Annotated in this window: 204 protein-coding genes, 2 tRNA genes, 2 rRNA genes, 4 pseudogenes and 1 riboswitch (2 of these 213 only partly in view); of the genes and pseudogenes, 180 read left to right on the top strand and 32 right to left on the bottom strand. The window is 29.1% G+C overall.

The window, feature by feature from the left end; translation table 11 throughout:
* The 6 genes from JW646_RS05275 to JW646_RS05250 all read left to right on the top strand — a co-directional run.
* On the top strand, positions 1–297 hold the 3' end of the coding sequence (locus JW646_RS05275) for a [Fe-Fe] hydrogenase large subunit C-terminal domain-containing protein (protein WP_228416839.1). Its footprint begins 1416 nt before the window's first position; 297 of the gene's 1713 nt are visible here — the last part of the coding sequence; its start codon lies beyond the left edge, outside the window; its stop codon occupies positions 295–297.
* Positions 297–1460 carry a SpoIIE family protein phosphatase gene (locus JW646_RS05270; protein ID WP_228416838.1) on the top strand — a complete coding sequence of 388 codons (1164 nt, stop codon included), beginning with the start codon at positions 297–299 and terminating at the stop codon, positions 1458–1460. Before JW646_RS05275 ends, JW646_RS05270 begins: the two co-directional genes overlap by 1 nt.
* 587 nt (positions 1461–2047) lie before the next feature.
* Entirely contained in the window at positions 2048–2830 is a 783-nt protein-coding gene (locus JW646_RS05265; RefSeq protein WP_074920102.1) for an ABC transporter permease, read from the top strand.
* Entirely contained in the window at positions 2818–3504 is a 687-nt protein-coding gene (locus JW646_RS05260; protein WP_083399448.1) for an ABC transporter ATP-binding protein, read from the top strand. Before JW646_RS05265 ends, JW646_RS05260 begins: the two co-directional genes overlap by 13 nt.
* Before the next feature lie 259 nt (positions 3505–3763).
* Complete coding sequence (locus JW646_RS05255) at positions 3764–4324, top strand: NUDIX hydrolase (protein WP_074920103.1); 561 nt, start codon at positions 3764–3766, stop codon at positions 4322–4324.
* A 15-nt stretch (positions 4325–4339) separates the two neighbouring features.
* The gene (locus JW646_RS05250; RefSeq protein ID WP_228416837.1) at positions 4340–6118 is read left to right on the top strand and encodes an aminopeptidase P family protein; all 1779 of its coding nucleotides are present in this window, start codon (positions 4340–4342) and stop codon (positions 6116–6118) included.
* Between the two features lie 120 nt (positions 6119–6238).
* Here the strand turns inward: JW646_RS05250 and JW646_RS05245 are convergent, their stop codons facing one another.
* Complete coding sequence (locus JW646_RS05245; RefSeq protein ID WP_228416836.1) at positions 6239–7174, bottom strand: alpha/beta hydrolase; 936 nt, start codon at positions 7172–7174, stop codon at positions 6239–6241.
* 288 nt (positions 7175–7462) lie between these two features.
* On the opposite strand from JW646_RS05245, the gene JW646_RS05240 reads away from it, so the two are divergent.
* The 4 genes from JW646_RS05240 to JW646_RS05225 are packed head-to-tail and all read left to right on the top strand — an operon-like array spanning position 7463 to position 11552.
* Complete coding sequence (locus tag JW646_RS05240) at positions 7463–9397, top strand: BglG family transcription antiterminator (RefSeq protein WP_228416835.1); 1935 nt, start codon at positions 7463–7465, stop codon at positions 9395–9397.
* Between the two features lie 18 nt (positions 9398–9415).
* Positions 9416–9700, top strand: coding sequence for a PTS sugar transporter subunit IIB (locus JW646_RS05235; RefSeq protein ID WP_074920107.1), 285 nt, complete (start codon positions 9416–9418; stop codon positions 9698–9700).
* Between the two features lie 9 nt (positions 9701–9709).
* Complete coding sequence (locus JW646_RS05230; RefSeq protein ID WP_228416834.1) at positions 9710–10156, top strand: PTS sugar transporter subunit IIA; 447 nt, start codon at positions 9710–9712, stop codon at positions 10154–10156.
* A 28-nt stretch (positions 10157–10184) separates the two neighbouring features.
* Entirely contained in the window at positions 10185–11552 is a 1368-nt protein-coding gene (locus JW646_RS05225; protein ID WP_074920109.1) for a PTS galactitol transporter subunit IIC, read from the top strand.
* 49 nt (positions 11553–11601) lie between these two features.
* Here the strand turns inward: JW646_RS05225 and JW646_RS05220 are convergent, their stop codons facing one another.
* Positions 11602–11829, bottom strand: coding sequence for a (2Fe-2S)-binding protein (locus tag JW646_RS05220; protein WP_228416833.1), 228 nt, complete (start codon positions 11827–11829; stop codon positions 11602–11604).
* A gap of 159 nt (positions 11830–11988) precedes the next feature.
* Between JW646_RS05220 and JW646_RS05215 the strand changes: the two genes are divergently transcribed.
* The 12 genes from JW646_RS05215 (at position 11989) to JW646_RS05160 (ending at position 24677) form a co-directional block, all read left to right on the top strand.
* Positions 11989–12381, top strand: a complete 393-nt coding sequence (locus JW646_RS05215) for a hypothetical protein (protein ID WP_074920111.1) — start codon at positions 11989–11991, stop codon at positions 12379–12381.
* A 135-nt stretch (positions 12382–12516) separates the two neighbouring features.
* Positions 12517–13095, top strand: a complete 579-nt coding sequence (locus JW646_RS05210; RefSeq protein ID WP_074920112.1) for a TerD family protein — start codon at positions 12517–12519, stop codon at positions 13093–13095.
* 52 nt (positions 13096–13147) lie between these two features.
* Positions 13148–13726: a TerD family protein gene (locus JW646_RS05205; RefSeq protein ID WP_074920113.1), complete on the top strand. Its 579-nt coding sequence runs from the start codon at positions 13148–13150 to the stop codon at positions 13724–13726.
* A 17-nt stretch (positions 13727–13743) separates the two neighbouring features.
* Entirely contained in the window at positions 13744–14373 is a 630-nt protein-coding gene (locus JW646_RS05200; protein ID WP_074920114.1) for a TerD family protein, read from the top strand.
* Positions 14374–14376: 3 nt separating this feature from the next.
* Positions 14377–17151: a calcium-translocating P-type ATPase, PMCA-type gene (locus JW646_RS05195; RefSeq protein ID WP_228416832.1), complete on the top strand. Its 2775-nt coding sequence runs from the start codon at positions 14377–14379 to the stop codon at positions 17149–17151.
* A 72-nt stretch (positions 17152–17223) separates the two neighbouring features.
* Entirely contained in the window at positions 17224–18792 is a 1569-nt protein-coding gene (locus JW646_RS05190; RefSeq protein ID WP_228416831.1) for a YceG family protein, read from the top strand.
* Positions 18792–19931 (top strand): toxic anion resistance protein, encoded by a 1140-nt coding sequence (locus JW646_RS05185; protein WP_074920117.1) that lies wholly within the window; start codon positions 18792–18794, stop codon positions 19929–19931. Before JW646_RS05190 ends, JW646_RS05185 begins: the two co-directional genes overlap by 1 nt.
* 59 nt (positions 19932–19990) lie before the next feature.
* Positions 19991–21061, top strand: coding sequence for an HpcH/HpaI aldolase/citrate lyase family protein (locus tag JW646_RS05180; protein WP_228416830.1), 1071 nt, complete (start codon positions 19991–19993; stop codon positions 21059–21061).
* Entirely contained in the window at positions 21042–22235 is a 1194-nt protein-coding gene (locus JW646_RS05175; protein WP_148558368.1) for a phosphoribosyltransferase family protein, read from the top strand. Before JW646_RS05180 ends, JW646_RS05175 begins: the two co-directional genes overlap by 20 nt.
* Before the next feature lie 12 nt (positions 22236–22247).
* Positions 22248–23336 carry a cysteine protease StiP family protein gene (locus tag JW646_RS05170; RefSeq protein WP_148558369.1) on the top strand — a complete coding sequence of 363 codons (1089 nt, stop codon included), beginning with the start codon at positions 22248–22250 and terminating at the stop codon, positions 23334–23336.
* Between the two features lies 1 nt (position 23337).
* Complete coding sequence (locus tag JW646_RS05165) at positions 23338–24126, top strand: HAD hydrolase family protein (RefSeq protein WP_228416829.1); 789 nt, start codon at positions 23338–23340, stop codon at positions 24124–24126.
* Between the two features lie 128 nt (positions 24127–24254).
* Positions 24255–24677, top strand: coding sequence for a hypothetical protein (locus JW646_RS05160; protein WP_148558371.1), 423 nt, complete (start codon positions 24255–24257; stop codon positions 24675–24677).
* A gap of 83 nt (positions 24678–24760) precedes the next feature.
* On the opposite strand, the gene JW646_RS05155 is transcribed toward JW646_RS05160, so the two are convergent.
* A complete protein-coding gene (locus tag JW646_RS05155; RefSeq protein ID WP_228416828.1) occupies positions 24761–25699 on the bottom strand; it encodes an alpha/beta hydrolase in 939 nt (312 codons plus the stop codon).
* A gap of 215 nt (positions 25700–25914) precedes the next feature.
* On the opposite strand from JW646_RS05155, the gene JW646_RS05150 reads away from it, so the two are divergent.
* From JW646_RS05150 to JW646_RS05130, 5 genes are all read left to right on the top strand, one after another.
* Entirely contained in the window at positions 25915–27384 is a 1470-nt protein-coding gene (locus JW646_RS05150) for an NAD(P)/FAD-dependent oxidoreductase (RefSeq protein ID WP_148558372.1), read from the top strand.
* Positions 27384–28619, top strand: coding sequence for an NAD(P)/FAD-dependent oxidoreductase (locus JW646_RS05145; protein WP_331478062.1), 1236 nt, complete (start codon positions 27384–27386; stop codon positions 28617–28619). Before JW646_RS05150 ends, JW646_RS05145 begins: the two co-directional genes overlap by 1 nt.
* Positions 28616–28978, top strand: a complete 363-nt coding sequence (locus JW646_RS05140) for a DUF1667 domain-containing protein (protein ID WP_148558373.1) — start codon at positions 28616–28618, stop codon at positions 28976–28978. The genes JW646_RS05145 and JW646_RS05140 overlap by 4 nt, the downstream gene beginning before the upstream one ends.
* A 204-nt stretch (positions 28979–29182) precedes the next feature.
* The gene (locus JW646_RS05135) at positions 29183–33490 is read left to right on the top strand and encodes an Ig-like domain-containing protein (RefSeq protein ID WP_228416827.1); all 4308 of its coding nucleotides are present in this window, start codon (positions 29183–29185) and stop codon (positions 33488–33490) included.
* 82 nt (positions 33491–33572) lie between these two features.
* Positions 33573–37499 carry an Ig-like domain-containing protein gene (locus JW646_RS05130; RefSeq protein WP_228416826.1) on the top strand — a complete coding sequence of 1309 codons (3927 nt, stop codon included), beginning with the start codon at positions 33573–33575 and terminating at the stop codon, positions 37497–37499.
* Positions 37500–37852: 353 nt separating this feature from the next.
* Here the strand turns inward: JW646_RS05130 and JW646_RS05125 are convergent, their stop codons facing one another.
* Together JW646_RS05125 and JW646_RS05120 are read right to left on the bottom strand one after the other, a co-directional pair.
* A complete protein-coding gene (locus JW646_RS05125) occupies positions 37853–40303 on the bottom strand; it encodes an MFS transporter (RefSeq protein ID WP_228416825.1) in 2451 nt (816 codons plus the stop codon).
* Between the two features lie 87 nt (positions 40304–40390).
* On the bottom strand, positions 40391–40873 hold the full coding sequence (locus JW646_RS05120; protein WP_187359321.1) for a MarR family winged helix-turn-helix transcriptional regulator: 483 nt from the start codon (positions 40871–40873) through the stop codon (positions 40391–40393).
* 263 nt (positions 40874–41136) lie between these two features.
* Here JW646_RS05120 and JW646_RS05115 point away from each other — a divergent pair, with 263 nt between their 5' ends.
* Positions 41137–41937, top strand: a complete 801-nt coding sequence (locus JW646_RS05115; protein WP_148558378.1) for an NAD(+)/NADH kinase — start codon at positions 41137–41139, stop codon at positions 41935–41937.
* Positions 41938–42029: 92 nt separating this feature from the next.
* Here JW646_RS05115 and JW646_RS05110 read toward each other — a convergent pair whose 3' ends face one another.
* Together JW646_RS05110 and JW646_RS05105 are read right to left on the bottom strand one after the other, a co-directional pair.
* Positions 42030–42365, bottom strand: coding sequence for a hypothetical protein (locus JW646_RS05110; RefSeq protein WP_228416824.1), 336 nt, complete (start codon positions 42363–42365; stop codon positions 42030–42032).
* Between the two features lies 1 nt (position 42366).
* A complete protein-coding gene (locus tag JW646_RS05105) occupies positions 42367–42663 on the bottom strand; it encodes a DUF2089 family protein (protein ID WP_228416823.1) in 297 nt (98 codons plus the stop codon).
* 488 nt (positions 42664–43151) lie between these two features.
* Between JW646_RS05105 and rpsD the strand changes: the two genes are divergently transcribed.
* The 5 genes from rpsD (at position 43152) to JW646_RS05080 (ending at position 46791) form a co-directional block, all read left to right on the top strand.
* Positions 43152–43745, top strand: coding sequence for a 30S ribosomal protein S4 (rpsD, locus tag JW646_RS05100; RefSeq protein WP_228416822.1), 594 nt, complete (start codon positions 43152–43154; stop codon positions 43743–43745).
* 117 nt (positions 43746–43862) lie between these two features.
* Positions 43863–44168, top strand: coding sequence for a DUF1540 domain-containing protein (locus JW646_RS05095; RefSeq protein ID WP_228416821.1), 306 nt, complete (start codon positions 43863–43865; stop codon positions 44166–44168).
* A 120-nt stretch (positions 44169–44288) separates the two neighbouring features.
* Positions 44289–45023, top strand: coding sequence for an ABC transporter ATP-binding protein (locus JW646_RS05090; protein WP_228416820.1), 735 nt, complete (start codon positions 44289–44291; stop codon positions 45021–45023).
* Entirely contained in the window at positions 45013–46137 is a 1125-nt protein-coding gene (locus JW646_RS05085) for an ABC transporter permease (protein ID WP_228416819.1), read from the top strand. The genes JW646_RS05090 and JW646_RS05085 overlap by 11 nt, the downstream gene beginning before the upstream one ends.
* Positions 46138–46146: 9 nt before the next feature.
* Positions 46147–46791, top strand: a complete 645-nt coding sequence (locus JW646_RS05080; RefSeq protein ID WP_228416818.1) for a TetR/AcrR family transcriptional regulator — start codon at positions 46147–46149, stop codon at positions 46789–46791.
* 44 nt (positions 46792–46835) lie between these two features.
* Here JW646_RS05080 and JW646_RS05075 read toward each other — a convergent pair whose 3' ends face one another.
* Together JW646_RS05075 and JW646_RS05070 are read right to left on the bottom strand one after the other, a co-directional pair.
* Positions 46836–47285, bottom strand: a complete 450-nt coding sequence (locus JW646_RS05075; RefSeq protein ID WP_228416817.1) for a DUF2628 domain-containing protein — start codon at positions 47283–47285, stop codon at positions 46836–46838.
* Between the two features lie 26 nt (positions 47286–47311).
* Positions 47312–48310 carry a hypothetical protein gene (locus tag JW646_RS05070; protein WP_148558386.1) on the bottom strand — a complete coding sequence of 333 codons (999 nt, stop codon included), beginning with the start codon at positions 48308–48310 and terminating at the stop codon, positions 47312–47314.
* A 182-nt stretch (positions 48311–48492) separates the two neighbouring features.
* Between JW646_RS05070 and JW646_RS05065 the strand changes: the two genes are divergently transcribed.
* The 3 genes and pseudogenes from JW646_RS05065 (at position 48493) to JW646_RS05055 (ending at position 52212) form a co-directional block, all read left to right on the top strand.
* Positions 48493–49407 carry a hypothetical protein gene (locus tag JW646_RS05065; RefSeq protein WP_148558387.1) on the top strand — a complete coding sequence of 305 codons (915 nt, stop codon included), beginning with the start codon at positions 48493–48495 and terminating at the stop codon, positions 49405–49407.
* 114 nt (positions 49408–49521) lie between these two features.
* A complete protein-coding gene (locus tag JW646_RS05060; protein ID WP_228416816.1) occupies positions 49522–51123 on the top strand; it encodes a hypothetical protein in 1602 nt (533 codons plus the stop codon).
* A gap of 233 nt (positions 51124–51356) precedes the next feature.
* Positions 51357–52212 (top strand): annotated as a pseudogene (locus JW646_RS05055) (transposase).
* Positions 52213–52335: 123 nt separating this feature from the next.
* On the opposite strand, the gene JW646_RS05050 reads toward JW646_RS05055, so the two are convergent.
* Both JW646_RS05050 and JW646_RS05045 read right to left on the bottom strand, forming a co-directional pair.
* Positions 52336–53085 carry a CotA family spore coat protein gene (locus tag JW646_RS05050; RefSeq protein WP_148558389.1) on the bottom strand — a complete coding sequence of 250 codons (750 nt, stop codon included), beginning with the start codon at positions 53083–53085 and terminating at the stop codon, positions 52336–52338.
* 172 nt (positions 53086–53257) lie between these two features.
* The gene (locus JW646_RS05045; protein ID WP_148558390.1) at positions 53258–53980 is read right to left on the bottom strand and encodes a hypothetical protein; all 723 of its coding nucleotides are present in this window, start codon (positions 53978–53980) and stop codon (positions 53258–53260) included.
* Between the two features lie 319 nt (positions 53981–54299).
* On the opposite strand from JW646_RS05045, the gene JW646_RS05040 reads away from it, so the two are divergent.
* The 3 genes from JW646_RS05040 to ybaK all read left to right on the top strand — a co-directional run bounded on the left by JW646_RS05040 (position 54300) and on the right by ybaK (position 56230).
* A complete protein-coding gene (locus JW646_RS05040; RefSeq protein WP_228416815.1) occupies positions 54300–55127 on the top strand; it encodes a hypothetical protein in 828 nt (275 codons plus the stop codon).
* Between the two features lie 269 nt (positions 55128–55396).
* Entirely contained in the window at positions 55397–55672 is a 276-nt protein-coding gene (locus JW646_RS05035; protein ID WP_148558392.1) for a hypothetical protein, read from the top strand.
* Between the two features lie 75 nt (positions 55673–55747).
* The gene (gene ybaK, locus JW646_RS05030; protein WP_148558393.1) at positions 55748–56230 is read left to right on the top strand and encodes a Cys-tRNA(Pro) deacylase; all 483 of its coding nucleotides are present in this window, start codon (positions 55748–55750) and stop codon (positions 56228–56230) included.
* A gap of 20 nt (positions 56231–56250) precedes the next feature.
* Here the strand turns inward: ybaK and JW646_RS05025 are convergent, their stop codons facing one another.
* Positions 56251–56988 (bottom strand): LytR/AlgR family response regulator transcription factor, encoded by a 738-nt coding sequence (locus tag JW646_RS05025; RefSeq protein WP_083399453.1) that lies wholly within the window; start codon positions 56986–56988, stop codon positions 56251–56253.
* Positions 56989–57003: 15 nt separating this feature from the next.
* Positions 57004–57939: a sensor histidine kinase gene (locus tag JW646_RS05020; protein WP_148558394.1), complete on the bottom strand. Its 936-nt coding sequence runs from the start codon at positions 57937–57939 to the stop codon at positions 57004–57006.
* A gap of 227 nt (positions 57940–58166) precedes the next feature.
* On the opposite strand from JW646_RS05020, the gene JW646_RS05015 reads away from it, so the two are divergent.
* From JW646_RS05015 to JW646_RS05000, 4 genes are all read left to right on the top strand, one after another.
* Positions 58167–60737 carry an ABC transporter permease gene (locus JW646_RS05015; RefSeq protein WP_228416814.1) on the top strand — a complete coding sequence of 857 codons (2571 nt, stop codon included), beginning with the start codon at positions 58167–58169 and terminating at the stop codon, positions 60735–60737.
* A 10-nt stretch (positions 60738–60747) separates the two neighbouring features.
* A complete protein-coding gene (locus JW646_RS05010) occupies positions 60748–61422 on the top strand; it encodes an ABC transporter ATP-binding protein (RefSeq protein ID WP_206925643.1) in 675 nt (224 codons plus the stop codon).
* Between the two features lie 244 nt (positions 61423–61666).
* The gene (locus JW646_RS05005; RefSeq protein ID WP_148558397.1) at positions 61667–63082 is read left to right on the top strand and encodes an MBOAT family O-acyltransferase; all 1416 of its coding nucleotides are present in this window, start codon (positions 61667–61669) and stop codon (positions 63080–63082) included.
* Between the two features lie 15 nt (positions 63083–63097).
* On the top strand, positions 63098–64285 hold the full coding sequence (locus JW646_RS05000; RefSeq protein ID WP_228416813.1) for a DHHW family protein: 1188 nt from the start codon (positions 63098–63100) through the stop codon (positions 64283–64285).
* 57 nt (positions 64286–64342) lie between these two features.
* Here JW646_RS05000 and JW646_RS04995 read toward each other — a convergent pair whose 3' ends face one another.
* Entirely contained in the window at positions 64343–64960 is a 618-nt protein-coding gene (locus tag JW646_RS04995; protein ID WP_228416812.1) for a DUF3267 domain-containing protein, read from the bottom strand.
* 110 nt (positions 64961–65070) lie between these two features.
* Between JW646_RS04995 and splB the strand changes: the two genes are divergently transcribed.
* Entirely contained in the window at positions 65071–66093 is a 1023-nt protein-coding gene (gene splB / locus JW646_RS04990) for a spore photoproduct lyase (RefSeq protein ID WP_228416811.1), read from the top strand.
* A gap of 51 nt (positions 66094–66144) precedes the next feature.
* On the opposite strand, the gene JW646_RS04985 is transcribed toward splB, so the two are convergent.
* Positions 66145–66963 carry an alpha/beta hydrolase gene (locus tag JW646_RS04985; RefSeq protein ID WP_206925638.1) on the bottom strand — a complete coding sequence of 273 codons (819 nt, stop codon included), beginning with the start codon at positions 66961–66963 and terminating at the stop codon, positions 66145–66147.
* 249 nt (positions 66964–67212) lie between these two features.
* Here JW646_RS04985 and JW646_RS04980 point away from each other — a divergent pair, with 249 nt between their 5' ends.
* The 11 genes from JW646_RS04980 to JW646_RS04930 all read left to right on the top strand — a co-directional run bounded on the left by JW646_RS04980 (position 67213) and on the right by JW646_RS04930 (position 76925).
* Entirely contained in the window at positions 67213–68052 is an 840-nt protein-coding gene (locus JW646_RS04980) for a fumarate hydratase (RefSeq protein ID WP_148558402.1), read from the top strand.
* Between the two features lie 10 nt (positions 68053–68062).
* Positions 68063–68617 carry a Fe-S-containing hydro-lyase gene (locus JW646_RS04975; protein ID WP_228416810.1) on the top strand — a complete coding sequence of 185 codons (555 nt, stop codon included), beginning with the start codon at positions 68063–68065 and terminating at the stop codon, positions 68615–68617.
* A gap of 45 nt (positions 68618–68662) precedes the next feature.
* Positions 68663–69844, top strand: coding sequence for an NAD(P)-dependent malic enzyme (locus JW646_RS04970; protein WP_228416809.1), 1182 nt, complete (start codon positions 68663–68665; stop codon positions 69842–69844).
* Positions 69845–69921: 77 nt separating this feature from the next.
* A riboswitch (TPP riboswitch) is annotated at positions 69922–70022 on the top strand.
* A 219-nt stretch (positions 70023–70241) separates the two neighbouring features.
* Positions 70242–70436, top strand: a complete 195-nt coding sequence (thiS, locus tag JW646_RS04965) for a sulfur carrier protein ThiS (protein WP_074920168.1) — start codon at positions 70242–70244, stop codon at positions 70434–70436.
* Complete coding sequence (thiF, locus tag JW646_RS04960) at positions 70429–71235, top strand: thiamine biosynthesis protein ThiF (protein WP_334302570.1); 807 nt, start codon at positions 70429–70431, stop codon at positions 71233–71235. The genes thiS and thiF overlap by 8 nt, the downstream gene beginning before the upstream one ends.
* A gap of 12 nt (positions 71236–71247) precedes the next feature.
* Positions 71248–72018, top strand: coding sequence for a thiazole synthase (locus JW646_RS04955; RefSeq protein WP_228416807.1), 771 nt, complete (start codon positions 71248–71250; stop codon positions 72016–72018).
* A 12-nt stretch (positions 72019–72030) separates the two neighbouring features.
* Positions 72031–73134 (top strand): 2-iminoacetate synthase ThiH, encoded by a 1104-nt coding sequence (thiH, locus tag JW646_RS04950; RefSeq protein WP_228416806.1) that lies wholly within the window; start codon positions 72031–72033, stop codon positions 73132–73134.
* Entirely contained in the window at positions 73134–73748 is a 615-nt protein-coding gene (locus JW646_RS04945) for a thiamine phosphate synthase (protein WP_228416805.1), read from the top strand. Before thiH ends, JW646_RS04945 begins: the two co-directional genes overlap by 1 nt.
* Before the next feature lie 168 nt (positions 73749–73916).
* The gene (locus JW646_RS04940) at positions 73917–74630 is read left to right on the top strand and encodes a rhodanese-like domain-containing protein (RefSeq protein WP_228416804.1); all 714 of its coding nucleotides are present in this window, start codon (positions 73917–73919) and stop codon (positions 74628–74630) included.
* 158 nt (positions 74631–74788) lie between these two features.
* Positions 74789–75310, top strand: a complete 522-nt coding sequence (locus JW646_RS04935; protein ID WP_228416803.1) for a hypothetical protein — start codon at positions 74789–74791, stop codon at positions 75308–75310.
* A gap of 517 nt (positions 75311–75827) precedes the next feature.
* Entirely contained in the window at positions 75828–76925 is a 1098-nt protein-coding gene (locus tag JW646_RS04930; protein WP_228416802.1) for an NAD/NADP octopine/nopaline dehydrogenase family protein, read from the top strand.
* A 173-nt stretch (positions 76926–77098) separates the two neighbouring features.
* Here the strand turns inward: JW646_RS04930 and JW646_RS04925 are convergent, their stop codons facing one another.
* Positions 77099–77941, bottom strand: coding sequence for a CvfB family protein (locus tag JW646_RS04925; protein ID WP_074920176.1), 843 nt, complete (start codon positions 77939–77941; stop codon positions 77099–77101).
* 216 nt (positions 77942–78157) lie between these two features.
* On the opposite strand from JW646_RS04925, the gene JW646_RS04920 reads away from it, so the two are divergent.
* The 11 genes from JW646_RS04920 (at position 78158) to JW646_RS04870 (ending at position 90786) form a co-directional block, all read left to right on the top strand.
* The gene (locus tag JW646_RS04920; RefSeq protein ID WP_175487713.1) at positions 78158–78757 is read left to right on the top strand and encodes a GNAT family N-acetyltransferase; all 600 of its coding nucleotides are present in this window, start codon (positions 78158–78160) and stop codon (positions 78755–78757) included.
* Positions 78758–79168: 411 nt separating this feature from the next.
* A complete protein-coding gene (locus JW646_RS04915; protein WP_074920177.1) occupies positions 79169–79366 on the top strand; it encodes a hypothetical protein in 198 nt (65 codons plus the stop codon).
* A gap of 356 nt (positions 79367–79722) precedes the next feature.
* Positions 79723–80337: a uridine kinase gene (udk, locus tag JW646_RS04910; RefSeq protein ID WP_074920178.1), complete on the top strand. Its 615-nt coding sequence runs from the start codon at positions 79723–79725 to the stop codon at positions 80335–80337.
* Between the two features lie 160 nt (positions 80338–80497).
* Positions 80498–80989 carry a PH domain-containing protein gene (locus tag JW646_RS04905; protein WP_148558409.1) on the top strand — a complete coding sequence of 164 codons (492 nt, stop codon included), beginning with the start codon at positions 80498–80500 and terminating at the stop codon, positions 80987–80989.
* A gap of 14 nt (positions 80990–81003) precedes the next feature.
* Positions 81004–82491: a PH domain-containing protein gene (locus JW646_RS04900; RefSeq protein WP_148558410.1), complete on the top strand. Its 1488-nt coding sequence runs from the start codon at positions 81004–81006 to the stop codon at positions 82489–82491.
* A gap of 111 nt (positions 82492–82602) precedes the next feature.
* On the top strand, positions 82603–83082 hold the full coding sequence (locus tag JW646_RS04895; RefSeq protein WP_148558411.1) for a hypothetical protein: 480 nt from the start codon (positions 82603–82605) through the stop codon (positions 83080–83082).
* An 80-nt stretch (positions 83083–83162) separates the two neighbouring features.
* Positions 83163–83837 (top strand): ABC transporter ATP-binding protein, encoded by a 675-nt coding sequence (locus tag JW646_RS04890; RefSeq protein ID WP_148558412.1) that lies wholly within the window; start codon positions 83163–83165, stop codon positions 83835–83837.
* Positions 83837–86356: an ABC transporter permease gene (locus JW646_RS04885; protein ID WP_228416801.1), complete on the top strand. Its 2520-nt coding sequence runs from the start codon at positions 83837–83839 to the stop codon at positions 86354–86356. Before JW646_RS04890 ends, JW646_RS04885 begins: the two co-directional genes overlap by 1 nt.
* A 74-nt stretch (positions 86357–86430) precedes the next feature.
* Positions 86431–87114: a response regulator transcription factor gene (locus tag JW646_RS04880; RefSeq protein WP_083399455.1), complete on the top strand. Its 684-nt coding sequence runs from the start codon at positions 86431–86433 to the stop codon at positions 87112–87114.
* 3 nt (positions 87115–87117) lie between these two features.
* Positions 87118–88152, top strand: a complete 1035-nt coding sequence (locus JW646_RS04875) for a sensor histidine kinase (protein WP_148558414.1) — start codon at positions 87118–87120, stop codon at positions 88150–88152.
* A gap of 129 nt (positions 88153–88281) precedes the next feature.
* The gene (locus JW646_RS04870) at positions 88282–90786 is read left to right on the top strand and encodes an ABC transporter permease (protein WP_228416800.1); all 2505 of its coding nucleotides are present in this window, start codon (positions 88282–88284) and stop codon (positions 90784–90786) included.
* Positions 90787–90824: 38 nt separating this feature from the next.
* On the opposite strand, the gene JW646_RS04865 is transcribed toward JW646_RS04870, so the two are convergent.
* Positions 90825–91352, bottom strand: a complete 528-nt coding sequence (locus JW646_RS04865; protein WP_074920186.1) for a DUF2812 domain-containing protein — start codon at positions 91350–91352, stop codon at positions 90825–90827.
* A gap of 938 nt (positions 91353–92290) precedes the next feature.
* Here JW646_RS04865 and JW646_RS04860 point away from each other — a divergent pair.
* From JW646_RS04860 to JW646_RS04840, 5 genes are all read left to right on the top strand, one after another.
* The gene (locus JW646_RS04860; RefSeq protein WP_074920187.1) at positions 92291–92830 is read left to right on the top strand and encodes a helix-turn-helix domain-containing protein; all 540 of its coding nucleotides are present in this window, start codon (positions 92291–92293) and stop codon (positions 92828–92830) included.
* A 151-nt stretch (positions 92831–92981) separates the two neighbouring features.
* A complete protein-coding gene (gene potA / locus JW646_RS04855) occupies positions 92982–94046 on the top strand; it encodes a spermidine/putrescine ABC transporter ATP-binding protein (protein ID WP_074920188.1) in 1065 nt (354 codons plus the stop codon).
* Positions 94036–94884 carry an ABC transporter permease gene (locus JW646_RS04850; RefSeq protein ID WP_074920189.1) on the top strand — a complete coding sequence of 283 codons (849 nt, stop codon included), beginning with the start codon at positions 94036–94038 and terminating at the stop codon, positions 94882–94884. The genes potA and JW646_RS04850 overlap by 11 nt, the downstream gene beginning before the upstream one ends.
* Before the next feature lie 98 nt (positions 94885–94982).
* Positions 94983–95663, top strand: coding sequence for an ABC transporter permease (locus JW646_RS04845; RefSeq protein ID WP_139216817.1), 681 nt, complete (start codon positions 94983–94985; stop codon positions 95661–95663).
* An 18-nt stretch (positions 95664–95681) separates the two neighbouring features.
* Positions 95682–96737, top strand: a complete 1056-nt coding sequence (locus tag JW646_RS04840; RefSeq protein ID WP_074920191.1) for an ABC transporter substrate-binding protein — start codon at positions 95682–95684, stop codon at positions 96735–96737.
* 158 nt (positions 96738–96895) lie between these two features.
* Here the strand turns inward: JW646_RS04840 and JW646_RS04835 are convergent, their stop codons facing one another.
* The gene (locus JW646_RS04835) at positions 96896–97657 is read right to left on the bottom strand and encodes an SGNH/GDSL hydrolase family protein (RefSeq protein ID WP_074920192.1); all 762 of its coding nucleotides are present in this window, start codon (positions 97655–97657) and stop codon (positions 96896–96898) included.
* 135 nt (positions 97658–97792) lie between these two features.
* Between JW646_RS04835 and JW646_RS04830 the strand changes: the two genes are divergently transcribed.
* The 14 genes from JW646_RS04830 (at position 97793) to JW646_RS04765 (ending at position 119107) form a co-directional block, all read left to right on the top strand.
* Positions 97793–98545 carry a MurR/RpiR family transcriptional regulator gene (locus JW646_RS04830; RefSeq protein ID WP_074920193.1) on the top strand — a complete coding sequence of 251 codons (753 nt, stop codon included), beginning with the start codon at positions 97793–97795 and terminating at the stop codon, positions 98543–98545.
* A gap of 94 nt (positions 98546–98639) precedes the next feature.
* Positions 98640–99569, top strand: a complete 930-nt coding sequence (gene pfkB / locus JW646_RS04825; RefSeq protein ID WP_228416799.1) for a 1-phosphofructokinase — start codon at positions 98640–98642, stop codon at positions 99567–99569.
* Between the two features lie 3 nt (positions 99570–99572).
* Entirely contained in the window at positions 99573–101435 is a 1863-nt protein-coding gene (locus JW646_RS04820; RefSeq protein WP_228416798.1) for a fructose-specific PTS transporter subunit EIIC, read from the top strand.
* A gap of 11 nt (positions 101436–101446) precedes the next feature.
* Positions 101447–102298 carry a class II fructose-1,6-bisphosphate aldolase gene (fba, locus tag JW646_RS04815; protein WP_228416797.1) on the top strand — a complete coding sequence of 284 codons (852 nt, stop codon included), beginning with the start codon at positions 101447–101449 and terminating at the stop codon, positions 102296–102298.
* A gap of 270 nt (positions 102299–102568) precedes the next feature.
* Positions 102569–104509 carry a [FeFe] hydrogenase, group A gene (locus JW646_RS04810; RefSeq protein ID WP_228416796.1) on the top strand — a complete coding sequence of 647 codons (1941 nt, stop codon included), beginning with the start codon at positions 102569–102571 and terminating at the stop codon, positions 104507–104509.
* 135 nt (positions 104510–104644) lie between these two features.
* Positions 104645–105538 (top strand): DUF4846 domain-containing protein, encoded by an 894-nt coding sequence (locus JW646_RS04805; protein WP_228416795.1) that lies wholly within the window; start codon positions 104645–104647, stop codon positions 105536–105538.
* Between the two features lie 204 nt (positions 105539–105742).
* Positions 105743–109381 carry a DUF4430 domain-containing protein gene (locus JW646_RS04800; protein ID WP_228416794.1) on the top strand — a complete coding sequence of 1213 codons (3639 nt, stop codon included), beginning with the start codon at positions 105743–105745 and terminating at the stop codon, positions 109379–109381.
* 324 nt (positions 109382–109705) lie between these two features.
* A 16S ribosomal RNA gene (locus JW646_RS04795) occupies positions 109706–111209 on the top strand.
* 97 nt (positions 111210–111306) lie between these two features.
* Positions 111307–111382: transfer RNA gene (locus JW646_RS04790), tRNA-Ala, on the top strand.
* A 333-nt stretch (positions 111383–111715) separates the two neighbouring features.
* A 23S ribosomal RNA gene (locus JW646_RS04785) occupies positions 111716–114640 on the top strand.
* Together the 16S and 23S rRNA genes with 2 tRNA genes alongside form the textbook arrangement of a ribosomal RNA operon.
* Positions 114641–114788: 148 nt before the next feature.
* Positions 114789–114863: transfer RNA gene (locus tag JW646_RS04780), tRNA-Thr, on the top strand.
* Between the two features lie 248 nt (positions 114864–115111).
* A complete protein-coding gene (locus tag JW646_RS04775; protein WP_228416793.1) occupies positions 115112–116527 on the top strand; it encodes a YfcC family protein in 1416 nt (471 codons plus the stop codon).
* 116 nt (positions 116528–116643) lie between these two features.
* On the top strand, positions 116644–118101 hold the full coding sequence (locus tag JW646_RS04770; protein ID WP_228416792.1) for an aminoacyl-histidine dipeptidase: 1458 nt from the start codon (positions 116644–116646) through the stop codon (positions 118099–118101).
* Between the two features lie 187 nt (positions 118102–118288).
* A complete protein-coding gene (locus tag JW646_RS04765) occupies positions 118289–119107 on the top strand; it encodes a histidinol-phosphatase HisJ family protein (protein WP_228416791.1) in 819 nt (272 codons plus the stop codon).
* 74 nt (positions 119108–119181) lie between these two features.
* Here the strand turns inward: JW646_RS04765 and JW646_RS04760 are convergent, their stop codons facing one another.
* Entirely contained in the window at positions 119182–120030 is an 849-nt protein-coding gene (locus JW646_RS04760) for a YitT family protein (protein ID WP_228416790.1), read from the bottom strand.
* Between the two features lie 437 nt (positions 120031–120467).
* On the opposite strand from JW646_RS04760, the gene JW646_RS04755 reads away from it, so the two are divergent.
* The 33 genes from JW646_RS04755 to JW646_RS20200 all read left to right on the top strand — a co-directional run bounded on the left by JW646_RS04755 (position 120468) and on the right by JW646_RS20200 (position 155842).
* Positions 120468–121985 (top strand): BCCT family transporter, encoded by a 1518-nt coding sequence (locus JW646_RS04755; RefSeq protein ID WP_228416789.1) that lies wholly within the window; start codon positions 120468–120470, stop codon positions 121983–121985.
* 149 nt (positions 121986–122134) lie between these two features.
* On the top strand, positions 122135–122938 hold the full coding sequence (locus JW646_RS04750; protein WP_228416788.1) for a WYL domain-containing transcriptional regulator: 804 nt from the start codon (positions 122135–122137) through the stop codon (positions 122936–122938).
* Positions 122922–123683: a YveK family protein gene (locus JW646_RS04745; RefSeq protein WP_228416787.1), complete on the top strand. Its 762-nt coding sequence runs from the start codon at positions 122922–122924 to the stop codon at positions 123681–123683. The genes JW646_RS04750 and JW646_RS04745 overlap by 17 nt, the downstream gene beginning before the upstream one ends.
* Positions 123677–124366 (top strand): CpsD/CapB family tyrosine-protein kinase, encoded by a 690-nt coding sequence (locus JW646_RS04740; RefSeq protein WP_228416786.1) that lies wholly within the window; start codon positions 123677–123679, stop codon positions 124364–124366. Before JW646_RS04745 ends, JW646_RS04740 begins: the two co-directional genes overlap by 7 nt.
* Positions 124367–124413: 47 nt before the next feature.
* The gene (locus JW646_RS04735) at positions 124414–126321 is read left to right on the top strand and encodes a polysaccharide biosynthesis protein (RefSeq protein WP_228416785.1); all 1908 of its coding nucleotides are present in this window, start codon (positions 124414–124416) and stop codon (positions 126319–126321) included.
* Positions 126305–126922: a sugar transferase gene (locus JW646_RS04730; RefSeq protein ID WP_272491859.1), complete on the top strand. Its 618-nt coding sequence runs from the start codon at positions 126305–126307 to the stop codon at positions 126920–126922. Before JW646_RS04735 ends, JW646_RS04730 begins: the two co-directional genes overlap by 17 nt.
* A gap of 27 nt (positions 126923–126949) precedes the next feature.
* The gene (locus JW646_RS04725) at positions 126950–128065 is read left to right on the top strand and encodes a glycosyltransferase family 4 protein (protein WP_228416784.1); all 1116 of its coding nucleotides are present in this window, start codon (positions 126950–126952) and stop codon (positions 128063–128065) included.
* Positions 128035–129138: a glycosyltransferase family 1 protein gene (locus JW646_RS04720; protein ID WP_228416783.1), complete on the top strand. Its 1104-nt coding sequence runs from the start codon at positions 128035–128037 to the stop codon at positions 129136–129138. Before JW646_RS04725 ends, JW646_RS04720 begins: the two co-directional genes overlap by 31 nt.
* 2 nt (positions 129139–129140) lie before the next feature.
* A complete protein-coding gene (locus JW646_RS04715; protein WP_228416782.1) occupies positions 129141–130025 on the top strand; it encodes a glycosyltransferase family 2 protein in 885 nt (294 codons plus the stop codon).
* A 3-nt stretch (positions 130026–130028) separates the two neighbouring features.
* Positions 130029–131153: an EpsG family protein gene (locus JW646_RS04710; protein WP_228416781.1), complete on the top strand. Its 1125-nt coding sequence runs from the start codon at positions 130029–130031 to the stop codon at positions 131151–131153.
* Between the two features lie 24 nt (positions 131154–131177).
* Entirely contained in the window at positions 131178–131903 is a 726-nt protein-coding gene (locus JW646_RS04705; protein ID WP_228416780.1) for a glycosyltransferase family 32 protein, read from the top strand.
* A gap of 17 nt (positions 131904–131920) precedes the next feature.
* Complete coding sequence (locus tag JW646_RS04700; RefSeq protein WP_228416779.1) at positions 131921–133084, top strand: glycosyltransferase; 1164 nt, start codon at positions 131921–131923, stop codon at positions 133082–133084.
* Between the two features lie 30 nt (positions 133085–133114).
* A complete protein-coding gene (locus JW646_RS04695; RefSeq protein ID WP_228416778.1) occupies positions 133115–134233 on the top strand; it encodes a polysaccharide pyruvyl transferase family protein in 1119 nt (372 codons plus the stop codon).
* A gap of 32 nt (positions 134234–134265) precedes the next feature.
* Entirely contained in the window at positions 134266–135456 is a 1191-nt protein-coding gene (locus JW646_RS04690) for a Coenzyme F420 hydrogenase/dehydrogenase, beta subunit C-terminal domain (protein WP_228416777.1), read from the top strand.
* On the top strand, positions 135453–136025 hold the full coding sequence (locus tag JW646_RS04685) for an acyltransferase (protein ID WP_228416776.1): 573 nt from the start codon (positions 135453–135455) through the stop codon (positions 136023–136025). The genes JW646_RS04690 and JW646_RS04685 overlap by 4 nt, the downstream gene beginning before the upstream one ends.
* 30 nt (positions 136026–136055) lie before the next feature.
* Positions 136056–137609, top strand: coding sequence for a lipopolysaccharide biosynthesis protein (locus tag JW646_RS04680; protein WP_228416775.1), 1554 nt, complete (start codon positions 136056–136058; stop codon positions 137607–137609).
* A gap of 740 nt (positions 137610–138349) precedes the next feature.
* Positions 138350–138694: a hypothetical protein gene (locus tag JW646_RS04675; protein ID WP_228416774.1), complete on the top strand. Its 345-nt coding sequence runs from the start codon at positions 138350–138352 to the stop codon at positions 138692–138694.
* A 733-nt stretch (positions 138695–139427) separates the two neighbouring features.
* On the top strand, positions 139428–140306 hold the full coding sequence (locus tag JW646_RS04670; RefSeq protein WP_228416773.1) for a metallophosphoesterase: 879 nt from the start codon (positions 139428–139430) through the stop codon (positions 140304–140306).
* Between the two features lie 365 nt (positions 140307–140671).
* Entirely contained in the window at positions 140672–141163 is a 492-nt protein-coding gene (locus JW646_RS04665; RefSeq protein ID WP_228416772.1) for a YkvA family protein, read from the top strand.
* Positions 141164–141220: 57 nt separating this feature from the next.
* On the top strand, positions 141221–142195 hold the full coding sequence (locus tag JW646_RS04660) for a DnaJ domain-containing protein (protein ID WP_228416771.1): 975 nt from the start codon (positions 141221–141223) through the stop codon (positions 142193–142195).
* Between the two features lie 216 nt (positions 142196–142411).
* Complete coding sequence (locus JW646_RS04655; RefSeq protein ID WP_228416770.1) at positions 142412–143191, top strand: antA/AntB antirepressor family protein; 780 nt, start codon at positions 142412–142414, stop codon at positions 143189–143191.
* 140 nt (positions 143192–143331) lie between these two features.
* A complete protein-coding gene (locus tag JW646_RS04650; RefSeq protein WP_074918882.1) occupies positions 143332–143595 on the top strand; it encodes a Mor transcription activator family protein in 264 nt (87 codons plus the stop codon).
* A 23-nt stretch (positions 143596–143618) separates the two neighbouring features.
* A complete protein-coding gene (locus JW646_RS20285) occupies positions 143619–143786 on the top strand; it encodes a CHC2 zinc finger domain-containing protein (protein WP_228416769.1) in 168 nt (55 codons plus the stop codon).
* A gap of 128 nt (positions 143787–143914) precedes the next feature.
* Positions 143915–145456: a murein biosynthesis integral membrane protein MurJ gene (murJ, locus tag JW646_RS04640; RefSeq protein ID WP_228416768.1), complete on the top strand. Its 1542-nt coding sequence runs from the start codon at positions 143915–143917 to the stop codon at positions 145454–145456.
* A 186-nt stretch (positions 145457–145642) separates the two neighbouring features.
* Positions 145643–145912, top strand: coding sequence for a PqqD family protein (locus JW646_RS04635; RefSeq protein ID WP_228416767.1), 270 nt, complete (start codon positions 145643–145645; stop codon positions 145910–145912).
* 139 nt (positions 145913–146051) lie between these two features.
* Complete coding sequence (locus JW646_RS04630) at positions 146052–146432, top strand: hypothetical protein (RefSeq protein ID WP_228416766.1); 381 nt, start codon at positions 146052–146054, stop codon at positions 146430–146432.
* A gap of 63 nt (positions 146433–146495) precedes the next feature.
* Complete coding sequence (locus JW646_RS04625; protein ID WP_228416765.1) at positions 146496–147356, top strand: hypothetical protein; 861 nt, start codon at positions 146496–146498, stop codon at positions 147354–147356.
* On the top strand, positions 147344–148441 hold the full coding sequence (locus JW646_RS04620; protein WP_228416764.1) for a radical SAM protein: 1098 nt from the start codon (positions 147344–147346) through the stop codon (positions 148439–148441). Before JW646_RS04625 ends, JW646_RS04620 begins: the two co-directional genes overlap by 13 nt.
* Before the next feature lie 43 nt (positions 148442–148484).
* Entirely contained in the window at positions 148485–150239 is a 1755-nt protein-coding gene (locus tag JW646_RS04615) for an ABC transporter ATP-binding protein (protein ID WP_228416763.1), read from the top strand.
* Positions 150240–150337: 98 nt separating this feature from the next.
* Entirely contained in the window at positions 150338–151561 is a 1224-nt protein-coding gene (locus tag JW646_RS04610; RefSeq protein WP_228416762.1) for a nucleotidyltransferase domain-containing protein, read from the top strand.
* Positions 151562–151815: 254 nt separating this feature from the next.
* Positions 151816–152484, top strand: coding sequence for a hypothetical protein (locus JW646_RS04605; protein WP_148558104.1), 669 nt, complete (start codon positions 151816–151818; stop codon positions 152482–152484).
* 55 nt (positions 152485–152539) lie between these two features.
* Positions 152540–152881, top strand: a complete 342-nt coding sequence (locus JW646_RS04600) for a hypothetical protein (protein WP_228416761.1) — start codon at positions 152540–152542, stop codon at positions 152879–152881.
* A 258-nt stretch (positions 152882–153139) separates the two neighbouring features.
* Positions 153140–155842 (top strand): DUF4910 domain-containing protein, encoded by a 2703-nt coding sequence (locus tag JW646_RS20200; RefSeq protein ID WP_272491858.1) that lies wholly within the window; start codon positions 153140–153142, stop codon positions 155840–155842.
* A gap of 97 nt (positions 155843–155939) precedes the next feature.
* On the opposite strand, the gene JW646_RS04580 is transcribed toward JW646_RS20200, so the two are convergent.
* From JW646_RS04580 to JW646_RS04570, 3 genes are all read right to left on the bottom strand, one after another.
* On the bottom strand, positions 155940–157445 hold the full coding sequence (locus JW646_RS04580; protein WP_148558102.1) for a UxaA family hydrolase: 1506 nt from the start codon (positions 157443–157445) through the stop codon (positions 155940–155942).
* Positions 157446–157466: 21 nt separating this feature from the next.
* A complete protein-coding gene (locus tag JW646_RS04575) occupies positions 157467–158933 on the bottom strand; it encodes a tagaturonate reductase (RefSeq protein ID WP_228416760.1) in 1467 nt (488 codons plus the stop codon).
* Between the two features lie 165 nt (positions 158934–159098).
* Positions 159099–159758: a GntR family transcriptional regulator gene (locus tag JW646_RS04570; RefSeq protein ID WP_148558100.1), complete on the bottom strand. Its 660-nt coding sequence runs from the start codon at positions 159756–159758 to the stop codon at positions 159099–159101.
* A gap of 189 nt (positions 159759–159947) precedes the next feature.
* Between JW646_RS04570 and JW646_RS04565 the strand changes: the two genes are divergently transcribed.
* The 6 genes from JW646_RS04565 to JW646_RS04540 all read left to right on the top strand — a co-directional run bounded on the left by JW646_RS04565 (position 159948) and on the right by JW646_RS04540 (position 165609).
* Positions 159948–160967: a zinc-binding alcohol dehydrogenase family protein gene (locus tag JW646_RS04565; protein ID WP_228416759.1), complete on the top strand. Its 1020-nt coding sequence runs from the start codon at positions 159948–159950 to the stop codon at positions 160965–160967.
* 27 nt (positions 160968–160994) lie between these two features.
* Positions 160995–162026 carry a C4-dicarboxylate TRAP transporter substrate-binding protein gene (locus JW646_RS04560; RefSeq protein ID WP_228416758.1) on the top strand — a complete coding sequence of 344 codons (1032 nt, stop codon included), beginning with the start codon at positions 160995–160997 and terminating at the stop codon, positions 162024–162026.
* Positions 162027–162052: 26 nt separating this feature from the next.
* Positions 162053–162559, top strand: a complete 507-nt coding sequence (locus JW646_RS04555; protein WP_228106951.1) for a TRAP transporter small permease — start codon at positions 162053–162055, stop codon at positions 162557–162559.
* Positions 162559–163845, top strand: coding sequence for a TRAP transporter large permease (locus JW646_RS04550; RefSeq protein ID WP_228416757.1), 1287 nt, complete (start codon positions 162559–162561; stop codon positions 163843–163845). Before JW646_RS04555 ends, JW646_RS04550 begins: the two co-directional genes overlap by 1 nt.
* 110 nt (positions 163846–163955) lie before the next feature.
* Entirely contained in the window at positions 163956–164603 is a 648-nt protein-coding gene (locus JW646_RS04545; protein WP_228416756.1) for a bifunctional 2-keto-4-hydroxyglutarate aldolase/2-keto-3-deoxy-6-phosphogluconate aldolase, read from the top strand.
* The gene (locus JW646_RS04540; protein ID WP_228416755.1) at positions 164584–165609 is read left to right on the top strand and encodes a PfkB family carbohydrate kinase; all 1026 of its coding nucleotides are present in this window, start codon (positions 164584–164586) and stop codon (positions 165607–165609) included. Before JW646_RS04545 ends, JW646_RS04540 begins: the two co-directional genes overlap by 20 nt.
* Positions 165610–165666: 57 nt before the next feature.
* On the opposite strand, the gene JW646_RS04535 is transcribed toward JW646_RS04540, so the two are convergent.
* Both JW646_RS04535 and JW646_RS04530 read right to left on the bottom strand, forming a co-directional pair.
* Positions 165667–166671 (bottom strand): LCP family protein, encoded by a 1005-nt coding sequence (locus JW646_RS04535; protein WP_228416754.1) that lies wholly within the window; start codon positions 166669–166671, stop codon positions 165667–165669.
* 105 nt (positions 166672–166776) lie between these two features.
* On the bottom strand, positions 166777–167544 hold the full coding sequence (locus tag JW646_RS04530) for an LCP family protein (RefSeq protein ID WP_228416753.1): 768 nt from the start codon (positions 167542–167544) through the stop codon (positions 166777–166779).
* Between the two features lie 178 nt (positions 167545–167722).
* On the opposite strand from JW646_RS04530, the gene JW646_RS04525 reads away from it, so the two are divergent.
* From JW646_RS04525 to JW646_RS04475, 11 genes are all read left to right on the top strand, one after another.
* On the top strand, positions 167723–168487 hold the full coding sequence (locus tag JW646_RS04525) for an IclR family transcriptional regulator (protein ID WP_228416752.1): 765 nt from the start codon (positions 167723–167725) through the stop codon (positions 168485–168487).
* Between the two features lie 213 nt (positions 168488–168700).
* Positions 168701–170140 (top strand): Na+/H+ antiporter NhaC, encoded by a 1440-nt coding sequence (gene nhaC / locus JW646_RS04520; protein WP_228416751.1) that lies wholly within the window; start codon positions 168701–168703, stop codon positions 170138–170140.
* Between the two features lie 97 nt (positions 170141–170237).
* Entirely contained in the window at positions 170238–171299 is a 1062-nt protein-coding gene (buk, locus tag JW646_RS04515; protein WP_228416750.1) for a butyrate kinase, read from the top strand.
* Positions 171300–171314: 15 nt separating this feature from the next.
* Positions 171315–172208, top strand: a complete 894-nt coding sequence (locus JW646_RS04510; protein WP_228416749.1) for a bifunctional enoyl-CoA hydratase/phosphate acetyltransferase — start codon at positions 171315–171317, stop codon at positions 172206–172208.
* A gap of 24 nt (positions 172209–172232) precedes the next feature.
* Positions 172233–173450 carry an aminotransferase-like domain-containing protein gene (locus JW646_RS04505; protein ID WP_228416748.1) on the top strand — a complete coding sequence of 406 codons (1218 nt, stop codon included), beginning with the start codon at positions 172233–172235 and terminating at the stop codon, positions 173448–173450.
* A 15-nt stretch (positions 173451–173465) separates the two neighbouring features.
* Complete coding sequence (locus JW646_RS04500; protein WP_228416747.1) at positions 173466–174740, top strand: MFS transporter; 1275 nt, start codon at positions 173466–173468, stop codon at positions 174738–174740.
* Positions 174741–174859: 119 nt separating this feature from the next.
* A complete protein-coding gene (locus tag JW646_RS04495; protein ID WP_228416746.1) occupies positions 174860–175057 on the top strand; it encodes a 4Fe-4S binding protein in 198 nt (65 codons plus the stop codon).
* A gap of 21 nt (positions 175058–175078) precedes the next feature.
* Positions 175079–176155: a 3-methyl-2-oxobutanoate dehydrogenase subunit VorB gene (gene vorB / locus JW646_RS04490; RefSeq protein WP_228416745.1), complete on the top strand. Its 1077-nt coding sequence runs from the start codon at positions 175079–175081 to the stop codon at positions 176153–176155.
* Between the two features lie 2 nt (positions 176156–176157).
* On the top strand, positions 176158–176889 hold the full coding sequence (locus JW646_RS04485) for a thiamine pyrophosphate-dependent enzyme (protein WP_148558084.1): 732 nt from the start codon (positions 176158–176160) through the stop codon (positions 176887–176889).
* A gap of 1 nt (position 176890) precedes the next feature.
* Complete coding sequence (locus JW646_RS04480; RefSeq protein WP_148558083.1) at positions 176891–177436, top strand: 2-oxoacid:acceptor oxidoreductase family protein; 546 nt, start codon at positions 176891–176893, stop codon at positions 177434–177436.
* A gap of 166 nt (positions 177437–177602) precedes the next feature.
* A complete protein-coding gene (locus JW646_RS04475) occupies positions 177603–178745 on the top strand; it encodes a M20 family metallopeptidase (RefSeq protein WP_228416744.1) in 1143 nt (380 codons plus the stop codon).
* A gap of 249 nt (positions 178746–178994) precedes the next feature.
* Here the strand turns inward: JW646_RS04475 and JW646_RS04470 are convergent, their stop codons facing one another.
* Positions 178995–179960 carry a hypothetical protein gene (locus tag JW646_RS04470; protein WP_228416743.1) on the bottom strand — a complete coding sequence of 322 codons (966 nt, stop codon included), beginning with the start codon at positions 179958–179960 and terminating at the stop codon, positions 178995–178997.
* 329 nt (positions 179961–180289) lie between these two features.
* On the opposite strand from JW646_RS04470, the gene JW646_RS04465 reads away from it, so the two are divergent.
* The 12 genes from JW646_RS04465 (at position 180290) to ortB (ending at position 192097) form a co-directional block, all read left to right on the top strand.
* Positions 180290–180832, top strand: coding sequence for a TasA family protein (locus JW646_RS04465; protein ID WP_228416742.1), 543 nt, complete (start codon positions 180290–180292; stop codon positions 180830–180832).
* A gap of 70 nt (positions 180833–180902) precedes the next feature.
* The gene (locus tag JW646_RS04460; protein WP_228416741.1) at positions 180903–181583 is read left to right on the top strand and encodes a hypothetical protein; all 681 of its coding nucleotides are present in this window, start codon (positions 180903–180905) and stop codon (positions 181581–181583) included.
* Positions 181576–182199 (top strand): CalY family protein, encoded by a 624-nt coding sequence (locus tag JW646_RS04455; protein ID WP_228416740.1) that lies wholly within the window; start codon positions 181576–181578, stop codon positions 182197–182199. The genes JW646_RS04460 and JW646_RS04455 overlap by 8 nt, the downstream gene beginning before the upstream one ends.
* A gap of 1 nt (position 182200) precedes the next feature.
* Positions 182201–182923 (top strand): hypothetical protein, encoded by a 723-nt coding sequence (locus JW646_RS04450; protein WP_228416739.1) that lies wholly within the window; start codon positions 182201–182203, stop codon positions 182921–182923.
* Positions 182924–182956: 33 nt separating this feature from the next.
* Positions 182957–183454, top strand: coding sequence for a signal peptidase I (locus JW646_RS04445; protein WP_228416738.1), 498 nt, complete (start codon positions 182957–182959; stop codon positions 183452–183454).
* Positions 183455–183624: 170 nt separating this feature from the next.
* The gene (locus JW646_RS04440) at positions 183625–184179 is read left to right on the top strand and encodes a class D sortase (protein WP_228416737.1); all 555 of its coding nucleotides are present in this window, start codon (positions 183625–183627) and stop codon (positions 184177–184179) included.
* Positions 184180–184281: 102 nt separating this feature from the next.
* A complete protein-coding gene (locus JW646_RS04435; protein ID WP_148558074.1) occupies positions 184282–184878 on the top strand; it encodes a response regulator transcription factor in 597 nt (198 codons plus the stop codon).
* Between the two features lie 146 nt (positions 184879–185024).
* Entirely contained in the window at positions 185025–187058 is a 2034-nt protein-coding gene (locus JW646_RS04430; protein WP_228416736.1) for a transporter substrate-binding domain-containing protein, read from the top strand.
* Entirely contained in the window at positions 187059–188417 is a 1359-nt protein-coding gene (locus tag JW646_RS04425; protein WP_228416735.1) for a sigma-54-dependent transcriptional regulator, read from the top strand.
* A 314-nt stretch (positions 188418–188731) separates the two neighbouring features.
* Positions 188732–190159 (top strand): Na+/H+ antiporter NhaC family protein, encoded by a 1428-nt coding sequence (locus JW646_RS04420; RefSeq protein ID WP_206924522.1) that lies wholly within the window; start codon positions 188732–188734, stop codon positions 190157–190159.
* Between the two features lie 102 nt (positions 190160–190261).
* Positions 190262–190573, top strand: coding sequence for a 2-amino-4-oxopentanoate thiolase subunit OrtA (gene ortA / locus JW646_RS04415; protein WP_255701559.1), 312 nt, complete (start codon positions 190262–190264; stop codon positions 190571–190573).
* A gap of 90 nt (positions 190574–190663) precedes the next feature.
* Positions 190664–192097, top strand: coding sequence for a 2-amino-4-oxopentanoate thiolase subunit OrtB (ortB, locus tag JW646_RS04410; RefSeq protein WP_228416734.1), 1434 nt, complete (start codon positions 190664–190666; stop codon positions 192095–192097).
* Positions 192098–192228: 131 nt separating this feature from the next.
* Here the strand turns inward: ortB and JW646_RS04405 are convergent, their stop codons facing one another.
* Positions 192229–192642: a hypothetical protein gene (locus tag JW646_RS04405; protein ID WP_228416733.1), complete on the bottom strand. Its 414-nt coding sequence runs from the start codon at positions 192640–192642 to the stop codon at positions 192229–192231.
* Positions 192626–192859 carry a helix-turn-helix transcriptional regulator gene (locus tag JW646_RS04400; protein WP_228416732.1) on the bottom strand — a complete coding sequence of 78 codons (234 nt, stop codon included), beginning with the start codon at positions 192857–192859 and terminating at the stop codon, positions 192626–192628. Before JW646_RS04400 ends, JW646_RS04405 begins: the two co-directional genes overlap by 17 nt.
* Positions 192860–193213: 354 nt before the next feature.
* Between JW646_RS04400 and JW646_RS04395 the strand changes: the two genes are divergently transcribed.
* The 6 genes from JW646_RS04395 (at position 193214) to JW646_RS04370 (ending at position 199372) form a co-directional block, all read left to right on the top strand.
* Positions 193214–195577: a fibronectin type III domain-containing protein gene (locus JW646_RS04395; protein ID WP_228416731.1), complete on the top strand. Its 2364-nt coding sequence runs from the start codon at positions 193214–193216 to the stop codon at positions 195575–195577.
* 162 nt (positions 195578–195739) lie between these two features.
* Complete coding sequence (locus JW646_RS04390) at positions 195740–196117, top strand: hypothetical protein (RefSeq protein WP_074918845.1); 378 nt, start codon at positions 195740–195742, stop codon at positions 196115–196117.
* 96 nt (positions 196118–196213) lie between these two features.
* A complete protein-coding gene (locus JW646_RS04385) occupies positions 196214–196696 on the top strand; it encodes a VanZ family protein (RefSeq protein ID WP_228416730.1) in 483 nt (160 codons plus the stop codon).
* Positions 196697–196758: 62 nt separating this feature from the next.
* Positions 196759–197160 carry a GtrA family protein gene (locus JW646_RS04380; RefSeq protein WP_083399363.1) on the top strand — a complete coding sequence of 134 codons (402 nt, stop codon included), beginning with the start codon at positions 196759–196761 and terminating at the stop codon, positions 197158–197160.
* A 54-nt stretch (positions 197161–197214) separates the two neighbouring features.
* On the top strand, positions 197215–198696 hold the full coding sequence (locus JW646_RS04375; protein WP_228416729.1) for an AAA family ATPase: 1482 nt from the start codon (positions 197215–197217) through the stop codon (positions 198694–198696).
* Positions 198650–199372: a hypothetical protein gene (locus JW646_RS04370; RefSeq protein WP_148558064.1), complete on the top strand. Its 723-nt coding sequence runs from the start codon at positions 198650–198652 to the stop codon at positions 199370–199372. Before JW646_RS04375 ends, JW646_RS04370 begins: the two co-directional genes overlap by 47 nt.
* Before the next feature lie 248 nt (positions 199373–199620).
* Here the strand turns inward: JW646_RS04370 and JW646_RS04365 are convergent, their stop codons facing one another.
* Positions 199621–200514 carry a metallophosphoesterase gene (locus JW646_RS04365; RefSeq protein WP_228416728.1) on the bottom strand — a complete coding sequence of 298 codons (894 nt, stop codon included), beginning with the start codon at positions 200512–200514 and terminating at the stop codon, positions 199621–199623.
* 734 nt (positions 200515–201248) lie between these two features.
* On the opposite strand from JW646_RS04365, the gene JW646_RS04360 reads away from it, so the two are divergent.
* The 20 genes and pseudogenes from JW646_RS04360 to JW646_RS20385 all read left to right on the top strand — a co-directional run.
* Positions 201249–201920: a YveK family protein gene (locus JW646_RS04360; RefSeq protein WP_228416727.1), complete on the top strand. Its 672-nt coding sequence runs from the start codon at positions 201249–201251 to the stop codon at positions 201918–201920.
* Positions 201921–201935: 15 nt separating this feature from the next.
* Positions 201936–202682 carry a CpsD/CapB family tyrosine-protein kinase gene (locus tag JW646_RS04355; RefSeq protein ID WP_228416726.1) on the top strand — a complete coding sequence of 249 codons (747 nt, stop codon included), beginning with the start codon at positions 201936–201938 and terminating at the stop codon, positions 202680–202682.
* Between the two features lie 41 nt (positions 202683–202723).
* Positions 202724–203386, top strand: a complete 663-nt coding sequence (locus JW646_RS04350; RefSeq protein ID WP_228416725.1) for a sugar transferase — start codon at positions 202724–202726, stop codon at positions 203384–203386.
* A 137-nt stretch (positions 203387–203523) separates the two neighbouring features.
* Positions 203524–204591, top strand: coding sequence for a glycosyltransferase (locus tag JW646_RS04345; protein WP_228416724.1), 1068 nt, complete (start codon positions 203524–203526; stop codon positions 204589–204591).
* 32 nt (positions 204592–204623) lie between these two features.
* Positions 204624–205358: a CDP-alcohol phosphatidyltransferase family protein gene (locus JW646_RS04340; RefSeq protein WP_228416723.1), complete on the top strand. Its 735-nt coding sequence runs from the start codon at positions 204624–204626 to the stop codon at positions 205356–205358.
* A complete protein-coding gene (locus JW646_RS04335; RefSeq protein WP_228416722.1) occupies positions 205351–206163 on the top strand; it encodes a LicD family protein in 813 nt (270 codons plus the stop codon). Before JW646_RS04340 ends, JW646_RS04335 begins: the two co-directional genes overlap by 8 nt.
* Positions 206164–206250: 87 nt before the next feature.
* Positions 206251–206970, top strand: coding sequence for an IspD/TarI family cytidylyltransferase (locus JW646_RS04330; protein ID WP_228416721.1), 720 nt, complete (start codon positions 206251–206253; stop codon positions 206968–206970).
* Between the two features lie 29 nt (positions 206971–206999).
* Complete coding sequence (locus JW646_RS04325) at positions 207000–208064, top strand: hypothetical protein (protein WP_228416720.1); 1065 nt, start codon at positions 207000–207002, stop codon at positions 208062–208064.
* A gap of 46 nt (positions 208065–208110) precedes the next feature.
* Positions 208111–209442, top strand: a complete 1332-nt coding sequence (locus tag JW646_RS04320) for an O-antigen polymerase (protein ID WP_228416719.1) — start codon at positions 208111–208113, stop codon at positions 209440–209442.
* Positions 209443–209497: 55 nt separating this feature from the next.
* Positions 209498–210565, top strand: coding sequence for an acyltransferase family protein (locus tag JW646_RS04315; protein ID WP_228416718.1), 1068 nt, complete (start codon positions 209498–209500; stop codon positions 210563–210565).
* On the top strand, positions 210558–212030 hold the full coding sequence (locus tag JW646_RS04310) for a flippase (RefSeq protein WP_228416717.1): 1473 nt from the start codon (positions 210558–210560) through the stop codon (positions 212028–212030). Before JW646_RS04315 ends, JW646_RS04310 begins: the two co-directional genes overlap by 8 nt.
* A complete protein-coding gene (locus JW646_RS04305) occupies positions 212024–213097 on the top strand; it encodes an NAD-dependent epimerase/dehydratase family protein (protein WP_228416716.1) in 1074 nt (357 codons plus the stop codon). Before JW646_RS04310 ends, JW646_RS04305 begins: the two co-directional genes overlap by 7 nt.
* 7 nt (positions 213098–213104) lie before the next feature.
* Positions 213105–214217, top strand: a complete 1113-nt coding sequence (gene glf, locus JW646_RS04300; protein WP_228416715.1) for a UDP-galactopyranose mutase — start codon at positions 213105–213107, stop codon at positions 214215–214217.
* A gap of 733 nt (positions 214218–214950) precedes the next feature.
* Positions 214951–215628 (top strand): helix-turn-helix domain-containing protein, encoded by a 678-nt coding sequence (locus JW646_RS04295; protein ID WP_228416714.1) that lies wholly within the window; start codon positions 214951–214953, stop codon positions 215626–215628.
* 185 nt (positions 215629–215813) lie between these two features.
* Positions 215814–216398, top strand: a complete 585-nt coding sequence (locus JW646_RS04290; protein WP_228417369.1) for an IS3 family transposase — start codon at positions 215814–215816, stop codon at positions 216396–216398.
* Positions 216399–216410: 12 nt separating this feature from the next.
* Positions 216411–216524, top strand: a pseudogene (locus JW646_RS20335) (IS3 family transposase); the annotation flags it as partial.
* Positions 216525–216719: 195 nt separating this feature from the next.
* Positions 216720–216926: pseudogene (locus JW646_RS04285) on the top strand (sugar phosphate nucleotidyltransferase); the annotation flags it as partial.
* Positions 216927–217654: 728 nt separating this feature from the next.
* Positions 217655–217912, top strand: coding sequence for a hypothetical protein (locus JW646_RS04280; RefSeq protein WP_228416713.1), 258 nt, complete (start codon positions 217655–217657; stop codon positions 217910–217912).
* The gene (locus tag JW646_RS20390; protein ID WP_228416712.1) at positions 217891–218118 is read left to right on the top strand and encodes a transposase; all 228 of its coding nucleotides are present in this window, start codon (positions 217891–217893) and stop codon (positions 218116–218118) included. Before JW646_RS04280 ends, JW646_RS20390 begins: the two co-directional genes overlap by 22 nt.
* Positions 218109–218270 (top strand): annotated as a pseudogene (locus tag JW646_RS20385) (IS256 family transposase); the annotation flags it as partial. The gene JW646_RS20390 and the pseudogene JW646_RS20385, both read left to right, overlap by 10 nt.
* A 334-nt stretch (positions 218271–218604) precedes the next feature.
* On the opposite strand, the gene JW646_RS04265 reads toward JW646_RS20385, so the two are convergent.
* Positions 218605–218892, bottom strand: coding sequence for a hypothetical protein (locus JW646_RS04265; protein WP_228416710.1), 288 nt, complete (start codon positions 218890–218892; stop codon positions 218605–218607).
* 401 nt (positions 218893–219293) lie between these two features.
* On the opposite strand from JW646_RS04265, the gene JW646_RS04260 reads away from it, so the two are divergent.
* The 7 genes from JW646_RS04260 to JW646_RS04230 all read left to right on the top strand — a co-directional run bounded on the left by JW646_RS04260 (position 219294) and on the right by JW646_RS04230 (position 227533).
* Entirely contained in the window at positions 219294–219836 is a 543-nt protein-coding gene (locus tag JW646_RS04260) for a COG2426 family protein (RefSeq protein ID WP_228416709.1), read from the top strand.
* Between the two features lie 93 nt (positions 219837–219929).
* On the top strand, positions 219930–220841 hold the full coding sequence (gene galU / locus JW646_RS04255) for a UTP--glucose-1-phosphate uridylyltransferase GalU (protein ID WP_228416708.1): 912 nt from the start codon (positions 219930–219932) through the stop codon (positions 220839–220841).
* 87 nt (positions 220842–220928) lie between these two features.
* Positions 220929–221954, top strand: coding sequence for a UDP-glucose 4-epimerase GalE (gene galE, locus JW646_RS04250; RefSeq protein WP_206924547.1), 1026 nt, complete (start codon positions 220929–220931; stop codon positions 221952–221954).
* Positions 221955–222011: 57 nt separating this feature from the next.
* The gene (locus JW646_RS04245) at positions 222012–223661 is read left to right on the top strand and encodes a YARHG domain-containing protein (RefSeq protein ID WP_228416707.1); all 1650 of its coding nucleotides are present in this window, start codon (positions 222012–222014) and stop codon (positions 223659–223661) included.
* Positions 223662–223764: 103 nt separating this feature from the next.
* Positions 223765–225882: a hypothetical protein gene (locus JW646_RS04240; protein WP_228416706.1), complete on the top strand. Its 2118-nt coding sequence runs from the start codon at positions 223765–223767 to the stop codon at positions 225880–225882.
* 13 nt (positions 225883–225895) lie between these two features.
* Positions 225896–226354 (top strand): hypothetical protein, encoded by a 459-nt coding sequence (locus JW646_RS04235; protein ID WP_228416705.1) that lies wholly within the window; start codon positions 225896–225898, stop codon positions 226352–226354.
* A gap of 33 nt (positions 226355–226387) precedes the next feature.
* Positions 226388–227533, top strand: a complete 1146-nt coding sequence (locus JW646_RS04230) for an SH3 domain-containing protein (protein WP_228416704.1) — start codon at positions 226388–226390, stop codon at positions 227531–227533.
* Positions 227534–227659: 126 nt separating this feature from the next.
* Here JW646_RS04230 and JW646_RS04225 read toward each other — a convergent pair whose 3' ends face one another.
* From JW646_RS04225 to JW646_RS04215, 3 genes are all read right to left on the bottom strand, one after another.
* A complete protein-coding gene (locus JW646_RS04225) occupies positions 227660–228487 on the bottom strand; it encodes an energy-coupling factor transporter transmembrane component T family protein (RefSeq protein ID WP_228416703.1) in 828 nt (275 codons plus the stop codon).
* The gene (locus tag JW646_RS04220) at positions 228480–230183 is read right to left on the bottom strand and encodes an ABC transporter ATP-binding protein (protein WP_228416702.1); all 1704 of its coding nucleotides are present in this window, start codon (positions 230181–230183) and stop codon (positions 228480–228482) included. Before JW646_RS04220 ends, JW646_RS04225 begins: the two co-directional genes overlap by 8 nt.
* Positions 230184–230276: 93 nt before the next feature.
* Positions 230277–230686, bottom strand: partial view of an ECF-type riboflavin transporter substrate-binding protein gene (locus JW646_RS04215; protein ID WP_228416701.1) — the 3' portion only. 139 nt of this gene lie beyond the right edge of the window; the window shows 410 of its 549 coding nt (coding positions 140–549); its start codon lies beyond the right edge, outside the window — the gene reads right to left on this strand; it ends in the stop codon at positions 230277–230279.

Raw genomic sequence — 230686 nt, 5'->3', positions numbered from 1 at the left:
ATTATTGGAGATAAGATAGAACTTTCAGACTATAATGGTGTATTAGACCAAAATATTATATGGCTAGAGGAAAATCAAATTTATATATGGATAGCAAACAATATTACAAAAGAAGAGAACAAGGAAAAAGAATTACAGACTATGAAAATAAACTCCATAAACATGGCTCAAGATGTTATAAATAAACAAATGATGGTGGCACAAGAGATAGCAAGTCTTCTTGGAGAAACAACAGCAGAAACCAAAGTTACCTTGACTAAGTTGAAAAAACTTATTGAGGAAGAGGGTCATAGATAATGAAATACTACATAGATTTTGCTTATGGAAGTTTATTAAAATATGGAGAAGAGTTATGTGGAGATAAAGTGGAATTTTATGCTGATGATGAGCAATTCATTGCAGTGCTTTCTGATGGAATGGGAAGTGGTGTAAAGGCTAATATTTTAGCTACTCTTACATCAAAAATAGCTATTACCATGCTAAAGGAAGGAATGAAAATAGAAGATGTAGTGGATACTGTTAGCCAGACACTGCCTATTTGCGCACAAAATAAAATAGCTTATTCTACCTTTACCATTGTAAAAGTGGCCAAAGATGGTATAGCTTATATTGTTGAGTTTGATAATCCTACACTGTTTTTTATGAGAGGAAAAGACATACTTTCATTAGATTGGAATGAGACAGTAATTTATGATAAAAAAATAAGAGAATGCAAAATTCAACTTACAGAAAGAGATCGAATAGTATTGATTAGTGATGGTGTAGAATTTGCAGGAGGAAGAAAAACTTTAAATTATTCTTGGCAATGGAAAGATATTTCAAAGCATTTGTTGAAATTTACTAATGAAAACATGAACGCAAAAACTATTACAAACAATCTGTTAGGAGTTTGTAATCAATTATATTACTTTGAACCAGGAGATGATACTACTGTTGCAACTATAAAGGTTAGTCATGATAGTAATGCAGTTTTATTCTCTGGACCACCTATTAATAAAAGTAAGGATAAAGAAGTTGTATATAAAATGATGGGAAGTGCAGGGAAAAAAATAGTTTGTGGTGGAACAACGGCCAATATCGTTGCAAGAGAGCTAAATGTAAAATATAGATCTAGTACAGATATTATAGATGAAGATGTGCCACCAATAGGGTATATAGAAGGGATAGATTTGGTAACAGAGGGAGTATTAACACTAAGAAAATCATGTGAAATATTAAGAAGATTATTAACTACTAATGATGATAGTTTTTTACATAAAAAAAAGGATGGGGCCACACTGTTGTCTAAAATGTTGTATGAAGATTGTATTCATATAAAAATGATAATAGGAAGATGTATAAATCCTGAAAATATGATGTCAGATATATCGGACGATTTAAGTGCTAGGCTTTATGTTTTAAATGAAATGAAAAATATTTTAGTTAAACTTGGTAAGATTGTTGAAGTTGAATACTATTAGAATAATATGAAGAGTGCTATATTTAATATAATTAAATATAGCACTCTTTTAAATATGATAATGAATATTTCAAAAATAAAAATGATTTTTTAGAAATTAAAAATAATGAGTAATAATAATCAAGTTTTTTTAATATAAATTAATATGTGTGTGGTGCTAGCTCAAAAAAGCGGCAAGACTTCTAGGAAAATATTTGCACCATGCACGCCAATAATTAAGAAGATGATAATAAGAAAATTACTAAAAATAAGTATAGTAGTCCTCTGTTTGTTAATGATTAACTTTGTTCATACTATAAAGCCACTAAACATATTTACTAATCTTTATACTTCAGGAGACAAATCAATGAGAACTGTAAACACTGTAAATTTGTTTAAGCCTGAAGATTAAAGTAGTGTACTTTATAGTAAGCTAAAAGCTTTATGTACAAAAGTAGATGAATCTGTAGATGAATAAATAATTAAATATTATGACCAAAACAAGCCTTATTGAATAATACTACCAATTGTAGTACTATGAAAATAAGGTTTTAAACCTTTTTGAAGGGTTATACTTTTACAATAAATCTGTAGGGGGAGCAGTTCTAGATGAGTCAATTTACCACAAATAATAAAATAAAATCATTTAAAGATAAAGATAAAATACAGGTAGCTCTTTCTTGTGTCATCTTGTTATTTTTATGGCAGATAATAGCTCTTAAAATAAATAATGATATATACTTACCTACATTGGGACAAGTTTTTACAAGCATAAAAGAGATTGTATTAGAAGATAGATTCATTTTAGATGTATTTTCAACTATATCAAGATGTATATTAAGTTTTGTCATGGCATTAGTTGTAGCATTTGTCTTAGGAATAATTTCTTATAGCTTAAATATATTTAAAAATTTTTTAACACCAATAACATCTCTAGCTAGCTCGATACCTAACATGGTTTTAATAGTTTTAACGTTAATCTGGTTTAATAAAGAAAGTGCTCCATATATTGTTGTGTTCATTATGGTATTTCCAGTTTTATACGATTCAGTATTAGGAGCTATGAAAAATATAGACAAGGGAATTTTAGAAATGGCTGATTTATATAAAATTAGTAGAAAAGACAAAATACTAAAAATATACTTGCCAGCAATAAAGTTTTCCCTAATATCAATTTTATCATCCACTATTTCTCTTGGATTTAAAATTGTAATAGCAGGAGAAGTTTATGGACAACCTTTATATGGGATAGGAGCAATGATCCAAAGTGAAAAAGTAAACTTTAATACTACTGCTATTTTTGCTTGGATAATAATTATTGTAACAATCTCATCCTTATTAAATCTTATTGAAGAATTATTTCTAAGGAGAGCTTTTGTATGGAGACGATAAATAAAGAAGAAATGATATCCGTTAAAAATATAAATAAAAAATTTAATGGGAAAGTTGTATTTAAAGATTTTAGTATAGATTTTTATAAAAATAAAGTCAATTGTATTATTGGAAAATCAGGATGTGGAAAAAGTACATTATTAAATATAATTAGTGGAATAATTCCTAATGATAAAGAGGGTTTTGAAACAATAGAAAAGTATGGAGTAAGTTATATATTTCAAGATGACAGGTTAATTGACTGGTTAACAGTAAGTGAGAATATTGGTCTTGTAGTAAAAAAACTTTATAATAAAAAAACATCTGAAGAGTTATGTGATAAATATTTGGATTTAGTAGGAATAAAAGAATATAAAAATTACTATCCTCAAATGTTAAGTGGAGGGCTTAGACAAAGGGTGAATATTGCAAGAGCTTTTATTTACCCATCAAAAATCATTATAATGGATGAGCCATTTAAATCTATTGATGTTATTAATAAAGAAATAATAATGAATAATTTTAAACAAATATTAGAAAGAGAAGAAAGAACAGTATTATTTGTAACTCATGATATAGAAGAAGCAATTTTATTATCAGATAAAATCTATGTACTTGGAAATTCACCAATTGAGATTAAAAATGTATTTACAAGTAAGGAAATTACAAAGGAAGAAATATATAATGCCATTTAGAAAAATATATAAAGAAAAGCGTCTACAGAATAATTAGTGTAGACGCTTTTAATATTAAATAAATTAATTAGTAAATAAGGTTAGCATATAAAACAGGATAATAAGTTTTAATTGTAGTAAAAGCTACAGAATATCTTAATAAAAAGTTAAAATAAAAAGGTTAAAATAAAAATATTATTTTAATATAATTACACTGTTGATTATTAATAAATAATATTATAGAATTTGAAAGAGGATCATTATTAATGGGGAGGTAAACATGGATTTAATAAGAAAAATAGAAAATTATCTACCATTCAACTGTGCAGAAGAAAAAGACAAGGAAATAATGATAAAATACATTAACACTTTTGATGATGTGCTTACTAGAAATAATGAGATAGGTCATTTTACTTCATCTTGTTGGATAGTAAATAAAGATAAAACAAAAGTACTGATGATTTATCATAACATTTATGACTCATGGTCATGGACTGGTGGACATGCTGATGGTGATAGTGACTTACTTTATGTTTCGTTGAAGGAAGCAAAAGAGGAAACTGGGCTAAAAAATGTAACACCTTTATCTGAGGAAATTTTTTCTTTAGAAGTTCTTGGAGTAGATGGTCATATGAAAAAAGGTAAATATGTGGCATCTCACATGCATCTAAATGTTACTTATTTACTTTGTGCTGATGAAAATGAAATGACACACGTTAAAGCCGATGAAAATAGTGGAGTCAAATGGTTTGACTTAGATGAAGCAGTTGAAGCTAGTAATGAGCCTTATATGAAAAAAATCTATGGCAAACTTAATAAGAAGCTAAATGATTTAAAATAATAAAGGTGGTTTAATATGATTAATGACAGAATTTCAAAATTAAGAAGCGTTATGAAAGAAAAAGGCATATTTGCTTACATAATTCCATCAGCAGATTATCATCAAAGTGAATATGTTGGGGAATTCTTCAAAGGAAGACAATTTATATCAGGATTTACTGGTTCAGCTGGTACTGTAGTAATAACTCCAGAGAAGGCTATACTTTGGACAGACGGGAGATATTTCTTACAAGCTGAAAAGGAATTATCAACTTCTTGTGTTGAACTTTACAAGATGGGAGAAGAAAACGTTCCTACAACTTTTGAATACATAGAAAATGAAGTTCCAGAAGGTTCTAAAATAGGATTTGACGGAAGAGCTATAAGTGCAGCTATGGGAGCTGGATTAGAAGCTAGTTTAACTAAAAAAAATATAACTATATCTTATGAAGGTGACTTATTAGATGAAGTATGGGAAGATAGACCAGCTTTATCTGATGCAAAAGCATTTTTATTAGATGTTAAATACAGTGGTGAAGACTTTACAAGTAAAGTAGCTAGAGTTAGAAAATCTATGCAAAATGCAGGAGCAACAACTCACATATTAACAAGCTTAGATGACATAGCTTGGTTATTCAATATAAGAGGTGGAGATGTTACATACAATCCAGTTGTACTTTCTTATGCAGTAGTTACTTTAGACAAAGCTGTATTATTTGTTGATGAAAATAAATTAAATGAAGAAATAAAAGCAAGTTTTGGTGAAGAAGTAGTTGAAATAAAAGGATACTTTGAAATAGATGAGTTTGTCAAAACTATAGAAAAAGAAGATGTAGTTTTAGTTGATTGCAACAAAATAAACTACACAATATTAAAAAATATACCTGAAGGAGTTAAAGTATTAAATGCTATGAACCCTTCAACTATATTTAAAGCACAAAAAAATCCAGTGGAAATAGAAAATACTAAACAAGCTCATATAAGAGATGGTGTTGCTGTAACTAAGTTTATGTACTGGTTAAAAAATAACATAGGAAAAATAGAAATAACTGAAATAAGTGCAGCAGATAAATTGACTGAACTTAGAAAAGAACAAGGACAGTTTATAGAACCAAGTTTCGCTTCTATAGCTGGGTACGGTGCTAATGGAGCAATAGTTCACTACAGTGCTACTGAGGAAAGTAATACTACTTTAGAGCCAAAAGGATTATTCTTATTAGATTCAGGTGGACAATACTTCGATGGTACAACTGATATAACTAGAACTTTTGCTTTAGGAGAACTTACAGAAGAAGAAAAATCTAACTTTACATCAGTTGCTAGAGCAATGATAAGATTATCTGGAGCTAAATTCTTATATGGTGCAAATGGATACTATTTAGATATATTAGCTAGAGGAATCATGTGGGAACAAAATCTTAACTACAACCACGGAACAGGACATGGTATAGGTCATGTACTAAATGTTCATGAAGCTCCAAATGGTTTCAGATGGGACAACAGAAACTTAGCTACATTAGAAGAAGGCATGATAACTACTAATGAGCCTGGATTCTACAAAGCTGGTTCTCATGGAATAAGATTAGAAAATGAAATGCTTTGTAAAAAAGGTATTAAAAACGAATATGGTCAATTTATGGAATTTGAACCAATAACAATAGCGCCAATAGATTTAGATGCTATAGATGCTGATCTTATGAAAGAAGATGACAAAGCATACTTAAATGAATATCACAAAATGGTATTTGATACAGTTAGCCCATTCTTAACTACTGAAGAAGCTGAATGGTTAAAAGGGTACACTAGAGCTATATAGTATTTCATACGTGAATTAAATTTGAATTTTAGGAATAAGCCTCTTTAATTAGAGGCTTATTTTTTAATATATAGAATTTATAATTTAGTTAATTCATAAAAATATAATTAAAATGAACAATTAAGGAATATATTTTTCTACAAAATCATTTATTGTAAGCCAATAAAGATAAGGTGAAATTAAATCTGAATTTGAATGTTCAGCACCTTCAATAGTTAATTTTTCCTTTGGAGACTTAGTGGCACTATATAACTTGTCCATCATAGAATAAGGAACGAACTTATCACTATCACCATGAATATAAAGAATGGGAACAGTAGATTTTTTTACAGCATTTATTGCAGAAGCTTCTTTAAAAGAATATCCAGCTCTTAACTTAGTAACAATATTAGTAACATTTAGGACATAAGAAGTTGGTACGTTTAAATAAGTTTCTAATTCATAACTAAATTCATCCCAAACGGAGGTGTAAGCACAATCAGATATAATGGCTTTCACATTAGGAGGTAAATCTTCTCCTGAAGCCATTAAAACCGTGGCAGCACCCATAGAAGTACCGTGAAGAACTATTTTAGCAGTTGGATTATTTTTAACTATAAAGTTAATCCAACTTATTATATCTAGCCTATCTTTCCATCCCATACCGATATATTCACCTTCACTTTTTCCATGACCTCTTAAATCTGGAATTAATACATTATATCCCATTTCATAAAAATATTTTGCTTTAGCACTCATTAGTTTACCACTGCCACCGTAACCATGAACAACAATTGCCCATTTATCGGTATTATTATTTTGATTTATCACATAAGCATGCAGATTTAAATTATCATTAGATTCAATATAACTCTCAGTATAACTTGATTCTTTTTCAAGCCATTTTTCATCATCTCGCAATTTATCGCCATTATGATCTGCATATACTATTTCTTTTGAATAATTTGCATTTACTGCTAAATTATAAAAAAATATTCCTACCAAAGAACTAACCCCTATGCCTCCAATCAAGAAGATAAGCAAAAGGGCTATTATTATTTTCTTAATCCTTTTCATACATAATACCCCCATAAAGATTTAAGAAATATATTATCATATGTTGCTTATATTTTGACGTAGTATCATTTGGTATAAGTGATAAATAATGTAATATACCAAATGTACTACAGAATTTCTAAATTATGAAAATCAATTTTTAATCTATTAACTACATATAAAAGTAGTAGAATTATAAAAGGACATTATTTTGCTAAGTGAGACGACAAATGTCCTTTTATAAGAGAAATATAAAGACTATTTAAAAAAAATACTTATTGATACTATATAAATATGAGGGAGATAAAAATGATAAAAGCAACAAGTAGACAAAGAGGAATAATAAATGCAATTATAAGCGCTGAAGGTTATATAAGTGGAAATGATTTAGCAAAAATAAATCAAATATCTGTAAAAACAGTGCAAAGGGATATAAAGGATATAAATGAATTTTTGCAATCATATAACTGTGAAATAATTTCTAAGAGAAGTCATGGATATAAAATAAAATATGACAATTATGATAACTATAAAATGTTAAAAAGTATAGTTGGAGAAATCGATTGCAACTGTGTATATACTTTAGAAGAAAATAGGGTAGAGTGGCTAATTAGAAAACTAGCATTTCTATATGTGGATAGTGAGACAGAATCTATTAAACAAGATGAGTTATGTGATGAGTTATTTATAAGTTTATCTACATTAAAAAATGATCTGAAGGTAGTAAAAAGTATATTACATAATTATGACTTAAAATTATCTCGCAAAGGAAACTCAGGTGTTTATATTAGTGGTGATGAAGCTAAGTTTAGATATTTTTTATCTGATTATATTGTGCATAAAATAGGCCAAGAAAAATCAGAAACTATTTTAGAAATGATAGACACAAAGTCTTCAGAAAGTATTAAAGCTATAATAATTGATGTAATAAATAAATACAACTTAAATATTACTGATTTAGGATTTGATAATTTATTCAATCATATAGTGATTACTATTACAAGAATAAAAAATGACAAGATTATCAATGAAGAAAAAGTAAAGCATATTCCATCAGATGAGATTGAATATGAAGCATCGTTAAATCTTTGTAGACAAATATGCAAGCTGACAGAAATTGAATTTCCAACAGCAGAGGTTGTGTATATATACCAGCATCTAAAATCTCAAAACAGATTGTTTAAAGATGATAACTATTTTATAGATGAAGAAGATAGTAACAATCTAAAAACCATAAGAAAGTCTTTAAAAGAGATTTATTTGCAAATAGGTATAGATTTTACTCATGATGAAATTCTAGAAAATGGTCTTCTTGTCCATTTAAAAAGTGTTCTTCACAGAATACAATATAAAATGAAAATAAGAAATAATTTGCTAGATCAAATAAAGAAAAACTATGTACTAGCTTACGAGCTATCAAACTTCTTGGCTAAAGCTATAGAAGAAGATATGAATGTGGAAGTAGATGAAAATGAAGTTGGATTTTTGGCGCTACATTTTGGTGGAGCCCTAGAAAGGATGAACATAAAAGGAAGAAAAGATAGACTTCGAGTGATTGTTATATGTGCATCTGGTATGGGAACATCCATACTTCTAAGAAGTAAATTATCAAATAGATTTGGATCTAAAATTCAGATTTGTGGGGTATATCCATCTTATAAATTGGAGGAGTTAGATTTTAAAGATATTGACTTAATAATTTCAACTATTAACCTACAGTACAAAAACTTACCTATTATAAATGTATCACCTATTTTAAGTGATACAGATATGAATAAAATAAATCATTTTATAAGTAAAGGAAATGAAAATTACAAGCTAGATATAAAATCATACTTTAAAGATGAAATATTTTCACTAAACTTAAAAATAGAGAACTATTTAGAGGTGGTAGAATATATGTCTAATAAAATGTATGAATTAGGATATATAGACGAAGTAATGAAAAATTCCTTTATGGAAAGAGAACAACTTTCATCAACAGAAATAGGAAATATGGTTGCCATTCCTCATGCATTAGTTGGAGAAGTGAAAAAACCTGGAATTTATGTGGCGATTTTGGAAGAACCAATAAAATGGGTGTACTCAGAAGTTCAACTAGTAATGATGATAGCCATAAATAAAGAGGTATTCCTAGAACATGAAAACTTATTCTTGGACATATATAACCAAGTTGATGAAATGTATAAAGTAGAAAAAATAATTAATAAAAAAGATTTAAATTACATTAAGAAATTATATTAATAAAGGGAGAAAAGGATTATGAAAAAAATAGTAGTAGCATGTGGAGCAGGGATAGCAACATCAACAGTAGCAATTCAAAAACTAAAAGCTGGATTTGAAAAAAGAGGCTTAGGAGGACAAGTTTCATTTACTCAATGTACAGTAGCAGAATTACCAGGAAAAGTGTCAGGACATGATATGGTTGTTACTACAGCTCAATTTAACCAAAGTGTAGATATACCAGTGGTATCAGGATTAGCTTTTATAACTGGATTAGGAGTAGATAAATTAATGGATGATATAGTTGCAAAACTAGGAATGTAGGTGGAATAAATGTTAAGTAAGGACCTAGTATTTTTAGATGTAGAATATAAAACTAGTGATGAAATTTTAAAGTCTATAGCAGATAAACTATTTGAAAAAGGATATGTGAAAGAGTCTTTTAAGGATGCAATTATAAAAAGAGAAGAACAATATCCAACTGCTATAGGAACTGAAAAGTATAACTTAGCTATACCTCATACAGATTCAGAACATGTAAATAAGCCAGGAGTAGCATTTGTAAGATTAAAAAATGAATGTGAATTTAAAGAAATGTGTACTAATAATGATATTAATGTAAATATGGCATTTGTATTATTAGTTACTCAAAAAGAAGAGCAAGTAAGTCTTTTATCAAAATTAATGGAGTTATTTGGAGAAACTGAATTTTTAGAGAGTTTATATAAGGAGCAAGACCCATCAGTAATAGTAGACGTTTTAAATAATAAAATATTATAAATCACAATAAATAGGGGGAATAGTAATAATGGATATATTACAAAAGTTAGTTGACTTAGGTCCTTCAGTAATGATGCCAATAATATTTGCAGTATTTGCAGTATGTTTAGGTGTCAAATTAGCAAATGCTATAAAATCAGGACTTTTAATAGGAATAGGATTTATAGGATTAAATGCAATAATAACAATACTTACAGAAAATTTAGGACCTGCAGCAGAGGCAATGGTTAAAAACTTTGGATTAAACCTAAATGTACTTGATGTTGGTTGGCCAGCAGCTTCAGCAATAGCATTTGGTTCAACAGTTGGCGTTTTAATAATACCTTTAGGAATAATAATAAATGTTGTAATGTTACTTACAAGAACGACTAGAACAGTAAATATAGATATATGGAATTTCTGGCACTTTGCTTTTACAGGTTCTTTAGTTTATATGCTAACAGGAAGCTTACCAATAGCTTTAGTAATGTCAGCAGTAAACATGATAGTCACAATGGTTCTTGCAGATAGAACTGCTCCATTGGTAGAAAAGGAATTGGGACTTCCTGGGATATCAATTCCTCATGGATTCTCAGCATCTTATGTACCAATAGCATGGATAGCAAATAAAATATTAGATTTTATACCAGGAATAAATAAAATAAAGTTGGATGCAAATGATATACAAAAGAAATTTGGTGTATTTGGAGATCCGGCAATATTAGGTACATCCATAGGTGTAATTCTTGGATTGCTTGCAAAATATGATGTAAAAGGTACTTTAAATTTAGCAGTAGTAATGGGTGCTGTACTTGTACTTACTCCAAAAATGGCAGCAGTACTAATGGAAGGTTTAATGCCGGTATCTGAAGCAGTACAATCTTTAATACAACGTAAATTTGAAGGAAAAGCTAAGCTTTACATAGGATTAGATTCAGCTGTAAGTGTTGGTCATCCAGTTACACTAGCAGTTTCACTAGTTTTAGTGCCGGTAACATTAATATTAGCATTAATAATACCAGGAAATCAATTCTTACCATTTGCATCATTAGCTGGGTTACCTTTTATGTTTGTCTTAATTACTCCACTTGTAAGAGGCGATTTCTTCAGAGCATTTATAGTAGGAATTATAGTTATAGGAGCAGGGTTACTAATAGGAACAAGTATGTCTCCATTATTTACAGATGCAGCATTAGCAGCTAAGTTTGCTATACCAAATGGAGCTACAATGATATCAAGTATTGACTATGGTTCAAGTCCGCTACCATGGTTAATAGTTAAGTTAACTGAGTATAAGACAATTGGAATAGGAGCATTAATAGCTTCAACAGTTGGAATTATGTTATGGAATAGAAAATTAATACTAAAAGAAGATCAATCAACAGAAGGAGTAAACAATTTAGATCAAGCAAATTAATTTCCTGATTTTGATAAAATATAAAAAGTAAGTCTCTTTAATAAGAGACTTACTTTTTTAATGCTTTATAAACTTCATATTCAAGTGAGGCGTTACATTTTCCACAAGCAGTTCCAGCTTTTGTAGTTTTTCTAATATCATTTATTCCACGGCAGCCATTATTTATAGCATCCATAATGTCGTGATTAGAAATATTATAACAGGAACAAATCTTTTTAGGTTTCTTATGATTTATTATTTTAAATTTCTTATATTTGCTTACTAATTTAGTGAACACAAAATCACCCTCCTCAAGTTTATATAATAAATATAAACTTTTATACCCAATTATGGTTTTAAACATTGAATTCAATAAAATGTCAATGCATATAATATATATTTCTGCTACATTTATAAATATATTCTATATAAAATTTTATTAAATGGGAGGGATAATATGAAAAATAGAAATATAATGATTAACACTTTATATTTTCTTATAGGAGTACTAATTGTATTAGCTATGGGTGAGTTAAGTGAAATTTGTATTGATTTAAAACAAACTTCTTATGATTCTATATATGACTATTTAATAATGTTAGTAGAATTTAGTGGATATATAATTTTAGGTTTTTGGATAGGGTTTAAAGATATTTATGATGAATTTAAGAAAGATGGAAAATGGAAGTTACTGAATTATAGGTTTGTTATAATATTTATTTTTGCTATGATATCTATTTCTTCTTATTTTATATACTTAAAATTCACCATATTAAATAGTTTAACTTTAGTACTTTTTGCTCTTTCAGGATATATTTTATCTCAATCATTAAAAAAAGTTGAGAAATAATAAAAATATTTTTATTTCTCTTTATTATTACTTTTTTAGAAAAAACTGATAAAAATTCCTAAATTATTTCAAATAACTTAATACCAATGGTATAATAATATTGGTATTACTTACTAAATGAAAGGGGTAGAGATTATGGGAATAACATTAGCGAAAGGCCAAAAAGTTAGCTTAACAAAAGGAAATCCAGGACTAAAAAATATTATGGTAGGTTTGGGATGGGATACTAATAAATATGATGGTGGATTTGACTTTGATTTAGATGCATCAGCATTTCTATTAGGAAGTAATGACAAAGTAACACAAGATACTGATTTTATATTTTATAATAATCCAAAGCATTCTTTAGGAGCAGTGGAGTATGTAGGAGATAATAGAACTGGTGAAGGCGATGGAGATGATGAAGAAATATTATTAAACTTATCATTAGTTCCAGAAAATATAAATAAAATTGCTTTTACTGTAACAATTCATGAGGCAATGGAAAGAAGACAAAACTTTGGTCAAGTAAGTAACTCATATATTAGAGTTATCAATAAAGATAATAATGAAGAATTATTAAAATTTGACCTTGGAGAAGACTTTAGTATAGAAACAGCAGTAGTTGTAGCTGAAATATATAGACATAATGGAGAATGGAAATTTAATGCACTAGGATCAGGATTTGAAGGTGGATTAGAAGCTTTATGCAAAAACTTTGGTATTAATTTATAGAAAGATATTTATTAGACATATAAAATATATTAGTTAATATGGAGGTTATATAATGGGAATAACTTTAAAAAAGGGAGAAAAAATTAATCTTACAAAAGGAAATCCAGGATTAAAAAATATTAAATTAGGATTAGGATGGGATATTAACAGTTTTGATAGTGGTTACGACTATGATTTAGATGTAAGTATATTCATGGTAGGAGAATCAGGTAGAGTAGAAAGAGATGAAGATTTTGTATTCTATAATAATTTAAAACATATATCTGGAGCAGTAGAGCATTTAGGTGACAACAGAACTGGAGAAGGTGATGGCGATGATGAAGAAATCTTAGTTGATTTAAAATTAATGCCTAATCATATACAAAAAATAGCTGTTGCCGTAACAATTTATGAAGCTAAAGAAAGAAGACAAAATTTTGGACAAGTAAGTAATTCATACATAAGAGTTTTAAATTCTGAAAATGAAGAAGAAATACTAAGATATGATCTTGGAGAAGAGTTTAGTATAGAAACTGCCATAGTAGCATGTGAATTATACAAATACAATGGTGAATGGAAATTTAGCGCAGTAGGGTCAGGGTTTGAAGGTGGCCTAGAGGCTCTATGTAAAAATTATGGATTAAATGTATAAAATAGGGGGAAATGTTTATGTCAATTAGTTTGAAAAAAGGAGAAAAAATAGATTTAAAGAAATCTAATCCAGGACTTAGTTCTTTGTTAGTTGGGCTTGGGTGGGACCCAGTTTCTCAAAAAGGAGGAGGGTTCTTAAGTAGTTTATTTGGCGCAGGAGCAGCAGATGTGGATTGTGATGCATCAGTATTTATGCTAAATGAAAAAGGACAAATGAATAGCAGTAAAGACTTAATTTATTTTGGAAATTTAAAAAGTACTTGTAAATCTGTTGTTCATACAGGTGATAACTTAACTGGAGATGGCGATGGTGACGATGAACAAATTTTAGTGAACTTAAATAAAATACCATCTAACGTTGATAAACTTTTATTTGTAGTTAATATTTATGATTGCGTAAGTAGAAGACAACATTTTGGTATGATAAAAAATGCCTTTATCAGAGTTGTAGATAGAGAGACAAATAAAGAAATAGCAAAATATAATTTAACAGATGACTATAGTGATAAGACAGCTCTTATAGTAGGAACAATATATAGATATAAAGATACTTGGAAATTCTCTGCAATAGGAGAAGGAACTAGAGATACATCTTTAAGAGATATAAGAGAGAATTTAGCAAGAGTAGAATGTGCATATGGGGTATAAAAAATGAAATTTTTTAATGAAAAACAAGACAAAGTACTAAAAGAACTAGCGGTTACCGTAGAAACAGGAATAGAGTCAAAAGAGATTGATTCTAGAAGAAATAAATATGGTTTCAACGAGTTTACGCCAAAAGAAGAAGGTAGTTTTTTTGATGACTTAAAGGAAGCTTTAAGTGAACCAATGATAGTAATATTAATTGCAGCAGCAATAATAAGTGCAGTTGTTGGTGAAACACATGATGCTATAGGTATAATATGTGCCATAGCTATAGGTGTAGGAATAGGAATGGTTACAGAAGGTAAATCTAAAAAAGCAGCAGAGGCACTTTCAAAACTAACAGAAAATATAGAAGTTAAAGTACTTAGAGACGGAAAAGTACAACAAATTTCTAAAAATGAATTACTTCCTGGAGATATAGTTTATATTGAAACAGGAGACATGGTTCCAGCAGATGGAAGACTAATAGAATCTGTAAACTTAAAAGTTAGAGAAGATATGTTAACTGGAGAGTCTGATGACGTATCTAAAAATGCAGATATTACAATACCAATGGAAAAAATAGAATCAAAAGGTCAAACAATAGAGCAAGAGCCTATACCTGCTAAACAAATAAATATGGTATTTGGTGGTACACTAGTTGCCTATGGTAGAGGAACTATGGTAGTTACGTCTATTGGTGATAATAGTGAAATGGGTAGAATTGCTCAAAACCTAAGTGATGAAGATGAAGAAACACCACTGCAGTTAAAGCTTGGAAATCTTGGTGCCATGATTGCCAAAGTTTCTAGTGGAATAGCAGGTTTACTATTTATATTTATGATTTTCAAAATGGTTATGAATAATACATTAAATGTTGATATGTCAGGATTTATGCCATTCTTAGAATCAATAGGACCAGCTAAAACTGCATTTACAGTATGTGTTGCCTTGATAGTTGCAGCAGTACCGGAAGGTTTGCCAACTATGATAAATATGACATTAGCAATAACTATGCAAAAAATGGCTAAAATAAATGCCTTAGTTACTAAAAAAGAAGCTTGTGAGACTATAGGTTCTGTTTCAGTAATATGTTCAGATAAAACAGGAACATTAACTCAAAATAGAATGACTGTAGAAGTAGCATATGTAGATGGAAGATATATAGAGGGAAATGATAGAAATACAAATAGTTTCTTTGAAGAAAACTGTTTAATAAACTCTACAGCTGACATTGAACATAGTGATGGAGAAGTCAAATATTTAGGTAGTGCAACAGAATGTGCTCTGCTTTTATATAATAAAGACAAAGATTATAGAAAAATAAGAAGTAATGCAGATGTAACATCTCAAAAACCATTTACTTCAGATACAAAAAGAATGAGCTCATTAGTTGCAAATGGTGATTCTTATCTATTGTTAACTAAAGGGGCACCAGAAGTTCTATTAGATTTATGTAATTTTGTTCAAAAAGGTGAAAACATAATACCTATAACTGAAGAAATAAAAACAGATATATTAAAAGAAATAGAAAAACTACAAGTTAAATCAATGAGAACTTTAGGATTTGCTTATAAGCAAATTTCATCAGGTGCTGAAGAGGCTGAAGTAGCTTTAACACTTGAAAATGAAACGATAGATATATCTTTAGAAGAAAACAACTTAGTATTTAGTGGATTTGTAGGTATAAGAGACCCACTTAGACCAGATGTTGTTGAATCAGTAAAAGTAGCTAATCATGCTGGTGTTGCTGTAAAAATGCTTACAGGCGACAACATAATCACAGCAAAAGCAATTGGTGAAGAATTAGGATTATTAAAAAATAATATGAGAGCTGTTGAAGCTTCTTATATCGACACATTAAGTGATGAAGAATTAAGAGAAGAAATAAAAACAATATCTATAGTTGCTAGAAGTAAACCAGACAGCAAAATGAGAATAGTATCAGCGCTACAATATAACAACGAAGTAGTTGCAGTTACAGGAGATGGAATAAATGATGCTCCAGCTTTATCTAAAGCAGACGTTGGTATAGCAATGGGTATATCTGGAACAGAAGTTTCTAAAAATGCTGCAGATATTATATTAACTGACGATAGTTTCTCAACAATTGTTAAAGGTATAAAATGGGGTAGAGGAATATACGATAACTTCCAAAGATTCGTTCAATTCCAATTAACAGTAAACGTGGTTGCTTTCTTAATAGCAATAATATCTCAAGTGTTAGGTCAAGAAATGCCATTTACAACTATACAATTATTGTGGGTAAACATAATAATGGATGGGCCTCCAGCATTAGCTCTTGGATTAGAGCCAGTAAGAGATTTTGTTTTAAATAGAAAACCTGTAAACAGAAATGCTAATATAATATCTAAATCAATGATAAGAACAATAATTTTAAATGCATTATTTATAACAGGTTTATTACTTGCACAATCTACATTTAATATATTAAATGTAACAGCAGAAGAAAATGAAACAGTAATGTTCTCATTATTTGCATTCTTGGCTTTATTTAATGCATTTAACTGTAGGGAGTTTGGAAGTGATAGTATAATACCAAACTTCACAAAGAATAAGCTTGCACTACAAATAATATCTGTAACAGGAATAGCACAAATTTTCTTTGTACAAATATTCCAAGATTTCTTTAACTCTGTATCATTAAGTTTTGAAATATGGATAAAAATAATATTAGTAGCTGCATCAATAGTAGTAGTTAATGAAATAGTGAAATTAGTAATAAGATTGTTTAACCCAAAAACAGAGAAAAATGAAGAACTAGCAATTGAAAATGCTTAAAAATAATAATATCCCCATTCTTTTTTAGGATGGGGATAATTAAAAATAATAATTAAATTTGAGGAGGATAAAATGGGTGATTCTAAAGTCTTTGAAAAAATATTCTCCAGCCAAATAGATAGAGAAAATTATACAATTACGAGTGGATATACGAATTATTTTATTTCATATATAGGATTAGAAGATGAAGATTTGTATAATTTAGAAATCTTCAAAACCAAATATAATATTGATAATAGGAAAGATATAGCCTTGTTTAGTAGTAGTTTGCCAAATCCTAGTGATTTTGATATGATAAATTATTTCAAAAACAAATTAAGTAACTATAGAAATAGTTTAGAACATATGGACATTAGAATAATTTCAAATGAAAAAATAAACAACAATATAAAAAGATCATTTGATATGGTTTTAAAAGAAGAAGAAAAGCAATTTAATAATGAAAGAGTTAAGGAAAATTTTATTATTAAGGTTATGTCATGGATAAAAACTTATGTAGAACCCTTAACTATAAATAAAGATGATGCACCAAAAATTATTTTTTATGGAGAAATAAAAAAACATGAAGCATACTTCTTAGCAATATTATATTTAGCTGGCTTCGATGTATTATATCTAAATCCTAATTCATCAAGTAACATAGTAGTTTTAAACAAAAACCTATATAAAATAGAGGAAATTATAAAAGAAAATGTGGAAGATATGCTTGCTTTTGAAGAGAGAGTTGCTTTTGGAGAAAAGGTGAATAAAGGATCTATAAAAAAAGCAATGACTATAGGTGCGCAGGCATCACAAAGAATAAGTAATGAGTTATTAAATGAATCTGGCTTTATTAAGCCGTGGCAGCTACAAGATAGAAAGATAAAAAACGTTTTATTAACTTCAACTATGGAGGAAATATCTATTTATTGGAACCAACCTTTAAAGCTAAGACCTAGTTTTAATTTTGATAATAATTACATAGAGGTGTCTGTATTCTTTTCTAAAATAAATGGAGTATACAATGATAGACATGAATATCGAAACTTTGTAAAAATATTAAAAGGGCCAAGAGAATATGTCAATTTCATTGATTTAAAAGATGGATTTGAACAACTGGCTAAACCGTTTACAAATGATGCTTTTAGCTTATCTTTTATACTTGATTCAAAAGGAATAATCGATAAAAAATCTGTTTTACAAGAAAAAAGTTATTCAATATCAACATTAAGCAAACCTCAGCAAACTATGATTTTAGAAAAAGTAGAAGAAATTATAGCAAGTAATGTATTTATTGATGAATTAAATCGAGAAGATAGGATAAAAGGTTTATTTACAGTCTTAAATATGGATAAAAAACTTGTACATATGATAAATAATTTTGATTATGCTTTAATTAATCCAAAGTTAGTTATTTATATGAAAGAAGCCGTAGTATTTAATAAAGAAATTGGATTTTTATTACTTTTATTATCAAAAATAGGATTTGATATTATTATGTTATCGCCAGGGGGAGATAACTGCATTGAAAATGTAATATCTTCTAAAGTAATAGATATTCACAGGCTGGATAAAATGATTTATCAATTTGATTTAGATGAAAAAGAAGAAGAGGAAAAAAGTATATTTAAAAAATTATTTAGCAAAAGGGGATTATTTTAATGGGAATAAATCTTAATAATTTATCTAGGGATAATAAAAACACACCACAGGTTATCAATAATACAGAAGTAAATAATACTGAAGAAAACTTTGATATAGTAGAATTTACAAATAAGAAAAAACAAGAACTTAGACAATCTAGAGAAGTGGAAGCTTTAACATCTCTTATAGAAGTAGAAAATCCAAATACAATTCTTGAGTTTGGGCGTCCAGCAGCAGAAGGAATTGCTAGAATATCAAATAGTCTACTAAATACTATTAAAATGAATAAGAACGAAGAAAATTCAAAAATGATAGAACAGTTAGCTAAAATAATGGATAGATTTGATTTAGATGATTTCCAAGAAACTAAAGAACCATCATTTCTACAAAAAATATTTAAAAAAGCTAGTAATGCCATAGAGCTTATGTTCCAAAAGTATGAGACTTTAGGTGGAGAAGTTGAAAAAATTCAAATAGAATTAGAAAAATATGAAAGAGAAATACAAACATCTAACAAGCAATTGGGGGCTATGTTAAATGAAAACTTTAATTTCTACGAAGAACTTCAAAAGTACATAGTAGCTGGTGAAATGGCAATAGAAGAAATGGACAATGAAATTTTACCTCATTTTAAAAACTTGGCAGAAACTAGTGGAAATCAAATGGATGTGGTTAACTTCCAAGAACTTACTAAAGTATACGACATGTTAAATCAAAGGATTTATGATTTAAGAATAGCTGAAAATATAGCTATACAAACTATACCAATGCTTAGAGGAATGCAACATAATAACTACGGTTTAATAAGAAAAATAAATAGCGCATTTGTTGTTACTTTGCCAGTATTTAAACAATGTTTATCTCAAGCAATTTTGTTAAAGAAGCAAGAATTACAAACAAAATCTTTACAAGCTCTTGATGATAAAACAAATGAATTACTTATAAGAAATGCTCAAAACGTAACATCACAAAGTATACAAATAGCTAAAATGGCAAATTCAAGTTCTATACAAATAGAAACTTTAGAAAAAATGCATACTACAATTAAAAGTGGTATAGAAGAAACTTTAAGAATAGAAGCTATGAACAGAGAATCAATAAAAGATAATACTAAGAGATTAGAAGAACTTAACACATCTATAATTTACAATAAATAAATTGACAGAAATACAAAGGACGTTAGTTCTTTGTATTTATCTTTTTGGGGGAGTGAAAATTGAAATACTTTGATTTTATAGATAAAAAAGATATAAATAGACTATTTTTTAAAGAACCAGAAGAATTTAATAAAAATACAGATATAAGTATATTGAAGTATGCTCTAGGAGCTTTTTTATATATACCAGCCACACAGTATAATATGATGTATAAAAATATTATGGGAAATGTAAAATGTTCTAGACCCTTGGCTATATGTTTAGAAGACGCAATAGGTACAAATGGAGAGGAAGAAGCAATTCAAAATTTATCCTTAGTACTAAACAATATAAGAAAAGAAATAAAAGATAGTGAAAGACCACTTATTTTTATTAGAATAAAAAACCCTACACAACTAGAAAAAATAAAAAACATTATTTATGAAAACAAAGAAGTGTTAACAGGGATTCTTGTTCCAAAAGCAAATAGTATTATTATAGAAAAATGTATAGGAGTATTAGATACTATAAGACTAGATAAAATTTACTTGCTACCTATAATTGAAAGTAAAGAATTTATATATAAAGAAAGTAAAGAAGAATCATTTTTAGATTTATATAATACTTTGGTTAAACATAAATCAAGAATACTTAATATTAGAATGGGTATAACAGATATTCTTGGTATTTTTGGAATAAGAAGAAGCAAAAACTTTTCCATATATGAAAATATTATTTGTACTAACTTTATCAATGATATCATTACATATTTATCTAGAGAAGAACTAGATATACCTATTAGCGGTGGTGTTTCAGAATTTTATGATATAGGTAATGAAAAAATTAAAGAAGAATATATTAAAGAAATATTGTTAGATAAATTCCATGGATTAGTTGGAAAAACAGTAATACATCCAAATCAAGTAGCAATAGTACAAGCGCTTTGTACAGTAAGTTATGAAGATTATATGGATGCAAAGATGATTTTAGAAAGTACAGAGAGTAAATTCGGTGTTAGTAGAAGTATATCTGGGCAGCGTATGAATGAAATTAATCCTCATTTATTATGGGCTAAAAAAATCATCATGTTATCTAGAATATATGGAGTATTAAATGAGGGGATAGACTATAATGACTTACTTAAATTTTAACTGTAATTTAGAAATTAAAGAAAATGTGTTAGGCTTAAATCTAGAAGATTTTCTAGAAATAGGAGTAAGAAATAATGAAAAAAGAAGATTTTTATTTGTGTCTAAAGTGCTTGGTAAGCATATTGCTTGCAGAGCAAAAGATATGGACAACTTAGGAAAATTAATAGTAAAGGCTTATAATAAAAAAAGAAATCCATCTAGCGGAGTTGTGATTTCTTTTGCAGAGACAGGAACTGCCATAGGACATAGTGTATTTAATTATATAGAAAATGACTATGAATTTTTACATACAACTAGGGAAAATGTGGCAGACTTTGAAAGCTTAGATTTTTTAGAGGAACATTCTCATGCTACTAATCATAATCTTTATTTTAATAAAATGAAAAACTTTGAATTTGGAGAAGAAGTTGTACTTGTAGATGATGAAGTAACTACAGCAAATACTTGTATAAATCTTATTAAAAAAATACATAAATTATATCCAAAGAAAAGATATACAATATGTTCTATATTAAACTGGGTGGAAGGGGAAAACTTAAAAAGAATAAAAAAATTGGAGAAAGATCTAAACTGCTCCATAGAATTTGTATATTTATTTAAAGGTGAGTTTGAATTTAAATTAAATGATTTAAAGCCAAATGACACTAAAATTAAAAATGATAAATATGTTGAAGATAAAAATGAAAAACTTCAAATAAATTATATAAAACTTGATATGGATGATTATATTGGCGAAAAAATGTATGTGAAATATACTGGCAGATTTGGGCTTAATAAAATAGAACAAAAAAAGTTAAAAGATATAGTAAAAAGAGAGTCTAAGAAGCTTAGCATAGAAGATAAAAATAATGAGGTACTATTTTTAGGAACGGAAGAATTTATGTATATACCTATGTTATTTGCAAAATATTGTCAGGGAAATATATATTATTATTCAACAACAAGAAGTCCAATAATTAATATTGATAAAAATGACTATCCAATCAAATCTAAATTTGAGTTAAGTAGTTTTTATAATAAAAAGGTGAAAAACTACTTGTATAATATAGACAAAAAAGATTATAAGGAATGTTTTTTATTTGTAGAGTTTAACGAAGATAAAAAAGTTTTTGAAGAGATAATTAATATATTTAAACAAACTTCAATAGAAAAATTAAATATAGTTTGCTGTTAAAAGGAGAGATCTATGGGGGAATTTGGCACATATTCAAAAGATGATGTGATTTTTTTATTAAAAGATATTTCTAATTTAATAAAAGAAGAAGGTAATAAAGAAAGAGAAATGAAAATTCAAAGTGGGACTCATTACTCGGAAATGATACCTATTGAATATAATGTAAGTCAAAAATATTTGAATTTATATTATGAAAAACTAAAAGCTACAAAGGAGAAATTAGCTTTTGCAGTAGGAGTAATGAGTGAAAAAATAGTAAAGAAAAATGGATCTAATGTAGTTTTAGTATCTTTAGCAAGGGCTGGAATTCCCATAGGAATTTTAGCTAAAAGATACATAAAAGAAAAACATAATATGAACCTGCCTCATTATTCTATATCAATAATAAGAGATAAAGGAATTGATATGAATGCAATTGATCATATATTAAAAGTGCATCCTAATTCAAAGATCCAATTTATAGATGGATGGACAGGAAAAGGTACTATTTGCAAAGAACTAGACAAAGCTTGTGAAGATTTAAGATTAAAATATAATGTGGCGTTTGATTCTACTTTGGCAGTACTTGCGGACCCTGCTGGGTATTCTGGATTATATGGAGTTAGGGAGGATTTTCTAATTCCAAGTGCATGTTTAAATTCAACTGTTTCAGGTCTTATAAGCAGAACTGTACTTAGAAAAGATATAATAGGCGAAAATGATTTTCATGGAGCTAAGTACTACAAAGAATTAAAAAAACATGATGAATCTATAAAATATCTTGATACAATCTGTGATTGTTTTAAAAATCAACATGAAAATATAGAAAATCAAATAAAAAATTGGCAAAAAGATATAATAACAAGACTTGCCGATGAAGATGTTAGAATAATAAAAGAAAGATATAACATAAAGGATATAAATTTTATAAAACCAGGAGTAGGTGAAACTACAAGGGTTTTACTTAGAAGAATTCCATATAAAATACTAGTAAAAGATATAAATGATAAAAACTTAGATCATATATTTGTTCTTGCAAAAGAAAAAAATGTTCCAATAGAAGAAGTTCCTTTAAAAGGATATAGTTGTTGTGGAATAATAAAAAACATGAAGGATGTATAAAATGGTTATTTTTTCAGATTTAGATAGAAGTATAATTTACTCAAGTAAATTTTTAAAAGACTTAAATGAAAATTATTATGAATGTATAGAAGAAAAAGATAATAAAGATATATCTTATGTATCTTTAAAAACAATGGAAATTTTAAAAAAAATAAATGATAATACTTTATTTATACCAACAACAACTAGAACAAGAGAACAGTTTGAAAGAATTAACTTTAATAAATATAATATAAATTTTGATTACGCAATTACTAGTAATGGAGGATGTATATTAAAAAATAATAAACCACTGTTAGGGTGGCAGGAAGAAGTAGAAAAAATAAAAAAATCATCTGAATCCATTGATGTAATGTTAGATTTATTTGATCCATATACAAAAATAAATGGCATTACTAATTTTAGAGTAGCAGAAAAATTGTTTTTTTATATAGTTGTTGACTTTGAAAAATTTGACATAATGAGCTTATATAATTATATAGGGATATTAAATAATAAAAATTGGATCCATTATATTAGTGGTAGAAAAATATATTTTCTACCAAAAGGAATTACAAAAGAAGGTGCAATTGAGTATATTTGCAAAATTGAAAACATAAAAAATTTTGCTGTTATAGGCGATTCTAATATGGATATGGGGATGTTAGATATAACAGATAATGCTTATGTACTTAAGCATGGAGATATAAATCATGATCATATAAAAGGACAATTTGTTAGGAGTAAGGAAGATGGTATAAAAGGTACAGAAGAAGTACTTTTAAATTTATTAGAAAAAATATCATTATAAAGTTTAAATATAATGGGGTTGATAAATGGAGGGTAAAATGAATTTTATTTTAATAATGAGTGTTATGCAGCTAGTTATTGGTATAGCCCTATTTACAGTGGGTATTGTGGCTAGAAACTCTTCAGGTCATGAAAATAGAAAAAGATAATGGATTGTATGTTGAAGATGATGAATCACAGTGTACTGTTATGGACTTTGACTTAAGATATGAGGGGAAAAAGCCAATAAAGCTTGTTGATGAAAATAGAAGTTTTAGTGACTTATGTGGCTTTACTACTATTGTATCATCAGATAAATTAAAAGATAATGAGTGTGAATATGAATTTTTTATAGAAGATGGTATGGATTCTGAGATTATACATAGTGAATACGCATATAATCTACCTAAAGTAATTAAACCTGGAACTAAAATTAAGAATATTGTTTATCCTATAACAATTATGGGAGATGGATATGATGATATTCCTGTGAAAGATATGAATATACAAATGGAGACAGGGGTAAAAATGCAACATGGCGGTAAGAATATAAGAGAAAATATAAATAAATAGTAAAAGGAACTGTTGTATTAATTATTAATATAACAGTTCCTTTTTAATACTATGAAATTTACTTTTGCTATTTGCTTATGTATTTAATATTTAATATATTCTTTTAAAAATTCATTAATAGTTGACCAATAAAATTTAGGTTGAGCCAAATCTGAATTACTGTGTTGACCATCTTTTATACTTACTTTTTCCTTTTCAGAGCTAGTGGCATTGTACAATTCATTCATCATAGAAATAGGAACAAATTTATCCTTATCACCATGAAGATAAAGAATAGGCGTTTTTGATTTTTTTACTGAATCAATGGCAGAGGCATCTTTTAAAGAATAACCAGCCCTTATTAAAGTTACCATATTAGTAAAATCAATTATGGGAAAAGAGGAAGAATTAGAATAGCTTGCTATTTCATAATCAAAAATATCGTATACACATGTGTAAGCACAATCAGATATTATAGCTTTAACGTTGGATGGCAAATCTTCACCAGAAGCCATTAAAACAGTGGCACCGCCCATAGATGTACCGTAAAGTACTATTTCAGATTTACTGTCATCCTTTATTATACTGTTAGTCCAATCAATTATGTCCATCCTATCATCCCAACCCATTCCTATGTAACTTCCTTGGCTTTGTCCATTACCTCTTAAATCTGGTATTAGAACATTATAGCCCATCTCGTAAAAGTGGAGAGCTTTTCTACTAATAAATTTTCCCTCTTCTCCATATCCATGAACAACAATAGCCCATTTTGATGTTTTTTTAGGTTGTTTAACTACATATGAATGCAATTTTAAGTTGTCAAAAGAAGTTATATATTTATCTTTATAATTAGACTTTTTTGTTAACCAGTTTTCGTTATCATAAGAGCTTTTATATGTATAGTCAGCATAAATTGCATTTTTAGGAGAACTGGCGCTAATCACTACATTAAAAAGTAAATTACCAATAAAAGTACCAATACTAATACCTGAAATTAATATTACAACTAGAATTGATAATAAAAATTTTTTGAACCTTTTCATAATATACTGTCCCACCTTGAAATTATAAAATAATTAATCTGAATATATAGTTAATTGTAGTAATGATATTATGTTTTATCAAGGAAAATAAATTTAATTGATAATGTGATTAAAACAAACTACTTTTCTAATATATAAAAATTATACAAACTATAAAAACTAAAAATAAAATTGTGATACACTTATATCAATAAGTTAAAAATGGGGGGAAAAAAGTGAAGAATACATATGACATTGCAATTATTGGAGGAGGAGTTGTAGGAAGTTCCATTGCGAGGGAGCTTTCAAAGTATAATTTAAGTACCTGTGTATTAGAAAAAGAGTTAGATGTATGCTGTGAAACTAGTGGAAGAAATTCTGGGGTTTTACATGCAGGATTTAATAACAAACCAGGCACTTTAATGGCAAAATTTTGTGTAGAAGGAAATCAAAAATTTGATGAAGTTGCTAATGAACTTGATATCCCTTTTAAAAGAAGCGGAAAACTAGTAGTTGGTTTTACCCATGATGATAAAGAGAAGCTAATACAAATGAAGGAGCAAGGTGAAGCAAATAATGTTTTTGGCCTAGAGATTATAAATAAAGATAGGATTAAAGAATTATCACCTTTTATAGAAGGGGAATTTGCACTATATTCTCCAAGTACTGGTATTTTAAATCCATTTATTTATACGATTGCCATGGCAGAAAATGCTGTTGAAAATGGGGTGAATTATTTCCTAGGCAATGAAGTTTTGAATATAAAAAAAGAAATATGTGAAGATAAAGAGATTTATGAAATTAAAACAAATAAAGGAACTTATAAATCTAGATGGATTATAAACTCTGCAGGGTTAAATAGTGACAAAGTCGGTAAAATGTTGGGTATTAAAGAATACACTATACATCCTTGTAGAGGAGAATATTTTATATTAGATCAAAAGGCAGGACAGTTTTTAAATATGCCTGCATATCCAGTGCCAAACCCTAAGGCAGGAGGGCTTGGAATACATTTAACGCCTTCAATTGATGGGAATGTATTTATTGGACCGAGTAGCGAATATATAGATGAAAAAGATGATTATTCTGTAACAAAAGATGTTATGGATCTATTAATAGAAGATGGAGGAAGGATTTTTCCTCATATTAAAAAAGAACATTTTATAAGAAACTTTTCAGGAATCAGACCTAAATTAGTAGGGAAAGATCAAGGTGGATATGATGACTTTAAAATAGAATTAAGAGAGGATATACCAAATTTAATAAACTTAACAGGAATAGAATCACCTGGACTTACAAGTGCAGTTCCCATTGCAAAATATGTAGTGAGTTTATTGTCACAAAAAGAATCTCTTAAAGAAAATCCACATTTTAATAAATATAGAAAAGGAATTACATGTTTCAACGATCAACCTTTAGAAATAAAAAGAAAATTGATTGAAGAAGATGAAAATTACGGAGAAGTAGTCTGTAGATGCGAAACTATAACAAAGGCTGAAATATTAGAGGCTATTAATAATCCTTTGGGAGTGGATACTGTCACAGGAATAAAATACAGAACTCGTGCCATGATGGGAAGATGCCAAGGAGGTTATTGTCAAACAAGAATAGCAAATTTAATTAAAGAAGAAAAGAACAAAAAGGAAGAAGAAATACTCTACTGTAGAAAAGATTCAAATATGTTTGTTGGGAAGGTGAGAGTATAATGACTATAAAAAAAGATGTGATAATAATTGGTGGAGGACCAGCAGGTTTAGCAGCAGCAGTAAAACTAAAAGAATGTGGAATAGACGATATAGTAATAATTGAAAGAGAGAAAAAATTAGGAGGAATCCTTCGACAATGTATTCATGATGGCTTTGGATTAACTAGATTTAAAGAAACTTTAAGTGGGCCAGAATATGCACAAAGGTTTATTGATGAAGCAAGACAAAAAAATATTGAGTGTATTGTGGATACTACTGTTATAGATTTAACTCATGATAAAAAAGTAATTGCTGTAAATAAGAATGGACTATTAGAGTATGAGGCTAAAGCTGTTATTTTGACAATGGGATGCAGAGAAAGGACTAGGGGTGCCATAAGTATACCTGGTAGTAGACCGGCGGGAGTATATACTGCAGGAGTGGCTCAATCTTATATAAATTTACAAAATACTATGGTAGGCAAAAAAGTTATTATTTTAGGATCTGGCGATATAGGTTTAATAATGGCAAGACGTATGACTTTAGAGGGGGCAAAGGTGGAAGCTGTATTTGAGATACTTCCTTATGCAAGTGGACTTCCTAGAAATATTTCTCAATGTTTAGATGATTACAATATTCCTCTGTATTTAAGCCATACTGTTACTAAGATTAAAGGTAAATCAAGAATCGAAGGCATAAGCGTAAGTGAAGTAGATGAGAATATGCAAATAATTGAAGGTACACAAAAAAATTATGACTGTGATACTTTAATTTTATCTGTGGGCTTAATTCCAGAAAATGAATTATCTTTAAAAGCTGGAGTTGAGTTAGATAATAACACAAAGGGACCTATTGTAAATGAAAATTATGAAACAAGTGTAGATGGGATTTTTGTAGCAGGAAATGTTCTTCATGTTCATGATTTAGTTGACTTTGTTTCTTTGGAAGGGGAAAGATTGGCTACATCTGTAACAAATTATATAAATAATAACAAGCTTCCAAAGTGTGAAATAAATATAATAAAAGATAATAATATAGGCCATACAATACCTCAAAAAATTAGTGGAGAGAATGATTTTGTATTATCTATGAGAGTTAGAAAACCGATTAAAAATGCTGTAATAGAAATATTGCAAGACGATAATATTGTAAGAACTATAAAAATGAAAAAAGCTATTCCAGCAGAAATGATTCAAATTAAAATTAATAGGGAGAATATAAAATCTAAATCAGATTTAAAGGTGGTAGTAAAATGAGAAAGATATTTACTTGTATAGTTTGCCCAAATGGTTGTGAAATAGAGGTAGACTTAGACAATGATAAAATAATAAAAATTGAAGGGGCTACTTGTAAAAAGGGGAAAGAATATGTAAATCAAGAATTAACTAATCCTCAAAGAAATATAGCCACTTCTGTTAAAGTAATAAATGGAGATTTGGAAATTGTAAGCGTTAGACTAAGTAACAGCATACCAAAAAACAAAATATTTGATGTGATGAATGAGGTAAAAAATACTAAAGTTGATGCACCTGTAAAAATAGGTGATGTGATAAAACCTAATATTTTAAACTTGGGAGTAGATCTTATTGCTACAAAAAATATTGATTTCGCATAATAATTTACATATTTATAGTGCGGAAATAAAGTCATTATGTTACACTTTAATTGAATTAGTTTGAAAATTAACCTTTTTGTAGAATGATAAATTATAGAAAATTAAAATAGGAATAATTTTAATCAGGAAGATTAAAAATGTATAGTCAGAAGGCTCACTTAAAAGTGGGCCTTTTTTGATTATAAAATTGTAGGGGGGATGAATATGAAAATGCCAAAGTTTTTGGCTAAATTACTAGCAGTAGTGTTAGTTGCAACAAACATACAAACAGTAAAATCTAGTGCTCAACAAGTTGATAATAAATCAACAATAAAAAGAGAAGAAAGTGTGGAGGGTAGTAAAAACCTAGAAAAATTAGACCAAGGCAAGGAAAAAACTGATGATGTAGGTAAATTAGAGTCAGAACTACAGAAATTTTTATTATTACATTTACCTAAAAGTTTTGATGATGAAAATTTTACGGATAAAGATGAATTATTAAAAAATGTATCAAAGGCAAAGGAGCTAATTAAAGAATTACAATCTGTAGGAGTTAAAAATGAAACCATAGAAGGATATGCAAATTATGCAGGTATCGGCTTCGCATTAGGTAAAGTGGATAGAATTCTTTTAGAGTATGATTATATATTTGGTTTTATTAGAGAAGAAGATAATTCGGGAAATTATGCAGATGTTACTTTAGAAGATAATAATACTATCAATATGAAAGTTCTAAAAAATGAAAGAATGGGAGAAATATTTGATGGGCATCATCTTGTTGAATATATATTAAACTATGGTTCACCTGCACCTATGCAGGCAGATGAATTTAACATAGCTGGAATTACAATAACACCAGAGCCAAGTGGCAGTGACCCGGGAATAGGAATTACAAGCGTAGTAGGAAAGAGAAACTTACTTTATGCTTTTACTAAATTATCAGAAAAGACTTATGTATGTGGATGCAAAGAAATAACAAACCCTATAACTAGTACATATTTATATGATTTAGTAGGAACTTCTTTTACCACAACTTATAAGGGAAAAACATATACAATAAAATTTACAGCAGATAATGCAAAAAAAGAAATGATAACTAGAGAAATTAAATCTTTTGAAAACTTAGATAAAGATTACTATACATCTAGCTCATTTAAAAAACTAAGTGAGGCCATAGAGGTAGGAAAGAAAGTAGTTAATAATGAAGATTCTACACAAGAAAAAATTGACGAGATATACAAAAATATAATAGATGCAAAGAATAATTTAGTACCAGCCAAAACATATACATTAGAAACTTTAAAAGCCTTCATAGAAGATGTAAAAGGAATGGACAAGTCTTCATATCCAACATCTCTTTTAAACACAGTATTAGAAACTTTAGAAGAAGCAAAAGCTGTAGCAAATAAAAATGATTCAACAGAAGAAGAAATAACTAAAATTACTACAAAGTTAACAATGGATGTAAAAAACTGTGAAAATGGTAAAAGGAAAATACAAAAACTTAGAGACGTACTAAAAACACTCCCAGCAAATGATGAAGAATCTAAAAAAATTAAAAATAAAACAGAAGCAGAAAAATTACTAAAAAATTATATAGAAGCAGAACTAGAAGCTAGAACTATAGGCATTAGTGATGGAGATATAAGTGCAATACAAAGAGAGTATGGGGATAGACAAAAGATTATAGATAAAAGAGTTGCTGATATGAATGAAGGATATCAAGTAGTAGATCAAATTAGATATTTACTTGATATGGATTATAGTATTAATAGTGAAAATATTAATTCACCAATACTTATAAGTGATAAAGATATAGACTTATCAACAAATGAAATAATAATAAATGTAGCAGATGGTTCAAAAACACTAAGAGAGACAATGGTGTCAGGTGGAATAACAAGTAGATTCCAATCAGATACCAAAAAAGCATTTATAATGTTAAATAAGTTAGAGATAAATGGAATATCTATGTCTGGTATTTATACTGGAATTAACTCTACTTCTGACAATTCAACAAAGAAAAAAATACGCGAAGCAATACAAAAATACACAGGAATAAATGATTATGAAAAAATAACATTAGGTGATTTAAAAAATAAAGAATGTAAAGTTACATTTGGTAAACAAGTTTATACTATTAAATTTAAATATGCTATAGATGAAAGTGTTCTCAAAGAACAATATTTCTTAGCTCAAACTGATCAATACCAAAAAACAGATTATTTTAAAACGACTTATGATGCTACTTTACTAAAAACTCTTAATAATACAGTAAAAATAGTTGGAGAATTAATGGATGGTCATTTTAATGGTACAGCAGAAGGCGAAAAACAAGAAATAGCAGAAAGTTTATATAAAGCTATGTCAGAGTGTAGAACTTGGAACAATCAATTTAAAACGTTGAGTATAGGCCTATTAGACTTACCAAATGATGAAGAGTTAGAAAACATGCTTCCAAGAGCATCAGTAAGAACTGAACTAACTAATAAAACTAAAGTAATAAATAGTGCTATAGAAAAATTGAAAAAAATTGGCGTATCAGATGACATGATAAATCAAATATCAAATTATGATAGGCTAACAAAAACAGAAGCTAGAAATGAAGTTTTAAAATCTTTAGTTTTTGCAAATCCAACTCTTGCAAAACTTCCTAAAGATGAAGATGCAGCATATGAATTATTTACAGATGCACAAATAGCAACATTAAGAAATAACCTAAAAGCATCACAAGACAAAATTGCTGAATTAAGAGGAACAGGCATAAGTAAAAAAGATACTTGTAATATGTTAGACTACTATAGAATCGCAATTTCTCTTGAAAGATTAGCAGATGAAGACGATATGTTGAATGCTTTGAAAGTATATTCATTGATAAAAGAATTACCAGAGAAAATTACTCTAAATGAGAAAGAAAAAATAGAGTTAATTAGAAATACTTATGAAAATTTAAGTGAAGAGGAAAAATCCTATGTGTCAGAAGAAACCCTTGATAAAATTGTAAAAGCAGAATCAGATTTAGAAAATTCAAAACTAAAAGATATAGAATTATTAAATATAGAAGAATTGTTATCAACTGACAAAGTTATAAAAGGAAAAACAATAGAAGGAGCAACAATAAAAGCTTATGTAGGCGATATACAAATAGGTGAAACAGTAAAAGCAAGTAAAAATGGAGATTTTGAAATACCTATATCAAAACAAAGTTCCAAAATTATAATAAAAATTGTTGCAACAAAAGATGGATATAATGATAAATCAACTGAAATAAAAGTAGTTCAAGGAATAGATATTTTTGAAACAGAACTGACTGTAGATTCTATAAAAGCTACTTCAGATGAAATAAGTGGTAGAGGACAGGTAGGGGCAACAATTAAAGCTTATGTTAATGAAAAGCAAATAGGAAAATCTCTACTTGTAAAAGAAGACGGAACTTATAGTATTTCAATACCAAGACAAAATCCTTTAACTGAAATAAAAGTAGAAATGAGCATGGAAAACACTCATAGTGTTTACAAAACAATAAAGGTAGATGAATTACAAAATATAGACAAATTAAGTGTAAAAGAAGTATTATCCACTTCTACAACAATAAAAGGAACGACAATAGAGGGAGCAACAGTAAAAGCTTATGTAGGAAAAACTCAAATAGGAAAGACATGCAAATCAAATCAAAAAGGAGATTTTACAATATCCATTCCAAAACAAAGGGGAAATACAAAAATAAAAATAATTGCAACAAAAGATGGATACAAAGAAAAATCGAAAGAAATTAAAGTAAGTAAGGTAGTGTACAATTTTACAAAAGAACTTACAATGAGTTTAGTAAGTCCAACTAGCACAAAGATAACAGGAAAAGGTCAATCAGGAGCGACGATAAAAGCTTATGTAGATGGAAAACAAATAGAAAAATCAGCAAAAGTAAATAGCAAAGGAAATTATACTATTTATATTCCAAAACAAAAGAAATATTCAAAGGTAACAGTTAAAATGAGCAAAGAAAACTATAATACAGTTTCTAAGAGTAAAACAGTATTAAATATTTTCTCAAAAAACCTTATTTTAAATACTATAAATATTAAATCAAAAAAAATAAGTGGAAAAGGTCAATCAGGAGCAACAATAAAAGCTTATGTAAAGGGAAAACAAATAGGAAAGTCAGTGAAAGTAAAAGCTGACGGAACATTTAGTATTACAATTCCTAAGCAAAAATCAAAGACTATAATTGATTTAAAGATGAGTAAAAAAGGATATACAACTGTTTGTGAAAGTAAAAAAGTATGGAAGTTATTTAGTAAAGCATTAAAAGTAAATTCAGTTAGTAGAAGTTCAACAAAGATTACAGGAAGTTGTCAGAGGGGAGCAAGGGTAAAAGCTTATGTAAATGGAAAGCAAATAGTAAAAACTGCGGTAGTTGACAATAAGGGTAACTATAAAATATATATTTCTCCTCAGAAAAAAGGAACTAAAATAACTATTAAAATGAGTAAGACAGATTATAAAACAGTATCAAAGGTTGTAATTGTTAAATAAAGTATTAGAAAAATTAAGTACAAGACTATTTATTAAATAATCTTGTACTTAATTACATTATTACATATTGGGGTTGAGAAAAATGAGAGAAAAATTTTATAAAATAATTAGTTTATTGCTAAGTATAACTTTTCTTTGTCCAAGTATTACATATGGAAATAAAAAAGAAGTTTCTACTTATAAAGAAGATGAAATATTAGTAGCATTTAAAGATTCTGTAAAAGAAAAAAAGGCTTATTCCATTGCAGAAAATTTAGATAGCAATGTAGTTGAAAAAAATAAAGAAGATAACTATTATATTGTAAAAATTGACGATGATGTTAGTGTAGATGAAGCCATAGATAAATTTGAAAAAAATGATAGTGTGAAATATGTTCAACCTAATTTTATATATAACTTAGAGGAGGATAATAAAATAACTACAAATGATCCGCTTAGTCAGTATCACATAAATCAAATTAACTTAGATAAAGCATGGTCATTAATAGATGAAAAATCTCAAAATATAAAAGTTGCAGTTATTGACACAGGAGTAGATCCAACTCATAGGGATTTAGTTAATAACATAGATAGTGCAGTGGATGCTATGAATGATTTTAAGCCGTTGAGTAAAGATACAGCTAATCATGGTACCCATGTTTCGGGAATAATAGCTGCACAATGCGATAATAACTTAGGGGTAGCAGGTGCAGCATATAATAAAGCAGACTTAATGGTAATAAATGTTTTTCAAAGAGTAAATTACAAAAATATAGTTTATACAAGTGATTTAATTAGAGGGTACAATTATGCTGTAGAACATGGTGCGCGAGTTATTAATATGAGTTTAGGGAGAATTGGTATAGATGAGCATTATGATTATATTTTAGAAGATGCTATTAATAATGCAAAAGATAAAGGTGTAGTAACAGTTTCTTCTGCTGGGAATGAATGCTCCTCTGAACCTCATTATCCTTCAGATTTTGAAGCGTGCATATCTGTAACAGCAACAAATCAAAATGATAAATTTGATTATACATATTCAAACTATGGTCCTCAAAAAGATATAGCAGCGCCAGGTACAAATATTAGAAGTACAACGCCAAAGGATACTTATGGATATAATAGTGGAACATCTATGGCAAGCCCAATTGTAAGTGGGGTAGTTGCTTTAATGCTCTCTAAATCACCGTCTTTAAATGTGGAAGAAATTAAAAATATACTATATTCTACTGCTGTTGATTTGGGAAAAGAAGGAAGAGATGATGAGTATGGATGGGGAAGAATAAATCCTTATGAAGCGATGCTAAAAGTAAGTAAAGGAATTGTAAGTTCTACTGATATAAGTTTAGATAAGAAAGAAATAAATATAAACAAAGGAGACAAAACAACAATTAAAGGAAGCTTAACTCCTAAAAATACAACAGATATAATAAGTTGGTCATCTTCAGACGATTCTATAGCAGAGGTAGATGATAAGGGAGTAATTAAAGGCATAAGTGTTGGAGATGTAGTAATTACAGCAAAATCAACCAGCACAGTAAAAGCTACATGTAAAGTTAGTGTTAAATCTCCTTTAGAAAAAATAAAATTAAATAAAAGTAGTGAAACTTTAAATAAAGGTGGAAAAAGTAAGTTACAAGTTACATATAATCCAGAAGATACCACTGACAGCAAGGAAGTTGCTTGGACTAGTTCTGATGAAAATATTGTAAAAGTTAATGATAAAGGTGAAGTCATTGGTGTAAATCCAGGAAGTGCAATAGTTACAGCTAAAGTCGGTGACTTACAATCATCCTGTAAATTTACAGTTTTATCACCTCTTTTAGATATAAATTTAGATTATCAAGATATAAGTTTACAAAAAGGTACTAGTGAAAAACTTACTTTAAATTATAATCCAGTTGATACTACTGACAATAAAAATGTATCCTGGATTAGTTCAGATGAAAATGTAGTGACAGTTGATGAGACTGGCAGTATAAGTGCTATGAGTACTGGCACAGCACAAATTACTGCCACAGTTAATAATAAAAAATCTACATGTAATGTTAAGGTAGAAGATAATAATTCTGTAAAGTTAAACATGAGTAGTATTTCTATAAACAAAAACAAAGAAGTTAAATTAAAAGCTCTAGATGAATTTAACAATGAAATAAGAGAAAATATAAGTTGGTCATCTTCAAATAAGTCCGTAGCAGATGTTGATAACACTGGAAAAGTAATGACAAAGTCACAAGGTAGTACAATTATTACTGCAAAAATAGGAGATTTAACCTTATATTGTACTGTTAATGTATTGTCTCCTCTTTCAAGCATAAATTTAGAAGACAAATATGTAACATTAAATAGAGATAAAGAAAGACAATTAAATTTAAATTTTAGCCCAATAGATACAACAGATAACAAAGAAGTAGTATGGACAAGTTCAGATAAAAGCATTGTAAGTGTCAGTAAAGAAGGTATAATTAAAGGTCTTAAATCAGGGAAAGCAGTTATAACTGCACAAGTTGGAAATTTACTATCTTCCTGTGAAGTAAATGTAAAATCACCTTTAATTAATATTTTTATGGATAAAGAAAAATTACAAGTAAATAGGTCAGAAAGTGAGCAATTAAATATTACTTATAATCCAATTGACACTACAGACAGTAAAGATATAGTATGGACCAGCTCAGATGAAAATATAGCAACTGTAGATGATAATGGAAATGTAAAAGGAATTTCCTTAGGAAACGTTATTATCAGTGCAAAAGTTGGAGATAAGACTGCCAAAAGCATTGTTAAAGTTGTAGCGCCTATAAGAAGTATAGGATTGAATAAAAAGGAAATTACATTAGAAAATCCTAATGAGGAAACATTAACACCAATATTTTATCCTAATGATACTACAGATGATAAAAATGTAAAGTGGAAGAGTTTAGATGAAAACATAGCTATTGTAGATAAAAATGGAAAAGTAACACCTATAGGAAGTGGAATTACTGTAATAGAAGCTACAAGTTCCAATAATATGGTAGCTAGATGCACTGTAACAGTAAATATGAAATTATTATCCATAGAATTTCCACAAAAAGAAGCAGAGATATATGTAGGTGATAATTATATTCAACAACTAAACTTTAACCCAAGTAGTATAAAATCCGACAATATAGAGTGGTACACATCAAATCCAGACGTAGCTACAGTAGATGGGAATGGGAGGATTACAGGCAAGTCTAAAGGGCGTTGTGAAATCATAGCAAAGGTGGAAGACCTTAAAGCAACATTTAAAATAAATGTATTATTGAAACAAATAAATAAGTTTACTGTAAATAGTGCTATAACAGATTCCTCTAGAACTATAATTAAAGGAAGTGGTGAAGTAGGATTTAATATTAGGGCATATATAAACAATAAGCAAATTGGGTCAAGTTCTAAAGTTAAATCAGATGGAACATATATTTTAAGTATTCCAGCGCAAAAACCTAGTAGTAAAATCACAGTAAAAATTAGTAAAAGTGGATATTCAACTAAAATAAAATCTATTTATAATAAAACTAAATTTATCAACAAATTAGAAGTAAACTCAATAAAAACTAGCCATACAAAAATAAAAGTAAAAGGATCTGCTGGAGCAACAGTAAAGGTTTATGTAAATGGAAAACAAATAGGAAAATCATCAACAATAAAAAAGGACAAAACCTTTGAACTTACCATTCCAAAACAAAAACCTACAACTAATGTTGAGATAAAAATGAGTAAAAAAGGATATGTAACACAATATGTGAGAAAAAAAGTTTTGAAAGTATTTACTGCTAACTTTACTATAAATAAGGTGAAAAATACACATACAAAAATTACTGGTAGAGGTTCAAAAAACTCAAATATAAAAATTTATGATAAAAGCAAATTAATAGGCAAAGGTAGAGTAAATGAGAAAGGTTACTATAGTATTAAGATTCCTAAGCAAAAACCAAATAAGAAAATTACAGTAAAAATGAGTAAGGATGGATATGCAACTTTATTAAAAACTATAATAGTAAAATAAATTACATTAAATAAAATCTGTTAAGAGTATTTATTTAATATGTATATAAAGCTATTAAATATTTATATATTACATATAAAATAGGATTCCTAAATTTGTAGGAATCCTATTTTATAATGAAAACTTTATTGTATCTTACTTTTGAGTAGAATTAACATCTATATATTGGCTATAAACGTAGCCAGTTGCAGAGAAGCTAATCCAGTTACCATAAATTTTTTTAATAAATTGTATTTCATTTCAATTACCCCCTCTAAACTTATTAGATTTGTTATTATTTTAAACAATATAATTCTAACACTTAAATAAGGGTGTAGATAAAAAATAGTTAGATTGTAAATTAATAGTAACAGTTAATTAGATTTTTTATTGTTAATTACAGGTTTATTTTTATAAAAAAGTAATAATAATAACCCTATAATAGACGCAATACCTGTTGTTAAATAAACATTTTTAAATCCTATGTTAAGATTTTTTTGGAATGTATTTTCAATTTGATCACTTCTGTTGTCAATTTCTTTAAGATAAGATTTTTCACCTTCATCAAAAGCATTAGGTACAGATTTTTTCAAAATAATCATTTTATCTTCTAAGGATTTCATAGAACTTAATGTTTCCTTCATTGATGTTAATGCAGTTTTCATGGAGCTAAGTTGAGATTTCATGTTGTTTGCCTGTACTTTCATAGTGTCAACTTGAGACTTCATAGTATTTACTTTTGTTTTCATAGTATCTACTTGAGCTTTCATAGACTTAAGTTTAGCTGTCATTGAAGCAGTATTACCACCCATTTGACTCATATTATGAGAGCTATTATCTGCAATATCTTTATTATCACCATGAGAGTTATTACTATTGTTTTTCGTAGTTTTAGTACTTAAAGTGCTAGCTTCTACGGCATTTTTGTTAGGATTATAAGTTGTATTATTCATATTTGTTTGTTTATTATCAAGATTTTTCATTGCTAGCTTCATAGCATTATTTGCTTTAATATATGATTGGTTCATTTTAATATAAGCAGAATTTACTTGAGTATATGCGGAATTTAATTTATTATAACCAGCATTCACCTTCGTATAAGCAGTACTTAATTTGTTGTACCCATCATTTAATTTTGAAATAGAATTTTCAATTGATACAACACCTTTGTCTACACCATCAATTCCTTTTTGAACATTATTTTGTATATCTTTAATTACTGATGGAGTCATTTCATCAAACATAGTTTTTGCCATGATTTTAGAGTTGTTAGTTATAGTAGTAACGTCAGAAGTTTTCATCAGTTCAACTACATCATCAGGAACTTTATAGTCAGAATTATTATCATCAAAATCAATTTTAACTGTTTCCATAGACGTAAGGTCAGGCATATCCATATTTTTTAGCTTATCTTTCATTTGAGAATTTGACTTTAAATCATTAAATTCCTTTGTTATTTCATCAGCATAAGGTAATTTTGGAATAGTTATTGTATTAGGCAAATCTTTCATTATTTCATCCTGAATATTAGAACCAGCGTGAGCAATAAAACCTACCATAATAGCTGGAGCTACAGCAGTACCTAATGAACGAACAAGTGAAAGTGTTGCAAGGGCAGAGTTTGATTCACTTTCTTTAGTATGAGATAACATCATATAATTTAATGGAGTACCCATAGTAAATCCAACACCTACACCAATTAGGATTAAACTAATAACAACAGTCAAAGTTGATGGATGTGAAGTAGCTACAATTGATAAGAATAAAGAACCTGCTATGGAAATAAGAAAACCAAATCCTAAAATTAATTTTGCTCCAAATTTATCAATTAATTTACCAGATACAGGAGCTCCAACTCCTGCAAAAACTCCTAATATTATTACAAAATAACCACCGCTACCAGTAGCAATTTTCATTGTGTTTTCACAAAATTGAGGAACAAAAATCATTCCCATAATAATAACTCCAGTTAGCATGGAAATTAATAAAGTTAAAACAATGTTTTTATCAGTAAAATAATTTAAGTTCATTACAGGATCTTCTGCTTTTTTTTCAATAAAAATAAATAATGGAATAAGCACTAAAAATATTATTAAAAAAGGTAATACGTCTGTATTAGTAATAGTAGAAGATATATTAAAAAAGTCTAAATTTTTCAAACTATATAAAAGGGATAAAATCATAATTGTTAATATAAATATACCTGAAAAGTCAATTTTACTTGTGTCAGGTACTTTAGTATTTTTTAGTGTGGTAAATCCTGCAATTAATATGAAAATTGTAATAGGTATATTGATATAGAATATAAATTGCCAATTGTTAGTTCCAAATATGTCTAATATGGCACTTCCAGCAGATGCTCCAAATATATTGGCAATTCCATAGACACCACCTACAAGTCCTAAGGCTAGACCGCGCTTTTCCTCAGGGAAAGTAGTTCCAAACTCAGCAGTAGCTACAGGTAAAATACCACCACCACCTAAGGCTTGAACAACCCTTGCTATAAGTAATAAATTAAAACTTCCTAGGTCTTGAGACAATCCACAAAATAGGGAACCAATACCGAATAATAAAATACTAGTGAGATAAATATATTTTCGACCATATTTGTCTGCTAGTTTTCCCATAATAGGTATACTTACTGCATAGGCTAAGGTATAAATTGTTATCATCCATATTCCTGTTTGATCATTTACACCTAAATTGTTTTGTATTACTGTTCTAGCTGGAGTAACAATTCCAGTATCAATTGCTCCCATAAATATTCCAGCTAAATAAATTATCATAACTAAAATATATCTTGAGTCTTTTTTTGTTTTAGTCATAGTTATTTCCCTCCTAATTTTTGAGCAAAGACAAATCCTTAATTCGATAAAGTGATCAACCATGTAGTTACTCAATTGAAGTAATTTTTAAATCTTATCAGAATTAATTATATTTTCAACCATTTTATCAAGTTGAGACTTTATTAAATCTGCTAATTCCTTGTGGATTCCTTGCAATAAGATGCTATTCCATCCACTTAAAATTTTTAATAAATCAGGTCTTAAATGAATAGCTTTTTCTGTTAATTCAAAAATGTATGACCTACTATCTTCTGGGTTATTTTTTCTTGTAACATATTTTTTATCTTCAAGTGACTGCATAGTCCTTGTCATAACACCTTTATCATAGTGTAGCTCTGATATAATTTCGTCTTGTGTCTTGCCGTCCTTACTACTATGAATTTCATCAAGATCATTTTGTGACATTTTATTATTATGCTTTAAAAAAACGAGCAAAACTAATCCTTCAGCAGTATTTAAATCATGCTTTTTAAGTGATTTTTTTAGATACATTTTAAAGTACTTATCAATTATAAAAATATTTAATCCTACAGCTTTATGTTCAAACATACTCATCTCCTTATTTATTTTAATGTAGTTGCTTTTGCAACTATAATTTTATTATATGATGATATAGTTGCTTTTACAACTAAAAATATGTTAAATTTTACAATAATAAAAGATCAAATACATTTTATAAGTAAGAAGAATTAGTTAAAATACTTAAATTAGGTTATAATATTATTTACCATATTACAAACAAATTTTAATTGGATTATTATGAATAGATAAATATAAAATAAGATTATAGTCGGATTTAGGAAGGAAATGAAATGAAAGGCGTAATTACAATTTCTTATAATGATTTACCAAAATCAATAGAAACTAAAGGAATTTTAGTGGAAGAATTAACTAAAGCAGGTTTTAAAGTAAGTGAAGAAATAGAAAAAGAAACAGAACTGTTGATATCAATAGGAGGAGATGGATCATTTTTAAAGACAATACATAAATTTGATTTTGCTGAAGTCCCAGTAATAGCGATAAACACTGGCCATTTAGGATTTTTTGCAGAGCTTTCACCAGACAAAATCAATGAATTTATAAATAAATACATAAATAAAGAATATTCCATACAGCAAGTATATGCCATAGAAGCAAGTATAGTTACCAAGAAAAAGTGTATAAACATAAGTGCAATTAATGAAATCGTAATAAAAAATACTCAATCAAGAACAGTACACTTAGACTTACAAGTGGATGGAATAAAAATAGAGCATTTTAGTGGAGATGGTATGCTTATATCAACACCAATGGGCTCAACTGCATACAATTATTCAGCTGGGGGAAGTATAGTTGATCCTAAACTTGATTTAATTCAACTAACACCTATTGCACCAATGAACACAAACGCTTATAGATCATTTACGTCAAGTATTATACTGCCAACAACATCAGTTATATCCATAAGCCCAGAATATGATTTTGAGAATTCTATTCTTATTGTAATAGATGGGAAGCAGTATAAGTTTAGTCAAATTGAAGAAGTGAAAATATATAAATCTAATTATAAATTAAAATTATTAAGATTAAAAGGATATGAATTTTGGAATAGAGTAGCAGAGAAATTTCTATAAGTTAATAATTTATAATGGAATTTTGTATTTTTAAATAAGCATAGTAAATAGGTGCCACAGTTTAAAATTATGGCGCCTATTTTTATTTAAGACTAATTTAAATCTTGAATATTCATTTTGTTTATATCATGCTTTTTATTGTATTTATGGCGACAAGCATAGTAAATTGCTACAAGAATAACCGTAGGAATATTATAAGCACAAAATACTATTAAGGCAGCTACAAGTATTGAAGTATCAGGAGTATAAGCAAATAACAGTACAATTAATACAGCCAATATTGAAAATATGATATTTATACCAGGGAGTATAAACCCTAGTTTTTTATTTTCCTTGCTTGATAAAAATATTTGTAAAATAGCTATACCAATTAATATTGCTAAAAATACAATGCTATTTGATACTAGTAAAACTGGTGACATACTCATATTATTTTTTCACATCCTTTATTTTTTTATATTCATTGATTAAAAGCTTTGCAGTTTCAAAGTCTAATTTATCCTTTAGAGCTAATTGTTTGATAAGTGAAATATATGGTTCACTAGGAGTTTTATCATTTAGTTCAATTTTTTGTATAAGCTTATCAAGTCTAAGTCTAACTGTAGGATAAGTGACATTATAAATCCCTGCAATTTCCTTAAGAGATCCTGAGGATAAAATAAATTTTTTAATGAAATTTATATCTTCATCGTCTAAATTTTCTAACCACTTTGGAATATTATCCATAACTAATCCTCCTTATAGTGAAGATGCATTTTAACTTTATTAAAGTGTACTTTAATTATATTAAAAAATAACTTAAAAAACAATAAATGAAATTAAAAAATAAAAAAATAAATAGATGATAATAATTATCATTTACAAAATAATATCATTGTGGTAAAATATAATCAAAGTTGAAAAACAAAAGATTTTTAGTGAAAAATAAAAATTTATAATAAAAGCCATAAAAACACCTTAATATTATGTGAAATATTTTGCTATTGATTTTTTAACTTTTAAAATTACTCTTAATTGTAAAAAAGAATCTGGGAGTCTGCACCCAGATTCTTTTTCTATGTAGAAATCTATTTAATGAGAGAAGTGTATAAATGATATAAAATAACGAGATAAATGTTAATGAAAATCATTTACAATTATTTTATTGAATGATATAATTATCTTGGCTTTAAAAATTATCGCGGCAAATAATAATTTTTAAGGAGATTAAAGCAATGGCAAAAATGATGGGACCAAGATTTAAACAATGTAGAAGGTTAGGACTAAATGTATGTGGACATCCTAAAGCAATGGACAGAGCAGTGAAAGGAACTTGTAGAGCTGATAAAAAGCTTTCAGCTTATGGACTACAGTTATTAGAAAAGCAAAGGCTTAGAGCTTATTATGGAGTATTAGAAAAACAATTTAGAAATTACTACAAAAAAGCAGAAAAATCTAAGGAATCTACAGGTACAGCATTAATTCAAATGTTAGAATGTAGATTAGACAATGTGGTTTATAGATTAGGTATTGCAAACTCTATAAGACAAGCTCGTCAAATGGTTGTTCATGGACATATATTAGTTAATGGGAAAAAAGTAGACATACCTTCATGTGCAGTAAGTGTAGGGGATACTGTTTCTCTAAGAGAAAAATCTAGAAACAATGAAATGTTTAAAACTAACTTCCAAGAAAGATCACTAGTAGTATATCCTTATTTAGCAAAAGATGAAGAAAACTTTGCAGGTACACTTATTAAAATGCCTGAAAGAAATGAGGTACCAATAGAAATAAATGAAATACTAATAGTAGAATTTTACTCAAAATAATAAGTAAATAAAAGACTCAATAAGGTATTATACAGCCTTTTTGAGTCTTTTTTAGTGTCTTAAATATTTTTCTTTATATTGGTAATAATAAGGGATATATATTTAAGGAGGTAAAAAATGCAAAATACAAACTTAAAATGTAATGCTACAAATTGTGCCTTTAACCAACGAATGGAGTGTAGTGCAGGAGCTATAAATATTAGAGGAACAGAAGCTGTTACAACTGATGGAACTACTTGTTCTTCATATGTAGATAGAAATTCTAATTCTTTTACAAATAGTGTGAACTCTGCAAAAACAAATACTTACAATATAAGCTGCGAAGCTTGTAAATGTGCATATAATGAAAATAAAAATTGTACTGCAGAAAATGTAAGCATAGATGCAAATACAGCATCTTGTGACACATTTATTCGTGAATAAAATCAAATTATACTAAGGTCTATCTTTTAACTATTTAAGATAGACTTTTTTCTTGCTATAGAATATCAATTATGTTATCTTTATATAAAGTGAGTAATCACTCATTATAGGAGGGTAGATATGGGAGATAATTATTGTATAAAAATAAAAAATATTAATAAATCATATAAAAAGCAAAAGGTGCTGAAAGACGTATCTTTTCATATTGAAAAAGGAGAAATATTTTGCTTGCTAGGACCTTCAGGAGCAGGAAAAACAACTTTAATAAGACTCATTATGGGTATGGAAAAAAATGATAAAGGAGATATACTTATTTTTAATAAAAAAGTACCTAATCCTGAAACTATAGAAAGCATAGGATATACAGCTCAAGCAGATGCTCTTTATACAGACTTAAGTGCAGAAGAAAATATGAGATTTTATTGTAGATTATATAAGGTACCCAAAAAGGAAAGAAAAAATAGAATTGAAAAATGTTTGGGGATAGTAAATTTAAATGCAGATGCAAAAAAAATAGTAAGTAATTTTTCTGGAGGTATGAAAAGAAGGCTATCTCTTGCTATATCATTGATTCATAATCCGCAAATATTGATTTTAGATGAACCTACAGTGGGAATGGATCCTTTACTTAGAAAACAAATTTGGCAGGAATTATATAGGTTAAAAGAAAATGGAGTAACTATTCTTATTACTACTCACGTTATGGATGAGGCATCTTATTGTGATAGACTGGCCTTACTTAGAAATGGAAGATGCATTTGTGTAGGTAAACCTGAGAATATAATAAATGAAAATGAATGTAATACTTTAGAAGAAGTATTTTTAAAGTTAGGGGGTGATGTATATGAGGATTAGTGCTATGGTTTGTAGAATAATTAGACAATTTTTACGAGATAAAAGAACATTAGCATTATTAATAATTGCTCCTATGCTAGTTTTAACGTTAATGAGTTTTGTTTTTACTGATGAAGATACTAAGTTAAACATAGGTGTGGAAAATTCTAATGTGAAAAATATATTATCATCAATGGATGAAGATAATGATATAAGTATAATGAGTAAAAAAGAAGCAGAAGGTAAATTTGAAGATAAAGGGTTAGATGCATATATTTATGGAGATGAAAAAAAACTTAATATTTTATTAAATGGTGCTGATAATTCTGTAATTAATCAGTTAAATAAAAATGTTCAAGAAGCAGTCAAAGACTATATGACTAAAAAAGGTGAAGACAATAAAAAAATAATAGAAGATTTAGCAAGTAATCCTATGATTAGCATTATAAATAAGGATTTTGCTAATAAAATTGATTCTATAGATATAAATTCAACAGAAATTGAAACATATAATTACTTTGGTGATAATGATATGAGTACAATAGATTATATTGGACCACTTTTAATAGGACTATTTATATTTTTCTTTGTATTTTTAATTTCAGGAGTAAGTTTTTTAAGAGAGCGTACAACAGGAACATTAGAAAGGCTTTTAGCAACTCCAATTAAAAGATATGAGATAGTATTTGGATATTTAATTGGTTTTGGTATATTTACCATAGTTCAATCTGCAATAATATCTGCTTTTTCCATTGGTATATTAAAAATATATAATGGTGGAAGTATTGGCCTTATTTTGTTAATAAGCACCATAATAGCTCTTTGTGCTCTAAGTTTTGGAATGTTTGTATCATCTTATGCACATAACGAACTTCAAGTTATGCAATTTATCCCTATTGTTATAGTTCCTCAAGTGTTTTTCTGTGGATTATTCTCCATAAGAAATATGGCAGAGCCCCTACAGATTTTATCAAAATGTATGCCATTAACCTACGCTAGTAATGCTTTAAGAGGAGTTATGACTTGTGGTTATAATTTACAACAAATTAGTATAGATTTATTAGTGCTTATAGGCTTTACAGTGGTATTTGCAATACTAAATATAATAACATTAAAAAAACATAGAATTTGGTAAGGTGATAAAATGAGTAAATGGATTAACTATATTATTGAAGAAGGTAATAGAGAAAATAAACTTACAAAAAAACAGGAAAATATTTTGGTAGCAGCTGTAGAGCTTATTAGTGAAAAAGGATATGAAAAAGTATCAACTTCTGAAATTGCAAAAAGAGCTGGAGTAGCTGAAGGAACAATTTTTAGGCAATATAAAACAAAGAAAGATTTGTTAGATGCCATATTTATTCCATCATTTATGAGATTTGTGAAACCTAAGATTATAAAAGAATTTATATTTAGTATATTAGATAAAGATTACAGTACACTAGAAAGTCTTGTTGAGGTTATAGTAAGAGATAGATATGAATTTGCTAAAGATGAAACACCATTATTTAGGATTATTATTCAGGAAATCATATCACAAGATTATATAAAGGAAGAAATAAAAGAAATATTTTTAGTTGATGCATATCCTGTATTTATAAAATTAACTAAGAGACTGAAGGATAAAAATGAAATTACAGATGTGGATGAGATTACTTTTTTCAGGATTATTATAACTAATATTTTGGGATTTTTAATACCTAGATTTGTTTTATTTCCTGATTTGCAGTGGAACGATGAAAAAGAAATTAACATGGTAATTCAAAATATAATAAAGTCATTAACTTAAAAAAAGCAGTATATGTAAATTTTACATATACTGCTTTAAATAAATCACCAAAGTTTATATGTACCCTTAGTGTAGTAATTATAATACATATAGTTAGCCCTAATTCCCATAACTATTGCAAATAATAAAGAAAAAACACCATGAACATAATTAGTTAATGCTCCGACTACAATAATATATACTACAGCTCCAACATACATTTTTTTTGTCAGCATCCAAATCCAAGAAAATAAAAAAGGAAAGAAATTAAACTTACCTTTATAAGTTTCACCACTATCTTTTATTTTGGTGAATTCTAGTTGATAATAAGGCTTTAGATTAGCAAACTCATCATAAACATTATATTTTGTTTTACTATTTCTATAATATTCTCCATGACAATTTTCATCATTGATAATCACTATATCATCCTTATCAATGTCGGGCTTCCTATTGCATTTAGGACAAAAATTACTATTTTCATTATAATCAAATCCACAGTTTTTACATAACATAATTTAACCCCCTAAAAATGTATTTATTATAAAATAATTTTATAGTTTTTAAGTGCAAATACCGTTGAAGCATTATAAATATTATTATTGGATCTAAATTCATATCTCTGAAAATAAAAATCTGATGCTAAAGAATTTAATTTTGGCTTAGACCATGATTTACCATAATCTGAAGATTCACTAGTATATAAATTAAAGTATTCAATCCATTGAATATATATTTTAGAATGAGTGGAAATTAAATTTGGGAATACGCACATGGAGCTTTTACTAATATATTTTTCTAATAAAACGATAAAATTGCCATCTATAAAACTGCCTTGTAAGTATTTACAATAATACTTATTATTATTTTTTTCTGCGAAGGTTATATGATAATTATTTTTAATATCTTTTATAACTGATAAATAAATTTTGCTTTTCTTTGAGCTAGTTATTTGTACTGGGGTTGACCAAGTATGACTATTTTCATCAAATATAGATGAAAATAGTTCTTCTTTATGATTTACCAGCTTAAAGTAGAATATGGATGGAATATTATCATTATAAGTAATAACAAAGTTAGTTAATATATCATATTTTAAAAAATCAATTCTAGATTTTTTACAAATATAAGGTGATTTATAAAAATGAACTAGATATGCATGGTAAGGTGAATTTTTATTGATGGAATAATACACTATATGTTGCTTGTTATTTATTTTTTTTGTATAAATAAATTTTATAAAAAAATTTTTATAGTCATATTTTATAATTGTATCTGCATCTAGACACTTATCATTTATAGTTAAATTTTGAATTTTACCTATTTTATCATTAAACACACCATAAATATTATCACTATTATCTATATCTAGCCAAATATCTATAAATGAATACTCGCCATTTATTAATATATGGGAATCAACATTATTCAAATGAGAATCTATATTAGTAGAAATAATATTTTCATTAAGTTCAAATAAAGTTAGTCCTTTGCTTATTGAATTTTCAACTAAGATAGAGGTTTTATCTATAAAAGGCATAAGATCACTCCTTAAAAATATTCATATTAATGTTTATATTAAAATAATCTTTTTTATACATAAATTATCAGAAATAATAAATAAATTGCTCAAATAGTAACATGTACTCATTAAAATCATATATTTTATATAAGAAGAGAATATGGTCTTTTCTAAAAAATAATCAGGAGAGGATATATGACATGAGTGAAGTAAAAGACAATAATAATCAAGACTGTTGTGGATGTGAAAAACCAAGTCCAGTTGAAAAGCCAAACAGATGCCAAGAAGGATGCTGTTCTCCAAAAGAGATACCAGCTCCGTTGGATATATGTACAGCAAAGGGTATTCCAGTACTATCTGATAGAATATACGACTGTGTACATTTAGAAGATAAGCAGAGAAAATATTTAAAAGATATTAAATTTACTATAACGTCAAGTGGAGGCTATAAACAAGGAGATGAAATATGTATAGAAACTATTATAGTTAAGTATAAATGTATAGGACTAATAGATGAAGAGATAGATGTAAGAATCGATAGCTTAGAGAATGAAGTATCTTTCCATTCATCTAATGAATCCGAAAGTTGCAAATGTGAATTTGATTGTGGTGGAGGTTCAATAAAGAAAAAATTATATAATATATACAAAGGAAGTAAGACAATAGATATTGAATGCTGTGAAGAAGGAAGAAAAACTATAATAGGTGAAGATTGTTTAGATTTTTATATTTGTAAAGCTAAACTTATAGTTAAAGGTAAAATAGGATGTGAAGACTTTAGAGCAGAAACTGAAGAATTTAGTGGACCATTAAGTGAAGGATTTGGATTTAATAAAGCAGATTTCTTTGGAACAATATGTTTACCATCAGGTAGAAATAGAATACACTTTGAAGAAATTTTTGATGCATGTTTCTCCATAGATTGTATAAGAGCAACAAAAACTTATAATGAATCAACAAATGAGTTCTGTGCAGATGCGTTCTCAACTTTGCTAATAGATAAGACAATATATGCTATAGTAAAAGAAGAGCTTATAGTATATACAAATACAAATCCAGGCACTATTACTTGTACAGATGGAAGAATTGGTTCAAACTGCTATTACAATGGATAAAAATATGTAGATGGTTAGTTGCTAGTAATTTAGTACACGTCTTATGTAATAAAATCTCCTTATTATACATATGTATAATGAGGAGATTTGTTTTTTTGAAAAGGGGTGAAGGAAATGATTAAAAAAAATGATAATAAAATATTTGTCAAAGCTTTTAATCTTATAAAAGATATGGTAAATATGTTATCAAATAAAAGAAATAATGCAATTAACGTGGAAATAATTATGATAGACGGAGTAAAAAAAGACATAGAAATTACTAGTGATAACTTAGATTTAATTAAAATAAACAGAAATATAATAATAATTGATAAAGAAGTGTTACGTTTAGAAGATATAGTCAAATTAAAAATATTAGATACTAATATAGATGATAGAATTAAAAATATATTTATGACAGAAGTAGAAAATATTATCCAAAAGGAAATAGTACAGGAATATAAAAATTCAGTGTATTATAGAGGAAATAATAATTTATCCAAAGAAAAAAATATAGAGTGGTATATACAAGAAAATAAGAATGATATAAATACAATTTATTATAAAGGAATAAAATGTGATAATTATATAAATAATATTAAATCATTAGACAAAAGACAAGCTTTAAGTCAGAATACATCATTAGATATAAAAAGAAAAGCTGTTTTAGAAGATGTTGAAATAAATGTTGAAAAAAATAGTGTAATAAGTTCTATAGAAGATAATAAAGAAAAAGTAATAAAAGAGATTGAAACTGAAGAAATGTTAGTTTTAACTAATAATTCTAATGAAGTTGAAGTTGCCAAACCTATAAAAGTTGAAGAAGTGGGAGTAGTAACAGATATACATATGGAGGATTACAAAGTAATTACAAATCAATCTACCACTAGGGCAGTTGAAGATATAAAAGAAAATAAGTCAGAGGCAATAATAGATATAAAAGCTGTTTATGAAGAAAAAATAATCGGAAATATTAATAAAGATATGCAGTTAATTAAACCTAAAACTATGGATATTTTATTTGTTGAACCAAGTAATAAAAATATAAATAAGGAAGAAATAAAAGATAGATATATTACTTTTGATCCCACAGGAGAAAATTATATAGGTATAGTACTAGATGATGGAACATTTGAACCACTAAAAGTATCTATGGAAACTATAACAGTCGTGCCTAATGATATAAAAAATATATTAGTGAATATAGATGAAAATAAAAATATAATAAATCAAGTAGTTAAAGATATAGGGCATTCTAAGGCAAATTTTACAGAGTCTTTAGATATTGAATACAACGATAACGTATTAGAGAAAAAAGAAGAAAATGAAACTCAAATTAATAATATTATTAATACATGCAATAAAACTATAAATAATGTAGTTAATAAAGACGAAACAGCTATAGTTGTTACAAAAGACCATATAGAATCCATAAAAAATATAAATAATATCGAATATGATTCAGTATCAAAAATAAATAATATTGAAAAATTAGATGTGATTAGTTCAACTGAAACTATAGAAAACAAAACATATGTTGTGGAAGACGTAAAATTAGATAAAGAAGCAACTAATTTAATAAGCAATATAGAAATTGTTAAGGAAAATATGCCAACTCCATTAAAAGAAGACATAGATGGAGTTATAAAACTAGTTGGTGGTGGTGTTATGATAGTAGAAAATAATGAATCGTGTATAACAATTTATAGTACATCAAAAATAAGTAAAATAATATAGATATATTATAAAGGTGTGCACCTTCTATAGGAAGAATGCACACCTAAATAATTTAATTAAATATTTATAAATTATATGGTATATGATTTATAGAGTTTAATAGACTCTAGGCATACCAAGTAAATTCTATACATGCTAGAGGATATAATGACTGTGTGAAAAAAACTCTGTAAATAACAAAATTCAACAGCTTTCTATGATAATATTTAATTATTATAGGAGGCTGTTTTACTATGGGAAAAAGAAACATCATAGCAAGTTTAATTGAAGAGTATGATATTTAAAGTGCTGAAGAGATACAAGAAGCCTTAACAGATTTACTTGGTGAAACTATAGAGAGTATGCTTAAGGCGGAGCTAGATAATCACCTAGGATATGAACCTTATAAAAGAACTGAATCTAGTAATTCACGTAATGGTAATAAGAAATGGTTAGAAGCCAATATGGTGAATTTGAAATTGATGTACTACAAGACCGTGAAAATACTTTTGAGCCACAGTTAGTTAAAAAAGACAAAAAGACATTTCAAGTATCGAACAAAAAATATTTTCTATGTATGCTAGAGGGATATTAACTCGTCAAATCTCAGATTCAATTAATGTAGCATCTCCAAATACAGAATACCAAAGATGTATAGTTCATCAAGTGCGTAACACTTTAAAACATGTATCATATAAAGATAAAAAAGAATTTGCAAAGGATTTAAAATCAATTTATCATGCTTCAAATGAAGAACAAGGACATGCAATTATACTTAATGTAACGGAAAAATGACAAAATCATTATCCAAATGCTATGAAAAGTTGGTCAACTAACTGGGATGATATTTGCCCAATTTTAAAATTTTCTGCAGACGTTCGTAAAGTTATATATACAACTAATGCAATTGAAAGTCTCAATAGTAGCTATCGCCGTTTAAATCGCCAACATAGTGTTTTTCCAAGTGAGGTATCATTACTTAAAGCATTGTATTTAGCTACTTTTGAAGCAACAAAAAAATGGACCTTACCGCTTAGAAATTGGAATTACATTCAAATTAAGGCATGGATACCTAATTTTCATATCCACGCCTTAAGAAATTTATCATAGAAAGCTATTTACAGAAAAAATTTCACAGTCTTGATATAATTATCAAGAACTAAAATATTTTCTAATCTATATATTTTTTAGAGAATCCAATTTATCTTACAATTCTTGTCAAGAGAGTTTTCTTTAACAATCTATATCTACTTTATAGAATCCAATCGACTCTAAACAAACAAAGTAAATTCTTTTTTCAGACATTTCTTTATGAGCAAGAACTAATATATTTCCTACTCTACCTAAAACTCTAGCCTCTCTACAAGCTAACCAACCAGCAGTAAAATTAAGCTTGATATCATGAGAAGCATAAGGTGTAAAGATATCTCTAAATATACCTTCGCCACAGCAACATTCTTCGTTTTTAGGACAACAACAAGGATATTTATCATCAAGTAATTTTTTTAATTTTTTCTCGAACTCGAAAGGATTTTCATCATATTCAAAAACTATAGCATCCAGATTACAAAGTGATGCCCTTCTAACATTTATGTTAAAATCTTTGTCCTCTGGATCATAAGCTGGAATTGGATATCTAACATCATTATCCTCTATATTTATAAAATCAGAGTGACAAGGGTCAAGAGAACATAGTTTAGCATCAGGCTCAGTTATATTATCCTTTGCGTCGTCATTGTTATCTATAGAAGTCCCTACTAAAAAATTTTTACCAATAAAAGCAAACTCATCAAAATCTACATCATATTTTATTGATGGATCAAATAATAATTTTAAAGCTCTTTTCATATCTTTATTACAGCAACATTCGTCTTTTTTACAATGACATTCATCTTTTTTACAACAGCAATCGTCTTCTTTTGGACAAGGGTGTGGTTCGTGTCTTTCGCATGGTCTTGAAACCATCCAACTATTATTACTCATAAAATCTACTCCTTAAAATATTATATTATAAGCTTTCGAAGCTTATAGTATAATATATTTACAAAATATAATAATGTTACTAAATTAAGTATAAAAAATTTAAAAATTTTGTGGAATTTTAATATGATTTATCAAATTTTATATTTAAATAAAAAACTGACAAATATAATTGTCAGTTAAAATGGATATATTCTTCATAATAATTATTCCTAAAATGAGGAAAGGGATTATAAGAGTATTTTCTTATTTTTTTATAACATATTAAGTCTATTAAAATTTCATAATTAATAAATACGTTTCCTAAAAGAGAGTTAATATTAGATTGGCAGTCATATATAGGGGATAGAAATATATGATTAGGGTTAACTTTAGTATTTAAACAGTGATCTATCTCTATATAAATATTATCCAAATTGCAATTTACAGGTATGCAACAGTGGCTCATTAAAAGCGTTTCGATATAATCTTTAGACTTACCAATAGCCTCGAAATATATTTTTCCACAACTATCAGTATGAGCTATAGCCTTAAATTCTAATATCAGTGAAATTTCTAATTTAAGATACTCCATCATATTAAATAATATTTTATTGTGGTTATCTTTTGCTAAATTAATAAATATATCCTTTATATCTATGCAATTATGAAGTGAAAATTTATGTGAATCTACACATTTACCGTTAATTAACAATTCTTTTTCTATTTTAGAGATATTATATTGTAGTCTTGTTTCTAGAACTTCAATTTTACACTTCTTAGGTAACTTTAAATCCTTATATAAAGTAAAATCTATTGGAAAACTTGAATTTGTACTAACTGTAGTAATATTAGAATCCAAAAGTTTTTTTGCAGTTGATGGACATATTATGTTGTTATGACAGTCATAATTTTTCATAAATATTCCCTCCTATCAAGTATATCTTATAATATGAAAAATAAATAATTTTGTGATGTATTTTTATGTAAAAATATGAATTCTTATAAATAAAAATACTAAATTTAGTGTCATTTTTTAGTAATATTCATATATATATAGGGAAAGAAGATAATTCCTTTGAAAAAATATTTAAGGAGTGATTAACTTTTAATTTTATTGTGAAAATCAAGAACCAGCATAAATTGAAAGAAATAAGTATTATAAAAATCTTTATAAAATAGTCAAAGATCTTGCATATAAAAAAGTTTATTCTTTGACTGAAAAGGTGGGATAAGTAGTGTATTATATATTTAATTTGAAATTTGTTTATGAAATATTAAATGAGATGAAGTTCGACTTATTTTGTGATAAAGGATGCTATCATAAGGGGTTTGATGACTGTCAAAAAGAATTTAGACCTTGTGAAAAAGGAAGCATAGATGATATGTATAAGTCTAATGAGCAGAATGATGATTATGAGCGCAATGAAATGTGTGATAAAAATTGCCATGGTTGTAATCATTATGATGATAAAGGCCATGCAAAAGAAGTTGAAATAATAAGAAATATTACGAATAACTTTTTAGAAGAAGACTTGTGTATTGATAAACTATATGGATGGAATAAGGATTGTAATTGTATTAACTTACTAGATGTATTAACAATAACACTTTTCGATATAGAGGAATTTACTTGTTGTAAGAAAAACTATGGATATCTACTACAACTAGATAAATTTGAATGTATACTAAAAAATTTTAAAAATTTACTTTGTCAATTAAGATGTCTATTTAGTAAAAAATGTGATTTGATATCAGCTGTATTATGCTCTTTATTTAAAGTCATAGATTCAATAGCAAGTATAATTTCAAAAATAAGTAATATAGAGTGCTTATGCAAGTCACATATGAATTGTAAGTGTGAACTAATAGAATGTATGGTTTGTGAATTAGAAGATGAAATAAATTTATTAGAAAAGGTAGTATTAGAATTGGCATGTACAGTATTTGAACTGTCATCAAAAGAAATATTAAACTGTACAGTTTGTGGAGTATCAGAATGCGAAAAAAATAGAAAAAGAAATTATTTCAAAAAACAATGTGAAGGATATCGCCATAAAGATTAACAAACTTACTATAATAAATATTAAACACTAAGCGTACTTCATATTAATTGTTGTTGTAAAAATAGTGTAGCATCATATTTGCAAGATAAATATATTTTATTTAGTTTCATTATATAAATTATGTTCATTAATAGATATAAAATAAGCTCACAATAAAAACATCTTATTCCACATGAGATGTTTTATTTTTTATTTAAAACTGTACAGAGTAACTATATGAAATTATCAGAGTATAATAGATAAATAGGATAATTTAAGGGGGAAGAAAAATGAAATGTTGTTCTTATAAAATAGGAAGAATTGTGGAAATAGCAAATAGTAATGATGAAAGATATAAATTGATTACCATAGGAAAAGATCCAAGTGATATTTATACTTTTACAAGACTTGTTGTTAGTGATGAAACTTTAATATTAAATTATGAATACAATGAAATTACAGTAAATGATTTAAGGATAGGAGATTTAGTTGTAGCATATCATTCAAATGTGATGACAATGAGTATACCACCTCAGACTAGTGCGTATATAATAGAAGTAAAATAATCTGAAGAAAATTGAAAAATATATTATAATAGAAGAATAGTATTAATTTGGGAAAATTAACAAGGAGATGATGAAATGGCAAAAAAACAACAAAAGACTAATGCCATGAGAATATTAGATGCAAGAAAAGTAGAGTATAATATGTATACTTATGAAGCAGATGATAACCATATAGATGGAATAAGCGTGGCACATAAATTAAATCAAGATGAAAATAGGGTGTTTAAAACTTTAGTAGCACAAGGAGCAAGCAAGAATTTTTACGTTTTTGTAATACCTGTGGCAGAAAGTTTAGATATGAAAAAAGCAGCAAAGTCAGCTGGAGAAAAGAACGTGGAAATGATTCATGTTAAAGATATAAATAAGGTAACAGGATATATCAGAGGAGGATGCTCTCCTGTGGGAATGAAAAAATTATATCCTACAATTTTACATGAAAGTGGCAAAAACTTAGAAAAAATAATTGTAAGTGGTGGAAAAATTGGATTTCAAATTGAGTTAAATCCTGAAGATTTACAAAAGACTATAAACTTTAAATATGCAGATATTATAAAATAAGGCATACCATGTGGTATGCCTTAAAATCTTTTTGTTCTATAAAATCTATAAAGAAAATCTTTTTCCAGTGACTTACTCAAGGTTGCTGTTTCTTGAAAATTAATAAATCTTATTTCAAGAGATGATTTATTAATAGGTATAACCTTATGTATTAACTTTAAATTAACTATATATTGTTTATGAGAGGTGAAGAAATTTGGTGGTAATCTTTTAGATAAATCCTCGAAATTTTCATAGAATTTTATTACATCCTGATCTCTAGTATAAAGATTTATAGCTCTAGAATTTTTTTCAAACATAACAATATCATCAAAGTTAAGCATATGAACTTGCTTTCTTACCTTATATACAAACAAAGTATCTTCAATAAAGTTACTTTTAGCCAACTTGTGAGAATTAATGTGGTCTATGGCAATATTTAAAGAATCCAAAATTTTCTCCATAGTAAACGGTTTTACTATAAAATCTACAGGATGAACTTTAAAACTTTCCAAACTATAATCAGCAAAACCTGTCACAAAGATTATATGAACATCTTCATCTATTTTTGAGATTTCCTTTGCGCAATCAATTCCATTTTTATGAGGCATATCAATATCAATTATAAGTAAATCTATTTTTTCACCTTTAATGAACTCTATGGCTTCAATGCCGTTTTTTACTTTTTTCACATAATCAACATAGCCAGAATTTTTTATTATATTTTCTATATCATCTCTTATAGCTTTATCATCATCACATATTAAAACTTTTATCATTAGAATAATCTCCCCTTAGCAGTATTTCGGTATTATAATAGTAAATTCAGTTAAAAACTCATCACTACTTGCAAAAATATGATAACCATATTTATCTAAAATATTTTGCACAAGATAAAGACCATAACCCCTGTTGTCTCCATCTTTAGTTGAAAATCCTTCTTCAAAAATACTCTCCGTATTATATATCTGTGGACCATTATTTTTTATTGATATAACATATTGAAATTCATCTTCGTAGACGAAAAGTTTTATATATTTATTGTCTTTTTTAATAGTAGACAAAGAATCAATAGCATTGTCAATTATGTTTAAAATTACGGAGCTCATATCACTTGGTTCAATCACCAAGTTATCAATAAAATCTTGGATATAAACATCAAATGTAATATTTTTCACAAGACACTCTTCGTATTTTAGTGAAGCAATAGCATCTAAATAAGATACTTTACCATATCTAGAGGTTTTAGATCTAAAACTATTAGATATATTTGTTATATAGTCTTTTGCATCCTTATTTAAATTGTTATTAAGGAGAGAATAAACTACTTGCAAATGTTTAAGATAATCATGTTTTTGACTTCTAAGTTTGGATATAATACTGTCTTTATGATCTATTTTCTTATTTAGCTTATTTAATTCACATTTGTATTCATACTTCTTACTCAATTCTTTTGAAAATTTATAGCCTAGATATAAAGAAAAAATCATTACTATAAAGGCTAATACTGATATAAAAATACCTTTTGTCAATAAACTATCATTTAATTTATATAAAGTAAAAGTAAATATCTTATAAGTTATTAAAAATAATATTGAAGATATACATAAACTAAAAATATTTCTTTTTCCAAAACTCATATTTTTATAAAAATCATATCTATAAAAAAATAGATTACTACCCACAAAAACTACAAAAATACCCATTGTAAATATAAAAATATTGTACATATTTAACTCCTTAGTCATTCATTTATAATAGGAGTATATCATTTATAAAAAAATATGTAAAAAGTTGTAATTTACATAAATGAGCTGAAAATTTGTAATTATATCTATGGAAATGAACAAATAACCATAAAAAAATTGAATAAACTTGATTTGATAGAAATATTTATCACAGATATAATGAACTTATTCAAACAAAGAATTTATTCAGACGGAAGGGAGTAAAACAAATGAGGGAAGATTTCAGTATAGTAATCAAATATATAAAAAGTTTTAAATCAAGATCTATAGCCATAATGCTTAGTATAATCTTAGGAACAGCACTTATAGTAGGGGTAGGGACATTGTCAAAAAGTGCGCAAGAAGCTGGCTTAGAAAGGATAAAAAGAGAAACAGGAACTTATCATGTAGCATATAAAGACATAGACAAGAATCAACTGAAGGTTGTTAAGGAAGGTAAGGATATAAAGAATATAGGATTAAATTCTTACTATGCATCTACAGATAAAGGAGAAAAGCTACCTATTAACATACTTTATGCTGACAATAATTTTATAAATGATGAATCAGAAATTGTAAAAGGTAGATTGCCAGAAGGAAAAAATGAGGTTGTTTTAGAAGGTTGGATATTAAACAGTATGGGACTGGAAGAGGCTGTTGGCCAAGAATTAACTTTTAAGCTTTATGACAAAGATAAGCCAGAAAAGTTTAAGGTTGTAGGAATACTTAAGGATAGATATAAAGATAAGAGTGTTGGAAGATGTGAAATGTTTTTGCATCTTGATGAGAATAAGATTAATAATTTTATAGCTAATGTGGAGTTTAATGAAGGCAGTCCAATTAGCAAGAATATAGAAGCTATAGCTAAAAAAGCCCATCTTAATTTAGATAATCAAGTAGGTGTAAATTCTACACTAGTTGGAACCGTAGAAGAAAATGGTGGTATAGATAGTGAAAGTAGAAATACAGCCATAACTATGAGTGCATTTGCGGGACTTGTAATTTATAGTATTTTTTCAATATCTGTTTATCAACGAATTAGAGATTATGGAATGTTAAGGGCTGTAGGCGCTACTAATTTTAGAGTATTTAAACTTATGTTATACGAGCTATTATTAATAGCACTAATATCATTACCTATAGGGATACTACTTGGTATGGGCGGTGCACAGATATTTAATAAAACAGGTGGAAATATACAATATGAAGGAAATATAAAGTCAACTCCTTTTGTAATACCAACTAATATAATATTAATATCCATAGCATGTACTATAATCATGATTTTTGTAATAAGTCTATTAACATATATGAAGATAAGAAAAATATCACCTATAGAAGCCATAAAGAAAAATTTTGGAGCAGACAAAAAGATAAAGAAAAGTAATGTTATTATAGGTGGATTAAGTAATAAGATATCTGCAACGAAGACAATTTCTATAAAAAATATATTTAGGAATAAAAAAGCATTCATACTTATTATGCTATCAATGAGTATAGGTGGCATACTTGTAATAAAGAATGATTATGCATATTCTCGCTCTGAAGCTATGTATGAAGATCAGCAAAGAGAGATGTATATGAATGGAGATTTTGTATTAACAGTTAATGGATCAACTGATGAGGAAAATGGACTTACTGATAAAGAAATAAATGAAATAAAAAATATAGATGGAATAAGTGAAGTGAAAACAGCTAGAATACTACAGTCTAGGATGGTATTAGATAAAAAAGACATATTAGATATGGAATTTATTGAACAATTAAATAATGGTGGGTATACAGGAAGTGTTTTAAATGGTTTATTATTTAAGGATAAAAAAAGTGATAAGTATTTATTAAAGCAAAAGTTGAAAGGTTTTAATGATGAAATGTTAAAATCACTGGATAAATATGTGGTAAGCGGCAAGATTGACATAGAAAAAATGAAAAAAGAAAATTTAGCAGTTATTTACATTCCTTATATTGTTGACACTTTTTATGGGACGAAGAATGTAGTTGTTGGTGGAGGAAAACCTCTAGCTAATATAAAAGTTGGAGACACTGTAACCATAAAATATCCAAAAGGGAAAATAGATAATGTAGAATCTTACTGGAAGGGAAAAGACAATCTTGAGTATGAAGAACATGAATTTAAAGTAGGAGCCATAGTTAATTATCCTTTTGCAGATGATAGTATGTATAGTGGTGATGATGGAATAGATGTTATTACAAGTAGTAATTATTTAGAAAAGCTATTTGGTGAAAATAACTATGATGTAGTTTATGCAAATGCGAAAAAAGGTGAGGATCATGATGCTATAAATAAAAAGCTTGGGGAAATAGGAAGTAAAGTTCCTGGAACAATTACAACGGATATGGTTCAGGACAAAGCAGCTGATGATAGAAGTTTAAAGCAAGATAAACTATATAGTTATGGAATTGTGGCAATTTTATTTGCAATAAGTATATTTAATATAATAAATAATGTGAGTTACAATTTAACTTCAAGAACAAGTGAGTTTGGAATGCTTAGAGCAATAGGAATAAGTGAAAAAGACTTTAAGAAAATGATAACTTACGAAGGGTTATTCTATGGAATAATTTCAAGTGTAATAGTTGTAGTAGGTGGAATTATTTTACAAACGAGGATGTATGAAACTTATGGTTTTGTAGATTATGGGATGGATTTTGTTATAAATTATAAATTATACATTCTAATAGTAATTGTAAATATAATTGTGGGGTTATTATCAACTTATCTACCAGCTAGAAAGATAAAGGAAAGTAGCATAGTAGAAGCTATAAATATTATAGAATAGAGGGATTATTATGGTAATATTAGAGACTATTAATTTAGGTAAAATATATGGGAAAAAACAGACAAAAGTAGATGCACTTAAGGACGTTAATTTAAAAATAAATAAGGGTGAATTTGTTGCAATAGTAGGACCAAGTGGAAGTGGTAAAAGTACCTTTCTTCACTTAATAGGAGGACTGGAGCGACCAAGTAATGGGACTATAAAAGTTGATAATAAAGATATATGCTGTTTATCTGATGGTGAACTAGCTAAATATAGAAGAGAAAAAGTTGGATTTGTATTTCAACAATATAATTTAATACCAGTTCTTAACGTCAAAGAAAATATAGAACTGCCACTGAAACTTGATAAACAAAAAATAGATAAAGATTATATAGAAGATCTTATGAAATTGCTTGGAATAGAAGAGAGAAAAAATCATTTGCCAAATCAATTATCAGGAGGTCAGCAGCAACGTGTTGCTATAGCTCGTGCACTTGCAGCTAAACCCAGTATTATTTTAGCAGATGAACCTACAGGAAATTTAGACAGCAAAACTACAGAAGAAGTTATGGATTTACTTAAAAAATCCATAAAAAAATACAATCAAACGTTAATAATGATAACTCATAATAATGAAATTGCAAAAAAAGCAGACAGAATTATATCAATAATAGACGGGAAATTAAATGACTTAGATTGTTAAATTTTATAATTTTCATAAAAGCTATGAAATTGAAGTGAAAATCAATTTCATAGCTTTTTAAATTGTAAAAATTAATCTTTATAACAAATTTATAACAAAAATTACATTTTATTAAATCTTTATTACAAAGAATGCACAATACTTCTAAATATGATATTTTAATGAATTTTTCAGTTATATTTATATAGAAGAAAATTAATAGATGGAGGGGAAACAATTCTAAGATTTAGAATTGGAAATAATTATGGTTTTTAGCAGTTTGATTTTTTTATTTTTATTTTTACCTATAGTGCTTATTTTTTATTATTTATCCAATGAAAAACTAAAAAATGTGGTATTACTATTGGCTAGCTTGTTCTTTTATGCATGGGGAGAACCTAGATATGTGTTTTTAATGATTGCATCCATTATTTGCAATTATATATTTGGGATCAAAGTATCTTCAGAGGATATAAAGAAGAAAAAGTTGTGGCTTATAATAGCTGTAATTTTTAATATTTCACTATTAGGAGTATTTAAATATAGCAATTTTTTAATAGACAATATTAATAGTTTATTACATATTAACATTAGTATTCCTACAATACCTTTGCCTCTTGGTATATCATTTTTCACTTTCCAAACAATGAGCTATGTAATTGACGTTTACAGAAATAATAAGAGGCTTCAGAGGAATGTATATAATTTAGCATTGTATATAAGTTTGTTTCCACAACTTGTGGCAGGTCCAATTGTTAGATATGAAACAGTGGACGAGCAAATAAATAGTAGAGTTCATACAATAAATAAATTTTCCGTGGGGATAAATAGATTTGTTATAGGTCTAGGGAAAAAAGTTATTTTCTCAAATAATCTAGGTTTGGTTGCTGATAGTGTATTTGCTACTAATATGTCAGATTTATCTACTATGGAAGGTTGGTTGGGAATAATATGCTACACTCTGCAGATTTATTTTGACTTTAGTGGATATAGCGACATGGCTATAGGCCTTGGAAAAATGTTTGGTTTTGATTTTTTAGAAAACTTCAATTATCCATATATTTCTCAAAGTGTATCAGAATTTTGGAGAAGGTGGCATATATCTTTAGGAAGCTGGTTTAGAGATTATGTTTACATTCCCTTAGGAGGAAATAGAGTTTCTCCTATTAAGCAGTATAGAAATTTATTTATAGTTTGGTCATTAACAGGTATATGGCATGGAGCTAACTGGACTTTTGTAACATGGGGATTATATTATGGTGTTCTAATTGCATTAGAAAAAGCCTTCTTACAAAAATATTTAGATAAGGTACCAAAGTTTTGTAGACATATTTATTTAATATTATTAGTAATGATAGGATGGGTATTTTTTAGAGCAGAAAATATTGTACAAGCATATGAATATATAAAAGTTTTACTAGGACTTGGATCAAATTCTATTTGTAATATTTCATTTATTAACTACATAAATGAATCAGGATATATTGTGATTTTAGCAATTATTTTTGCTACACCAATTCTATCCAAAATTAAGTCAAAAATTGAGTTAATAAATAATAAGTTGATTGATAATAGATTTGCTTATGCACTTCAGTCAATTTCACTAATGTCAATTATGTTTATGGTTGTTGTGATTTTAATAAATTCAACATATAATCCATTTTTATATTTTAGGTTCTAAGAGGAGGAGACAATAATGAATAATAAAAAAGCTAAATATATAGCTATGCCATTTTTAATTGCAATAATAGCTACATTATTTATTCATACAATAAGTAAAGACAAAGAGATAAGCGCATCTGAAAATAGAGCATTAGCACAAATACCCTCAGTGGAAGATGTGCAAAAAGAAGACTTTACTAAAAAATTTGAAGACTATTTTTCGGATCAATTTCCTTTTAGAGAGGAGTTGTCACAGCTTTATAATAAAGTAGAATTATTTCTTGGTAAAGATAAAATTAAAAACTACTATGTGCTTGAAAACAATTGGGTTATGCCAACACCAATAGATTCATTATCAGAAGAAGAATTAAAAGATTCAGCTGAAAAAATAAATGAACTTTCTCAGGCAGCATTAAAGTCTAACAAAAGAGTTTATTATGCATCAGCACCACATAAAGAAAGTATGTTAACTCATTTGTACCCTAAATTTACAAAAGGTTTAAATAATGCCAATGAAAATAAAAATAAATTTAAAAGCTATTTAGATAAAGATAAAATAGATTTTATTGATATAGATGAAGATTTTTTAAGTAAATTTAATGAGAAAGAAAGAGAACAATTATATTTTAAAACTGATCATCACTGGAATGGCGTAGGGGCATATGAAGGTTTTAAAAGTATTATGGAAAAAATAAAAAAAACAGAAGGTATTAAAAATATAAATTGGAATGATTATACTAAAACAGATTTGAAAAAAGGATATTTTCTAGGAAGTTACAATTTAAATTTAAATAATTTAGTAAAAGAAGATGAAGATATCCCTTATGTTCACTCAAAAAATAAACATGAATATGAATATTTTAAATATGATGGAAAAAAAGAAACTAAAGGAAAAGAAGAAGATTTTGTAGCCACAAGGATAAATGAAGATGAAATATTATACGGTGGAGCTTACATGTTTGGTAATGCTTGTAATATTTTGAAAATAAAAAATAAGGATGCTTTAAGTGATAAAAAAATACTAATAATAAGGGACTCTTATCAAGCTCCTACTTCCTGGCTGTTTGCAGATATGTTTTCAGAAGTACAACTAGTTGATCCTAGATATACGGAAAAATTAGATTTATCTATAAAGGAAATAATTGAAGATAGTGATGCAGACATAGTTATGTTTATGTACAACTCAACAGATTTTAAATCTATGATTGATGAAATAAAATAAATAAAAACAGATACAAGTTTCGAATTTGTATCTGTTTTTTATTGAAATTTTGTATTATTATTTTGTGAATGCAATAAAACCGCAGTCTGTAGGATGATCTATAAAAAGGGCATCTTTATATTTACATAATAATAGAGCAATAGTAGTATCCCCGCCTGCGCATAAAATATTAATCATACTTAAATTCATTAATAAAGAGTTACCCGTGAATAAAGAAACTATAAATAGTAAAATGCCTAAAATAAGCAAAGGCATAAGCCCTCCAGTTAAATAAGCTTTAAAGTTAAGTGGTTCTTTGCAGTGACAATAAGGAGTTAATGACTTCCACATAACACCAAAACTTATACTTTTAAATCCTTCTTTACAGAATAAACTCCATGTGATTCCGTGTAAAAATTCATGGATAACAATACATGCAATTATTGAAATAAAAAATAACAAAGTAGTAGCTGGAGTAAACTCTAAAACAATACTTCCCCATTTTCTTATATAAATGAAAAAACAAATAAGAGCTATTGGCCCGGCTGTAAGCAGTGCATAAGTGTTAGCTTTTTTTATGCTAATTGTGCCTGAATTCTCTGTGTACCCATTTTTTATCATTTCTTCTTTGATTTTTTTAAATTTTTTTAATTTTTCTTGTTCTTTTAAATTTTTTTCATTAATACTTTCAGACATAATAAACCCCTTAAACATTATTTTTATTGAAATTATAACATATATTTTCAATTTGTCCTTGAATTTTTAAATATTAATTTGGAAAAATATAATCAAAGGAAGGTGAAGCAATGTTTGTTCCGCAAAGAATTATATTTGAAAAGGGTGCCCTAAACTATGAAGTAGGGAAAAATATTTATGAAGAATTTAAAAATAAAGAAAAAACAGAAATAATTAATTTAACTAATAATAAAGTTAAGGAACATATACCAGGAGACAATATTAGAGATTTTTACAAAGAAGGAAAAAACACTTTAGTTGTAGGAGTTAAAAAAGGCTATAAATTTCAAAGCTGTAAACCTTCTGCTCATTGGCAACTACCTTTATTTAGTGGTTGTGTGGGTAATTGTCAATACTGCTATTTGAACACAAATTTAGGTGACAAACCTTTTATAAAAGTAAATGCAAACATTGATGATATTTTAGATAGAGCAAATGAGTATATGGATGAAAGAAAGCCTGAAATTACCATATTTGAAGGATCAGCCACATCTGACCCTATACCTGTTGAGCCTTATACACATTGTCTAAAAAGAGCAATTGAATTTTTTGCAAAAAGTGAATATGGAAGATTTAGATTTGTAACAAAGTTTGATGATGTTGACACTTTATTGGATATTGAACATGGAGGAAAAACAGAAGCAAGATTTACTATTAATACAAGGAAAGTTATAGAAGATTATGAGAAAAGAACAGGTAGTAGAGAAAAACGAATTGAAGCTAGCGTAAAAATGATGAAATCAGGGTATCCTGTGGGGTATATTATAGCTCCTGTGTTCATGTATGAAAACTGGGAAGAAGATTATAGAAACTTATTAGTTTATTTAAGTGAAAAAATACCTAATAATTTAAGCAATCCAATTACTTTTGAAGTAATATCTCACAGATATACAACAAGAGCAAAAAATATTATAAATGAAGTATTTCCAGATAATACCTTACCAATGAAGGATGACGATAGAACTTATAAATATGGTCAATTTGGTTATGGGAAGTTTGTTTATCCAAAAGAAAATTTAGCTCATATGAAAGACTTTTTCGCAGAAAACATAAAAGAAATATTCCCAGATGCTGAAATTAAATATATTATTTAATTAAAAAAGGAGAGTTAAACAATTTTAGCTCTCCTAATCATCCTAAATAAACTATATTCTACTTTCTATCCATCTACTTATTTCAGCAATTATATCATCTTTTATTAATTCATCCAAAAGCTTATGATACAAACCATTCAAAATTCTAATTTCCTTATCTTTAGAAATTATATTATTAAATAAAAATCTACTATCTTCACAATCTGTGACTGCATCCATTGAGCCATGAAGTATTAAACAAGGATATTTAAATTTATATAAATATTCAATAATATTTGAACTACTTTTTTTCAAAGCATTATAAAGACCTACAGTAACTTGTTTTAAAACTAATTCATCTTCATCATAAGATTGAATAAAATCGTAATCATGGCTTAGATTATGAATACTTCCAACAGAAACAAAGTCAAAATCACTATCATATTCATCAGAACTACATTTTGTATAATTACCATAATCACAAATTAAAGGGCTACAAAATATCATGCCATCTGCCAGGTTATCATATTGGCCACCAAGAATACTCATTAGTTGTCCTCCCATGCCTTGACCTAAAATAAATAAAGGAAGATTTGGGTTTTCTTCTTTAACTAAATTAATAACAATTTTCAGATCTTTTGCAAAGGTATGGGCATCATCAACATATCCTCTTTTTCCGTCAGAATCTCCGTGCCCTCTGTGGTCATATCTATATACATTAAAATTATCTGAAACAAATTTGCTAGTGATATAATCATATCTTCTATAGTGCTCTGCTAATCCATGTAGGATTAAGATAGTAGCTTTAGGACTATTAACTAAGTCTTTTGCGCATTTTAAATAAGTATTATCAAATGATTTAACCCAAAAATCTACTGTTGCAACACTCATATATTTCACTCCTCAAGTTTTATAATGAATCCTAAAAAAGCATAGGACTGACATATATAATTATTCTATATAGAGTATTGAAAATCCTTTTTAAAAGTTGTGATATATTTTTTTATAACTGATACAATTTATATATAAACATAATTACCATTAAAATTATACTTCAAAATATTGTTTATATTAAAAAAAAGTGGTACAGTTAAAATATAAACACGAATAATTACGAGATTGTTTGGGAGGTATGTTCGCTTGAGGGAAATTGATTCAAAAGTAATAACTAAAGAGGTTAAGAAACTTTGTATTGAAGGAAATATATACCTTGGGGATGACGTAATAAAATCCTTTAAGGAAAATTTAGAAAAAGAAAAAAGTGATCTAGGAAAAGATATACTAAATATTTTAATAGAGAATGCTCAAATAGCTAAAGAGACACATATACCTCTTTGCCAAGATACAGGAATGGCAGTATTTTTTGTTGAAATTGGCCAAGAAGTTATGATAAAAGGAGATACCTTAACAGATGCTATTAATAAAGGTGTAAGTGAAGGTTATACAAAAGGATATCTTAGAAAATCTGTAGTAAGTCCTATAACTAGAATAAATACAAAGGACAATACTCCTGCCATAATTCACTATGAAATGGTAAAGGGAGATAAAATAAAAATTCAATATGCACCAAAAGGTTTTGGTAGCGAAAATATGAGTCAATTAAAAATGTTAAAACCTTCTGATGGAATTGAGGGAGTTAAAGAATTTATAGTGAAAACTGTAAGTGAAGCGGGACCAAATCCATGTCCACCAATAGTTGTAGGAGTAGGTATTGGCGGTACAGTAGATAAATGCGCTCAAATTGCTAAAAAAGCTTTATTTAGAGATATTGGAACTCATAGTGAAGATGAAATGATAGCAGATTTAGAAAAAGAAATGATTAAAAAAATCAATGATTTAGGAATAGGTCCTCAAGGTCTTGGAGGAAATACTACGGCTCTTGCTGTTAATATTGAAACTTTCCCAACACATATAGCAGGGCTTCCTGTTGTAGTTAATATAAATTGTCACTCTGCTAGACATAAGCAAGTGATTATATAGGAGGGAAAATATGATAGAGTTAAAATCACCTTTTAAAAGGGAAGATATAGAAAAATTAGTTTGTGGAGATGTTGTTAAAATTAGTGGTGTAATTTATACTGGAAGAGATGCAGCCCACAAAAGAATGATAAACTCAATACATAATAAAGAAGAGCTACCATTTGATGTAAATGGAGCTGGAATTTATTATGTGGGACCATCACCTAGCAAAGAGGGACAAATAATTGGCTCGGCTGGACCAACTACAAGTTATAGAATGGATGACTTAACAGTGCCTTTATTGGAGTTAGGACTAAAAGTTATGATAGGTAAAGGTAAAAGAAGTGAAGAAGTAGTAAGTTCTATGATAAAAAATAAGGCTGTATATTTAGCAGCCATTGGTGGAGCTGGAGCATACATTTCTCATGCTATAAAAAAATGTGAAGTAATAGCTTATGAAGATTTAGGACCAGAAGCAGTGAGAAGATTGGAAGTTGAAGATTTACAATTAATTGTTGCTATAGACTCTTATGGTAACAATATATATGAAAAAGGAAGAGCGATGTTTGCAAAAGAATCAGAATAAATTTAATAACTAATAATTTGTCAAATGTTATAAAGGAGAAGTAAAATGAGTAATAAGAATTTTGCACAATTAGCATTAGAAATGCACGAAAATCATGGAGGAAAGGTTAGCATACAAAGTAAAGTTGAAGTAAAATGCAAAGATGATTTATCTACTGCATATACTCCAGGTGTTGCAGAGCCTTGTTTAAAAATAAAAGAAAATCCAGAAGATGTTTATAAATATACTTGTAAGAGTAATATGGTAGCAGTAGTTAGTGATGGAACTGCAGTTTTAGGTCTTGGAAATATAGGTGCCGCTGCTTCAATTCCTGTAATGGAAGGTAAATCAATATTATTTAAAGAATTTGGTAAAGTAGATGCTTTCCCAATATGTATAAACACTATGGATATTGATGATATAGTAAAAACAGTAAAATTATTAGAACCTGTATTTGGCGGAATTAATTTAGAAGATATAAATTCTCCTAGATGTATAGAAATAGAAAATAGATTAAAAGAAGAATTAGATATTCCAGTATTCCATGATGACCAACATGGTACAGCAATAATTGTTTCTGCAGGAATTTTAAATGCAGTTAAATTAGCAGGAAAGAAAATTGAAGACTTGGAAATAGTTATAAACGGTGCAGGATCAGCAGGTATGGCTATAGCTAAGATGTTACTGAATTTAAATGTAAAAAATATAGTTTTATGTGATATAAATGGTGCGATTCATGAAAATTCTAAAAACATTAACTGGGCACAAAAAGAAATGCTAACATTAACTAATAAAAATAATGAAGTAGGAACGTTAGCAGATATTATAAAAAATAAAGATGTATTTATAGGAGTTTCTGCACCAAAAATGGTAACAAAAGAAATGGTAGAAACTATGGCAAACAAACCAATAGTATTTGCCATGGCAAACCCAACTCCAGAAATTTTCCCAGATGAAGCTAAAGCAGGAGGGGCATTTATAGTGGGTACAGGCCGTTCAGACTTCCCTAACCAAGTTAACAATGTGCTTGCTTTCCCTGGGATTTTTAGAGGAGCTTTAGACGTTAGAGCAAAAGAAATAAATGAAGAAATGAAAGTTGCGGCAGCTTATGCAATAGCAAATGTAGTTAAGGATGAAGAGTTAACGCCAGATTATGTACTTCCAGATGCTTTCAATAAAAATGTAGTAGAAAATGTGGCAAAAGCAGTAAGAGAAGCTGCTATAAAAACTGGTGTGGCAAGAATATAAATGTAATTAATATAAGCATAAAAATATTATGATTTGAAAAAATGAAATATAAGTACTACAATTAAAATAAATTAAAAAGTTTTACCTAGGGGTGCCCTAAGAGGCTGAGAGATGGAAACATTAACCCTTATACCTGATCTGGATAATACCAGCGTAGGAAAGAGTAGAGTGTTATATGATGAAATATGTGAATCTTTACATATGATATGTGATTACTACAAGCTTTACCTACGGGTAAGGCTTTTTTTTAATTGTAAGGAAACTATATGTTATCTGGTTTGTAGATAACTTATAGTTTCCAACTGCTTAATGGAGCAACGGACCTGTTTCTCAAGGTCGTTGGCGACATGAGCGAAGCAAATTTTTTATTGAAATAAAAAGGTGAGGAGGTGTAACGATGAAGGTTAATGGGAAAGTAGTAGAATTCCAAAATAATAAAACTTTATTAAATTTATTAAATGATTACAACTTAAATAAAGATAGAGTTGTCGTAGAAATAAATTTAGAAATTTTAGAAAATGATCAATATGAAAACTATGTATTAAAAGAACATGATGTAATAGAAATTATTAGCTTTATTGGTGGTGGTTGATTTGAAAATATTTGTTAATGAAATAGAGAGACAAGTTGAAGAGAATATAAGTATTTTTAAAATTAAAGATATTTTTAATAAGTGTAGTGATGTTATAGTTTTGAATGGATTTCCTACTAAAAAAGATGAAATATTAAAAGAAAATGATAGAGTAACCTTAATAGAAAAAGGAAAGAAACCCTCTATAAATGAATTAGAAAGTCTTATGATTGCAAGGCATACACCAAAAGTACATAAAAAATTAAAAGCAGGAAAGGTAGCTATTTTGGGCTTGGGTGGTTTAGGTTCTAACATAGCTATCTCGCTATCAAGAATAGGCGTAGGTAAGTTGATTTTGGTTGATTACGATGTTGTAGAACCTTCAAATTTAAATAGACAACAATATTTCATTGATGATATTGGAAAACATAAAACAGAAGCTATGAAAGAACAGTTAGGTAAAATTAATCCTTTCATAGATGTTGAAATACATAATTCTTATATTACTAGAGAAAATATGAATTTTTTACATGAAGCAGATATAATAATTGAAGCTTTTGATGATCCAAATTGTAAAGCTGAAATAAGTAATTTTATTTTACTTCATATGAGAGAAAAATACTTAATAGCATCGTCTGGCATGGCAGGATATTATGACTCAAATCTTATTGTAACTAAGAAAATAAGAGAAAAGTTTTATATATGTGGTGATTTTGTACATGAAGCAAAAGAAGGTGATGGGTTAATGGCACCTCGTGTAGCTATATGTGCGAATCACATGGCAAATTTGGCAAGTAAAATACTTATAGATTATATTTAGGGGGATAAATTAATGGATAAATTAATATTAGGTGGACATGAGTTTGATAGCAGACTTTTAATTGGGACAGGTAAATACGGATCAAATGAAATACTTCCAAAAGTGATAGAAGAAAGTGGTAGTGAAATAATAACTATGGCACTAAGAAGAGTAGATTTAGATAATTCCAATGAAAATATTCTTACATATGTACCTAAAAATATGACAATTCTTCCAAACACATCAGGAGCTACAACAGCTGAAGAAGCTGTGAGAATAGCAAGAATATCTCGCAAAATGGGATGTGGAGATTTTATAAAAATAGAGGTAATATCAGACACTAGATATTTATTGCCAGACAATGAAGAAACAATAAAAGCAACTAAAATTCTTGCAGACGAAGGATTTGTAGTACTTCCTTATATGAGTCCAGATTTATATGCAGGGAGAAGATTAATAGAAGAAGGGGCTGCGGCAGTTATGCCATTAGGCGCACCAATTGGTTCAAATAGAGGTCTTAAAATGAAAGAAATGATAAGAATAATGATAGAAGAATTAGACATTCCTATTATCGTTGATGCAGGAATAGGTAAGCCTTCTCAAGCTATGGAAGCTATGGAAATGGGAGCTGCAGCAGTTTTAGTAAATACAGCAATATCATCAGCAGGTGACCCTATAGGTATGGGAAGAGCATTTAAAATGGCAGTAGAAGGTGGACGAGCAGCATTCCTTGCAAAAACTGGAGCTGTATCAGAATTTGCCAATGCATCTTCTCCTCTTACTGGTTTTTTAGGAAACTTATAGGAGGTATATAAAATGAGCTTTTATGATGTAATTGAAAAATATAAAGATTTTGACTTTGATAGATATTTTGAGCAAGTAAGTGATAATGATGTACTTAGAAGTTTATCGAAGGATAAATTAAATCACAAAGATTTACTTAATTTGCTTTCACCTACAGCAAGAAAACATCTAGAGGAGATGGCTCAAAAGGCTAGCAAATTAGCTTTACAATATTGTGGTAAAACTGCCACTTTATATACTCCTATTTATATTGCAAATTACTGTGAAAATCACTGTGTTTATTGTGGTTATAACTGTCATAGTGGAATAAAGAGAAAAAAACTATCTTTAGATGAAATAGAAAAAGAAGGAGAAGCAGTTGCTACTAAAGGTTTTAAACATATTATTGTTTTGACTGGAGAAAGTGAAACAAAATCAAGTATTGAATATATAGGAGAAGCAGTGGGAATTTTATCAAAAAAATTTCCATCAATAGCCATAGAAGTTTATCCTATGGATGTGGAAGGATATACACATTTAGTTTATAAGGGAGCTGATTCATTAACCATATATCAAGAAACTTATGATGAGGAAGTTTACAAAAGGGTACATATAAAAGGTCCAAAAGCTGATTACAGATTTAGATTGGATGCACCAGAAAGAGGAGCTATGGCTGGAATGAGATCATTATCCATAGGAGCATTGCTTGGTCTAAGTGACTTTAGAAAAGATGCATTTTTCTCGATTTTACATGGAGCGTATTTAAAAACTAAATATCCTCATATAGAATTATCATACTCTGCTCCTAGAATAAGACCTTTTAAAGGAAGTTTTAGAGACATAGTAGATGTGGATGACGCTTCAGAGTTTCAAATTTTAACTGTTATGAGGTTATTTGATCCTCATGCAGCCTTAAATGTTTCAAGTAGAGAAAGTTTAGATATGAGAAAAAACTTAATGCCTCTTGGTGTTACAAAATTAAGTGCAGCAGTATCAACAGATGTTGGTGGACATTCTCAAGGAGAAGAAAATACAGCACAATTTAAAACTAATGATGATAATAGCATAGAAGATGTAGCTAGTATGTTGAAATCAATTGGATATCAATATGTATTTAAGGATTGGGTGAGATTTTAATGTATTTGATAACAAATAGACATTTATGTGATGAATATCATTACTTATCAGTTATTGAAGATGCTGTAAGTAGCGGAGTAGAAAATATTATTTTAAGAGAAAAAGATATGAGTGATGAAGAGTTAACTAACTTGTACAATAAGATTGTAAGTAAAATAAGTTACTTACATAATGAGTTTAATTTAATCATTAACAATAATATAAACTTATACAAAAATCTTAATTTCAGTGGGATTCATTTGTCCTTTAAAAGATTTAGACAACTTGTTAAGGACGAATTTGTTTTTGAAGATAAGAAACTTTTAGGATTGTCTCTTCACAGTACAAGTGAGATTGATATATTAGAAGAAATTATTAAAGAAAAAAATATAAAAGTAGACTATATAATCTTATCCCATATATACGAAACTAAGTGTAAGGAAAATTTAAAACCTAAGGGAATAAATCTTTTAAAAGAAGGAAAAAAAATCACTAATATTAAGATTGTTGGACTAGGGGGTATATTACCTGAAAATGTTAAAGAAGTTTCAAAGTATGCAGATGATTTTGCTATTATGAGTACTTTATTTACGTGTAAAAATGTAAAACTAAAAATAAAAGAATACAAAATATAAGTGTTATGATTTATAGATAAAATTTATATATATTTATAAATTATTGATTATTCCTATATTAATTTACCTAAACAAGTAGAGTTTGTTATAATGAAATGTATTGAGAAATTTAATCATTAAAGTACATTATAAGAAACTATAATATGGAATTTAGTTGGAGGGGTAATCGTGAAATTAAACAAAAAATTTAAAGTTTTATCATTGGGGATGTTATTAGTTGTGACATTAAGATCTGCAATAGGGTGTTCTTCAAAGGAGAGCGAAAAAACATATAATAAAGTAGACTCAGCAAAAACACTAGAGCTAGTAAAGGAAACTAAAGAAACATTGGTAATAGACGTAAGAGGTGCAGATGCATACAAAAAAGGACATTTAGCTAATGCAATAAACATACCATTTGATGATTTTGAGGGGAAAATAAGTCAGTTAGATGGATATAAAGATCAAACAATAGTGTTAATATGTAATTCGGGAAAGAAAAGTGGAGAAGCAGGACAAATGTTAGTTGATAAAGGATTTACTAAAGTATACAATGCTGAAGATGGAATGGAAGAATATGATTATGATACAGTTAAATATACTAATGTAACTGGAAGTGAATTTGAGAAATTAGCAGCAGAAGATAAAAAGGCTGTTATATTAGATCTTAGAGATGCTAAAGATTTTGAAAAAAGCACAGTAGAAAATGCAGTTAATATACCAATGGATGAATTTGAAGTAAAAGCTAAAAAAGAATTAAAAAATAAAGACCAAGAAGTGTTATTATACTGCAATACAGGAACTAAAAGTTCTGAAGCATCACAAATATTAGATAAAAATGGATATACAAATGTTACTAATTCAGTAGATGGTGTAAAAGAATATGAATTTAAATTAAAATAATATATCAAATTTAAAGAGACTAAGTTAACAAATAATTTAGTCTTTTTAAATTTCATGAAATATAGGAGATAAAGTCACTTTATTTTGATATGAATAAAAAGGATATCTATTCAATTTGTATAAATATACTTAGTATTACAAGTAAAGGGGCGAGTGAAATGAAAAAGAGCGGTATATTTATGGTGATAATATCTATAGTATTCTTATTTTTTGTAAATGAGCACTATAGATATGATGGATATAAAGAGGTAGAAATCCCAAACATAGGAATTGCTAAGGTTCCTGAAAGTTGGTACTGTGGGAAAACAAAAGATGGATATATTTACTTTGCAAATATGCCTATAGAAAATGAAGGTGCAAAAGTTTATCTTATTCAGCATTCAATCAAAGATTACTCCTTAGATAAAAACCAGTCTGAGTCAGGTCATTTCTTAGAGGATTATCATTTAGGCGATGTTATTTCAATTGAAAAAATATTTGTATCTCCTTACGGGAATAATAACGTTTATTCCAATGGGTGTAGGTATCAATCCTGCAATTTTTATTTAAATAATATTAAAGTTGACAGTTACTATATTGATTTTGTAGGAAATAATAGTAGTAGTATATTTTTTATTGTTGATGATTCCATTGATATTAAAACAATGGAAGATATGACCAAATGGTTTGAAAAATATTAATAACTTACGTTATTGAAATTTTTTGAAAAATGAGTTATTATGTAAAATAACCTATTAAATTATCTTAATAGGTTATTTTTTCGTAAATTAATAATAAATCATTAATAAATGTATTAAAGTAAAAGAATGAATATATACAAAAGAGATTGTTATAAAATATTCAAAGTGCCAACTTCATTAAAGGATCAGTTATGGAACTTTCATTAAAATAGATTTTTTAGTTTGATTTTATATAGTAAAAAAACTAGAAAGAAGGAATATGAATAGTTTGTAAGCCTTAATTACAAATATTTTAATAATAGAAAATGCAAAAAGAAGTGCTAAGAGAATAACAAACATAGCACTTCTTTTTTAAAAAAAGAATAAAGTAACAAGTACAATGCATGGCAAAAACTTGCCTAAATTATGTAGAATTACTATATATTATAAAGTAATTTCAAAAAATTATGCAATATTCATAAAATTATTTTTATGTATTATAAATAACAACAAAACACGAAGGGGGAAATCATATTATATGAAAGTAGAAAGAGTAGCAATATTAGGTGGTGGAAATGGAGGAATTACTGCAGCAGCAGATTTAACTCAAAAAGGATTTTTAGTAAATATATTTGAATCGAAAAGATTTTGTAAAGACTTGCAATTTATTAAAAAAAATAATGAAATAGCCATAGAATATAAAGGTAAAAAATCAGTAGAAAAAATTAATTTAATAACTGATGACTTAGAAAAAGCAATTAAGGATTGTCAAATTATTATGATAACAGTACCAGGAATGGGAATAGAATATTTTGCAGAAATACTTGCACCAGTAGTTAAAGAAGACCAGATAATTTTAATCAATTCAGCTCCAGCTATGGCTTCTGTTAGATTTGTAAAAAAAGCAAAAGAAATGGGTATAGAAAAAGACTTCAAAATTGGAGAAACTAATTCATTAACATATGCTACAAGAGCATATGTTAATGAAGGAAGAGTAGATATTTCTTTGAAAGCAGGAAAAGTTTACTTAGCTGGTTATCCATCATATAATACAGATGAAGTATTCAATGCTTGTGTTCAAATATATGATTGTTTTGTAAAAGCAGATAATGTAATTGTAGTGAATTTAGAAAATCCTAATCCTTTAGTTCATCCAGGACCAACTTTATTAAATGCAGGAAGAATTGATTACACTAAGGGAGAATTTTGGCTATACAAAGAAGGTATAACTGAGCATACGGTAAACATAGTTAAAGCAGTAGAAAATGAAAGAGAAGCTGTGGCAAAGGCTTTAAACATTCAGTTAGAGGATACTAAGCAAGCTCGTATAAATAGAGGCTACTTTGCAAATGAAGACAAACCTTTGCATGAACTTTTTAACACAAGTCCAGTTTTTCAGCATATAAAAGGTCCGGCAAGTGTGGAAGGGAGATATATGGTAGAAGATATATCAACAGGTCTTGTACTTTGGTCTGATTTAGGAAAAGTTTTAAATGTACCTACTCCTAATATTGATTCTATAATAGTTCTTGGTGGAACATTAATAGGAAGAGATTTTTATAAAGAAGGGCTAACTTTAGATAGTATAGGTCTTGGACACTTAAAGAATAAAGAAGACATATTAGCCAATATATAATAAATTTTTAATAAAATAAAAGGGATATTAATATGGATAATTAAAAGAGGAGTAATAGAATTGCTATTACTCCTCACTTTATTTTTGTAAAATTTGTTTATTTTAAGCAACGGAGATACCTGAAGCTTTAGCGAAGGTATATCGTTGGCTCTATAAACTTAACGAAGTTAAGTTTATTTTAGGAAAGTTCCTTCTTCATTTTGTATTAATAGTCCCTTTTTCATAAGAACACCTAAAGCTCTTTTGAAGTTTTTCTTACTTGAATTAAATACAGTAGATATTTCTTCAGGAGAGGATTTATCATTAAATCTCATAAATCCGTCATTTCCTTCCATATAGTTAATTATAGCTAGTTCTAACATATCTAACTCAACTTTTCTCTCTCCTCTAGGAGTAAGTCCAAGTCTTCCATCTTCGTATATCTTAATAACTTTAAGATTTTCTATCTTATCTCCTATATTAAGTTCTGTAAAGTATTCGTTTTTTAATATAACTCCATCATACTTATTGTCTACACATATAGTTGCAGAATTGTTAGTTTGGAATCCGTAAACTATACCATCAACACTGTCACCAACATTATATGAATGTTCCACACAAAGGTAAGGGAATATATCAGTAGTAGCAGCAAGTCTACCTGTTTTATCTTCATAAATATAGAATAAATATCTATTACCTTTAGTCATTTCGTATTTTTGTGCTTTAAAAGGTACTAAGATATCTTTTGGAAGACCAATATCTACAAAACTTCCTATTTTTGTGTGAGCTACCACTTTTAAATAAGCAATTTCTCCAACCTGTGCTTTTGGGTATTCCATAGTAGCAGAAAGTCTTCCTTCAGAGTCTTTGTATATAAATACTTCTACTTCGTCACCAACTTCAATTGTATTTTTATTAAGTAGTCTATTGTGAAGAAGTACATCATCGCTAGTATGTCCAGTTTCAGCATCTAAAAAATATCCAAATTCAGCTTTTCTTTTAACTTTAAGCTTGTTATACTGTCCTAATTTTATCAAATTTTCATCTCCTTATTATGTTTGTAATATATATATCATAATTAAATATAATAACATATTTAGCCTTAATTATACTCAAAACTTAGAAGAATTTAAAAAAATTATTTTAACATAGTAAAAAAATAAAATAAATATTGCATTAACCTTCAATTGTATTATAAAATTACTTGTGGACTATATTTTACTATGCCAACAACAATAATGAGGAGGAAGATAGTGAGCAAGAAGATACGCCTAGCAACAGTAAAAGATTTAGCGAGAATACAAGAAATATATAGACCTTATGTTGAACAAGAAGATATTGTTGTAAACTCGGAGCATAGAGTACCAACCATGGAGGAATTAGAAGAAAGATTTGCTTTAGTAACTAAAGAATTTCCCTGGTTAGTATGTGAAATAGATGATGTAGTTGTAGCTTATGCATATGCAGGAAAGCCATTTAAAAGAGAAGGATACAAATGGAATGCAGAAGTTTCAGTATATGCTGATGGGAATTATCATGGAAGAAAATTAGCATCTGCCCTATATGAAAGTTTATTAGAATTATTAGAAACACAAGGGTATTACAATGTGTATGCTTGTATATTATCAATAAACGAAAAAAGCATAAAATTCCATGAAAAGTATGGATTTAAAGTAATGAGTATCTTTCCAAACTCAGTTTATAAGCACGATAAATGGATGGATGTAATTTGGATGAATAAAGTATTACAAGAATTTAAAGATGATGTTAAAAACCCTGTATCAATATGGGATTTAGATAAAAAACTAGTGGATAATATATTAAATAAAAATGGGGATATAATAAAAGGGTAATAATATGGACACCAATCGGGTTATAAAAGAATATATAAAAACAAAGCTATCTTGATGAATGATATGATAATCATTGAAAAAAGATAGCTTTTTTACTTTATATACAAGAGTTGTTAAATGGTTAAATTTAACCATTTTAAAAGCAACTCTTTTTAGGGAAATTCAAAAAGATGTATTGTATTATCACAGCTATTTGGGGGAGCTGTGATTCTTATTTTGATATAAATATAATTTCTATTATATTTATAAAAATCCTTCAATGATAAAAAAAATTATATTTGAAGGATTTTTATAAAAAAATAAAAAACTTTATATTTTGGAAATCAATTCTTAGTTTTATTAGTAATAAAAATATGTGGGTGTGGAAATCTATAATAAATATATATTTTATAGAAGAAAAAGGAGGCACAAATGCGAAAAGTAAATCAAAGTAGAAAAGAACTCCATGAAACTGATATAAACAACTTTGTAAATCATGCAAGCAATTTAGAAGAATTAACTGATTTAATAGAAGATGAAAATGAAAAAGTAAGTAAAAAAATAAAGAAAGAAGGAAATTTTAAACTACCTTCTTATGAAGAAGTACATTATAGTAATGACAAATTTTAATTTTAAAAACTACTGGATAAGTAATTCCAGTAGTTTTTTTAATATTATAAATTATTATATATATCTATTTATGTGTAAAAAAATGGTAAAAAAATATGCGATTATGTTATAATAAGTTGGAATAATAACTATTAATTCAAGAATAAGCTTAAAATGTTAAAATGGTTTGATAATAATTTATAAGATACATAACATAAATAGGATGAGGTTATTTGTATAATTGAAATCATATGGTTATTTTTCCCATGTTAATTATCCATAAAAATATGATAAAATATTTCAGATATAGATAATTAACGGACTTTTACGGCTGGGTAAAAGTAAGTGTAAAAATATATGAGTAGGTGGAAGATAATATGAAACAAGTGAGTGTTGTTGGTATAGCAGGTGGAACTGCATCAGGAAAATCAACTATAGTAAATTATATTAAAGAGTTTTTCAAGGATGATATAGAGTTAATTTGTCATGATAGTTACTACAAAGCAAATGATGATAAGACTCTTGAAGAAAGAAAAAATTTAAACTACGATCATCCATCATCTTTTGAAACAAAAAGAATGATAGAAGACATAAAAAATTTAAAAGCAGGGAATGAAATAGAAGTTCCTGTTTATGATTACACTAAACATACTAGAGCTAAAGAAACAGTGCTTGCTCACCCTAAAAAAGTTATTATTGTAGAAGGAATATTAATATTTGAAGATCCAGAACTTAGAGATCTTATGGATATAAAGGTATTTGTTGATACAGACGCAGATGAGCGTTTAATGCGTCGTATACTGAGAGATACAAAAGAAAGAGGGAGAAGTGTTGAGTCAGTATTATCACAATATGTTAATACGGTAAAACCAATGCATGAGCAATTTGTGGAGCCTTCTAAAAAACATGCGGATATAATAATACCAAGAGGTGGAGAGAACACTACAGGTATACATATCCTGCAAGAACATTTAAAATTAATATTAGGATAATTACTAAAAGCAGTTTATTATTAATTTAATAAGCTGCTTTTTTATATTTCCTTAACAAATTGTAACCATAACTTCATAGGAATAATTTTACATTTGTAATATAATAAAAATTAGTTGATAACTTTACAATATTTAATTTATTTTGAAAGGGGGAAATTTAATGAAATATGAAAAGTTAAGCAAAACATCTATAAATTGTATGTTTGTAGCCTCGTTAGTACAATTTTTAATAAGTAGTAGTATTTTATTTGTGATTTGGTTTATATTTGGGGATCATTTTCCACAAATTGTTGTAAACATAATGATAGGATTAGTTTTATTAGATTTTTTGTATTTAATAGTATCACCAAAGATAAGATATGAAAGATATAGGTATTCTATAACAGAAGATGCTATCGATGTTAAAGAAGGGTTTATATTTATAGAAAGAAATATAGTTCCTATAGAAAGACTTCACAAAATTGCCATAGAAAAAGGACCTATTGATAGAATGTTTAAACTGTCAAAGGTTATCGTTACTACAGCTGGTGGAGATGTTACAATTAGGTTTTTGGAAGATGAAAAATCTGAATTTATAGCAGATACTCTTAAGAAAAAAATAAATGAAGTAGCTATAGAGTCAAGATTAGACAAGCAAGGTAATTTATTATAAGGAAGGTGACATTTATGAGTAAAGAAAAATTTAGGTGTCATCCGAGTATTATTCTTGAAAAAACATGTGGAATTATTATAGCATTGTTTTTTATATTTTTTAGAAACTTAGATGATTTACAGGAAATAGTAAAGGACGGATTTAGCGGTGAAAACCTATTGATTTTAGGAATTATTATGGGTGTCTTAATTCTAATTTTAATTTACAATATTATGGTTTGGGCTAAAACTTTTATAGCTATAGAAGAAAATACAATAGTTATTCAAAGAAATACAATTAATTCAAAGGAGAATACATTTGGAATTAGAAATATATCCAATGTAAACTTAGAGCAAAATATTTTTGAAAGAATAATTGGAACTTATAAAATAAAAATTGATACTGATAGTTTATCTACAGCAAATTCAACAGATATAGAAATCGTACTTTCCAAAAAACATGCCTGTGATTTTAAAAATAAAGTTTTATCTATTATGAATAATGAAAGATTAAAAAATTTACAAAGTGGAGAAGATAATACAAATATTGATGCACAAAGAAGTGAGCTATATTTTGATGATGAAAACATAGAGTATGACATAGTTTATTCTGTAAATGATGTATTAAAGCATTGCTTTTATAATTTATCATTATTTGGATTTATATTTAACTTAGCAATGATAGGATTTGCGGCATTTGCTTCAATCAAATTTGATGGAACCAAAGGCTTTTTTGCGTTGGCAATAATATTAATTACTTCCTGTTTTTCCATATTTCAATTCTTCTTTGGTGATTTAATTAAATATTATAATTTTTCAATTAAACGTGAAGGAGATAAACTATACATAAGCTATGGTTTATTAAAAATAAAAAAATTTGCTGTGCCAATAAATAGGATTAATGCTTTAAATGTTAAACAATCTTACATATCCAGGATATTCAAAAGGTATCAAAGTGACATAGTAACTATTGGAGTAGGAGATGATGACTCTGAAGGCTCTCAAATTTTATTATCTAGTAATAAAGAGGATTTCATAAAAAATATGAAAGTTTTGCTTCCAGAGCTAAATTTAGAGGAATACTTAAATTTGGAGAGAGAATCTAAAAATCATCATATAATAAAAATTATTGATGTTATACTTGGAACAATATTTTCTTCTGTGATTTTATATTGTATTTATAAGTTTAATACAGGTATTTCACCATTAATATTAGTGGGAATTGATTTTGTAATATTTTTAACTTTAGTATTATTTTATTATATGATCTATTTAACTCGTGGACTTTATATGGGTAATGAAAATATGGCTATGTCCTGGGGTATTTTTGCTAAAAAAATTAGTATTATAAAATATGAAAAAGTGCAATATATGGATGTTAAAGAAGGACCTATAAGTAGTAAGTTAGGTCTGTGTAGTGGTGAACTTCATATTTTAGCTAGTTTTGGCAATAATATAAGGACGTTGGGATACTATAACAATAGTTTCTTTGAAAAATTGAAAGAGAAAATTTTATTTAATTAATAGATGGAGTTACAACACAAATTTTGTGTAGTAACTCTTTTTTTCTGTCAGAAGTTTGTCAGAAGTAAAAGATATTATATAAGTAGAAGATTTATACGGAGGTGAATAGCTATGAAAATGAAAAACAAAATTATTGTAGTCATATTAATATTAATTTCAATTTTTATTTGTTTTAACTTATACATCAATTCTCATAAAAAAGTAACTAATATTGATAAATATTTTAAAAATTCTATTGTAGTTGAAGGTAATGCAGTAGTAAATCATGTAGATATAAAAATTAATGGAACTTTATCTGACACACATTTTATATATAGATATTTGAAATATAGCAAAGAACTAAAAGGTACTGTAAGTATAGAAGATAAAAAATATTATGTGACAGCCTCTAGTGTAACAAAAGATGGAGTTGTGCAAGGGATACTAACAAAAGAAAAAAATGAACTTATATCTGATTATGAAATTAGTTTTTCAAAGGATTTAGATGAAATTTGCATTTATAAAGGCAACTATATAATATCTGGTCCAGCTAAATCATTAGACGAAGCTATAAATATTTATAAAACAATTGTGGATATACCTATAAATTAAATATTTATAGATCTGTCAGAAGATTGTAATAAGTGTTTACTAATATATAAATTATAAAAATAAATTAAGAGGTGGATAAAATGAGTATATTAAAAGGGATAAATTTAGTTAAGATATATGGACAGGAACCAAATATAGTAAGGGCATTAGACCATGTAAATATTGATATAGATGAAGGTGAGTTTGTTGCTATAATTGGAACCTCAGGAAGTGGAAAATCTACACTGTTAAATATGCTAGGAGGTTTAGATAGATTAACTGAAGGAAAAGTAATTATAAATAATAAAAAATTAAGTGAAATGAATGATGAAGAAATAACTATTTTTAGAAGAAGAAATATAGGTTTTATTTTTCAAAATTACAATTTAGTACCAATACTAAATGTTTATGAAAACATAGTTCTTCCCATAGAATTAGATGGTGTAAAAATAGATACAGAATACGTTGATTCAATAATAAACACTTTAGGGTTAAGTGATAAATTGACAAATATGCCAAATAACTTATCCGGGGGGCAACAGCAACGTGTGGCAATAGCGAGAGCACTAGCTACTAAACCAGCTATAATTTTAGCAGATGAACCTACGGGAAATCTTGATAGTAAAACAGGAATGGATGTAATCGGTCTTCTTAAAATGACTAGTCAAAAATTCAATCAAACAATGGTAATGATAACTCACAATGAGGAAATAGCACAATTAGCTGACAGAGTTATAAGAATTGAAGATGGCAAGGTGGCGAGAGGTGATGAATAATGAAAATAGAAAATAATAATAAAAATATAATAAAGAAGATCACAAAATCATCTCTTAAGTCTAATAAGACTAGAAATATTTTCGTAGTAGTAGCAATTATTTTAACTACTTTTATGATATCTTCCATATTTACCTTAGGAATGAGTTTTGCAAAAAACTACGCAACAATGAATTTAAGAGATCAAGGAACAGCAGCAAGTACTTTTTTGCCAAATCCAACAGATAAACAGATTAAAGAAATTATGAATTTAGATGTGGCTAAAAATATTGGTAAGGAAATAAATGCAGGTATTGTAAGTTCAAAAGAGTTAAGTAAAAGTAAAACTACTATATCACTTAAATATTTAGATGAAACAAACTGGGAGAAACAACTTAGTCCCTGTATAAGTGATATAGAAGGAGATTACCCTACTAAAGAAAATGAAATTATGATATCTAAAATATCATTAAAATTTTTAGATAAAGAAAATGCTAAAATAGGAGATAAAATAAAAATTCCTTGTGATATAAATGGAAAAGTAAGTGAAAAGGAATTTGTTATAAGTGGATATTTCACTTCTTATGCTTATATTCAAGATAGTGGAGAAATATTTGTATCAGAAGATTTTATAAAAGATAACAATTTGACTTTAGAAAAAAATGGGCAACTTTTAATTACTTTAGAAAAAAGTAAAAAAAACCAGGCACCAAAACTTTTAGAAAAAGAAGTATCTTTAAATAAAAAACAAAAATTTGAATATAACTATGATGTGGAGCAAGATTCAGAAGGTATAATGATGGCATCTGTAAGTATTGTAGCTATTATAGGTGGATTTATAGTATTTAGTGGATATTTACTTATTTACAACATTTTATATATAGCAGTTACTAGAAACATTCAGTTCTATGGATTGCTTAAAACTATAGGAACATCACCAAAACAAATTAAAAAAATCGTAAGAGGACAAGGTCTTAGATTAGCAGCAATAGGCATACCAATAGGATTAACTTTATCAGTAATAGTTTCTTATTTAATTGTGCCATCTGCTATTGAGGGAATGAGTGGTGGAACTTATTACGCATCTATGATGCCAAGTGAAATATATTTTACTCCACTAGTTTTTGTTGGAACCATATTATTTGCACTAATTACAATATTAATAAGTTGTAAAAAACCTGCTAAAATTGCTAGTAGTATTTCTCCGATAGAAGCTATGAAATTTAGTGGTAAAAAATCAAAAAAAGAAAAGAAAAATAGAAACTCTACTAAGGGTGGAAAACTTTATAAAATGGCTTGGCATAATGTTTTTAGAGATAAAAAACGTGCAATATTAGTTTTTCTATCTTTATTTATGGGAATCATGACATATTTAAGTGTAAATACTTTTATGAATAGTATTAGTTTAGAAAACTATGCGAATAGATATTTACCTAATGATTTTGAAATACAAAATTATTATGACGATAATTTTACATTAGATAATAAAGTTATAGATGAAGTAAAGACTACAAAAGGTGTTGATTCTGTAGAGGTTCTAGCAACTTCCTCTATACAAATGGACATGAATAAAAAAGTACTTATGCCAGCTTTACAAAGAGGTTACCGTATACATGGAGAAGATTTAGACGGATTAGATAAATATTTAAAAGATATAGAGAAAGATCCTAGCAAATTAGCACCGATGGTAGTTGGATTAGAAGACAAAACTATAGAAAGATACAACGAAGCAATTAATAAAAAAATAGATGTAGAAGCTTTCAAAAAAGGAAACTTAGCTTTAATAGATGGATTTTATTATAATGATAAAGAAAAATTGAATCTCTCAAAAGAGAAAATAACTTTTAGAAATACTAAAGAAAATAAATCTAAGAGAATAAAAATAGATCTAATGGAAGAAGAAAATTCAATTTTATCTATAGGTTCAAGTGAAACAGGTATGCCAGTAATATACGTTAGTTCCTCTACCTTAAATAAATTGACTAAAGATACTAAAAATCATTTAGTATACGTGGATGTGAAAGATAGCTATGATAGTGAAGTAAAAAGTAAATTAAAAACACTAGCTAGTAAAAATCGTTTTAACCTTACGTCTAAAACAGATACTATGAATGATTTTAAGAAAAGTTCTATGATGATGAATTTATTAGGGGGAGGAATTGCCATAATTTTAATAATTATAGGTTTATTAAATTTCATTAATGTTATGGTTACTAATGTAAATGTAAGATTAAAAGAACTTGCCATAATGGAAAGTATAGGCATGACTAAGAGACAAATTATAACAATGTTAACTTTAGAAGGTGCATATTATGCAGGAATAACTACTTTAATCACATGTACCTTAGGCATGGGAGTGGTGTATTTTATTGCACAACTTACAAAACAAATTGCTGATTATGCAGAATTTGTTTTTCCTACAATACCTTTACTTTCTCTAATTACATTAATATTTGCTGTCTGCTTAATAATTCCAAGTATAGTCTACAAATATGATAGCAAATCAAGTGTAACAGAAAGATTAAGAGAAATAGAAAATTAGAAAATAAGCAATGGTGGTAGGTATGAAAAATCTACCACTATTGCTATAATTAGATAGGACAGTTGATTAAAGGGGTGATTATTATAGGTACAATTTTAATAATAGAAGATGATAGGGTATTAAATAAGGGAGTTACCTTTGCATTAAAAAAGGAAGGCTACAAAATTATAAACGCATACAATATGGAAGAAGGGAAAAATGCTATTTTGCAAAATGAAATAGACTTCTTACTTTTAGATATTAATCTACCTGATGGAAGCGGACTAGATTTGTGTAGAAGTATAAATGATAAGATGGATTTTCCTATAGTATTTTTTACAGCAAATGATACAGAAGAAGATATGATTCAGGGGTTTGAGTGTGGTTGTGACGATTATATTTCAAAGCCTTTTTCTATGGATGTATTAAAATTAAAAATAAGTGCTATTCTAAAAAGAAACACTTCTTCAAAGAAGGATATTTTTAAATACAAAAATATGAAAATTGATTATATTAGCAGAAAAGTTTATAAAAATGATGAAGAAATATATTTAACAGTTACAGAGTACAAATTATTGGAAGTGTTAAGCAGAAATAAAGGTAGGGCTATGACTAAGGAAATTTTATTAGATAAACTTTGGGACAACAATGGAAACTACGTAGATGAAAACACTTTATCTGTAAATATAAGAAGACTTCGTAAGAAAGTAGAAGATGATGCGAAAAATCCTGAATATATAGTTACCTTATTTGGTATTGGATATATTATGGGAGAATAAATAATGAATAAAAAATTTGATAGAAAAAATAATTTATTTAAAATATGTCTTTTAATTATTTGCTTGATTTTTAATGTGACAATTTGGTTTATAAGTGAAAGTTTCAAGATTAGTTTAATTGTTTTAGCATTCAATTTCGTTGTGATTTTCATGTTTTTTATTTATGAAAGAATGTTTCACAATTATATGAAAGATATACTAATAAAACTATCAGATATGTTAGCTACCATATCTGATATGAGGGAAACTGAAGTATTTTCTATGATAGACGATTCTCTATTTTCAAAACTACAACATCAGACTTTAAGATTAACTAATATTTTAAAAACTCAAAACAATAAAATAGAAAAGGATAAAAATGAAATAAAATCATTGATTTCTGATATAGCGCATCAGTTAAAAACACCTTTAACAAATATGAAAATGTATAGTGAATTTTTACAAGATGAAGATTTGACAAAAGAAGAGAGACAAGAGTTTAATGAAATTATTCTTTTGTCATTAGACAAACTTTGTTTTTTAGTGGAAAATATGATAAAGATGTCTAGACTGGAAAGTTCAGTAATTAGTATAAATCAAAAATATGAAGATTTAAATGATACAATTTTACTGGCTATTACGCAACTTCATAAAAAAGCTGAAATGAAAAATATACATATTGATTTTAGACAAAAGGATAAAGTTAATCTATACCACGATAAAAAATGGACATGTGAAGCTATTTTTAACATAATTGAAAATGCAATAAAATACTCCAAAGAAAATAGCAAAATTAATATAGCCATACAAAAATATGAGATGTTTACACGAATCGATATTGAAGATCATGGAATTGGAATAAAAGAAGAGGAAATTCCCAAGATATTTTCTAGATTTTATAGAGGTCAAAATGTACAAGATAAAGAAGGGATAGGAATAGGTCTTTATTTAAGCAGACAAATAATTACAAAACAAGATGGATATATAAAAGTGAAATCACAAGATACAGGGAGTACTTTTTCCATATTTATGTTAAATGATATAAAAAATAAAATATAATAAATAAAAATCAGATTAGAAGTAAGAAAATATCATAATCTGATTTTTTTATGTCAGAGGATTGTCATAAGTATTTATTATTATATAACTATAGCATGATGAATAGATAGAGGAAAAAGGGTGGCAGAGATGAAGTTTAAAAATAATAATAAAAATATAGTAAATAAGATAACAAAATCATCATTAAAATTTAACAGAGGTAGAAATATATTTGTAGTTCTTGCTATAGTGCTCACTACATTTATGACGTGCTCAATATTTACTATAGGAGTTAGTCTTGTAAATAATTATAATACGATGAATATTAGAATAAGAGGAACAACATCAGATGCCATGTTGTCAAATCCTAAAAAAGAGCAAATTGAAGCTATAAAGAATTTGGGTTTAACCACATCAATTGGTGAAGAAATTTTAGTAGGAAATGTTATTAATGAAAAACTAGAAAAAGACAATCATAAGATATTTTTAAAATATTATGATAAAGAAAACTGGGAAAAACAAATTACACCTACAATAAGCAACCTAGAGGGAAATTACCCAACAAGTGAAGATGAAGTGATGGTATCTACTAAAGCATTAGAGTTTTTAGGAAAAGAAGATGCAAAAATAGGAGAAAAAATTAAGCTAGAATATATAGATGCAAAAGGAAACAAAAATAAGAAAGAGTTTATATTAAGTGGTAAATATAAGACTTATTCAGTTACTGAAAAAATAGGATACTTAGCACTATCAAAAGATTATATAAAAAATAATGATTTAAGTGTAGGCCATAATGGCTCAATTACTATTAGTTTTAAATCTGGTAAAAAATATAATGCCCAAGAAATTTTAAAGTCCAAGATTAAATTAGATGATATGCAAGAATTTGATTACTATAACGATGCTAATGAAGATGGAAAAGAAGTAAAGAAAAATCTTATTATTGTTATGGGAACCATAGGGTTATTTATAGCATTTAGTGGATATTTACTAATATACAATATAATGTACATATCTGTTAGTAAAGATATACATTTTTATGGATTAATAAAGACTATAGGTGCATCTCCAAAACAAATTAAGAAAATTGTAAATGGACAGGCGTTTAAACTGGCTATTATAGGTATTCCAATAGGACTGACTTTAGGGGCAACGGTATCGTTTGGAGTTGTACCTATGATTCTTGGAAGTTTTAATTCTGATGCTTATGCTAATGCAATGCCAGGAGACATATCCTTTAATCCAATAATATTTATATCAGCAACCATATTTTCAATACTAACAGTAAGTATCAGTTGTAGAAAACCAGCAAAAATAGCAAGTTCCATATCCCCAACAGAAGCTCTTAAATATTCCATGGGAAATAAAGAAAAGAAAAATAATAACAATGGTTATAGAAAAAGTACTAAGGGTGGAAAAATTTATAAGATGGCGTATCACAACGTATTTAGAGATAAAAAACGTGCAACTTTAGTATTTTTATCTCTCTTTATGGGGATTATGACATATTTAAGTATTTACACTTTTACTAGTAGTTTAAGTGTGGATAATTACATTGATACATATATAAGCAGTGATTTTAGAGTGCAAAATATTCAAGCTATAGACGAAAAAATGAACGATGATTTTATAAAAGAAGTAGAAAATATTAAAGGTGTGGAGTCAGTTAATAAATTTAAATTTTCTAATTTACAAAGTGATACAAATGAAATACCACGCTTATTAAGTAAATTTATATATGATAAAGATGACATACAAGAAATAACGGATTTTCAAGGGAAAATGAAAATTGAAACACCTCTGTATCATAGGTCTTTTATAATTGGAGTGGATGATTTAGCAATAGAAAAATTCAGTGAAATGAGTAATATTAAAATGGATTTAGATGATTTTAAGTCAGGAAAAATTGCTTTAATAGATACTTTATGTTATTCAAAAGAAGAGAAAAATAACCTAGATAATAGAATTACTTTAAAAGGTAAATATAGCAAGTCCTTGACTTTTCAGACGGTGAAATTTGAAAATGACTCTAATTTACTACCAGATATAGGATTGCCAGTTATTTATATAAGTTCAACTCAGATTGAAAAGTTAGATAAAAAAGCAGTTAATAGTATGTTGTATATAAACGTAGATAAAAAATATGAAGAAGAAATATATTCTAGGCTCAACGAAATGATAGACTCAGAGTATTTATTTGTAGAGTCAAGAGCACAACTAGTTAAGGAGTTTAGTAATAATGTGACAATCATGAATATTATATCTACTAGTATGTCTGCAATATTGATTTTAATAGGAGTGTTAAACTTTATCAATGTTATGATTACAAGTATCAACACGAGACGAAAAGAATTAGCCATAATGGAAAGTATAGGAATGACAAAGAAACAAATTAAGAATATGTTAGTGTTTGAAGGAGGGTATTATGCAGGGATAACTACTTTTCTTGTATCAACTTTTGGAATGGCAATTATATTTGAAATAGCAAAAGCAACTAAGAAAATTGCTAGTTATGCAAAATTTGTATTTCCTACATTACCTTTTATATGTTTACTAGCTTTTATATTTGTAATTTGTTTAATTACTCCATTAGTTGTTTATAAATATTCCAGTGTAAAAAGTGTTACAGAAAGGCTTAGAGAAATTGAAAAATAAAGTGAAAATATAAAAAGCAGATGAGTCCTAAGGTTTTCTTAGGATTCATCTGTTTTCTTTAATTTACGATATTTTATAAAAGTTGGTATATTTACAGTAAAAACTATTATGGCTATTAAAATTAACAACAATGCAAAAACTTTATCTGTAGACCCTATAGAAGAATATAAAATATTTAGTATTGAAAAACAAATTAAAAATATAAATGCAAAAAGCCTAAATAATAATATTCTTCTAAAATAATCAATCTTAGATTCTAAATTAGAAAACATGCTGAATTTACCTAACATTTTTTTTCGTCTAAAAAATACCCAATTTCTATAGTGGCATACATATTCAACGCTCCACTCATCTTCTAAGTAATTGAGAAAGTCCTCTTGGTTAGGAGAAGAAGAAAGATTTTCAAACAATTCAAGGAAGTAATTATATTCACCAGGATTACATTTTTCAAATTTATACTTACAAAAGCTCCAACTTTTTAAAGCGTAGCCCTTAGAACACATTATGTTTATCCATTTTTCCTTTTTTTCATATTCACCAAGTGCGAAAAATTTATAAATAATCATAAGAATCCTCCAATTAAAGTTTAAGAATAGTTAAATATGTTATATTAATATGATTTTTTTTCGTTTTATACAATAAGTATAGAACCATATTTAGGATATGTTAAGCACAAATGATTTAATTTCAAAATCAAATTAAAATAAAGACTTTTTACATATAATGATTTAAAATTAAAATATAGAATAAGAGTTGAGAATTAATAAAGAAAGTGAGGTATTGTAATGATTTGTAAAGAGTGTGGTGGGATGATTAAACATGAGGAAAATGGCAAAGTTTTATAAATAAAATTAGCAATAAAGATACAAGAGATCATAAGGTGAAAGAAACTAATAAATACAGCGAATCAGTAAAAAACATATTATCTGAAGAAAATAATAAAAAATAAAAGAAGCTAAAAAATAACTAATTAAAATTGAAAATGATTTAATTTATAAAAATAGAGAATAATAAACTAAAAGTATTGATAATATAATCAATACTTTTTTTAAGTCCAAAAAGGACAAGATATTGCAATTTACTTGGACGAATTGTTTTAGAAAAAATTAAGAAAATTAAAATTTATATTAAATGAATTTATTATTAATATTAGTATATATCAATAATAAAAATCATATTAAATAAGAAAACAGTTAGACATACTAAACTTTTAAATAATTAATATAAACAATTGTAAAGATTGAAATAATATAAACAAGTTACCTACAGGCTTTTAAAGTTTTGGCTGAAAAACAAAAAAATAAAAAAACTATTGAAAAATAGCTCGGAATTTTATATAATAGCTATTGTTGTTTAGAAATTATAAACTTAATGTTTACATATAATAACATAGAAAGTAAAAATTAAGTTCAATATACTAAACTAAAAATTTACTAATAATAAAAACAAAAGTCGACATAAAATAATAAAAATAAATTTTATATGATAAAAGGGAGGTGTTGCTATGGATATAGGTGGAAAAATTAAACGTATGAGAATAGAAAAGCAACTGACCCAGGAAGAATTGGCAAACAGATGCGAACTATCTAAGGGATTTATATCTCAGCTTGAAAATAATTTAACGTCACCATCTATTGCAACCTTAATAGATATATTAGATATCTTGGGAACGAATTTAAGAGAGTTTTTCAATGAAATAAGTGATGAAAAAATCACCTTTACAAAGGATGATATGTTTGAAACTGAAGACGAGGATTTAAAATATACATTGAAATGGTTAGTTCCAAACTCACAAAAAAATGATATGGAACCTATAATAATAACTTTACAACCAGGTGGACAATATAAAGAAGATAAGCCACATGAAGGAGAAGAATTTGGATATGTTCTAGCAGGTTCAATATTCCTTCATCTAGGAGATAAGAAAAATAAAGTAAGAAAAGGCGAAAGTTTTTACTTTAAACCTAGAGCTAATCACTATATATCAAACCCAGGCAAAAAAGAAGCAAAAGTTGTTTGGGTAAGTACTCCGCCAATGTTTTAAGCAACGGATATATCTGAAGCGAAGCGAAGATATATCGTTGGTGCATGAGCGAAGCAAATTTTAAGTAACGGAGTTGTCTGAAGCGATAGCGAAGACATCTCGTTGACGCTATGAGCGAAGCGAATTTTTAGAATAAAAGAGGTGTTTACATTTGAAACAAGAGAACATAATTGAATTAAAAAATATATCAAAAACATATGAAGATAATGAGGTATTAAAAGACCTTAATTTAGATATAAGAAAAAATGAATTTTTAACTTTACTAGGACCAAGTGGATGTGGAAAAACAACTACTTTAAAAATAATAGCTGGATTTGAATTTGCTGACGATGGAAGTGTTTTATTCCAAGGTAAAGATGTAAATGAAATACCTCCATATGAAAGACCAGTAAATACAGTTTTTCAAAAATATGCTTTATTTCCTCATATGAATGTATATGAAAATATAGCTTTTGGACTAAAAATAAAAAAAATGGATCAAAAAACTATAAATGAAAAAGTTAAAAAAATGCTTAAATTAGTAGCATTGCCAGGATTTGAAAGTAGAAGTGTTGATTCATTAAGTGGTGGTCAACAACAAAGGGTTGCCATAGCAAGAGCTTTAGTAAATGAGCCAAAGGTACTTTTACTAGACGAGCCTTTGGGAGCATTAGACTTAAAATTAAGACAAGAAATGCAAAGAGAACTTAAAAATATACAACAACAATTAGGAATAACATTTATATTTGTTACTCATGACCAAGAGGAAGCATTATCAATGTCAGATACTATTGTTGTTATGAATAAAGGTAAAATACAACAAATGGGAACTCCTCAAGATATATACAACGAACCTGAAAATGCCTTTGTTGCTAGATTTATAGGTGAAAGTAATATAATGGATGGTGTAATGCACGAAGACTTTTTAGTAGAGTTTTGTGGAAAGAGCTTTGATTGTGTGGATAAAGGATTTAAAAAAGATGAAGAAATTCAAGTAGTAATTAGACCAGAAGATATAAAAATGGTTAAACCAGAAGATGGTATGTTAAGAGGAGAAGTTACTTCTTGTGTATTCAAAGGTGTTCATTATGAAATGACAGTTAAATCTAGTGGATTAACTTGGTTACTTCATAATACTAAATCAGCAGAAGTTGGATGTGACTTAGGTTTAGATATTTATCCAGAAGACATACATATCATGAGAAAAACAGGGGATGATGAGTCCAATGAACAATAAAAATAAGTTAGGCTTAAAAGTATCTTCTCCATATATAATCTGGAGTGGATTATTCATTGTAATTCCTTTATTCTTAATTGTATTCTTTGCTTTTACGAAAAGTACCAATGAAGGGTACACTTTCACTTTACAATATTTTGAAGAACTAATGCAACCTATGTATTTTAGAATATTTTTTAGATCAATTAAACTAGCAGTATTATCAACAATATTATGTTTATTAATAGGATATCCAACTGCTTATATAATATCTAAAACAAAAGCAAGCAGACAAAATACATTGCTTATGCTTGCAATAATTCCTATGTGGATGAACTTCTTACTTAGAACTTATGCTTGGTCAGCAATTCTAGGAAGAAACGGAATATTAAACACAATAATTACAGGGTTAGGATTTAGTCCTGTTAATATACTTTATACAGATACAGCGGTAATGCTAGGTATGGTTTACAACTTTTTACCGTTTATGATACTGCCAATATATACAATCTTATCAAAAATGGATCAAGATTTAATAAATGCAGCTAAAGACTTAGGTGCTAACGGCAGACAAGTGTTTACAAAAGTAATATTACCATTGAGTATGCCTGGTGTAGCATCAGGAATAACAATGGTATTTATGCCAGCAGTATCTACCTTTGTAATTTCAAAATTACTAGGTGGTGGACAATTCATGTTAATTGGTAACTTAATAGAACAACAATTTATGTCAGTTGGTGACTGGCATTTTGGTTCAGCAATATCAATCTTCATGATGATAGTCATTTTAATTTCCATGGCAATACTTAATAAATTTAGTGACGAATCAGATAAGGAAGGCGGTGGATTACTATTATAAAGAAATTCACATCAAATATATATTTAACTCTTGTGTATGTATTTTTATATGCACCAATAATATCATTAGCAGTGTTTTCATTTAATGATTCTAAATCCATGGCAAAATGGAATGGATTTTCACTTAGATGGTATCAAGAGTTATTACAAAATGAAAGAATACTAGATGCACTATATTACACAATTTTTATTGCTGTAGTAGCATCAGTAATAGCAACTATAGTAGGAACAATTACCGCTATAGGAATTCACAAAATGAGACAAGGAAAAGTAAGAGGATTACTTTTAAATATAAACTATTTACCAGTATTAAACCCTGATATAGTAACAGGGGTGGCATTAATGTCACTATTTGTCTTTATAAGATTGGAGTTTGGTTTTACTACAATGTTATTAGCACATATAGTATTTGATATACCTTATGTGATTTTATCAGTACTTCCAAAATTAAAACAATTACCAGCTAATATAGAAGATGCGGCAATGGATTTGGGTGCTACTCCTTGGTATGCTCTTAGAAAAGTTGTTCTTCCTCAAATTAAGCCAGGTATAATATCCGGTTTACTTATAGCATTTACCATGTCTATAGATGACTTTGTAATAAGTTTCTTTACAACAGGAAATGGTGTAACAAACTTGGCTATAGAAGTTTACTCAATGACAAGAAGAGGATTAACTCCTGAAATAAATGCCTTATCAACACTAATGTTTGCTGCTGTTTTAATATTATTACTTTTATCAAATATAACGGCAAACAAAAAGGCAGCACAAAGATCATAATTAAAGGGAGGACATAAAATGAAACTTAAAAAAATAATTTCAATAGCTTTAACAGTAGTAATGTCATCCGCTTTATTAGTAGGTTGTGGTCAATCTAAAAAATCTGCTGAAGTTTTAAACGTATATAATGTGGGTGATTATATTGATACAGATTTAATAACAAAGTTTCAAGAAGAGACAGGAATTACTGTTGTATATGAAACTTACGACACTAATGAAGCTATGTATCAAAAACTTAAAAGTGGAAGTACTAAATATGATTTAATATTTCCATCAGACTATATGGTGGAAAAATTAATGGCAGAAGATTTAGTATCACCAATAGATTATTCAAAGATACCTAATTACAAATATATAATGGATGATTTCACAGATCCTGCTTATGATCCAGGAAATAAATTTTCAGTTCCTTATATGTGGGGTACTTTTGGAATACTATATAACAAAACTATGGTAGATGAAAAAGATGTTAAAAGTTGGGATGTGCTTTGGAATCCTAAATATAAAGGTGAGATCCAAATGTTAGACTCAGTTAGAGATACAATGGGAATATCTCTAATAAGACTTGGACATTCAATTAATACACATAAAACTTCAGAAATAGAAGCAGCTAAGAAGGAGTTGATAAAGCAACTACCTCTTGTGCAAGCTTATGTAAATGATGATGGAAAAGATAGACTTATAGTTGGAGATGCAGCTATGGGTATAGTATATAATGGGGATGCATTAGTTTTAATGGACGAAAATCCTGACTTAGCTTATTCTGTTCCTAAGGAAGGGACTAATAGATGGGTTGATGCTATGTGTGTTCCTAAAATAGCAGAAAATAAGGATTATGCAGAAAAATTTATAAACTTTATGCTAGACCCAGAGAATGCTCTTCAAAATGTAGAATATATAGAGTATTCAACACCAAACCAAGGCGCTTATGATCTTTTAGAGGATGAAACTAAAAACGATCCAACTGCTTATCCAGATGAAAAAATATTAGATAAGTCAGAAGTGTTCTTAAATTTACCGCCAGATGTACAAAAAAAATATGAAGATGCTTGGACAGAAATAAAATCACAATAGTTTGTGATTATAGAGCTAACACTTATAAGATATAAAGTCTTACAAGTGTTAGCTATTTTTATTTTTAAGCAACGGATATATAGGAAGTGAAACGAGTATATATCGTTGGCGATATATGAAAATCATATTTTAAGCAACGGATATATGAGAAGTGAAACTTAGTTTGATTTATTAATAGCTGATACAATATTTTCATAAAAAGTTTCTTGTTTATTTCCAGCTATATGAAGTCCATCACGAGTAAATTTCAAATAACCATCTTTAGTAATTAGATTATGCGTTGCATTTATATAATAAACATTATCATAGCGGTCACAATATTTTTTAGTTGCTTTGTTATTATTTTTTATGGATTTATTAAAGGATTTTGGGTTTGCATTTGAAAATTTTTTTCCAACAGGAAATACTTCTTGAACATAGATAGTTTTATTTTTATATTTTTTTGCTAGAGATGAAATAAGTTTTTCTTTGTTTGGAATATTGTTAGAATAAGTAGCGCCATTAACGCCAATTAATAAAACCACACCTTTAACATCATCGTTCTTAGGTAAATCACTAAAGTTGTCTATCCAATAATCAGGCTGAACACCTTCTACAGCTTTTATAATAGCATTTGGATTATGTTTTGTTATAGTATCTTTAAGTAGCACAGTATAAGAATCACCTAAAAATAAGTAACCATCCAAGTCAATTTTTTTGGTGGCTTTTTTAGGTTGCTCCGATACTACATATTCCATGTCATCAATATCAGTATTATTAGATAAAACTGTCCAATTTGTTTTAGAAATGCTGATACTATTACTTATCTCAGGAAAGATAAGTATACTTAAAATTAATATAGCTATTATTGCAAATGAAGAAATTATAATAAAACTTTTTTTCTTTTTTTGTTGAAGTTTATGTTTATTTAATCTACTCAACTTTATCTACCCCCTTTTGCTTTACTTTACTAATATATTAATTATAATATACTTTATAAGTATTAAAGCAAAAATGAAGAAGTTTTTTAATCGTATGCTATAATAAAAAATATTTATGGTGAGGAGGTAAGTCCTATGCTAATAGAATTAAATAAGGAAATAATGCAAAGTCTTACAAAGACAGAGAGTGAAATTATAAAATTTATAAATGATAATGAACAAAGAATGTCAGAGTTATCTATTGTAGATATTGCTTTTGATACTTATTCATCACCTGCCACTGTTTCTAGAGCAATTAGAAAATGTGGAGTAAATGGATTCAATGAACTTAGATATAGAATTACATCTAAAAATAATGATGATGAGATTCAGAACATGGGAGAAATTATTAACAAATCTTTTGTGGAAGCTAGACAGGTTGTTGATAGAATATCTGTTACAAATGTATTAAATATTATAAATTGCTTAGCGAATGCTAAGAGAATTTATGTATTGGCGAGAGGGCTTACTGAGTATGTAGGACAAGAATTTACTCTAAAACTTCAACTATTAGGATGTAATGCCATTTTCATAGATGACCCTAATATTATGCAAATAAAAACTAAAAGTTTAAACTCTGATGAAGTGGTTTTCATATTTTCGTTAAATGGAGAAACTAGTGAACTTATAGAATCTGCAAAGAATACAAATTTATGTGGCGCGAAGGTTATAACATGTTGTTGTAGTGAAAATTCCCCACTTTTAGAACACTCACATTACAACTTGGTAGGATTTAAGCATAATCACGTTTCTATTAAAAAGTTTGAAGTATCTTCTAGAGTTTCCTTGTTTATGATGTCTAGAATTATAATTGATTATATGGCGGCAAATATAGAATTAGAAAAATAATGAAAAGGGAATGAAAAATATTTTCATATTATGAAAAGATTTTCATTCCCTTTTTTTATATAATCAACTTATAAGATAGAGGGAGGAAAGATGAATGATTTACACTTTAACTACAAATCCTGCCATAGACATGAATATTTGTACTAACTCAATAGAAAGAAAAATTGTAAATAGAACCCATGATGCTGTGTACTCAGCAAATGGAAAGGGATTAAATGTAAGTTTTGTACTTAAACATTTTGGAGTGGATTCCAAGGTACTTGGATTCTTTGGTGGATTCTCAGGAAAATATATAATTGAAGAAACTAAAAAGAAAAAAATAGAAATATTTCCAGTAGAAGTAGAAGATACAACAAGAATAAATATTTTCCTTAATGATGGTGAAGGAGAATTTAAATTTGTTAACTCGGGTTCTTTTGTTGAAAAGCAAAAACAAGAAGAAATGTTACAGATGATAGAAAGCTTTGATGATCTTGAGTATTTATCCATAAGTGGAAGTCTTCCACCAGGAATAGACCCTTCATATTATGAAGAAATTCTAAAGATTTGTGAGAAAAGAAATATAAAGGTAATTTTAGACATTAGTTCACCAAAACTAAAATGTCTATTAAAATATAAACCATTTTTAATTAAACCAAATGATGAAGAAATAGAAGGTATTTTTGGAATTATTGTTAGAGATGAAGAAGATATAAAAGACGTTGTGAAATATTTACATGAACAAGGAGCTCAAAATGTTTTCTTAACTCTAGGTGAAAAAGGGTCTTATTTTTATAATGGAAAAAATATCTACTATGCAAGTGCTCACGAAGTAAAGCTTTTAAGTTCCGCTTGTGCAGGAGATTCGGCATTGGCAGGATTTTTAAGTATTTGGCTTGATGATATTGACAATGAAAAAAATATTGAACAAGCTCTAAAAAGAGCATCAGCAACAGGTGCCAATGTGGCAGAAAGTAATGCCATTGGTGATTTAAAAAAGGTTGAAGAATATATGAATGAAATTAAAATCAGGAGGGTGGAATAATCTATGAGTAAAAAGATATTAGCAGTTACAGGTTGCCCAACAGGAATTGCTCATACTTTTATGGCTGAAAAAGCCTTAAAGTTAGCAGCACTGGAGTTAGGCTGTGAAATAAAAGTAGAAACAAATGGAGCAATAGGCGTTGAAAATGCTCTAACAGCAAGAGAAATAGAACAAGCAGACGCAATAATAGTGGCTTGTGATAAAAATGTTGATATGGATAGATTTAATGGAAAGCCAGTAATAGAAGTATCTGTAAGTGAAGGAATAAACAAAGCAGAAGAATTAATACAAAAATGTTTAGATAATAAAGCGCCTATAAGAAAAGGAGATGTGAGAAGAAACAATGAAGCAGAGGAAAAGGTTTCTATTGGGCATCAAATTTATAAACATTTAATGAATGGTGTATCTCATATGCTTCCACTGGTTGTAGCTGGTGGTGTACTTACTGCAATATCATTCTTGTGGGGTATATTCTCATTTGACCCAAATTCAGAACAATACAATGTAATAGCGGCAACAATAAAATCTATTGGTGGATTCTCAATGGGTCTTATGGTTCCAGTTCTTACAGCTTTTATAGCTCAATCAATATCAGGAAGACCAGGTATGCTTGCAGGTTTTGTTGCAGGTATGATGGCAAATGATAATGGTTCTGGATTTATCGGTGGTATAATCGGTGGTTTCTTTGCAGGTTATTTCACATTATTAATAGTTAATAGTTTAAGAAAACTTCCAAGAGAACTGGAAGGCCTAAAATCCATATTTATAGTACCAATAATAACTGTATTTGCTTCTGGATTATTGATGGTAGGTATAGGTGGACCTTGTGCATCTCTTAATGAAGGAATGATGACATTCTTAGCAGGAGTACAAGAATCAAGTCCAATAGTACTTGGATTAATAGTAGGATGTATGTCAGCATTTGATATGGGTGGTCCAGTAAACAAAGCAGCATATGTTACAGGTACCATGTTACTTGCTCAAGGTAACTACTTATTTATGGCAGGAGTATCTGCAGCATGTATAACTCCTCCACTTGTAATAGCCCTTGCTGCAACATTTAAAAAAGACAGATTTACAAATGATGATCGTACAGCTGGTTTATTAAACTACGTGCTTGGATTTACTCATATAACAGAAGGTGCAATACCATTTGCAGCTAAAAATCCATTAAAAGTTATACCAGTATTAATGATAGGTTCATCTATATCAGCAATATTAACTTATATGATGAAAATAGAGGTTCCAGCTCCTCACGGTGGATTCTTAATACTAAGATTAGTTAATCACCCAATGATGTGGGTGGCTTGTATATTAGCAGGTTCTGCAGTAGGTGCTTTGCTTTATGTATTAGTTACACCAAAAGTAGAAGTTAAAAAAGATAATAAAATAAAAGAAGCTGTAAATAAGCAAGGAATAGATAAGGTTGTAGCATCTTTATACAATGAAAATACAGTAGCTTTAGAATTAAAAGGTAATACAAAAGAAGAAGTTTTAAATGAAATGACTGATTTATTATACAAAGATGGTATTTTAACAAATAAAGAAGAGTTCTTAGCTGAAATAAAGAAAAGAGAAGAAATTGGATCAACTGGATTTGGAAATGGTGTGGCAATACCTCATGCTAAAACTAAATCAGTAGTAAAACCAAGAGTTGCAGTGGGAATATCTAAAAAAGGTTTTGAATTTGATTCCCTAGATGGAAAACCAGTACACTTAATATTTATGATAGCAGCAGGAGAAGGAGATAATGACTTACATTTAAGAACCTTATCTTCATTAGCGCAAAACTTAATGGAAAAAGAGTATGTGGATCAAATATTAGGAAGTAAGGACGCAAAAGAAATAGTTAGTTTATTGGCATAAAGGAGAGAAAAATGGCTTTAGTTACTACAAAAAAAATGTTATTAGATGCTCAAAAAAATGGATATGCAGTAGGAGCATTTAATGTGGAAAATATGGAAATGGTAATGGCAGTTGTAAGTGCAGCTGAAGAGACAAAATCTCCAGTTATAATGCAAACAACTCCATCAACAGTAAAATATGCTGACTTTGATTACTTTTATGCAAATGTAAAAGTGGCAGCACAAAAAGCAAATGTTCCAGTGGCAATACATTTGGACCATGGAAATAGCTTTCAATTGGCAATGAAAGCTTATAGAACAGGGTATACATCAATAATGATAGATGGATCTCATGGTAGTTTTGAAGAAAATATAGCTTTAACAAAATCTGTAGTAGATGTTTGTAAAAATGGAAATGTTCCAGTAGAAGCTGAACTTGGAAAAGTTGGAGGAAAAGAAGACGACTTAGACGGTGGAGATGGAGGATACACAGACCCTCTAGAAGCGAAAGAGTTTGTTCAAAGAACGGGAGCAGATTCCCTAGCAATTTCCATAGGAACAGCTCATGGAGTATATAAGGGAGAACCTAAGTTAGATTTAAATAGATTGTCACAAATAAGAGAAGTAGTAGATATTCCTCTAGTACTTCACGGCACATCTGGAGTGCCTGATGAGATAGTTACAGAGTGTGTAAACAGAGGAATTTGTAAAGTAAACTATGCAACAGACCTAAGAATAGCTTTTACTAAGGGAGTAAAAAAGGTATTAGAAGAAAACCCTGATACAATAGATCCTAAAAAATACAACTCTCAAGGGAGAGAAGAAGTAAAAGAGTATGTTAAGTCAAAAATGATAGTTGTAAAAAGTGCAGGACAAGCTAATTAATAATATTTAAGTTTATATAAAGGCTGATGTAAATGAGAACAGGACTTCTTATTTACATCGGCCTTTTTTCTTACTAGGAAATTATGTTGATTTGAAAACCGTAAAAAATATATAGCTGGCCATATTAAGTATTTTATTTAAACATGTCTAATAAGTCTATAAATACATAATCTTCCAACAATTTTGGAGGCAATTGTAAAAAATTTTTTTTGAGTATATAATGTGTGAAAGTGGCATAATTTAAGCATAAGTGTAAAAGGAGTGGATTATATGACAAATACTAAGCCAACTATGTTACATAGTAATAGAGGATCTGTTTTTTCTGTATTTAGTGAAGATGAATTAAAAAACATGACCCAAAACAGCACAAGAAAAGTGGCTATATGTGGAAGAGTAAAAAACAGTGGGATTGTTGATGTTCCAGAAGGTGCCACACTTTCAGATATTATTGAATTAGCTGGGGGTATATTAAATAAAAAAGATTTCAAAGGTGCCCATATTGGGGTTCCACCATATGGAAGATTTTTATGTAAAAAAGATTTAGATAAAGAATTAGATTTTGCATTATTTGATAACTATATTAGAGCAATCAATGTATTATCAGAAGAAGATTGTATAGTTCAATATTCCAAATTCTATATGGATTCTGTAATAGGGTCAATGCAAAATGGGAAATCATTAGAGGATTACGCTAAAGTAAAAGACCAAATTGAAAGAGTTTGTAAAATTTTAGATAGAATAAGTAAGGGAAAATCAAATATGCGTGATGTTTACTTACTTAGAACTATAGCAGAACAAATAAAAGAAGATTTAAATCAAAAACACAATATTATGGAAGAAATTTTACAAAATTTCTACGATGAAATTAGCGAACATATAGAAGAAGACAAATGCTACACTTTGCAATGTAATAACTTAATAAAACTTACTATTACAGATAAGTGTATAGGATGTGGAGCTTGCAAAAGAGTATGTCCAGTAGACTGTATAGCAGGTGAACGTAAGCAACAACATAAAATTGACTATAATAGATGTACTCATTGTGGTAGATGTGTATCAACATGCCCAGTAGATGCAATTACAGCTGGGGACAACACTTTAAAATTTATAAGAGACTTATCTACTCCTAATAAACTTGTAATTACACAAATGGCACCTGCAATAAGAGTTACCATAGGTGAAGCTTTTGGTTTTGAACCAGGAGACAATGTGGAGAAAAAACTTGCAGCAGGTCTTAGAAAATTAGGTGTGGACTATGTATTTGATACAAACTGGGCAGCTGATTTAACAATTATGGAAGAAGCTGCAGAACTACAAGATAGACTAGAAAGACATTTTGCAGGAGACGAAAGTGTAAAATTACCAATGCTAACATCATGCTGTCCAGCATGGGTAAAATTTATAGAGCAAAACTATGGTGATATGCTAGATGTACCATCAACGGCAAAATCTCCAATGCAAATGTTTGCAACAGTAGCTAAAGATATTTGGGCAAAAGAAAAAGGCCTAAAAAGAAGTGAAGTAACATCTGTTGCTATAATGCCTTGTATAGCGAAAAAATACGAAGCATCTAGACCAGAATTTTCTCGTGGTTTAAATTACGATGTTGACTATGTAATAACTACAAGAGAATTAATAAAAATATTCCAAGATTCAAAAATAGATTTAAAAGAACTTGAAGATGAAGAAATAGACCAAATACTTGGTGAATATACAGGAGCAGGTGTAATATTTGGTAGAACTGGTGGAGTTATAGAATCAGCTCTTAGAACTGCTCTTGAAAATATGACAGGGAAACAAATTGAAAATGTAGAATTCCACTCACTTAGAGGATTTGATGGATTTAGATCCTGCGATGTGGAAGTTGGAGATATCAAACTTAGAATAGGTGTAGCTCATGGATTAGAAGAAGCAGGAAAAATGCTTGATAAAATAAGAAGTGGAGAAGAATTTTTCCATGCTATAGAAATCATGGCTTGTCCTGGAGGATGTGTTGGTGGTGGTGGCCAACCTAAAGTTAGAAAAAACAGAGATGAAATTTTACAAAAACGTGGAGAAGGACTAAATAACATAGATAGAAGTAAAGACATAAGAGTTTCTAAGGAAAATCCAGCGGTACAAGCTATTTATGACAAGTATTTAGATTATCCACTAAGTCATAAAGCACATGAATTACTTCATACTAGATATTTTGTAAGAAGAAAAAAATAAAACTACAAATATAAGATAGGGTATTTAATATCCTATCTTTTTTACATGCTAGAATATTAATTGACAAAAATTAGGTTAATATAAGAGATTGTGATATTATATATGGGAAATAATTACAATTATGAGGAGGGGTTTATGAAAAAATCATTACGAATTATTTTATTGGTAATATTAGTTATATTATTAATTGGCTTACCTTTATTATGGAAAAATATATCACAAACAAGTCAAACATCAGAAAACAAAACATCTAGCAAAGATACATCAACTTACAATTATATTAATAAAGATGGTAAAACCTTAGAAAGTAGAATTAATACTCCAGAAGGATTTACTCGAATTTCATCTGATAAAAACAGTATGGGAGAATTTTTACGTCAATATCCATTAAAAAAAGATGGTTCACCTGTGTTACTTTACAATGGTAAAGAAAAGGCTAATCAAAGCGCTCATGCGGCTGTGTTTGATATGCATCTTGGTGATAGGAATTTACAACAATGTGCCGACTCTGTAATTAGAGTATATGCAGAATATTTTTATGAACAGAAACAGTTTGATAAAATTAAATTTCACTTTGTAGATGGTTTTTTATGTGATTATGAAAAATGGAGAAATGGATACAGAGTTAAGACTAATGGAAATAGCTCATCATGGGTAAAAACAAGTAAATTTAACGATTCCAAAGAATCTTTTGAAAGTTATCTTAATATGGTTTTTGCTTATGCAAGTACTTTATCTCTTGAAGAAGAATCAAAAAAAATTAAACCTGATGAAATGCAAATAGGGGATATTTTTATTACTGGAGGAAGCCCAGGCCATGTAGTAATAGTTGTTGATATGTGTGAAAACGATAAGGGAGAAAAGGGATTTTTATTAGCCCAAGGATATATGCCAGCTCAAGAGTTCCATATATTAAAAAGTAATAGAGGAGACAATAATCCTTGGTATTATGTGTCTGATATTAAATATCCATTTAAAACTCCTGGATATACTTTTGAAAAAGAATGTTTTAGACGATTAGATTATTAAAAAATAAATAATGAAAAAAGAGTCCATCTATAAACTTAGGTGGGCTATTTTTTTACATGTTAGAAAATAATAGTTGAATTTAAGCTGTAAAAAAGTAGTAGTTTATTAGTATTACTACTCTAGTGCTACTGTGAAATCATACTGAATAGACATGAAAATACAATTACAATTAAATAGTAACAAAATAGTAGAAGGGGGATAAATATGAAGAGGGTATTTAAAAGTTTTATATCAGTATTAACAGCACTAATACTTACAATTTCAGCATGCTTTGTAAAAGTACCGACTGCCTATGCAGATGAAAAGAAGCCTGTAGGGCAGGTTACAGTAAGCATGGAAAAATTCACTCTAGGCCTTGGTTATATTATTGAACCAGTTTTGGTGCCTATATACGAAGGTGATACAGGAGCGACCATAATAACTAGAATGATGGACCAAAATTTAGGAAAAGGTAGCTATGAATATACAGGAAGTATAGGTGATCAATCAGGTGTAGTAGGACAATCATTCTACCTAGCAAGTGTTAAAGATAAGGATCATAGAGATAGTAAAATACCAAATTATATTCTTAAAGAATGTGATGAACCATATGGAAGAAATAGAGAAGACTGGTTAGGGGAGTTTGACTATACTTCTATGTCAGGATGGATGTATGCCGTGAACAATTGGTTTCCAAATTACGGAGCTGGACAATATAAGTTAAAAGATGGAGACGTAATGAGATGGCAATTTACAACTTGGGGATATGGCAGTGATTTAGGGTCAACATTTATGGGTGGAGGAGACGCACTAGTAAATCCACCAATAAAAGACAAGTTAACTACAGCTATAGCAACAGTTAATAGCTCAGAAGAAAAAGAAAAATTACTTCAAAATAAAGAAGTAAAAAAAGCATATGATGAAGCTATGAAAGTGCTTCAAGACATGGAAACTACTGAAGCAAAAGTAAAATCTGCAACTGAAAACCTGCAATCTAGTATAAAAAAATATGAAAACGATAAAATAAACCAATCTGTTTCTAATGCAGTAAAAGAAACAGGTGCTTATTTATTGAAAACTGTACCAGAAGCTGGATTTGGAACGTTTAGCGGAGAGTGGACTGTTTTAGGTTTAGCTAGAGGTGGAATAGAAGTACCAAATGGATACAATGAAAAATACGTGGAGAATGTAAAAAAGGTTGTAGCTGAGAAAAAAGGTGTACTTCATAAAGTTAAATATACTGAGTATTCTAGGCTTATATTAGGACTTTCTTCAATAGGATTAGATGCTACTGATGTGAGTGGATATAGTATGGTAGCACCACTTGGAGATTTTAATGGAGTTAAAAGACAAGGGATAAACGGACCTATATTTGCTCTTATAGCGCTAGATTCTAGAGGATATGAAATACCAAAAGCACCAGAAGGAAAAGTTCAAACTACAAGAGAAATGCTAATAGATTATATATTAGGCAAAGAAATAACTCAAAAATCAGGAGAACTAGGAGGATGGGCATTAACTGGTAGTACACCAGATCCAGATATAACAGCTATGTCTATTCAATCTTTAGCGCCATACTATAACACTAATGAAAAAGTAAAAGCTGCAGTAGATAGAGGATTAACTCAACTTTCAAAATTACAATTAGACAACGGAGCTTATAATAGTTGGGGAACAGTAAATAGTGAATCTACAGCTCAAGTTATAGTTGCTCTTACAGCCCTTGGAATAAATCCAATAGAAGATGAAAGATTTATAAAAGTGAATAGTAAAACAGGAAAAGAAAGTAATTTATTAAGTGGAATAATGCAATTTTATAGTGAAGGTGGAGGATTTAAGCACGTATTAGATATGAATACAGATGCTATGGCAACAGACCAAGGAATGTATGCTTTAGTTGCTTATGAAAGATTTTTAGATGGAAAATCATCACTATATGATATGCAAGATCAAATCAATTATACATTAGATAATGTAGAGCTATATGATGATGAAACAAAACAATTAGAAGTTAAAGGGGCTCCAGGCTGTTCATTAGGTAAAATAACTTGGTCAGTAGAAGACAAAGATGTAGCTACAATATCAGAAGATGGAATATTAACAGCTAAAAAAGCAGGAACTACAAAAGTAAATGCAAAAATAGGAAGTAAAACAATAACAGCAACAGTAACTGTAAAGAAAAACCCTGCTAAAATAGTAATGGAAAAAATAGATGCTTTAGGTGAAATTACTTTAGAAAAAGAAAAACAAGTAAAAGAAGCTAGAAAAGCTTATGAAGGTTTAGGTGATGAATTTAAACAAAAAGTTACTAATCTAAGTATATTAATTAATGCTGAAAAAACAATAGCTGCAATTAAAGAAGAAAATCAAAAAGTAGTAGATGAATTTGTTTCAAAAGTTAATGAAATTGATTTATCAGGAGGGTTTTCACAAGAAGTAAAAGGTTATGTTTTAGGATTAAAAGAAATATATGATAATTTAGATAAAGATCAAAAAGCCTTAGTACCTGAAACTTCATTAGATAAATTAACTAACAGTTTAATTAAAATTGATAAATTAGAGGTTGAAAATCTTATATCTATATTAGACAGTATACAAAGACCTGCAACTGAAGATGATTTAGATAAAGTAACTGGATTTTTAGCAGCATATGATGCTATGAGTGATTCTCAAAAATCTAAAGAAGAAGTTAAAAATGCAAAAGCTAAGATAGATGAAATATTATTAGAAATTGATGAAGAAAAAGCTTATGAACAAATGGCAAAAGAACTTGCATCAGATGTGAAAAAACTTAAAACACCAATAGATAAAAAAGAATTAGAAACTGGTAAATCTTTAGTTAAAAGGCATAAAGAGCTAAACGATAGAGCAAAGTTATATTTTATTGAAGATAAAGAAGCAGTGGCAAATTTAGACAAAATAAAAGTAAACATAGATCAAATAGCTACAGCAGACGAATTTGATAACTCTATAAGAGATTATGTGGTAGAGAATATTAACAGTAAAGAAAAACTGAAATCAGCTAAAAGCAAACTGGATACATATAATAAATTAAGTGATGAAGTAAAATCATATGTAACAGAAAAAGAAAAAGTTGAATCATTAAAAACTGCTATATCTAAAGCAGAAGAAAACTTAGCAAAAGCTAAAGAAGTTGATGATTTAATAAATGCATTACCAGAAAAAATAACGGAATCTGACTATGAAGCTGTTTTATCAGTAAAAGAAAAATACGATGAATTAACAGATGATCAAAAAGGTTTTGTAGAAAATCTTGATAAATTAAACAATGTATTAAGTCAAATACTAAAAAAATTTGAAAAAGAGTTAGAAGTAAATAATATAAAATCTACAGACCAAGTAGTAACAGGTAAAGGTGAAGCTGGAGCTAATATAGAAATCTATGTTGATGAAACATTAGTAGGAAATGGACCAGTAAATGAAGATGGAACTTTTGAAGTAAAAATACCTGAATTAAAAGGAGGTAAAACAGTATCTATTAAAATGACAAAAGAAGGATATGAAACTTTAGAAGTAACAAAAACAGTTGTAAAAGGTAATGACCAAGCAAATCCTGGAGATGGGGATCAAGGTAATGACCAAGACCAAGATGTAGATGATGATCAAAATTCAGATACGGGGGATAATCAAGGTGAAGATAATGACCCCAATATAGATAATGACCAAGATGTAGATGATAGTCAAAATCAAGATGGGAATGAAAGCAATGATAATTTAAATCAAAATTCTTCTGGAAGTGGCAGTAATGTACAAACAGGAGACCCATCATCAGTTGGGTATCTTGCAATGGGAATATTAGCAGCAGGAGGATTATTCTTTATTAGAAAAAATAAAGATAACTAGAAGTTAATATGATTAAGAAATAAGCCGAAACAGATAATTATGTTTCGGCTTATTTTACAAAATTAAAAAAAGTTCTTGACCAATATTTATTATGGTGATATAGTTATACTTGTCCTCAAGGAGAGGAAAACACCAAAGAAAAACAGAAAAAAAGGTGTTGACATAAAATTTTAAATTTGTTAAAATTAAAAAGTCGAAACAAAAAGAACTTTGAAAATTAAACAGTAGGTTAACAATAAATTAATTCTTTAAGAATTAAACTGAAACAACAAACAAACCAAGCCAGATATTCAGATAATGATTAGTCTGAGCAATGGACAACTTTTTTATGAGAGTTTGATCCTGGCTCAGGATGAACGCTGGCGGCGTGCCTAACACATGCAAGTCGAGCGATTTACTTCGGTAAAGAGCGGCGGACGGGTGAGTAACGCGTGGGTAACCTGCCTCATACACATGGATAACATACCGAAAGGTATGCTAATACAGGATAATATAAGAGATTCACATGGATTTTTTATCAAAGCTCCGGCGGTATGAGATGGACCCGCGTCTGATTAGCTAGTTGGTAAGGTAATGGCTTACCAAGGCGACGATCAGTAGCCGACCTGAGAGGGTGATCGGCCACATTGGAACTGAGACACGGTCCAAACTCCTACGGGAGGCAGCAGTGGGGAATATTGCACAATGGGCGAAAGCCTGATGCAGCAACGCCGCGTGAGTGATGAAGGCCTTCGGGTCGTAAAACTCTGTCCTCAAGGAAGATAATGACGGTACTTGAGGAGGAAGCCCCGGCTAACTACGTGCCAGCAGCCGCGGTAATACGTAGGGGGCTAGCGTTATCCGGATTTACTGGGCGTAAAGGGTGCGTAGGTGGTTTTTTAAGTCAGGAGTGAAAGGCTACGGCTCAACCGTAGTAAGCTCTTGAAACTGGAAAACTTGAGTGCAGGAGAGGAAAGTGGAATTCCTAGTGTAGCGGTGAAATGCGTAGATATTAGGAGGAACACCAGTAGCGAAGGCGGCTTTCTGGACTGTAACTGACACTGAGGCACGAAAGCGTGGGGAGCAAACAGGATTAGATACCCTGGTAGTCCACGCCGTAAACGATGAGTACTAGGTGTCGGGGGTTACCCCCCTCGGTGCCGCAGCTAACGCATTAAGTACTCCGCCTGGGGAGTACGCTCGCAAGAGTGAAACTCAAAGGAATTGACGGGGACCCGCACAAGTAGCGGAGCATGTGGTTTAATTCGAAGCAACGCGAAGAACCTTACCTAAGCTTGACATCCTTTTGACCGATGCCTAATCGCATTTTTCCTTCGGGGACAGAAGTGACAGGTGGTGCATGGTTGTCGTCAGCTCGTGTCGTGAGATGTTGGGTTAAGTCCCGCAACGAGCGCAACCCTTGCCTTTAGTTGCCAGCATTAAGTTGGGCACTCTAGAGGGACTGCCAGGGATAACCTGGAGGAAGGTGGGGATGACGTCAAATCATCATGCCCCTTATGCTTAGGGCTACACACGTGCTACAATGGGTGGTACAGAGGGCAGCCAAGTCGTGAGGCCGAGCTAATCCCTTAAAGCCATTCTCAGTTCGGATTGTAGGCTGAAACTCGCCTACATGAAGCTGGAGTTACTAGTAATCGCAGATCAGAATGCTGCGGTGAATGCGTTCCCGGGTCTTGTACACACCGCCCGTCACACCACGGAAGTTGGGGGCGCCCGAAGCCACTTAGCTAACCCTTTTGGGAAGCGAGTGTCGAAGGTGAAATCAATAACTGGGGTGAAGTCGTAACAAGGTAGCCGTATCGGAAGGTGCGGCTGGATCACCTCCTTTCTAGGGAGAATTAACCTACTGTTTAATTTTGAGAGCTTTTTTTTGCTTTCTCATATAAATACATTGGCGGTTTTTAATCACTAATGTATCTTTACATGGGGGTGTAGCTCAGCTGGGAGAGCACTTGCCTTGCACGCAAGGGGTCAGGAGTTCGATCCTCCTCATCTCCACCATATTTTTGCGCCATTTTATAATATAAGGAAAAAATTATATAAAAAATTTTTGCAAAATAGTAATAATACAAAGGGCCAAGCCCTAATGCGTATATGCTTGAGCAACGGGACAGACATGAACGAATGTGAATGGCTAGACGTTGCTCATATGCGAAGCATTTTAGCACTTTGAAAACTGCATAACATTTAGTGATATGACATTATAGAAGAAGATAAACTTCTTAAAAAATATATCATATAAAGAAGATAACTTTTAAAAATATCAATTTTGAGCAATGGGATTTGTCTGAATGTATATGAAGACAAAGACATTGGCGAAGCATTTTAATAACTGGTCAAGTTATTAAGGGTGTAGGGCGAATGCCTTGGCACTAGGAGCCGATGAAGGACGCGATAAGCTGCGATAAGCTTGGGGGAGTTGCACGTAAACTGTGATCCCAAGATTTCCGAATGAGGAAACTCACTTAGAGTAATGTCTAAGTATCGTATAGTGAATACATAGCTATGCGAGGGGAACCTGGGGAACTGAAACATCTAAGTACCCGGAGGAAGAGAAAGAAATTCGATTCCGTAAGTAGCGGCGAGCGAACGCGGAACAGGCCAAACCAGTGAAGTTTTCTTCACTGGGGTTGCGGACATATCATAAGGTCGAGGTATTGTAAGTGAAGAGAGTTGGAAAGCTCCGCTATAAAGTGTAAAAGCCACGTAGCTGAAACAAGAAATCGATAGATATGATCCAGAGTACCACGGGACACGTGAAACCCTGTGGGAAGCAGGAGGGACCATCCTCCAAGCCTAAATACTACCTAGTGACCGATAGCGTATAGTACCGTGAGGGAAAGGTGAAAAGAACCCCGGGAGGGGAGTGAAATAGAACCTGAAACCCTACACTTACAAGCTGTAGGAGTACATTATTTGTGTGACTGCGTACTTTTTGTAGAACGGGCCAACGAGTTACGTTACCTAGCAAGGTTAAGCACTTAAGGTGTGGAGCCGCAGCGAAAGCGAGTCTTAACTGGGCGTATAGTTAGTTGACGTAGACCCGAAACCGGGCGACCTATCCATGGGCAGGTTGAAGCGAAAGTAAAATTTCGTGGAGGACCGAACCCACGAGCGTTGAAAAGCTCGGGGATGACCTGTGGATAGCGGTGAAATTCCAATCGAGCCCGGAGATAGCTGGTTCTCTCCGAAATAGCTTTAGGGCTAGCCTCAAGATTTAGAGAAACGGGGGTAGAGCACTGAATGTCCTAGGGGGTATTGCACTTACCGAAGACTATCAAACTCCGAATACCGTATTCTTATGCTTGGGAGTCAGACTGTGGGTGATAAGATTCATAGTCAAAAGGGCAACAGCCCAGATCGTCAGCTAAGGTCCCTAAATGTACGTTAAGTGGTAAAGGATGTGGGATTGCACAGACAACCAGGATGTTGGCTTAGAAGCAGCCACTCATTTAAAGAGTGCGTAATAGCTCACTGGTCGAGTGATCCTGCGCCGAAAATTTCCGGGGCTAAAACGTACTACCGAAGCTACGGCATCATTTGAGCGACCGCGTTTGCGAGTTACTTTATGATGGGTAGGAGAGCTTTCTATACGGATTGAAGCATTACCGTAAGGAGATGTGGACTGTATAGAAGTGAGAATGTTGGCATGAGTAGCGAGATGTGGGTGAGAATCCCACAGGCCGTAAACCCAAGGTTTCCAGGGGAAGGTTCGTCCGCCCTGGGTTAGTCAGGACCTAAGCCGAGGCCGAAAGGCGTAGGTGATGGACAACAGGTTGATATTCCTGTACCACCAATAACCGTTTGAGAAATGGGATGACACAGTAGGATAAGCTAACCGCACTGTTGGTTATGTGCGGGCAAGTATTGAGGCAGTTCAGGTAGGCAAATCCGCCTGAATAATGCTGGGGTACGATGCGGAGCGAAATTTAGTAGCGAAGTAGCTGATTTCACACTGTCGAGAAAAGTCTCTATCGAGGTTAAAGGTGCCTGTACCGCAAACCGACACAGGTGGGTGAGGAGAGTATCCTAAGGCCAGCCAGAGAACTGTTGTTAAGGAACTCGGCAAAATGACCCCGTAACTTAGGGAGAAGGGGTGCCATGGAAACATGGCCGCAGAGAATAGGCCCAAGCGACTGTTTACCAAAAACATAGGTTTCTGCTAAGTCGCAAGACGATGTATAGGAGCTGACGCCTGCCCGGTGCTGGAAGGTTAAGGGGATCTGTTAGGGTAACCGAAGCAGTGAACTTAAGCCCCAGTAAACGGCGGCCGTAACTATAACGGTCCTAAGGTAGCGAAATTCCTTGTCGGGTAAGTTCCGACCCGCACGAAAGGCGTAACGATTTGGGCACTGTCTCAACAACAGACTGGGTGAAATTGTAATACCGGTGAAGATGCCGGTTACCTGCGACAGGACGGAAAGACCCCATGGAGCTTTACTGTAGCTTGACATTGAGTCTCGGTGCTACATGTACAGGATAGGTGGGAGGCTATGAAGCATGGACGTCAGTCTGTGTGGAGCCATCCTTGGGATACCACCCTTGTAGTACTGGGATTCTAACCAGCTGCCTTGAATCAGGTAGTGGGACACTGTCAGGTGGACAGTTTGACTGGGGCGGTCGCCTCCTAAAGAGTAACGGAGGCGCTCAAAGGTTCTCTCAGTACGGTCGGAAATCGTACGTAGAGTGTAAAGGCAGAAGAGAGCTTGATTGCAAGACATACAGGTCGAGCAAGGACGAAAGTCGGACTTAGTGATCCGGTGGTACCGCATGGAAGGGCCATCGCTCAACGGATAAAAGCTACCCTGGGGATAACAGGCTGATCTCCCCCAAGAGTCCACATCGACGGGGAGGTTTGGCACCTCGATGTCGGCTCATCACATCCTGGGGCTGTAGTAGGTCCCAAGGGTTGGGCTGTTCGCCCATTAAAGTGGTACGCGAGCTGGGTTCAGAACGTCGTGAGACAGTTCGGTCCCTATCCGTCGCAGGCGTAGGAAATTTGAGGAGACCTGTCCTTAGTACGAGAGGACCGGGATGGACGTACCGCTGGTGTACCAGTTGTTCTGCCAAGGGCATAGCTGGGTAGCTAAGTACGGAAAGGATAAGCGCTGAAAGCATCTAAGCGCGAAGCCTACTTCGAGATAAGATTTCCCACCGTAAGGTTAAGACCCCATGAAGACTACATGGTTGATAGGTCAGAGGTGGAAGTGTGGTAACATATGTAGCTTACTGATACTAATAGGTCGAGGACTTGACCAAAATAAACCTAAAGGTTTACATAGTAAATCAAATCCTTGTTAAAATTTTAATAAGGAAGATTTCAGTTACTAAAAACATAATGGAAACATTAAATGTTAGCAGTTTTGAAAGTACTAATTAACTAATTAGTATAACAGAAACTTGATTAGCTGGTGTGGCTCAACGGTAGAGCAGCTGACTTGTAATCAGCAGGTTGTAGGTTCGATTCCTATCACCAGCTCCAATAATAACTAGGCAATGGCCTAGTTTTTTTTGTGTGAAAAATAAAAAGAAAAATTAAAATTAGTTTAAATCAATTTTCATAAAATTGATAATTTTTAGATTAATTTTGGTATAAAATGGAAAAAATTTCTATGTAAATATTTGACGAAATATGGTATTATATTGAAATAAATAAATTAAGTATAGAAACAACTTGATTTAAAAAAGAAAATGTTTCTTAGACAGGACATCAAAGGAGAGATTGAAAAAATGGGTAAACCAAATAAAAAGAAAAAATCATTTACATTGCCATCGGCTTATACTGTGTTATTAATTATTACAGCAATAATAGCATTAGCAACACAATTTATACCAGGAATTAAAGCAGCTAAATTTTCAGATTTAGTTATGGCACCAATAAACGGTTTAAACGAGGCTATTGAAATAGCAATATTTGTTTTATTAATAGGTGGTTTTTTAGGAGTAACAGCAAAGACAGGGGCATTAGATGCAGGAATAGGAAATGTAGTTGCTAAATTAAAGGGAAAAGAATTAATATTAATACCAGTACTTATGTTTATATTCTCTTTAGGAGGAACTAGTTTTGGTATGGCAGAAGAAACTATAGCATTTGCTGCATTAGTTACAACAACTATGATAGTAGCAGGATTTGATCCATTAGTTTCAGTAGGTACAATTATACTTGGAGCAGGTAGTGGAGTTTTAGGTTCTACTGTAAACCCTTTCTTAGTTTCAACAAGTATAGGAGCTTTAAATGGAGTAGGAATTGAAGTTAACCAGATAATAGTTATAGGAACTGGAATAGCTTTATGGTTCTCATCATTATTAATATCTATCTACTTCGTTATGAAATATGCAAAGAAAGTTCAAAAAGATAAAAGTGCTTCAATATTATCAGAAAGAGAAATAAAAGAAGCGCATGATGCATTTATAGGAAATGACAAAAACGAAGAAGTAGTAGAATTTACTGTTAAAAGAAGAATAGTTCTTTGGTTATTTACTTTAACATTTTTAGTAATGGTAGCAGCAGTAATTCCTTGGGAAGAATTTGGAGTAACAATATTTGCAAACACATCGTTCTTAACAGGAGCTTCACTAGGTCACTGGTGGTTCTCTGAATTAGGTATGTGGTTTGTAATAATGGCAATTATTATAGGTGTAGTTTATAGAATGAGTGAAAAAGATATTGTTGGAGCATTTATGGATGGAGCTGCTGACATGGTTGGAGTTGCATTAGTTATAGGTGTGTCTAAAGGTATATCAGTAATGATGAGTACAACTGGATTAGATAATTATGTACTAAATCATGCATCATCAATGTTAAATGGAATGTCACCTATAGTGTTTACTATAGCAGCATTCTTAATATATATGGTATTATCATTCTTTATACCATCAACTTCAGGGCTTGCTGGTTTATCAATGCCTATATTTGGACCTTTAGCAGTTTCTTTAGGATTCAAAGCTGAAATATTAATATCTATATTCAGTGCAGGTAGTGGATTAGTTAACTTAGTAACACCAACAAGTGGTGTAATAATGGGAGCTTTAGCTATAGCAAAAGTTGATTATGCTACATGGGTTAAATTTGTAAGTAAAGTTCTAGTTGCAATATTTATATCATCATCAATAATCTTATGCTTAGCTATGATGTTGGTAAAATAAAGAATTGATATTATAAAAATTTAAAAGAATAAATAATATAAATTAAAAAATTACAAATAAAAGAGAAAACTTAAATGTTTTCTCTTTAAATCTTTTTAACTAAAAGGAGAATTAAAATGAAAATAGAAAATTTACAACCAGAATTAGTATTTAATTATTTTGCAGAAATATCAAAGGTACCTAGAGGTTCAGGAAATGAACAGGGAATTAGTGATTACCTAGCTAGGGAAGGAAAACGATTAGGGCTGGAAGTAGTGCAAGACGAAAATTTAAATGTTTTAATTAAAAAGCCAGCTACTGAATCATATGAAAATGCACCTACTGTTATAATTCAAGGACATATGGATATGGTTTGTGAAAAAAATAAAGGAAAAGAACATGATTTCACAAAAGATCCAATAGAATTAAGAGTAGATGGAGACTACTTATATGCTACAGATACAACTTTAGGAGCAGACAATGGAATAGCAGTAGCTATGGGTCTTGCTTTACTTGCATCAGATGATATACAACATCCAGCTTTAGAAGTAATATTTACAGCTGATGAAGAAGAAACTATGAATGGGGCAATGAACATAAAAGGTGAATTATTTAAAGGAGAATATATAATAAACCTTGACTCAGAAGAAGAAGGAACAATAACTGTAAGTTGTGCAGGTGGAGTTACAGCAGTTGTAACAATTGATAAAGAATATAAGACAGTTGAAAATAAAAAATCAGCTTACAAAATAGATATAAAAGGCCTTCTTGGTGGACACTCAGGAATGGAAATAGACAAACAAAGAGCTAACTCTAATTTACTTATGGGTAGACTTTTAAATCATATTTCTAATGTTTGCAATATAGAATTTGATTTAGTAACTGTTGAAGGTGGCCTTAAAAATAATGCTATTCCTCGTGAGGCAGAGTGTATAATACTTGTTAATAGTAATGATGAAAGCAAGTTAGAAAAAGAGATAAACAATGTTTTACAAATATTTAAAAATGAATATAAAACTTCAGATCCAGATGTAACAATAGAATTTGAAAAATGTGAAAAAGCATATGACAAAGCCTTAAATGATAAGTGCAAAGAAAATATAATTGAGTTAATTAATTTAATGCCAAGAGGTATCCAAACAATGAGTATGGATATTAATGGACTCGTTGAAAGCTCTACAAACTTAGGTGTTATAGCTAACAATGAAGAAAACTTTGTATTTGAATTTGCTACTAGAAGTTCAGTAAAAAGTTTAAAAGACGATTTAAATAATAGAATGACTTTATTATGTAATAAATTAGGAGTAAAATTAGATCTAATGGATGATTACCCAGAGTGGGAATATGCAAAAGATTCTAAATTAGAAAAAATTTGTGTAGACACATATGAAGAAGTAATGGGTAAAAAACCTGAGATAGTGGCAATACATGCAGGGTTAGAATGTGGATTATTATTAGATGCAATAAAAGGAGCACAAGCAATATCAATAGGACCAAACCTATTTGATGTTCATACACCAAATGAACATTTAGATATACCATCAACGAAGAGAACTTGGAAATATCTTGTTGCTATATTAAAAAATATAAAATAATTAAAAAGCGTCAACTTAAGTTGGCGCTTTTTTAGTGCAAAGAATTTTAACCAAGTCTTTACATGATCTTAATGGAAACCTTATAAAAAAAATATATTATATAAGTGTATACAATAATCTTATTAAAATGAAAAACACAGATTAAAAGATAATTATTGTAACAAAAAATATAAAGGAGACTGATATTATGAATATGTTAGACAATCATGTACACACAACTTTTTCAAGAGATGGTAAGGACTCTATGGAAAAAGTAATAAAAAAGGCTATGGATAAGGGGATTGTTCATTTAACTTTTACAGATCATATGGAGTACAATACAGATAAATTTAGTATTGATTTTGAAAAATACTGTAAGACTATTGAAGAGTTTCAATGGAAGTACAAAAACTATATTAATCTTTATAAAGGAATAGAAGTAGGTTACCAAAATCATTTAAAAGATGAAATAAATAATATAATAAACAAATATGCTTTTGATTTTGTATTGTGTTCAACTCATACAGTGAATAAAATTAATGTGCCTGATCCTAAGTTTTTTGATGGATACAGCAAAGAAGAAGCCTATAGAAAGTATTTTACAAGTATTTTAGAAACAGTAAGTGAATTTAAGAATTTTGATACTTATGGACACTTAGATTATATTGTAAGATATGGAAATTATGAAAATAATAAGGTTATTTATAATGATTATAAAGATGTGCTAGACGCTTTGTTGAAGACAATTATTGCAAGTGGAAAAGGTATAGAAATAAACACATCTGGCATAAGATACAACTTGGAAGCTATGCATCCTAACCAAAATATTCTTCAAAGATACAAAGAGTTAGGTGGAGAAATTATTACAGTTGGCTCAGATTCACACCAAGGAAAGGATCTTTGTAAGGATTTTTATAGGGCATATGATATGCTAGAGTTCTTAGATTACAGATATGTTTGTATGTTTAAGAAAAGAACACCTGTGTATATTAGTATTGAAAAAACTAGAGAAGGAACAGTGGCATAATATGAGTAATAAAATAATCACAATAAAGCACTTCCCTTTTAATACTTAGGAAAGTGCTTTTGTTTTGTAATAAGTTACATAGGTTTAAATCCTTCGCCTAATGCTTCAAAAATATCTGTGATTATTATAAATGCATATGGGTCTGTATTCTTAACAAGTTTTTTCAATGTAATAACTTCTTTTTTTGAAACAACAACAAGAAGTACATTTTTTTCACTTTTAGTATATAGTCCTTGGCCTTTTAAAATAGTGGCACCTCTTTGTAATTCATCCGTTATTGCACTTCCGATTTCCATATATTTATCAGAAATAATAGTAAAAGATGTGGAAGTATTAATACCTTCTACTATTATGTCGCTAACTTTTACTATTATGTATAGAGCTATGGCAGAATAAAGAGCAACTTCAATATTTTTGCTAACAATACCTGATAAAGCTACAATACAACCATCTGCAAATCCCATAAGTGTAGGAACACTAAGGGAAGGAAAAGCCTTATTTGCCAAAATTCCAATTAAGTCAGTACCTCCAGTACTTCCGTTTATTCTAAATATAAGTCCCAAAGCTATTCCAAGGACAATACCTCCAGAGATGGAAGATAAAAGCACGTCATTAGTAACATTAATATTTCCTAGGTTTTCAGTTATTTTCAATGATGCAGTAAGAAATATTATGCCGAGTAATGTTTTTGAGGCGTCTTTTCTTCCTAAAATTCGAAAAGCAAATAGAAATAAAGGTATATCAAAAGTTATGTTTATTAGCCAAATTGGCAAGCCAGTTAAGGTGTTAATAATAATTGACACACCTGTAAGTCCTCCTGGTGCAATATTATGAGGATTTAAGAACATATTTATGGAAACCGCCATGAATAAACAGCCTACCATTAAAATAATTACTTCATTAAATTTCAACGCTGATTTCATTTTAATTACACCTTTCAATTAATAAATAAATGCACTTCTTATAAGTTTAACCAGGAATGTAATAAATAAATGCACTTCTTATAAGTTTAACCAGGAATGCTAAATATTATGTGAACAGGTAAGGTGTAAAATGCAAAAAAAGAAAGCTAGGGTAGGAGGCCCTAACTTTTAAACACATGAAACGAAATATTTTCATTGAAAAATGAAAAATAATTCTAGGTAGGTAGTAATAACCACTTCTAAAATAGTGAAATCACAACTTACCATCTACAATTATATAGTACAACAAATTTTATATTTTATGGTTAAGTTCGTGTTAAAAGTATATTAAAAAATAAGTCGTAAGAAAGAAGTAATAAATTTAATAACTTTTCATAGAGTACTATTTCATCATGATTTTGAATAATAAATTATATCAAAATAAATGGGGGGATAATATGTTTTCAAGATCACAGATCTATAAAAGTGGGACAAAGAGACATAAAAACAGAAACCATGTGCTGATATTTTCTTTATTACTAACAGCCACGGTAGTATCTGTAGGGATTTTATTTCCGGAGAAATTTAATTATATATCAACAAAGTTATTCAATGTACTTGTAGATAAATTTAGTCCCATGTATCTTATACTTATGCTGGGGATTTTTTTCTTTTCATTGTACTTAGCTTTTAGTAAATACGGAGATATAAAGCTGGGCAAAGAAAACGACAAACCAGAGTTTAGCAACGTGGTTTGGTTTTCCATGTTGTTTGGGGCTGGAATGGGGATAGGGTTAGTATTTTTTGGAGCATGGGAGCCTATGAGTCATTTTGTAAATCCCCTAAATGCAGTAGGTGGTAGTGAGGATGCAATTAGGTTTGCTATTGAGCAAAGTTTTATTCATTGGGGTGTGATGTCGTGGGTTTCTTATGCAGTTATAGGAGTTTCTTTGGCTTATTTTCAATTTAGAAAAGGAAGAAAGGGACTTATTAGCTCTACATTAGATCCTATTTTGGAAAATAATAAATACAAAAATTTCATAAAGTTAGTAGTAGATGTTCTTGCTGTTTTTATTACAGTAATAGGAGTGGCAGCATCTATGGGACTGGGAACTATGCAAATTGGGGGAGGAGTGGAGTATTTATTTGGAATAAAAAATACTTTCAAACTTCAACTTATTATTATATTAGTAATAACAGTAATTTACATATGGACAGCTGTTGGTGGATTGGACAAAGGAATGAAACAATTATCAAACATAAATTTAACTTTGGCAACTATTCTTGTTGTGGGATGCTTCTTTGTAGGACCTACTTCAGAAATTATGAATACATTTGTAAATGGTGTAGGTGATTATATTAATTATTTTGTATCACAAAGTTTATTTATAAATCCTATTACTAGTAATGAATGGGTATACAAGTGGAGGATTTTTTATTGGGCATATTGGATTTCTTGGTCACCATTTGTAGGGGTATTTATAGCCAGAATTTCAAAAGGAAGAACTATAAGGGAGTTTATTTTGGGAGTTATTATAGTTCCTTCTATTATATGTATGCTTTGGTTTGTGATTTTTGGAATGATGGGCATGAATTTAGGTTATGAATTTGCAAAGGATGCAATTATATGTACTGACACTAGCTTGTTCAAAGTATTTTCTCACTACAAAGGTGGGTTTGTATTTTCCATAACAGCCATATTCTTGTTATTTACTTTTTTTATTACTTCAGCAAACTCTGCAATATATGTGCTAAGCATGTTTACATCCAGGGGAAGCTTAAATCCTAAGAACATAAATAAAATAATTTGGGGAGTTATTCAAGCCTTATTTGCCATTGTCTTTATAATGCTTGGAGGTCTAGATATACTCCAAAGGTTTGCTATAGTGGTGTCTTTTCCTTTTGCATTCGTTATTGTAGCTATTGGAATTGCTTTGGTTAAGGAACTTAGAAAAGAAAAATGTCGAAAAAGTTAGAACGAATCATGTTCAAAAAAATGTACAATTTAGTTGTACATTTTTTTGAATGTATATATAATAAACTTAGATATAAATGGCATATATTTCCAAAATCTATCGAAATTATATACAAGCTTATTTATATCTGGTATTATGGGAGGATTTGTATGGAAAAAGTAAGCAATAATATTAAATTCTGCACGTTTATTAATATTTTGAGAACTTATTCTAGTGAAGATGTTTCCATATCCATAAAAGAAATAAACAAACATATGAAAGAAAAGCTTGGTGTTACTTTAGACAGAAGAACCATGTATGCCTATATTAAAGATATGAGGCAGATTGGCTTGAGAGTCAGTAAGTATGATAAGGAGAATGAGGGGTATTTTCTTTATGACTATTTTTTCAAAGAATATGAGTTGAAACTTTTAATGGATTCAGTAAAATCAAGCAAATTTATCACCAAGAAAAAAACGGAAGAACTTCTAGAAAAAATAAGTACACTTAATTTTATTTACAGGGGTAGGATTGTTGAAAGTAATGTATTTATTGATGAGACTTTTAAGACTATAAATGAGGGGGTTTATAGGAATATTGAACTTATTGATAAAGCAATTATGAAAAATAAAAAAATTACTTTTAACTATTGTTACAAGAAGTGTAGTCAGGGGTTAATTTGCAGTAAAGAATATAAAAATCAAGGGGGGGTTTTTAAAGTCAATCCAATTAGCATGGCAAACGACCATGAAAACTATTATCTAGTATCTATTCAGAATAACTTCGAGAAATTCAATTATTACAAAATAGAAAATATGACCTCCATAGAAATTTTAGAAGAGGAAATTGATGACCCAAGGTTTATAGACAGATATAAATCTGGACTTAATGCTTCTGAAAGTGTGGGAAAAACTATTACAGAAGATCTAAAAGAATATGTGAGAATTGGAGGGAGTAATGGAAGCAAGTATTAACTTAAGAGAATATTTGGACATGTTTAAAAGAAGAAAACTTATAGTTATTTTAACTATGATTGTATGTTTGGCTTTTGGTGCGTATAAAACCTACGAAAATTATATAAGTTATGTACCAACATATAGCTCTAATATAACTGTAAGAATAAATACTTCTAAAGAATTAATGAAAAAGAAAAATAGTAAAAAAGATAAAGATACAGAAATTGTCGATCCATATTCAACATATAATGTTGCTCAAAATCAGAATATTGCAACATCTTATAAATCATTGGCATCATCGCCAAATGTAGTAAACATAATAGCAAGCTCACTGAAGGTATCATCAGCAGAGGTTGGAAGTATAAGTGTTACACAGAGGGAAGAAACAACTGATTTTTTAGATATTACTGTAGTTAGCAGAAATGCAAAAATGGCAAAGGATGCAACACAAAAAGTTCCAGAAGCTTTTAATGAAGAGTTAATTAGACTTGTGGGAATTGACTGTGTGGAGGTAGTGTACGATGCATCAGAGCCATCATTAATAGGAAGAGCAAGGGATTTAACTATATTTAAATTTGCAGCAATGGGAATTGTATTATCCATATTCTTTGTTTTACTTAGAGAATGTTTAGACACAAAAATTATTACACCAGATGATGTAAACAAATATTGGAACTATCAATTAATAGGAACTATTCCTTTAGACAAAGATTCTTCCAAAGGAAAGGGTGGTTCAAAAAATAAGGAGGGGCAAACATGTTAGGACTATATGACAGTGGTAGCTTTGAAGTTAATGAAGCTTACAGAGAGATAAGAACTAATATTTCATTAAATACTGATTTAAAAACCATAGTTTTTACCAGTGCTGAAATGAATGAAGGAAAAACTACTACAGCATGTTCCATAGCAAAGTGTTTCTCTGACTTAGAAAATCATAAAATTCTCCTAATTGACTGCGATTTTAGGAAGAAATCAGTTGCTAATACTCTAGAAATAGATAACAAAAAGGGAATAGCAGACGTAATAATAAATGATATGGACATGAAAGAATGTATAAAAAAGGTGGATGAATTTGATGTATTAACTTGTGGGATATCACCGTCCAACACTTCAGTTTTATTAGAATCAAAAAAATTTAGAGATGCTATAGAAAATCTAAAAGGGGATTATGATTATATTTTTATAGACTCTCCGCCACTGGGAAGACTAAATGATGCAGCCATCTTAGCAAGATATTCAGATGGAACAATAATAGTAAATGCGTCAGAAAGTATAGACCAACAAATGGCAAAAGTAACAAAAGACAAACTGGAAAAGGTTAATGCAAATGTTATAGGAGTAGTACTCAATAAGTTTAAATCAGATGATCACAAATACTACAAATATTATGGGTATTATGAAGATGAAAAGAAAAAGTCATTTTTTAGAAGAAGGAAAAGAAGATAGCTAATTTGTAGGGGTATGGATTGGTTGTTTGTAGGGGAGATGGCTAAATGGGGGCTAAAATTTTAGAGAAAATCAATTACTACAGTAAAGAGTATGGTGATTTTAGATATAGACAGGGGGTCTTACTAATATCAGATACCATAATCTTCATTGGGGCTTTTATCATATCTTTATCAGCTACCATGAGCATTTCTTATTTGCAACAAAATATATTATTACCATTACTAACAATGATAATAGTATGTCTAACAATATTTTCGATTTCCGGAATTTATAAAACATTATGGTCTACCAGTGTAGACAGAGAAATCATAATGATTTTATTATCTACTATAATCTCAACTTTTGTATATTTTATTATTTTTAAAATAGAGAATATTAACTATGATGGAATTTTCTATGTAATAAATGCCTTATTTATTCATGTGGCAATGTGTAGTATAAGAATTTTATATAGAGCATCAAGAAAAGCATTACTTTATTTTAGATTAAATGAAAATCTAGAAAATAGAGTGAAAGTATTGATAGTTGGAGCAGGCTCAGCTGGTAATCTTATTTTAAAAGAAATGTTTGAAAATCCACAGATTAATATGTATCCTGTGGGAATAATTGATGATAATGAAAAAAAATTAGGGAAATCTTATTACAATGTACCTGTAATAGGAACAACTGATGATATAGAAAAGGTAGTACAAAACTTAGATATTGATGAGATTATTTTTAGTATAGCTAAAATAACAAGAAAAAGAAAAGCAGAAATTATGAAAACTTGCAAGAAAACAAGCTGTAAAATAAAGACAATACCAGGAATTTATGAGCTTATTGATGGAAAAGTTGGAATAAAAAACATTAGAGAAGTGAACATAGAGGATTTACTAGGAAGAGAAAGTGTGAAAATCAAAGATGCAGAAGTACTGCGCTTTTTAAAGGGGAAAAAAGTGTTAGTTACAGGAGCAGGGGGCTCCATTGGATCGGAGCTTTGCAGACAAATATCTTTCCTAAATCCAAAAGAGTTGATTTTAGTGGATATCTATGAAAATAATGTATATGAACTTCAACAAGAATTAATAAGAAAATATAAAAATCTGGACTTAAAGGTTTTGATTGCATCTGTAAGAGACAAAAACAGGATGGAAGAAATTTTTATAAACTACCAGCCGGAAATAGTATTCCATGCTGCAGCACATAAACATGTACCTCTTATGGAAGATAGTCCTTGTGAAGCCATAAAAAACAACGTTTTCGGAACGTTGAATATGGCACAGCTTTCAGTAAAATACAAGATAAAAAGATTTGTATTGATTTCTACAGATAAAGCAGTAAATCCAACAAATATAATGGGTGCAACAAAAAGATGTTGTGAAATGATAGTACAAACTTTAAACAAAAACAGTGAAACCGAGTTTGTGGCAGTAAGATTTGGCAACGTTCTCGGAAGTAACGGTTCTGTAGTTCCTCTATTCAAAAAACAAATAGAAGAAGGAGGACCAGTAAAAGTAACTCATCCAGAAATAACAAGATTTTTTATGACAATTCCAGAGGCAGTATCATTGGTATTGGAGGCAGGAACAATCGCTAGGGGTGGCGAAATCTTCGTGCTAAATATGGGAGAACCAGTGAAAATTTTGGACTTGGCAAAAAATCTTATTACACTTAGTGGTTTGGAGCCAGGCGTTGACATAAAGATTGAATTTACAGGCCTTAGACCTGGTGAAAAGTTATACGAAGAAATACTTATGGATGAAGAAGGTTTGAGAGATACGGGAAAAGATAAGATATATGTGGGACAACCTATTGAAGTTAACGAAGGGGAGTTTTTTAATAGGTTGAGACATTTAAGATATGTGGCGGATATGGAAGATGAAGATGAAGTGAGGTATGTAATAAAAGAATTAGTACCTACTTACATAATAAAAGAAGAAAGAGGTGGAAATAAGGTTGCAATTACAGGGTAAAATTAGACCATTTTACCCTAAGATTAAGCGAATTTTAGATTTCTTAATTTCAATAATAGGAATTGTAATTTTATCACCATTATTTTTAGTAATAATCTTATTAATAAAGTTGGATTCAAGGGGACCTGTTTTATTTAAACAGAGAAGAATCGGAGTTAATAAGAAAGAATTTAACATTTTAAAATTTAGAACAATGAGAATTGATACACCAAAAGATATGCCTACTCATTTATTAGATAATCCAGATGCTTATATCACAAAAATTGGGGAATTTTTGAGAAAAACAAGCTTAGATGAATTACCACAGATTATCAATATTATAAAAGGGGAAATGAGTATAGTTGGTCCTAGACCAGCTCTTTGGAATCAGTTTGATTTAATAGAAGAAAGAGACAAATATAAGTCAAATGATATTGTACCAGGTCTTACAGGGTGGGCTCAAATCAACGGTCGAGATGAGTTACCAATAGACGTGAAAGCTAAGTATGATGGGGAATACGTAGAGAATATGGACTTATTGTTTGATATTAAATGTTTCTTTTTAACTATAGTTAAAGTGTTAAAAAAAGATGGGGTTGTTGAAGGAAAATTGGAAAAGTAAAAATACGTTTACTTAGGGGTTTTTAATATGGGGAAAAAACTGCTAATACTAGCAAATCATTTTGCTACTATTTATAAATTTAGAAAAGAATTAGTTTCTAAACTTGTAGAAGAGGGATATGAGGTTGCTATATCTCTTCCCTTTTCACAAGATATTCACAAAATCAAGGACCTAGGGGTTAAGGTAATTGATACTAAGGTAGACAGAAAAAGCATAAATCCAATAAAGGATTTAAAACTATTAAATGATTATAGAAAGATAATCAAAAATGAAAAACCGGATATTGTTTTAGCATATACAATTAAATGCAACATATATGGAGGGATGGCTTGTAGATTCTACGATATACCATTTATGGCTAATGTGACAGGTCTTGGTAGTGCTTATCATAGAGGAGGATTTATAAAAAATATAGTAAGTAATTTATATAAGATAGGTTTAAAAACAGCCAAAGGTGTTTTCTTTGAAAATACAGCCAATGCTCAAGTACTGATAGATGATAAAACTATTAATATTAACCAAGCTATAGTGCTAAAAGGAGCAGGAGTAAATCTTCAGAAGTTTCAATACTGTGAGATGCCCTCAGGTAATATAGTGAAGTTTTTATTTATTGGGAGAATAATGGCTGAAAAAGGGGTCAATGAGCTATTTGAAGCAATAAAAAGAATAAAAAAAGATTACTCAAATGTGGAGTTTTCTTTTATAGGATGGTTTGAAGAGGACTATAAAAATTTAATAGAGGAGTTACAAAGTGAAGGACTTATTAAATATTATGGCTACCAAGAAGATGTGACTCCTTTTATTAGAGATAGCCACTGTGTAGTGCTTCCATCATATCATGAAGGCATGGCAAATGTGTTGTTAGAAGGTGCTGCAATGGGGAGAGCGCTTATTACTAGTGATATATATGGTTGCAGGGAAGCTGTGGTGGAAAATATAAGTGGTTGGACTTGTCAGGTGAGGAACAGTGAGGATCTTTATGAGAAGATAAGGATGTTTGTTGATATTGATTTTGAGAAGAAGGTTGACATGGGTAGAGAAGGTAGAAGATATATGGAAGATATTTTTGATAAGGAAAAGGTAGTTGAGGAAACTGTGGAGGAAATGGGAAGATGGGTGAACCAATCAGAGTTTTGCATGTAGTAACATATATGGGTCGTGGAGGACTTGAAACCATGATTATGAATTACTATAGAAATATTGATAGAAGTAAGGTTCAGTTTGATTTTCTAACACATAGGTGTGAAAGATGGGACTATGATGATGAGATAGAGAAACTTGGAGGCAAGATTTATAATTTGCCTAGATTAAATCCTTTTAGTCCAAAATATTTGAAGGCTTTGGATGATTTTTTTAGGGAGCATAAGGAGTATAAGATAGTTCACTGTCACCAAGATTGTTTGAGTGGGATAGTGCTGAAGTATGCTAAGAAAAATGGAATACCTTTTACTATTGCTCATAGTCATAATGCTAACCAGGATAAAAATTTAAAGTATCTGGTAAAATTAATGGCAAAAAAAAATATAACTAAGTATGCAGATTATTTGTTTGCTTGCGGAAAAGAAGCTGGAAAATGGATGTTTAACACAACAGAATACACTATTTTAAATAATGCTATTAATACTAAAAGATATATATATAATGAAGAAAAATCATTGGAGATGAAAGAAAAGCTAGGTATTACAGGTAAGTTTGTAATAGGTCATGTTGGAAGATTTAGACCTCAGAAAAATCATAGCTTTATTATAGATATTTTTAAACAAGTTTGTGCAAAAGAACCTAATAGTATTCTATTGTTAGTTGGGGATGGGCCTTTAGAAGATGAAATAAAGAAAAAGGTTTATTATTCAGGTTTATTAGATCAAGTAAAGTTTTTAGGCGCTAGAGATAATGTAAATGATTTGATGCAAAGTATGGATGTATTTATACTACCTTCATTATATGAAGGAATTCCATTAACAATGATAGAGTCTCAGGCATCAGGATTAAATTGTATAATCTCAGACAAAGTTCCTAAGGAATGTATAGTAACTGAAAACGTAAAGAGTATAAGTAAGAAAGAAGATTCAGAGTACTGGGCTAATGAAATTATTAAATGTAAAAATAAGATAAGAAAAAATTTATATAATGAAATTCAAGACGCGAAGTTTGATATAAAATCAAATGCTATATGGCTACAGGAGTTTTATTTAGAAAATATGGCAAAGGGGGATTAAACTTGGCTACACTTACAATTTTTACACCAACATATAATAGAGCTTATATATTGAATCAATGTTACCAAAGTTTAGTAAGACAAACTTGTAAAGACTTTGTATGGTTAATTATAGATGATGGTTCCAAAGATAATACTAGGGAATTAGTTCAAGAATGGATGAAAAAAGATAATGGTTTTAAAATTAGATATCATTATAAAAAAAATGGTGGAATGCATACAGGTCACAATGCTGCGTATGAGTTGATTGATACAGAGTTAAATGTGTGTATTGATTCAGATGATTTTATGCCAGACAATGCAGTAGAGATAATTACAGGATATTGGAAGAAAAATGGTAATGATAAATACAGCGGAATAATCGCATTAGATGTTTATAAAAATGGTGAAATAATAGGGTCTAAGTTACCTGATAAAAAGTCTACTACATTAAGTGGATTTTATGATAAGGGAGGAAAAGGAGACAAGAAGTTAATTTATAGGACGGATGTTATTAATAGTTATCCAAAGTATCCAGAGTTTAAAGATGAAAGGTTTGTTCCACTAGATTATAAATATTTGATCGCGGATCAAGAGTATGAATTACTTATATTAAATGAAGCAGTGTGTGTGGTTGAGTATATGGAAGATGGTTCTAGTATGAATATGCTTAGACAATATTATAAAAATCCTAGAGGATTTGCTTTTATGAGGAAGGTTCATATGAAATATGACAAAGGATTTGTGAAAAAGTTTAAGACTTGTACTCACTATGTATCTAGTAGCTTTATTAGTGAAAATAAGAATTTTATTAGAGAAAGCCCTAATAAGATTTTTACTGTTCTTGCTATACCTTTTGGAGCTTGTCTTTATAGTGTGATTAAATACAACAATAAGGAAAGGGTATAAGAAATGAAAATATATTGGTTTATGTTAGCGTGGGTAATAATGTTTGGAATGATGTCTCAAATGAGAGCTAAATATGTTTGCATAGGCGAAGAAATATATGAAGCAAGAACTAATTTATTTATGGCACTAGTTACTTTTTCTGTGATTATATTTTTTGCAGGACTAAGAAGTGGCATAGCTGATACGTATGCATATATAAAAATGTTTGATGAGTACCCTTTTTGGGGAGATGCATTGAAATTCATAACTGATCCAGATGCTAGGGAGCCGGGGTTTAGAGTATTCTCTATATTGATAAAAACATATATATCACAAGACTATCATGTATGGCTATTAATAATAGCAATAATAAGTGGAATAGGTATAATGTATCCTTTGTATAATTATTCATGTAACTATGGAATAAGTGTATTTTTATTTATGGTGTCTTGTCAATTCACATGGATGTTAAATGGAATGAGACAATTTCTAGTAGCATGTATTCTATTTGCATGCACACCTCTTATTTTGAACAAGAAGCCTATACCGTATATTATTATAGTGTTAATTATGTCAACAATACATCAGTCAGCTTTAGTTATGATACCTGCATATTTTATAGTAAATAGTGAGCCATGGAGCAAAAGGACAATGATATTTGTAGGTGTAATTATTTTAGCAATACTATTTACAAGTCAATTCGCAAGTTTGTTAGATAGGTTTGTAGAAAATTCCGATTATGCATCATCTATGAATGAATTTAAGGAGACGGATGATGGAACGAGTATCATTAGAATATTAGTAGAATCAGTGCCAATTGTTATGGCGTTATTATATAGAAATAAAATAAAAGATAGGCTAATACCTATTATAAAAATAAGTATAAACATGTCTCTTATATCTAGTGGATTGTATATTATATCTAGAATAGCAAGAAGTGGGATTATGTTAGGGCGACTACCTATATATTTTTCACTATATAATATGATATTACTACCATGGCTTATTAAGAATATATTTGAGAAAAAGGAAAGAAGACTTGTGAATTATGGTATGATAATTTGTTACTTAGGATTTTTCTATTATCAAATGTGTATTGCCTGGGGCGGTTTAGAATATGTAAGTGATATTTTAAATTTGTATTATTAAATAAAATAGAGGAGTATTGATGTCATGGTAACTAGTATACCTAAAAAAATACATTATTGTTGGTTTGGAAAAAAAGATAAACCAGAAATTGTAGTTAAATGTATTGATTCTTGGAAAAAAGTTTTGAATGACTATGAGATTATAGAATGGAATGAAAGTAAATTTGATATAAATTGTAATAACTATGTAAAACAAGCATATGAAAGGGGGAAATTTGCATTTGTAAGTGATTATGTAAGAATAAAAGTATTATATGATTATGGCGGAATTTATTTAGATACAGATGTAGAAGTATTTAAAACATTTGATGATTTACTAGAAAATGATTCTTTCTGGGGATTTGAAGAAGCAAATTATATAGCAACAAGTACAATAGGAGCAAAAAAGCAAAACAAAATAATAGGTGAATTTATCGATTTGTACAAAGACCAAAGTTTTATAGATGAATTTGGTCAAATAAGCAAAACAACAAATGTTTCTATGATTACAGAATTATTAGCTAGCAAAGGTGTAAAGATGGATGGTAAATACCAACAAGTGGATAGTATGATTATTTATCCAAGAGAAATTTTATCTCCATATGATTATTCAAATTGTAGAGATTTTACTACAAAAGATACTTACTGCATACATCATTTTTATAAAAGTTGGTTACCATTATCACAGCGTATAAAAAGTAGTATAAAGTACAATATTGCAAACATTATCGGAGGAGACAATATAGCTAAAATTAGAGAAATAATACAATAAAAGTTTTGGGTGATATTATGGAAAATATATTAATTTCATCATTTGATTTAGAAGTTGGTGGAGTGGAAAGAAGTCTAATAAGTATGGTAGATAAGTTTGACTATAAGAAATATAATGTAGATTTAATGTTATATAGCCATACAGGGGAGTTTATGAAGCTATTACCAAAGAAGCCTAATTTATTAGATGAAAATAAAAAGTATAAAACAATGAGAATGTCAATATTAGATACTATAAAAATAGGACAAATACCAATTGCAATAGGCAGACTTATAGCCAGATACAAATCTAGGGGAAAAGGATATATGCAAATGCAATATATATGGAAATATACATTACCTTATATGGCAAAATTAAATAAAAAATATGATGTGGCAATTAGTTATTTGTGGCCTCATTATTTTGTATCAGAAAAAGTAGTTGCAAATAAAAAAATAGCTTGGATACATACAGACTATTCAACTATAGAAACGGATGTAGAATTAGATCTTAAGATGTGGAGTAAATTTGATTATATAGTAGCAGTATCACAAGAGTGTAGAGCGTCATTTATATCAAAATATCCAACATTAAAAGAAAAAGTGAGAGTAATAGAAAATATAACATCCCCAGAGTTTGTAAGAACGCAGTCAAGTGAAAAAATTAGTGATTTCCCAAGAAATAATGGAGATTTTAATATATTATCTGTTGGAAGATACTGTGAAGCTAAGGGCTTTGACAATGCTATCAAAGCATTAAGGATTTTACATGATAGAGGTTATACCAATATTAAATGGTATATTATTGGATATGGTCAAGATGAAAAATTTTTAAAAAAATTAGTAATAGAGAATAAACTAGAAGAGAGTTTTATCCTATTGGGTAAAAAGATAAACCCATATCCTTATATGAAAGAATGCGATTTGTATGCACAACCATCAAGATATGAAGGAAAGGCAGTTACAGTAACGGAAGCACAAATTCTTGGTAGACCAGTTATGATTACTAATTACGCTACTGCAAAGTCTCAAGTTGATAATGGGTATGATGGATATATAACGGAATTATCCATAGAGGGAATTGCTGATGGAATTGAAAGATTATATAAAAATATAAAACTGAGAGAAAAATTTATGAATAACTGTAGCAATACTAAATATAGCAATGAAGAGGAATTAAAAAAACTATATGAAATAATGTAAAAGATAATTAAGTCAGAAAGAGGGTACAAAATGAGGATATGTACACTTACATGTCATGATGTATATAATCATGGAGCATCAATACAAGCATATGCATTAATGAAATATCTCAAAAATATAGGGCATGAAGTAGAGATAATAGATTATAAACCAGATTATCTTAGTCAGCATTATGATATATGGGGGATAAGTAACCCTAAATGGAAGAAAAACATATTGACAAAGGTAATTTATATAACGTTAAAAATGCCCGGAAGATTAATTTCACTGAAAAGAAAAAAGGCGTTTGATAAATTTAGAGAAAAAAACTTAATTATAACCCAAAAGAGATATACATCAAATGAAGAGTTAAAAAAGGATTTACCACAAGCAGATGTATATATTTGTGGTAGTGATCAAATTTGGAATAGTTTACATAGAAATGGCAAAGATCCAGCATTTTATTTAGATTTTGTTCCAGATAATAAAATAAAAGTAGCTTATGCGGCTAGTTTTGCAACAGACACAATAGATGATAAATATAAACCTATGGTAAAGAAAAAAGTTTTAAAACTTGATGGAGTAGGTATTAGAGAAAAAAGTGGAGTAGAAATAGTTAAAGGATTAGGAATAGATAAAGCTATAAATGTTGTAGATCCTGTATTTTTATTAGATAAAGAAGAATGGAATAAAATAGGAAATGAAACTTTTAACGATAATTATATATTAGTATATGATTTTGATAAGAGTAGCTTAGTAGAAAAAATAGCAACAGAAATAGCAAGAGAAAAAGGATTAAAAATATATACTATAAATGAAGATAAACCTAAATATGCAAATAGACACTTTAATTTAAGTGGGCCGAATACTTTTGTTTCTTTAGTAAAAAATGCTGAATTTGTTATATCAAATTCATTCCATGCAGTTGTATTTTCAGTTATATATAATAAAAATATAGCAATAGTTAATAGAACAGAAAATATTAATACAAGAATGAAAGATTTATTAGATGATTTAAAGTTAAAAAATAGATTAGTAAATGAAAATTATAAGATAGAACAAATACTAAAGGACATTGACTATACAGAATCAAATAAGATACTAAATCAAAAAATAGATTTTTCTAAACAGTATATAGATAATATATTATCAGCTAAAAATACCATATAGATTCTATTCACTTATCATAAAAGGAGACTGTGATGATTGATAAATTAGATTATAAAAGATGTACGATATGTCAAGTTTGTATAAATATATGTCCTAAAAATTGTATAACATTAGATTCATTTAAAGATGGATTTAATTATCCAGTTATAGATAAAAATATTTGTATAGACTGTAAGGCTTGTGAAAAAACATGTCCAGTACTAAATCCATTAAATTCGAGGGAATCCTTAAAGCAATGCTATGCTGGTATGAATACAAATGAAGAAGAGAGGGTGAAAAGTTCATCTGGAGGTGTGTTTAGCACTTTAGCAAAATATATTATGAATAATAATGGAGTAGTTTGTGGTGCAGCATTTGATAAAGAATTTCAAGTTAATCATATCTTAATAGAAAATGAAAATGAATTGATAAAATTAAGAGGATCTAAATATATACAAAGTAATACAAAGGATGTATTTAACAAAGTAAAAAAACAATTAACAACAGGTAAAACTGTTTTATTTAGTGGATGTCCCTGTCAAGTTGGAGGACTAAAAAAATATCTAGGTAAAGAATATGAAAATTTATATACAATTGATTTTATATGTCATGGAATCCCGAGTCAAAATATATTTAATAAGTACCTTGAGATACTAGAGAAAAAATATAAATCTAAAGTAGTACAATTTTTCTTTAGAGATAAAAGTAAAGGATGGCATACATCTAGCATAAAAGCTAAGTTTGAAAATGGCAAAGAATATACTAAATTTATAACAGATGACATGTATATGAGAGGATATTTTGGAAATATATATCTTAAATCAGCTTGTTACAATTGTGAATTTAGAAATTTTAAGAGTGAAAGTGATATAACACTAGGTGATTTTTGGGGTGCTGAAGTAGAAGAAAAAGAAATCGATGATAATAAAGGGTTGTGTGCAGTTGTTGTAAATACTTCTAAAGGAGTTATATTAAAAAATAATATTAATGATAGTAATATTTTTAAAGCTGTAGATTATAATAAAATACTAAAATATAATAAAGCGTTAGAAATATCATTTAAGTATAGCACAAAAAGAAATGATTTTTTAAAACTAGTTAGAACAGAAGACTACAATAATATATTTAAAAAATTATGTAAAGAAAAAAATACACATAAGTTTGTTCGAGTGATGAGATATAAATTAGGAAAGATTAAACAATTTATATTAAAAATAGAATCAAGAAGGATAGATAGAATATGAGTATATTAAATATTAAAATAGCTATTGCTGATTATTTCAGAAAAAAAAGACAACGAAAACTGTATAGTCAAATGAAATCAGTTGGTAAAAATGTTTATATTTGTCCAGGACATAACATTTCCTCAAAAAAAAATGTAGAAATAGGAAATGACGTATGGATAGGTTATAGCTGTTTTATTTCAGGACAAGGAAATGTAACTATTGGAAGTGGCACCATAATATCTCATAATGTTGAAATTTGGACACAAAATCATAGGTATGAAGCTGAAAATTTAGAGAGCATACCTTATGATAAGGAATTTATAAAAAAACCTGTTTATATAGGTGAAAACGTTTGGGTTGGTTCAAAAGTTATTATTTTACCAGGGGTAACAATAGGAGAAGGTGCAGTTATTGGAGCGGGTGCAGTTGTAACAAAGAATATACCACATTGTGCAGTTATTGGAGGAAATCCTGCTAAAATATTAAAGTATAGAGATAAAGAACAATACTTTAAATTGAAAAGTGAAGATAGTATATATTTAAAAATGAATTATAATTATGATATTTCGAGTAATCGAATTAGATAAAATTACAACTAGAATGAGAGGATAGAATAGTTGAATAACAAAAGCAGAATCCAAAATTCATTAAAAAATATAAGTAATGGTATTATAGCACAAATAATATCATTAGTAGCTAATTTTGCAGTTAGATCTGTATTTATAAAGTACTTAAATGAAGAATATTTAGGTATAAATGGGCTTTTTACTAATATATTAGGAATATTATCTTTGGCAGAAATGGGGTTTGGATCAGCGATGGTGTATAGTATGTATAAACCTTTATCTGAAAAAAATAATCAAAAATTACAGGCAATAATGAATTTATATAAAAAAGTATATATGTATATAGGATCTATAGTAGGGCTTATAGGATTAGCTATTATTCCATTTATGGATTGTATTATAATAGATAAACCTAATGTTAATAACTTAATATTAATATATATAATGTATATATTTAATTCAGTATCTTCTTACTTCATTGCTTATAAAAGATCTATACTTACAGCCGACCAAAAGGAATATGTATCGGCTCAGTATAGATATATATTTACACTGATTAAATCTGTAGTACAAATATTCATACTGACTATTTTCAAAAGTTTTATTTTATATTTATCAGTACAAATAATATGTACTATTTTAGAGAATGTATTTATTTCTAATAAAGTAAACAAAATTTATCCGTTCTTAAATGTAAAAAATAATGAAAAATTATCTAGGCGTGAGCTGAAAAAAATAAAGGATGATGTTAGAGCTTTAATTATAGCAAAATTCGGAAATGTTATGCTGAATGGAACTGATAATATTATAATATCATCTTTTGTAGGCATAAAATGGGTAGGACTATTATCCAACTATAATTTAATTGTAGGGTCTGTAGACATATTAATTTCTCAGATCATATATGGATTAACGGGTAGTATAGGTAATTTTATGATTGAAAAAGATTCAAAAGAAAGACTTAACTTATTCAAGCAAGTAGACTTTTTAGTTTTTTGGCTAAATGGATTTGCTTCATTATGCTTGAGTATATTGTTAAATCCATTTATAGAATTATGGATAGGGAATGGTTATGTAATTGAACAAAGTATAGTAAATGTATTGTCGATAAATTTCTATATAAGTGGAGTTATATCATTGTTATGGATGTTTAGATCAACAAATGGGTTATTTACAAAAGGCAAATATAGACCGATTATATCAGCAGTACTAAATATTGTAATATCAATAATTTTAGGAAAATATATGGGATTAATAGGTGTATTACTAGGTACTACTATATCGAGGATACTAAGTAATATATGTTTTGATCCATATATTATATATAGATACGCATTTAAGGAAAGTGTAAAAGAATATTACATATCATATGGTTTCAGAATTATAATATTAGTAAGTATATATGTGATACTTAATTTTATAAAATGTAATGTACTTATAGGTGAAGTAAGCATATTTGTTTTTACTTTACTGCTTATATTATGCATAATATTTATAAACACGGTATTTTATATAGTATATAGAAGAAGTAAAGAGTTTAAATATATGCTTGATAAAGTTAAACCATGTATCAGTAAAATAAAGCTTAGTATAGGCTTGAATTAGAACAAATACACAGTATTATTTATCAAAGATAGAGCTTGTTTATTAGTTTGAAGTATGTTGTTTCATCTACTTATAACAAAGATTATTAATAATAAAAAAAGAAGTTATAAATATTTATAGAATTAAATAAAGATTATGTTACTAATTTTTATGAACAAGCTAAGGTGAAAAAATTTAAAGGACATATTATAAATGCAATAGATGTAAGTTATAGAATTTACAAATACTGAATAATTGCGAAAAAATATAATTGCATATCTACAGGTCAATATATTTACAGTAGTATAGTAAGAGCTGTAACTTCAGGAGTTTATGATGTGCTCAATAATATAATGATTGATACTATCATTGGAAAAATAAGTATTCAAATGGAAAAAATAGACTTGTAGTCGAGTAAGATTTTTATGTTCAAATATTACTATTTAATATGCTTGAATATTTGAGAAGCAATGCTGATAAAGTCGTCAAAGACAATAATAAAAAGAAAGATTAAAAATATGATTATAAGGTGAATATGAATTTATAGATTGTTACATTATCTAGCAAACATTATAGTATAAGCCAAGTTTGTGAAATAGAATCAGTTTCCACCATAATGAAATTAGATTTATAAAAAAATGCTACACTTCGTGTTCTAGTATGATGCACGGTAGTACGAATAGTGTAGGATTGTAATGATATCAATAAATATAAGGAAAAATTTAATCTTAATAATACTAATAATTTGGAGGACTGATGATATGGAGCTTACTAAAAAGCTAACACAAATTATAAAAGGAGTATCCATATTGTTTATGCTTCTGCTTCATTTATTTTGCACCAAAAAATACAATGGATTATTTACACCTATAATAATGATAGGCAATACACCTTTAATATATTATTTAGCCTTATTTGGAGATATGTGTGTGGTTATGTGCTTTTGCAGTGGTTATGGCCTAATGGCAGGATATAAAAGTAATAAAGAAAATTATTCAAAGAAAAATTTAATTAGAATAATAAAACTATATGTAAACTTTTGGATAATAATATTATTATTATTTGTAGTAATACTTGGACCAATAATGGGGGTTGGTGGTTTTTAACTACATATATAATATTAGTCATATTGTCAACATTTATAAACAAAATAGTTATAAAATACAATCCAATATTAATAATAGTCATATCTTTTATAATATATTTTGTAGCATATATTCAAAGGATAATGGTACCTATTGTATCAGATAGTCAAGTTATAAACTATATACTAAAACAACCGCATTCTTTGGTACATCTCAGTTTCATTATATAATAGCAGCAATATTTGCTCATAAAAAAATATACTCTAAGATATATAATATTTCTAATAAAATAAAATTAAAAAATATTATATCCATGTTTTTAATAATAATCATGATAATTGCTCATGGAATAGTTCAGACTTTATTTGTTTCTGTTTTTATAGGAATAGCTTTTATTGTGTTGTGTAGTTCAATAGAGAAACCTACATGGTTAGATATGGTACTTACTCATATAAGTAAACATTCTACAAATATGTGGTTGACTCACATATTTTTTATACGGTTTATTTCAAAAAATTAATATATGCATCTAAATACCCAGTATTTATTTTTATATGGCTAGTTACAATTTGTATAGCTGCTTCTTATGTAATTAATTATATTTATAAGTTTTTCTTGAATATTATTGATTTAAAACTATTAATAAGAGTAATAAAAATATGAAATTTGAAATTTGAAATTAAAAATTAGAATTTAATAGACTGATGAGAAAGGGTATCGCGAAATGATACATCCTTAAAATGGGAATTAAAATATGAAAAAAATATCAAAGTTGATTGTCGGAATTTTAATATTTATTTTAGTAATATCATCATTATCTTACTACGAAGTATACATATCTTATAATAATCTTATAGAAAACAAGTATATCATAGAAAATAAAAAAATAAATGAGTGTATAAATATAGTCATAATATCTGACCTTCACCACAATCAGCTAGGACAAAACAACAAAGAGTTAATAAACAAAATAAATGAACTCACACCTGATATAATTCTTGTTGCAGGTGACATGGTAAACTCAGATTCAAAAGACAGCAAAATAGTCACAAACCTTATGAAACAGTTATGCAAAGAGAATCAAGTATTCTATTCCTTGGGAAATACAGATATATATTATATAAAATCAGGAAGGTCTAATTTAGTAAAAGATTTAGAAAATGTGGGAGTTACTGTTCTTGATAATGAATACGAAGATGTAAAGATAAATGGTGAGATTATAAGAATAGGTGGAATGTATGCCTATGCCTTTGGATTGAATGGTAACAATAATGTTGATAAAAACACTATGGAAGAAGGTGTCTTTGACTTTCTAAATGATTTCCAAGATACAGATAATTATAAAATCATGATGGCTCACAGGCCAGACAGCTTTATATTTGGGAATGCATCAAAGGTATGGGATATTGACCTAGTAGTTAGTGGACATAATCATGGTGGACAAGTTGCTCTACCTTTTGTTGGAGGACTATATGGCGGGGACCAAGGCTGGTTTCCAAAGTATGACAAAGGATTATTTGATTTAAATAAAATAAAGCTCCTTATAACTAGTGGGTTAGGATCAGGTAAACAAAAGTTACCTAGATTTAATAATCCACCTGAAGTAGTAAATCTAAAGATATCAAATGAATAATTATAAAGAAATTAAGACCATAGTTTTTACTATGGTTTTTTACATGTTAGGAAATAGTAGTTAAATTTACGCTGTTGATAAACTCTGGGATGAAGTTATATGAACTCATTTAGAAAGTGTAAAAAATATATTTTTAAGCAAGGTCGTTGCCTGAAATTTCATAGCGCCCACGCAGTGGCTTAAAGCGGTAGCGAAGGCATCTAGTTGGAGATATGAGCGAAGCGAGTTTTTTGTTTGTCATATGTTTAAAAATAATTTTATATTAAAAATACATTATAAAATAGATTATAAAGTTGTAGTATTTTATGATATAAGTATTGGGTTAATTTGGATGACAAAATATGAGGGCTTTAGGGGGGAATTAAGTGAATATAAACGAAGATGTAATATTTACAAAAGATATAGTATCAAAGTACGAAAATAAACATGATGAAAAAGGCTTTTGGGAAAAAATAAAAAAAGTTGGAACTAAAATTGGAGTAACTCCCATATATCTAGTCTTTTTATTGTATCATTCACTTATGTCAAAGAGTATTTCCATTGCAGCTAAAGCGCCTATAGCGGGAGCTTTAGGATATTTTATAAGTCTTGTTGACATAGTGCCTGACTTAACACCGGTCATAGGGTACTGTGATGATATGAGTATTGTTGTTGGGTCATTAGGTGTAATTGCAACACAAATAACTGAAGAAATTAGGTGGGAAGCTAAAAATAGTACAAAAAAAATTTTCCCTAATATTACAGATGAAGAGTTTATTATAATAGATAAAATGTATAACAAGTCAGCTCAAGTAGTAAATGATGCAAAAAACATGAAAGAAAATAAACATAATATTAGAACAAAATCAAAAAAATAATTAATAAAAAATGAAGTTTTGAGCGAAGTGAATTTTTTTATATAGTAGGAGGAATATATGAGTTTTTTTAAAACTGTTGTAGGAGGAGCACTAGGATTTATGGTTGGGGGACCATTGGGTGCAGCAGGAGGAGCTGTATTAGCAAACAGCTTTGGAGGTGGCAATTACAAATATAATATTAATTGTCCACATTGTCATAAATCATTAGGAGTTAATGAGTATGGGATTTATAACTGTTCTCACTGTGGTGGAAATTTTGAATTTTCCACTGATGGTGTTATAAAAAATAATAGTTTCAATGTGATTTGTCCATATTGTAATGGAAATGTACTAATTGATAGTACTGGAATATGGAACTGCTGTCATTGTGAAAATAGTTTTGAATATGGGGAAGATAATAGGATAAGAAAATATGATGATGAAGAAAACACATATATTTTTATTATATTTGCAGCATATGCTAAACTTTGCAAGATTAATGGATCTATTAAAAATAGTCATATAAAAGTTCTAAATGATATTATAAATAATTATTATGGATTTGATGAAGAAAATAGAAAAAGAGCCATAGAATGCTTCAGAAAAGGAAGAGATTCAGATAAAACTTTTGAAGATTACTGTGTTAAATTAAATAACAGTTGTGATGATAATCTTGAAGAGGATAGAAATCTAAAGAATGGATTTTTAGATTGTTTATATAAAATAGCAACTTTCGGGGGAAAAGCTACATATCAAGATGAAAAAATGCTTGATTATGCAGCAGCAGTTCTTAAAATAGAACCTTATATAATAAATTCAATTAAAGCAGAATATATGGATAATACTTTGGACAAGTATTATGAGATTTTAGGATGTAAAAAAGGCGATGATTTACCAACAATAAAATCTAAGTACAGAAAACTTGTTGGAGAGTGTCATCCTGACAAGATTTTAAATAAAGACTTACCAGATTATTTGGTAGAATACTCTACACAAAGATTTAGAGAAGTTCAAGAAGCCTACGAAAAAATCAGAGTAACTTTAGGAGCATAATAATAAATAGAAATAGAGTCTACATTAAAGTAGGCTCTATTTTTTATGCTCAAAACCTATCTTGCAAAGGGGGTAACAAAAATGTGCACCCCTTTGCCCCAAGTCTAAATATAATTTCAGAAACTATTTTATACAAATAAACCACAAAAATAAACTACTATAATATCAATAAAACAAATTTCAAAGGAATAATTATTAATAGTTGGAGGTAGAAAAATGGAAAAGCGATTAATACCCTACATAATTAATGATAGCGGAGAGGTAATAGTAAGTGGAAGAGAATTACACGACTTTCTTCAAATTAAAACACCTTTTAAAATATGGATTCCAAGAATGATAGAGTATGGATTTGAGGAAAAAGAAGACTACGAAATAGTAATACAAAAATACCAAACATCAGGAGGAATGCAAGATCTTAAGGACTATATGTTAAAGGCAGACATGGCAAAGGAAATTTGCATGTTTCAAAGAAGTGACAGAGGGAGACAGGCAAGGTTATATTTTATAAATCTTGAGAAAAAGTTTAATTCACCAGAAGCTATTTTAGATAGACTTAGACAATTATTAGATTATAACACATCATACTCACAAAACTCACATGAGGAAATTATGAATCCTTCACAAGTTACGTCACAAATCATACCAAGTAATCCTAATATGACAAATCAACTAGTGCCCAGTTATATGGCACATAATTATAACAGTGAAAATTTTAGTGATTTACTTACTAATTTTAGAGATACAGCAAAGATGTTTGGTATGAAGGAAAACATGCTAATAAGTTGGCTGATTTTGAGAAACTTTTGTTACAGAGACAACTATAACAGTATGAGACCTTACTCACAATATATGAAATATTTTAACCTAAGACCATTTAAATCACCAGCAGGACATAGTGGAATTCAGGCATTGATAAATTCAAGGGGAAGAGACTATTTTACAAACTTGCTCATGAATGAGAATCTTATGGAAGTAGAATATATTAATGTTTTGTAAAATAAATGTACAAATATGTATACAATAAATATTTATATAAAATTGTTGTCAACAAAACATAAGTTCGTTACAATATAAATATAAAACGTATGTTCTATAAAAATGAAGTAAACTTAAAAAATAACAGAGGGGGACAAAAGATGAATATTTTAATGGAAGATATTCCTTATGAATTACATGCTTTGGCAGAAATAGTAGGAATGAAAAATTTTGAAGAAATATCAAAACTTTATGGTGGCACAACAGTATATATTCCAGTCCACAGAAAAGTAGTTTTGGGGGAAAGAAACAGAGAAATTGTAAGACAATATAATGGGAAAAATGTGGACAAACTTAGAGTAAAATACGGCATTACAAGTCAACAAATAAGAAAAATTTTAAATGACAATGGAGTTTTAAATTAATGGATTAACTTATTTTCATACAAATGATAGAGTACAGAAATTATTATTATCCTAACCAACTAAAAAACAAAAAAATGGTATGCCCCTTTCATAATGACATAAATCCTAGTTTTTATGTAAAAGAGAATAGTTCTGGTGGCAGTTTTTATAAGTGTTTTGGTTGTGGTGAAAGCGGAACAACAATATATTAAATACATTGAAAATGGTCATCCATAAATGGATGGCTATTTTTTGTTGAAATAATGTTAGAATATCGTATTAAATTTTAACAAAAGATATTATAATGGTATATGTGATAAAAATACGAAGGAGCAAAACAATGAGCAAATTGGCAAGAGCCACTTTTGGACTAATGGTGGCAACTATAATAGCAAAAATATTGGGATTTGGTAGAGAATTAGTTCTTGCTGCTGGGTATGGAGCAGGCATATATAGTGATGCATATATAACAGCCATGAATATACCACAGGTTATTTTTGCAATAATCGGAAGTACTTTAGCAACGGTACTTATACCTATGTATATGGAAGTACATAAAGAAGAAGGAGAAGAAGGTTCTCTTAAATTTATAAATAATGTGTTTAACTTAGTTGTAATAGGATGTGTAGTTCTTTCAATTCTTGGGTTTGTGTTTACAGAACAAATTGTAAATGTATTTGCCATGGGATACAAAGGAGAGGCATTGCAAGTGGCTATTAATTTTACTAGAATAACTATTCTTGGAATTGTATTTACTGGCCTTAGTTATGTAATGACTTCTTATTTACAAATAAAAAATGATTTTATTACACCAGGACTTAGTAGTGTGCCCAAGAATGTAATTATTATTGTGGCAACTTTACTTAGTATAAAGTATGGTCCTTATATAATGATTTGGGGGACTTTACTTGGAATGGTAAGTGAGTTTTTAATTCAAGTACCTTATGCAATAAAGGCTGGATATAGATATGTACCAATTATTAAAATAAAAGATAAATATATTAAAAAGATGGCTTGGCTTATTGCTCCTGTGCTAATCGGTGTGGCAGTAAATCAGGTGAATACTTTGGTAGACAGAACTTTGGCATCTACATTGCCAGCAGGAACAGTTTCTGCACTAAATTATTCAAATAAACTTATATCCTTTGTTATAGCCATATTTATAACATCCATATCATCTGTGATTTATCCTATTTTATCACAGTTGTCCAAGGAAGATAACAAAGAGAGGTTTATTGCATCTGTTATAAAAAGTATAAACTGCGTCATAATACTTGTTTTACCAATTACTGTAGGAACCATGGTTCTATCATTACCTATAGTAAGGGTACTTTTTGAAAGAGGCGCTTTTGATCCAAGGGGAACTTCTTTAACAGCAGTGGCATTGGCGATGTATTCTGTAGGAATGGTTGCCTATGGTCTAAGAGATGTTCTGGGCAAGATTTTTTACTCTTTGCAAGACACAAAAACACCAATGGTAAATGGTGTAATAGCCATGGGTATGAACATGGTTATGGATGTGGTGTTTATTCAGTTTTGGGGACTTGCAGGCCTTACTTTGGCCACTAGTTTGTCTTCACTGGCTTGTATAATGTTGTTGTTTAGAAGTTTGAGAAAGAAGATAGGTTACTATGGACAAGATAAGATTGCCAAGGCTACAGTGAAAAGTCTTGTGGCATCTTTGAATATGGGTGCTGTGGCTTATTATTCTTATCATTATATGATAGGGTTTACTCATACTGGAGGAAAGGCAGAGTTTATTGTGCTTATGATCGCTGTTACTTTGGCAGCTGTTGTCTATGGTGGTCTTGTCATATTGTTTAAGGTTGATGAGATTAGGATTGTTACGGATGTGGTGAAGAGAAGGTTGAAGAGAGCTTAGAGATAATAAACCTCTAATTGTTGTATATAAATACTGACAATTGGAGGTTTATTTTGATGGAAAAAAATAACAAATTAGTTGACAAAAAAAGGAAAAGAGAACACAATAAAAATATAATATAAAAATATATTATTTAAAAAATGAGTTTGGAATTTAGCAAAATAATAAATAGAAGTGGGGCATAAAATGAAGATAAACAAGGATTTTATGATTCGTGAAATAGCTGATGAGACTGTTCTTGTAGCAACTGGACAAGCATCGCAAAATTTTAATGGAATGATAAGTATAAACGAGGTTGGTTCATTTATTTTACATAATATTGAAGAATGTAAAGATGAAGATGAACTAGTTAGCAAGACTCTTGATGAATTTGAAGTAGGGGAAAATACAGCAAGAGAAGATGTTAGAGAGTTTGTAGATCAATTGATAAAAATAGGGGTTGTTGTACAAGATTAGTTAAAGTATAGGGGGATATTTAAATAATATTTAGAAGTATGATGGGTATAAAGTCAATTTTGTATAAAATGAATTGAACTTGTTTATTTCTTAATATTGTATTAAATATAAATTTTACAAATAGAAAAGGGGGGATAGTGTGAAAAGAAAATATGCAAAGCCAAGTATGAGTATAGATATGTTTGAAGCGAATGAGTATATAGCTGCTTGTTACAAAATAAGTTGTAATGTTCCTAGTGGGGTAGGCTATAATGAAACGAATGGTACAGATGGTTATCAAAGTGATGAATATAAAAAAGTAAACGGCAAATGGGTACTTGTAAAAGGAGATGACTACATAGCTTCAGGTTCTGGATGTGGAGTATGGCATAGAGTACGCCTAAATGCTAAACCTACAAATAATGCAATGTGGGATCCTGACCATGGGAAAGAATATCCAGTATACCACTGGACTCAAGGTAGTGGTAATAATGGGCATCATTTCTCTTCTCGATGGGATTCTGATCCAAATGCATCATAAAATAAAATAAATATACAAAAAAGGCAAAGGTGGGATGGAAATCCTACCTTTTTTGAGGTAAACATGAATATAAAATGTGGTAAATTAGCATTTAAAATATCTCATGATAAAAGATGGGATATACCTATAAATGCAAAAAAATTTGAAGATAATGATAGTGAAATAGATATATTTTATGAGATAGAGTTTGTAAATAGTATCAAATACAACAATGAGCCAATTGTATGTAAAAGAGAGCATATCCTAGTTACTAAAAATGACCATAATTTTGAATCTAGATATTTGATGATACCAGGTAACTTTTATCCTTATGCCTATTACAGAGAAGATAGTGACAAAAAAATATGCATAGAAATCATAAAGGATTTTAAAAGTAGCTTTACTATAGATACGATGTTTTGGTCTTTATTTGCTTTAGAAAAACATTTGATAAAAGAAGAATCTATTATTTTTCACTGTTCATACATGGTTTATAAAGGGCGTGCAGTTTTATTTAGTGGACCAAGTGGCATAGGCAAGTCAACACAATCAAGATTATGGGAGAAAAATAGAAATACTAGGATCATTAATGGAGATAGGGCTCTATTAGAAAAAGAAGATAAATACTGGTATGTAAATGGTTGGCCTGTTTGCGGTTCTTCAGAAATTTGTATAAATGAAAAACATAAGCTAGGTTCCATCGTATTTTTAGAAAAAAGCAATGAAAATTCAGTGATTCGCCTTGAAAGAAAAGATGCAATAAAAAAATTAATAAGTCAAATAACTATAAATTATTGGAATAAAGATTTTGTAAATAAGGCAATTTCTTTAGCCGAAAATATTGTAGATAATATAAAAATATATGAATTAACATGTACGCCAGATATAGAGGCAGTAAAAGTATTAGAAAAGTTTTTGGAGGAGAATGAAGAATGGATACATTAGAAGTAATTAATAATATGGAAGAAAAATTATGTTACAAAGCAACATTAGCTAATATTCCATTAAGTGGAGCCTTTGAATTGTTACCTCTTTGTAATATGAACTGTAGTATGTGTTATATACGATTAACAAGTGAAGAAATGAATAAAATTGGACATATTAGAACTGCTGATGAATGGTTAGCAATTGCGAAAGAAATGAAAAATGCAGGTACACTCTTTATATTATTAACCGGAGGAGAGCCTTTACTGTATAAACAATTTGAAGAAATTTATAATGGTCTGAGAGAAATGGGAATGATTGTGACTATAAATACTAATGGGACTTTAATTAATGACAGGGTATGCAATATGTTAGCAAATAATAAGCCGCGCAGAGTAAATGTAACTTTGTATGGAGCAAGTAACGAGACTTATGAAAAATTATGTCATAACCCTAAAGGCTATGATGAAACAATTAGAGGAATAAACCTATTAAAACAAAAAAATATAGATATTAAACTAAATGTGAGTTTAGTAAAAGAAAATATGAATGATCTGCCTAAGATGTTGGAAATAGCTAATAGTCTAGAAATTCCTATAAAGGTAGACACATACATGTATCCAAAAACTAAAGGAATTAAAAATGATTTTAATAATGATGATAGAATAGATCCGCAAAAAGTGGCAAATATAGATACTTTTATTAGATACAATACAGAGACTGAAGAGTCATTTATGAAAAATAGAGGGGAGTATTTAAATAGATATGAGTATGGTAAAAACACTAAACCTCCTAAATCCCTACCTTTAAGCTGTAGAGCAGGTAAAAGTTCTTTTTGGATAAATTGGCAAGGAAATATGACTCCTTGTGTATTTTTAGACAATATATATATGGATGTTTTTGAAAATAGTTTTATAAAATCATGGAATTATATAGTCGAAGAAAGTAAAAAAATATTTTTATCTTCTGATTGTAAACATTGTGATAAGAGAGAAGTATGCCAAGTTTGTGCAGCAGCAGCTTATTGCGAGACGGGAAGTGTAAGTAAAAAACCAGAGTATTTATGTAAATTAACAGAAGAAACAATAAAGATCTTAAGTTATTGAGGAGTAGGATTAAGTTAGTTGTTAGGGGGGAAGATTGATATCTATGGAGTCAATCAAGATAATAATTGGGAAAATTAAAGATGGAACTATTAGACAGATGTGGATAGAGTTTAAGTGGATGTTTAGTTATGCTAAAAAATATAAAAAAGAAATAGTTTTTTATATTTTCTTAGGAATCTTTTCAACAGTAATGACTTTAGTAAGTAGTATTGCGTCTAAAGAGCTAATAGATGTGGTTACAGGACATAATATAAAAGGAGCGCCACTGATAGCCATAATTATGATAGGTATGGCGCTGTTTAGCTTGTTTTTTGACTCTATCATGTCTCGTATTACGTTGAAAATAAATATAAGGATACAAAATGATATCCAGGCGGATATTTTCGATAAAATAATAGAAGTTAACTGGTTAGACCTTTCAAAATATCCAAGTGGAGATATATTAAATAGATTTAGTAGTGATGTGGGCACAGTAGCACAAAGTGCTATTGGATGGGTACCCGATTTAGTAGTAGGTGTATTTAACTTTGTAGCTACACTTTCTGTAATTATGTATTATGACCCTACTATGATGGTGTTGACTGCTCTTAATGCTCCAGTAATGCTTTTGTCATCTAAGGTATTAATGTCTAGAATGAGAAGCTATACAAAAAGAGTTAAAGAAATGAACAGTGAAGTTACACATTTCCAAACAGAGACTTTTTCAAATGTAGATTCTATAAAGTCTTTCGATTTAACATCATTATTTTCTAGAAGACTTAGAAATTTTCAATCTAGATATAAAGATGTAAATTTAGAATATAACTTATTTAGTATAAAAACTAATGTGGTATTGTCATTAATAGGTATGGTAATTGAATATTCTTTCTTTGGTTGGGCTGTATATAGATTATGGACAGGGTATATTACCTATGGAGAAATGACCTTATTCTTGACTCAAGCAGGAAGGTTATCGTCTTCTTTCAGTTCTTTAATTTCTATAATTCCATCGACAGTAGGTTCTACCATATCAGCAGCTCGTCTTATGGAAATAATAAATTTACCAAAGGAAAATAGAAATATTGGTGATAGTGAGGAACTTAGAAAAGTTAGCAATGATGGATTTTCTATAAAATTAAAAGATGTAGATTTTTCCTATGTAGAAGATCAACAAGTTATTAATTCATCATATTTTGAAGCTCATAGAAATGAAATAGTCGCCATAGTAGGTCCTTCTGGAGAAGGAAAAACTACTTTAATTCGTATGTTTTTAGGGCTGATTTTACCAGATTCAGGTGAAGCAGTTATGATAGATAAGGATGGAAAAAAAGTAGAGCTAAATGCATCCACAAGGAAATTTTTCTCCTATGTGCCACAGGGAAATACCATATTCTCTGGAAGCATATCAGAAAACTTAAAAATGGTTAAAGAAGATGCAACTGATGAAGAAATAATAGAAGCTTTAAAAATAGCTTGTGCTTACGAATTTGTTGAAAAACTGCCTGATGGTATAAATAGTACTGTAGGTCCTAGAGGGTTGGGCCTTTCAGAAGGACAAGCCCAGCGTATTTCCATAGCAAGGGCAGTTCTTAGAGATGCACCAATACTGTTGCTAGATGAAGCTACATCTGCATTAGATATAACTACAGAAAGAAAAGTTCTAAAAAATATTATTCAACAAAAGCCTAATAAAACTTGTATAGTTACTACTCATAGACCTAGTGTTTTAAATCTAAGTCAAAGAGTTTATAGAGTTATGGATAAAACTGTTACACAACTTTGTGAAGAGGAGTCTAGTGCAATGGCTATAGACTTTTAGTAAATAGTTTATTTTAGTAAAACGCTAAAAAAAACTAACACGGGGTAAAGGGGTGCACAAAAATGTTACCCCCTTTAAAAAGGAGAAATATGAAGAAAATGTACAAAGATTTTTTAAAATTATTAAGATCTAGTTTAAGAAATGAAACACCATTAATAGAAGATAATATAGATTGGGTAGAAATGTTAAGATTGTCATCTGTACATGAGGTTGTCCCACTTATTTATAAATCAGCTTACAAAATTCCATCTTTTCAACTAGCAGACTTAAATTTTACTCAGTATTTCAAAAAAGTATCCATGCAAATAGTATATAGCCAAATAAAAAGAGCCCATAGGTTTTTGCAGATATATGAACAGTTCAACAAAGAGGGAATAAAGATATTAGTATTTAAGGGAATAATATTAAGGGAACTATATCCAATACCTGAAGAACGTATTTCTGCAGATGAGGATTTATTAATTGAACTAAAAAGCTTAAAGCAAGCTATAAAAATATTAGAAGATAACAATATGGAGAGAGCTTTATCTGAGGAAGAAGAAGCTGATGTTTATCATTATTTTTGTAGACAAACTGGACTTCATTTAGAGCTACATACAGCTTTATTTGGTGATAAATCAGATATAAATAAAAAAATGGAAGAAGTATTTAGTACTGTTTTTCAAGATGCAGATACAATAAACATTAACAATGTAGATGTAAACACATTTTCTGTGGACAAACATTTTTTATACATAATATGCCATGCGATTAAGCATTTTGTCTCATGTGGTACGGGAATTAGACAGATTTGCGATATATCTATGTATATAAATAAATATTATGAAATTATAAATTGGGATTATATATGGAAAGAAATTATAAATCTTGGTTACGACACCTTATTAGTAAATTTACTCCAAATAGCTATAGATTACTTAGGGCTAGATGAAAACAAAATAGTCTATCCAAAAGACAAAAATGAATACTACATAAATACAGACGATCTTATCCAGGACATAATGGAAGGTGGAATATACGGAACAAGCACCCAAGCAAGATTAAATTCAGCCAATATGTCCATTGATGCACTAAACAAAAAATCAAAATCAAAAATAAAGTCCAACATAGCAGCAATATTCCCAAAAGCAGAAAACATAAAAGGAAGATACAAATATTTGGAAAAATATCCAGTATTACTACCAGTGGCATGGGGAAGTCGAATCTTAACTTACTCAAAAGAAAGAGGTAGTTTGTCTAGTCTGGGGGCTACGGCAAAGGAGACTATAGAAGTAGGTAACAGAAGAATAGATTTACTAAAAGAATACAAATTAATTGAATAATAGCCATTAAATAAATACGAAACAGAATCATTTTTATAAAGAATGATTCTGTTTTTTCATTATATGGCTTATTATTACATGTACATATCGATATTTAATGGATAATGTTGGGAAAAAAAGAACGAAAATAATTGATTTCCAAATATTCTTACAATAAACTTATATATAAGTAATTTGATATGTATTATAATTTTGTAATGCATTAAAAATTTTACCTTACGATAAATTTAAAGGATAAAAAGGGGGATTTTGTTATGGCAATGTCAAAAGTTGTGACAGGGTTATTAGTAACAGTAATAGCGGGGGGAATAGTGATAGCAGTTGAAAAATTTGATGGACAAGCATCTTCGCAAGTAAAGTCAAATGTTCAATCAATGGAGCAAAAATACAAAGATAATGAAGGCAAGTTAGTTGCAAAATACAATGAGCTGTACAATGATGCAAAATCAAAAATAGCACAATTGGAAGAAAAGAAAGCAAATGTAGAAGCTCAAAAAGCAGAATTAGAAACTAAGAAAGCAGAGTTAGAAGCAGAAATAGAAAGATTAAAAAATACTACGATAGGAGAACTAGAATCTCAAAACAAAGAATTACAAAATAAAATAGCAAAATTAGAGGCAGAATTAGCAGATGCTGAATCAGAAATAAAATGGTTAGATAATGAATTAGTAAAATACGATGAAATGCTAGAAGCAAAACATGAGCAATTAACAGAATTAAAAAATGAATTATCAGATCTGAAAGCTGAATTAAATGATACTAATAAAAATTTAAGTGATACGGAACAAGCATTAGAAGAAGCTAATGGAGAAGTAAAAAAAGCTAATGAAGCTGTAGGTGGATTAAAAGATTATACATCAGATAGATTAGAGTCGATAGATAATGAGATAGTTGATGTAGATAGTTTACAAACTTTAGACTAAGAGCCATTAGAAGTAAGACTTAGTATCAAATCTATAACTTAAAGGGGGGGGCTTTATGATAAAGCAAAAAATCATAGCAAGTTTAGTAGGAGGCACCATATCTGTTGGCGCTATTTGTTATACTTATGAAACTTTTAGATTTGATAATATAAGTTACATTTATAATAATTTTGATAATGTTATAAAAAAATATGAACTTATGAAAGAAAATAGAGATGACATATTAAAAAAATACAATAATTTGTATACTAACTCTACAAAACAAATAAAAGAGCTTAAAAATGAATTGGATGAGAAAGAAAAATATATAAAAATACTTGAAGAAAAATCAAATAAACAAGAAGAAGATGTACAAGACAAAGAAAATGTACAAGACAAAAAAATCGAAAATAATTAAACAATAGATATATCAATAAAGAGAGTATGTAATTTTTATATGTTTTTTACATTTTAGGAATTATAGTTGAATTTACGTTGTTGATAAACTCTGGGATGAAGTTATATCAATTCATTTAGAAAGTGTAAAAAATGTGTTTTTGAGCAACGGAGTTGCCTGAAGTGATAGCAAAATGATTCGCCAACACGTTGATCAAAGGCATCTCGTTGGCGACATGAGCGAAGCGAATTTTTTATAAATTGATTAGGGGGTATAATATTGTTTAAATTAAATAAAAAAGTTTTATCGAGTTCTTTGGCATTAACGATAATTATGTCAACGGCACCAGGAATGGCCTATGCTACAATGACTACAAAGGCTTTAGAAGGAAAGCTTATTTGTAAAGAGCAACAACAATATTTAAGTAAGATTGATGGAAACAGAGCATTTGATTATATTAGAGAGTTATCGGATAACATAGGGCCAAGAATTGCTGGTACAAACGAGGAGTATCAAGCAGCTAAATATATTAAAAAACAATTTGATAATCTAGGCTATGACACAGAGATACAAGAATTTAAATATGCTTCAGGCAAAGGTACTTCAACTTTGAAATATGAAGATAAAGTAATGGAATCATCAGCATTTATAAACTCTAAAGCTACAGACGGTGTAATAAATAGTGAAGTTGTAAACTGTGGATTAGGAAGTAAGGATGATTTTTCAAAAGTAGATGTTAAGGGGAAAATAGCTATCGTTGAAAGAGGAACATATACTTTTGTAGAAAAAATTGAAAATGCAGCAAATTCAGGCGCTGTGGCTCTTATAATGTATAATAATACATCTGGAATTTCTACTGGACAAGTTGGGGATGTATCTGTGCCAGCTGTAGGAATAGAAAAAACAGCAGGATTGTCCATAGTTGAAAAATTAAGTTCAGGGGAAAAAGTAACAATTTCTCTAGAAGTTGGGAAACCGGAAACTACTACTTCTTGGAATGTTGTTGCAAAACAAGCTGCAAGAGGAAATGATAGTGCCAATACTGATGATATTGTTTATGTAAGTGCTCACTATGATAGTGTTCCAAAAGCTCCTGGAGCAAATGATAATGCTTCTGGTGTAGCATCTATGATTGAAATAGCAAATGCAATAAAAGACTTAGATACAGATAAAGAAATAAGATTTATAGCTTGTGGATCAGAAGAAGTGGGTCTAAAAGGATCTGCAGCTTATGTAAAATCATTAACTAAAGATGAGTTAGAAAGAAGCATAGGAAACTTTAATTTAGATATGGTCGCAACTAACTATGAACCATGTTCAGAATTAGCAGTATATACAAACCAAGGTAAAGATAATATAGTTACAGATGCAGTTAAAGAAGCAGGAGAAAGACTAAAAGATAATACTACTGACTTTACAAGTTATGATGGTAATCATGAAACATATAAAGATGGTGGTTTGGTTGCCATGGGATCTTCAGATCACGTTTCTTTTGACAATGCGGGTATACCATCAGCATTATTTATAAATGGTGATCCAGAAAAACTAGATAATCCAAGAACAGCTTTAGAGCCATACTATCATAAACCAACAGACCATACAGAACATGCAAGTAAAGAAAGACTTGAAAGAACTATAAAATTAATAGGTTCTGCAATATATGAAACTGTAGATACTGATCATGAAGATTTGGTAAGTACAGAAAATATGATGAAAGATTTAGATGCTATGGCAAGTAAAGATAACGCTAGAGTTACTGGATTTGAAGGGGAGCATGATGCAGCAGATTACATAGTAGGTCAATACAAAGATATGGGATTAAAAACAAGAAAACAAATAATAAATGGAATAGATGGATTTATGTCTGAAGGATCAACTGTAAAAGTTGGAGATAAAGAATTAGATTCAAAAACATTTACTTATTCTAATTCAACTAGTGGCGTAATTGAAGGTGAGCTAGTAGATTGTGGTTTAGGAAAAGCTGATCAAATAGGAGATGTAAAAGGCAAAGTAGCTCTTATAAAAAGAGGAGAGATATCTTTTGCTGAAAAAATAGATAATGCAACAGCTAAAGGGGCAGTAGGTGTTATTATTTATAATAATGCTGAAGGACCTTTAAACGGAACTTTAGGTGATTATCAATCAAAAAGAGCTGCATCCACTTCCATATCAAAAGCAGATGGAGAAGCATTAGCAGCTAAATTAACAAATGAAAAAGCTGTAAAGGTTTCTATGGAAGTGAAAACATTAGTAGAAAGAAATAGTCATTCTTACAACGTAGTGGCTTCTTTACCAGCAGCTAAAAACTCAAGAACAGCTCAAACAATAGTAATAGGAGCTCATATGGACTGTGTCCAAACTCCAGGTGCAAACGATAATGGTTCAGGAACAGTTTCAATTCTAGAAGCTGCAAGAGTATTATCTAGACCGGAAATAGCTAGCCAATTAAAATATAATGTTGAGTTTGTAAACTTTGGTGCTGAAGAAATAGGTCTTGTTGGTTCAAAAGAATATGTTAAGAGTTTACAAGATTCTGGAAGAGTAAATAAAGTTAAAGCTATGATTAACTTAGACATGGTTGGTGTAGGTAATAATATGGTAATGTGGAATTCAGATGAATCTACAAGTCATGAAGTAACTGACTTAGCTAAGAAAGTTGCCAGTGAATTGGGATGTATAGATATGTCTACTACTAAGGACTTACATAGTACATCAAGTGATCATGCATCATTTGAAGCAGTAGGTATACCGTCTACATTTATAGGATACACATTAGATGAATCTGGTAAATTAGATCAGTATTATCATACAAAAGGAGATAAAATAGAAACTATAAATCCTAAGTGGTTGAAAAATTCAGCACAGGTAGTAGTTAATTCTGTTTTAAAAATGCAATCTCAATCAAATAGAAGCTCTGCAAAAGCATCAATAGCTAAATATGATGTTAAAAAGGTTGAAAAGGATAATTTATCTAGCAAATAATTATTAATAACAAATTAATCTATTTAGATTAAAAAGATTTATTATAAAAAGAAAACCGACTCAGTTGAGTCGGTTTTATAATTGAGTGAAAGGAAATTTATAAAATTACTCCATCTCTAAATATGGAGATTTCCTTGTATCCGTATTCTTCATTTCTAGTTTGAACTTTTCCAGAAGCTACTTCTAGTAGATACTGGAAAAAATCCTTAGTAACTTCATCAAAAGTTTTTCCTTCAAGTAATTGTCCTGCATTGTAGTCAATCCAATGCTTTTTCTTATTGTATAAATTACTATTAGAAGATATCTTAACAGTAGGAACTGGGCAACCAAATGGGTTTCCACGACCTGTTGTAAATAGCACCATTTGAGCACCACTTGCAACTAAGTTAGTACAAGAAACTTGGTCATTTCCAGGACCTATAAGTAAATTAAGTCCTTTATTTTCAACAGATTCACCGTAATTTACCACACCAACAACAGGAGCCTGACCTCCCTTTTGAGTACAGCCTAGTGATTTTTCCTCTAAAGAAGAGATACCACCTTTTTTGTTTCCTGGAGATGGATTTTCATATATAGTTTGGTTATATTTTGTAAAATAACCTTTAAAATCGTTTATTAAATTTACAGTATCATCAAAGATTTCTTTTGTTACAGCTCTTTCCATTAAAATTGTTTCAGCACCAAACATTTCAGGAACTTCTGTAAGAATAGTACTTCCACCGTGGTTAACTAGAGTATCGTTTATGCAACCACATAAAGCGTTTGCAGTAATTCCAGAAAATGCATCAGATCCACCACATTTGAACCCAAGTACTAAATGCTCAGCAGATACTTTTTCACGCTTCATAGAAGAAGCATAATCAACTAATTCATCTAAAATTTCCATAGCTGCTTCATATTCATCTTCCACATCTTGAGTAACTAAGAATTTAACTCTATTTTCGTCGTAGTTACCAAGTACAGGTTTAAATTCATCTAAGTTGTTGTTTTCACAACCAAGACTAAGTACAAGAACAGCTCCTGCATTAGGGTTGTTGATTAAACCTTTTAAAATTTGTTGGGTTGTAGCGTGGTCATCCCCTAACTGACTGCAACCCATATTGTGAGTATATGAAAATACACCGTCTATCTTGTCACCAAATTTTTTATTTGCTTTTTTTTCTAATATTTTAGCTGTAGTGTTAACACATCCAACAGTAGGGATTATCCAAACTTCATTACGAATACCTACTTTACCATTGGATCTAACATATCCATCAAAGAAAGCTTCTTTATTATTATTGTTGAATTTAGCTAAAATTTCTTCGTTTTTATTGTATTTATAATCTAAAACTCCATCTAAATTTGTTTTTAGATTATGAGTATGTATATGATTTCCTTTAGAAATATTGCATTTTGCATGACCTATTGGATGGCCATATTTTATTATATTGTCTTTTTCATTTATATCACATAAAGCAACTTTGTGACCAAAGGGAATGTCTTCTAAAAGAGTGACATTCATATTGTTTACAGTGTAAGTTTCCTTTGCTTTTAAGTCAGCAAGAGCAACAGCTACATTATCATTTTGTGATATTATGATTAAATTCTTATTTTCCTTCATAATAATTCTCCCCATTCATTTTTATAAAGAAGCAACTAAGTCTTTCATATTAGTAGTTTCCATATTTATTAAATGTTTAGTAACAGCATTCTCAAGTCCAGCAACTTCAGATAGATCTTTTCCGCTCCATAAAGCAGTGTTAGATAATACGTCATGAGCAACATCAGCAGCACTACCTTTTGCCCAAGTATTTGCAAAGAATGCTATAACATCAGCGTCGTCTTTTATAGCATAAGTAGTACCGTCAAATCTAGCGCCCATATATTGTCCTTCAATTAATTTACCTTGGTAGAACTTCATAAATGCAGCTAAAGAGAATGTTAAATGTGTTGGAATTTCATTTTTTTCCTCTATATATTCAAGTAAAGATGGAAGACATCTTGCATTAAATTTAGATGCGGAGTTTAATGATATATCTAATAATCTATGTTTTATGTATGGATTAGCAAATCTATCTATTACATCACAAGCAAAAGATTCTAATTCTTCTTTAGGAAGATCTAGTGTAGGTATTATCTCATTAAACATTAATTTATTTAAGTAGCTTTTGAAAATTTCGTCATTCATAAAATCAAGAACTATATCATGCCCACCTAAATAAGCAGCCAAAACAGTAGAAGTATGAGCACCGTTTAAGATTCTAACTTTTCTCTTTTTATATGGAGTAACATCTTCAGTCCAAATAACATTAGCATCAGTTTTGTGAATTGGAAGTATTTCAGACCATTCTTTCTTTCCTTCAATTACCCATAAATTGAACAATTCACTAGTTACTATTAAGTTGTCCTTGTATCCTAATTTTTCTTCAAAATAATCTATTTGATCCTTTGGGTATCCTGTAACTATTCTATCTACTAAAGTAGAGGTAAACTCGTTAGCAGTTTCTATCCAGTTTACAAATTCTTCACCAAGTTTCCATTCGTTTGCATATTGAAGAACTATTCTTTTAAGTTCTGCGCCGTTGTTATCAATTAACTCAACTGGTAAGAATAATAAACCTTTGTCACCAGCACCATTAAATGCTTTGTACCTTTCAAAAAGAAGAGCAGTTATTTTTGCAGGAAAAGAAGATGGAGGAGTGTCAGTTAATTTGTCTCCTTCTTTATAAGAAATTCCTGCTTCTGTAGTGTTAGATATTACTACTTCTAAATCAGCACTTCTAGCTATATCCAATAAAGCATTGTAATCTTCATATGGATTTATACATCTAGATACAGATGTGATTTGTTCTATTTTTTCTACAGCCTGACCATTTTCTATTCCTCTCATGGCAAGAGTGTATAAACCTTCTTGATCATTTATAAGGTTTGCTAAACCAGGAGCGATAGGCTGGCATAATACTATACTACCCTGATAAACGTTTTCTTTGTTGCCTTTATTTATCATCCAATCAGTAAAAGCTCTTAAAAAGTTACCTTCACCAAATTGAAGTATTTTTTCTGGATATTTATTATATCTTTTCTCTATTGTTTCATTTATTTTTTTCATGTCAAACATTACCTCCCAAACTTAATTATCTTTATAATAACAGATGTATTTCTTGTTGTATACAACAAAATGAAAATAAATAAAAAAACTTTAAAATTATATGGAAAATTAATCATATGGAAAATAAAAAATGTTAATCTATGAATATTATCATAGATTAACATTTTAAAGTGAAGAGTTACCGTCTATAAATGCTTGGAAAGAAGAACTCTTTGCATTATTTAAGTGAACTTTCATAGCTTCTTGTGCAGAAGTTACATCACCTTTAGCTAGGAAAGCTAGTATTTCCATATGTTCATCTATAGTAGAAGAAAGACGTTTATCATCATATAATCCACTAAGTACCCTTAGACGACAGTTTTGATTATGAACTCTACTATAAGTATCAATTAAATAATAGTTGTTACATTGATTTAAAATAATTCTATGAAACTCATCGTCTAGCCTGAAAAGCTCTTCCTGATTATTATTTTTAATACATTCTTTAGCCTCTTTAATATTTTCATATAATGAATCTATAGTATCACTATTAAGATTAGAACAATGATTGCTTATGGCATAAGTTTCTAGAAGTGTTCTAGTTTCAAAGGTTAAGTTGATTTCTCCAATAGAAAGAGGAGCAACAAAGAAACCTTTTTTAGGTAGTATTTTAATTAAATGTTCTTGTTCTAATCTACTTAATGCATCTCTTATTGGAGTTCTACTAACTTTAAATTCTTCACATAGCAAATCTTCATTTAAGAAAGAATTAGGCATATATTCACATTTTAAGATCTTATCTTTAATGGAATTATAAGCTTGTTGTTTAAGACTTAGTTTTGCCATTGGACCTCCTTATATAATATTAATTTGTAAGTTATAGATAAGAATATCACCTATGATAACAATAGTCAAATTAAAAGAATAAAAAATAAAAAGTGTTGACATCGTTTTCACGACCATGCTATGATGTATACAACATTAAATACAATGTAAAATACAATACTGAATACGAACGAAGGGGAATGATTGAGAATGAAAAGTATATTAATCAATAAGCCAGGTAAAGTAGAAATAAAAGAAATAGAAAAGCCAAAAGTAAAAGATGGTGAAGTTCTTTTAAAATTACTTTATGGAGGAATATGTGGAAGTGATTTAGGAACTTACAAAGGAACTTTTGCTTATTCTTCTTACCCAAGAATACCAGGCCATGAATTTTCTGCTGAAATAGTTGAAATAGGAGAGAATGATAGAGGATTAGAAAAAGGAATGATTATTACTTGTAACCCATACTTTAACTGTACTACATGCTATTCATGTGAAAAAGGTTTAGTAAACTGTTGTACAACTAATGAAACAATGGGCTGCCAAAGAGACGGCGCATTCTGTGAATATATAACAATGCCAATTGAAAGAGTATATGACGGAAAAGGTCTTTCTCCAAAAACATTAGCATTGATTGAACCATTTTGCATAAGTTACCACGGTGTATCAAGAGCGAATGTTAAAAATGGGGATACAGTATTAGTAATGGGAGCTGGTACAATAGGTGTTCTTGCAGCAGTAGCAGCAAAAGCATTAGGCGCAAAAGTTTATATAAGCGATGTTGCTAAACAAAAACTAGAATATGCGTACAAAGAATTTCAATTAGATGGTATGATATTAAATGAAAGTACTGAAAGTTTTGAAAAACAAGTAAATAAGATTACAAATGGAAACGGATTCGACGTTACTATAGAAGCAGTTGGTCTTCCATCAACATTCCAAAATTGTATAGATGCTGCAGCATTTGGGGCAAGAGTAGTATTAATCGGAGTCGGAAAACAAAATTTAGATTTTAATTTTACACTTATACAAAAGAAAGAACTAAATGTTTTTGGATCAAGAAATGCTCTTAAAAAAGATTTCTTAGAGTTAATAGATATAGTTAAAGAAGGAAAATTTGATTTAGACAAGATTGTTACTAATACATACAAGTTTGAAGAGGCAGGAAAAGCATTTGAAGATTTTGCAAACAACGGAGCTTCAATGTTAAAGGTGCTAATAGAATTCTAGACTTTATAAAATAGGGGGAAGATACTGATGAAAATTAAAAAATTATTAGCAGTTATTTTATCAGCAACACTAGGAATGACAAGTTTAGCAGGCTGTTCAAAATATGAACGTCCTGCCCCGTCAAAAGAAAATCCTATGACAGTACAAATAGGTTTTGAAAACTCAATAAGTGAGCCAATAGGACAAGCCTTAGAAAAATGGCAAGAGTTAGTAGCAGAAAAAGGTGATGGAAGTTTAAAAATTGAGCTATTCCCAGATAGCCAATTAGGTTCAAAGAGTGAGCTTATAGATACAATGCTTATCGGTGAACCAGTAATAACATTGGCAGATGGAGCATTTTATGCTGACTATGGAGTAAAAGACATGGGAATATTATTTGGACCTTTCTTATTTGATAATTGGGAGCAATGTTGGACTTTAATTGAAAGTGATTGGTACAAAAAGGAAAGTAGTTTATTAGAAGAAAAAGGTTTGAAAATACTTGCTTCTAACTGGATGTACGGAGACAGACATACTTTAACTACAAAAAAAGTTGAAAAGCCAGAGGACTTAAAAGGATTAAAGATACGTGTTCCAGGTAATGAAATACAATCAATAGGTTTTGATACTTTAGGTGCAACATCTACAGGTATGGACTTAGGTGAAGTTTATCAATCATTACAAACAAAAGCTATAGATGGAGCAGAAAACCCAATAGCTACTTTGTATGGAAGAAAATTACACGAAGTTGCAAAATATTTATTATTAGATGGTCACGTTAAAAACTTTACTACATGGGTATGTAGTGCAGATTTCTTCAACAGTTTAACTAAAGAACAACAAGACTTATTAGTTTCAACAGGAGAAGAAGCAGGACTTTACAACAATGGTTTACAAGCAGATGCAGAAGCTGAATATCTTCAACAAATGAAAGATCAAGGTGTAACTGTAACTGACTTAACTGAAAAAACAAAAGCTGAATTTAAAAAAGCTGCAGAGCCTTTCTATAAATTAGAAGAGAAATTTGGATGGTCAAAGGGTCTATATGATACAGTTAGAAAAGCTATGGGAGCAGAGTAATCTATAAAAATTAAGAGGTGAATAAAGTGAAAAAGGATAATACATTTCTAAAAATAGTTAAAAACTTAGATATTTTTGTAGCCGTAGTAGCTTTAATTGTACTTGTTGGCCTTACATCTTCTGGAGTTGTGATGAGATATGTCATAGGAAAACCATTTACTTGGTTGGAAGAAGTACAATTATTCTGTATGGTTTGGATAGTATTTGGTGCAGGTGGAGCGGCATTTAGAACAGGAAATCATGTTGCAATAGAAATGGTTGTTGAAATGTTCCCAAAACCTGTGCAAAAGGTAATAGGAATAATAGTTGATTTAGTTGTTTTATTTGTGATATCTTACTTATTTGTTCAAAGTATAAGATTCGTGGGAGTATTCGTAAGTAGCGAAAGAGCTACAAGTATGCTGAAAATACCTTATACATTAATATACGGTATAGCACCAGTATCATACTTATTAATGATAGTAAGTTACTTTACTTCTAAATATATAAATAAGAACGAAGAAGAAATTAATGAAGAAGGGGTGGCTATTTAATGAGTTCAGGAATTGTTTTAGCAGCAATAGTAATGTTAGTGTTATTATTCATGAAAGTACCTGTATACATATCTGTATTAGGTGGATCTGCAATGTATTTCTTACTTGATCCATATGCAAATCCAATAGTATATGCACAACAAGCAATTACAGGAGTAGAAAGTATATCATTACTAGCAATACCATTTTTCATCTGTGCTGGTATATTTATGAACTATACTGGTGTAACTAAAAGAATAATGGATTTCTGTGAAGTAATAACAGGTAGAATGTCTGGTGGTCTTGCTCAAGTAAATGTTTTATTATCTACTTTAATGGGTGGACTTTCAGGATCAAATATAGCAGATGCAGCAATGCAGTCAAAAATGATAGTTCCAGAAATGGAAAGAAAAGGTTTTTCTAACTCTTTCTCAACAGTTGTTACAGCATGTTCTTCTATGATAACACCATTAATACCTCCAGGAATAGCAATGATTCTTTATGGATGTATAGCTAATGTTTCTATAGGACAACTGTTCATGTCAGGTATAGGTATAGGAGCACTTCTTTGTGTAAGTATGATGTTATTAGTTGCAGTAATATCTAAAAAAAGAGGGTACGTACCCATAAGAACAGAAAAAATAACAAGACAAGAATTTACAAAAGTTTTAAAGCCAGCAATATTACCATTATGTTTACCAATATTAATAATAGGTGGTATTCGTGTGGGAGCATTTACTGCAACGGAAGCAGGATCAATAGCAATAATATATGCTTTAGTTTTAGGATTGATATATAGAGAAATAAAAATAAAAGATATGGTAGTGGGATTAAAAGAAACTGTTACAACTACAGCATCAATAATGCTAATAGTTGGAGCTGCCAGTGTATTTTCATGGATATTAACAAAAGAAAGAATACCTCAACAATTAACTGAATGGATGGTTACAGTAATAGATAACAAATATTTATTTTTAATATTAGTTAACTTATTCTTATTAATAGTAGGTATGTTTATAGAAGGAAATGCATCTATGATAATTTTAGTTCCATTGCTTGCACCAGTTGCTGCAGCTTATGGGATTAATGAAATACAATTTGCTATGATTTACATATTTAACAATGCCATAGGTGCCATTTCACCACCAATGGGAACTCTGATGTTCGTCACATGTGGTATTACCAAGTGTAAAACAAAGGCATTTATTAAAGAGGCACTACCATTTTATGGTTTATTAATATTAAACTTACTTTTAATAACATATATACCAGTGTTCTCTACATTCATAGTAAATTTATTCTATTAAGAGAGAGCTAAATAACTTATAAAGAAACTCATTTCAATTAAGTATAAAGCGGAAATCTTAATTGAAATGAGTTATTTGTATATAAAAAACTGAATTTTGGGGGAAATAAAATGATTAAAATAAATACATTAAAAGCATTAGCACACTGTGGTGTAGTGGCAGTAGTTAGAGGAAACTCAAAAGAAGTTGGAGTTGAGATATCAAAAGCTTGTATAAAAGGTGGAGTTAAAGCCATAGAAGTAACTTATACTAACAAATTTGCAAACGATATAATAAAGGCTCTAAGTGAAGCGTTTGAAGGAGAAGAGGATGTAATAATAGGAGCAGGAACAGTACTTGACTCAGAAACTGCAAGAGCTGCCATGCTTGCTGGGGCAAAATATATAGTATCGCCAGGATTTTCTGCAGAAACAGCAAAAATATGTAACAGATATAAAGTTCCATATATTCCAGGTGTAATGACTATAAATGAAGTGATAGAAGCTCATGAAGTAGGCGTGGATTTTGTGAAATTATTCCCAGGAAGTGCTTTTGGACAAGGATATATAAAGGCAATAAAAGGACCATTACCTTATGCCAACATAATGGTAACAGGTGGAGTTAATTTAGATAATTTAGATTCATGGATAAAAGCTGGAGTTGATGCAGTGGGAATTGGTGGAGAACTAAACAGCCTTGGTGAAGAAGGAAGGTTTGAAGAAATAACATCAATTTGCGAAAGTTATATTTCTAAATTAAATGAAGTTAGAGGTAAGTAATATGAGGGTTGCAGGATTTGGAGAGATAATGCTTAGATTATCTACAAATAAAGGACAAATGATAACACAGTGTAATAGCTTTAATGCTAATTATGGTGGAGGAGAAGCTAATGTTTTAGTTTCTTTATCTAACTACGGAGTAGATACTAGAATGTTAACGTGTGTTTCCAATGATGATATAGGAAAAAGTATTACAAACTACTTAAGTAGTCACAGTGTGGATACAAATTTTATAAATAAAAGTGATAAAAGAACGGGAATATACTTTTTACAAGTAGGTAGTGGAAACAGAGCATCTAAGGTTATTTATGATAGAGCTGATTCTGCCTTTGCAAACATGAAAGTAGATGATTTACATATAGAAAAAGCTTTAGAAGAAGTAGACGTTTTTCATTTTTCTGGTATAACTTTAGCTCTTTCTAATGACCTTAGAAAATTAACTATGAAAATATTAGAACACTGTAAGAAAAATAATATAATGGTTAGTTATGACTCAAACTACAGGGCAAAATTATGGAGTTTGGAAGAGGCTAGAAAAGCCACTTTAGAAATATTGCCTTATGTAAATTTATTATCAGCGGGAATACTCGACGCTGAAAATATTCTATTAATGAATAGTGATTTAGAAGATAAACACGAAAAATTAAAATACTATTATGATGAAATAAGTAAAACTTATCCGAATATTAAGTATATGTTTTCTTCCATGAGAAATATAATATCTTCATCCGTAAACAATTTACAATGTAATTACTATACAAATGGGTGTTTATTCTCATCTTCAGTTATAACAATTGACGATATAATCGATAGAATTGGTGGTGGAGATAGCTTAACTGCAGGAATAATTTATTCTATTATAAATAATAAAGAGCCAGAATATACATGTGAGTTTGCAACTACTGCTTCAGTTTTAAAACATAGTATTCATGGAGATGCCAACTTAATTTCTGTAGAAGAGGTGGAGAATTTAATGTACAATGGAGTAGGAAAAATATCACGCTAAAAAAGGATCTGTACAGATCCTTTTTTACTTAAACTATCTTTTTATTTTATTATTTCTCTAATAATTAAGTTCAATTTTACTATTATCTTTTAAATAATCATTATCTTTCATATCTATATCTTTAAAAATAAAATCTTTTAAAACACTGACAGAATTTAAATCATAAAGCCATACCCATCCAGCATCTTTGTAAGTGCCACCTTTAACATGAACATTATCTATAATAGGGAATTGCCCCTGTTTAACATTGTTAATAGCCCCAGAAGAGTAGGCGTTAGCAGCCAAACTGAAAATTTCTGAAGATGTAATATTTGTTGAGTAGTATGGAGCTAAGTCATTAAGAGTTTTGTCCTGAGTTGATGTAGCTTTATTTTTTATATCTCTAAGGGCTGACATAAGAACTTCTCGTTGTCTAGAATCTCTGTTGATAGCATTGTCTGAATATCTTATTCTAGTATAAGCAATAGCTTGGTATCCATTAAGCTTTTGCACACCAGCTGAATCCAAAAGTTTCATAGAACCCTTATTTTCATAAGTACAACTTTCATAAGAAGCAGGAATTAAATTATTTACAGCTTTCAATTCATGCCCATCCACATTTACCTCAACTCCACCTAAGATAAATATGATATTCATTAAATTATCAAAATCTACTTGTATGTATTTATATAGCTCAATTCCAAAGTTATTTTTTATTGTTTTAAATAGCAAATCTTGTTTTCCCCAGAAATAAGCCTCATTAAGTTTACCCTTTCCATATCCAGGTATATCAACATAAGTATCACGAGCTAATGATGTAAGTTTTATACTCTTGTTTTTCATGTCAAGTGTGGCAATAATCATGCAGTCTGATCTAAAGGCTTCTTCCTTATGTCTACCATCAGTTCCAAGCAATAAAATATTTGTAATATTGTTTGAAGTATTTTCAGTAGATGAATTATCTGTCCTTGAATTTTTATTATTTTGCAAAGCCCAGAAAGTAATACAAGGTATGCCTATAAGCAGTAAAAGTAATACCACAGTAATAGTTTTTAAGTTAAAATTCTTTTGTTTTTTTGCCAAAGTAAGCCTCCTTATCAATAATAAATAATTATATCATATTGATAAACTACTAAATCACTATTTTATCCCAAAAACAAAAAAACCGACTTAAAAGCCGGCTTTACACTATCTAAACTCATATTCAGTTGATGCAAGTTTTAGCATATCAGGAATAGTTAAATTTGTTTCCACATAAGGTTTCATTTTATTATAAATTTCAAGGTATTTATTAAAACCTAAATCTTTCATATTTTTAGCTAAAGCAAGAAGAGCATCTTTTTGCCTATTGCTATCTTTTGAGATCACACTAATATAAGCCAATGTTTGGTATTCATTTATATTTTGAACACCTGGAGATGTTGTTAATTTCATCTCACCTTTATTCTCACCTTGTAGCTTGGAATAAAATTTTGGAATTAAATTGTTAATAAGGTTTAAATCTTCTGCCTTAATATTAACAGATATATCACCCAAGATTGAAATTACATTCATTAATTTAGATGTATCAACTTGTAAAAACTTATCTAAATTTATATTTAGATTTTTCTCAACAGTATCTAATAAATTATCCATATTACTTCTATCAAAATAACCTGTATTTGCAACTTCTGTTAATTTTATATCCTTATTGGTTGGGTCAAGTGATGCCACTACCATGGAGTCTGACTTATCATCCAAAAGTAAGATGTTTGTAGTCTTTTGTGAAGTTTCATATTTAGTTGAGCCTTCTGTATAATTGTTATCCATAATATTTTCTTTTACTTTAGTGGAAGAAGGTAAGCTATTTGATTTTTTATGTGGAAATAAATCAGCATAAGATACTACACCGATTATTATTAAAATTAAACTTGTTGATACAATAATAAATTTTAACTTCTTTAAAATTTTAAACAAGAGAATTCCTCCTTATATTAATCGTCATACTAGGATTATGGGAAAAATTCTCAAATTATATAACAGTTTTAATTTTTATAATTGGAGAATTTTTTATTTTGTTTAACAAAATGGAATAATTTACTATAATTATGTTATAATGCAAATAATTATAGTAAATAGTTAGGAGAATATATGGATGAGTGATATAATTAATTCTTTAGATCGTGCTTTAGACATTCTTATACTTTTATACCACAAAAAAAGAGAAATGGGAGTAACTGAAATTAGCAAAGAATTAGGCGTGTACAAAAGTACAATACATAGAACGTTATATACTTTGGAGAATAAAGGGTTTATTAATCAAAATCAGGATAACGGAAAATATTGGCTAGGAGCAAAATTATATGCCATGGGTATGGTTGTAGGCGAAAAAATGTCAATAAAAGAAATTGTAAAACCCTATACTAGAGAGTTAAATATGGAATTTAATGAAGTTGTCAATGTTTCTATTTTGGAAGAAAAATCAGATGATTGTCCTAGAAGTATTGTTATTCATAAAGAATGTGGTTCTAATCAGCTTCAATCTGTAAATCCAACAGTTGGCTCAAGTTGTGAATGCTACTGCTCTTCTGTAGGAAAATGTCTAATGGCATTTAATGATATAAATTTTAAATCATTTAAAGATTTAAAAATAAAAAAGTATACAGATACAACAATAGAAAACTGGGATGATATGTTATATGTACTAGAAAAAATAAGACAAGATGGATATGCAATAGATAATGAAGAGCTAGAACATGGATTGACTTGTATTGGAGCACCTATATTAGATAGAGATAATAAAGCTATTGCTGCAATAAGTTTATCAGGGCCAACTATAAGAATGAAAAATGGTGATTTTAATTACAAAGTAAAAAGAGTAATTGAAACTGCTAAAAAAATATCTAACTTATTACAGTAGAAAATTGTATAGTTTATCAATAAAACAATAAATAGCCAAAAGAATTTAGATTAATTCTTTTGGTTTTTTTATTTTGACAAAATATTTTAAATAATTTGAAAATAAAGTTGAAATTGGTAAAAAATGGTGATATTATTAAAATATAAATAGAACATCGTTCTAAAGAATAGAACATTATGATTTTATTATATAAAATACTGGAGGAGTTTAAGAATGAAAAAAAGTGAAGGAAGAAAAGCCACCTTAGTAGAAGCGTTAATTCCTATCATATTTTTAGTGTGTTTTTTATTTATAACCATATTTAAACTTGGGGGTACACCCCATATTCCATTAATAATAACAGCAATAGTTGCAGGTTTAATAGCTACATTAAGGCTTAAATACCCATGGAAATATATAGAAGAGAGTATGTTTGAAACTATAAAAATGGCTATGCAAGCTATTCTAATCACTTTGCTAATAGGTATATTAATAGGAACCTGGATTATTAGTGGAGTTGTTCCCTGTATGGTTTACTGGGGACTAAAGATGATATCACCACAAATATTTTTAGTAGCTACATTAATTACTTGCTCTATAATTTCCCTATCAACAGGATCATCATGGAGTACAATGGGTACTGTTGGAGTGGCCTTATTAGGAATAGGTCAAAGTTTAGGTATGCCAGCAGGTTTGGTAGCTGGAGCAATAATATCTGGAGCTTATTTTGGAGATAAACTATCTCCTTTATCAGAAACAACAAATTTAGCACCAGCTATGGCAGGAACAGATTTATTTACTCATATTAAATTCATGTTATACTCTACAATTCCTTCATTAATAATTTGCATCATAATATATGGAGTAATTGGATTTAAATATTCGGCACAAAATTTAGACATGACACAAATCAATTTAATCAGATCTACATTAGAATCAACATACAACACATTATCACCAATACTTTTATTAGCACCACTTTTTGTAATATCGTTAGTGATTTTTAAAATACCTGCAATTCCAGGATTAGTTGGAGGAGCATTAATAGGAGTTATATTTGCTGTAGTGTTCCAAGGGGCTTCTTTAGGAGAGATTATGGACGTAGCACAAAATGGATACATATCAACAACGGGAATAGCTTCTGTAGATGAACTTTTATCAAAGGGAGGCTTAATGAGTATGATGAGTACAGTTTCATTAATACTTTGTGCTTTATCTTTGGGAGGTATTTTAGAAAAAACAGGCATGCTAGAAGTAATAGCTACCTCTTTATTAAAATTAGCAAAAGGCACATTTGGTACTGTTGCTTGTACAATGATAACATGTGCACTAACTAATGCTATTGCAGGAGAGCAATATTTATCAATAGTATTACCTGGAAGAATGTATAAAATGGAATTTGAAAAAAGAGGACTACACCCTAAGATGCTATCAAGAGCCTTAGAAGATAGTGGTACCTTAACATCTGTATTGATACCATGGACATCATGTGGAGCTTATGCATCAGGAACTTTAGGAGTAAGTGCATTTGCATATGCGCCATTTGCGTTTTTAAACTTAATAAATCCTTTTGTATCCTTGGCGATGATAGCAATGAAAATAAAAATAGTAAAGATTGAGGATGACTTGGAAACAGCAATTGTATACAAAAAAGAGCAAGCAAATATGAATTAAAATAGATATTACCGCTAAATATAAATTTTTTGTTTTTAATAAATAGAACTATGTTCTGGCAAGTAGAACCGTGATGGAGTTTTTAGAGGAGGAATAAATGAGAATTTTAGCTATTAATCCAGGAGGAACATCAACAAAGATATCAGTCTTTGATGATAAAAAGGAAATACTGAAAAAGAGTATAGTACATACGAGAAGAGATTTGAAAGATTACAAGAAAGTTTTTGATGAGTATGAATATAGAAAATCCTTAATATTAAATGTTTTAGATGAAGAAAAAATTAAACTAAATTCAATAGATGCAACAGTTGGTAGAGGTGGATTAATGAAACCTATTGAAGGTGGAACTTATAGAGTTAATGATAAAATGATTGAAGATTTAAGAAATGAAGTAAATGGAGAGCATGCTTCAAATTTAGGCTCAGTTTTAGCAAAAAATATAGGTGATGAAATAGGAGTTTCATCATTTGTAGTTGACCCAGTATCTGTAGATGAATTTGATGAGGTTTCTAGAATAACAGGAATATCAGATATAGAAAAATCAAGTTGGCTACATGCACTAAATCATAAGGCTGTATCTAGAAAAATAGCAGAAAAGCTAGGTGGAAAATACGAAGAGTTTAACTTTATAGTAGCTCACTTAGGTTCGGGAATATCAATAGTAGCTCACAAAAATGGAAAAATGATTGATGGTAGTGGGGGGAGATCTGATGGTCCTTTTTCACCGGAGAGAAGTGGAGGGTTGTTAGCTTATCCTTTAATAGAGTTATGTTACTGTGGAAAATACACAAAAGAAGAGATGGTTACCAAAGTAAGTAGTACAGGTGGAATGTACGATTATTTAGGAACAAAAGATATTATTGAAATACAAGAAAGAATTAAAAATGGTGATAAGAAAGCAGAGTTAATTATGGATGCTTTTATATATCAAATTGCCAAGGAAATAAGCATGTATGGAGCTTCACTTTATGGAAAAGTAGATAGAATAATTTTAACAGGTGGAATAGCTTATTCAAAACATGTAACTGAAGAGGTAATAAAAAGAGTATCGTATTTAGCTCCTGTTGAGATAGTTCCAGGAGAAATGGAAATGGAAGCATTAGTATTAGGTGTGCTTCGAGTATTAAAAAAAGAAGAAAAAGAAAAAGTCTATAAATAGGTTTAAGGGGGCAATATGATAAGAAACTTTGATGATTTATTAAATCAAGCCAAAAGTATTGAAAGAGTAACTATAAGTGTGGCTGCAGCTGAAGATGAAGCAGTTTTAAAAGCAATAAAATATGCTGTTGATTTAGGATTTGTTAAACCAATATTAGTAGGAGACAAAAACAAAATTGATTTAATAGCTAGAAATATTTGTTTGGAAGGATATGAAGTTGTAAACTGTGACTCTCCAGAAGAATCAGTAAAAAAAGCTGTAGAATTAGTTAAAACTAAGAAAGCAAAAGTTCTTATGAAAGGCCTAGTTAATACAAGTACGTATTTAAGAGCCATACTAAATAAGGAAGATGGACTAAGAACAGGTAGATTATTAAGTTTATTGGCTGTATATGAGTTACCGCAATATCACAAATTATTATACTGCACAGATAGTGGTATAAATGTGGCGCCATATTTAAAACAAAAAAAAGACATAATGACCAATGCATTACTAAGTATGTCTAGTATGGGAATTAAAAATCCTAAAACAGCCATATTAACAGCAAATGAAATGGTAGACCCAAAAGTTCAATCTACAATGGATGCATTTGAACTAGTAAAAATGGTGAGGGGAGGAGAGATTCCACAATGCATAGCAGAAGGACCTATAGCTTTTGATGTTGCTTTTGATGAACAAGCTGCTAAGCATAAAGGAATTGACAGTAAAATAGCAGGAAATGTGGACTTGTTAGTATTTCCAAACATAGAAACAGGAAATGCCTTAGGAAAGTCTTGGTTAAGATTTAATAATGCAAAATGGGCAGGTATAGTTTTAGGAGCAACAAATCCTATAATTTTAGGATCAAGATCTGATACTGCAGAAATAAAAGTTAATTCTATTGCACTTGCTTGTTTAGCATCTCAATAAAAAAGTTAAAAAGGGGGATATATTATGAAATATGCACAAAGAATGAGTATGGTTAAGCCTTCAGCTATAAGAGATTCACAAAAAAAAATAGCTGCAAAAGTAGCAAGTGGAGGAAGTGTTATATCTTTCGCAGCAGGACTTCCTGACCCAAATTTATTTCCATTAAAAGAAATAAGTGAAGTTACAGAAAAAGTACTTAAAGAAAGAGGAAAATTTGCTTTAGCATATGGACCAACAAAAGGTGAAAATGAATTATTAGAGCTATTAACAAAGAGAATGAAGGAAGAAGAAAATATTGACACTAAACCAGAAAATATAATAATTACAACTGGTTCACAACAAGGAATAGCAGTTAGTGCAATGGTATTATTAGATAAAGGAGACATAGTAGTTACAGAAAATCCAAGTTACTTAGGAGCAATAAATGCATTTAGACCTTATGAATGTGATTTTTTAGGGGTAGATACAGATGAAGAAGGAATGGTAACAGAAGATTTAGATAAAATATTATCAGAAAATTCTAAAATAAAAATAATATACGTAATACCAACATTTCAGAATCCAACAGGAAAAACTTGGTCGCTACAAAGAAGAAAAGATTTTATGAATGTTATAAACAAATATGATGATGTAGTAGTAATAGAAGATAATCCTTATGGAGAAATAAGGTTTACAGAAGAAGCACTTCCTACGCTTAAGTCTTTAGATACTAAGGATAAAGTATTATATCTAGGGTCTTTTTCAAAAGTATTATGTCCAGGATTTAGGGTAGCATGGATGTGCGGTGATAAAGAAATTATAGATAAAGCAGAACTTTTAAAACAAGGTATAGACTTACAATCAAATCAATTTTCACAAGTTCAAGTAATAGAATTTTTAAAGAAATATGACTTAAATAAACATATAGAAAAGATAAGAGCTGAGTATAAGAAAAGATGTTTATTAATGTTAGATACAATAAAACAATATTTCCCAGAGGAAATAAAATATACAAAACCAGATGGTGGAATGTTTATATGGTTAGAATTACCAGATGAAATTAATGTAGATGAATTATTAGATAAAGCTATAGAAGCTGGCGTTGCATATGTTTCAGGAGAATCTTTCTTTGCGAATAATGGCCCTAAAAATACTATGAGACTTAACTATACTACAATGCCAGAAGCTCAAATAGTTGAGGGAATAAAGATATTATCCAATGTGTTGAAGAAAGAACTTAATTATGCATGTGAACAAGTGTAAAGGAGAGAAATTTATATGGGAGAAAAGGCTAAGAGTACGGGTTTCAGTAAGTTAATATTTCAATTAACAGTAATTGCAATTTGTTGGGAAGTAGTGTATATCATACCATTTATTCAATATACACTATATGATCCAATTTTAGAAGCCTTGCAATGTACAAATACACAACTTGGATTATTGTTAACGATTTATGGATTGGGTAATATATTTGGTGCACCGGTAGGTGGCTGGTTAGCAGATAGATTTGATTATAGAAAGATAATACTAGGATCAGTTTTTCTAAATGGAGTTGTATCTATAGCTTTTGCTTATAATATGAACTATAAATTTGCCATAGTAACTTGGATTGGATGTGCAATTACTTCATTAGTAATGAATTATCCTTCAATGGTAAAAATTCTTAGAGTTATAGGAAAAGAAAATCAAGGTAAAGTTTATGGATTTAACGAGGCAATGGTTGGAGTATCAGGTGTAATTATGGGAGCAGTTTTCTTGTATATATACACAAAAATTGGAGTTCCTGCTTTAGGTATGAAATGGGTTATGATATCTCTAGGAATCTTATCTTTTGTTATGTGTCCAATATTATGGTATGTAATTAAAGATGTAGAGGCAGAAGATATAAAAGATAATGATTCAGAAAAGATGGCAATGAAAGATTTTATGATAGTTTTAAAATCACCAAATACTTGGTTAGTTGGAATAAGTATATTCTGTGTATATTCATTTACAGTTACAATGTCTTACTTTACTCCTTATGTAACATCAGTGCTTGGAGGATCAGTAGCACTTTCTGGTGGATTAGCAATAATAAGACAACATGGGCTTAAATTATTTGGAGCTCCATTTGGTGGATTTTGTGCTGATAAGTTAAAGTCTCCAACTAAAGTTCTTTTACCAATTTATGTTCTAGGAATAGTAACTATAGTTCTATTTTTAGTATTGCCATCATCAACACCTATGATGTTATTTATAGCATTAACATTTATAGTAGGTCTTTTGGGATATATGGGAAAAGGTATTTATTATGCAGTTCAAGAAGAAGTTGATGTACCTGTTAGATATTCAGCAACTACAATAGGAATAGCTGCAGCATTAGGTTTTTCACCAGATGTATTTCAATTTACGTTAATAGGGTACTGGATTGATACATATGGAAACAAAGGATATACTTATACGTTTATCTTCCAAATAGCTATTTTAGTAGTTGGGATACTATCTTGTTTGTATATATTAAATCTTAAGAAAAAAAGAAATAGACAGGCTGAAAATACATCGGTAGCAGAATAGACTGAGAGTTAATGCAAAATTCTATAACTTTCTACAAGTAAAATAAAAATAGGGTTTTGCATGGAATAAAAATAGAACAATGTTCTAAAAATGAAAATATCTGAAGGGAGATTTATCTAATGTCAAAAGTAAAATTAGAAGTTGAAAGATGTAAAGGTTGTTATTTATGCATGGATGCTTGTAAAAAAGAAGCTATTAGTCTTTCAAATTACACAAATAAAAAAGGATTTGTAACAGTACAAGTTGACGAAGAAAAATGCGTTCAATGTGGAGCTTGTTATACAATGTGTCCAGATCTAGTATTTGAAATATTATAAAGACTATAAGGGGGAAAAAACATGGAAACTTTATTAATAAAGGGAAATGAAGCCTTAGCAGAAGGAGCGATTCGTGGAGGATGTAGATTTTATGCAGGATATCCAATAACTCCACAAACAGAAATATTGGAAATGATGTCATGGAGACAAAAAGAAGTAGGTGGAGTATTTGTTCAAGGAGAATCTGAAATTGCCAGTGTAAATATGGTTATGGGAGCGTGTGCTCTTGGAGCAAGAGCAATGACTTCTTCATCAGGACCAGGATTTTCACTAAAACAAGAAGGTATAGCTTATTGGGTATCGGCAGGATTACCAGCAGTAGTAGCTTGTGTTCAAAGATATGGTATAGGTGATGGGTTTATAGGAGCAGGACAAGATAACTACTGGCAAGCTGTTAAAGGTGGTGGAAATGGCGATTATCATTTAATAGTTTTAGCACCAAATAGTGTTCAAGAAAATATGGATATGGCCTATGAATCATTTGAATTGGCTGAGAAATATATGCATCCAGTACTATTATTATCTGATGCAACTATAGGACAAATGATTGAGCCTTGTATAGCACCGCCAATGAAGGAGTATGACAAAGATCAAGCACCTTGGGCATGTAAAGGAACTCCAGTTGGACAAAAAAATAAGGTTATAACAGATATAACTTATTTTGAAGATCAAGATACATGGCAAAAAGGTTATATAGAAAAAATGCGCAAAATACAAGAAGAAGAGCAAAGATGGGAAGATATATCAATAGAAGATGCAGATGTAGTATTTGTAGCATATGGAATATCATCTAGAGTAGCAGAAGGAGCAGTAAGGGAAGGTAGAAAACAAGGATTAAAACTCGGATTAATAAGACCGAAAACTCTATGGCCTTACCCAAGAAAAGCGTTCAAAAGACTACCAGAAACTTTAAAAGGATTAGTAACTGTTGAAATGAATATGATGTCTCAAATGAAGGAAGACGTTATCATAGCTTGTGAAAATAGATATCCAGTATATTCAGCTGCAACAGCACAATATATGCCGGAAGTAAATCAATTGGTGGATTATGCAAAAAATATTGTTGATGGAAAAGCAACTGTAGAGGAGGTATTTTAACTATGGCTAAAAAAGCACCTGCAATTATGATGAAGGAAAATATGTTTTGTGGAGGATGTGGTCACTCCTTATTTGACAGAATACTTGGAGAAGTACTTACAGAAATGGACATTTGTCAGGATACAATAATATGCTCTGATATAGGATGCAATCATATGTTCCAATTTAGTATGAATGTGGATGTTGTAGTTCCTCCTCACGGGAAAATGGGAGCTGCAATGACAGCAATGAAGAGAGTAAGACCAGACAAGTATATATTTACAATAGCTGGAGATGGCGGAGCGTATGCCATAGGGCTTGGAGAAACAATGTCTGCAGCAATAAGAAATGAAAACGTAGCATTCTTTGTAATGAACAATGGATTATTTGCAATGACTGGTGGACAAATGGCTCCAACAACAATACCTGGTCAAAAAACTGCATCAACTCCATATGGCAGAAATTTTGAAGATCATGGAGCTACAATAGATGTGGTAAAAACTATGGGAAATTTAGATATAGCATATCTTGCTAGATGTACAATTACTAATCCTAAAGAAATTAATAAAACTAAGAAATATATAAAAAAAGCATTGGAAAAACAAAGAGAAAATCAAGGATTCTGTTTAGTAGAAGTACTTGTTCCTTGTCCTACAAATTGGGGTCTAAGTCCAATAAATGCAATGAAGAGAATAGAGGATGATTTAATTCCAAACTATCCACTAGGTGAATTTATAGATAAGGAGGTAAAATAATATGTTAAATGAAATAATTTGTGCTGGTTTTGGAGGACAAGGGGTTCTAACAGCAGGAAAAATATTAATATATGTAGCATATAAGGAAAAAAAACAACTTACATGGTTCCCTTCTTATGGTAACGAAATGAGAGGTGGAAGTGCAAACTGTAATGTTGTAATAAGTGACGAAAAAATAGCTAGTCCAGTTGTGAAAAACCCAACCATATTATTAGGAATGAATAGTGTTTCTGTAAACAAATATGAACCATTGATGAAAAAAGATGGGTATATGTTTGTTAATAGCTCTTTAGTAGACAAAGATAAAATATATAGAGATGATGTAAATGTAATACTAGTTCCTGTTACTGAAATTGCTCAAGGAATAAATAACGAAAGAGCTGCTAACATATGCATGTTAGGTGCGATGATTAAAAAACTAGGCATATTTACAAAGTTAGAATTTGAAGATGGTATGTGTGAGTACTTTGAAAATTTAGGCAAGGGAAAATTTAATTCTAAAAATTTAGAAGCTTTTGAAGCTGGCTATAATTATGAATTTAAATAAAGTATAAAATAAGAGTATCTTAATAATTCGTATTAAGATACTCTAAATATAAACTTTAATAATATAAATATAGATTATATGAAAAAGGAAATGAATATGATTATTTCTTTTTTTATATAATTTATTTTTACCCAGCAATTAAAAATAAATACAAGGAGGATATATTATGAAGGAAAAGATATTACTTAAAATAGAGTCCATAAGAGAAGAAATAATAGACTTGAGTATAGATATATACAATAATCCAGAAGTTGCAATGCAAGAATATGAATCAAGTAAAAAGTTAGGAAATTTCTTAAGAGAAAAAGGTTTTGAGGTAGAAGAAAATCTAGCAGGTATGGAAACTGCCTTTAAAGGGACAATAAAAAATGGCGATGGCCCGAAAATAGCCTTATGCGCAGAATATGATGCACTACCTTATGGTCATGCTTGCGGACACCACTTAATAGGCGCAACAAGTATAGCAGCAGGAATAGGAATAGCAGAAGCTCTAAAAAAATATAATGGTGAAATTAGTATAATAGGCACACCAGCAGAAGAAATAGGAGAAGGAAAGCCTTACTTAATAGAAAAAGGTGTATTTGGCAATTATGATCTAGCTATGATGGTTCATCCTTTTGCTGATACATGTATTGAACCTATGGTTACAACAATCGGAGGTTATGATTTTACTTTTATAGGAAAAACAAGTCATGCAGGAGCTAAACCATATGAAGGCATAAATGCCTTAGATGCAGTAGTATGTTTTTACAATAATATAAGTATGTTGAGACAACAATTAAAAGATGGAACTAGAATACATGGAATAATACTAGAAGGTGGAGATGTTGTAAATTCTATACCTGATAGATGTAAAATAAGATATGAAATAAGATCAACAGAAACAGATTACTACAATGAAGTAACTGAAAAAGTTATAAATTGTGCAAAAGCAGCAGCATTAGCAACAGGATGTAAATTAGAATACAATAAGTTTGAACGTGTTTGTTTAGGTTTAAAAAGAAATAAAACTTTAGCAGAGATATTCAAAAGCAAAATGAATGAGTTTGGAATAGTAGATAATCAAAAACAACTATGTGGAGGTTCAACTGATATGGGAGATGTAAGTCATATAATTCCATCACTTCACCCAATGATAAAATTCGTAGAAAATAATGAAGATGTTCACACTAAAGAGTTTTTAGCTTCATCTATAAAACCATATGCTTTTAATATGTTAATAAATAGTGCTAAAACACTAGCAATGACAGCATTAGAGATTTTAAAAAATCCACAATTAGTTGACACAATGAAGGAGGAACACAAATAAGTAGCTAATAATACAAAATATTATTATAAATTTAGCCGAAGTTAATAGAACCCTTAAAAAGATGCTATGATAAAACGTTTGATTTAGTTTTATCATAGCATTTTTTTGAAAATAAAATCTCAGTAAGATTTTTAGGTATTCCTTTTCCGTTGCTAGTTTCTTTGCATCATATATATTGATTTTTTTATTTCATTTAAATTCATGATTTTTACAATGGATTTACAGTTAAGTTTTGTACATGTATTAACTTTATTTTATTCCAGCTGCAGTATGTAATACTTCAGTTGCAGCAAAAGCAGTTTCATAGTTTAATAAATTATTTTGTCTTCCATAAGTTATAGACTCATTTAATGCATTTATCCAATCTTCTTTAGTATCTTCTGTAGCATTTTTGACACCATCTACATCAGTCATTAATCTTCTTAATATAGTATTATCAAGTGTTGAAATTTCGCCTGCTAATCTATTTATATCTTTTACGTATTCATTTTCTGGATCCATATCTTTTATTCTTTCTACTGCTGTGTTAGCAAATATAACCATTCTATCGTAATTATCTCTATCTATAAGGTTTTTGTTATCCATTATATCTATTGCTATTCTCATTTCCTCTATAGCATATTTTAATTGTTCTTGGTCAATATTTGATACTTCCTCACTTACATCTTTAGCAGTAAGCTTATCAGCATATTCATGTAAAAATTTATTTGCATTATTTAATGTTGTTTTATTTATGTAGTTTTTATATTCAGAGTGTACAATATCTGATAATGTTCCATTTAAGTATCCTAACACTGTTTCTTTATGATCTTTACTATAATCATTATCAAAAGCTTCTTTTATATTTTTCATTTCCCCGTAAAGTCTATCTGATAAATCTATTGCTATTCTAAGTTGTTCAGCAGTTTCGTTAATAAATTTAACATGATCATTACTTTCCATACCTCTAATTCTTTCTACAGCAGATGTTGCAAATGCAAGTACATATTCGCGGTTGTCTGGATTAGCTAAATCCTTATTATCCAAATAATTAACTACAACTTTTATCTCTTCTATAGCATATGCTAATTGTTGATTATATTCTTGAGTTGCAGCAGTTTTTTCACCTGTATTTATTTCCTTAGCACTTGCTTCTATTGCTGGAGAGATAGCTGAAAACATTAATGCTGCAGCCATAGCACTGCCTACAAGTCTAGCCATTTTATTTTTTATCATACCCTTATACCCCCTTGAATTAAAAAAAATTATATATGGTCTACATTAAATTATGAACCATACTATTATAAATTCTACAAATTAAGGTATTAACTCACAATTATCATTAGGTGTAGTTTTTTATGATTTAATTAACTACAAAGTATAAGTAGTATACTAAACCATACTACTTTAGTAGTACTACAAAATAATTATGACGATTACTAATCTGTATTATATAAAACTATAGCATTGTATAATATATTTTTATAATACAGATAACTACAATAATAGATATAAACAAACATTTAAGGGGTTTTTAAACAAGCTGTAAAATAGGGGGATAAAAAATGAAAAAGAACAAAACAATAGCATATGCATTAGCAGCAACATTATTAGTAGGGGGAACTTTTGTAGGAACTAAAGCTTTATTCTCAGATAAAGAAGAAGCTTATCATGATTTAGTAATAACAATGGGGAATCTAAATGTGGATGTTACAGAAGGTGAATGGGTAAATCTAAATGATAAAAATACAGAAGCTACTAATACAGGAAGCAAAGATGTATTTACTAATGTAAAACCAGGGGATAGATTTGAAAAGAAATTTGTAATAAAAAATAATGGAACATTAAACCAAAAGCTTACTATAAGTGGTGGAAATTTACTACAAAGTTATTCTAAGGATATACTAGTAGGACAAAATTTTTCTGATTTAAATAATAAAGTGTTAAAAGCTGGAGAATCAGCTGAAGCTACTATAGAAGTTTGTATACCTGAAGATACACAAGGTTTATTTGGAGATAAAGAAGGGCTTAACTTAAATGAAAGACCTACATTTAACTTCAATGACTTAGTTGCACCATTTGAAATAAATGCAACTCAAGTAAATTAATTTGAATCAGATAAATAACAATAAAAGCGCCCTTGTTTATGGGGCGCTTTTTTAGAAAAGGGGAATTTTAGTGAATAAGAGGTTGAAAATAGGGTTAATTTCATCTTTACTGATAGTACTTCCTTTTAACAGCTGTTTTGCACAAAAACAAAATGTAGACATAGAACCTACTTTTACAAACGAGGATGGGCTATGGTATCCAGGAAGAGTTGAAAGTAAAGATTTTAATTTAATAAATAATAGAGAAGAAAATATAACAGTGGATAAATTGTATATGAAGTTTAAATCATGTAAAGATTTAAGAACAAATAATACTTTGAATATATTTAATAAAAAGTATAGAGAATTTGTAAAAAATAGCACAGTAAAACTCACTTATAAAGATCAGGTTTTATTAGAAGAAAAATTGGAAAATTTAACACTTGAAAAAGGCATAGCACTTAATAAAGAGATAAAAATAGAAGCAGGGAAAAAAGCATTATTAAATATGACTATAGATATGGATGAGGAAATGAGTAATGATGCTCAAAATATTGAAAGTATATTTAAAATAGCAGTGTCTTATAAAGCGGATGGTGGTTCTAGAATAAGTAATCCAGATGAAGAATCAGGTAAAGATAAGAACAACAATGGCAATTTACCACAAACAGGGAGTTTAATAAATGGTGAAAGTTTATTAGCTCTTGGAAGTATTGTTGTAGGTGCAGGAATAATACTAAATTTAAAAAAGGGAGGTAAACATAATGAGTAGATTAAATAGAATGAAAATGAAAAAACAACAATGTTTGAAAGCTACTATTTGTGGTGTATCTCTATGCTTATTAATAAGTGTAACAGGCGTTTTGGGAAGTTACGCTTATCTATCAGATAAAGAAACAGTAGATAACAATATAGTAATTACATTGGGAAATGTAAATACGTCTATTGATAAGGGAATAAATTTTGGAGAGTTAAGAGCTGGGAAAGAGAAAACTAGAACTTTTTATATAGAAAACTCAGGTAGTCTGAATCAGAAAGTAAGTATGAAATTTATGCAAACATCATCTCAGGATGAATATGATAAGTTGCTTAGTAAAACTTTAAATTTTAGAATGAAAATAATAGAAGTTGATGAATATGATAAGGTTGTAGAAAGTAGTATACCTATCACTCAACAAAATTTAGATAAGTATTATGATGGAAGTGTTTCACCAAAGTTATCAAGTATAGTATTAGAAAGTGGACATAAATATAAAATTGAGGCTACCATAATGACTAACAAATATGAATCTAATGAAACTAGAACAATGGATGCTCCGTTATATCCTGATGAAACATTTAGTTTTGGGATACAAGTAAATGCTGAGCAAGTTAAGGGGGAAAACTAATATGAAGAGTATAAAAAAATATATTGCCCTTGGTCTTACTATTTCATTAGTATTTGCAGTAAGTAATCTTGCTTATGGTGTATTCAAAGATAGTGACTACACCTCTGTTAATATGAAATTTAATGCTGAGTTGCCTAAGATCAACAGTCATGATAAAAGTGTTACAAAATCATATGATAAAAATACAGGTACCTATAAGGTTGTAATAAGTGGATGTATATATGAAGGAAGAGAACTTTATAAAGATGAAAACAACAAGGAAATGGAAGAACTAAAATTTAAACTAAATGCAAATCAAACTCCATTGGAAGGTGCTAATGTTACTTATATTAGAAATGGAGAAAATATAAAAATAATAATAGAAAAAACTAATTATAATAATAGTTTTGCTAAAAAGTATAATTTTAGCATACAACCCTACTTAATAAAAGTAGGAGGAGGCATATTAAACATAGGTAAAGAAATACATATGTCATTAGAACTAGAAAAATCAAACAATAATCAAAGTGTAACCAACTCCCAGGAAAGTACAACTAGTTCTAGCAATGAATACACAGAAGATGTAGATATAAAAGATAATGTTACAAAAGAAAATACAATTGATAAAGAAGAAAACAAAAGTGAAAGCTTAGAAGAATCATCAGATAAAATACAGGAAAGTAACAAAGAGGATACTAGCCTGGAAGAAAATAAGACAGAAGTAATAGAAAATACTGTGGAATAAAATATTTTAAAATAGTATGGTAGGAGAGAAAAAATGCCTAATGAAGTAATAGTAAAAAACAAATTTAATAAAACAAAAATAATAAATTTTATAGTAGTAGCAATATTTTTAGTATTAGGCCTAAACCTACTTACAACTAAGTCAGAAAAGATGTTTGACATAGTAGGATATAAAACCTATACAGTGCTATCTGGTAGTATGGAGCCTACCTTTAAGCCAGGAGACTTAATTATAACTAAAAATAAAAATAGATGTAACATAGAAGTAGAAGATATAGCAACATTTAAGAATACAAAAGGGACGGTAATTACACATAGAATAATAGGGAAATCAAATGAAGGATACGTTACAAAAGGTGACAACAATAAAGTAGAAGATAAAGATATAATAAATGAAGAGAATATTGTTGGCAAAGTAGTATTTAACATACCAAAACTAGGGTTTGCAATAAATTTTCTTTCTAATCCTATAGTAGTAGCCATTGAAATGATACTATTATCCTTATTTATTTTTTATTATTTTAAAGAATAGGTGAAGTTACGCTGTTGATAAACTCTAGAATTAAGTTATATCAACTCATTTATGAAATGTAAAAAATGTATTTTTGAGCAACGGAGTTGCCTGAAGCGATAGCGAAGGCATCTCGTTGGCGATATGAGCGAAGCGAATTTTTTATTATTTTAAAGAATAGGTGAAGTTTTATGAGGAAAATAGTAGGTAAAATACTAATATTATTGGGATTTTTTATAATATGTTCAGTTATATATATTAACTATTCTACAGTAAAAAATAATAATGAAATAGTAAAAATCTATGAAGATGATAAATATAATAATAATAAAGAAAAGAATGCCTTAGTTAGCAATGTAGTTTGTATTTTGGAAATACCTAAAATTAATATAAAAGTTGCTGTAAAAGAAGGAACAGGTGAAAACATATTAGAAAAAAGTGTGGGACATTTTGAAAATACTGCCCTACCTGGTGAAAAAGGAAATTTTGCAGTTGCTGGACACAGTGCATATACTACTAACAAATTTTTTTCTAATCTTAATAAATTAGAAATAGGTGACGAAATTAAGGCTAAAGTACATGAACAAGAATATATGTATAAAGTCACAGATATACAGATAGTTAAACCTGAAAATTTACACGTATTAAACCCACAAAAACAAGATAGTAAAGAAATAACCTTAATTACTTGTACTCCTAAGTACGTAGGAACGAATAGATTAGTAGTAAAAGGTATAATAATGTAAAACAAAAGTATTATAAAAAATAATACTAAATATGGAAAAGTATAATACTAAATGCTACTATTGTATTGGGGAAATTTAATATAAAGGGGTATGTGATTGAATATGAATATTTTAGTAGTATCAGGTTCTTTTTTTATAAGAGAGTCGCTTACTACATTTTTGTGTGGGGGAAATGAAAATGTAAAAGTAGACTGTGTAAGAAGAATTTCTGAATTGGACCATGGGGATATAAGTAAAGTAGATATGTTATTTGCTGACTTATATGAAGAAGAATTATCAAATTTAATATTAATCAAAGAAAAATATGAGCATATAAAAATGATAGTGTATGACAGAAGTAAAAGTAGTAGAAACTTTAGTAAAATAGCTCAATATAATATTGAAGGGTATATCACTGAAATATCAGAAAAGGAAGAATTGATTTATTTATTAAATAGAGTATATAAAAATAAAAAGTATTATGATTTGGACATAATGGAAGATATGATACATAATCCTAGTGAGAAAAATTACATCACAAGTAAACTTACAAATAGAGAACAAGAAATATTAGAAAAAGTTGGTGTAGGTTATACAAATAAAGAAATTGCAAATAGGTTATATATTTCTGTAAATACAGTAAAAAAACATATAAGTAATATACTGTATAAGTTGGATATGAAAAATAGAAAAGATTTGATTATATATACAAATGAATAAATATGATATAAAAATGTCTGCTTTTTTTAAAGCAGACATTTTTATATTTTAAGAATTAAATAAAATGATGTATAAAATAATCATCCATGTATAAAACATTGATATATAATTATATTAAGTCTAAAAATGATAAAAAAGGGGTTATTATGAAGAAAAAGATATATATTTCAGGAGTCCTAATATTAATTTTTACAATTAACCTAATTAATTATATAGTAGAAAGTCAATATGGCGTTAGCTTAATGGAATACTCCACAATATCTAAGCCACTAACTGAGGAAGAAAAACATTGGCTTAAAGATCACGGAAAAATAATATATGGCGCGGATAAAAATGCACCACCACTTAGATATGTGGATACAGATAATCAATATAAGGGGATTTTTATTGACTATCTAAATTCACTTTCCATAGAAAGTGGATTGCAAATAGAGGTTAGACCTTTAGTTTGGGACAAGGCATTATCAGAATTAAAAAATGAAGAAACAGATATATGCGATATGTTTCCAAGTGTAGAAAGATCGAAAGATTACTTATTTAGTAATCCCATATACAAGCTAAGGGGAGTTATTGTAACTAAAGATAACAATAAAGAGATAAAAAATCTTTGGGACTTAAACAATAAAACAATAGCTGTTCAGCTAGGGGACTATACAAATGAATTTTTAGAAGAAAATGTGGAGGATGCAAAATATGTTTATGTAGCAGATATTAATGAAGCTTTGAAAGTATTAGAGCTTGGGGAAGCTGATGCTGTAGTTGGTGATGAACCAGTTTGTAGTTATTTTATACAAAAAAATCGTTATGAAGGAAAATTAAAAATAGTAGAAAAAGAAATATATGAAAATGATGTTGTTTTGGCAGTTCCTAAAACTCATGGAACTTTGGTAAATATTATAAATAAGGGGATTTATTCTTTAAATAAAAACAATATAATGGAAAAAATGCAACAAAAATGGTTTGGAATATCAGCTACGATGACATATACAGGAGAAAAAGAAACACATTCATTCAAAGTTATATTAAGCGTATTTTTTATTTTTATATTACTAACATATTTATTTTATTTAATTAATAGATCTTTGAAAAATGCTGTTGCAGATAGAACAAAGGAGCTTAATAGAAGTAAAAATGAGCTTCAGGCAGCTTTTGATGTTTTCAATAGAATTATTGTTATTGTGGACAGTAAAGGAAATATATTAAATTGCAATAAATCTTTTTATAATTATTGTGATTTTACAAAAGAAGAAGTTTATAGCAAAAAAGTATATGAAATAGATGATATGTTTAAATATATTTGGGAAACCTTTGGTGTTAAAAATATAAATGATATATCTTTTGAATTTAATTATAATAATAGAATTTATAAAATCCATGTAAGAAATATAAAAGACATAAAGCAGTTAGATGATAAAAATGATGAAAATAAGGACTATGATATGTTGATAACTATAAATGATATTACCAACAATAAGGCCACGGAAAAACAATTATTACAATCAGAAAAAATGGCTGCAATTGGTCAACTAGCTGCAGGGGTTGCCCACGAAATAAGAAATCCTTTAGGTATTATTAGAAATTACTGTTATCTTCTTCAGGGGAAAAATGCTAGACAAAATGAAGAGATATACCAAAAGAGCATAGATAATATTGAGTTATCCGTGGAAAGAGCAAGCGGAATTATAGATAACCTTCTTAACTTCTCATCCATATCTGGAGATGAATATAGAGAAATAAATATAAGAGAGTTTTTACTTTTTATTTTACAATTGGAGAAGAAGTCTATGAAGGAGATGAACATAGAGCCGATTTTAGAATGTGAAAATATATGTATTTATACTAATGAAGAAAGTTTAAAACATATTTTTATAAATTTAATTACCAATGCTGTTGACTCCATGCCAAATGGAGGAATTATAAAAATTACTTGTGTTGATAAAGGTCCTATTATAGAAATTGACATTACTGATAGTGGAATTGGTATTGAAAAACATAATCTAGATAATATATTCAATCCGTTTTTTACAACTAAAGACCCAGGAAAAGGTACTGGGTTAGGACTTTTCATAGTTTATAATGAAGTACAAAAACTAGGTGGAAATATTGAAATAACTAGTAGTGAAATAAATATAGGGACAACATTTAGGATTGAAATACCTACAAAGGGGGAACAGATTTAGGTGTATAATTTTAAAATACTTGTAGTTGATGATGAAATACAATATCAAGAAGTTATAAACATGATTTTGCAAAGTGAAGGATACAAAACAAAAGTAGCTAGTAGTGGGGAAGAAGCTTTAGAAATATTAAAAAAAGAAGAATTTCACTTAGTTTTAACAGATTTAAAAATGAATGGCATGGATGGAATTCATTTGTTGGAAGATATAAAAAATAACTATACGAATACTTATGTAATGCTAATTACTGGTTTTGGCACAATAAAAAATGCTGTGGAAGCCATGAAAAAAGGGGCTTTTGGATATTTTATAAAGGGGAATAATCCGGGAGAGCTTTTAAGAGAAATAGAGAAGGTTAAGAAAGAATGCGAAAGTACAGAAAAAGTTGAAAAAATAAATAATAAGTTTTTACTAGATACTAAAAACTATAACTTTAGAAAAATATTAAGAATTGCTAAAAAAGCAGCCTCTGCAGATGTAAATGTTTTGATAACAGGGGAGTCAGGAACAGGCAAGGAAGTAATGGCAAGGTTTATTTATGAAAATAGTAAAAGAAAGAATGAAAAATTTGTGCCAGTTAACTGTCAGGCATTTTCAAGTGGCTTATTAGAGTCTGAGTTATTTGGTCATGAAAAAGGATCTTTTACAGGGGCGTTTAATAAAAGGATTGGTCGCTTTGAAGAAGCTCACGGTGGAACCTTATTTTTAGATGAAGTAGGAGATATTGATTTAAATACTCAAGTAAAACTCCTTAGAGTTTTGGAAAACAGAACTATAGAAAAAATCGGAAGTAATAAACCTATAGATGTGGATTTTAGATTAATTTGCGCTACAAACAAGGACTTTTATGAAGCAATAGAAAATAAAGAATTTAGGGAAGACTTATTTTATAGAATAAACACAATTTCTATTCATTTACCATCACTAAAAGAAAGAAAAGAAGACTTACCCATGTTAATTGATTTCTTTTTGAAAAAATCTTCTGCCAAATATAATAAAAAAATTATAAAAGTAGAAGATGATGTAATGAATCATTTACTAAATTATGAATACAAAGGAAATATAAGAGAGTTAAAAAATATTTTAGATAGACTGGTGGTTTTATCAGAAAATGGAATCATTCGCAAAGAATTTGTATCAGCAAATGTTCAACCTAACATAGAGCCAGACTGTGGAAACTTTATAAAGTTGGAAGACATTAAACCTTTAAAGGAAATTAAACAAGAAGCAGAGGCAAACTATATAAAAAAGGTTTTAGAAAGATTTAATGGCAATATTACAAAAAGTGCAGAGTACTTAGAAATTAGTAGAAGACAGCTTTTTAACAAAATTGTGGAGTACAATGTGAAAGAAGATTTATAGTGTGAAAAAAATTACATATATAAGTAGGAAAAATATTTCCAGGTGGAAAAAAGTTACACATTATTTAATAGATTATGTGACTTGCTGGAAGTGTTTTTCCTTTTTTGCTTACTAAGATATTATAATACTTTTTTCACTTGGGAAAATTCTATACGAAAGTATTATCAATACATTTAAAAAATAAAAATTGTTATAAAATGCCCTTATTTTAGATAAAATTAATTATTTTGTAAAAATTTGAAAACTTGGCATAAGAATTGCTTATATAAAAAGGCAGATATAATAATCAATTATAAAATGGAGGGTTTTATAAAATGGAAGAAAAAAAGACGCTTAGGTTTCATGGTGGAGGATGGATGTCGTTTTTGCCTTTTGGAGTATTTATAATAATAGCAATATATATATCAGTTCTTAATGCGCCGGATATAAGGGGTATGTGGATTGGTGCATTACTGGGAATTATGGCAACTTATTTTTTTGCAACAGATAAGCAAACTTATTGTGACACGGTTATAGAAGGTATGGCAGATCCAATAGCAGTAACACCTATAGCATGTTGGATATTTGCAGGTGTTTTTGCGTCAGTTCTTAGAGCATCGGGCTTAGTTGAAGGAATTATATGGCTTGCATATAATGTTGGAGCTAGTGGAAGAGTTTTCGTGGCAATTACATTTATAGCAAGTGCATTATTTGCTACAGCAGCAGGAACAGGATTCGGAACAATAGTTGCAGGTATGTCAGTATTATATCCAGCAGGTGTTTTACTTGGAGCAAACCCAGTTGTTATGGCAGGAGCTATAGTTGGTGGAGGAGCCTTTGGTGACAACTTGGCACCACTATCTGATACTACTATATGTTCTGCAGCAACTCAGGGAGCTGATGTTGGTGGAGTTGTAAAATCAAGATTAAAGTACTCCTTGGTGGCTGGAGCAGCAACTTTAGTAGCAATTATGTTATTTGGTGGTGGAGGAACAGCTCAAGACATTCCTTACGATTTGGTTTCTCAATATATGAATCCAAAAGGATTATTAATGCTAATACCAGCAGCAATAACAATTACTTTAGCAATTAAAGGTCATCACATAATAGCAGCAACAACTATAGGGTCAATAGCAGCAGCAATATTTGGATGTGGCCTTGGGATGATAAGTCCTTCAGACTTATTATTTATAAAAGAAGGAACAGTTCAAGGTTTACTAGTAGACGGAATAGGTGGAATGGTTGATATATGCATCTTGGCACTTTTAGTTTTAGCTTGTGTAAGAATCATGCAAAAAGGTGGAGGAGACAAAGCTTTAATAAATATAACAGAAAAATTTGTACATACTGCTCGTGGAGTGGAAATGAGCATAGGAGGATTAGCACTTGCAATGTCTGGAATAATGGGACTAAATGCACCACCAATACTTGCAATAGGAACATCTTTTGCTAAACCACTAGGGGAAAAATATAAAATATCTCCATATAGAAGAGCAAACTTACTAGATGCAACAGCTTGTACACTAGTTTATTCTCTACCTTGGACACCAGCTTTATTACTTACTAAAAACTTATCAGTTCAAGCTAGTGAACAATTTGGTAGTATGGTACCTGCACTTACAACAACCCAAATGTGTCCATGGATACTTTACTGTTGGGCACTTCTTGTGGTAATGTTATTTGCCATGATAAGTGGTTGGGGAAGAATGTACGTAAATAGTAAAGGTGAAGAAGTAAAAACCTTAGCTGAAGCAGAGGCTTAAACAAATTTAAATGATAGCTAAACTCTAGGTCTACTTTGCTAGTTATAGACCTAGAGTTTATGAAATATAAGAAACCAAATTGAGGAAGGAGCTAAATTAAAAATGATTATAGCAAAAAAAGGTGATTGGGTAGAGATACAAGAGGTACTTTTGAAGCCAGAAGAAAGAGCGCCTCAAGTGCCAGATGACACAAAAGAAGTACCTTTAGTTCAATGGATAAGAGGTTTAATGATAACAGACGAAGCAACTATAGGTGATCAAATTGAGATAGAAACAATAATAGGAAGAAGTGTAAGAGGACAGCTGTGTGCAATAAATCCTAGACACGTACATGATTTTGGGGAGCCAGTAAAAGAGTTAATCCAAGTGGGGATGGAACTTAGGAGAGAAATAGAAGAATTAAATAATAAGTAGAATATATTAAGAGTAAATTTAAACGAAGAAAAAGATTTGATCTAACAAATAGTAAAGAGAGGATCTTATTAAAGAGAAGGGGATGTAGAAATGAAGGATATGTCTTACTTAGCCGTAATGGGCAGAAAAAATGACATAATGAAGGAAGCAGTAGGACTTGATTATAGTGTTTATGAATATGGAAATATAGCTTTTGATTACGAAAAAATGATGGCGTCAGTTGGTTATTCAATAGAAGATATAGTAAAAATACAAAAAGAAACAAAAGTTGGTGGAACACCTTTAGTGGAGCTTAAAAATATAACTGCTTTAGTTAGAAAATATTCAAAAGAAGGCAAGGGTGCTAGAATATTTGTAAAAGACGAAGCAGCAAATGCATCAGGATCATTTAAGGCTAGAAGGGCAGCTATATCTGTTTATCATGCTAAAAAAATGGGATACAAAGGTGTAATAGCAGCAACTAGCGGAAACTATGGCGCAGCTGTAGCATCACAAGCAGCTCAACTTGGTTTAAAATGTATAATAGTTCAAGAAGTGTTTGACTCTAAAAAAATAGGCCAACCAGAAATACTTGAAAAAACTAGAAAATGTGAAGCCTTAGGTGCAGAAGTTATACAATTAACGGTTGGACCAGAGTTATTCTATACATTCTTAAAATTATTAGAAGAAACAGGATATTTCAATGCTTCTTTATATACTCCATTTGGAATAGCTGGTGTGGAAAGTTTAGGATATGAACTAGCTAATCAAATGATGGAAATGGAAGGTAAATACCCAGATGTAGTTGTGGCAACTCACGCTGGTGGAGGAAACTTAACAGGAACTAAAAGAGGCCTTAATTTAGCTGGAGCAAAAGATACTAAAATAGTTGCTGCATCAGTTGATTTAAGCGGATTACATATGGCATCTGATCATGCTTTCAACAAAAAATCTTTCACAACAGGTCACACAGGATTTGGAGTTCCATTTGCAACTTGGCCAGACAGATCTGACGTACCAAGAAATGCAGCTAGAGTTTTAAGATACATGGACAGATATGTAACAGTTACACAAGGAGAAGTATTCTACGTGACAGAAGCATTGGCTCAAGTGGAAGGAATAGAAAGAGGACCAGCAGGAAACACTTCTCTTGCAGCAGCTATATCTATAGCAAAAGAAATGGATGAAGACCAAATAATAGTAGTACAAGAAACAGAGTACACAGGAGCAGGAAAACATCCTATGCCACAGCTTACTTTTGCTAAACAAAATGGAATAGAAATAAGACGAGGAAATCCAACAGAAAATATTCCTGGAAAAAACATAGTAATTCCTTGGAATATGGGAGACATCCAATCCAATGATTTGGACTTAGATAGACTAAAAAACAATTTTATAAAAAATGCAGTTGCTAACAACAAGTTGGAAGAAATAGATGAAGAAGATATATTATATTTAACAGAAGAAGTAAATAAAGATAGAGACTTTGTTGTAAAACGTTTGGAAGAACTAGGTGTAAAAATTACAAACAAAGAGATTGTTTAAGCTTTAAAATTAATACAATAAAAAAACTATCAATAAAAATATTGTAGTAGCTATTTTATAACGCTATATTTAGATTAATTAGGCGGTATTATACTTAGGTATTATACCGCTTAATTAATTATTATAAATAATTATTCCTGCTTTTCTAAATAAATGTTTACTATTAAATATACTATGAATATTAAAACAAGTACCAAGGATAATGTTGCTGCAACAATAATAAAGTATTCATGTTTCCATATGGCATACAAAATCAAGAAGATAAATGTAAAAAAACATATGGTATAATTGAGAGATTTGATAACTAAATGGCTAGTTTTCATAGATAAATATATATCTCTTTCATCAGCACTTTCTATCACTTCTTCTAAAATTCCTTTTTTATTAAAAGCTTTAATAGAGTTTACTGTTGATAAGGTAGTAAACAGTAAACATGAGATTAAAAACTTTTGTTCATAGAAGTTCATATAAGCAACCAAGCATATTATAGCTAAAACTGATGTCATAATTCCAATAAACAAAGCATGTTTATTTTTTATTTTCATAATCTTTACCCTCCATTTTTGAATTTTCTTTTAGGCAACATAATTCTTCAATGCTCACACTAAATACTTGAGAAATATGATATGCAAGCATAAGTGAAGGATTATATTTTTCCTTTTCAATAGAAATAATTGTTCTCGCTGAAACATTAACCAAGTCAGCTAGTTGTTGTTGTGTTAATCCCATAGCAGTACGCAATTCTTTAACTTTTGTTTTCATATAACACTTAACACTCCTTTTGTAATATGAAGCACGCTTCATGTGAAGTTAACTTCATAGTAGATTAAAAATAACTATTTGTCAATATAAATATGAAGCATACTTCATATTTTTTATTTAACAATACACCAATTATTTATAAAATAAATTTCATAATATTTCCTTTAAATAAGAAAACTGATATAATTTAACTCATTAATTTATAGAAATTAAGTTTTAATTGAAGATTAGTGTTTTATTTTGTTGTACAAAAAAATGAACATATGAAAAGGAAATTCCATCAAATAAACGAATAATTAAGAGTGAGGCAATTTTACTACGGATTTAAAGAATAAGTTGTATGGGGGAGAGAAAATGAAAAATTTGAAGAAAACAATTAGTTTATTTTTATGTATCCTATTGATATTTAACTTGATTTCAATAGGAAATTTTAATATTTTTGCAGAAAATTTAAACTCTGATTATAAGACTAATCCAAAAGTTATTTCTATTGGTACATCAGAGGATAAGGTTGAAGTTGTAAAAGAGCCAGATGGAAAAATAGTAAATCCTCTGTATCAAAATGTGAATATAAAAACTTATTCGCCAAAATCTTCTTATAAACTTTATTCAAATAAGGTTTTTTCAACAAAAAAAGAAGCTGCAAATTATTTGAAGGAAGAAATGGTAAAAAGAAGTGGAACTATTGAATTTACAATAAAACAGAAGAACAATAGTAGTTTATATGAAGATTTATTCGCAATGGCAGTAGCAGATAATGAAAGTGCTAATTCTAGTGAGGGGGATTATCTTCTTAGACACTGGAGTTCTTACTATGTTGACTGGAATGATAGTAAATCTAATGAAACAAAGTTTACCTTTGAAATGGAATACCTTTCAACATATAAGCAAGAGCAACGTGTTGACTATGAAGTTAAAAAAGTTTTAGACGAGTTGAATGTTTATAATGAAGATGAATACACAAAAACTAAGGCTGTTCATGATTTTATTACTGAAAATATAGTGTACGATTATGCTTTGAAAAAATTCTCTGCTTATGATGGTATTGTGTCAAAAAATGTTGTATGTAACGGATATGCAACACTAACTTACAAAATGATGAAGGATTTAGGCGTAAAAGTAAGATGTATTACAGGTTATGGTGGTAATGACTATCATGCGTGGAATATAGGGAAAATAGGCACAAAATGGTACAATATAGATAATACTTGGGATGCGGCTAATGGTGATAATAATTATGTTTATTATACATATTTCCTAAGAAATAATGTTGAATTCCCTAGTCATAAAAGGGATGATCAATTTACTACAGATGAGTTTAATAAATCATACCCTATGTCAGGAACATCTTACAGCAAAGTTGATTACAATAACGAAAAGTTTTCTTTAAATAAACTGCAAAAAACAATAGGAGTTGGAAAATCCTTTGAACTATATGGTATACAACTATCTTATGGTGATGCAATTCAATCTTTTACGAGCAGCAACGAAAATGTGGCAAAAGTAGATTCAAAAGGGAATGTAACAGGAGTGAATCTGGGTTATGCAATAATTACTGCAAAGACTAAAAAAGGCAAAATAGCAACTTGTAATGTAAAAGTAAGATATGATTTAGGTGGTTGTAAAGTAACTAAAATAGGTAGTGGAGAAAGATTCACATCTTATTCAGATAATTCAAGACCAAGTGTTGTAGCTGTATATAACAATAAAACACTAGAAGAAGGTAAGGACTACTCCTTGGATTATGGAGAGAACATGTTAAGTGGTAAAGGATCTATAACCCTTGTAGGTATAGGTAGTTATACAGGGAAAAAGAATGTTACATTTAAAATTTACCCAAATAAAGTTTCTGGTGTAAAAGTATTAAGTAGCACTACGAATTCTTTGAACGTTAGATGGGACAAAGAAGGTGGTGTAACAGGATATAAAATTTATAGAGCTACATCAAAAGATGGAAAGTACACTGAAGTAGGTAAAGTCTCTAACAAATCTTCAAATACATACACAGATAAGGGACTAGTAAGTGGGAAAACATATTATTATAAAATAAGAGCCTACAAAGGAGTAGATAAAGAAAATCTTTATGGAGATTACTCTAGTTCTTTTTCTGGAAAAACAAAATATCCATCTCAAGTTAAAAACTTAAAACAAGTATCTTCTTATAAAACCTCAGTAAAGTTATCTTGGGATAAATCAAGTTATGCCAGCGGATATAGAGTATACAGAACAACTAGCAAAAGTGGAGCATACAAAAGAGTGGCTGAGCTTACTGGTAGTACAAATACAAAATTTACTGATAAAAAGCTAACATCAGGAAAAACATATTATTATAAAGTAAGAGCTTATAGAAAAGTTGGTAAAAATAGAGATTATGGATCATATTCTACAGTATTAAAAACTAGTACAAGATGCAATACACCAGTTATTGCATCTTGTACTAGTTCCAGTATAAAGAATGATGTCAACAAAAATGGAAAGGTAAAAATTAGTTGGAAAAAAGTCAATGGTGCATATGGATATGCAATCTACAGATCAGAAAGTAAAAATGGAAATTATAAAAGAATAAATACTATTAAAAGTGGCTCAACTTTAAGCGCCTATGATGAAGGATTAAAAATAGGGAAAACATATTACTACAAAATTAATGCATATAGAACAGCAGACATAGGAAACGTATATAGCTATTATAGCAATATAAAATATGCAAAAGTTAAATAGTGAAGCAAATTTTAAGCAACGGATTTTCCTGAAGCGGTAGCGAAGGAATATCGTTGGTGATATGAGCGAAGCAATTTTTTTTATATATATTTATATAACCATATTGTTATAATTTTGTGACAACAAATGATATAATAAACTTGGACAAGGAGGAGGGAAAATATGACGGGATTATATACAGATTTAATGATAGGAATACTTGCAATTGCTTTAGGCTATGCAACATTAAGATACAACTTGGGTCGCTACATAATTTTTGTTAGTGAGAAAAAATATGATAATAAAAAAGTAGCTAAAGTAGCAGGAACTCATATTATGGCATATGGATTTATTAGTATTATTTTATTAGTTGCTAGATACTTTACAATGGGGAATAAGGTAGGAGATGCCTTAAACAAAGCAAGTATAGCAGTACTATTTATTATAGGTGCAATTATGTATTACAATATAAGAAAATCTTGCAAAATTGAGAAAAAAGAAGAACCAGAAATAAAGGGTGTAAAAAAGAAGAAAAAAAAGAAAAAGAAGAAAAGAAAATAAATGTTTCAAATTATATGAAAGAGGCTATCTAAAAAAGATAGTCTCTTTTTCTATGTAAATAGTCTATAATATAATTTGTGAAAGGAGATGATAATAGTGAAAAAAAGTATTTTCGCAGTGCTAGTTGTGATTTGGATGTTATTTATTTTTTCCATGTCATCACAAAACGGGGAAGTATCATCAAATACAAGTGGAAACAGTATTAAAGTTGTTTTATCTATAGTGCCAAAGTTTAGAGAACAACCAAAAGAAGTGCAAGACAATATTGTAGAAAGTCTTCAACTTATAGGTAGAAAAAGCGGTCATTTTATTGGATACATGATGCTTGGAGTTTTATCAATGTTGTTGCTTTTAAAGTTTAAGAATATAAATAAAAAGCCGCTATTTGCCTTTTCCATATGTGTAATTTATGCCATATCTGATGAAATTCATCAACTCTTTGTACCTGGAAGAACAGGTCAATTAAAAGACGTTATAATTGATTCATGTGGAAGTATTGTAGGAATTGCAATAGTTTTGGTATTTATAAAATTATTACAAATAAAGAGAAATAGGAAAAAGAGAATAAAATCTATATAAAAATTGCAAAATAAAAGGAACCATAAATAATAGTCAAATTATGAGAAGAAGGAGACAACTTTATGGATAAAACCTTTATAACTATAAAAGATAGAAGTAATTTAGTTGAGTTTATGAAATATACAATTGTAGGATGTATTAATACGGCAGTCTATTATTTGTCATATTTGATTTTTATGGATATATTCAAATTTTCATATAGGATTTCATTTGTTATGGGCTATGTGGTTAGTATTGTAGGATCATATTTTTTTAATACTTATTTTACATACAAACAAAAGCCTAACCTGAAGAAGTTTTTACTTTTTCCTCTGACTTATGTGCCTAATTTTATTATTCAGTATTTTGGCATCATTTTATTGGTGGACAAAATAAATATGAATAGTAAGTTGGCCCCTGTGATTACAACACTAGTTGCCACTCCCATTACTTTTTTTGTGATGAAATACGTAATAAAAAAATAAATTAAAACACCGACCCTTGAGGTGGGTGTTTTGTTGTACCATGGAGGTGATTTTATGGATAGCAGAATTGTAAAGTTAAAAACCTTGGAGTTGGAAAACTTTAAAAATGTAAAGTATGGAAAAATTGATTTTAAAGAAGACAAGGAGTCGGGAGATATTTCTAATATATTAGGAATATATGGTCAAAATGGATCGGGAAAGACATCTGTTATAAATGCTCTACATCTTTTTAGAATGGTTATTTCAGGACAACCATTGAATCCTAATTTTTGTAACTTTATTTCTTGTGACGCCAAATCTGCAGGAATTAGCTTAGAATTTAGGTTGACTGACAAAACTGAAGTATACAGGGTGATTTATAAGTTTGAACTAAGAAAAACTTATAAAAAGGGCGCTTTTTCACAGGATTTAAGTACAGAATATGACAAAATACTAGAACTAAACCAAAGTGAAGGTGCTAGTATAGAGGACGACAAAGACATAACAGTAGAAGTTTTTAGAGAAAAGCTGACTTATTCCAAGTGGGATGAAAACCAGTGGAGAAAAAGTATAACAATTGTGGACTATGATATGGATGATAATGATTATACTTTTAGGCCAATAAGAAATTATAAAGATGCAGCAAACTCAACGGATAAGAAGGTAAGGTTTGGCATTGCAAAGGGCCTATCCCAAGAAAACTCAACATCATTTATTTTTAACCCAAAGACATTTTCTCTTTTATTAACTTCTTTTGCAAAAACTAACCCAGAAAGCAGCAAGATTATGGCTATACTAAGGAACTTTGCTATATTTAACCTTTTTGTTATACAAAATGATGAGCTGGGTGCCATAACAAGTAACAGAATGATTGCCATTAGTTTTATGCTAGAAAACAAAAAGGCAAATAAGAGAGGAAGTATTGGACTAAACTTATTTGAAGTTTCTGTTATTGATATGGATAAATTTGAAACAGTTAACAAAATTTTGGAACAAATAAATGTGGTCTTAAATACTTTAGTTCCAAAATTAAATATAGAAATCAAAAACTATGGTAAGGAAACTTTGAAAAATTCAAAAGAAGCATTTAAGGTGGAACTTTTATCAGTGAAAAATGGAAGAAAAATCCCTTTGAAATACGAGTCAGAAGGAATTAAAAAAATTATTTCCATATTAAGTGTATTAATAGGAATGTATAATAATGAAAATATTTTGGTGGCAATAGACGAGTTAGATGCTGGTATTTTTGAATATTTATTAGGTGAAATCCTTGAAATTTTAAGCAAAAGTGCCAAGGGTCAACTTATTTTCACATCCCATAACCTAAGGGCTTTGGAAAAGTTGAACAAGGATTTAGTCGTATTTACAACAACAAATGAAAACAATAGATATATAAGTTTAAACAATACAAAAACAGGTAATAATCTTCGCGATTTTTACTACAGAGGCATTATGCTTGGAGGACAGAAAGAAGACTTGTACGATGAGACTAATAAATATGAGATAAACTATGCTTTTAGAAAGGCATGGATCATTGGAAATAATGATAAAGACTAAGAAAATAATCCTATTTATTGTGGAAGGAATCACCGATGAAATGTCTCTAAGTTTAATTCTGTCAAAATTAGTACAAGACTGTAGTGTGCAGTTTCAGATAATAAATCAAGATATAACAGCAGATTTTAATTCCAATTGTCAAAATATTATTAGAAAAATTGACAGTCAAGTAAAGCAGTTTTTGTCACAAAACAACGGTTTGAAAAAAACAGATATAAAAGAAATAATTCATTTAGTAGATACAGATGGTGCATTTATAAAAGAAGACTTTGTTGTGGAAGATATGAAACAGGAGAAAACTTTCTATACTCACAACTCTATTGTTACAAATAAAAGAGATTTAATAGTAGAAAGAAATGAAAGAAAGAGCAATATATTAAACAAACTTTATCAAACTAGTCATATTGGGCGAATTGGATACAAAGTTTACTTTTTTTCTTGTAATTTAGAACATGTACTTCATAATTGCCAAAACGCACCATACAATAAAAAACGTGTATATTCCTATGATTTTGTGGATAAATACGTGGGATGTGAAAATAAGTTTGTGGATTTCTTAAGTTGTAATGACTTTACAGCAAAAGGTGATTATAAAGAAACCTGGCAATTTATAAAAGAAGATAGTAACTCCTTAAATAGATATTGTAATTTTCACCTTTATTTTAAAATGAATTAAAAAAGTGGCTTAAATTATGAATAAATGAAAAATGGACAACCTTGGGGAGGTTGTCCTTTAATATTAAATAATATGTAAACTTAAGAATGGACTATATCATATAGTTATCATTCGAGCCTAAAGTAATTATAGTTCAAATACATTTTAAATGAAACTATATTCATATTATTTCTTAAAAAAAATAACCTTTTCATATACAAAATTATAATTAAGACCTACCTGTAACGAATTACAGGTAGGTTTTTGCTTTATTTGTTCTTTAGGATAATAACATTTATTTGGGGAGGGTTAAACACCCTTTTGAGTATAGAGTCTCCAAGTCCAGTACTTACATTCATATAGGAGTTATTTATTTTGTAAATACCTTTATCGTACTTTGGGAAGAAGGTTCTGTCAGGGCTGAAAAGGCCACCTACTAAAGGTATTCTTATTATGCCTCCGTGAACATGGCCTGAAAGTACTAGATCAAATCCCATGTTGGCAAAAGTGTCAAAGTATTTGGGGTCATGGCAAAGCATTATATTGAATTTTGTCTTGTCCAAGTTGATAGATTGATAATACTCGTTTTTCTCCATGGAATCAAAATACACACCGTAAATATTTATAAAGTCATTATAGTTTTGTAGATAGGAATTTTCCACAAATGTTACACCTAGGGATTCAAGTTTGCTTCTATACCTATTGTATGCGTTGTTTTTGCTACGATCTCTAGTCCTATAGTTATCACCGTTGTAGATAATGTCCTTTCCTTCTTCGTGATTGCCAGAAACATAGACAATTTTATAGTTTGTAGCTAGTTTAGAAAGTAGTTGATAAGGAACAAGTTCTTCTTCATTCATGTCTATGGAAATATCTGACACAGTAAACATGTCTCCTGTAACAAGGATTAGATCAGGATTAATTTCTTTGATTGAATTTATTAACTTTTCATTGTTTGTCCCAAACTCTTTGCTGTGTAAGTCTGAAATTTGAAGTATTTTATAATCTGCAAGTGATTTTGGCAGCTTTTTGTATATTAAAGTTTCTTCTTTTATAACAAAGTTTTTATTCATTTTATTGTTTATACCTATTATTGTAAAAATACTTAGTATTATAAGGATGACTGTCCAAATCCAAATATTTTTTTTCTTTATATTTTTCAATAGTACCTTCCTTTCGTAATATTTATCTCAAGATTTGATTCTTTAAAATATATATCTAAATAAATATTTTTCTCATGTAATTATTATATTATACTTGAAAAGCTTGTAGAAGATAAAAAACTTAGTTTAATATGAGATAATTTTATACAGAGAATGTTAAAAAATTTATATTTAATCCGTATTATAAAAATATACTATAAAATTTCATGTGAGAAAAATGAAGGAATATGTAAAGTAAAATTAAAATAAAATACGAATTATAATCTGTGTGTAAAGTAAAATGTATTTTAAAAAATTATAATGTAAAAATTTGAAAGAGGTCATATGGACATAAACGGTAAGAAGACTCTTAGACAAATATAAAGGTATTTTTTTGTAGTTATAAAATTCACAAATGTTGAAATTGCGACAATTATCGACAATGGTATAAATCCTTTTATGTATATAAAATGATTCATAAAATTGTAATAGATTGGAATATATGTTAGACTTTTCCTTGGAGAAATAAGGCGAAAGTATATAAAAAAAGAAAATTAAAATATATTTTAACATAAATTAAAGTTTATTTTGAATTTGTGTAATTAAATTAAGGTCTACTAAAGTTTTGGTTATTATTTTTGTAAAATAATATGGAATTCATTTAAATATATATTTTGAAATAAAGGTTGACCAAATATGAAAACACGAATATAAATATAAAAACATATTTTAAAATAAGTTATATTGGAGGAATTATGGAAGCAACAATTGATTTAAGGGAGTATTTCTTTATTTTAAAGAAAAAAATGTGGATAATAGTACTTTCTGCAGTAATTTGTGGAGTAATAAGCGGATTAGTAAGTTTTTATGTATTAAAACCAGTATATGAAGCAAACACTACTCTAATTGTTAACAAAGAGGTAGAAAACGAAACTACACAGATGACAACAAGTGACGATTTAAACTTTGTACAAAAGTTAGCATTGACTTATGGGGAGATAATCAAATCAAGATCAGTTATCACATCTACGATAGATAAGTTGAATTTAGACATTACTTATGAAGATCTTTCAGAAGCTGTTTCAATTACTAATGTTGAAAACACACAAATTATAAAAATATCTGTAAAAAATGTAAATCCAAGAGTGGCAGCAACAATTTGTAACACTATTCCAGAAATATTCTCTACAGAGGTACAAAGAATAGTAAAGGCAAGTGGAACAGAGGTAATAGACAAGGCAGCAGTGCCAGAAGAACCGATTAAACCAAACAAAACAATGAATATATTAATAGCAACAATATTGGGAGCAATGGTTAGTGTATTTGTTATTTTCTTAAGAGAAGCTTTAAATACAAAAATAAAAGAACCAAAAGATATAGAAGAAAAATTAGGATTACCAGTATTTGGTGTAGTTCCTAAGTTTTAATAGGAGGATATAAATATGGGAAAAATTGCGGATTTAGATCCGAAATCACCTTTGGCAGAGGCGTATAGAACAGTTAGAACTAATATAAGCTTTGCTGATATAGACAATAATTTAATAACGATTATGTTTACAAGTACAAAGCAAAATGAAGGAAAAAGTACAACTATATGTCATGTAGCTCATGCATTTTCTAGATTGGAAAATACGAAAGTATTAGTTGTAGATTTGGATTTGAGAAATCCAAGTGTTCATAAGATGTTTGGCATAGGAAATACTTATGGAGTTATGGATTATCTAAAAAATACAAGAGATTTAGAGAAGTGTATAAATAAAGTAGAAGAAAATATACATGTTTTAACTCCAGGGGCTATACCACCTAATCCAACGGAAATTTTATCTTCAAAAAAAATGCAAAACTTTATAAAAGATGTTGAAAGCCAATATGATTATGTATTTATAGATGCACCTCCAGTGGGGATTGTATCAGACGGAATAATCATATCTAAATATACAGATGGTGTTATGTTTGTTGTGGGGGCAAACGAGACTGATATAAATCATACTAAAGAAGTTATTGAGAATATGAGAAAGTCTGATGTTAATATAATAGGTTCAATTTTAAATAAGTACGATATGGAAAATAATGCATATGGGTATTATGGGTATTATTATCAACAAGAAGATGGAAAACATGGAAGAAAAAATAAGAAAAAGAAAAAAGCGGGATTATTTGGGAAGAAAAAGCTAAATTCGGTTAGGTAGTAGGGATTGGTAAAATTTTTATACGGGGGATAAGTAGAAATATGGATGTAAATGTTAATAAAACTAGGAACTGCGAAATGGTAGAGCCTAGAAAAGGAATTATTTATTTATTTTTCAAAAGAACAATTGACATTCTAGGATCTGGTATTGGTTTAATAATATTGTCGCCAATTTTTATTTTAGTAGCCTTAGCAATAAAGATAGAAGATCCTAAGGGAAAAGTATTTTTTGTACAAGAGAGATGTGGAAAAAACAATAAATTATTTAAAATGTATAAATTCAGAAGCATGATAAGTAATGCGGAAGAATTATTAGTAGACTTGATTTGTGAAAATGAAATGGATGGACCAGTTTTTAAGATAAAAGAAGATCCAAGGATAACAAGGGTAGGAAGGTTTATTAGAAAAACTAGTATAGATGAGTTACCTCAACTATTCAATATACTTGTGGGAGATATGAGTATAGTTGGCCCAAGGCCGGCTATTCCACATGAGGTAGCAGAGTATAATGACTACCAAAAGCAAAGATTACTTGTAAAACCAGGTTTAACTTGTATATGGCAGGTAAGTGGTAGAAACAGTATAGGTTTTGATGAGTGGGTTGATATGGACTTGGAGTATATAGAGAAGAGAAATTTATGGATGGATGTAAAGTTGATATTTAAAACTGTATTTGTTTTATTTGGAGATAAAAATGCAAGCTAGGAAAAGATAATAGAAATAATGTATTATAAAAAATCTAGAATTTGGTATAGGTGTTCTAATGAATTCATGTACTAATAAAATAAATATCTATATAATAAATTAGATTTGGAATTAATGTGTAAAGGAGTTATTTAATCATGAAAAAAATATTAATGGTTTGCGAAGCGTTTGGTGGTGGAGTCTTCACTTATGTGTCACAGCTTTGCAATGATATGGTCGATGAATTTGATGTATATTTAGCTTATGCAGTGAGACCACAAACACCAGACAATTATAAAGATTTTTTAGATGATAGAGTTCATTTAATTGAAGTAAAATCATTTGGATCAAAAAGTATAATGAATATTTACAACGATTACATAGTTATAAAAGAGTTAAGAAAAATAGAAAGAGAAATACAACCAGATGTAATACATTTACACTCTTCAGTGGCTGGTGGTATAGGTAGATTAGCATTTAAATATAGAGAGAAAAATCTTGTTTATACGCCGCATGGTTATGCACATATTTTGATGGGAAATGGACTTAAGTGCTTTTTGTATGAAACAGTAGAAAAATTCCTAGGTAAATATTCTAATGCATTAACTTTAACTTGCTGTGAAAGCGAGGATGATGTTGCAAAAAAATTGACAAAAAGAACATATTATATTGAAACTGGAATCAACATTCAAGATTTATCAAGTTCACTTGATGGAATTCAACCTGATTTTAATGATCAATTTACTGTATTTACTCTAGGGAGAGCATGCACACAAAAACAGCCTAAACTATTTAATGAAATAGCAAAATTAGTTCCTGAAGCAAATTTTGTTTGGATAGGTGGTGGAGAATTAGAAAATGAGATAACATCTCCCAATGTGAAAATTACAGGATGGCTACCAAGAAAAAAGGCACTGGCTATGGCTAAAGGAGCAGATGCTTTTGTATTATGTTCATTAGGAGAAGCGATTGCGATGAGCTTAATAGAAAATATGTATATAAAGAAGCTAATATTAGTTAGTAACGTAATGGGAAATAAAAGTGTAATTAAAGATGGAGTAAACGGATATATTTGCAATTCAGCGAAAGAGTATGCAGATAGGATAAAAGAATCTATGAATAAATTCCCAGTAGAATTAGCTGATAAAGCTTATCAAGATGTATATGAAATATACAATACAACTGTAATGAAAAATAAATATATTAAATTTTACTCAAATTTGTAATTATTTGACGTATAAATTAGAAGGTAGGAAATATGATTAGTATAAAAGAGTTACATAAGAAAACTTTGCCCGAGTATAAGAGACAATTTGTTAAGATTGATTATGTTAGTTATTACTTATGGAGACCCATATGTGATTATATGACAATTTTATTTCTTAACACAAAGATAACTGCTACAGCAGTTACGATTGTATCGTTTTATTCGTGTTTGCTATCACTAGCTTGTTTTATATTTATTCCAAGTGTGCAAGGTGCATTATTGGGATATTTACTTTTTTGGATTTGGAATATAAGTGATGGTATAGATGGAAATATTGCTAGATATACCGATACATGTTCTAAAGCTGGAGATTTATGGGATGCGTTAGCTGGATATGTTGCAATGTTTGTTGTATATTTTGGTGCGGGTATTTATGCAGCTAGTGAAAATTCATTAATTTCAATCCCGTTTTTAAGAGATATAGATTTTTGTATTATGGGAGCAATTGCAGGTATATGCACTTTATTGCCAAGACTTATTATACAAAAAAAAGAATGTGTTTATGGTAAAGAAGCTTCGAAAAATATGAAAGATCGCTCGACTTTTGGAATAGTTAAAATATTAGCGGTTAATGTTATATCAATAAATGGAGTTTCTGGATTATTGTTTTTATTAGCGATAATTTCTAGAATGGTTAATGTATATATAATTGTTTATTCTTTTATTATGTTGGCATTTGGTGTTTCATCTATATACTCTATTATGAAAGGATTACCTAATGAGTAGGCGTAAACTAACTCTAGAAGAAATACACTTTTATGAGTTAGAAATTTTAAAACAGTTTGTAATAATATGCGAAAAATACAAATTAAGGTATTATCTTGCAGGCGGTACATTGCTAGGAGCAATTAGACACAAAGGCTTTATTCCGTGGGATGATGATATTGATATTTTAATGCCTAGGCCTGATTATGATAAATTTCTTGAAATTGCAAGTGAATTAGAGAAAGATTCTCACTACAAAGTTGCTGCTTTTGAATTTGGTAATCTAAATTATCCGTTTTGTAAAGTTTTTGATACAAGGACAGAAATTGAAAAAATATACATAGATGATCCTACAGAAAGATGGTTATGGATAGATATTTTGCCTTTAGATGGGTTGCCAGATGATGATAAAATTATAAAAGATTTATTTAATAAATCTTTATTTGCAAGAATGTTACTTAGAATAAAAAAATCCAAAACTAATCAAGGAAAGACCTTAGTTAAAAAAATGATAAAACCTTTTATTAAAGCTATGTTAATGCCAATAAGTACAAAAATAATTGTTTCATATATAAATAAAATATCTAGAACGTATTCTGTAGATAGTTCCAAATATATTGGTGGTATTGCTATGGGATATGGTGTTAATGAAAAGATGCCAAAAGAAGATTATCTAAAATTTGAAAAAGTTCAATTTGAAGGAATAGAATTTAATGCTCCAGGTTGTTGGGATTTTTATTTAAAATCATTATATGGGAATTATATGCAAGTCCCTCCTAAAAGTAAACAAGTAGCACATCCAATGGATATTTGGATAAATGACTAATTATAAAATTAGTATATTTAATTAATTAAAATAAATACTTTGAAAGGAATATAACAATAATTTTTTATGTTATAAAGGTAGTTAAAGATGAATATAGGCGTTATTTTTGCAGGTGGATTAGGTACTAGAATGAAAACAAAAGATAAACCAAAACAATTTTTAATGGTTCATGGTAAGCCAATTATAGTTCATACAATTGAACAATTTCAATACCATGATGAAATCGATGGGATAATTGTTGTTTGCATTGAAGAATGGATTCCTTATATGGAAGAAATGAAATATAGATATAGATTAGATAAAATTAAGAAAATTGTTCCAGGTGGAAAAACTGGTCAATTATCAATTTATAACGGTTTGTGTGCTGCAGAAGAAGTATTTGGAGTTGAAAAAAACATAGTCTTAATACATGATGGAGTAAGACCATTAATAAATAAAAACATTATTAGTAAAAATATTGATTCTGTAAAAAAACATGGATCAGCAATTACTTGTAAGCTTGCTACTGAAACTTCAGTTTTAGTAAGTGATGAAGGAAAAGTAAATAACATTCCAGATAGATCTAGTTCAAGATTAGCTCAAGCTCCGCAAAGTTTCTGGTTAAAAGAAATATTAGAAGTAGATCGAAAAGCAATAAATGACGGAAATATTAATATAATTGATTCATGTACAATGATGAGACAATACGGAAAAGAATTAAGTGTTGTTGTTGGACCGACAGAAAATGTAAAGATTACAACACCAGATGATTTTTATATTTTTAGAGCATTATACGATGCTAGAGAAAATCTACAACTAGATTTTTAATCTATCTGAAATGGAAGGGTTTAAATATTATGAAATATTTTATAAAAGAGTTTCAAATTGAAGAAGGTGTTAAATTTACAGCTGGTACAAAGGCAAGAGATGACTTTGAATCTATACTTACTTCTGAAGGTTTTGAAGCTATAAATATTGAAATTAACGCAGAAAAAAGAAAAAATAGTAAAAAAGAAAAAATATTAAGTCATAAAAAAGTTGTAGATGAATGGGAAAAAAAATTAATAAACTTAAGTACTGATGATGTATTGCTAATTCAGTTTCCAGTAATACATCATTCACTTCTTTTATGGAAATTAATAAAAAAAATGAAAAAAAAGGGAGTATCTGTTGTTTTATTAGTTCATGATTTAGATATGTTTAGAGTAGCTCTTAAAAAGGACAATTCAATAAAGAAGAGAATTAGAATTAGTATTGAAGAAAAGAGCTTATTACATTTATGTGATAGGGTAATAGTGCATAATGAGAAAATGAAGAACAAACTAGTAAATATTGGTTTTGATGAAAAAAAATTAGTATGTTTAGAAATATTTGATTATTTAATTCCAAATTTTGAACAAAAACATGCATGTAAGTCATTTTCTTTAAAAGAACCTATTATCATTGCGGGTGCCTTAAGAAAACATAAAGCAAAGTATGTATATGATTTACCAACTAATGTAAAGTTTAATTTATATGGTGTTGGATATGAACAAGGGCAACATGATAATATACATTATTTTGGAGTATTTCCACCAGATGACTTACCATTTAATATGAAAGGTAGCTTTGGTCTAGTTTGGGATGGAGAAACATCTATGACATGTTCAGGTGTATATGGAGAGTACTTAAAAATAAATAATCCGCATAAAACATCGTTATACTTAGCAGCGGGATTACCTGTAGTAGTTTGGAAAGAAGCTGCAATTGCTGATTTTATAAGGAAATATAACTGTGGTATTTTAATTGAATCATTAGAAGACATTAATGGAGAATTGAAAAATTTATCAGAAAATGATTATTTTAAACTTTTAGAAAATACACAAAATGTAGGTAAAAAAATAAGAGAAGGATATTTCACTAAAAAATGTTTAAAATTATAGTTATTAATTTAGAAAATATGTATTTATATTATGCAGGAGGAAATGTATGATTTTATTAATAATAGTATTGAGTATTTTTTTATATATTGCCTGGCTTCTTAATAATAAAGATGTATTTGCTCCATCTTTTATATTTTGTGCATCCTTTCTATTTTCTTCAGTTTGGGCTACAGCATACATAAATACATGGAATTTGAATTTACGTTTAAATACATTTTTGGTTATAAGTGGTGGAACCTTACTGTTTATTACTATTTCTTATTTTGTTCATTTAGTAATGTATAGAAAAAATAAATTACAAGTCGATAAACAAGCAGAAATTATTAGTATAGAAAGATGGAAGTATCTAATATTTATTGTATTTGAAATTATTGTTATATTTTTAGTGATAAGATCTCTTAAGAATATAACTAAGATATATGGTGCATCAGATTTATCAAATGCAATATTTTTATATAGATATCATTCAGTCAATGGAACATTGAAAATGAATTTTCCAGGATATATTTTATGGTTGCGATCAGCTGTTTCAGCAGCAGGCTATTGGTTTGCATATACTTTTTCAAATAAATTGATAAATAAAAGAAAAATACCTTTTTTAGATTTAGTTGTGATTATTTTGGCTATGGTTAACTCTAGTCTTTTGGGTGGAAGAAACGGAATTGTTAACATGATAATCTCAGTATGTGTATGTTCGTATTTTATACTGGTTAGAAATCATGCATTTGCTTTTAAGTTTAAATTTAAAAATATACTTAAACTAGTATTCATGGCTACTATTGTTTTATACTTATTTCAATTTATAGGAGAATTACTAGGAAGAAATAGCGTGACACAAAGTAGTGTATCTATGGTAGATTATTTAGCGAAGTATTGTGGTGCACCAATAAAGAATCTTGATATTTTCTTAAGTGAAAAAAATACGTATTGGACAAGTCAAAACAATCAAACTTTTATTTATTTAGTACATTGGTTTGGTGAAAAATTTGGTCTTTTTACAGATTATGTTTTAGATTTACCTTATCAAAAGGTCAATGGATTTAATTTAGGAAATGTATATTCTATTTTCTATCCTTTTATTTATGACTATGGATATTTTGGTATTATTTGGTTAACGTCGATAATGGCATTAATTTGTCAATGTATTTATGAACTAGTGAAAAGATTTTATAATACTAGTAAAAATATTTTTTATACAGTAACTTACGGATATATATTTAGTTCTTTAATTTTTTCGTTTTTTTCAAATAAATTTTATGAACAACACTTTTCATATGGTTTTTTTAGAACAATAATTTTTTGGTTATTGTTTGATTTGTTTTTTATTCGTTTGAAAATTACTGAAAGAGGTATTTTGAAAATTAAAATCAAATATTAAAAAATTATTTATAAGTTAATTGTATTAAAATCTTAAGATATATGTGGAGGTCATTATGCTGACAAGTTTTCGTAAATGGGGTACTATAAGTACCTACAGAAATGAAATATATGGAATATCAATTATTAGTATAATTATTTTTCATTATTTTGAAGATATTGCAGGTGCTATAGAAATAAATAAAAAGTTATTACTGATATCCAATATTTATAACTTACTTATAAAAAGTATTGGAGTAGAAATATTTTTATTTATGTCAGGAATATGTTTATGGTTTTCGTTGAAAAAAAATGAAAATATTAGATGCTTTTACTTGAAAAGATTTAAAAGAGTTTTAGTTCCATATTTTATTTTAGGAATTATATTTTGGTTCATAAAAGATATAGTAATATTAAATGAAAATATATACACTTATTTCAACGATTTATTTTTATTATCATTTTGGTTTGATGGAAATAAAAATTTTTGGTTCATAGCTTTTATTTTATTAACATATATATTATATCCTTTTTTATTTTTTTTATTTAACAGAGAAGACAAACAAAGAAAAATAACTTTAGTGTTAATGTTAACATTAATAACAAGTTTCATTATTTTTATTAAAATATTTAATAAAAATATTTATTTAAATTTAGAAATAGCACTTTATAGATTGATTATATTTGTCTTAGGTACTTATTTTGCAAAAAAAGTATATGAAGATGCAGAAACTCATATAGAAGATAAAATATTTTACTTATGCGGATTAATAATTAAAATTGCTGTACTAATAATGGGAATATATAATATTACATTAATTAAATTATTTAATAATAGAATTATGAATTCTATTTCAGCTGTATCTTATACGATTTTGATTTCTTGTGTGTTTAATTATTTATTCTATAAAAAGAATTTTGTAAGTACAAAAAAAATATTAACATTATTTGGAGAATATTCTCTGGAATTATATTTGACACATGTTTCTATTAGAACAATTTTCAATTTGGTTGGATTAGTTACTTACGATATATTTAATTATGGTATTTGTATTATAATTTCTATATTTTTATCGATTATATTGAAAAAAATAACAAATTATGTTGATAATTGTTTATTTGGAGAAGTGTATTATTATGGCTAATTTAAAACAAAAATCATTAAAAATAAATTATATTATGAATATATTTCTAACAATGTCGTCATTTATTTTTCCAATGATAACATTTCCGTATGTTTCGCGTGTTTTACTACCAACAGGAACTGGTAAGGTAGCTTTTGCGACATCATTAATAGCTTATTTTAATATTTTTGCACAGTTAGGTATACCAACTTATGGAGTTAGGACCTGTGCAAAAGTAAGAGACGATAGAAAAAAACTAACTAAAGTTGCACATGAATTATTAATTATTAATTTAATAATGAATTTACTATCGTATTTAGTACTTGTAATTTTATTAATTAAAATTCCAAAACTTAGAGAAGAAAAAAATCTATATATAATTATTAGTTGTACTATTTTTTTAACTTCTATAGGAATGGAATGGATATATAAAGCTTTAGAACAATATACATACATTACGGTTAGATCGTTGATTGCAAAAATAATTTCTTTAATATTTATGTTTATTCTAGTTCATGAACAGGAGGATTACATAATATACGGAGGAATTACAATATTGGCCTCTTCAGCATCAAATATATTTAATTTTATAAATGTACATAAGTATATCGATTTAAAGCCTTTAAAAAAATATGATTTGAAACAGCATCTAAGGCCAATATTTGTATTTTTTGCAATGGCATGCGCTACAACTATATATACTAATTTAGATACAGTTATGCTTGGTTTTATGTCTACTAATGAAGACGTAGGATATTATAATGCTGCTGTACGTATAAAAACAATATTAGTTAGTATTGTTACATCACTAGGTACAGTTTTACTACCAAGATCATCATATTATGTAGAACATAATATGATGGATAAATTCTGGCAAATAAGTAAGAAAGCCTTGAATTTTGTTATTATTATTGCGTTTCCAATGATGATATATTTTATTATTTATGCTAAATATGGTATATATTTTTTGTCAGGAGATGCATACCATTCTTCTATAATACCAATGCAGATAATTATGCCAACTCTTATATTGATAGGAATTACTAATATTTTGGGTATCCAAGTTTTAGTTCCATTAGGACGTGAGAAAAGTGTATTAGTTTCTGTGGTAATGGGTGCAATTATAAATCTTGCTATCAATTCATTATTAATTGTGAGATTTGCATCGGTCGGTGCTGCTATAGGAACTTTAGTTGCAGAATTTGTTGTATTGATAATTCAGTACAGAGCATTAAAAGATCAAATGAGGGATGCATTTAAAGAAATAAAATATTGGAAAATTATAGTTTCTATTTTTATTAGTGTGATTGTGTCATATTGGATTACGTATTTAAATATAAATGTATTTTTTATACTATTATTTACATCAATTTCATTTTTTGTTTCTTATTTTTTCCTGTTATTTATATTGAAAGAAAAAATGATAATAGAAGTGATTTGTAGTATTTCGAAAAAAAAGACGATTAGGAGGGATAAAATATGTTAAATGTAATAAATGATGAAGTAGTACAACAAGATTTAGATTTTGTATTGGATAGTAATGTTGATTTTACAAAAATGAAGGATTCTACAATACTGATAACAGGGGCTACAGGTTTAATAGGAGTATCGTTAGTAAGAAGTTTAATATGGGCAAATGTGAAGAAAAATTGCGATATTAAGATATTAGTATTAGTAAGAGATATTGAAAAAGCAAAGAAAATATATTGCTCGATGTTAGAAAGAAATGATTTACATATTATTAAAGGGGATATATTAGATAAGATAAATATTGATGAAAGAATAGATTATATTATTCATTGTGCTAGCGTTACCTCTTCAAAAACTATGATTGAAAAACCAGTTGAGACAATAATGACATCAGTAGATGGAACTAAAAATATTCTAGAATTAGCTAAAGAAAAAAAATGTAAATCTGTTGTTTATGTTTCATCTATGGAAATGTATGGAACTATTAAAGATGAATATGAGGTAACTGAGAATGATCTTGGATATATTAATCCATTAAAGTTAAGAAGTAATTATCCTGAAAGTAAAAGGCTTTGTGAAAACTTATGTATAGCATACTTATCACAACATTCCATTCCAGTTAAGATTGCACGTCTATCTCAGACTTTTGGAGCAGGAATACTTGAAGGAGAAAATAGAGTTTTTGCACAGTTTGCAAAATGTGTAATAAATAATCAAAATATTGCATTACACACAAAAGGAAACTCAGAAGGCAATTATTGCTACACAAGTGATACTGTAGCTGGATTATTAACTATTTTACTAGATGGAGAAAATGGTGAAGCATATAACGTAGTAAATCCAGAATCACATACAAGTATTATAAATATGGCACATTTAGTATGTGATAAAATAGCTAATGGTAGAATAATGGTTGAATTTGAAATTCCAGAAAATAATCAATATGGTTATGCAGAAGATACAAAATTGAAACTTAATTCAGATAAATTAAGTAAACTAGGATGGAAACCCCAAATTGGTCTGGAAGATTCATATAAAAGATTGATAAAAAGTATGAAGAATACATTAGAATTAAAGGGGTAGTATTAATATGTACGATTATTTAATAGTAGGATCAGGTTTATATGGTGCAGTATTTGCACAAGAAGCTAAGAAAAAGGGAAAAAGTGTTTTGGTTATTGATCGACGTGACCATATTGCAGGAAATGTTTATACTGAAAAAGTAGAAGGTATAAACTTCCATAAGTATGGAGCACATATATTCCATACTAACAACAAAGAAGTGTGGGATTATGTAAATCAATTTGCAACATTTAATAGATTTACTAATTCGCCAGTAGCTAATTATAAAGGTGAATTATATTCTCTACCTTTTAATATGTATACATTTAATCAAATGTGGGGAGTAGTAACTCCTAATGAAGCTAAAGTTAAAATTGATGAACAAAGAAAAGAAATAGTTGGCGAACCTAAAAACTTAGAAGAACAAGCTATATCTTTAGTTGGTCGTGATATATACGAGAAGCTTATCAAAGGTTATACTGAAAAACAATGGGGGAGAGATTGCAAAGATTTACCTTCGTTTATTATTAAACGTTTACCTGTTAGATTGACATTTGATAATAATTACTTCAATGCTTTATATCAAGGTATTCCAGTTGGTGGATATACAAAGATGGTAGAAAATATGTTAGCAGGTATTGAGGTAAGACTTGAAGTTGATTATCTAAAAAATAAAGAAGAATTAGATAAATTGGCTAATAAAGTTATATATACAGGACCAATTGATGAGTATTTTAATTATAAATTAGGAACACTAGAGTATAGATCAGTACGCTTTGAGAATGAATTGTTAGATATTCCAAACTATCAAGGTAATGCAGCAATTAATTATACTGATAACGAAACTCCTTGGACTAGAATTATTGAACATAAATGGTTTGAATTTGGAAAAGATGAAAACGGAAATGATTTATCTAAAACAATTATTTCTAAAGAATATAGTTCTGAATGGAAATTAGGAGATGAACCGTACTATCCAGTTAATGATGACAAAAATGGAAATCTATATCGAGAGTATAAAGAGTTAGCCAAATCTGAACTTAATATTACTTTTGGTGGTAGACTTGGTGAATATAAATATTATGATATGGATGCTGTAATTGCCTCTGCATTAGAAATGTGTAAGAATGAACTACAGTAGTTTTTGAAACTAATTGTATTAAAATAAGTAAAGTATCTATAGAAAATAGTCTATAGAGAAATAAATATGAAGTGATTTGATAAGCAAAAATAGTCAAGTAATACAAAATATAATGATTTAGATATTATTTTAAGGATAGTATCTTTAGTAAGAAATTTATGTTCTTATGATATAAATGTAGATTTGCAAGTACTTTTGACCAACTTTTTAAAAAATTTACGGGTAAAACTTACCTACTCAAATTATATTAATTCTACATTGTATCCTTCTGATTTTAAACGAGTTAAATTAACATGAACTTGCTTTGTAGAATGATTTAACTTAATAAAATTATTTAATTGCATTAACCTAACGGTTAATAATTCAAAAAATAAATTATTATTATTTATTGTTGAAAAGCTATCAGAAATACCTGATAGCTTTCTATTATTTTCTAACTATTCCAAAGTCTGTTTAGTACAAACTATTACTAGTGCAAAAAATAATTTAAAATTCTTCAACCACAGAATTTTTAAATTATTTCATAGATATAATGTTTGGTAATAATTTGAAGTATAAAAGGATGTGCGAGGGTGATAAATTTGAAAGATAAACAAAAGGTTACTTTGGATTATATAAAATATAGGCTGATGTTCTTATTGACATAACAATAGGGTATAACATTTTGAAGTGCTCCCCTTAAAGTAGACAGTTTGAAAATTATAAATTGTTGAAATAAGGAGGAGTATTTTTTATGCCAGTACCAACAAAATGTTCACCAGAAGAAAAATTAATAGCAGTACAAGATTATTTATCAAATAAGAGAAGCGCTTATAGAATAGCTAAAGATTATAATGTAAAACCAGGAACAGTATTTCAGTGGCTGGATTTATATGAAATCTTTGGAGCCGAAGGCTTAACTACCTCATCTAAAAAAACTTTTTACTCAGATGAAGTTAAAATTTCTGCTTTAAATGATTGGCACTCCGGCAAGTACAGTAGAAGAGATATTTGTAAAAAATATAAAATTCGCTCTACAACACAATTAGAAAATTGGATAAATGACAACAATAATCATAAGAATATTAAGTTCCAAAATACGGGAGGTAAAATTGTTATGATTAAAGAAAGACCAATAACTTTTGACGAACGCGTAGAAATTGTTAAAGATTATCTTGAAAATAGTATGAACTATAATGAAACTGCTGTAAAATTCAGTGTTTCATATCAACAAGTAAGGCTATGGGTTCTAAAGTATGAAAAAGGTGGTCTTGATGCTTTAATCGATAAAAGAGGGAAAAAGAAATCTGAAGAAGAGTTGACTGAATTAGATCGTATAAAAATTGAAAATAAATTATTAAAATCTAAGACAAAGTACTTAGAAGTAGAAGTTGAGTTTTTAAAAAAGTTGAAGCAAATAGAAAGGAGTTGAGCATACATAGAATAAGAAATGAAAAAATATATGTAACTATAAAATCTTTAGTTGAAGAAAAAAGTATTCTGTTAATATGCTTTGTGATATAGCGGAAATCAGTCGCTCCGCGTATTAGAAGTGGTTAAATAGAATTGAAACTAAGTCTGATAAAGAAAATAAAACAGCATTAGCATTAATAAAAAATTTGTATAAAAAAAAATACAAATTTAGGATATCGTCAAATGGGAATAATTCTTCGAAGAGATTGCGATATAATAATCAATGATAAAAGAGTCTATAGATTAATGAAAATAGAAGGAATACAGTCGGTTGTTAGAATAAAGAAATGTAAGTATAAAAAAACGACTCCAGAAATTACTGCACAAAATATATTAAGTAGAAATTTTAAGGCTAAGTATAGCAATCAAAAATGGCTTACTGATGTAACTGAGTTTAAATATGCTGGAGGAAAAAAATTATATTTAAGTGCTATTTTAGACTTAGGAGATCGACGTATTGTTGCATATAAAGTTAGTAAATACAATAATAACGCTTTAGTATTTGATAATTTTGATGAGGCGGTAGCCTTAAATCCTCATGCTCATCCATTATTTCATAGTAACAGAGGATTTCAATATACAACTAGAGTTTTTAAAGATAAATTGAATAATGCTAATATGCAACAAAGTATGTCTAGACCTGGTAGGTGCATTGATAATGGACCAATGGAGGGATTTTGGGCAATTTTGAAGACTGAAATGTATCATTCTAGAAAATTCAAAGACTAGGAGTCATTAAAGTCTAAGATTGATGAATATATGATTTATTATAATTCTAGAAGATACCAAAGAAAGTTAAATTGTATGACACCGATAGAATATAATAAACGTATTTCAAAAAATTATCATAGTTAAAAAGTGCTAATTTAAAATTAGCACTTTGGTTAAAAATTATATTATATTATTTGTCTACTTTTTGGGGGTATATTCATTTTTGTTATACCCTCATATAAAGATAGAATTTAAATAATAAGAACGATTAAATAAAGTTGTTTAAATGGATACAAAAACGATATAACATTTAAAACAGTGGGAAAAATGGAGGGGAATATGAGAAAAACAGTAAGAAAAGCAATAATACCAGCAGCAGGACTTGGAACAAGATTTTTACCTGCAACTAAAGCACAAGCAAAGGAAATGTTACCAATAGTAGACAAACCAACTCTACAATACATCATAGAAGAGGCAATAGCATCTGGTATAGAAGAGATTTTAATAGTTACAGGAAGAAATAAAAAATGTATAGAAGATCACTTTGGTGTGACTTGTTGGTAGACAAAGGTAAGCGGGGGTTTACTACAAAACTACCCTAATAATTTTAAAAATTATTAGAACTAATATTACGAAAGGTAGAATGAAGGAGTAACGTCCTAAAATGCCTTCTCAAAGTTACGACTAGCACTTTGATAGGTAAAATTGTTAGAAGCTCGTTAAAACGACTGAGAGCTACCCTAACAGCATAAGCTGAGGAAATTCGAACTGGAGGCAGTCGAGTGGTGATAGGTCTAGAGTCTAAAAATATCTATGGTTAGGATGTTTAAACGTAAACTGACGAAGTCGGGAATGTACGGGTCTAAAGGTCTAATATTCAGAAATGAATATGTCATATAAAGTGAAGTAAGTGTGGATTAGTAAAATTCGAAGTTATGAAAGTCCATATAATGTTATAGGCATTATCAAGCTTACAGGCTCATACCGGCGACCTAAGGGTATATGTATAGATAGTAATATTGGAACAAGGAAAACTTGGAATATGGAGATTTTACCATCGAAGAAGTATTGATAAGGAAAACAAATATTGTATAACTTATCTTAATCCAAGTGAGAGTGGTGGCATGAAGCAATAATAAATATTGTAATGATATTTTAGCAATAGCCACTAGACAATTTGAACTTTGAAAATTAAATACTGAATAATCCAAGGTTCGAGTAAGACTAAGAGATATGAAACCAAATGTATAAATATATAGGAGGAAGTAATAGACTTGGAGGAAAGCTTAACCTTAGAGAAAAGACAATTACTAAGAAATAATGAATACTATGATATACAAAATACTTTTGATGAGATTTATCTTAAAGCTAGTAATAATTTCAAATTTAATAATCTTATGGATTATATAACAAGTGAAAATAACATCTTGTTAGCATATAAAATATTAAAAACAACAAAGGTTCTAAAACAGTTGGAACTGATAATAAAAATATTGAATATTTCAAAAGCATGGACAAAGATGTATTTGTAAAAAGAATACAAAATAAATTTAAAAAGGATATGTTTAAAGATGCTATTCATTACAAAGTTAGAGAAGAGTTTAAGATAAAAAATAAAGCTGCATATGTTATTTTAGGTGTTAATAAAGATGGTTTTAAGAGTGCTTATAAAGCAGTAAATGAGGCAGAAGCCTTATCGTCTCTAGATTTTCTTGAAGAAAAATGGGGCAAAAAGTAACAAAAACAAAATCCACTTTCCCACCAGATCAATCATTGCTAAAAATGCTTTATCTAGCAAGTCAAAATATAATGAAAAAGTGGACAATGAGATATAGAAACTGGGATAGTATCTATAATCAGTTATCTATATTCTTTGATAATAGAATATAATTTTTAAAATCTATATCTAGATTTTGATGGAGAATAAAGACTTAAAAAAGTTTTTAGACTCCACTAGATTTAGTTTTACCATTTATAGATTAAATACCCAACAAATGAATATTTAATTAAATTTTACAGATATTATAATTAAATAACATTACTATAGAGGATTGAAATTACTCTAAAGCACAAATTAATTTACACTCTCATATCTCATTAAAACATTCATCTTTATTCCTCCCCAAATTAGATGTGCCTACATAGCGTTCATTTGTCTGTTCTTTATGGTCAAACTTTTCTATATACGTATATACGTATATATGTGTGTGCGTGCGCCTATTTCCTATATTATATTATTATTTATTACTCTAGTATACATTATAAGAACAGTAAGCACACTACTAGTTACACACCTGTATTTTACTACATTACAACTTGTTGCCTTGATTATGTTTCTATCTATTTCTGGGAAACATAAGCACATAATGTTTAGTCCTATATTCTTAAGATGATTTTCTAATAAATGTTTTTTCAGGACCGTATTAGCTCCCCTCCAAATTTCTATTTTATATTTTATATTTTGTGCTTTTGTGTTGTGCTTTAATGCAAAATTTCCTATACGCGCGCGCATACACATAGGCGCCTATTTTTTCTATATTTTTTATAATAATTAATTAAATGCATATCTATATAGAAACACTAAGCACAATCTTAGTTAAAATATTGACCCTTACTAATTCTTAGCCTGTGCTTAAATTTGAACTTATGCTTGTGCTTACACAAATAAGCACAGTATATTTACTACTATTTTGTGCTTACTGTACTTATCTCTTAATTTTCTTAATATATAAGCACTAAGTCTTTTACTTATTATTTTTTATCAGCTTTATCTTCATTATCACAATAAAAATAAACTGCAAATTAACAAAATTAAAATTAGACATGAATGGTAAAAATAGAATTTTTTGTAAAATTGTATTTTATTGTGTAAAATAAAACTAAAAGTAATTAAAATAAAGGGGTAAACAATATATGGAATATATTAAATTACTTTTTTTATCAATGATTCCAATTATAGAATTAAGAGGGGCCATACCCTTAGGTATAGCAATGGATCTAAATCCTATATACCTATATATAACTTGTGTTATAGGATCATCTATAATAGCAGTGCCAGTAGTACTAGCATTTAGACAAGTTATAGATTTTTTTAGACATAGAAAATATTTTAACAAAGTAATTAGGTGGGTTGATAAAAAAATAGAAGGAAGAGCTAAGAAGTTAAAAACCGCCAGCATAATAGGAATTATAGTTTTTGTTGGCGTGCCACTACCTACTACAGGGTCTTGGTCTGCTTCCGCATTGGCATCTATTTTTAAAATGAGAATAGTAGATGCATTTTTTGGAATTTTTGTAGGAAATGCCATAGCTGGAGCCATTATGCTGACCCTTTCCATGCATGTGGCTGACGGGGCGAGTATAGAACTAATATTAATAGCTTTGGTGGCTATGGTCTTAGCTCTTTATTTTATGAAAAAGAGAAAAAAAAACAAAGAAAATATAAGCGTAAATTAAGCCATATGGCAAATTGTACATATGGCCAGGGTAAAAGTAAATAATTAAGTAAGCTAACATATGGGGTTGGACTTATGGGATACGGAGGATAATATGAGAAAAACAATAAAAAAAGCAATTATACCAGCAGCAGGACTAGGAACTAGATTTTTACCTGCAACAAAAGCACAAGCAAAAGAAATGTTACCAATAGTGGACAAGCCAACTCTACAATATATAATAGAAGAGGCAATAGCCTCTGGTATAGAGGAAATATTAATAGTTACAGGAAGAAATAAAAAATGTATAGAAGATCACTTCGATAGAAGTGTAGAACTTGAGCTTGAACTTGAGAAAAAAGGAAAATCTGCCATGTTAGAAATGGTACAAGACATATCAAACATGGTTAACATACATTACATAAGACAAAAAGAGCCGAAAGGACTTGGACATGCTGTACACTGTGCAAAAAGTTTTATAGGGAATGAACCTTTTGCAGTACTATTGGGAGATGACATAGTAGATGCAAAAACTCCTTGTCTAAAACAAATGATAAATGCTTACGATGAATACAAAACTTCCATATTAGGTGTTCAACAAGTAGACAAAGATAAGGTAAACAAATATGGAATACTTGACGTTAAACATATAGAAGACAGAGTATATAAAGTAAAAGATATGGTTGAAAAACCAGCTATAGAAGAAGCACCTTCAAATATAGCAATTCTTGGAAGATACATAATAACACCTGCCATATTTGACATATTAGAAAATCAAGAACCAGGAAAAGGTGGGGAGATTCAGCTTACTGATGCTCTTCAAACTTTGGCTACAAAGGAAGCTATATATGCATACAACTTCGAAGGAAGAAGATATGATGTAGGTGACAAGTTAGGTTTCTTAGAAGCCACTGTTGATTTTGCGCTAAAAAGACCAGAACTAAGAGATGATTTTGTGGATTTTTTAAGAAATAAAGCAGGGAAAATAGAAAACAATACTCTAGATGAAGTGGCAGCAACTGTTTAATATAATAATTAAATTTGATTAATTCAAGGGGGTAACATTTTTGTGTACCCCTTTAGTTAAGTATAGAGAATAAGGGGGAATTAACAAATGGCAGTTTTAGTAACAGGGGGAGCTGGATATATAGGAAGTCATACTGTAGTAGAATTATTGGAAGAAGGAAAAGAAGTAATTATTGTTGATAATTTTTCAAATAGTTGTCCTGCAGTTTTAGACAGAATAAAAGAAATAAGTAAAAAAGAGTTTAAATTTTATGAATTAGATACTAATGACGAAATATCTTTGGAAGTAGTATTTAAAGAAAATAAAATAGATTCTGTAATACATTTTGCAGCCTTTAAGGCAGTTGGTGAATCTGTTGCAAAACCTTTAGAGTATTACAAAAACAATTTGTGCAATACATTAACAGTTTTAAGCTTGATGAAAAAACATGGAGTAAATAAATTTGTTTTTTCTTCATCAGCAACAGTATATGGAGATCCACATACTTGCCCAATAACAGAGGACTTCCCGCTAAGTACTACAAATCCTTATGGAGCAACAAAACTTATGATAGAGGACATGCTAAGAGATATATGTAAGGCAGATCCTAATCTTCATGTTTCTATTCTTAGATATTTTAACCCAGTGGGAGCTCATGAAAGTGGACTAATAGGAGAAGATCCTAATGGTATTCCAAACAACTTAATGCCTTATATTTCTCAAGTTGCAGTAGGCAAACTTGAACAACTAAGTGTATTTGGAAATGATTACAATACACCTGATGGAACGGGAGTTAGAGATTATATACATGTTGTTGATTTGGCAAAAGGACATCTAAAAGCTTTAGACAAACTTGATAGTTTGCCAGGGCTAGTTACTTATAACCTGGGAACAGGAAATGGCTATAGTGTACTTGATATGATAAATGCTTTTAGCAAAGCAAGTGGAAAAGAAGTTGCATACAAAATAGTAGATAGAAGACCAGGAGATGTTGCTATGTGCTATGCAGACCCAAGTAAGGCTAACAAAGAACTTGGTTGGGAAGCTAAGTTTGGTGTGGAAGAAATGTGCAAAGACACTTGGAGATGGCAGTGTAATAATCCTAATGGATATAAGGCGGAAGCTTGTATATAAAACTTTCAACAAGGTGGTAACATAAATGTTACCACCTTTATTAGGGGAGGGAACGTTTTGTCAAAAGAATCATGTGAGAAGATTATTAGGGGGATTGCAGTAAATATAGCTTCAACTCTTGCTAATCAGTGGAAAATAATAAAAGAAAAACAAGAAAAAACTTTAGCTTCCAAATGGGAAGGAAGCAATTTTGATGAAGATACATATATAGCTTCATTAAAATCAAACTTAATTTTTTATAAGGTAAGTATTAGAAATAGAGAGGCTTTGCTTATAAAATGGATTAAATCAGGATTAATACCTGAAAATGAAAAGAGACATGAAGAATTTGAAATTTTACTGAAAAAATGTAAAGAATATGTTGGAAGAGGAATAAAGTCACAAGGAAGTACTTTCAACGAAGGTGATAAAAAAGCTTTAGCACATTATGAAAATATTGATAAAAATGAAGCCAGAATGTATTTAGAGCAAGAGTATAAAGATTTTAGTTTGTATAGTGAAGTTCTTAGTCTTTTTATAAATGATCTAAGCAAAAGTAGTTTAGAAGAGTTTTCTAATATAGATTCCAAAGAAATTTTAAAGTTAATAAAAAGTGATATTCTAAAAGCTACTAACTATATAAAAAAGTCTATGGATAAAGTTGAAGAAAAAACTGTCCTAAACTCTATGGAAAGTAAGTTTTTACAAAATTTAAATGAAATAAGTGAAGAATCACTGATTCAAAAGATGGAAAGTGCTTATGATGAAGCTTGCAAAATGGAAGAAATCCAGTATGATAAAGGCTTTGGTTTTAATGAAGATACAATAAAAGATTTTATTTTTACTACTATTTTATTAGATTTAGTTGGAGAAAAAGAAGTTTTACTTTTTAAAGGAGCATTAAGACTATTAATAGGTGGAGAGTTTGGACCTATTAATTATAGAGAATTTACTAAATATATTATAATAAATAAAATTAATATAAGTGAAAAGGTTTATGATGATGGTATTAAAATAATTGACAACTCTTATAAAGCAGCTATTGAAAATGATTTGAGTAAGAGAAGTGTTAATGATAATAAAAATATAGATATTGAAGAATATATTTATATGCTAGAAAATGCAGATAGCAGTAAAAAATACAATAAGAAACCTGCAATTGAACAAGAAGTTTCTAATTTGGAAAATGACTCAGAGGAAAGTACTATAAAGCAGTATAATAATAATGTAAATAGGGCCTTTGAACCAAATAATTCTTCTAATAAGGGTAAAAAAATAGCTATTGCTTGTGTAACTGTTTGTGCAGTTGTAGGATTAGGAGTAACAGCGGGTTTATTTATAGGAGGAGTTTTGCCAATAGATAAACCTAAAGAAAAGCAAGAAACATATACTTCAGCAGTAGAAGATGTTGAAGAAGATGCTCCAGAAGTAGCAGAGGTTGAAGAATATAATAATGATTTAGAAAATGACCAGTATTTTATTGTAGACAGTGATTCTAGATACTTAACTGAAACAGAACTATCAGCCTATACTGATGAAGAATTAAGTTTTATAAGGAATGAAATATTTGCCAGATACGGATATGTATTTAAAAAAGATAAGTATATAAACTATTTTAGTGAAAAATCATGGTATACCCCAGATTCAACCTTCCAAGGAAATGAAGAAGATTTTAATAATTATGAAATTAAAAATATTGAACTAATTAAGTCTTTAGAATCTAAATAATCATCTAATAGTGACTATAAAGATCTGAAAAATTAAAAGCAATAAATTATTAGACCAACTATATGAAGAATAAAAGTAATATATACAAGATTGGGAGGACAAAATGTTAAAGTTAGGGGAAAAAGTTATTTACGAAAGTAAAGGTAACTTTGAGCTAGGCACTTTTGGCAAATTGCCAATAGGGGATAAAAAGATTTTAATAACTAATTTAGGTAATATTATAATAGAAGAAACTACAAAGTTATTTAAAAAAGAAGAATTAAAAAAATATTACTATAGCTATTCTCAGCAGAAACAAAAATTTTCAATAAGATTAGAAGGATCAATTGTAGTTCTTCAACATAATGAACTTTATTTTCAAATTTTAGATGGTACAACACAGCAAACAACACCATATAAACTAGTAATTAAATTGTCTTTTGAACAGTTTAAAAACCTTTGTGAAAATCAAAGAGAAGTTATAGCTAATTTTTATGACGAGAAATCTATTTTTAAGATAGATAATAAGGATCTAATATTAGGAATTGTTCAAAGAGTTGACAATAAGTTTATTTTAGATAATGGATTTAATACTTTTGAAATAAATTTAAATGATATAGAAAAATGTCATGTTGAGGATAAAGAGATAAAAATAAATGGTTACTTTTATGATAAATCAAAAGACACTATAAGTAGAGATGTATACATATTTACTAATAATAAAAATCTGAGTGAAAACTTAGAAGAAAGGGTAAATACTAATAAAAAAATAGGAATTTTACCAAATGAAAGTAGCATTTGTTATGGAAGTGTTTGTGGAACTATAGAAGACATTGAGTATAAAAACACAGAAGTTTTTATAGTAAAATACAACGGTAATTTGATTTTTATTAATAAAGAAGGAAAAAATAAAATAGTATCTTCAAATATTAATAATAGCTCAAAACTAATCTTACATAATGATAAGTTTGCATTTTTTGACGGCAAAAACATATTTATTATTCATACTAGCAGTGACAGTAAAAATAAACTAGGATTAAATTTATTAGAAGATATCCATAGTGAAAACATAGGTTTCACCCAAAATAGTATGCCATTTTTTATAAAACATGATGAGACTTATTTTAGTATTTTTAAATCATCTAACAAAAAAATAATAGATATTAAGAATAAAAAAATCAAAGATATTATTATAAATAACGAAGATGAAAAAATACATTCTGACTTTACTCAAGTAGAAATTAGGTTTGATTTAAACAAAATAAATATAAACCTAAGAAGCCATATAATACCTCAAATCATGAAAGATGTTTTTGTATATAGTAAAAATGCAATGATCAAAAAATCTAGTATTCCAAGTATGTATATGAACTGGGCCAAATCTGTAAATGATATGATTTTATTTAACTTTTTTGGTAATATTTATTATACTAAAATGGAGATAGACAATATTCTAAGAAAAGAAATTACAGATGAAGATAGAGCTAACATAGTAAATACACTTTATTATCAAATTCAAAGTCAAAAAAATCAGTTTGATATAATATCTGCTTACATGCCAAAGGCTATTGAACAGGGAGAAGTTGAACTATTTAATAAATACAATGTAAAATTAGATAAAAAAGTATTTAAAATTCTACAAAAACAATTATTTTCATTAGCATCACAAGTTAATAGGCATTTGGCAGAAATTGAAAGAAGCTTAAGCCAGCTTTCTTTTGTAATATATAGTGAATTTAATACAAGAGAGTTTAATACAAAGATAAAAAGTAAGCAAGCTGGAATAGGAATGGCTGTGTCAGTAGCTTCTACCCTGGTTATGGGTGGGGGACTATCTATACCCTTTTTAGCTATGCAAGGAATGAACTTATATAGTAACAAAAAAATAGATGAAAATAGTAAGGCAATTGAAAGTAGCAAATTAAATCTATTTACTAATCAAGCTATAGAAAAATTAAACCATTTAATAGATAATATGTATCCTTACTATGTTAATGAAGCTAATGACAATTTACGAGAATTATTTATGGCTTTAGGAAAGCAGTATGAAAATCATAGTAATGAAGCTATAAAAAAAATCTTGTTTGATAGAATAGCAAATATATATGTAAGTAAGCAAATGACTTTAAACAATATGACTAATATAAGGAAAAAAGATTTAGTTGAAGATATTTATAAAACAATAGATAGTAATATAAACACATACGATACAAATGTATTTCTAATAGGAAGTAATTTTTAGGAGGAATTAAATTATGTCAGACTATGGATGGGGAAGTGCAGGTTTCGATTTTTTAGATTTAGATAATGATGGAGTAGATGATGTAGCTTATAAGGCCATGGATTTAGACGGAGATAGCATGACAGATGACATATATGCAGAAATGGATACAAATGAAGATGGATATGCAGATAGCTCTATCCAGGGTGTTGATTTTGATGATGATGGTATAATAGATGACATTTATGCAGAAGTAGACATAGATGGAGATGGTATTACTGATGTTGTAATGGAAGGTATAGATTACGACGGAGATGGAGCTATGGATGAATTTTTCATGGAAGTTGACAACAATGGAGATGGATATGTAGATGAAGTGGCTTATGGTGTAGATTATGATGGAGATGGAATAATTGATGGGGCATATGGCCAAATTGATTTAGATTATGATGGCTATGCAGATGTAAATTATGATACTGAGGAGTTAATATAACAAAAATACATATTAAATAGGGGAGAAATAGTGGTGAAAATAAAAAAGATGATTATAACAATGCTTACTATAATGAATATCTTCAATTTAACAACTAATAAATCTTATGCAGACACTAATAATTTATACACTACAGATTACATAAAAAATCAGGAAACACAATTTATAAGCAATAATTATTTTGGAAATAGTGAAAAAGACTATGAGTATAAGAAGGGAAGCATACCAATATTAATATCTGCTCCTCATACAGTTAAACAATGGAGAAACGAAAGCCATAAAAGTGCAGATATTTATACTGGAGCCCTGGCCAAAACATTGCACAAAGCAACAGGAGCCCATATAATTTACAAAGCTAGTACTAATGGTGACGAAAATTATACAACTGAAGAAACTGAGTATCGTAAAAAAATAAAGGATATAGTTGCTAAGAATGATATAAAAGTAATTATTGATCTACATGGTATGACTTCGGACAAAGACAGTGATATAGATATAGGAACGGGAAATAGTAGTAATATTAATCTATTAGGACAAGATTATATACTATCTTTAGTAAAAAGTTCTTTAGGTAACAATAACTACACAGTTAATAAATATTTCACTGGTGGCAAGGTTTATACAATGTCTTCCTACTGTGCTTCAAAACTAGGTGTACCTACATTACAATTAGAGATAAATAAAAAATATAGAACTTCAGACAGTGAGAGTTTCACCTATATGGCAAATAAACTAACTAAAATGATCAATGATACTTATAATAACGTATGTATACCTAAAGGTCAGGTAATTAATGTTAAAAAAAGCTTGAATTTACGTAGTAGTACGTCTACTGCTAGTAGAACTAATATAATAGACAAAATCAACCTTGGCAGCACTGTTAGCATATTAGACAATATAGGAAATGTTGGTAAAAGTAATCAATGGGTAAGAATTAAATACAATAATAAAGTTGGATATGTAAAAAATAATTATATTAGATTATACAATGTGGGAAAAATAGTCAATGTAAATAAAAATATTCGATTGAGAAAAAGTGTGGATAGTAAGAGTTCCACAGTCCTTAGAATACCAAAAGGAGCTTATGTTACTATACTGAATGATGGAAAAACATGCAAAATTAAATATAATAACAAACAAGGATATATTAGCAACAAGTATTTGGATGTAATATATTAAAAATTCACTTTGTTCATATCGCCAACGATATATCTTTGCTCAGCTGCAGATACATCCGTTGCTCAAATAAAATACCCCAGATCATATTTATGACCTGGGGTGTTTTATTTATGCGCAGCGAATTTTTTATAAAGGATAATAAAATCCTGTTACTACATTGTTTTTTAAATAAACAGCTAAACCAAGAACTAGGATGCAAATTATTATAAAAGCAAAGTCCATACCTTTTAACTCTTTATAACTATACCATGTTCTTTTCTTTTTCTTACCAAAAGATCTTAGCTCCATGGCGTTTGAAACAGTTTCTATTCTTTTAATAGAAGAAGAAACTAGAGGAACAAATATGGTAGTGTAATTTTTCAAAATCTCACCTATACTACCTTCACCTTTATGAAAAGCTAGTCCTCTTGCTTGTTGGGCATCTAAAATATCTCTGTACTCACGTTGTACATCGGGTATATATCTAAATGCAATATTTACAGCATAAGCTATTTTGTATGGAATACCTATTTTGTTTAGACTGCTGGCAAATTCACTTGGATGTGTTGTGAATATAAAGATGGCAGTTATAGGCATTAGCACTGCATATTTTAGTGATATAGTCAAAACATAGAATAGAGTTTCTTTGTTTATATATGAATATCCTATGTTGATTAATTCTGTATTTGTGCCTACTAATTCACTTCCATATTGTGGGGTGATCAGTAGTATAAAAATCACATTTATTATATTGAAAACAACCATTATCCATAGCAGTGGTTTTAATGTTTTTGATGGTATTTTTGAAAAATAAAGCATTACAGCACTAATTAGCGCCATAGCTAGAAATACTCTTATATCAAGAAACATTACTGTTATAATTGTCCATGTAAGAAATAATAGTATTTTACTTACACCACTTAATTTATGGAAAATAGAGTCACCCTCAATATAAAGAGTTTGGGCTCTACTCATTGTTTTTCACCTGTCTTTCATAATCTATAAAGAATTGTACAAAATCATTTGTATTTTTCACATCAATAGCTTTTGCCAAAGTTGATAAGGAGGTTTCTTTTAAGTTTCCTTGTTTTATAATATTTTCATCAGTTAAAATGTATGATGGCTTATTATCTGCTATTTTTTTACCATTAGATAGTACTATGGCTCTGTCACAATATTCTAGAGTTAACTGCATATCGTGAGTTATAAGGATTATGGAAATTCCTTTCTTTGCCAATGATTTTACAAATTCCATAAATTCTGTGTAGTGTTTGTGGTCTTGTCCAGCAGTTGGTTCGTCAAGAATTATAACATCTGGATTTATTGCCAATATGGAAGCTATAGTTACCCTTTTCTTTTGGCCATAGCTAAGAGCTGTCACAGGCCAATTTCTATAAGGATATAAGCCACATATTTTTAACACTTCTTCAACCTTTGTATCAATCTCTTCCTTAGAATATCCTCTACATTTTAATCCTAGTCCAACTTCATCTTTTATCATATGTTGAGATATCATTTGATTTGGGTTTTGCATGACATATCCTATAGAAGAGCCTCTTTTCTTTATACTCCAAGAGTCTATACATTCATTATTTAAACATATACTGCCTTCTTTGTATTTTAAAATTCCTGTTATAAGTCTACATAAAGTTGATTTTCCTGCACCGTTATTCCCAAGAACAGCTAATATCTCACCTTTCTTAAGAGAAAAGGAAATGTCTTCTAAAGTATTCTTATCTTTGTTATGAGAAAAAGTTAAATTATTTACCTCAAGGATTTTTTCTTCATTATTATTGTTATTTATAGAAGTACTATTATAGTTATTTATAAACCAATTATTTATATTTTCCTTAGATTCTTCATCTAAATTATTAAAGTCTCTTAAATTATTTATATTTTCCAAATTGCAATTTGCATATTTCATAGCTGATACGTAAAGAGGTTCTCTAAGTCCTCTTTTTTCCAATAAATCTGATTTTAAAATTTCATCAGGTGTACCAATAGCTTTAACTTCACCTTTGTCTATAATAATAACCTTGTCAAAAGGCTGTTCTAGAACATCTTCTATTCTATGTTCAACTATTATAATAGTTTTATTTGTTTTTTTATGAATGTCAGTTATTAATTGCATAATTTCTTTTCCAGAAGCAGGATCTAGATTTGCTAAAGGCTCGTCAAAAAGTAAGACATTTGCATCACTTCCAAGAACTCCAGCCAAAGAAACTCTTTGTTTTTGACCACCAGATAACTGGTAAGGACTTTGATTAATAAAATCAACCATATTTACTAATTCCAGTGCATTTATAACTTTAACTTTCATTTCCTTAACTGGTATGGCATCATTTTCAAAAGCGAATGCCACATCTTCACCAACACAAAGACCTACAAACTGAGAGTCTTGGTCTTGCATGATTGTACCGATTTTTTTGCTTATATCTGATAAACTTTCTTCATAAGGTTTAATATTGTCTATTTGGATTGAACCTTCCATTTCACCATTGTATGAAAAAGGAATAAGCCCGTTTAAACAATGAGAAAGAGTAGATTTTCCAGAACCACTGGGCCCTACAATCAAGACTTTTTCACCTTTATTTATAGTAATATTTATATCCTTTAAAGTTTTATCAACTACATTATTATATTTAAAACTAAAGTTTTTAAAACTTATCATATAATTCTCCTTTCGCTATTTTAAGCAAGGTCGTTGCCCAAAGTGGTAACGAGGGCATCTCGTTGGCGCCATAGTTGTTTAAAGATTGAGACTTTAGTCCTCAATCTTTAAACAACTATTTTTTTTATTTGCCTTAATAAAACCTAATATAGTTGGAACACCAACGCCTAAAAATACTATTGCATTTGTAAATATGGCAAGAACTGCTTGAATTTTCATTTTGTCTAAAGGTTCTCCCATAACAACTACATCAAAACCTGCAGCAAATATAAATGCTAAAATAATACCGATTATACCTGTAATTACAAGATATGAAACATGGAACTTGTTGCATAATCCATCTTTTATACTAAACTTCTTGCATTTGAAAACTAGTCCCATAAAAAGACCCATAATACCAGAGCTTGCAACCCAGCCCCACCAGATTCCCCATCCGGCAATCATATCAGTTAACATATGTCCTAAAAATCCCATGGAAAATCCAACTAATGGACCAAATAGAG

This window comes from Terrisporobacter hibernicus (assembly GCF_020809405.1).
GTDB lineage: Bacteria > Bacillota > Clostridia > Peptostreptococcales > Peptostreptococcaceae > Terrisporobacter > Terrisporobacter petrolearius.
The sequence above is the reverse complement of the archived record's forward strand: the minus strand, read 5'-3'. Positions and strand labels throughout refer to the sequence as shown.

What these genes read in the sequence shown, in the direction of transcription:
- JW646_RS05270 (WP_228416838.1), top strand. Translation starts at nt 297, where the DNA reads ATGAAATACTACATAGATTTTGCTTATGGAAGTTTATTAAAATATGGA.
- JW646_RS05265 (WP_074920102.1), top strand. Translation starts at nt 2,048, where the DNA reads ATGAGTCAATTTACCACAAATAATAAAATAAAATCATTTAAAGATAAA.
- JW646_RS05260 (WP_083399448.1), top strand. Translation starts at nt 2,818, where the DNA reads ATGGAGACGATAAATAAAGAAGAAATGATATCCGTTAAAAATATAAAT.
- JW646_RS05255 (WP_074920103.1), top strand. Translation starts at nt 3,764, where the DNA reads ATGGATTTAATAAGAAAAATAGAAAATTATCTACCATTCAACTGTGCA.
- JW646_RS05250 (WP_228416837.1), top strand. Translation starts at nt 4,340, where the DNA reads ATGATTAATGACAGAATTTCAAAATTAAGAAGCGTTATGAAAGAAAAA.
- JW646_RS05245 (WP_228416836.1), bottom strand. Translation starts at nt 7,174, where the DNA reads ATGAAAAGGATTAAGAAAATAATAATAGCCCTTTTGCTTATCTTCTTG.
- JW646_RS05240 (WP_228416835.1), top strand. Translation starts at nt 7,463, where the DNA reads ATGATAAAAGCAACAAGTAGACAAAGAGGAATAATAAATGCAATTATA.
- JW646_RS05235 (WP_074920107.1), top strand. Translation starts at nt 9,416, where the DNA reads ATGAAAAAAATAGTAGTAGCATGTGGAGCAGGGATAGCAACATCAACA.
- JW646_RS05230 (WP_228416834.1), top strand. Translation starts at nt 9,710, where the DNA reads ATGTTAAGTAAGGACCTAGTATTTTTAGATGTAGAATATAAAACTAGT.
- JW646_RS05225 (WP_074920109.1), top strand. Translation starts at nt 10,185, where the DNA reads ATGGATATATTACAAAAGTTAGTTGACTTAGGTCCTTCAGTAATGATG.
- JW646_RS05215 (WP_074920111.1), top strand. Translation starts at nt 11,989, where the DNA reads ATGAAAAATAGAAATATAATGATTAACACTTTATATTTTCTTATAGGA.
- JW646_RS05210 (WP_074920112.1), top strand. Translation starts at nt 12,517, where the DNA reads ATGGGAATAACATTAGCGAAAGGCCAAAAAGTTAGCTTAACAAAAGGA.
- JW646_RS05205 (WP_074920113.1), top strand. Translation starts at nt 13,148, where the DNA reads ATGGGAATAACTTTAAAAAAGGGAGAAAAAATTAATCTTACAAAAGGA.
- JW646_RS05200 (WP_074920114.1), top strand. Translation starts at nt 13,744, where the DNA reads ATGTCAATTAGTTTGAAAAAAGGAGAAAAAATAGATTTAAAGAAATCT.
- JW646_RS05195 (WP_228416832.1), top strand. Translation starts at nt 14,377, where the DNA reads ATGAAATTTTTTAATGAAAAACAAGACAAAGTACTAAAAGAACTAGCG.
- JW646_RS05190 (WP_228416831.1), top strand. Translation starts at nt 17,224, where the DNA reads ATGGGTGATTCTAAAGTCTTTGAAAAAATATTCTCCAGCCAAATAGAT.
- JW646_RS05185 (WP_074920117.1), top strand. Translation starts at nt 18,792, where the DNA reads ATGGGAATAAATCTTAATAATTTATCTAGGGATAATAAAAACACACCA.
- JW646_RS05175 (WP_148558368.1), top strand. Translation starts at nt 21,042, where the DNA reads ATGACTTACTTAAATTTTAACTGTAATTTAGAAATTAAAGAAAATGTG.
- JW646_RS05170 (WP_148558369.1), top strand. Translation starts at nt 22,248, where the DNA reads ATGGGGGAATTTGGCACATATTCAAAAGATGATGTGATTTTTTTATTA.
- JW646_RS05165 (WP_228416829.1), top strand. Translation starts at nt 23,338, where the DNA reads ATGGTTATTTTTTCAGATTTAGATAGAAGTATAATTTACTCAAGTAAA.
- JW646_RS05160 (WP_148558371.1), top strand. Translation starts at nt 24,255, where the DNA reads ATGAAAATAGAAAAAGATAATGGATTGTATGTTGAAGATGATGAATCA.
- JW646_RS05155 (WP_228416828.1), bottom strand. Translation starts at nt 25,699, where the DNA reads ATGAAAAGGTTCAAAAAATTTTTATTATCAATTCTAGTTGTAATATTA.
- JW646_RS05145 (WP_331478062.1), top strand. Translation starts at nt 27,384, where the DNA reads ATGACTATAAAAAAAGATGTGATAATAATTGGTGGAGGACCAGCAGGT.
- JW646_RS05140 (WP_148558373.1), top strand. Translation starts at nt 28,616, where the DNA reads ATGAGAAAGATATTTACTTGTATAGTTTGCCCAAATGGTTGTGAAATA.
- JW646_RS05135 (WP_228416827.1), top strand. Translation starts at nt 29,183, where the DNA reads ATGAAAATGCCAAAGTTTTTGGCTAAATTACTAGCAGTAGTGTTAGTT.
- JW646_RS05130 (WP_228416826.1), top strand. Translation starts at nt 33,573, where the DNA reads ATGAGAGAAAAATTTTATAAAATAATTAGTTTATTGCTAAGTATAACT.
- JW646_RS05125 (WP_228416825.1), bottom strand. Translation starts at nt 40,303, where the DNA reads ATGACTAAAACAAAAAAAGACTCAAGATATATTTTAGTTATGATAATT.
- JW646_RS05120 (WP_187359321.1), bottom strand. Translation starts at nt 40,873, where the DNA reads ATGTTTGAACATAAAGCTGTAGGATTAAATATTTTTATAATTGATAAG.
- JW646_RS05115 (WP_148558378.1), top strand. Translation starts at nt 41,137, where the DNA reads ATGAAAGGCGTAATTACAATTTCTTATAATGATTTACCAAAATCAATA.
- JW646_RS05110 (WP_228416824.1), bottom strand. Translation starts at nt 42,365, where the DNA reads ATGAGTATGTCACCAGTTTTACTAGTATCAAATAGCATTGTATTTTTA.
- JW646_RS05105 (WP_228416823.1), bottom strand. Translation starts at nt 42,663, where the DNA reads ATGGATAATATTCCAAAGTGGTTAGAAAATTTAGACGATGAAGATATA.
- rpsD (WP_228416822.1), top strand. Translation starts at nt 43,152, where the DNA reads ATGGCAAAAATGATGGGACCAAGATTTAAACAATGTAGAAGGTTAGGA.
- JW646_RS05095 (WP_228416821.1), top strand. Translation starts at nt 43,863, where the DNA reads ATGCAAAATACAAACTTAAAATGTAATGCTACAAATTGTGCCTTTAAC.
- JW646_RS05090 (WP_228416820.1), top strand. Translation starts at nt 44,289, where the DNA reads ATGGGAGATAATTATTGTATAAAAATAAAAAATATTAATAAATCATAT.
- JW646_RS05085 (WP_228416819.1), top strand. Translation starts at nt 45,013, where the DNA reads ATGAGGATTAGTGCTATGGTTTGTAGAATAATTAGACAATTTTTACGA.
- JW646_RS05080 (WP_228416818.1), top strand. Translation starts at nt 46,147, where the DNA reads ATGAGTAAATGGATTAACTATATTATTGAAGAAGGTAATAGAGAAAAT.
- JW646_RS05075 (WP_228416817.1), bottom strand. Translation starts at nt 47,285, where the DNA reads ATGTTATGTAAAAACTGTGGATTTGATTATAATGAAAATAGTAATTTT.
- JW646_RS05070 (WP_148558386.1), bottom strand. Translation starts at nt 48,310, where the DNA reads ATGCCTTTTATAGATAAAACCTCTATCTTAGTTGAAAATTCAATAAGC.
- JW646_RS05065 (WP_148558387.1), top strand. Translation starts at nt 48,493, where the DNA reads ATGAGTGAAGTAAAAGACAATAATAATCAAGACTGTTGTGGATGTGAA.
- JW646_RS05060 (WP_228416816.1), top strand. Translation starts at nt 49,522, where the DNA reads ATGATTAAAAAAAATGATAATAAAATATTTGTCAAAGCTTTTAATCTT.
- JW646_RS05050 (WP_148558389.1), bottom strand. Translation starts at nt 53,085, where the DNA reads ATGAGTAATAATAGTTGGATGGTTTCAAGACCATGCGAAAGACACGAA.
- JW646_RS05045 (WP_148558390.1), bottom strand. Translation starts at nt 53,980, where the DNA reads ATGAAAAATTATGACTGTCATAACAACATAATATGTCCATCAACTGCA.
- JW646_RS05035 (WP_148558392.1), top strand. Translation starts at nt 55,397, where the DNA reads ATGAAATGTTGTTCTTATAAAATAGGAAGAATTGTGGAAATAGCAAAT.
- ybaK (WP_148558393.1), top strand. Translation starts at nt 55,748, where the DNA reads ATGGCAAAAAAACAACAAAAGACTAATGCCATGAGAATATTAGATGCA.
- JW646_RS05025 (WP_083399453.1), bottom strand. Translation starts at nt 56,988, where the DNA reads ATGATAAAAGTTTTAATATGTGATGATGATAAAGCTATAAGAGATGAT.
- JW646_RS05020 (WP_148558394.1), bottom strand. Translation starts at nt 57,939, where the DNA reads ATGTACAATATTTTTATATTTACAATGGGTATTTTTGTAGTTTTTGTG.
- JW646_RS05015 (WP_228416814.1), top strand. Translation starts at nt 58,167, where the DNA reads ATGAGGGAAGATTTCAGTATAGTAATCAAATATATAAAAAGTTTTAAA.
- JW646_RS05010 (WP_206925643.1), top strand. Translation starts at nt 60,748, where the DNA reads ATGGTAATATTAGAGACTATTAATTTAGGTAAAATATATGGGAAAAAA.
- JW646_RS05005 (WP_148558397.1), top strand. Translation starts at nt 61,667, where the DNA reads ATGGTTTTTAGCAGTTTGATTTTTTTATTTTTATTTTTACCTATAGTG.
- JW646_RS05000 (WP_228416813.1), top strand. Translation starts at nt 63,098, where the DNA reads ATGAATAATAAAAAAGCTAAATATATAGCTATGCCATTTTTAATTGCA.
- JW646_RS04995 (WP_228416812.1), bottom strand. Translation starts at nt 64,960, where the DNA reads ATGTCTGAAAGTATTAATGAAAAAAATTTAAAAGAACAAGAAAAATTA.
- splB (WP_228416811.1), top strand. Translation starts at nt 65,071, where the DNA reads ATGTTTGTTCCGCAAAGAATTATATTTGAAAAGGGTGCCCTAAACTAT.
- JW646_RS04985 (WP_206925638.1), bottom strand. Translation starts at nt 66,963, where the DNA reads ATGAGTGTTGCAACAGTAGATTTTTGGGTTAAATCATTTGATAATACT.
- JW646_RS04975 (WP_228416810.1), top strand. Translation starts at nt 68,063, where the DNA reads ATGATAGAGTTAAAATCACCTTTTAAAAGGGAAGATATAGAAAAATTA.
- JW646_RS04970 (WP_228416809.1), top strand. Translation starts at nt 68,663, where the DNA reads ATGAGTAATAAGAATTTTGCACAATTAGCATTAGAAATGCACGAAAAT.
- thiS (WP_074920168.1), top strand. Translation starts at nt 70,242, where the DNA reads ATGAAGGTTAATGGGAAAGTAGTAGAATTCCAAAATAATAAAACTTTA.
- JW646_RS04955 (WP_228416807.1), top strand. Translation starts at nt 71,248, where the DNA reads ATGGATAAATTAATATTAGGTGGACATGAGTTTGATAGCAGACTTTTA.
- thiH (WP_228416806.1), top strand. Translation starts at nt 72,031, where the DNA reads ATGAGCTTTTATGATGTAATTGAAAAATATAAAGATTTTGACTTTGAT.
- JW646_RS04945 (WP_228416805.1), top strand. Translation starts at nt 73,134, where the DNA reads ATGTATTTGATAACAAATAGACATTTATGTGATGAATATCATTACTTA.
- JW646_RS04935 (WP_228416803.1), top strand. Translation starts at nt 74,789, where the DNA reads ATGAAAAAGAGCGGTATATTTATGGTGATAATATCTATAGTATTCTTA.
- JW646_RS04930 (WP_228416802.1), top strand. Translation starts at nt 75,828, where the DNA reads ATGAAAGTAGAAAGAGTAGCAATATTAGGTGGTGGAAATGGAGGAATT.
- JW646_RS04915 (WP_074920177.1), top strand. Translation starts at nt 79,169, where the DNA reads ATGCGAAAAGTAAATCAAAGTAGAAAAGAACTCCATGAAACTGATATA.
- udk (WP_074920178.1), top strand. Translation starts at nt 79,723, where the DNA reads ATGAAACAAGTGAGTGTTGTTGGTATAGCAGGTGGAACTGCATCAGGA.
- JW646_RS04905 (WP_148558409.1), top strand. Translation starts at nt 80,498, where the DNA reads ATGAAATATGAAAAGTTAAGCAAAACATCTATAAATTGTATGTTTGTA.
- JW646_RS04900 (WP_148558410.1), top strand. Translation starts at nt 81,004, where the DNA reads ATGAGTAAAGAAAAATTTAGGTGTCATCCGAGTATTATTCTTGAAAAA.
- JW646_RS04895 (WP_148558411.1), top strand. Translation starts at nt 82,603, where the DNA reads ATGAAAATGAAAAACAAAATTATTGTAGTCATATTAATATTAATTTCA.
- JW646_RS04890 (WP_148558412.1), top strand. Translation starts at nt 83,163, where the DNA reads ATGAGTATATTAAAAGGGATAAATTTAGTTAAGATATATGGACAGGAA.
- JW646_RS04885 (WP_228416801.1), top strand. Translation starts at nt 83,837, where the DNA reads ATGAAAATAGAAAATAATAATAAAAATATAATAAAGAAGATCACAAAA.
- JW646_RS04875 (WP_148558414.1), top strand. Translation starts at nt 87,118, where the DNA reads ATGAATAAAAAATTTGATAGAAAAAATAATTTATTTAAAATATGTCTT.
- JW646_RS04870 (WP_228416800.1), top strand. Translation starts at nt 88,282, where the DNA reads ATGAAGTTTAAAAATAATAATAAAAATATAGTAAATAAGATAACAAAA.
- JW646_RS04865 (WP_074920186.1), bottom strand. Translation starts at nt 91,352, where the DNA reads ATGATTATTTATAAATTTTTCGCACTTGGTGAATATGAAAAAAAGGAA.
- JW646_RS04860 (WP_074920187.1), top strand. Translation starts at nt 92,291, where the DNA reads ATGGATATAGGTGGAAAAATTAAACGTATGAGAATAGAAAAGCAACTG.
- JW646_RS04850 (WP_074920189.1), top strand. Translation starts at nt 94,036, where the DNA reads ATGAACAATAAAAATAAGTTAGGCTTAAAAGTATCTTCTCCATATATA.
- JW646_RS04845 (WP_139216817.1), top strand. Translation starts at nt 94,983, where the DNA reads ATGGCAAAATGGAATGGATTTTCACTTAGATGGTATCAAGAGTTATTA.
- JW646_RS04840 (WP_074920191.1), top strand. Translation starts at nt 95,682, where the DNA reads ATGAAACTTAAAAAAATAATTTCAATAGCTTTAACAGTAGTAATGTCA.
- JW646_RS04830 (WP_074920193.1), top strand. Translation starts at nt 97,793, where the DNA reads ATGCTAATAGAATTAAATAAGGAAATAATGCAAAGTCTTACAAAGACA.
- pfkB (WP_228416799.1), top strand. Translation starts at nt 98,640, where the DNA reads ATGATTTACACTTTAACTACAAATCCTGCCATAGACATGAATATTTGT.
- JW646_RS04820 (WP_228416798.1), top strand. Translation starts at nt 99,573, where the DNA reads ATGAGTAAAAAGATATTAGCAGTTACAGGTTGCCCAACAGGAATTGCT.
- fba (WP_228416797.1), top strand. Translation starts at nt 101,447, where the DNA reads ATGGCTTTAGTTACTACAAAAAAAATGTTATTAGATGCTCAAAAAAAT.
- JW646_RS04810 (WP_228416796.1), top strand. Translation starts at nt 102,569, where the DNA reads ATGACAAATACTAAGCCAACTATGTTACATAGTAATAGAGGATCTGTT.
- JW646_RS04805 (WP_228416795.1), top strand. Translation starts at nt 104,645, where the DNA reads ATGAAAAAATCATTACGAATTATTTTATTGGTAATATTAGTTATATTA.
- JW646_RS04800 (WP_228416794.1), top strand. Translation starts at nt 105,743, where the DNA reads ATGAAGAGGGTATTTAAAAGTTTTATATCAGTATTAACAGCACTAATA.
- JW646_RS04775 (WP_228416793.1), top strand. Translation starts at nt 115,112, where the DNA reads ATGGGTAAACCAAATAAAAAGAAAAAATCATTTACATTGCCATCGGCT.
- JW646_RS04770 (WP_228416792.1), top strand. Translation starts at nt 116,644, where the DNA reads ATGAAAATAGAAAATTTACAACCAGAATTAGTATTTAATTATTTTGCA.
- JW646_RS04765 (WP_228416791.1), top strand. Translation starts at nt 118,289, where the DNA reads ATGAATATGTTAGACAATCATGTACACACAACTTTTTCAAGAGATGGT.
- JW646_RS04760 (WP_228416790.1), bottom strand. Translation starts at nt 120,030, where the DNA reads ATGAAATCAGCGTTGAAATTTAATGAAGTAATTATTTTAATGGTAGGC.
- JW646_RS04755 (WP_228416789.1), top strand. Translation starts at nt 120,468, where the DNA reads ATGTTTTCAAGATCACAGATCTATAAAAGTGGGACAAAGAGACATAAA.
- JW646_RS04750 (WP_228416788.1), top strand. Translation starts at nt 122,135, where the DNA reads ATGGAAAAAGTAAGCAATAATATTAAATTCTGCACGTTTATTAATATT.
- JW646_RS04745 (WP_228416787.1), top strand. Translation starts at nt 122,922, where the DNA reads ATGGAAGCAAGTATTAACTTAAGAGAATATTTGGACATGTTTAAAAGA.
- JW646_RS04740 (WP_228416786.1), top strand. Translation starts at nt 123,677, where the DNA reads ATGTTAGGACTATATGACAGTGGTAGCTTTGAAGTTAATGAAGCTTAC.
- JW646_RS04735 (WP_228416785.1), top strand. Translation starts at nt 124,414, where the DNA reads ATGGGGGCTAAAATTTTAGAGAAAATCAATTACTACAGTAAAGAGTAT.
- JW646_RS04725 (WP_228416784.1), top strand. Translation starts at nt 126,950, where the DNA reads ATGGGGAAAAAACTGCTAATACTAGCAAATCATTTTGCTACTATTTAT.
- JW646_RS04720 (WP_228416783.1), top strand. Translation starts at nt 128,035, where the DNA reads ATGGGTGAACCAATCAGAGTTTTGCATGTAGTAACATATATGGGTCGT.
- JW646_RS04710 (WP_228416781.1), top strand. Translation starts at nt 130,029, where the DNA reads ATGAAAATATATTGGTTTATGTTAGCGTGGGTAATAATGTTTGGAATG.
- JW646_RS04705 (WP_228416780.1), top strand. Translation starts at nt 131,178, where the DNA reads ATGGTAACTAGTATACCTAAAAAAATACATTATTGTTGGTTTGGAAAA.
- JW646_RS04700 (WP_228416779.1), top strand. Translation starts at nt 131,921, where the DNA reads ATGGAAAATATATTAATTTCATCATTTGATTTAGAAGTTGGTGGAGTG.
- JW646_RS04695 (WP_228416778.1), top strand. Translation starts at nt 133,115, where the DNA reads ATGAGGATATGTACACTTACATGTCATGATGTATATAATCATGGAGCA.
- JW646_RS04690 (WP_228416777.1), top strand. Translation starts at nt 134,266, where the DNA reads ATGATTGATAAATTAGATTATAAAAGATGTACGATATGTCAAGTTTGT.
- JW646_RS04685 (WP_228416776.1), top strand. Translation starts at nt 135,453, where the DNA reads ATGAGTATATTAAATATTAAAATAGCTATTGCTGATTATTTCAGAAAA.
- JW646_RS04675 (WP_228416774.1), top strand. Translation starts at nt 138,350, where the DNA reads ATGGAGCTTACTAAAAAGCTAACACAAATTATAAAAGGAGTATCCATA.
- JW646_RS04670 (WP_228416773.1), top strand. Translation starts at nt 139,428, where the DNA reads ATGAAAAAAATATCAAAGTTGATTGTCGGAATTTTAATATTTATTTTA.
- JW646_RS04660 (WP_228416771.1), top strand. Translation starts at nt 141,221, where the DNA reads ATGAGTTTTTTTAAAACTGTTGTAGGAGGAGCACTAGGATTTATGGTT.
- JW646_RS04655 (WP_228416770.1), top strand. Translation starts at nt 142,412, where the DNA reads ATGGAAAAGCGATTAATACCCTACATAATTAATGATAGCGGAGAGGTA.
- JW646_RS04650 (WP_074918882.1), top strand. Translation starts at nt 143,332, where the DNA reads ATGAATATTTTAATGGAAGATATTCCTTATGAATTACATGCTTTGGCA.
- JW646_RS20285 (WP_228416769.1), top strand. Translation starts at nt 143,619, where the DNA reads ATGATAGAGTACAGAAATTATTATTATCCTAACCAACTAAAAAACAAA.
- murJ (WP_228416768.1), top strand. Translation starts at nt 143,915, where the DNA reads ATGAGCAAATTGGCAAGAGCCACTTTTGGACTAATGGTGGCAACTATA.
- JW646_RS04635 (WP_228416767.1), top strand. Translation starts at nt 145,643, where the DNA reads ATGAAGATAAACAAGGATTTTATGATTCGTGAAATAGCTGATGAGACT.
- JW646_RS04625 (WP_228416765.1), top strand. Translation starts at nt 146,496, where the DNA reads ATGAATATAAAATGTGGTAAATTAGCATTTAAAATATCTCATGATAAA.
- JW646_RS04620 (WP_228416764.1), top strand. Translation starts at nt 147,344, where the DNA reads ATGGATACATTAGAAGTAATTAATAATATGGAAGAAAAATTATGTTAC.
- JW646_RS04615 (WP_228416763.1), top strand. Translation starts at nt 148,485, where the DNA reads ATGGAGTCAATCAAGATAATAATTGGGAAAATTAAAGATGGAACTATT.
- JW646_RS04610 (WP_228416762.1), top strand. Translation starts at nt 150,338, where the DNA reads ATGTACAAAGATTTTTTAAAATTATTAAGATCTAGTTTAAGAAATGAA.
- JW646_RS04605 (WP_148558104.1), top strand. Translation starts at nt 151,816, where the DNA reads ATGGCAATGTCAAAAGTTGTGACAGGGTTATTAGTAACAGTAATAGCG.
- JW646_RS04600 (WP_228416761.1), top strand. Translation starts at nt 152,540, where the DNA reads ATGATAAAGCAAAAAATCATAGCAAGTTTAGTAGGAGGCACCATATCT.
- JW646_RS04580 (WP_148558102.1), bottom strand. Translation starts at nt 157,445, where the DNA reads ATGAAGGAAAATAAGAATTTAATCATAATATCACAAAATGATAATGTA.
- JW646_RS04575 (WP_228416760.1), bottom strand. Translation starts at nt 158,933, where the DNA reads ATGAAAAAAATAAATGAAACAATAGAGAAAAGATATAATAAATATCCA.
- JW646_RS04570 (WP_148558100.1), bottom strand. Translation starts at nt 159,758, where the DNA reads ATGGCAAAACTAAGTCTTAAACAACAAGCTTATAATTCCATTAAAGAT.
- JW646_RS04565 (WP_228416759.1), top strand. Translation starts at nt 159,948, where the DNA reads ATGAAAAGTATATTAATCAATAAGCCAGGTAAAGTAGAAATAAAAGAA.
- JW646_RS04560 (WP_228416758.1), top strand. Translation starts at nt 160,995, where the DNA reads ATGAAAATTAAAAAATTATTAGCAGTTATTTTATCAGCAACACTAGGA.
- JW646_RS04550 (WP_228416757.1), top strand. Translation starts at nt 162,559, where the DNA reads ATGAGTTCAGGAATTGTTTTAGCAGCAATAGTAATGTTAGTGTTATTA.
- JW646_RS04545 (WP_228416756.1), top strand. Translation starts at nt 163,956, where the DNA reads ATGATTAAAATAAATACATTAAAAGCATTAGCACACTGTGGTGTAGTG.
- JW646_RS04540 (WP_228416755.1), top strand. Translation starts at nt 164,584, where the DNA reads ATGAAGTTAGAGGTAAGTAATATGAGGGTTGCAGGATTTGGAGAGATA.
- JW646_RS04525 (WP_228416752.1), top strand. Translation starts at nt 167,723, where the DNA reads ATGAGTGATATAATTAATTCTTTAGATCGTGCTTTAGACATTCTTATA.
- nhaC (WP_228416751.1), top strand. Translation starts at nt 168,701, where the DNA reads ATGAAAAAAAGTGAAGGAAGAAAAGCCACCTTAGTAGAAGCGTTAATT.
- buk (WP_228416750.1), top strand. Translation starts at nt 170,238, where the DNA reads ATGAGAATTTTAGCTATTAATCCAGGAGGAACATCAACAAAGATATCA.
- JW646_RS04510 (WP_228416749.1), top strand. Translation starts at nt 171,315, where the DNA reads ATGATAAGAAACTTTGATGATTTATTAAATCAAGCCAAAAGTATTGAA.
- JW646_RS04505 (WP_228416748.1), top strand. Translation starts at nt 172,233, where the DNA reads ATGAAATATGCACAAAGAATGAGTATGGTTAAGCCTTCAGCTATAAGA.
- JW646_RS04500 (WP_228416747.1), top strand. Translation starts at nt 173,466, where the DNA reads ATGGGAGAAAAGGCTAAGAGTACGGGTTTCAGTAAGTTAATATTTCAA.
- JW646_RS04495 (WP_228416746.1), top strand. Translation starts at nt 174,860, where the DNA reads ATGTCAAAAGTAAAATTAGAAGTTGAAAGATGTAAAGGTTGTTATTTA.
- vorB (WP_228416745.1), top strand. Translation starts at nt 175,079, where the DNA reads ATGGAAACTTTATTAATAAAGGGAAATGAAGCCTTAGCAGAAGGAGCG.
- JW646_RS04485 (WP_148558084.1), top strand. Translation starts at nt 176,158, where the DNA reads ATGGCTAAAAAAGCACCTGCAATTATGATGAAGGAAAATATGTTTTGT.
- JW646_RS04480 (WP_148558083.1), top strand. Translation starts at nt 176,891, where the DNA reads ATGTTAAATGAAATAATTTGTGCTGGTTTTGGAGGACAAGGGGTTCTA.
- JW646_RS04475 (WP_228416744.1), top strand. Translation starts at nt 177,603, where the DNA reads ATGAAGGAAAAGATATTACTTAAAATAGAGTCCATAAGAGAAGAAATA.
- JW646_RS04470 (WP_228416743.1), bottom strand. Translation starts at nt 179,960, where the DNA reads ATGATAAAAAATAAAATGGCTAGACTTGTAGGCAGTGCTATGGCTGCA.
- JW646_RS04465 (WP_228416742.1), top strand. Translation starts at nt 180,290, where the DNA reads ATGAAAAAGAACAAAACAATAGCATATGCATTAGCAGCAACATTATTA.
- JW646_RS04455 (WP_228416740.1), top strand. Translation starts at nt 181,576, where the DNA reads ATGAGTAGATTAAATAGAATGAAAATGAAAAAACAACAATGTTTGAAA.
- JW646_RS04450 (WP_228416739.1), top strand. Translation starts at nt 182,201, where the DNA reads ATGAAGAGTATAAAAAAATATATTGCCCTTGGTCTTACTATTTCATTA.
- JW646_RS04445 (WP_228416738.1), top strand. Translation starts at nt 182,957, where the DNA reads ATGCCTAATGAAGTAATAGTAAAAAACAAATTTAATAAAACAAAAATA.
- JW646_RS04440 (WP_228416737.1), top strand. Translation starts at nt 183,625, where the DNA reads ATGAGGAAAATAGTAGGTAAAATACTAATATTATTGGGATTTTTTATA.
- JW646_RS04435 (WP_148558074.1), top strand. Translation starts at nt 184,282, where the DNA reads ATGAATATTTTAGTAGTATCAGGTTCTTTTTTTATAAGAGAGTCGCTT.
- JW646_RS04430 (WP_228416736.1), top strand. Translation starts at nt 185,025, where the DNA reads ATGAAGAAAAAGATATATATTTCAGGAGTCCTAATATTAATTTTTACA.
- JW646_RS04420 (WP_206924522.1), top strand. Translation starts at nt 188,732, where the DNA reads ATGGAAGAAAAAAAGACGCTTAGGTTTCATGGTGGAGGATGGATGTCG.
- ortA (WP_255701559.1), top strand. Translation starts at nt 190,262, where the DNA reads ATGATTATAGCAAAAAAAGGTGATTGGGTAGAGATACAAGAGGTACTT.
- ortB (WP_228416734.1), top strand. Translation starts at nt 190,664, where the DNA reads ATGAAGGATATGTCTTACTTAGCCGTAATGGGCAGAAAAAATGACATA.
- JW646_RS04405 (WP_228416733.1), bottom strand. Translation starts at nt 192,642, where the DNA reads ATGAAAATAAAAAATAAACATGCTTTGTTTATTGGAATTATGACATCA.
- JW646_RS04400 (WP_228416732.1), bottom strand. Translation starts at nt 192,859, where the DNA reads ATGAAAACAAAAGTTAAAGAATTGCGTACTGCTATGGGATTAACACAA.
- JW646_RS04395 (WP_228416731.1), top strand. Translation starts at nt 193,214, where the DNA reads ATGAAAAATTTGAAGAAAACAATTAGTTTATTTTTATGTATCCTATTG.
- JW646_RS04390 (WP_074918845.1), top strand. Translation starts at nt 195,740, where the DNA reads ATGACGGGATTATATACAGATTTAATGATAGGAATACTTGCAATTGCT.
- JW646_RS04380 (WP_083399363.1), top strand. Translation starts at nt 196,759, where the DNA reads ATGGATAAAACCTTTATAACTATAAAAGATAGAAGTAATTTAGTTGAG.
- JW646_RS04375 (WP_228416729.1), top strand. Translation starts at nt 197,215, where the DNA reads ATGGATAGCAGAATTGTAAAGTTAAAAACCTTGGAGTTGGAAAACTTT.
- JW646_RS04370 (WP_148558064.1), top strand. Translation starts at nt 198,650, where the DNA reads ATGCTTTTAGAAAGGCATGGATCATTGGAAATAATGATAAAGACTAAG.
- JW646_RS04360 (WP_228416727.1), top strand. Translation starts at nt 201,249, where the DNA reads ATGGAAGCAACAATTGATTTAAGGGAGTATTTCTTTATTTTAAAGAAA.
- JW646_RS04355 (WP_228416726.1), top strand. Translation starts at nt 201,936, where the DNA reads ATGGGAAAAATTGCGGATTTAGATCCGAAATCACCTTTGGCAGAGGCG.
- JW646_RS04350 (WP_228416725.1), top strand. Translation starts at nt 202,724, where the DNA reads ATGGATGTAAATGTTAATAAAACTAGGAACTGCGAAATGGTAGAGCCT.
- JW646_RS04345 (WP_228416724.1), top strand. Translation starts at nt 203,524, where the DNA reads ATGAAAAAAATATTAATGGTTTGCGAAGCGTTTGGTGGTGGAGTCTTC.
- JW646_RS04340 (WP_228416723.1), top strand. Translation starts at nt 204,624, where the DNA reads ATGATTAGTATAAAAGAGTTACATAAGAAAACTTTGCCCGAGTATAAG.
- JW646_RS04335 (WP_228416722.1), top strand. Translation starts at nt 205,351, where the DNA reads ATGAGTAGGCGTAAACTAACTCTAGAAGAAATACACTTTTATGAGTTA.
- JW646_RS04330 (WP_228416721.1), top strand. Translation starts at nt 206,251, where the DNA reads ATGAATATAGGCGTTATTTTTGCAGGTGGATTAGGTACTAGAATGAAA.
- JW646_RS04325 (WP_228416720.1), top strand. Translation starts at nt 207,000, where the DNA reads ATGAAATATTTTATAAAAGAGTTTCAAATTGAAGAAGGTGTTAAATTT.
- JW646_RS04320 (WP_228416719.1), top strand. Translation starts at nt 208,111, where the DNA reads ATGATTTTATTAATAATAGTATTGAGTATTTTTTTATATATTGCCTGG.
- JW646_RS04315 (WP_228416718.1), top strand. Translation starts at nt 209,498, where the DNA reads ATGCTGACAAGTTTTCGTAAATGGGGTACTATAAGTACCTACAGAAAT.
- JW646_RS04310 (WP_228416717.1), top strand. Translation starts at nt 210,558, where the DNA reads ATGGCTAATTTAAAACAAAAATCATTAAAAATAAATTATATTATGAAT.
- JW646_RS04305 (WP_228416716.1), top strand. Translation starts at nt 212,024, where the DNA reads ATGTTAAATGTAATAAATGATGAAGTAGTACAACAAGATTTAGATTTT.
- glf (WP_228416715.1), top strand. Translation starts at nt 213,105, where the DNA reads ATGTACGATTATTTAATAGTAGGATCAGGTTTATATGGTGCAGTATTT.
- JW646_RS04295 (WP_228416714.1), top strand. Translation starts at nt 214,951, where the DNA reads ATGCCAGTACCAACAAAATGTTCACCAGAAGAAAAATTAATAGCAGTA.
- JW646_RS20390 (WP_228416712.1), top strand. Translation starts at nt 217,891, where the DNA reads ATGGACAAAGATGTATTTGTAAAAAGAATACAAAATAAATTTAAAAAG.
- JW646_RS04265 (WP_228416710.1), bottom strand. Translation starts at nt 218,892, where the DNA reads ATGCGCGCGCGTATAGGAAATTTTGCATTAAAGCACAACACAAAAGCA.
- JW646_RS04260 (WP_228416709.1), top strand. Translation starts at nt 219,294, where the DNA reads ATGGAATATATTAAATTACTTTTTTTATCAATGATTCCAATTATAGAA.
- galU (WP_228416708.1), top strand. Translation starts at nt 219,930, where the DNA reads ATGAGAAAAACAATAAAAAAAGCAATTATACCAGCAGCAGGACTAGGA.
- galE (WP_206924547.1), top strand. Translation starts at nt 220,929, where the DNA reads ATGGCAGTTTTAGTAACAGGGGGAGCTGGATATATAGGAAGTCATACT.
- JW646_RS04240 (WP_228416706.1), top strand. Translation starts at nt 223,765, where the DNA reads ATGTTAAAGTTAGGGGAAAAAGTTATTTACGAAAGTAAAGGTAACTTT.
- JW646_RS04235 (WP_228416705.1), top strand. Translation starts at nt 225,896, where the DNA reads ATGTCAGACTATGGATGGGGAAGTGCAGGTTTCGATTTTTTAGATTTA.
- JW646_RS04225 (WP_228416703.1), bottom strand. Translation starts at nt 228,487, where the DNA reads ATGAGTAGAGCCCAAACTCTTTATATTGAGGGTGACTCTATTTTCCAT.
- JW646_RS04220 (WP_228416702.1), bottom strand. Translation starts at nt 230,183, where the DNA reads ATGATAAGTTTTAAAAACTTTAGTTTTAAATATAATAATGTAGTTGAT.